This is a genomic window from Aquirufa esocilacus (assembly GCF_042715595.1).
Taxonomy (GTDB): domain Bacteria; phylum Bacteroidota; class Bacteroidia; order Cytophagales; family Spirosomataceae; genus Aquirufa; species Aquirufa esocilacus.
In genome coordinates, this window is sequence record NZ_JBBKXX010000001.1 from 613,674 (window position 1) to 844,359 (window position 230,686).

204 protein-coding genes and 4 tRNA genes (2 of these 208 only partly in view) are annotated in these 230,686 nt (G+C 40.3%); 90 read left to right on the forward strand and 118 right to left on the reverse strand.

The window, feature by feature from the left end:
* The 5 genes in view from SKC37_RS02635 to SKC37_RS02655 are tightly spaced (at most 16 nt apart) and all read left to right on the forward strand, a layout consistent with a single transcriptional unit that may run on beyond the window.
* A protein-coding gene (locus SKC37_RS02635; RefSeq protein ID WP_223130470.1) for an ATP-dependent Clp protease adaptor ClpS crosses the window boundary here: on the forward strand, positions 1-145 show its 3' end. Its footprint begins 188 nt before the window's first position; 145 of the gene's 333 nt are visible here — the last part of the coding sequence; the start codon falls outside the window, past its left edge; the stop codon is at positions 143-145.
* A complete protein-coding gene (recR, locus tag SKC37_RS02640; RefSeq protein WP_377979976.1) occupies positions 145-750 on the forward strand; it encodes a recombination mediator RecR in 606 nt (201 codons plus the stop codon). Before SKC37_RS02635 ends, recR begins: the two co-directional genes overlap by 1 nt.
* Before the next feature lie 16 nt (positions 751-766).
* Positions 767-1,441 carry a superoxide dismutase gene (locus SKC37_RS02645; protein WP_377979977.1) on the forward strand — a complete coding sequence of 225 codons (675 nt, stop codon included), beginning with the start codon at positions 767-769 and terminating at the stop codon, positions 1,439-1,441.
* 1 nt (position 1,442) lies between these two features.
* Complete coding sequence (locus SKC37_RS02650) at positions 1,443-2,411, forward strand: isopenicillin N synthase family dioxygenase (protein ID WP_377979978.1); 969 nt, start codon at positions 1,443-1,445, stop codon at positions 2,409-2,411.
* Positions 2,412-3,581, forward strand: a complete 1,170-nt coding sequence (locus SKC37_RS02655) for a chromate transporter (protein ID WP_377979979.1) — start codon at positions 2,412-2,414, stop codon at positions 3,579-3,581.
* Positions 3,582-3,589: 8 nt separating this feature from the next.
* Here SKC37_RS02655 and rfbA read toward each other — a convergent pair whose 3' ends face one another.
* The 3 genes from rfbA to galE are packed head-to-tail and all read right to left on the reverse strand — an operon-like array spanning position 3,590 to position 6,522.
* Positions 3,590-4,450 (reverse strand): glucose-1-phosphate thymidylyltransferase RfbA, encoded by an 861-nt coding sequence (rfbA, locus tag SKC37_RS02660; protein WP_377980500.1) that lies wholly within the window; start codon positions 4,448-4,450, stop codon positions 3,590-3,592.
* A gap of 1 nt (position 4,451) precedes the next feature.
* On the reverse strand, positions 4,452-5,507 hold the full coding sequence (rfbB, locus tag SKC37_RS02665; RefSeq protein ID WP_130923821.1) for a dTDP-glucose 4,6-dehydratase: 1,056 nt from the start codon (positions 5,505-5,507) through the stop codon (positions 4,452-4,454).
* A 1-nt stretch (position 5,508) separates the two neighbouring features.
* Positions 5,509-6,522 (reverse strand): UDP-glucose 4-epimerase GalE, encoded by a 1,014-nt coding sequence (gene galE / locus SKC37_RS02670; protein ID WP_377979980.1) that lies wholly within the window; start codon positions 6,520-6,522, stop codon positions 5,509-5,511.
* Between the two features lie 80 nt (positions 6,523-6,602).
* Here galE and SKC37_RS02675 point away from each other — a divergent pair, with 80 nt between their 5' ends.
* On the forward strand, positions 6,603-7,436 hold the full coding sequence (locus tag SKC37_RS02675; protein ID WP_377979981.1) for a transglutaminase-like domain-containing protein: 834 nt from the start codon (positions 6,603-6,605) through the stop codon (positions 7,434-7,436).
* Here SKC37_RS02675 and SKC37_RS02680 read toward each other — a convergent pair.
* The gene (locus SKC37_RS02680) at positions 7,428-8,027 is read right to left on the reverse strand and encodes a 4'-phosphopantetheinyl transferase family protein (protein WP_377979982.1); all 600 of its coding nucleotides are present in this window, start codon (positions 8,025-8,027) and stop codon (positions 7,428-7,430) included. The genes SKC37_RS02675 and SKC37_RS02680 overlap by 9 nt on opposite strands.
* Before the next feature lie 58 nt (positions 8,028-8,085).
* Between SKC37_RS02680 and SKC37_RS02685 the strand changes: the two genes are divergently transcribed.
* The 6 genes from SKC37_RS02685 (at position 8,086) to SKC37_RS02710 (ending at position 15,577) form a co-directional block, all read left to right on the forward strand.
* Positions 8,086-8,970 carry a WD40 repeat domain-containing protein gene (locus SKC37_RS02685; protein WP_377979983.1) on the forward strand — a complete coding sequence of 295 codons (885 nt, stop codon included), beginning with the start codon at positions 8,086-8,088 and terminating at the stop codon, positions 8,968-8,970.
* 44 nt (positions 8,971-9,014) lie between these two features.
* Positions 9,015-9,944 (forward strand): DivIVA domain-containing protein, encoded by a 930-nt coding sequence (locus tag SKC37_RS02690; RefSeq protein ID WP_377979984.1) that lies wholly within the window; start codon positions 9,015-9,017, stop codon positions 9,942-9,944.
* A gap of 1 nt (position 9,945) precedes the next feature.
* Positions 9,946-10,302, forward strand: coding sequence for a dihydroneopterin aldolase (gene folB, locus SKC37_RS02695; RefSeq protein WP_377979985.1), 357 nt, complete (start codon positions 9,946-9,948; stop codon positions 10,300-10,302).
* Between the two features lie 48 nt (positions 10,303-10,350).
* Positions 10,351-11,373: a LacI family DNA-binding transcriptional regulator gene (locus SKC37_RS02700; protein ID WP_377979986.1), complete on the forward strand. Its 1,023-nt coding sequence runs from the start codon at positions 10,351-10,353 to the stop codon at positions 11,371-11,373.
* A gap of 114 nt (positions 11,374-11,487) precedes the next feature.
* Entirely contained in the window at positions 11,488-14,082 is a 2,595-nt protein-coding gene (gene gyrA / locus SKC37_RS02705) for a DNA gyrase subunit A (RefSeq protein WP_377979987.1), read from the forward strand.
* 49 nt (positions 14,083-14,131) lie between these two features.
* Positions 14,132-15,577 carry a tetratricopeptide repeat protein gene (locus SKC37_RS02710; RefSeq protein WP_377979988.1) on the forward strand — a complete coding sequence of 482 codons (1,446 nt, stop codon included), beginning with the start codon at positions 14,132-14,134 and terminating at the stop codon, positions 15,575-15,577.
* Between the two features lie 206 nt (positions 15,578-15,783).
* On the opposite strand, the gene SKC37_RS02715 is transcribed toward SKC37_RS02710, so the two are convergent.
* From SKC37_RS02715 to SKC37_RS02740, 6 genes are all read right to left on the reverse strand, one after another.
* On the reverse strand, positions 15,784-17,157 hold the full coding sequence (locus SKC37_RS02715; RefSeq protein WP_377979989.1) for a sensor histidine kinase: 1,374 nt from the start codon (positions 17,155-17,157) through the stop codon (positions 15,784-15,786).
* 2 nt (positions 17,158-17,159) lie between these two features.
* Positions 17,160-17,837 carry a response regulator transcription factor gene (locus tag SKC37_RS02720; RefSeq protein WP_377980501.1) on the reverse strand — a complete coding sequence of 226 codons (678 nt, stop codon included), beginning with the start codon at positions 17,835-17,837 and terminating at the stop codon, positions 17,160-17,162.
* Positions 17,838-17,839: 2 nt separating this feature from the next.
* On the reverse strand, positions 17,840-18,304 hold the full coding sequence (locus SKC37_RS02725; RefSeq protein ID WP_377979990.1) for a pyrophosphohydrolase domain-containing protein: 465 nt from the start codon (positions 18,302-18,304) through the stop codon (positions 17,840-17,842).
* A 174-nt stretch (positions 18,305-18,478) separates the two neighbouring features.
* Entirely contained in the window at positions 18,479-18,964 is a 486-nt protein-coding gene (locus tag SKC37_RS02730; protein WP_377979991.1) for a helix-turn-helix domain-containing protein, read from the reverse strand.
* Between the two features lie 83 nt (positions 18,965-19,047).
* Positions 19,048-19,896: a CvfB family protein gene (locus SKC37_RS02735; RefSeq protein WP_377979992.1), complete on the reverse strand. Its 849-nt coding sequence runs from the start codon at positions 19,894-19,896 to the stop codon at positions 19,048-19,050.
* 44 nt (positions 19,897-19,940) lie between these two features.
* The gene (locus tag SKC37_RS02740; protein ID WP_377979993.1) at positions 19,941-20,759 is read right to left on the reverse strand and encodes a 2,3,4,5-tetrahydropyridine-2,6-dicarboxylate N-succinyltransferase; all 819 of its coding nucleotides are present in this window, start codon (positions 20,757-20,759) and stop codon (positions 19,941-19,943) included.
* 503 nt (positions 20,760-21,262) lie between these two features.
* Here SKC37_RS02740 and gap point away from each other — a divergent pair.
* Complete coding sequence (gap, locus tag SKC37_RS02745) at positions 21,263-22,255, forward strand: type I glyceraldehyde-3-phosphate dehydrogenase (RefSeq protein WP_377979994.1); 993 nt, start codon at positions 21,263-21,265, stop codon at positions 22,253-22,255.
* A 50-nt stretch (positions 22,256-22,305) separates the two neighbouring features.
* On the opposite strand, the gene trmB is transcribed toward gap, so the two are convergent.
* From trmB to SKC37_RS02775, 6 genes are read right to left on the reverse strand one after another with little or no spacing between them, the layout of a single operon-like run.
* Positions 22,306-22,965 carry a tRNA (guanosine(46)-N7)-methyltransferase TrmB gene (trmB, locus tag SKC37_RS02750; RefSeq protein ID WP_377979995.1) on the reverse strand — a complete coding sequence of 220 codons (660 nt, stop codon included), beginning with the start codon at positions 22,963-22,965 and terminating at the stop codon, positions 22,306-22,308.
* Between the two features lie 11 nt (positions 22,966-22,976).
* Complete coding sequence (locus SKC37_RS02755; protein WP_377979996.1) at positions 22,977-24,233, reverse strand: bifunctional folylpolyglutamate synthase/dihydrofolate synthase; 1,257 nt, start codon at positions 24,231-24,233, stop codon at positions 22,977-22,979.
* A gap of 7 nt (positions 24,234-24,240) precedes the next feature.
* The gene (locus SKC37_RS02760; RefSeq protein ID WP_377979997.1) at positions 24,241-25,116 is read right to left on the reverse strand and encodes a hypothetical protein; all 876 of its coding nucleotides are present in this window, start codon (positions 25,114-25,116) and stop codon (positions 24,241-24,243) included.
* A gap of 3 nt (positions 25,117-25,119) precedes the next feature.
* Positions 25,120-26,103 carry an HU domain-containing protein gene (locus tag SKC37_RS02765; RefSeq protein WP_377979998.1) on the reverse strand — a complete coding sequence of 328 codons (984 nt, stop codon included), beginning with the start codon at positions 26,101-26,103 and terminating at the stop codon, positions 25,120-25,122.
* Between the two features lie 2 nt (positions 26,104-26,105).
* Positions 26,106-27,770: a hypothetical protein gene (locus SKC37_RS02770; RefSeq protein ID WP_377979999.1), complete on the reverse strand. Its 1,665-nt coding sequence runs from the start codon at positions 27,768-27,770 to the stop codon at positions 26,106-26,108.
* Positions 27,771-27,775: 5 nt separating this feature from the next.
* Positions 27,776-30,640 (reverse strand): tetratricopeptide repeat protein, encoded by a 2,865-nt coding sequence (locus tag SKC37_RS02775; RefSeq protein WP_377980000.1) that lies wholly within the window; start codon positions 30,638-30,640, stop codon positions 27,776-27,778.
* Between the two features lie 157 nt (positions 30,641-30,797).
* Between SKC37_RS02775 and SKC37_RS02780 the strand changes: the two genes are divergently transcribed.
* The gene (locus tag SKC37_RS02780; protein WP_377980001.1) at positions 30,798-32,561 is read left to right on the forward strand and encodes a M61 family metallopeptidase; all 1,764 of its coding nucleotides are present in this window, start codon (positions 30,798-30,800) and stop codon (positions 32,559-32,561) included.
* Here the strand turns inward: SKC37_RS02780 and SKC37_RS02785 are convergent.
* Positions 32,558-32,794 carry a hypothetical protein gene (locus SKC37_RS02785; RefSeq protein ID WP_130896454.1) on the reverse strand — a complete coding sequence of 79 codons (237 nt, stop codon included), beginning with the start codon at positions 32,792-32,794 and terminating at the stop codon, positions 32,558-32,560. The two genes, SKC37_RS02780 and SKC37_RS02785, sit on opposite strands and share 4 nt — an antisense overlap.
* Positions 32,794-33,231, reverse strand: coding sequence for a peptidylprolyl isomerase (locus SKC37_RS02790; RefSeq protein ID WP_223130496.1), 438 nt, complete (start codon positions 33,229-33,231; stop codon positions 32,794-32,796). Before SKC37_RS02790 ends, SKC37_RS02785 begins: the two co-directional genes overlap by 1 nt.
* Before the next feature lie 74 nt (positions 33,232-33,305).
* Here SKC37_RS02790 and SKC37_RS02795 point away from each other — a divergent pair, with 74 nt between their 5' ends.
* The gene (locus tag SKC37_RS02795) at positions 33,306-34,049 is read left to right on the forward strand and encodes a tetratricopeptide repeat protein (protein ID WP_377980002.1); all 744 of its coding nucleotides are present in this window, start codon (positions 33,306-33,308) and stop codon (positions 34,047-34,049) included.
* Here SKC37_RS02795 and menD read toward each other — a convergent pair.
* From menD to SKC37_RS02825, 6 genes are all read right to left on the reverse strand, one after another.
* Positions 34,035-35,639, reverse strand: coding sequence for a 2-succinyl-5-enolpyruvyl-6-hydroxy-3-cyclohexene-1-carboxylic-acid synthase (menD, locus tag SKC37_RS02800; protein ID WP_377980003.1), 1,605 nt, complete (start codon positions 35,637-35,639; stop codon positions 34,035-34,037). The two genes, SKC37_RS02795 and menD, sit on opposite strands and share 15 nt — an antisense overlap.
* A gap of 34 nt (positions 35,640-35,673) precedes the next feature.
* Entirely contained in the window at positions 35,674-36,537 is an 864-nt protein-coding gene (locus SKC37_RS02805; protein ID WP_109323139.1) for a sigma-70 family RNA polymerase sigma factor, read from the reverse strand.
* A 63-nt stretch (positions 36,538-36,600) separates the two neighbouring features.
* Positions 36,601-38,754 carry a polyribonucleotide nucleotidyltransferase gene (gene pnp / locus SKC37_RS02810; RefSeq protein ID WP_377980004.1) on the reverse strand — a complete coding sequence of 718 codons (2,154 nt, stop codon included), beginning with the start codon at positions 38,752-38,754 and terminating at the stop codon, positions 36,601-36,603.
* A gap of 115 nt (positions 38,755-38,869) precedes the next feature.
* Entirely contained in the window at positions 38,870-39,145 is a 276-nt protein-coding gene (rpsO, locus tag SKC37_RS02815) for a 30S ribosomal protein S15 (RefSeq protein ID WP_377980005.1), read from the reverse strand.
* Positions 39,146-39,219: 74 nt separating this feature from the next.
* Positions 39,220-40,659, reverse strand: coding sequence for an LptF/LptG family permease (locus SKC37_RS02820; protein WP_377980006.1), 1,440 nt, complete (start codon positions 40,657-40,659; stop codon positions 39,220-39,222).
* Position 40,660: 1 nt separating this feature from the next.
* Positions 40,661-41,053: an START-like domain-containing protein gene (locus tag SKC37_RS02825; RefSeq protein WP_377980007.1), complete on the reverse strand. Its 393-nt coding sequence runs from the start codon at positions 41,051-41,053 to the stop codon at positions 40,661-40,663.
* A gap of 146 nt (positions 41,054-41,199) precedes the next feature.
* Between SKC37_RS02825 and SKC37_RS02830 the strand changes: the two genes are divergently transcribed.
* Both SKC37_RS02830 and SKC37_RS02835 read left to right on the forward strand, forming a co-directional pair.
* Positions 41,200-41,273 (forward strand) — tRNA-Met (locus tag SKC37_RS02830).
* A gap of 33 nt (positions 41,274-41,306) precedes the next feature.
* Positions 41,307-41,765 carry a deoxycytidylate deaminase gene (locus tag SKC37_RS02835; RefSeq protein ID WP_377980008.1) on the forward strand — a complete coding sequence of 153 codons (459 nt, stop codon included), beginning with the start codon at positions 41,307-41,309 and terminating at the stop codon, positions 41,763-41,765.
* Positions 41,766-41,946: 181 nt separating this feature from the next.
* On the opposite strand, the gene SKC37_RS02840 is transcribed toward SKC37_RS02835, so the two are convergent.
* Positions 41,947-42,459: an FKBP-type peptidyl-prolyl cis-trans isomerase gene (locus tag SKC37_RS02840; protein WP_377980009.1), complete on the reverse strand. Its 513-nt coding sequence runs from the start codon at positions 42,457-42,459 to the stop codon at positions 41,947-41,949.
* Between the two features lie 99 nt (positions 42,460-42,558).
* Between SKC37_RS02840 and holA the strand changes: the two genes are divergently transcribed.
* Positions 42,559-43,605: a DNA polymerase III subunit delta gene (gene holA, locus SKC37_RS02845; protein WP_377980010.1), complete on the forward strand. Its 1,047-nt coding sequence runs from the start codon at positions 42,559-42,561 to the stop codon at positions 43,603-43,605.
* Here the strand turns inward: holA and SKC37_RS02850 are convergent.
* On the reverse strand, positions 43,602-44,339 hold the full coding sequence (locus tag SKC37_RS02850) for an SH3 domain-containing protein (RefSeq protein WP_377980011.1): 738 nt from the start codon (positions 44,337-44,339) through the stop codon (positions 43,602-43,604). The two genes, holA and SKC37_RS02850, sit on opposite strands and share 4 nt — an antisense overlap.
* A 137-nt stretch (positions 44,340-44,476) precedes the next feature.
* Between SKC37_RS02850 and SKC37_RS02855 the strand changes: the two genes are divergently transcribed.
* A tRNA-Lys gene (locus SKC37_RS02855) sits at positions 44,477-44,549 on the forward strand.
* 153 nt (positions 44,550-44,702) lie between these two features.
* On the opposite strand, the gene SKC37_RS02860 is transcribed toward SKC37_RS02855, so the two are convergent.
* Positions 44,703-45,140, reverse strand: a complete 438-nt coding sequence (locus SKC37_RS02860) for a hypothetical protein (RefSeq protein WP_377980012.1) — start codon at positions 45,138-45,140, stop codon at positions 44,703-44,705.
* A gap of 176 nt (positions 45,141-45,316) precedes the next feature.
* Between SKC37_RS02860 and SKC37_RS02865 the strand changes: the two genes are divergently transcribed.
* The 3 genes from SKC37_RS02865 to SKC37_RS02875 all read left to right on the forward strand — a co-directional run bounded on the left by SKC37_RS02865 (position 45,317) and on the right by SKC37_RS02875 (position 47,235).
* A complete protein-coding gene (locus SKC37_RS02865) occupies positions 45,317-45,724 on the forward strand; it encodes a hypothetical protein (protein ID WP_377980013.1) in 408 nt (135 codons plus the stop codon).
* Positions 45,725-45,806: 82 nt separating this feature from the next.
* Positions 45,807-46,205, forward strand: coding sequence for a hypothetical protein (locus tag SKC37_RS02870; RefSeq protein ID WP_377980014.1), 399 nt, complete (start codon positions 45,807-45,809; stop codon positions 46,203-46,205).
* A 373-nt stretch (positions 46,206-46,578) separates the two neighbouring features.
* Positions 46,579-47,235 (forward strand): hypothetical protein, encoded by a 657-nt coding sequence (locus SKC37_RS02875; protein WP_377980015.1) that lies wholly within the window; start codon positions 46,579-46,581, stop codon positions 47,233-47,235.
* Positions 47,236-47,330: 95 nt separating this feature from the next.
* On the opposite strand, the gene SKC37_RS02880 is transcribed toward SKC37_RS02875, so the two are convergent.
* On the reverse strand, positions 47,331-47,726 hold the full coding sequence (locus tag SKC37_RS02880; RefSeq protein WP_377980016.1) for a hypothetical protein: 396 nt from the start codon (positions 47,724-47,726) through the stop codon (positions 47,331-47,333).
* 196 nt (positions 47,727-47,922) lie between these two features.
* Between SKC37_RS02880 and SKC37_RS02885 the strand changes: the two genes are divergently transcribed.
* Genes SKC37_RS02885 through SKC37_RS02895 form a run of 3 tightly spaced genes read left to right on the forward strand, consistent with a single transcriptional unit; the run spans position 47,923 to position 51,133 of the window.
* Positions 47,923-48,429: a hypothetical protein gene (locus SKC37_RS02885; protein WP_377980017.1), complete on the forward strand. Its 507-nt coding sequence runs from the start codon at positions 47,923-47,925 to the stop codon at positions 48,427-48,429.
* Positions 48,430-48,439: 10 nt separating this feature from the next.
* The gene (locus SKC37_RS02890) at positions 48,440-50,047 is read left to right on the forward strand and encodes a WD40/YVTN/BNR-like repeat-containing protein (protein ID WP_377980018.1); all 1,608 of its coding nucleotides are present in this window, start codon (positions 48,440-48,442) and stop codon (positions 50,045-50,047) included.
* A gap of 15 nt (positions 50,048-50,062) precedes the next feature.
* Entirely contained in the window at positions 50,063-51,133 is a 1,071-nt protein-coding gene (locus SKC37_RS02895; protein WP_377980019.1) for an HNH endonuclease domain-containing protein, read from the forward strand.
* A 3-nt stretch (positions 51,134-51,136) separates the two neighbouring features.
* Here the strand turns inward: SKC37_RS02895 and SKC37_RS02900 are convergent, their stop codons facing one another.
* The 4 genes from SKC37_RS02900 to SKC37_RS02915 all read right to left on the reverse strand — a co-directional run bounded on the left by SKC37_RS02900 (position 51,137) and on the right by SKC37_RS02915 (position 54,228).
* Complete coding sequence (locus SKC37_RS02900) at positions 51,137-51,541, reverse strand: lysozyme inhibitor LprI family protein (RefSeq protein ID WP_377980020.1); 405 nt, start codon at positions 51,539-51,541, stop codon at positions 51,137-51,139.
* 16 nt (positions 51,542-51,557) lie between these two features.
* Positions 51,558-52,613 (reverse strand): hypothetical protein, encoded by a 1,056-nt coding sequence (locus tag SKC37_RS02905; RefSeq protein ID WP_377980021.1) that lies wholly within the window; start codon positions 52,611-52,613, stop codon positions 51,558-51,560.
* 76 nt (positions 52,614-52,689) lie between these two features.
* Positions 52,690-53,310, reverse strand: coding sequence for a pyridoxamine 5'-phosphate oxidase family protein (locus SKC37_RS02910; RefSeq protein WP_377980022.1), 621 nt, complete (start codon positions 53,308-53,310; stop codon positions 52,690-52,692).
* Positions 53,311-53,508: 198 nt separating this feature from the next.
* Positions 53,509-54,228 (reverse strand): DUF4197 domain-containing protein, encoded by a 720-nt coding sequence (locus SKC37_RS02915; RefSeq protein WP_377980023.1) that lies wholly within the window; start codon positions 54,226-54,228, stop codon positions 53,509-53,511.
* Positions 54,229-54,393: 165 nt separating this feature from the next.
* On the opposite strand from SKC37_RS02915, the gene SKC37_RS02920 reads away from it, so the two are divergent.
* On the forward strand, positions 54,394-55,764 hold the full coding sequence (locus SKC37_RS02920) for a M20/M25/M40 family metallo-hydrolase (RefSeq protein ID WP_377980024.1): 1,371 nt from the start codon (positions 54,394-54,396) through the stop codon (positions 55,762-55,764).
* Complete coding sequence (locus SKC37_RS02925) at positions 55,761-56,564, forward strand: ThuA domain-containing protein (protein WP_377980025.1); 804 nt, start codon at positions 55,761-55,763, stop codon at positions 56,562-56,564. Before SKC37_RS02920 ends, SKC37_RS02925 begins: the two co-directional genes overlap by 4 nt.
* A gap of 25 nt (positions 56,565-56,589) precedes the next feature.
* On the opposite strand, the gene SKC37_RS02930 is transcribed toward SKC37_RS02925, so the two are convergent.
* The 6 genes from SKC37_RS02930 to SKC37_RS02955 form a co-directional block, all read right to left on the reverse strand.
* The gene (locus tag SKC37_RS02930) at positions 56,590-59,211 is read right to left on the reverse strand and encodes a hypothetical protein (protein ID WP_377980026.1); all 2,622 of its coding nucleotides are present in this window, start codon (positions 59,209-59,211) and stop codon (positions 56,590-56,592) included.
* On the reverse strand, positions 59,211-59,705 hold the full coding sequence (locus SKC37_RS02935; protein ID WP_377980027.1) for a T9SS type A sorting domain-containing protein: 495 nt from the start codon (positions 59,703-59,705) through the stop codon (positions 59,211-59,213). Before SKC37_RS02935 ends, SKC37_RS02930 begins: the two co-directional genes overlap by 1 nt.
* 106 nt (positions 59,706-59,811) lie before the next feature.
* Positions 59,812-60,996: an AraC family transcriptional regulator gene (locus SKC37_RS02940; RefSeq protein WP_377980028.1), complete on the reverse strand. Its 1,185-nt coding sequence runs from the start codon at positions 60,994-60,996 to the stop codon at positions 59,812-59,814.
* A 90-nt stretch (positions 60,997-61,086) separates the two neighbouring features.
* Positions 61,087-66,543 carry a beta strand repeat-containing protein gene (locus tag SKC37_RS02945; RefSeq protein WP_377980029.1) on the reverse strand — a complete coding sequence of 1,819 codons (5,457 nt, stop codon included), beginning with the start codon at positions 66,541-66,543 and terminating at the stop codon, positions 61,087-61,089.
* Positions 66,543-67,049 (reverse strand): T9SS type A sorting domain-containing protein, encoded by a 507-nt coding sequence (locus SKC37_RS02950; protein ID WP_377980030.1) that lies wholly within the window; start codon positions 67,047-67,049, stop codon positions 66,543-66,545. The genes SKC37_RS02945 and SKC37_RS02950 overlap by 1 nt, the downstream gene beginning before the upstream one ends.
* 99 nt (positions 67,050-67,148) lie before the next feature.
* Positions 67,149-68,351 (reverse strand): helix-turn-helix domain-containing protein, encoded by a 1,203-nt coding sequence (locus SKC37_RS02955; RefSeq protein WP_377980031.1) that lies wholly within the window; start codon positions 68,349-68,351, stop codon positions 67,149-67,151.
* A gap of 58 nt (positions 68,352-68,409) precedes the next feature.
* Between SKC37_RS02955 and SKC37_RS02960 the strand changes: the two genes are divergently transcribed.
* Entirely contained in the window at positions 68,410-68,763 is a 354-nt protein-coding gene (locus SKC37_RS02960) for a hypothetical protein (protein ID WP_377980032.1), read from the forward strand.
* Here the strand turns inward: SKC37_RS02960 and SKC37_RS02965 are convergent.
* Positions 68,752-69,708: a zinc-dependent alcohol dehydrogenase family protein gene (locus tag SKC37_RS02965; RefSeq protein WP_377980033.1), complete on the reverse strand. Its 957-nt coding sequence runs from the start codon at positions 69,706-69,708 to the stop codon at positions 68,752-68,754. The two genes, SKC37_RS02960 and SKC37_RS02965, sit on opposite strands and share 12 nt — an antisense overlap.
* A 74-nt stretch (positions 69,709-69,782) precedes the next feature.
* Between SKC37_RS02965 and SKC37_RS02970 the strand changes: the two genes are divergently transcribed.
* From SKC37_RS02970 to SKC37_RS02985, 4 genes are read left to right on the forward strand one after another with little or no spacing between them, the layout of a single operon-like run.
* A complete protein-coding gene (locus SKC37_RS02970; protein WP_377980034.1) occupies positions 69,783-70,541 on the forward strand; it encodes an SDR family NAD(P)-dependent oxidoreductase in 759 nt (252 codons plus the stop codon).
* Positions 70,542-70,543: 2 nt separating this feature from the next.
* Positions 70,544-71,734: an acyl-CoA dehydrogenase family protein gene (locus tag SKC37_RS02975; RefSeq protein WP_377980035.1), complete on the forward strand. Its 1,191-nt coding sequence runs from the start codon at positions 70,544-70,546 to the stop codon at positions 71,732-71,734.
* On the forward strand, positions 71,734-72,723 hold the full coding sequence (locus tag SKC37_RS02980) for a phosphotransferase family protein (RefSeq protein WP_377980036.1): 990 nt from the start codon (positions 71,734-71,736) through the stop codon (positions 72,721-72,723). The genes SKC37_RS02975 and SKC37_RS02980 overlap by 1 nt, the downstream gene beginning before the upstream one ends.
* The gene (locus tag SKC37_RS02985; RefSeq protein ID WP_377980037.1) at positions 72,720-73,574 is read left to right on the forward strand and encodes a 3-hydroxyacyl-CoA dehydrogenase NAD-binding domain-containing protein; all 855 of its coding nucleotides are present in this window, start codon (positions 72,720-72,722) and stop codon (positions 73,572-73,574) included. The genes SKC37_RS02980 and SKC37_RS02985 overlap by 4 nt, the downstream gene beginning before the upstream one ends.
* Here SKC37_RS02985 and SKC37_RS02990 read toward each other — a convergent pair.
* From SKC37_RS02990 to SKC37_RS03040, 11 genes are all read right to left on the reverse strand, one after another.
* Positions 73,571-75,628, reverse strand: coding sequence for a penicillin acylase family protein (locus SKC37_RS02990; RefSeq protein WP_377980038.1), 2,058 nt, complete (start codon positions 75,626-75,628; stop codon positions 73,571-73,573). The genes SKC37_RS02985 and SKC37_RS02990 overlap by 4 nt on opposite strands.
* Positions 75,628-78,090, reverse strand: coding sequence for a PIG-L family deacetylase (locus tag SKC37_RS02995; protein WP_377980039.1), 2,463 nt, complete (start codon positions 78,088-78,090; stop codon positions 75,628-75,630). The genes SKC37_RS02990 and SKC37_RS02995 overlap by 1 nt, the downstream gene beginning before the upstream one ends.
* The gene (locus tag SKC37_RS03000; RefSeq protein ID WP_377980040.1) at positions 78,090-79,454 is read right to left on the reverse strand and encodes a Gfo/Idh/MocA family protein; all 1,365 of its coding nucleotides are present in this window, start codon (positions 79,452-79,454) and stop codon (positions 78,090-78,092) included. The genes SKC37_RS02995 and SKC37_RS03000 overlap by 1 nt, the downstream gene beginning before the upstream one ends.
* Entirely contained in the window at positions 79,451-80,758 is a 1,308-nt protein-coding gene (locus SKC37_RS03005) for a glycoside hydrolase family 30 protein (protein ID WP_377980041.1), read from the reverse strand. Before SKC37_RS03005 ends, SKC37_RS03000 begins: the two co-directional genes overlap by 4 nt.
* 167 nt (positions 80,759-80,925) lie before the next feature.
* A complete protein-coding gene (locus SKC37_RS03010) occupies positions 80,926-82,503 on the reverse strand; it encodes a SulP family inorganic anion transporter (protein ID WP_377980042.1) in 1,578 nt (525 codons plus the stop codon).
* 1 nt (position 82,504) lies between these two features.
* Complete coding sequence (locus tag SKC37_RS03015; RefSeq protein WP_377980043.1) at positions 82,505-83,989, reverse strand: proton-conducting transporter transmembrane domain-containing protein; 1,485 nt, start codon at positions 83,987-83,989, stop codon at positions 82,505-82,507.
* Positions 83,932-84,369: a hypothetical protein gene (locus SKC37_RS03020; RefSeq protein ID WP_377980044.1), complete on the reverse strand. Its 438-nt coding sequence runs from the start codon at positions 84,367-84,369 to the stop codon at positions 83,932-83,934. The genes SKC37_RS03015 and SKC37_RS03020 overlap by 58 nt, the downstream gene beginning before the upstream one ends.
* Before the next feature lie 7 nt (positions 84,370-84,376).
* Positions 84,377-86,857, reverse strand: a complete 2,481-nt coding sequence (locus SKC37_RS03025; RefSeq protein ID WP_377980045.1) for a YbcC family protein — start codon at positions 86,855-86,857, stop codon at positions 84,377-84,379.
* A 49-nt stretch (positions 86,858-86,906) separates the two neighbouring features.
* A complete protein-coding gene (locus SKC37_RS03030) occupies positions 86,907-87,254 on the reverse strand; it encodes a hypothetical protein (RefSeq protein ID WP_377980046.1) in 348 nt (115 codons plus the stop codon).
* A 16-nt stretch (positions 87,255-87,270) separates the two neighbouring features.
* Positions 87,271-90,624: a HEAT repeat domain-containing protein gene (locus tag SKC37_RS03035; protein WP_377980047.1), complete on the reverse strand. Its 3,354-nt coding sequence runs from the start codon at positions 90,622-90,624 to the stop codon at positions 87,271-87,273.
* A gap of 8 nt (positions 90,625-90,632) precedes the next feature.
* Positions 90,633-93,032 (reverse strand): TonB-dependent receptor, encoded by a 2,400-nt coding sequence (locus tag SKC37_RS03040; RefSeq protein ID WP_377980048.1) that lies wholly within the window; start codon positions 93,030-93,032, stop codon positions 90,633-90,635.
* A 105-nt stretch (positions 93,033-93,137) separates the two neighbouring features.
* On the opposite strand from SKC37_RS03040, the gene SKC37_RS03045 reads away from it, so the two are divergent.
* The 3 genes from SKC37_RS03045 to SKC37_RS03055 are packed head-to-tail and all read left to right on the forward strand — an operon-like array spanning position 93,138 to position 97,547.
* On the forward strand, positions 93,138-95,249 hold the full coding sequence (locus SKC37_RS03045) for a penicillin acylase family protein (protein WP_377980049.1): 2,112 nt from the start codon (positions 93,138-93,140) through the stop codon (positions 95,247-95,249).
* Between the two features lie 32 nt (positions 95,250-95,281).
* Positions 95,282-96,487: a PAS domain-containing sensor histidine kinase gene (locus SKC37_RS03050; protein ID WP_377980050.1), complete on the forward strand. Its 1,206-nt coding sequence runs from the start codon at positions 95,282-95,284 to the stop codon at positions 96,485-96,487.
* A 4-nt stretch (positions 96,488-96,491) separates the two neighbouring features.
* The gene (locus SKC37_RS03055; RefSeq protein WP_377980051.1) at positions 96,492-97,547 is read left to right on the forward strand and encodes a response regulator; all 1,056 of its coding nucleotides are present in this window, start codon (positions 96,492-96,494) and stop codon (positions 97,545-97,547) included.
* On the opposite strand, the gene SKC37_RS03060 is transcribed toward SKC37_RS03055, so the two are convergent.
* From SKC37_RS03060 to SKC37_RS03100, 9 genes are read right to left on the reverse strand one after another with little or no spacing between them, the layout of a single operon-like run.
* On the reverse strand, positions 97,537-98,202 hold the full coding sequence (locus SKC37_RS03060; RefSeq protein WP_377980052.1) for a sulfite exporter TauE/SafE family protein: 666 nt from the start codon (positions 98,200-98,202) through the stop codon (positions 97,537-97,539). The genes SKC37_RS03055 and SKC37_RS03060 overlap by 11 nt on opposite strands.
* Positions 98,202-98,648 carry a FixH family protein gene (locus SKC37_RS03065; protein ID WP_377980053.1) on the reverse strand — a complete coding sequence of 149 codons (447 nt, stop codon included), beginning with the start codon at positions 98,646-98,648 and terminating at the stop codon, positions 98,202-98,204. The genes SKC37_RS03060 and SKC37_RS03065 overlap by 1 nt, the downstream gene beginning before the upstream one ends.
* The gene (gene ccoG, locus SKC37_RS03070) at positions 98,641-100,026 is read right to left on the reverse strand and encodes a cytochrome c oxidase accessory protein CcoG (RefSeq protein WP_377980054.1); all 1,386 of its coding nucleotides are present in this window, start codon (positions 100,024-100,026) and stop codon (positions 98,641-98,643) included. The genes SKC37_RS03065 and ccoG overlap by 8 nt, the downstream gene beginning before the upstream one ends.
* Positions 100,027-100,061: 35 nt before the next feature.
* Positions 100,062-100,274, reverse strand: a complete 213-nt coding sequence (locus SKC37_RS03075; protein WP_377980055.1) for a YgaP family membrane protein — start codon at positions 100,272-100,274, stop codon at positions 100,062-100,064.
* A 2-nt stretch (positions 100,275-100,276) separates the two neighbouring features.
* Positions 100,277-101,020 carry a cbb3-type cytochrome c oxidase N-terminal domain-containing protein gene (locus SKC37_RS03080; protein WP_377980056.1) on the reverse strand — a complete coding sequence of 248 codons (744 nt, stop codon included), beginning with the start codon at positions 101,018-101,020 and terminating at the stop codon, positions 100,277-100,279.
* A gap of 7 nt (positions 101,021-101,027) precedes the next feature.
* Positions 101,028-101,213 carry a hypothetical protein gene (locus tag SKC37_RS03085; RefSeq protein WP_377980057.1) on the reverse strand — a complete coding sequence of 62 codons (186 nt, stop codon included), beginning with the start codon at positions 101,211-101,213 and terminating at the stop codon, positions 101,028-101,030.
* A gap of 4 nt (positions 101,214-101,217) precedes the next feature.
* Entirely contained in the window at positions 101,218-103,344 is a 2,127-nt protein-coding gene (gene ccoN, locus SKC37_RS03090; protein WP_377980058.1) for a cytochrome-c oxidase, cbb3-type subunit I, read from the reverse strand.
* Complete coding sequence (ccoS, locus tag SKC37_RS03095) at positions 103,341-103,496, reverse strand: cbb3-type cytochrome oxidase assembly protein CcoS (protein ID WP_223130542.1); 156 nt, start codon at positions 103,494-103,496, stop codon at positions 103,341-103,343. The genes ccoN and ccoS overlap by 4 nt, the downstream gene beginning before the upstream one ends.
* 57 nt (positions 103,497-103,553) lie before the next feature.
* The gene (locus SKC37_RS03100; protein ID WP_377980059.1) at positions 103,554-105,971 is read right to left on the reverse strand and encodes a heavy metal translocating P-type ATPase; all 2,418 of its coding nucleotides are present in this window, start codon (positions 105,969-105,971) and stop codon (positions 103,554-103,556) included.
* A gap of 130 nt (positions 105,972-106,101) precedes the next feature.
* Between SKC37_RS03100 and SKC37_RS03105 the strand changes: the two genes are divergently transcribed.
* On the forward strand, positions 106,102-106,488 hold the full coding sequence (locus tag SKC37_RS03105) for a cyclic nucleotide-binding domain-containing protein (RefSeq protein WP_377980060.1): 387 nt from the start codon (positions 106,102-106,104) through the stop codon (positions 106,486-106,488).
* Positions 106,489-106,548: 60 nt separating this feature from the next.
* Here SKC37_RS03105 and SKC37_RS03110 read toward each other — a convergent pair whose 3' ends face one another.
* Positions 106,549-107,355 carry an SDR family oxidoreductase gene (locus tag SKC37_RS03110; RefSeq protein ID WP_377980061.1) on the reverse strand — a complete coding sequence of 269 codons (807 nt, stop codon included), beginning with the start codon at positions 107,353-107,355 and terminating at the stop codon, positions 106,549-106,551.
* Between the two features lie 91 nt (positions 107,356-107,446).
* Here SKC37_RS03110 and rlmD point away from each other — a divergent pair, with 91 nt between their 5' ends.
* On the forward strand, positions 107,447-108,868 hold the full coding sequence (gene rlmD, locus SKC37_RS03115) for a 23S rRNA (uracil(1939)-C(5))-methyltransferase RlmD (protein ID WP_377980062.1): 1,422 nt from the start codon (positions 107,447-107,449) through the stop codon (positions 108,866-108,868).
* Positions 108,869-109,010: 142 nt separating this feature from the next.
* Here the strand turns inward: rlmD and dnaB are convergent, their stop codons facing one another.
* Positions 109,011-110,603, reverse strand: coding sequence for a replicative DNA helicase (gene dnaB, locus SKC37_RS03120; protein ID WP_377980063.1), 1,593 nt, complete (start codon positions 110,601-110,603; stop codon positions 109,011-109,013).
* A gap of 103 nt (positions 110,604-110,706) precedes the next feature.
* On the opposite strand from dnaB, the gene SKC37_RS03125 reads away from it, so the two are divergent.
* Together SKC37_RS03125 and SKC37_RS03130 are read left to right on the forward strand one after the other, a co-directional pair.
* Positions 110,707-111,666, forward strand: coding sequence for a PhoH family protein (locus SKC37_RS03125; protein WP_377980064.1), 960 nt, complete (start codon positions 110,707-110,709; stop codon positions 111,664-111,666).
* Positions 111,647-112,117, forward strand: coding sequence for a GNAT family N-acetyltransferase (locus tag SKC37_RS03130; RefSeq protein ID WP_377980065.1), 471 nt, complete (start codon positions 111,647-111,649; stop codon positions 112,115-112,117). Before SKC37_RS03125 ends, SKC37_RS03130 begins: the two co-directional genes overlap by 20 nt.
* Before the next feature lie 104 nt (positions 112,118-112,221).
* On the opposite strand, the gene SKC37_RS03135 is transcribed toward SKC37_RS03130, so the two are convergent.
* Entirely contained in the window at positions 112,222-112,590 is a 369-nt protein-coding gene (locus SKC37_RS03135; protein ID WP_130896587.1) for a DUF3127 domain-containing protein, read from the reverse strand.
* A 72-nt stretch (positions 112,591-112,662) separates the two neighbouring features.
* Here SKC37_RS03135 and SKC37_RS03140 point away from each other — a divergent pair.
* Positions 112,663-112,745 (forward strand) — tRNA-Leu (locus tag SKC37_RS03140).
* Positions 112,746-112,781: 36 nt separating this feature from the next.
* Complete coding sequence (trhO, locus tag SKC37_RS03145) at positions 112,782-113,771, forward strand: oxygen-dependent tRNA uridine(34) hydroxylase TrhO (protein WP_377980066.1); 990 nt, start codon at positions 112,782-112,784, stop codon at positions 113,769-113,771.
* Here the strand turns inward: trhO and SKC37_RS03150 are convergent.
* Genes SKC37_RS03150 through SKC37_RS03165 form a run of 4 tightly spaced genes read right to left on the reverse strand, consistent with a single transcriptional unit; the run spans position 113,762 to position 116,374 of the window.
* Positions 113,762-115,264: a serine hydrolase domain-containing protein gene (locus SKC37_RS03150; RefSeq protein ID WP_377980067.1), complete on the reverse strand. Its 1,503-nt coding sequence runs from the start codon at positions 115,262-115,264 to the stop codon at positions 113,762-113,764. The genes trhO and SKC37_RS03150 overlap by 10 nt on opposite strands.
* Positions 115,261-115,605: an iron chaperone gene (locus SKC37_RS03155; RefSeq protein ID WP_223130553.1), complete on the reverse strand. Its 345-nt coding sequence runs from the start codon at positions 115,603-115,605 to the stop codon at positions 115,261-115,263. Before SKC37_RS03155 ends, SKC37_RS03150 begins: the two co-directional genes overlap by 4 nt.
* A gap of 5 nt (positions 115,606-115,610) precedes the next feature.
* The gene (locus SKC37_RS03160) at positions 115,611-115,937 is read right to left on the reverse strand and encodes a DUF2834 domain-containing protein (RefSeq protein ID WP_252622801.1); all 327 of its coding nucleotides are present in this window, start codon (positions 115,935-115,937) and stop codon (positions 115,611-115,613) included.
* The gene (locus SKC37_RS03165) at positions 115,934-116,374 is read right to left on the reverse strand and encodes a hypothetical protein (RefSeq protein ID WP_377980068.1); all 441 of its coding nucleotides are present in this window, start codon (positions 116,372-116,374) and stop codon (positions 115,934-115,936) included. Before SKC37_RS03165 ends, SKC37_RS03160 begins: the two co-directional genes overlap by 4 nt.
* Positions 116,375-116,376: 2 nt before the next feature.
* Here SKC37_RS03165 and SKC37_RS03170 point away from each other — a divergent pair, with 2 nt between their 5' ends.
* Positions 116,377-117,282, forward strand: a complete 906-nt coding sequence (locus SKC37_RS03170) for a nucleoside phosphorylase (RefSeq protein ID WP_377980069.1) — start codon at positions 116,377-116,379, stop codon at positions 117,280-117,282.
* On the opposite strand, the gene SKC37_RS03175 is transcribed toward SKC37_RS03170, so the two are convergent.
* The gene (locus SKC37_RS03175; protein WP_377980070.1) at positions 117,263-117,739 is read right to left on the reverse strand and encodes a GNAT family N-acetyltransferase; all 477 of its coding nucleotides are present in this window, start codon (positions 117,737-117,739) and stop codon (positions 117,263-117,265) included. The two genes, SKC37_RS03170 and SKC37_RS03175, sit on opposite strands and share 20 nt — an antisense overlap.
* Positions 117,740-117,776: 37 nt before the next feature.
* On the opposite strand from SKC37_RS03175, the gene surE reads away from it, so the two are divergent.
* Positions 117,777-118,544 carry a 5'/3'-nucleotidase SurE gene (gene surE, locus SKC37_RS03180; protein WP_377980071.1) on the forward strand — a complete coding sequence of 256 codons (768 nt, stop codon included), beginning with the start codon at positions 117,777-117,779 and terminating at the stop codon, positions 118,542-118,544.
* Here surE and SKC37_RS03185 read toward each other — a convergent pair.
* Positions 118,515-119,069, reverse strand: a complete 555-nt coding sequence (locus SKC37_RS03185) for an NUDIX domain-containing protein (protein ID WP_377980072.1) — start codon at positions 119,067-119,069, stop codon at positions 118,515-118,517. The two genes, surE and SKC37_RS03185, sit on opposite strands and share 30 nt — an antisense overlap.
* Positions 119,070-119,095: 26 nt before the next feature.
* Between SKC37_RS03185 and SKC37_RS03190 the strand changes: the two genes are divergently transcribed.
* Complete coding sequence (locus SKC37_RS03190) at positions 119,096-120,082, forward strand: cation diffusion facilitator family transporter (protein ID WP_377980073.1); 987 nt, start codon at positions 119,096-119,098, stop codon at positions 120,080-120,082.
* Here SKC37_RS03190 and SKC37_RS03195 read toward each other — a convergent pair.
* The 3 genes from SKC37_RS03195 to SKC37_RS03205 are packed head-to-tail and all read right to left on the reverse strand — an operon-like array spanning position 120,068 to position 121,853.
* On the reverse strand, positions 120,068-120,766 hold the full coding sequence (locus tag SKC37_RS03195; protein WP_377980074.1) for an SDR family NAD(P)-dependent oxidoreductase: 699 nt from the start codon (positions 120,764-120,766) through the stop codon (positions 120,068-120,070). The genes SKC37_RS03190 and SKC37_RS03195 overlap by 15 nt on opposite strands.
* Before the next feature lie 3 nt (positions 120,767-120,769).
* Positions 120,770-121,471, reverse strand: a complete 702-nt coding sequence (folE, locus tag SKC37_RS03200; protein WP_377980075.1) for a GTP cyclohydrolase I FolE — start codon at positions 121,469-121,471, stop codon at positions 120,770-120,772.
* Entirely contained in the window at positions 121,431-121,853 is a 423-nt protein-coding gene (locus SKC37_RS03205; protein WP_377980076.1) for a 6-pyruvoyl trahydropterin synthase family protein, read from the reverse strand. The genes folE and SKC37_RS03205 overlap by 41 nt, the downstream gene beginning before the upstream one ends.
* 80 nt (positions 121,854-121,933) lie before the next feature.
* On the opposite strand from SKC37_RS03205, the gene SKC37_RS03210 reads away from it, so the two are divergent.
* Genes SKC37_RS03210 through SKC37_RS03225 form a run of 4 tightly spaced genes read left to right on the forward strand, consistent with a single transcriptional unit; the run spans position 121,934 to position 126,744 of the window.
* The gene (locus SKC37_RS03210; RefSeq protein ID WP_377980077.1) at positions 121,934-123,286 is read left to right on the forward strand and encodes a Gfo/Idh/MocA family protein; all 1,353 of its coding nucleotides are present in this window, start codon (positions 121,934-121,936) and stop codon (positions 123,284-123,286) included.
* Between the two features lie 4 nt (positions 123,287-123,290).
* A complete protein-coding gene (gene gluP, locus SKC37_RS03215; protein ID WP_377980078.1) occupies positions 123,291-124,532 on the forward strand; it encodes a glucose/galactose MFS transporter in 1,242 nt (413 codons plus the stop codon).
* Between the two features lie 33 nt (positions 124,533-124,565).
* Positions 124,566-126,551 carry a (E)-4-hydroxy-3-methylbut-2-enyl-diphosphate synthase gene (gene ispG / locus SKC37_RS03220; protein WP_377980079.1) on the forward strand — a complete coding sequence of 662 codons (1,986 nt, stop codon included), beginning with the start codon at positions 124,566-124,568 and terminating at the stop codon, positions 126,549-126,551.
* 4 nt (positions 126,552-126,555) lie between these two features.
* Positions 126,556-126,744 carry a DUF6728 family protein gene (locus SKC37_RS03225; protein WP_377980080.1) on the forward strand — a complete coding sequence of 63 codons (189 nt, stop codon included), beginning with the start codon at positions 126,556-126,558 and terminating at the stop codon, positions 126,742-126,744.
* On the opposite strand, the gene SKC37_RS03230 is transcribed toward SKC37_RS03225, so the two are convergent.
* Together SKC37_RS03230 and gldC are read right to left on the reverse strand one after the other, a co-directional pair.
* Entirely contained in the window at positions 126,745-127,779 is a 1,035-nt protein-coding gene (locus SKC37_RS03230) for a thioredoxin family protein (protein WP_377980081.1), read from the reverse strand. It abuts the gene before it with no gap.
* A 2-nt stretch (positions 127,780-127,781) separates the two neighbouring features.
* Complete coding sequence (gene gldC, locus SKC37_RS03235; protein ID WP_130896605.1) at positions 127,782-128,135, reverse strand: gliding motility protein GldC; 354 nt, start codon at positions 128,133-128,135, stop codon at positions 127,782-127,784.
* A gap of 44 nt (positions 128,136-128,179) precedes the next feature.
* Here gldC and SKC37_RS03240 point away from each other — a divergent pair, with 44 nt between their 5' ends.
* Positions 128,180-129,430 (forward strand): competence/damage-inducible protein A, encoded by a 1,251-nt coding sequence (locus tag SKC37_RS03240; protein ID WP_377980082.1) that lies wholly within the window; start codon positions 128,180-128,182, stop codon positions 129,428-129,430.
* Between the two features lie 4 nt (positions 129,431-129,434).
* Complete coding sequence (locus tag SKC37_RS03245) at positions 129,435-130,691, forward strand: dihydrolipoamide acetyltransferase family protein (protein ID WP_377980083.1); 1,257 nt, start codon at positions 129,435-129,437, stop codon at positions 130,689-130,691.
* A 47-nt stretch (positions 130,692-130,738) separates the two neighbouring features.
* Here SKC37_RS03245 and SKC37_RS03250 read toward each other — a convergent pair whose 3' ends face one another.
* The 4 genes from SKC37_RS03250 to SKC37_RS03265 form a co-directional block, all read right to left on the reverse strand.
* Positions 130,739-131,500, reverse strand: a complete 762-nt coding sequence (locus SKC37_RS03250) for an acyl-CoA desaturase (protein ID WP_377980084.1) — start codon at positions 131,498-131,500, stop codon at positions 130,739-130,741.
* Positions 131,501-131,584: 84 nt separating this feature from the next.
* On the reverse strand, positions 131,585-132,289 hold the full coding sequence (locus tag SKC37_RS03255) for an RsmE family RNA methyltransferase (RefSeq protein ID WP_377980085.1): 705 nt from the start codon (positions 132,287-132,289) through the stop codon (positions 131,585-131,587).
* A 3-nt stretch (positions 132,290-132,292) separates the two neighbouring features.
* Positions 132,293-132,868, reverse strand: a complete 576-nt coding sequence (locus SKC37_RS03260; RefSeq protein ID WP_377980086.1) for a hypothetical protein — start codon at positions 132,866-132,868, stop codon at positions 132,293-132,295.
* Positions 132,869-132,874: 6 nt separating this feature from the next.
* Positions 132,875-135,082, reverse strand: coding sequence for a glutamine synthetase III family protein (locus SKC37_RS03265; protein ID WP_377980087.1), 2,208 nt, complete (start codon positions 135,080-135,082; stop codon positions 132,875-132,877).
* Positions 135,083-135,321: 239 nt separating this feature from the next.
* Between SKC37_RS03265 and SKC37_RS03270 the strand changes: the two genes are divergently transcribed.
* Entirely contained in the window at positions 135,322-136,335 is a 1,014-nt protein-coding gene (locus tag SKC37_RS03270; RefSeq protein WP_377980088.1) for a glutamine synthetase beta-grasp domain-containing protein, read from the forward strand.
* 89 nt (positions 136,336-136,424) lie between these two features.
* On the forward strand, positions 136,425-137,738 hold the full coding sequence (gene mtaB, locus SKC37_RS03275) for a tRNA (N(6)-L-threonylcarbamoyladenosine(37)-C(2))-methylthiotransferase MtaB (RefSeq protein WP_377980089.1): 1,314 nt from the start codon (positions 136,425-136,427) through the stop codon (positions 137,736-137,738).
* 200 nt (positions 137,739-137,938) lie between these two features.
* Here the strand turns inward: mtaB and SKC37_RS03280 are convergent, their stop codons facing one another.
* The 3 genes from SKC37_RS03280 to SKC37_RS03290 all read right to left on the reverse strand — a co-directional run bounded on the left by SKC37_RS03280 (position 137,939) and on the right by SKC37_RS03290 (position 141,228).
* Positions 137,939-139,285, reverse strand: coding sequence for an ammonium transporter (locus SKC37_RS03280; protein WP_377980090.1), 1,347 nt, complete (start codon positions 139,283-139,285; stop codon positions 137,939-137,941).
* A 27-nt stretch (positions 139,286-139,312) separates the two neighbouring features.
* Complete coding sequence (locus SKC37_RS03285) at positions 139,313-140,455, reverse strand: porin (protein WP_377980091.1); 1,143 nt, start codon at positions 140,453-140,455, stop codon at positions 139,313-139,315.
* Positions 140,456-140,880: 425 nt separating this feature from the next.
* Positions 140,881-141,228 (reverse strand): 4Fe-4S dicluster domain-containing protein, encoded by a 348-nt coding sequence (locus tag SKC37_RS03290; protein ID WP_377980092.1) that lies wholly within the window; start codon positions 141,226-141,228, stop codon positions 140,881-140,883.
* A gap of 112 nt (positions 141,229-141,340) precedes the next feature.
* Here SKC37_RS03290 and SKC37_RS03295 point away from each other — a divergent pair, with 112 nt between their 5' ends.
* Entirely contained in the window at positions 141,341-142,336 is a 996-nt protein-coding gene (locus tag SKC37_RS03295; protein WP_377980093.1) for an acyl-CoA reductase, read from the forward strand.
* On the opposite strand, the gene SKC37_RS03300 is transcribed toward SKC37_RS03295, so the two are convergent.
* Together SKC37_RS03300 and trpS are read right to left on the reverse strand one after the other, a co-directional pair.
* A complete protein-coding gene (locus SKC37_RS03300; protein WP_377980094.1) occupies positions 142,309-142,854 on the reverse strand; it encodes a phosphatase PAP2 family protein in 546 nt (181 codons plus the stop codon). The genes SKC37_RS03295 and SKC37_RS03300 overlap by 28 nt on opposite strands.
* Before the next feature lie 3 nt (positions 142,855-142,857).
* On the reverse strand, positions 142,858-143,829 hold the full coding sequence (gene trpS / locus SKC37_RS03305; RefSeq protein WP_377980095.1) for a tryptophan--tRNA ligase: 972 nt from the start codon (positions 143,827-143,829) through the stop codon (positions 142,858-142,860).
* A gap of 119 nt (positions 143,830-143,948) precedes the next feature.
* On the opposite strand from trpS, the gene SKC37_RS03310 reads away from it, so the two are divergent.
* From SKC37_RS03310 to trxA, 3 genes are all read left to right on the forward strand, one after another.
* Complete coding sequence (locus SKC37_RS03310; RefSeq protein ID WP_377980096.1) at positions 143,949-144,632, forward strand: DUF2461 domain-containing protein; 684 nt, start codon at positions 143,949-143,951, stop codon at positions 144,630-144,632.
* Between the two features lie 6 nt (positions 144,633-144,638).
* The gene (gene dnaE, locus SKC37_RS03315; RefSeq protein ID WP_377980097.1) at positions 144,639-148,205 is read left to right on the forward strand and encodes a DNA polymerase III subunit alpha; all 3,567 of its coding nucleotides are present in this window, start codon (positions 144,639-144,641) and stop codon (positions 148,203-148,205) included.
* Positions 148,206-148,277: 72 nt separating this feature from the next.
* Positions 148,278-148,601, forward strand: coding sequence for a thioredoxin (trxA, locus tag SKC37_RS03320; protein ID WP_130896622.1), 324 nt, complete (start codon positions 148,278-148,280; stop codon positions 148,599-148,601).
* Here the strand turns inward: trxA and SKC37_RS03325 are convergent.
* Positions 148,587-149,804, reverse strand: a complete 1,218-nt coding sequence (locus SKC37_RS03325) for an aspartate aminotransferase family protein (RefSeq protein ID WP_377980098.1) — start codon at positions 149,802-149,804, stop codon at positions 148,587-148,589. The genes trxA and SKC37_RS03325 overlap by 15 nt on opposite strands.
* 89 nt (positions 149,805-149,893) lie before the next feature.
* On the opposite strand from SKC37_RS03325, the gene SKC37_RS03330 reads away from it, so the two are divergent.
* Entirely contained in the window at positions 149,894-152,416 is a 2,523-nt protein-coding gene (locus SKC37_RS03330; RefSeq protein ID WP_377980099.1) for a DUF5686 and carboxypeptidase regulatory-like domain-containing protein, read from the forward strand.
* A gap of 66 nt (positions 152,417-152,482) precedes the next feature.
* Positions 152,483-154,669 carry a sodium-translocating pyrophosphatase gene (locus SKC37_RS03335; protein ID WP_377980100.1) on the forward strand — a complete coding sequence of 729 codons (2,187 nt, stop codon included), beginning with the start codon at positions 152,483-152,485 and terminating at the stop codon, positions 154,667-154,669.
* 83 nt (positions 154,670-154,752) lie between these two features.
* Here the strand turns inward: SKC37_RS03335 and SKC37_RS03340 are convergent, their stop codons facing one another.
* The 3 genes from SKC37_RS03340 to SKC37_RS03350 form a co-directional block, all read right to left on the reverse strand.
* Entirely contained in the window at positions 154,753-155,319 is a 567-nt protein-coding gene (locus SKC37_RS03340; protein ID WP_130896625.1) for a 50S ribosomal protein L25/general stress protein Ctc, read from the reverse strand.
* A 61-nt stretch (positions 155,320-155,380) separates the two neighbouring features.
* Positions 155,381-156,322, reverse strand: coding sequence for a ribose-phosphate pyrophosphokinase (locus SKC37_RS03345; RefSeq protein WP_377980101.1), 942 nt, complete (start codon positions 156,320-156,322; stop codon positions 155,381-155,383).
* 65 nt (positions 156,323-156,387) lie between these two features.
* Positions 156,388-158,652 carry an aconitate hydratase gene (locus tag SKC37_RS03350; RefSeq protein ID WP_377980102.1) on the reverse strand — a complete coding sequence of 755 codons (2,265 nt, stop codon included), beginning with the start codon at positions 158,650-158,652 and terminating at the stop codon, positions 156,388-156,390.
* A gap of 194 nt (positions 158,653-158,846) precedes the next feature.
* On the opposite strand from SKC37_RS03350, the gene SKC37_RS03355 reads away from it, so the two are divergent.
* From SKC37_RS03355 to SKC37_RS03365, 3 genes are all read left to right on the forward strand, one after another.
* Entirely contained in the window at positions 158,847-161,120 is a 2,274-nt protein-coding gene (locus SKC37_RS03355) for a DUF5686 family protein (protein WP_377980503.1), read from the forward strand.
* Positions 161,121-161,215: 95 nt separating this feature from the next.
* The gene (gene topA / locus SKC37_RS03360; protein WP_377980103.1) at positions 161,216-163,705 is read left to right on the forward strand and encodes a type I DNA topoisomerase; all 2,490 of its coding nucleotides are present in this window, start codon (positions 161,216-161,218) and stop codon (positions 163,703-163,705) included.
* 4 nt (positions 163,706-163,709) lie between these two features.
* The gene (locus tag SKC37_RS03365) at positions 163,710-164,600 is read left to right on the forward strand and encodes a bifunctional 5,10-methylenetetrahydrofolate dehydrogenase/5,10-methenyltetrahydrofolate cyclohydrolase (protein ID WP_377980104.1); all 891 of its coding nucleotides are present in this window, start codon (positions 163,710-163,712) and stop codon (positions 164,598-164,600) included.
* Here the strand turns inward: SKC37_RS03365 and SKC37_RS03370 are convergent.
* Genes SKC37_RS03370 through SKC37_RS03390 form a run of 5 tightly spaced genes read right to left on the reverse strand, consistent with a single transcriptional unit; the run spans position 164,597 to position 168,802 of the window.
* Positions 164,597-165,502 (reverse strand): class I SAM-dependent methyltransferase, encoded by a 906-nt coding sequence (locus tag SKC37_RS03370; protein WP_377980105.1) that lies wholly within the window; start codon positions 165,500-165,502, stop codon positions 164,597-164,599. The genes SKC37_RS03365 and SKC37_RS03370 overlap by 4 nt on opposite strands.
* A 3-nt stretch (positions 165,503-165,505) precedes the next feature.
* Positions 165,506-167,113 carry a hypothetical protein gene (locus SKC37_RS03375; protein WP_377980106.1) on the reverse strand — a complete coding sequence of 536 codons (1,608 nt, stop codon included), beginning with the start codon at positions 167,111-167,113 and terminating at the stop codon, positions 165,506-165,508.
* Positions 167,114-167,116: 3 nt separating this feature from the next.
* A complete protein-coding gene (locus SKC37_RS03380) occupies positions 167,117-167,521 on the reverse strand; it encodes an EVE domain-containing protein (RefSeq protein WP_377978047.1) in 405 nt (134 codons plus the stop codon).
* 2 nt (positions 167,522-167,523) lie between these two features.
* Positions 167,524-168,348, reverse strand: coding sequence for a 1,4-dihydroxy-2-naphthoyl-CoA synthase (gene menB, locus SKC37_RS03385; protein WP_377980107.1), 825 nt, complete (start codon positions 168,346-168,348; stop codon positions 167,524-167,526).
* Between the two features lie 7 nt (positions 168,349-168,355).
* Positions 168,356-168,802 (reverse strand): DUF2452 domain-containing protein, encoded by a 447-nt coding sequence (locus SKC37_RS03390; RefSeq protein WP_223130595.1) that lies wholly within the window; start codon positions 168,800-168,802, stop codon positions 168,356-168,358.
* An 85-nt stretch (positions 168,803-168,887) separates the two neighbouring features.
* Between SKC37_RS03390 and SKC37_RS03395 the strand changes: the two genes are divergently transcribed.
* The 11 genes from SKC37_RS03395 (at position 168,888) to SKC37_RS03445 (ending at position 179,155) form a co-directional block, all read left to right on the forward strand.
* Positions 168,888-169,898, forward strand: coding sequence for an AMP-binding protein (locus tag SKC37_RS03395; protein WP_377980108.1), 1,011 nt, complete (start codon positions 168,888-168,890; stop codon positions 169,896-169,898).
* Positions 169,899-170,657: a hypothetical protein gene (locus tag SKC37_RS03400; RefSeq protein WP_377980109.1), complete on the forward strand. Its 759-nt coding sequence runs from the start codon at positions 169,899-169,901 to the stop codon at positions 170,655-170,657. It begins immediately after the preceding gene.
* A gap of 2 nt (positions 170,658-170,659) precedes the next feature.
* The gene (locus tag SKC37_RS03405) at positions 170,660-172,054 is read left to right on the forward strand and encodes an aldehyde dehydrogenase family protein (protein WP_377980110.1); all 1,395 of its coding nucleotides are present in this window, start codon (positions 170,660-170,662) and stop codon (positions 172,052-172,054) included.
* Positions 172,055-172,074: 20 nt separating this feature from the next.
* Positions 172,075-172,935: a hypothetical protein gene (locus SKC37_RS03410; RefSeq protein ID WP_377980111.1), complete on the forward strand. Its 861-nt coding sequence runs from the start codon at positions 172,075-172,077 to the stop codon at positions 172,933-172,935.
* A 57-nt stretch (positions 172,936-172,992) separates the two neighbouring features.
* Positions 172,993-174,933 carry a threonine--tRNA ligase gene (gene thrS, locus SKC37_RS03415; protein WP_377980112.1) on the forward strand — a complete coding sequence of 647 codons (1,941 nt, stop codon included), beginning with the start codon at positions 172,993-172,995 and terminating at the stop codon, positions 174,931-174,933.
* Positions 174,934-175,014: 81 nt separating this feature from the next.
* Positions 175,015-175,575, forward strand: a complete 561-nt coding sequence (gene infC, locus SKC37_RS03420; RefSeq protein WP_377980113.1) for a translation initiation factor IF-3 — start codon at positions 175,015-175,017, stop codon at positions 175,573-175,575.
* An 89-nt stretch (positions 175,576-175,664) separates the two neighbouring features.
* Positions 175,665-175,859 (forward strand): 50S ribosomal protein L35, encoded by a 195-nt coding sequence (rpmI, locus tag SKC37_RS03425; protein ID WP_130896641.1) that lies wholly within the window; start codon positions 175,665-175,667, stop codon positions 175,857-175,859.
* Between the two features lie 80 nt (positions 175,860-175,939).
* On the forward strand, positions 175,940-176,284 hold the full coding sequence (gene rplT / locus SKC37_RS03430; RefSeq protein WP_130896642.1) for a 50S ribosomal protein L20: 345 nt from the start codon (positions 175,940-175,942) through the stop codon (positions 176,282-176,284).
* A gap of 66 nt (positions 176,285-176,350) precedes the next feature.
* Positions 176,351-177,424, forward strand: a complete 1,074-nt coding sequence (locus tag SKC37_RS03435; RefSeq protein WP_377980114.1) for a cysteine desulfurase family protein — start codon at positions 176,351-176,353, stop codon at positions 177,422-177,424.
* A complete protein-coding gene (locus SKC37_RS03440; RefSeq protein WP_377980115.1) occupies positions 177,421-178,389 on the forward strand; it encodes an XdhC family protein in 969 nt (322 codons plus the stop codon). Before SKC37_RS03435 ends, SKC37_RS03440 begins: the two co-directional genes overlap by 4 nt.
* A 1-nt stretch (position 178,390) precedes the next feature.
* A complete protein-coding gene (locus SKC37_RS03445; RefSeq protein ID WP_377980116.1) occupies positions 178,391-179,155 on the forward strand; it encodes a DUF3050 domain-containing protein in 765 nt (254 codons plus the stop codon).
* Positions 179,156-179,226: 71 nt separating this feature from the next.
* Here SKC37_RS03445 and dnaK read toward each other — a convergent pair whose 3' ends face one another.
* Positions 179,227-181,119, reverse strand: coding sequence for a molecular chaperone DnaK (gene dnaK / locus SKC37_RS03450; protein WP_377980117.1), 1,893 nt, complete (start codon positions 181,117-181,119; stop codon positions 179,227-179,229).
* Positions 181,120-181,279: 160 nt separating this feature from the next.
* Here dnaK and SKC37_RS03455 point away from each other — a divergent pair, with 160 nt between their 5' ends.
* Positions 181,280-182,284, forward strand: a complete 1,005-nt coding sequence (locus SKC37_RS03455) for a fatty acid desaturase (protein WP_377980118.1) — start codon at positions 181,280-181,282, stop codon at positions 182,282-182,284.
* A gap of 148 nt (positions 182,285-182,432) precedes the next feature.
* Here SKC37_RS03455 and SKC37_RS03460 read toward each other — a convergent pair whose 3' ends face one another.
* Together SKC37_RS03460 and pgmB are read right to left on the reverse strand one after the other, a co-directional pair.
* Positions 182,433-184,703 carry a family 65 glycosyl hydrolase domain-containing protein gene (locus tag SKC37_RS03460; RefSeq protein ID WP_377980119.1) on the reverse strand — a complete coding sequence of 757 codons (2,271 nt, stop codon included), beginning with the start codon at positions 184,701-184,703 and terminating at the stop codon, positions 182,433-182,435.
* Positions 184,704-184,783: 80 nt separating this feature from the next.
* On the reverse strand, positions 184,784-185,431 hold the full coding sequence (gene pgmB / locus SKC37_RS03465; RefSeq protein ID WP_377980120.1) for a beta-phosphoglucomutase: 648 nt from the start codon (positions 185,429-185,431) through the stop codon (positions 184,784-184,786).
* A gap of 98 nt (positions 185,432-185,529) precedes the next feature.
* Between pgmB and SKC37_RS03470 the strand changes: the two genes are divergently transcribed.
* The 7 genes from SKC37_RS03470 to SKC37_RS03500 are packed head-to-tail and all read left to right on the forward strand — an operon-like array spanning position 185,530 to position 193,585.
* Positions 185,530-187,287 (forward strand): alpha-amylase family glycosyl hydrolase, encoded by a 1,758-nt coding sequence (locus tag SKC37_RS03470; protein WP_377980121.1) that lies wholly within the window; start codon positions 185,530-185,532, stop codon positions 187,285-187,287.
* 5 nt (positions 187,288-187,292) lie between these two features.
* Positions 187,293-188,618, forward strand: coding sequence for an MFS transporter (locus SKC37_RS03475; protein ID WP_377980122.1), 1,326 nt, complete (start codon positions 187,293-187,295; stop codon positions 188,616-188,618).
* 1 nt (position 188,619) lies between these two features.
* A complete protein-coding gene (locus SKC37_RS03480; RefSeq protein ID WP_377980123.1) occupies positions 188,620-189,390 on the forward strand; it encodes an N-acetylmuramoyl-L-alanine amidase-like domain-containing protein in 771 nt (256 codons plus the stop codon).
* Positions 189,380-190,528: a MalY/PatB family protein gene (locus SKC37_RS03485; RefSeq protein ID WP_377980124.1), complete on the forward strand. Its 1,149-nt coding sequence runs from the start codon at positions 189,380-189,382 to the stop codon at positions 190,526-190,528. The genes SKC37_RS03480 and SKC37_RS03485 overlap by 11 nt, the downstream gene beginning before the upstream one ends.
* Positions 190,521-191,159 (forward strand): hypothetical protein, encoded by a 639-nt coding sequence (locus tag SKC37_RS03490; RefSeq protein ID WP_377980125.1) that lies wholly within the window; start codon positions 190,521-190,523, stop codon positions 191,157-191,159. The genes SKC37_RS03485 and SKC37_RS03490 overlap by 8 nt, the downstream gene beginning before the upstream one ends.
* Positions 191,152-192,867: an IlvD/Edd family dehydratase gene (locus SKC37_RS03495; protein WP_377980126.1), complete on the forward strand. Its 1,716-nt coding sequence runs from the start codon at positions 191,152-191,154 to the stop codon at positions 192,865-192,867. Before SKC37_RS03490 ends, SKC37_RS03495 begins: the two co-directional genes overlap by 8 nt.
* A gap of 1 nt (position 192,868) precedes the next feature.
* Positions 192,869-193,585 (forward strand): SDR family NAD(P)-dependent oxidoreductase, encoded by a 717-nt coding sequence (locus SKC37_RS03500; RefSeq protein WP_377980127.1) that lies wholly within the window; start codon positions 192,869-192,871, stop codon positions 193,583-193,585.
* Here SKC37_RS03500 and SKC37_RS03505 read toward each other — a convergent pair.
* The 10 genes from SKC37_RS03505 to fucP form a co-directional block, all read right to left on the reverse strand.
* Complete coding sequence (locus tag SKC37_RS03505; RefSeq protein WP_377980128.1) at positions 193,582-194,640, reverse strand: dipeptidase; 1,059 nt, start codon at positions 194,638-194,640, stop codon at positions 193,582-193,584. The genes SKC37_RS03500 and SKC37_RS03505 overlap by 4 nt on opposite strands.
* The gene (locus tag SKC37_RS03510) at positions 194,631-195,695 is read right to left on the reverse strand and encodes a D-TA family PLP-dependent enzyme (RefSeq protein WP_377980129.1); all 1,065 of its coding nucleotides are present in this window, start codon (positions 195,693-195,695) and stop codon (positions 194,631-194,633) included. Before SKC37_RS03510 ends, SKC37_RS03505 begins: the two co-directional genes overlap by 10 nt.
* The gene (locus tag SKC37_RS03515; protein ID WP_377980130.1) at positions 195,692-196,474 is read right to left on the reverse strand and encodes an L-fucose dehydrogenase; all 783 of its coding nucleotides are present in this window, start codon (positions 196,472-196,474) and stop codon (positions 195,692-195,694) included. The genes SKC37_RS03510 and SKC37_RS03515 overlap by 4 nt, the downstream gene beginning before the upstream one ends.
* On the reverse strand, positions 196,471-197,304 hold the full coding sequence (locus tag SKC37_RS03520; RefSeq protein WP_377980131.1) for an amidohydrolase family protein: 834 nt from the start codon (positions 197,302-197,304) through the stop codon (positions 196,471-196,473). The genes SKC37_RS03515 and SKC37_RS03520 overlap by 4 nt, the downstream gene beginning before the upstream one ends.
* Positions 197,301-198,140 (reverse strand): fumarylacetoacetate hydrolase family protein, encoded by an 840-nt coding sequence (locus SKC37_RS03525; protein ID WP_377980132.1) that lies wholly within the window; start codon positions 198,138-198,140, stop codon positions 197,301-197,303. The genes SKC37_RS03520 and SKC37_RS03525 overlap by 4 nt, the downstream gene beginning before the upstream one ends.
* Before the next feature lies 1 nt (position 198,141).
* Positions 198,142-198,816 carry an SGNH/GDSL hydrolase family protein gene (locus SKC37_RS03530; protein WP_377980133.1) on the reverse strand — a complete coding sequence of 225 codons (675 nt, stop codon included), beginning with the start codon at positions 198,814-198,816 and terminating at the stop codon, positions 198,142-198,144.
* Positions 198,817-198,820: 4 nt separating this feature from the next.
* Positions 198,821-199,561, reverse strand: a complete 741-nt coding sequence (locus tag SKC37_RS03535; protein ID WP_377980134.1) for an SDR family NAD(P)-dependent oxidoreductase — start codon at positions 199,559-199,561, stop codon at positions 198,821-198,823.
* Positions 199,562-199,688: 127 nt separating this feature from the next.
* On the reverse strand, positions 199,689-201,338 hold the full coding sequence (locus SKC37_RS03540) for a UxaA family hydrolase (RefSeq protein WP_377980135.1): 1,650 nt from the start codon (positions 201,336-201,338) through the stop codon (positions 199,689-199,691).
* Positions 201,335-201,670, reverse strand: a complete 336-nt coding sequence (locus SKC37_RS03545) for an L-rhamnose mutarotase (protein WP_377980136.1) — start codon at positions 201,668-201,670, stop codon at positions 201,335-201,337. The genes SKC37_RS03540 and SKC37_RS03545 overlap by 4 nt, the downstream gene beginning before the upstream one ends.
* The gene (gene fucP / locus SKC37_RS03550) at positions 201,670-202,995 is read right to left on the reverse strand and encodes an L-fucose:H+ symporter permease (protein ID WP_377980137.1); all 1,326 of its coding nucleotides are present in this window, start codon (positions 202,993-202,995) and stop codon (positions 201,670-201,672) included. Before fucP ends, SKC37_RS03545 begins: the two co-directional genes overlap by 1 nt.
* A gap of 82 nt (positions 202,996-203,077) precedes the next feature.
* On the opposite strand from fucP, the gene SKC37_RS03555 reads away from it, so the two are divergent.
* Together SKC37_RS03555 and SKC37_RS03560 are read left to right on the forward strand one after the other, a co-directional pair.
* Positions 203,078-205,528 carry a M14 family zinc carboxypeptidase gene (locus SKC37_RS03555; protein ID WP_377980138.1) on the forward strand — a complete coding sequence of 817 codons (2,451 nt, stop codon included), beginning with the start codon at positions 203,078-203,080 and terminating at the stop codon, positions 205,526-205,528.
* Positions 205,528-206,910, forward strand: a complete 1,383-nt coding sequence (locus tag SKC37_RS03560; protein WP_377980139.1) for an alpha-L-fucosidase — start codon at positions 205,528-205,530, stop codon at positions 206,908-206,910. The genes SKC37_RS03555 and SKC37_RS03560 overlap by 1 nt, the downstream gene beginning before the upstream one ends.
* Here the strand turns inward: SKC37_RS03560 and SKC37_RS03565 are convergent.
* The 4 genes from SKC37_RS03565 to ligA are packed head-to-tail and all read right to left on the reverse strand — an operon-like array spanning position 206,876 to position 210,481.
* Positions 206,876-207,316 carry a heavy metal-binding domain-containing protein gene (locus SKC37_RS03565; protein WP_377980140.1) on the reverse strand — a complete coding sequence of 147 codons (441 nt, stop codon included), beginning with the start codon at positions 207,314-207,316 and terminating at the stop codon, positions 206,876-206,878. The genes SKC37_RS03560 and SKC37_RS03565 overlap by 35 nt on opposite strands.
* Positions 207,297-207,599, reverse strand: coding sequence for a Dabb family protein (locus tag SKC37_RS03570; protein ID WP_377980141.1), 303 nt, complete (start codon positions 207,597-207,599; stop codon positions 207,297-207,299). Before SKC37_RS03570 ends, SKC37_RS03565 begins: the two co-directional genes overlap by 20 nt.
* A gap of 6 nt (positions 207,600-207,605) precedes the next feature.
* The gene (gene dapA, locus SKC37_RS03575) at positions 207,606-208,499 is read right to left on the reverse strand and encodes a 4-hydroxy-tetrahydrodipicolinate synthase (protein ID WP_377980142.1); all 894 of its coding nucleotides are present in this window, start codon (positions 208,497-208,499) and stop codon (positions 207,606-207,608) included.
* A gap of 2 nt (positions 208,500-208,501) precedes the next feature.
* Entirely contained in the window at positions 208,502-210,481 is a 1,980-nt protein-coding gene (ligA, locus tag SKC37_RS03580; RefSeq protein ID WP_377980143.1) for an NAD-dependent DNA ligase LigA, read from the reverse strand.
* A gap of 92 nt (positions 210,482-210,573) precedes the next feature.
* On the opposite strand from ligA, the gene rpe reads away from it, so the two are divergent.
* Entirely contained in the window at positions 210,574-211,236 is a 663-nt protein-coding gene (rpe, locus tag SKC37_RS03585) for a ribulose-phosphate 3-epimerase (RefSeq protein ID WP_377980144.1), read from the forward strand.
* A gap of 4 nt (positions 211,237-211,240) precedes the next feature.
* Positions 211,241-213,262, forward strand: a complete 2,022-nt coding sequence (locus SKC37_RS03590) for an OmpA family protein (RefSeq protein WP_377980145.1) — start codon at positions 211,241-211,243, stop codon at positions 213,260-213,262.
* A gap of 55 nt (positions 213,263-213,317) precedes the next feature.
* Here SKC37_RS03590 and SKC37_RS03595 read toward each other — a convergent pair whose 3' ends face one another.
* Both SKC37_RS03595 and SKC37_RS03600 read right to left on the reverse strand, forming a co-directional pair.
* On the reverse strand, positions 213,318-213,890 hold the full coding sequence (locus SKC37_RS03595) for a carboxymuconolactone decarboxylase family protein (RefSeq protein ID WP_377980146.1): 573 nt from the start codon (positions 213,888-213,890) through the stop codon (positions 213,318-213,320).
* 48 nt (positions 213,891-213,938) lie between these two features.
* Complete coding sequence (locus SKC37_RS03600; RefSeq protein WP_377980147.1) at positions 213,939-214,487, reverse strand: peroxiredoxin; 549 nt, start codon at positions 214,485-214,487, stop codon at positions 213,939-213,941.
* 109 nt (positions 214,488-214,596) lie between these two features.
* On the opposite strand from SKC37_RS03600, the gene SKC37_RS03605 reads away from it, so the two are divergent.
* Positions 214,597-215,520 carry a LysR family transcriptional regulator gene (locus SKC37_RS03605; RefSeq protein WP_377980148.1) on the forward strand — a complete coding sequence of 308 codons (924 nt, stop codon included), beginning with the start codon at positions 214,597-214,599 and terminating at the stop codon, positions 215,518-215,520.
* On the opposite strand, the gene SKC37_RS03610 is transcribed toward SKC37_RS03605, so the two are convergent.
* Genes SKC37_RS03610 through SKC37_RS03625 form a run of 4 tightly spaced genes read right to left on the reverse strand, consistent with a single transcriptional unit; the run spans position 215,507 to position 221,694 of the window.
* The gene (locus SKC37_RS03610; protein WP_377980149.1) at positions 215,507-216,820 is read right to left on the reverse strand and encodes an MFS transporter; all 1,314 of its coding nucleotides are present in this window, start codon (positions 216,818-216,820) and stop codon (positions 215,507-215,509) included. The two genes, SKC37_RS03605 and SKC37_RS03610, sit on opposite strands and share 14 nt — an antisense overlap.
* Positions 216,820-219,555: a DNA gyrase/topoisomerase IV subunit A gene (locus SKC37_RS03615; protein ID WP_377980150.1), complete on the reverse strand. Its 2,736-nt coding sequence runs from the start codon at positions 219,553-219,555 to the stop codon at positions 216,820-216,822. The genes SKC37_RS03610 and SKC37_RS03615 overlap by 1 nt, the downstream gene beginning before the upstream one ends.
* Positions 219,556-219,569: 14 nt before the next feature.
* The gene (locus tag SKC37_RS03620; protein WP_377980151.1) at positions 219,570-220,130 is read right to left on the reverse strand and encodes an NUDIX hydrolase; all 561 of its coding nucleotides are present in this window, start codon (positions 220,128-220,130) and stop codon (positions 219,570-219,572) included.
* A 1-nt stretch (position 220,131) separates the two neighbouring features.
* Positions 220,132-221,694 (reverse strand): NAD(P)/FAD-dependent oxidoreductase, encoded by a 1,563-nt coding sequence (locus SKC37_RS03625; protein WP_377980152.1) that lies wholly within the window; start codon positions 221,692-221,694, stop codon positions 220,132-220,134.
* Between the two features lie 45 nt (positions 221,695-221,739).
* Between SKC37_RS03625 and SKC37_RS03630 the strand changes: the two genes are divergently transcribed.
* Positions 221,740-223,659, forward strand: a complete 1,920-nt coding sequence (locus SKC37_RS03630) for a thioredoxin domain-containing protein (protein WP_377980153.1) — start codon at positions 221,740-221,742, stop codon at positions 223,657-223,659.
* Here SKC37_RS03630 and ruvC read toward each other — a convergent pair.
* Complete coding sequence (gene ruvC / locus SKC37_RS03635) at positions 223,652-224,227, reverse strand: crossover junction endodeoxyribonuclease RuvC (protein ID WP_377980154.1); 576 nt, start codon at positions 224,225-224,227, stop codon at positions 223,652-223,654. The genes SKC37_RS03630 and ruvC overlap by 8 nt on opposite strands.
* Positions 224,228-224,238: 11 nt before the next feature.
* Between ruvC and SKC37_RS03640 the strand changes: the two genes are divergently transcribed.
* Together SKC37_RS03640 and SKC37_RS03645 are read left to right on the forward strand one after the other, a co-directional pair.
* Positions 224,239-224,850 carry a polysaccharide deacetylase family protein gene (locus SKC37_RS03640; RefSeq protein WP_377980155.1) on the forward strand — a complete coding sequence of 204 codons (612 nt, stop codon included), beginning with the start codon at positions 224,239-224,241 and terminating at the stop codon, positions 224,848-224,850.
* Complete coding sequence (locus tag SKC37_RS03645) at positions 224,847-225,617, forward strand: TatD family hydrolase (RefSeq protein WP_377980156.1); 771 nt, start codon at positions 224,847-224,849, stop codon at positions 225,615-225,617. The genes SKC37_RS03640 and SKC37_RS03645 overlap by 4 nt, the downstream gene beginning before the upstream one ends.
* Here the strand turns inward: SKC37_RS03645 and SKC37_RS03650 are convergent.
* A complete protein-coding gene (locus tag SKC37_RS03650; protein WP_377980157.1) occupies positions 225,601-226,356 on the reverse strand; it encodes an ATP-binding cassette domain-containing protein in 756 nt (251 codons plus the stop codon). The two genes, SKC37_RS03645 and SKC37_RS03650, sit on opposite strands and share 17 nt — an antisense overlap.
* 14 nt (positions 226,357-226,370) lie before the next feature.
* Between SKC37_RS03650 and SKC37_RS03655 the strand changes: the two genes are divergently transcribed.
* Positions 226,371-227,846: a xylulokinase gene (locus tag SKC37_RS03655; protein ID WP_377980158.1), complete on the forward strand. Its 1,476-nt coding sequence runs from the start codon at positions 226,371-226,373 to the stop codon at positions 227,844-227,846.
* 35 nt (positions 227,847-227,881) lie between these two features.
* On the opposite strand, the gene SKC37_RS03660 is transcribed toward SKC37_RS03655, so the two are convergent.
* Both SKC37_RS03660 and SKC37_RS03665 read right to left on the reverse strand, forming a co-directional pair.
* A tRNA-Leu gene (locus SKC37_RS03660) sits at positions 227,882-227,965 on the reverse strand.
* A 71-nt stretch (positions 227,966-228,036) separates the two neighbouring features.
* Positions 228,037-229,275 (reverse strand): ABC transporter permease, encoded by a 1,239-nt coding sequence (locus tag SKC37_RS03665; RefSeq protein WP_377980159.1) that lies wholly within the window; start codon positions 229,273-229,275, stop codon positions 228,037-228,039.
* A 223-nt stretch (positions 229,276-229,498) separates the two neighbouring features.
* Between SKC37_RS03665 and SKC37_RS03670 the strand changes: the two genes are divergently transcribed.
* Positions 229,499-230,686 carry the 5' portion of a DNA topoisomerase IV subunit B gene (locus SKC37_RS03670; RefSeq protein WP_130896689.1) on the forward strand. Its footprint extends 699 nt past the window's final position, so the window shows 1,188 of its 1,887 coding nt (coding positions 1-1,188); its start codon is at positions 229,499-229,501; its stop codon lies off the right edge, out of view.

Sequence of the window (230,686 nt, forward strand, 5' to 3'; positions counted from 1 at the left end):
GCCACAACAAGCGGAGCAATGTACCTTGCAGATTCATTTCAGAGGCAAATGCGGCGTAAAAACCGGTGGATTTGAGGAGTTAGTAGCTATGCGCAATGAGATTTGCCGTAGAGGAATTTCCGCAGAAATAGAAGCCAGCGCCTAATGAATAATTACCCCTCGAAGATGATAGAGCAAGCCGTGGAAGAAATATCCAAACTGCCCGGCATCGGTAAAAAATCAGCCCTGCGCCTCGCTTTACACTTATTGAAGCGCCCAGAAGCACAATCTTTGCAACTTGCCCATGCAGTAGTTCAACTCAGAACGGAGACGAAATACTGCCCCCAATGCCATATGATTTCTGATGGTGATTTGTGTGGTATTTGTAGTAGTCATAAACGCGATGAAAGCATCATTTGTGTGGTGGAAGATCTACGCGATGTATTAGCGATTGAAAATACAGGTCAGTTTATGGGTCTATACCATGTTTTGGGCGGTATTATTTCCCCTTTATCCGGTATTTCCCCAGGTGATTTGACCATCGAAACCTTAGTGACGCGCGTCGCATCTGGGAAAGTGAGTGAAGTGATTTTAGGCTTGAGTCCTACGATGGAGGGGGATACAACCGCTTTTTATTTGACCAAAAAGTTGAAAGAGTTTCCCGTTAAATTATCCACGATTGCGCGTGGCATTCCCATCGGAGGCGATTTAGAATATACCGACGAGATTACGCTAGGCCGAAGTATAGTAGGTCGAGTAATGTATGAATAGTATAAACCGAAAAACAATGAAACGTGCCGAATTTCTTAAAAATTCACTAGTCCTTGCGGGTGCTAGTGTGGTTTTGCCCTCTTTTACTGCCCCTTTGGCGGATGCATTTAGTTTACCGGCTTTGCCTTATGCTTTCGATGCATTAGAGCCTCATATCGATCGTTTAACGATGGAAATCCACCACGATCGTCACCACAAGGCCTATGTAGATAATTTAAACAAGGTTTTGCCAGGAACAACTAAATCGCTTGAAGAGATTTTAGCCACCGTTTCAACTCAGCCAGTTGCTGTACGTAACAATGGGGGAGGACACTGGAATCACAGTTTTTTCTGGAATGTGTTAGGACCTGCCAAAGGTACTAAACCATCTGCCGCTTTAGCGAAGCAAATAGAGGCTGATTTTGGCTCATTTGATGCATTCAAGGCTGAATTCACGAAAGCAGCTACCTCCCGTTTTGGATCAGGTTGGGCTTGGTTGATAAAGAAAGACGGGAAATTGGTGATTTCTTCGACACCTAATCAAGATAATCCGTTGATGGATGTGGCGGAAGTGAAAGGACAACCAATTTTAGCTTTAGACGTGTGGGAACACGCTTATTATTTAAAATACATGAACAAGCGCGCGGACTATATCGCAGCGTTTTGGCACCTAGTTAACTGGGACTTTGTATCAACAAACTTTAGTAAATAAGATGTTATTAGATGAAATTCCTTCGCTGGATTTAGCGGATTTCCTTTCAGGGGAAGCTGGTCGCAAGGCGAAATTTGTACAAGATTTAGGAGCTGCTTTCAATACGATAGGTTTTGTGGCGATTAAAGGCCACGGTTTAGCGAACGACTTTACGAAGAAGCTGTATTCGGATGTGGAGCAATTCTTTCAATCGCCAGATTCGCTCAAGCAAACCTATGAAATTGAGGGAATTGCGGGCCAAAGAGGTTACATCGGAAAGCGAAAAGAAACGGCTAAAGGTTTCAAAGTGCCTGATCTAAAGGAGTTCTACCACGTAGGGCAACCCCACAAGGAGGACGGAGATTCCGTGTGGTCAGAATATCCAGCAAACGTTTTTCCAGCGGAGTACCCTGATTTCGAGAAGAACACGGTAGAAGCTTATCAAACGTTGGAGAAGGCAGGAAAAGCCCTTTTGCAGGCGATTGCGATCTATTTAGAATTGCCAGAAGACTATTTTGAATCCCGGGTTAAAAACGGTAATTCGATTTTACGGGCGATTCATTATTTCCCAATTCTGGATCCAGATTCTCTGCCTGAAGGAGCTGTGAGAGCGGCGGCACACGGCGACATTAACTTGATAACTTTGTTAATGGGTGCTTCTGCGGAAGGCTTAGAAGTATTACGTATGGATGGAAAATGGATTCCCATTACGGCTTTACCGGATCAGGTAGTGGTGAATGTGGGTGATATGTTAGATCGGTTGACGAATCATAAATTGAAATCAACGATTCACCGGGTGGTGAATCCACCTCGTGAAAAAATGGGGACATCTCGTTATTCGATTCCGTTCTTTATGCACCCGCGTTCTGAAATGGATTTGACTTGTTTACCATCTTGCGTTTCGACGGAATATCCTAAAATTTATACGGACATGACGGCTGGGGCGTTTTTAAATGAGCGATTGATTGAATTAGGACTTAAAAAGGCATAAATGAGGCGGCTAAAACACCTGGATTTCCTGTGGGATGTCTTGCTTTTAGCCTGCACCTCTTTTGGCGGACCTCAAGTGCATTTTGCCCTCTTTTTAGATCGCTTAGTAAAGAAAAGAGACTATTTGACGGAAGTAGAACTGTTTGAAATTCAAGCACTTTGTTCCGTATTACCAGGCCCTACCTCTACTCAGATGATCACAGCGATCGGTTTGAAGCGGGGTGGGGCTTCTTTGGCTTATTTAACATTACTTTGTTGGATTACGCCAGCGGTCTTGATTATGACCTTAGCGGCGTATGGAATGACTTTTTTACGCAACCATTCGATTCTTCATTATGTACTTCCAGTTGGTATTGGATTGATTTTGCAGGCAGGATGGTATATGGCCAAAAAGGTCATTACTGGTCCCATGTATGTTATTATTCTACTCGTGACCTTGTTTTTAGGGATTGCATTTCATAGTCCCTATATTTTTCCCTTGGTATTAGTCTTAGGGGGTGTAGTATCCTCATTTAATTACAAAGATTTTCCTCGACAAACCAAACACAAATTCGTCATCCCCTGGGCTAATTTTCATTTGTATTGGGGTTTTTTAATCGTATTGGCCGTTTTAGGCCACTTTACGGATTATTTTCCCATTCGCATCTTTGAGAATTTCTATCGAAACGGATCCCTTGTTTTCGGAGGAGGTCACATTCTAGCGCCCGTACTTTATACGGAATTTGTGGAGTTTAAACACTTGATTAGTTCTGAGGCTTTTTTAACTGGAATGGCTCTTTCGCAAACGCTACCAGGTCCTGTATTTGCTTTGACATCCTATTTAGGGGTTTTATTGATGAAAGATTACGGATTTCTGGGTGAATTAGCCGGATCCGCTATTGGTGCCTTGGGCATCTTTTTACCAGGTACTTTTTTGATCTTCTTTGTGTTTCGAATTTGGGGGCAATTGAAGCAATATCGCTTCATTCGTGCCTCTCTAGCGGGTATTCAGGCGGCTTCTGTGGGATTGACTTTAGTGGCCGTTTTTACCTTTACAAGACCGCTAGTGGTGGATGCGCAATTTGTTTCTCTCGGAATCGTGGCGGCCGCTTTTGTCCTAGCGGAGAAAACAAAAATTCCCGCCATCTTGCTGTTTGGATTAGCGTTGATAGCGGGAATTATAGGTATTTAAGCCGTTTTTTAAGCTATTAAATTCAATAAGTACTGTCCATAACCGCTTTTAACGAGTGGCTCAGCGATTTTCTTCAATTGTGCTTTGTCGATGTAACCCATTCGATAGGCTACCTCTTCGATACAACCTACTTTCATGCCTTGGCGCTCTTCGATCACTTGAACGAATTGACCAGCTTGCATTAAGGAAGCAAATGTACCCGTATCTAACCAAGCCGTCCCCCGGTTCAAAATACCTACAGAAAGACGGCCTTGCTTCAAATATTCTTTGTTCACGTCCGTGATTTCGTATTCTCCACGCGGGGATGGGGCGATGTTTTTGGCAATCTCCACCACATCATTATCGTAGAAATACAAACCTGGAACAGCATAATTCGACTTAGGTTGCGCCGGCTTCTCTTCGATCGAGATCACTTTATTGTCTGCATCGAACTCCACCACGCCGTAACGCTCTGGATCGTTCACTGAATAAGCGTAAACTACGCCACCTGAAGGATCATTGTTCGCTTGTAATAACTTACTCAAGCCAGAACCATAGAAGATGTTATCGCCTAAAACCAAGGCAACCTTGTCTTTTCCAATGAATTTCTCGCCGATGACAAACGCCTGTGCCAGACCATTCGGTTCTGGTTGAACGGCATATTCGAAACGACAACCGATTTGGGATCCATCGCCCAATAACTTCTCAAAATGAGGCAAATCGTGTGGCGTGGAGATGATCAAAATCTCTTTTATTCCCGATAACATCAAGATAGACAAGGGATAATAGATCATTGGCTTGTCATAAACCGGCATTAATTGCTTGCTAACCGCTAAAGTCAATGGGTGTAATCTCGTTCCGGATCCACCCGCTAAAATAATTCCTTTCATCTTATCTGCCTGCGTAGTTTTTTTCGTAATATTTCTGATAATCACCTGAAGTGACATCATTTAACCATTTTTCATTCTCTAAATACCAATTCACGGTTTTCTCTAAACCCTCAGCGAATTGCAAACTAGGCTCCCAGCCTAATTCTTTCATAATCTTGTTCGCATCGATCGCATAGCGCAAATCGTGACCCGCACGATCTGTCACATAGGTGATTAATTGAACGGATGTACCAGCTGGACGACCTAATTTCTCGTCCATAATTTTACATAATAAATGGACTAAATCAATGTTCTTCCACTCATTAAAGCCACCGATATTATACGTTTCACCTATTTTCCCATCGTGGAAAACAGTATCAATCGCACGTGCGTGGTCAATCACAAATAGCCAATCACGTACATTTTCGCCTTTTCCATACACAGGAAGTGGTTTGTGATGAATAATGTTGTGAATCATCAAGGGGATTAACTTCTCTGGGAAGTGATTTGGCCCATAATTATTCGAACAATTCGTAATCACCGTAGGTAGACCATAGGTCTCATGATACGCTCTTACGAAGTGGTCTGAACTCGCTTTAGATGCAGAATAAGGCGAACGCGGATCGTATGATGTTGTTTCTAAAAAGAATTCTTTTGGATCGTGTAATTCACCGTACACTTCATCGGTTGAGATGTGGTAAAAGCGCTTGCCCTCCATTTTGCCTGCCCAATGTTTCTTCGCGGCTTGTAATAAATTCACCGTACCGATGACATTCGTACGAACAAACGCTAAAGGATCGGTAATCGAGCGATCTACGTGGGATTCAGCTGCTAAATGTAATACGCCATCAAATTGATGCTCTGCAAAAAGTGCATCAATATGCTCTGCATCTGTGATATCGGCCTTAATGAAGTGGTAATTAGGGGCAGACGCCACGTCTTCATTGTTCGCTAGGTTGCCCGCATAAGTTAAGGCATCCAAATTATAGATCTGGTAATCCGGGTATTTGTTCACAAACAAACGAACCACGTGAGATCCAATAAATCCGGCACCGCCGGTGATAACTAATTTTTTCATCTTATTGATTGATTGCTTCTTGCCATTTCCAGGCGTCTTGCAAGGCTTTTTCTAAACTAAATTGTGTTTTCCAACCTAAAACCTGATTCGATTTATCGGTTGAGGCATAAACCGACGTAATATCTCCTGCTCTGCGTTCCCTAATTTCATAGGGAACTTTCTTACCAGTCGCCTTTTCGAAAGCGGTGATAACTTCCATGACCGAGCTCCCTTGGCCTGTTCCTATGTTAAAGAAATCGTAATTCACGGTTGATTTACCCTCAATTAAGTGGGCCAAAGCTTTCACATGCGCCCCCGCTAAATCCACTACGTGAATGTAATCACGAATCGCTGTACCATCTGGGGTAGGATAATCCGTACCCCACACCTGTAATGGCCCACGTAAACCTGCTACCGATTGTGTTAAAAACGGAATCAAATTCGCCGGTGGTCCGATGGGTAATTCACCAATTAAGGCCGATTCATGCGCCCCAATGGGGTTAAAGTAGCGTAATGCAATGGCTTTTAAAGCGGAAGACGCTGCCACTGTATCGCGAATAATCTCCTCACAAATCTGTTTTGAGTTGCCATAAGGCGAAGTTGCGGGTTGCACTGGCGATTCTTCTGTAGCAGGTAGCGTCTCAGGTTGTCCATAAACGGTACAAGAAGACGAAAATACAAGGTTAGAAAGGCCGTATTGAGCCATTTTTTCTAATAAAAGTACGGTCGACGCTACGTTATTTCGGTAGTATTTCAAGGGATTCTCTACTGATTCACCTACTGCTTTAGAGGCGGCAAAGTGGATAATTCCTTTGATGTCGTATTTCGAGAAGAGATGGTCGTAGGTTTGTGGGTCATTAACATCACCCTCTTCATAAATAACGGGTTCTTTCGTGATGATTTCTAGGTTTTTAATGACCTTTTTCGATGAATTTGAGAAGTTATCTACGATAATAGGGGTGTATCCGTGTTCTTTCAAAACCACATACGTATGTGATCCGATGAATCCAGCTCCTCCTGTAATTAAAATTTGCATGCGTAAACGGTAGAATTAAAGACAAATTTACGGGAAAATAGGCCAAATGTCTTTAATTTTGTCAAAAATATACGTTCTATATGACGGAAGCTGCCATTAAAGCCATGATTCATTTATTAGACGACTCTGATCAGGAAGTCGTAAGCATGGTGGAACAGCAAATCCGGACCTTAGGACCCTCCATTATTCCGGTTTTAGAATCAGAATGGGAGACCGAAAGTTTAAATCCCATTCTTCAAACTAAGATTGAAAACTTAATTCATGATTTCCAATGGCAATCGGTGAAGACTCGTTTGCAACTGTGGAAAGAATCAGGGGGAATGGATCTTTTGGAGGGTATGTGGATTTTAGCCACTTACCGGTATCCTGACTACAGTTTGGAGCAATTAAGGGTAGAGATGGATCAGCTTTATTATGAAGTTTGGCCGCAAATGCGCGAGGAATTGCACCCGATGGATCAGGTTAAAGTATTAAACACGGTGTTATTTGAGCAATTGAAGTTTGGACCTAATTCGAAAAATTTTCACGCAGCGAATAATTCCTTTATTAATAATGTTTTATCGTCCAAAAAAGGGAATCCCATCAGCCTCTGTGTCATCTATATGTGGATTGCCCAAAAATTAGGACTGCCTATCTATGGCGTAAATTTGCCCAATCTTTTCGTGTTAACGTACAAGCAAAATGGCTTGCAGTTTTACATTAATGTATTTAATAAAGGACTGATTTTTAATAAGATAGATATCGATAACTACATCGCTCAATTGAATTTGACGCCTAACGACATATATTATAACCCTTGCACTAACCTAGAGATTATTCGACGTGTTATTCGTAATCTTTTGATGGCTTTTGAAAAGTCAGGGGAGAATGATTACAAAGAGGAGTTGTCTGAACTGATTGACTTGCTAGAATAAAGCTACTGTTAGGCTGAAATCTGGGTATTCTTCCCAAAAAAGGTTGATTTTTTCTCCGCTTGCTAATTGAGCTTGACTAGGATTTTGATCAAAATCTGCTATTTCAATTTCCTTTTGAAAGGATAATCCGGATTTTCCGACGGCTTTGTAAATGGATTCTTTGGCAGACCAGGCCAAAGTCAACAAATTCGATGCGTCTTTCCATTTTGCTAATTCTGCTGGATTTAGAAAACGGGGGGCAATTTTCTCTATGTTTCTGCCTGGTTTTTCCAGATCAATTCCGATTCGGTTTCGGCGAGAACAGGCAGCCGCTACAAAAGGGTAGGAGTGAGTAAGGCTAATATGCCAATCAGCATCTTGGAAAAAGGGTCTATTTCGGTCGTTTTGGACCAAAATTAATGGGTCAAATTCTGTGGATAATTGCTGTAAACAATACCGAGCCGCAATAGATTCCAATTTTTTAGTCGGATTTTCGATCGCTGGTATAGACCAGGAAGCCGGAAAGGTTTCAAAAAAAGCCAGCGGTTCTTCGATTTTCCAAACTAAGATTTGGAAATCCTCTGAGCTAATTTTTGAAAATATTTGGGGCATAAAGGAGAATATTTGGATGTAAAATTATCATTTTTGTAGCTAAATCGATGGAAATAATTTGAGTACGCTGCAAATCGAACGTATTGATACCTTTTCAGGGCACCGAGGACCTGTATATGCACTAGAGTTGGGGCCTGAATCCTTATTCTATTCCGCCGGATCGGATGGTTGGATTGTGCAGTGGAATCTCGCGAAACCGGATCTAGGTAAGGTTATTGCGCAGGTAGAGGGTTCTATTTATGCTCTTTCTTTAGATTCAGCCGGTATTTTGTGGATTGGGCATAATAACCAAGGAATCCAAGGTATTCAAGTTTCCGATCAAACGCAGGTTTTCTCTATTCCTACCCTAGGTTTATCCATCTTTTCCATTGCTTTTGTAGGTTCTACTGCTTGGATTGGGCATAATGAGGGATTTATTACCGTAGTAGATATCGCAACAAAATCCGTTATAAAACACCTAAAAGCGAGTTCGAAAAGTGTTCGTTGTTTTTGTGTTTTGACAGATGGTCAAGTGGCTGTAGGTTATTCGGATGGATTTATTCGGGTATTTGATTCTGAATACCAGTTAGTGAGGGAGTTTAAGGCACATGATTCGACTGTTTTTTCTCTCCAAAGTAGGCGAGGAGAACTGTTCAGTGTGGGAAAAGATGCTCGATTGAAGCAATGGAGTGCGGATTATACTCTTAAAAATGAAGTGGTAGGGCATATCTATGCCATTCATGATTTGCAATTTTCTCCTGATGGGAAATGGATAGCCACGGCGAGTATGGATAAGACAATCAAAATTTGGGATGCCGATGACCTAAAATTGCGAAAGGTGCTGGATGCATCTCGCCATGGAGGGCATAAAAACTCGGTTAATAAACTAATTTGGAGTCTATTCGATGATTTGCTGGTGTCAGCCTCGGACGACAAAAATCTTTCTATTTGGAAAATTCAGTAAAAAAATCCTTATTTTAGCATTTGTATACCTAAATCTATCAACAATTGGAAGCTTCATTTTCAAAATCTTTTCGCGGTTACGATGTCTCAGAAGTAGACGCCTATGTTCAGAGTGTGCAGAACCAGGAGACCGAATCTCAAAATACCCTAGCAAAATCGAATCAAAAAACAGCTGATTTAGAAGCTGAAGTAGCTCGACTAAGAGAGATCGAATCAAGTCTGTTTAGAGCCTTAAAGTTAGCAGAAGAAAGTCAGCAAAATTTTGCGGCTAAAATGGAGAAAGAAGCCAAAGCTATCTTAGATAAGGCTACTAAGGAAGCTGATTCAATTATAAAGAAAGCGGCAACTGAGGCACAAAAGCAAGCTTTATTGACAGAGAATGAGCGAAAACAGACTTTAGCTCAAGCGCATCAAGAAGTTAAAGAACAAGAGCGTCTATTGCGTAATTTACAAGAGGCACAGAAAGAAATAGCGGCTCAATTAAAGCTTATATCAGAGCAAACGTTAGGGTCTATTTCCCAATGGAGCTCCATAGATGTAGTGAAGCCTGTTGCTTCAGTTGATACCGTAGCAGCGCCTACAGCATCAAAAAGAGGTCGCAAACCAGGTGTAAAAAATAAACCTAAACCCAAGGCAAAAATAGCTGCTAAAGCGAAAGATAAATCTGCTGCTAAAGCTGTACCGGCAAAAAGAGGGCCTAAGCCTAAAGTACAAGTTGCTACTGTAGAATCAGCAGATAAACCGGCAGCTAAGTCCGTTAAAAATTCCAAGAAACCGGTAAAAGCAACTAAGACAGTGAAGACAGCCGCTAAACGTGGTCCTAAACCGGCAGTAAAAACGGCCACTAAACGCGGTCCGAAACCTAAAATTACCTTAGAAACCGTCTCAGATGATGGCTTGCCTACACTTAACAAGGTGTTAGAGGCTTATGCAAAATCATCAGGACCACGAGGAAAAGTAGGGGAGATCAACTAGGATGGCGAATTACCAAGTTTCCATTGACGATATACGCCTATTTGCGTTTCACGGATTGTATCCTGAGGAGCGAATTTTAGGGAATTGGTATACCCTGGATGTGCTAGTCGAATCGGAATCCCAGCCTAATTTTTCAGATGATATCGCGAATACTATTGATTATTCTCAAATATATGCCATTTGCAAGCAGGTGATGGCAAAGCCAGTCGATTTACTAGAAACGGTAGCTGAAACGATTGCTCAAAAAATCAGAGCGGATTTGAGCGAAGAAGTAACCGTTTTAGTGCAAATTTCAAAGGAAAATCCGCCCATGGGTCTCTCTGGAGGCAAAAGTACAGTTGTATATCGCCTCGATTGAATTTTGTAAAGATATATTGTGTATTTTTGACGAAGCTAACCTATACTAATGCGTCACCAAGTTACCATAAAAGATATTGCCAAGCAGCTGGGAGTCTCCGTTGCGACCGTATCCAGGGCTTTACGTGATTTGCCTGATATTCATCCAGATACCAAGAAATTGGTCTTGGATCTTGCCAAAGAGCTTGATTATCAGCCCAATGTACTCGCAACAAGTTTAGTTAAATCCAAGACCAAAACACTCGGTCTAATTGTCCCCGATCTAGGTTATTATTTCTTTTCTACAGTCGTTAAAGCAGTGGAAGATGCAGCAATAGCCGCTGGATATTCACTTTTGATTGCTCAAACGCAAGAGTCTTTTGAGCGCGAATTAACAAACATTCAAAACTTATCTCGTTCCCAAGTGGAGGGGATTATCATCTCTTTATCACGTGAGACGGTGAATTTTGATCATTTGACTCGATTACAACGCAGGGGTATTCCTTTGGTCTTTTTTGACCGAGATAGTGACGAAATTGATGCATCTAAAGTGATGGTGGATAATGAGCAATCTGCTTATGAAGCCGTTAAGCATCTAATTGAGAACGGATGTAAACGCATTGCTTTTTTAGCAGGGCCCAAGAACGTTTCAGTAAGTAACCAACGTCGAATGGGGTATTCGCGTGCTCTTCAAGAGGCTGGAATCGAATCAGATCCATCCCTAATCATACACAGTGATTACTTTCAGGACTCAGCGATCGCTAAGACACATCAATTGATGAAAGAGACGAATCGTCCGGATGGTATCTTAGTGGTGTCAGATCGTTTAGCCATTGGGGTTTTAATTGCCCTTAGAGAATTGAATATTTCTGTACCAGATGAGGTAAAAATGGTGAGTTTTAATAACGAGCCCATCTGTTCACTGGTTTCGCCTACGATTTCATCGATTGCACAGCCTTTGGAAGAAATTGGTCGATTATCAGTAGAATTATTGCTCGAGCAAATCGAACATAAAACCGATAATCCGGTTCCTAGAGTGGAAGTTTTGAAGACAAAATTGATTGTACGGGAATCTTCCGTTCGCAAAAAATAATCCCCTCATTTTAGCATCATTTTTTCTTGGAAAAATAGGCAAAATTTAAGATATTTGTTCTATTGAAAAATACCGCTTTTTGCTGTGTTTTTCACCTGAATCAAAACAGTTTTTATGTCATTACAAAGCAATGTTATCCCTATCAACATCGAAGATGAAATGAGAGGGGCGTACATCGATTATTCGATGTCAGTTATTGTGTCTCGTGCGCTTCCAGACGTACGTGATGGATTAAAGCCAGTTCACAGAAGGGTGTTATTCGGAATGGAGGAACTGGGGGTTAGTTACAACAAATCCTATAAGAAGTCTGCTCGTATTGTCGGGGAGGTACTGGGTAAGTATCACCCACACGGTGATTCTTCCGTGTATGACACGATGGTGCGTATGGCCCAAGATTGGTCATTGCGTTATCCTTTAGTGGATGGCCAGGGTAACTTTGGATCCGTGGATGGTGATTCTCCGGCAGCGATGCGTTATACGGAGGCTCGGTTGAAGCGTATTGCGGATGAGTTGCTTTCTGATTTGAACAAAGAAACGGTTGATTTTCAGCCTAACTTCGATGATTCCTTAGAAGAACCTACGGTTTTACCCGCTAAGATCCCTAATCTACTATTGAACGGTACTTCGGGTATCGCGGTAGGTATGGCGACAAATATGGCGCCACACAACCTGAACGAGGTAGTAGATGGTATTTCTGCTTATATCGACAACCGTGATATCACGATTCTTGAGTTGATGCAGTACATCAAAGCACCGGATTTCCCTACAGGTGGAACTATTTATGGTGTGCAAGGTATTCGCAATGCATTTGAAACGGGACGTGGTCGTATCGTGGTACGTGGAAACGCGACATTTGATACTTCTAAAACGGGTAAAGAGCAGATCGTTGTTTCTGAGATTCCCTACATGGTTAATAAAGCATCCTTAATCAAGCAATGTGCTGATTTAGTGAATGACAAAAAGATCGAAGGTATTTCTGAGATTCGCGATGAGTCTGACCGTCAAGGTATGCGTATCGTATTCGATTTAAAGCGTGATGCGGTAGCGAATGTGGTTTTGAACAACCTTTATAAGCATACGGCTTTACAATCATCGTTCTCGGTGAATAACGTAGCCTTAGTAAAAGGTCGCCCGATGATGTTGAATCTAAAAGACTTGATTCATCACTTCGTAGAGCATAGAAATGAGATTATCGTACGTCGTACACAATACGATTTGCGTGAGGCACGTAAGCGTGCACATATTTTGGAAGGCTTCATTATTGCCCTAGATAACCTAGACGCGGTAATTAAGTTAATTCGTGAGTCTAAAGATCCCAATTCGGCTCAAGAGGGCTTAATGTCTAAATTCAACTTGTCTGAACTTCAATCGAAGGCTATCCTGGAGATGCGTTTACAACGCTTAACCGGTATGGAGCGTGAGAAGATCATGAATGAGTTTGCGGAAATTATGAAGTTGATTGAAGATTTGGAAGATATTTTGGCCAAACCAGAGCGTCAATTACAAATCATCAAAGACGAATTAAACGACATCAAACAACGTTACGGCGATGAGCGTAGAACGCAAATCAACATGACTGATGAAGAATTCTCGGTTGAAGATATGATTGCGGATGACGAAATGTTAATCACCGTTTCTGCGCAAGGTTATATCAAACGTACACCAATCACAGAATACCGTTCACAATCACGTGGAGGAGTAGGCTCTCGTGCTGTTGCTACGAAAGACGATGATTATACTGAGCATTTGTTCTCTGCAACGATGCACAACTGGTTATTGTTCTTCACAGAGCGCGGTAAATGTTTCTGGTTACGTGTTTACGCTGTTCCTGAAGGATCTAAAGTATCGAAAGGTCGTCCTATCCAAAACTTGATGAACATCGAGAATGGAGACACCATTAGAGCCGTTATCAACGTGAAGTCGATTACTGACCCAGATTATATTGATAATAACTTCATCGTGATGTGTACAGAAGATGGTACGATCAAGAAAACGTCGTTAGAGGCGTATTCTCGTCCTCGTCAAAATGGTATCATCGCCATCACCATCCGCGAAGGAGACCGTCTATTAGACGTTGCCTTAACGAATGGTAACAACCAAATCGTTATTGCGACTAACACAGGCCGTTCTGTTCGTTTTGAAGAGACACGCGTTCGCCCAATGGGTCGTTCAGCAGCCGGTGTGAAGGGTATTTGGATCGATGAGGACATTCCAACCGAGAAAGTAATCGGAATGGTTTGCGTTTCTGATCCGGAAGTACAACAATTGTTAGTGGTATCAGAGAAAGGATTTGGTAAGCGTTCAGAAGTAGAAGATTACCGTTTAACAAACCGCGGAGGTAAAGGGGTTAAAGCCTTGAATATCACGGAGAAAACGGGTAATCTAGTCGCTATCAAAGAGGTGAACGATAACAATGACTTGATGATTATCACCAAAGCGGGTATCTTAATCCGTACAAGCGTCGCAGAACTTCGCGTGATGGGACGTAATACACAAGGGGTTAAATTAATTCGCTTGAAAAATGAATCTGATGAGATTTCATCTGTAACGAAGATCGAAAAAGAGCCGGAGCCTGAAGAGGTAGAGGTTTTAGAAGGTGCTGAGTTAACAGAGGGAGTCGTTGATACAACAAATGCCGTAACTGAAGCTCCGGAAGGAGGGGAGGAGACCGCATCTGAAGCAGCCTCAGAAGATATAACTGAAGAATAATACCTGAGCCCAGACGAAAGTCTGGGCTATTTTTTAATTAAATAAAACAATGAAAAAACTACTTTTATCCCTGTTTACGGTGGCTTTGGCGATGAATACTTCATTTGGCCAAGCAGACAAAGCACTAGTTGATGCACAAAAGAAAAACATCAGCGATGCGATCAAAAAATCTGACGAAGATGTAAAAAAATCTCCTGCAAAGGCTAGACTATGGTTAACTCGTTCTCAGGCTTATTTAGATTTAGCGTTATTCCCAGACTCTACATTTGCATTAACTAACCCAGAGGCAGCTTTCCAAGCATTAGAGTTTGCTAATGAAGCCATCAAGTTAGATACAAAAGAAGGAAAGAAAGGATCTGTCGCAAAAGAAGTAGATCAAATGATGGTCGATAAGAAGTTCTCTAATGCCTTTTTAAATATGGGTGTTGTGAAATACCAAGGGAAAGATTACCGTGGATCACTTCGATACATGTCAAAAGCATCAGAAGTTGCACCTAACGATACTATTTCTGCTATGTATACTGGGGTTACTGCACAACTTTGTCAAGAAGACAAAATCGCACAGGCTGCATATGAAAAGTATATGACGATTGGTGGTAGAGATTTAGCCATTCTTTACGGTCTATCTCAAATCTATAAAAATAACAAAGATGAAGACAAAGCGTTAGGTATCATCGAAAAAGCGATTGCTATTTACCCAGGAAATAAAGACTTGAAAGGGGAGAAGTTCAACATGTTGATTGCTTTCAATCGTATCGATCAAGCGATTACGCAATTGACGCAAACAACGGCTAACGACCCTAAAGATGGTATTTCTTGGTTAAACCTAGGTTTATTGTATGAAAATAAGGTTTCTGGTTTAAATGACGAAATCAGAAAGATTCAAGATAAATCATTTAAAGTACAAGAGGTTGATCGCCGTATAGCTGCTCAAAATGACCAAATTTCAGCTTTCCAAGACGAGGTAAAACGTACAAAAGCAAAATTAAAAACAGCTTCAACTCCTAAGGCTAAAGCATCTGTAAATAGCCAAGTAGCTAGTTTAGAAGCTAAGGTTAAGGAATTAACAGAGGTGTTGACTGGAATTCAAACAGAAAAAGTAGCTGCTCAAGCTGCGGCAGGGGATGCAGCAGCAAACAAAGCTCAAATGGATGAATTGACAGCTAAAGTGAAAGAAATTCGTGCTAATTTACCTAGTTACTACACAAAAGCTTTAGAAGTAGATGCAACAAATTATGATGCATTATATCAATTAGGTGCTTATTATTACAATGATGCCGTTGAAATTAAGAAGCAACTAAATGGTATGGATATGAATGACTACAAGAAGTTTGGTAAGGATTTAGAGGCTAAATTAGCGGTTAAATACAACGAAGCTTTACCATACTTTGAGCGTGGTTTCAAAGTGAAGAAAGATGAAGATTTGAAAGAAATCTTAAAGCAAGTTTACCGTGAATTGAAAGACGAAGCTAAATTGGCTGAGTTAGAGAAGTAAAAATTAGAAAGGGCTACTTAGAAATAGGTAGCCCTTTTCTTATGGTTTACATTCTATTTAACATAATATAAATTATATAACAATCACTCCGATGGGAAATTGTCCTGAATCGTAAGGAAGTCCGATGGGAAATAGTCCGGAGTCGTAAGTTATTAATCTATACTCTTAACTCTCTAATCTAAACCATCGGACTCATTTCTTTCGGACTAGCGACTAGCGACTGCGAAGCTCACCGTAAACTCCGTATACGAATCTGGCACAGAAACCACGGAGATTTGGCCATTGTGCAATTGAATGATTCTTTCTACCAAGGATAATCCGATGCCGTAGCCTTTAGATGATGCGGTATTTTCGCCTCTAAAGAACGGTTGGAAGATATAGGGTAAATCGTTCGCCGGGATGCCTTTTCCCTCGTTTTTAACAAATATTTGGATGTTATTTCCTGAATTCTTGAAGCTTACTTGGGCAGATTTTGATGGGCTGAATTTACAAGCATTTTCCATTAAATTCTTGAATGCGGTTAAGATCAGTTTATCATCCCCTTTAACTAATAGCATTTCCTCGTCCTCAGGCATGTGTGTCGTGTCAATATTGACCTTATAGACACTGTTTAGTTTCTGAGTTAAACTTCTAGCTTCCCAAAGTATTTCATCAATTCTCCATTCATTAAAACCCACGTGGCTGTCAGAAAGACTTAATTTATTTAATTCTAATAATGATTCTGTGATGGCTGCTAACTCTTGAGTATCCTCTAAAACGGAGCTAATTGTATTCTTGTAATCCCCAGTCTCTCTTTCTTTTAATAGGCTGACCTCTAATTGGGACGAAATCTTGGTTAATGGATTTTTTAATTCGTGTGAAACATTCGCAATAAATGTTTTTTGCAGTTTAAACGCATTTTCGATGCGTTCTAACAGTCTATTTACCGTAGACACCATCTTCCCTATTTCATCCTCAAAATCAGGTGATTTGAGGCGTTCTTCGAGTCGTTTGGGTGACAGTTTATCTACTTGTTGGATTACTTCTGAAATGGGGTTTACGGCCTGTCCAGCAAAAAACCAGCCTGAAATGACCACAATGAGGATAAATAAGAGGAATAAGGCAATTAAAATATTTTTTAAATCTTTCGCATTTTCTGCGGAATACTGGTCTACGGCACCTGCAAAAACGACTAATCGACCCTCCGGAGTTGCAAATACAGTTCCTAAAACTTCAATATCCTCTCGTTGAAAGTGAATTTCTTGTTTTTGGCGGACTTGTTTTATCAAATCGACGTCTATGTGGAGATTGATGCTGTCATGTGAAGCATATATCCGCTCGTTACATAAATCGTAGACTAGTATACTCTCTCGGAACAGTAAATCGCGGTTAGTTTGCCCGATGATCCCCATTAATTTGGAATCTACCTGGTTCACATTGACTAATAATTGTGCGGTGGTGTTCGCTTTTTGGCGTAAACGACTATAGAATTTGTCCTTGTAATTCTCCTGAGTGAAGATGTAGATGACCAGGTATGACACGAATAAAATCGCAGACACGAGGTAGGTAAACTGGTAAGTTAGCCTGGATCTAATCTGCATACTTATTCGTTTTTAAGGATATAACCTCTTCCAAATTGTGTGTGGATCAACTTACTAGCAAAGCCTTTATCCACTTTTTTACGCAAGTAATTAACATAAACTTCGATCAAATTCGAGCTATTTTCATCTTCTACTTCCCAAATATTCTCCGCGATTTGTGCTTTAGAAATAACCATTTCTTGGTTTCGAAGGAAGTACTCTAATAATTGAAACTCTTTGGAGGTTAAATTGATAGATTGGCCCGAACGTGTAACCAATTTACTGATAAGATCCATCTCTAAATCAGCAAACTTGAGCACTTGAGCCTCTATTTGCGTTTGGGATGATCGTTTTAATAAGGCCTTGATTCGAGCCAAAAACTCCTTAAAATCAAAAGGCTTACCCAGGTAATCATCCGCACCTGCATCAAATCCAACTAATTTATCATCCGTCGTACTCAAGGCAGTTAACATTAAGATAGGCGTTTGAATGCCCTCGGCTCTTAATTGTTTACAAAGTTCAATACCGTTGATGCCTGGAATAATGATATCAGAAACAATCAAAGAATAATTGTTTCGTAAGGCTAATTGCTTAGCGATGGTTCCATCGTAAGCTACTTCTACCTCATAGTTGTTCTCTTCTAACCCTTGTTTCAAGGATTGAACAGTCTTTGGTTCATCTTCTATGAGTAGAATTTTGATCATTAAAGGATTGATTTCAAGTCAGCCGGTGAGTAATTAATCGACTTTAATACTTTATTGTCTGATTTGCGGTATACTTTCCATACCCCATTTTCTGCTTTTATTTCAGCTTCAGTACCGTCTTTATCTTGGTAGAATTTAACTGTATTTTCTGCTTCTTCTAAAGAAGAACAAGCTTTAGACATGTTAGAACGTTGAACCTCGTTGAATAATTCAACAAATTTTTCACCTAAACCAAACTCCAACACAGCACCAGATAAGACGTATTGCAAGTCGCACAAGGCATCAGCTACTTCCACTAAATCATTGGCTGCAATAGCTTCTTTTAGTTCATCTAATTCCTCTGCTAAAAGGCTGACACGTAGATTACAACGCTCTGAGGCAGGAATCGTGGGTTGAGTAAGTATAGGGGCTCCAAAGGTTTGGTGGAATTGTGCCACCTGGTTCAATGAGTCTAGTTTTTCCATTAGTATATTCAATTTATTAAAATTAAGCAATTAATGGGTCTCTAGCAATAACAGTTCAATGGGAGAAATGTGGAAAACAGAAAATACAATTGTGCACAAGTGTGGATAACTTGTGGATAACTCAAATGGTTTATGTGGATAAGTCTCGTATTTGTTTACAATTCTTAACTCACTTTATTGAGGCTTACTTTCTGTAAAAGTCCCATCTGTGTAAAAAATGAGTACTCGCTCGATCTTCTTAGCTAAATGTGCTGTAGAACTAGGAGCTGCCACAACGGGTTGGGGCGTTTTTGAACTACTTTCTCTAGGCCGTCTGAGATTCGATTGTACGATCGTTTGCTCGGGTAAAATATTTCTAGGCGATTCTGGAGCGCTGGGTGTAGGTGCATCAAAAAGTGACGGGGTAGATGCGGTCGGTGTTGGTGCAATTTTAGGGCTTGGCACCGAAATAGATAAATCCCGTTTATCATCCAATAACTCTTCTGCTGGAATTTCAGGGAATGCGATTAGAATCTTTTGAACGACATCTAAGCTGGGCTTATTTCTACCTGAGAGAATGTGAGAAATGCTACTGCGAGGAATGCCTAAGGTATCTGCAAATTGGGAAGCACTTAACTTCTTAGCTTGAATTAACAATTCTATTTTAGCACTTAGATTCATTTTTGTAAACTCGATTAGTATGTTACAAATTTAAACAATCTAACCAAGTTCACAAATATAAATTTAGCCCAATTTTTGATTGTTTACAAAAGTGATACACAATCTGAGTGCAATGCAATCAGTTTACTTTTGTATAATCCTCCAATTGCTTTTTTGAAATCTTTTTTAGACATACCTAATTGGTCATAGATATCTTCAGCTGGGCTTTTATCATGTAGGTACAAGACACCTTTGTTATCTTTAATTGCTTGTAATACTTTCTCTACTTGTGCATCTAAACGTACCCGACCGATTGGTTCCAAACGTAAATCAAGGCGGCCATCCTCCCGCAGATTTTCGATGTATACAAATGTGCTTTGCCCTAGTATTACATTTGTAAATATTTCATTTTTAAAAAGCATCCCTATTTTACAATTGTCAACCAAGCACTTGATTCCTAAATCTGTGTATTCAAATGGAACAGCTTCGATCTTTGTTCCGGCGGCAAAACGATTTTCCTCCTCCTCTATAAAGGCAGGTAAGAAATTTTCGATTCTGGCAGAAGCGACAATGCGATCTGTTTGTGCATCTAGGTAAATGTAAACGAGGTAGAATTTACCTACCACCATTTTTTGATATTGTTGACTAAATGGAACGAATAAGTCTTTGGCTAGTCCCCATTCTAAGAAAACACCTAGCGGTGTGACAGATTTGACCTCCAAATAAGCGAATTGCTTTATGGTGGCATAGGGCTTTAACGTGGTGGCGATGATGCGGTCTTCCGAGTCACGGTAGATGAATACATCAATCGATGAATCGATTTCATACGTTTCCGGGACGTATTGTAAGGGTAATAGGATTTCATCTTCGTAACCATCTAAATAGAGGCCAAAAGGTACTTCTTTGATAATACGAAGGTGATTGTATTCACCAATTTTCAATTCATTTTCCATAAAAAAAGCCCGGCTGTGAACCGGGCATTTATTCTTGTTATTTACTAAACGACTACGTTGTTCTCTCTTAATGCTTGATTAAGCGAAGTCTTTAAGTCTGTACTTTCTTTTCTTTTACCGATGATTAAGGCACAAGGAACGCCATAAGTTCCAGCGGCAAAGGTCTTTTGGATGCTCCCTGGAATGACTACTGAGTTCTCTGGTACATAACCAATGTACTCTACGGGCTCTGGGCCTGAAACATCGATGATCTTAGAAGAGCCTGTGATAGTTACCCCAGCACCTAAAACGGCTTTTTTACCAATGTGTGCACCTTCCACTACGATACAACGAGAACCAATAAAGGCACCGTCTTCGATAATAACTGGGGAAGCTTGAGGTGGTTCTAATACACCACCGATACCCACACCACCACTTAAGTGTACGTGTTTACCGATTTGGGCGCAAGATCCTACTGTAGCCCATGTGTCTACCATGGTTCCTTCGTCTACATATGCACCAATATTCACATAAGAGGGCATTAAGATCGTTCCTTTTGCTAAGAATGCACCATAACGTGCTACAGCTGGAGGAACAACTCGAACACCTAACTCTTTGTAATTAGATTTCAACTTCATTTTATCGTGGAATTCGAAGATCCCCACTTCTGAAACGGCCATTTGGCGAATAGGGAAATACATTACGATGGCTTTCTTTACCCATTCGTTCACTTGCCAGCTACCGTCAGCCTTAGGTTCTGCCGTACGCAATTCTCCTTTATCCACTAAGTCTACGACTTTTTCAATCGCCTCTATGGTTTCAGTCTTCGAACGAAGCTCTGTATTGTCCCAGGCGGCTACTATTATTTTTTCTAATGAATTCATAAAAATGATATGCAATAAATGAAGATGCAAATTAATCAAAAAAGGCTAGGCTTCTCCAGAACAGTTAAAATAAAATCGGCGCCTATGGGCATTAAGTGAGAAAAACACCAAAAAAAATGGACTGAATTTAACTTTAACTTTAATAAGTCATTTTGCTGATTATTAGCGAGTTAAGTTGGTGTGCAGAATAATATTTCGGTAGATTTTGCTAGAAAATTAGCTAAAAAGACAAGTGACATTCTGTCACTCTCCTACCCCATCGATCTGGAGCATTTAAATCCTATACAAATATGCAAAAATAGTTTGAATAAAAAACGTATCCGCGCGATTTTTGTTTGAAATTTGTATGATTAGCTATTATGCTAAATAAAAATATCCTGATTTACTTTTGTAAAATAGGCCTTGTAAACGTTTAATTGGGTTTATTTTATCCTATTGCTCTTGGAATAATGCATTTTAGATGCTATATTTGATCTTTGTATGAAATCAAATTAATTTATTCAATGAAAAAAATTAAAGTTGCTATTAATGGTTTTGGTCGTATCGGTCGACTTACTTTCCGTCGTTTATTGGAAAAAGAAAATGTGGAAATCGTTGCTATTAACGATTTAACTGACAACGCTACTTTGGTACACTTACTAAAGTATGATTCAGTTCATGGTCGTTTTAATGGTACTGTTACTTCTGATGCAGACAGCATTACTGTTAATGGTAACGTGATTAAGGCTTTTGCAGAACGTGATCCTAAGCAATTACCTTGGGGTGCTTTAGGAATCGATGTTGTTTTAGAATCTACTGGTCGTTTCATCGATCAAGATGGTGCTGGTCAACACTTAGTGGCTGGTGCTCGTAAGGTAATCATCTCCGCTCCTGCTAAAGGTGATATTCCTACAGTCGTTTTAGGTGTTAATGATGATACCTTAACAGATGATATGACGATTATCTCAAACGCATCTTGTACAACTAACTGTTTAGCTCCAATGGCTAAGGTGTTAGATGATGCTTTTGGAATCGAAAAAGGATTCATGACTACAGTTCACGCTTATACAGCGGATCAAAACTTACAAGATGCACCTCACTCCGATTTACGTCGTTCTCGTGCTGCAGCTTATTCTATCATCCCTACATCTACAGGTGCAGCTAAAGCGGTAGGTTTAGTATTACCTCACTTGAAAGGTAAATTAGATGGTAACGCGATGCGTGTTCCTACTCCAGATGGATCTGTTACAGATTTCACGGTAGTATTGAAGAAAGAGGCAACTGTTGCGGAAATCAACGCTGCTTTAAAAGCTGCTGCGGATGGCCCAATGAAAGGTATCTTAGAATTCACTACAGATGAAATCGTTTCTATCGATATCATCGGAAACCAACACTCTTGTATTTTAGATTCTAAGTTAACAACAGCGATGGGTAACTTAGTGAAAGTTGTAGGTTGGTATGATAACGAATTTGGTTATTCATCTCGTGCAGCAGATTTGATCGCTCGCGTAGGTTAATCAACTTGTTTGATATAAATGAAAAAGCCTCTCTATCTGAGAGGCTTTTTTTATTTCAAATTTATAGCTCTGAGGTAATTGATGTTAAATCCTTTTTCGTAGAACATCTCCTCGAAACGCGTTTTGATCCCAAAGTGATCGTCCATCCATTCTGATGTGTATAGATCATTTGTCTTGACCATGATGTCCCATCCATTTTCTGCTAGCGAGCCCTCCGAGAATTCGAAGAAAGGCAAGGAATCTGTTTTTAGGTGAAGAATTCCACCAGGCTTCAATATTTTCTTGTAGCGATTAAGAAAGGTATGAAAAGTGAGCCGGCGTTTCTCATCACGATCGCGAAGACGTGGGTCCGGAAAAGTAATCCAAATTTCATCGACCTCATTTTCTGCAAACTGTTCGTCTATCTCTTGCATGTGGATACGAAGAAACGCGGTGTTTGTTAATTCAAGTTCTCTCGCAGCTCTCCCTCCTTGCGCTAAACGATCTCCTTTGACATCAACTCCGATGAAATTCATATCAGGGAATAGTTTACCTAAGCCATTGGTGTATTCTCCTCGGCCACAGCCCAGTTCTAAAACTAATGAGCTGTCATTTTTAAAGTAATCCGATTTCCATTTACCAGCCAAGGTTCCGAAAATGGGTTTTGGACTTTGGATGACATTGTCTAAGGCGATGGCTAAATTGTATTTGGCTGTTTTTCTTCTGCTCAAGGGTACGCGAATTAAAAGGTAATTTCTCCTACGAGATAGGTGGATCCACAGATGAGAATTCCATCTGCTGGACCTGATTTTTTTTTGGCTAGGGCAATGGCATCATTAACAGATGGAATGACTTCTCCTTGTAGGCCTTTAGCTGCTGCTAATTTTTGTAGTTCTATTGCAGAGATTGCTCTTGGGTTATTTGCTTGGGAAAAATAGTAGCTAGCCTCTGTAGGAAACAAGGATAATACAGAATCGATGTCCTTATCTGCCACCATGCCGAGAATAATCGTCAAATGATTGAAATTCTCTTGGTTAACCTGTTGAATAATCTCTGAAATGCCACTTTTATTGTGTCCGGTGTCTGCGATGATTTTTGGTTTTTCACCTAAAATCTCCCACCGGCCTTGTAAACCAGTATTCACTCTAGTTTTCTCAATTCCCACTTTGATTTTTGCTGACTCAATAGGTATGATTGATTGAATCTGTTCGCACCAAGCTAAAACACCTCGAATATTTTTTTGCTGGTAATGTCCTTTGTAAGGGCTGTTGACTTTCATTTCACCCCAAGTAGGACTTGTAAAAGTGAAATCTACAGCGCTAACTACATCTGAAGCAAATTGCAAGGGGGCATTTGCAGTTAAAGCTTTGGCAAGAAAAACATCTGACGTTTCTGCTTGCTTTTCGCTAATGGTTACCGGCGTGTTTGATTTAATAATCCCCGCTTTTTCTGACGCAATTTTTTCTAAGGTGTCCCCCAGTAAATCTTGGTGGTCAAAACTGATATTAGTAATCAAACATGCCAAAGGTGAAATGATATTTGTCGAATCTAATCGTCCGCCTAAACCTGTTTCAATGATGGCTAAATCAACTTGTTGTTCTTTGAAATAAGTGAAAGCCATGATCACAGTCCATTCAAAAAAGGATGGTCTCACTTTTTCGATGAGAGTCAAGTTGTTTGTAACAAAATCTGCCACCCATTCTTCCGCCACTTGGATACCGTTTATTTTTATCCGTTCGGTAAAGGAATGCAAGTGCGGAGATGTATACAAACCCACCTTGTAACCGTGTTCCTGAAGAATAGAGGCCATAAAATGGGATGAACTCCCCTTTCCATTCGTGCCAGCAATATGCAAGGACTTAAAAGAATCCTGTGGGTGACCCATAAGTTCACAAAGTGCTTCAATATTGCCTAAACCTGGTTTATAGGCTTTAGCACCCTCCCGATGAAATACGGGTAATTGTGCATATAAAAAGGAAATGGACTCGGAATAATTCATCGGATTTCTATCTTTCTCCTACGCGGAAGGTGATAGACCCGGTGGCTTCTTTCGGGCTTGGGCCTGAAGACGTTTTTATGAATTTAGATTTTTCAATGGCTCTTTTGTATTTCTGTGCCAAAGAGTTAGAGAATGAATTCTCTGCAATCACTAATTTGATGATATTTCCATCTTCATCAATTTTTATGGTGAAACGTATCATTCCAGTTTCGCCTGTATCATCTTTTACATTAGGACGATTCGCGATTCTCCATCCGGAAATATTCACAGAAGATGATCCTGCCCCATCTCCACTCCCTCCTCCAGAACCGGAGAAGTTAGTTGAATTATTAATAGTACCGTTTTTACTCCCTTTATCCCCAATTTTTCCTGCATCTGTACCGTTAGAATTTCCACCTGGATTCGGATTTGTACCTCGAGTTCCATTGCTCGTCGTCTTTTTCTTGAACAAAGCACCCTCGTCGATTTTTTCTTCTGGCTCAGGAGTAGGTTTTGGGGATACGGTAGTAGTTTTTTTCGTTGTTTCTGAAATGCTTACTGGGCTTTTAACCACAGACGAAATCACGTTATCCTTTGAGCTAGGTGTAGGCTTTGCTTTGGTAACTGAGGCTACCTCTGTCTCTTTTTCCGCCGGTTGTGATTCTTCATTAGTAGGTAAATCACTTGCTTGATTGAATGATTGTACATTTCCGCCACCCTCATCATCAGTTCCATAATTCACTTCGAACCCTGGCTCCGGTAATTCTAGCTTCATTTCCTCTGCAGACCAAATCTTTGCATACCAAAACAACAAGAAAACCAAACCTTGAATCACGATCGTTATCGCCAAGGCTTTGCGTTGGTTTTTTCTTTCTAAATTTTGTTGTTCGATGTGCTGGTTCATTTCTTATAGTGCCTTAAACACCCAAATATCCACCTTTTTAGTCTTTTTAAATTCGCTTGCCTTAGCATAGCCTTCATCCATTGAATGTTCTGTACCTAGGCTAATGCGGTAAAATTTAGACTGATCGTTTTTTAAGATAATTTCTGCTTGGTCGAACCCAAGTGATTTAAACCCTTTCAAACTCTTTTCTGCCTGGTCAAATGATTGAAAACTTGCAGCAACTAAATAGATGACCTCTTGTGTGTTTTTTCCATTCGCAACTTCAACAGCTATTGGTTCCAATACTTGAGGTGCAGAAAGTGTATCATGTGTCGTTTCTACTTTTGTCACCACTGGTGCAGGCGTCACCTTTTTTTCGATCTTAATGGGGTTCAACGAACTTTGTGATTGATTTGTCGCTGGTGATGTTAAAAAGAACGCCCCTAATCCACCTAAAATGAATGCGACGACAGCATAAACGTAGACTGATTTACTCATTTTAATAGGTTGAATCTCTTCTACCGTTTGTGTAGGTAAATCGTCTGCAATTGGAGTAGCAATGAGTTCAGGCTTTTTAACTTTAGCGCCTTGCAAATGACCTAATCCTACCGGGAATAGACCAAAAACAGTTAAATCAGCATTGAATTCCGGATTAGGAGAAAAGGATATCCGATTTTCTTGGTTTAAAGTAAAGGTACCTAAAATGCCCACGCTAACTTCTCCTTGTGTGAGTAATTGAGACTTTAATTCTTTACTAAATGCTAGTATTTCTGTGGATGCTTCTTTCGATGAAATAGCCTTTTTCTTCGCCCATTCCGTACTTAAAAAGCGATCATCTGTTTTTAATTTTTCATTGAACGCAACGCATTTTTTCTTCGGATGAATCTTTCCCTCCCTTTCATTGAATGTAAATCCCTCGGCATTCACGACAAAACCACCAAATTGTGGTATTATCACGCACTCGTGGTCATACAATAAGTGTTCAAGAAAGGAATAAAATTCAGTCATTATTAAAACGAATATGCTAGAGTTGCTGTAAAGTTAAAACCTTGCGTCGGATAAAATAAATATCGTTGGTAATTTTTTCCCAATATATTGTTTGCAGATAAAGTAGTCGTGAATTTTTCGGTAATCGCGTACTCCCCTTTTACATTGATATCCAATATATTATCCAACGTACTTGCTTTTTGAGTTCTAGGATTGAATCCATAGATTCCTCCTACATAATAGATTTCAGGTAGAATTTTTACTTTAGGCAGTACTGAAATAGTGTTTCTCCAAGCAATTTGGATGTTGGGTCTATGGTATGCATACAAAAGAGCGCCTAAATTGCCGTAATTGGTGTAATCCACTTGTATATCGGATTGAATTTTATCTGTCAATGACATCTTCATATTCGCTTGCAATTGGAGTATTGAAATAGCCGCATCTGAAGTGGAATAGGTTAAATCATATTGTGATAAATCTGCTGCAGATGAGGTAAAAAAGACCATTTTAGTATATTCTCCGTAGCTCGCTTTTAATTCATACGATACATTTCGCTCATTACTTCCCGACAAGCCACTTGTAACGATCCAATTCTGTTGGGTATTTTGTAAAGTAATAGACTGAGCAAGCCACGGATTTTCGAGTAAGTTACTGTGATAGGAATTAAACTGTGTATTTCCCTCAAAGCCTGCAAACAAACGGATATAGTCATTGGCTCTGAATTTTACCTGTAGATTCGGATAGATTTTTAAGTTTTCATCCTGAATGGCATTGATTCCTGCTACTAGATTTAATTGAGGCAGTAAATTATAGGAAATGCTTGGCATTAACCGGTAAAAATTGCGGTTGGTAGAAGTATTACTCGTGAAATTAGATAAAATGGCCTCCCCGTTCACTCGCAAGTTAATTCCCTCGGTAATGGCATAGGTTGAATGTAAATAACTTTTAAATAACCACTCTTTAGGAGCTAAATTGCCTGCCAAAGAAGAAAATTCAGTTCCAGTCTGGTAGCTAAATTTTTTACCCTCCGTTGCGCTCAGGATATCTCCATTAAATTTAAATTGATCATAATGTACACCATAGGCATCGTCTGGTGTATTTGCTGGAATTATTTCCTTGCCATAAAAATTAGTGGCGTAACGGCGATAGTCAATCGAACCTTTTAATAGAGCTTTTGACCAAAGTGACTGGCTGTAAAGTTTTACTTCATTTTCAGAACGACTTGAAAAGGCGTTGTCTGTGGGACCGATCGAGTTTGCATCGTGATTAATATATAATCCTCTTGTCTCCTTTTCGGATGGATTAAATCCAAAATGACCATTTAATAAAGTATGGCCATAATTTCCTGCCCCTATCCGAATGGAATTTTTAGCACTGGATCCCAAAAGTGATTTCAACTCCTCCCCGCTTCTTGGTCCAACAATGGTTGGGTTAATACCCGGTAAGGTTAGTGATTGAGGTTTATCCAAGTCAAAGGTATAATTGACTTTATGGTCTTTACTGTAATCCGGAATTTCATTTAAGGATTCGAATGAGCGACTCATAGTGGGTTGAACCTCAATTTTTCGCACTTTTTCTGTGACAAATTCCTCGCTTTGAATAGTGCCCTCTTTCTTCTGTTGTCCATAAATAAGGATGGAAATCAGGCTAAGGGGTAAAACTAGAATGATTTTAGATGTGAATCTCATATTCATTATTTAGGGAAATAGGTTTTCACAAGGGCTTTTGCGGCATCTACGCTTTCTTTGTCCTCAGAATTATCAATAATGGATTTTAAGGTAGCTTTTGCTTGCGCTAAGTTCTTTAGCTCGATTAAGTTTTTCGCTAATAATAGATAAGCTTTACCTAGTGTAGCATCAGCAACTTCGGCAAATTCATTTCTGAATTTGTCTAAGATCATTTCATTGGCGGTAGCAAAATTACCTTTGGCCACCATAAGCTGAATAATATCGAGGTAGAACTTGGCTGCTTCCTCTAGGTTTTCAGCCTCCTTACTAGTACTAGCACTGAATTCTTGGTAGGCTATCAATGCAGAATCTACTTCGTTTAAGTTAATATAAGATTGTAGAATGCGTTTATTTGAACGTATAATTATGGTAGAATCTACTCCTTTATCTTTTAATAGGCGGTAACGAGTGATGGCCTTAGTGTAAGCTGCTGAATCAAATTCAATATCAGCGACTTTTGCAATAACAGAATTTAATGAGGGGTGCGCGTTTTGTTCAATGACCTTTTGGTAGAATTCATAGGCTATCGCTTTGTTATTTGACCTATTGGCAGCATCTGCTACTAAGTAGGTTACTTCAACGACACGCTCGTCGGCTGGATAATGTGTGATGAAATTTTTCAAGGGTTGAATGGCCTTATCGTATTTTTCACCTAAATAAATGCCTTTTGCCGCTTGGTACTCGACCTCCATTTTTTCTTCCTCATTTAAGCTGCTATTTTGGTACATCTGCAAATATGCGGTCATTTCTTCTGGACGCCCTACCCCATTTAATTCCTCTTGTAATCCAGCTACGGCATCTTTTGCGAAGGTTTCTTTCGCATATTTCTCAATGACAACTTTATAGTCTGTAATGGCCTTTTCAGGTTGTTTTGCATTGGAATAAGATTGGGCTCTTTTTAAGATAGATTCTGCGTAATAAGGGCTATTGGGTTGATTATTGATTAATTCAGTAAATCCAGCAATGGCGTCAGCATACTTTCCTGTCCGGAAAGAAATTAAATTTTCTTGGAAGCTGGCATCATCCCCAAACTTGGTATTCGGAAAAGACTTTTTCAATGATTGGAATGTAGCCTTGGCTTCAGCATCACGTTCTAAGTACATTAATGTGATCCCTTTTTGGTACATCGCATAATCCCTCTCCGTTTTTACATTCTCAATAGCTTGATTGTAATAGGATAAAGCTTCAGTGTAATTTTTCGCTACTAAATAGGTGTCAGCAAGCCTTAAAAGCGCATTTGCATTCGCCTTTCCGGCAGGATTCGCTTTTAGTTGTTCAACATATGTTTTGAAATAGGTATTTGCATTAGCGAATTCTTTGATGGAGAAATAGGCATAGGCGATACCAATACGGTTTCTCTGTAGGAAATCAGCGGAATGTTTACCAGTTAATAGGGGTTTGTAGACCTGAATCGCAGCTTCGAAGTCTTTAAGTTGCGAAAGCGATTCTGCTTTACCGAAAGCAGCTTCATCTGTCACATTTTGATTGGCTTTTTGTGCCATTGCTTGATCAAAATAGCTAATGGCCTCTTTGTAATTTTCCTTGTTATAAGCCTTAATTCCACTGTTATAAGTTAAGGTTTGGTAGGCTACTTTCATTTCCTCAGAAACGGGAATTCCTGATTTAATGAGCGTGGTAGCCGAAGTTAAGGAGGGTAATTTGAGCATGGCATCAGCCGCTAAACTTTGGTAGGCAGCTGTGAATGAACTTGTCGGATGGCTTTTTCCAAATTCTTGAATGGCCAATAGCCCCTCAGTCCATTTCCCTAAATCCATTGAAATATTAATGGATTTAAATTGCGCCTCTTCTTGCATCATAGGATTCCAAAGAAGTAGGCCTGCTTTATTGAAGCTAGCGGCAGCCTCTGATTTCTTACCCAGTTTTAATAAGGATAGGCCTTGCAAGTAATAGGCTTTTTGGCCTACAGAATCTTCCTTTAATAAGCCTGAAATGCATTGAATAGCATCCTCGAATTTATCAATCGAGTAGAGTGAAAACCCTTTTTTATAGGCAGCAGACTCATTTTTATGCTCTTTCAAATAATCAGTAAAACTTTTAGCGGCTTTCGCATATTGTCCTTTTTTGAACTGAACCTCTGCAACTAACAAGGCTAAGTCTGGGTAAGTACCTATGATAGGTTCCGCGTATTTTAACAGTTCATCCCACTGAGCCGTTTGTTGGTAAGACGAAATTAACCAATAGGGTAAGTCTTTTCGGTATTTAGACTGCCCATTCGACTTTTTAAAATCGGCGATGGCCTCCAAGTAATTCTTTTGTTGGTAATGAATAACACCCGCATAATAGGCTGCAGAAAACGCGTATTCTTCATCTGGATCCGATTTAACTTCGTTGAAAAGTGCTAAAGCCTGATCAAATTCTTTAGACTCAAAATAAGCCACTCCTAGTTTATACCGTGCTTCTACGTTACCTAAGGAAGATTTTTCTAAGTATTGAATAGCTTTAGCATAATTTGCTATAGCATAGAAATACAATCCTATTTTTCTGAATAAAAGATTGCTTTGTGGGCTATTGTGGTATTTAAGGTTAAAATGATACCCTAAAACATCAATTTCTGGTTGATTCAAATAGAGTGAACATAAAACTTGGTAGTATTCTGCGATGATCACATCGTTTTTATTGGCATCCCCTTGTCTACTTAAGTAGTTAGCGAATTCTTCGCGCGCTGCTACATAGTTTTGTGCCTCAAAATACTCTTTTCCTTGATTAAAGTGAATCTGATTACTCTCAAACGCTAAAGACGATTGAGCAAAAGACGATAAATGAAGAGATAAAAAGAGAACGAGGCTGTAAAAAGATGATCTAAATACCATAGGTTTATTGTCAATAGTCACGACTAAACAATAATACGATTTTTATGTTAAATAATTGCCGAGGCATTTAGAATTATTTGGAAAAAAATAGCACATGTTAGACTATACGCCTGATTTTTATAATTTTACTAAAATCTATTTCTCAACAAAAAACAAAATGAATTTAAAACTACTATTCCTTAGTGTAATCTTATCATTTGGCTGTTTTGCTGGACCGATAAAACACGAAATCAGTATGTCCGAACCTTTCTCTCATTATTTTGAGGTGAAAACAACAGTGGATGTCAGTAAAGAGACCAATTTTTTCGATCTTAAAATGGCCGCTTGGACGCCTGGATCCTATTTAATTCGTGAATTTGCAAAAAACGTAGAATCAGTTAGCGCTGAATCAAATGGCAAAAAGGTTGCTATTTCGAAGATTAGTAAAAATACCTGGCGCATCGCTCTAAGCCCGGGTTTAAAGCAAGTTTCTGTACATTACCGCGTCTATGCCTATGAAATGTCCGTTCGCACTTCATTTTTAGATGATGCTCATGGCTACATCAATCCAGCGAGTGTTTTGATGTACGCCCCGAAATTCGCATCTCAACCTCAGGAATTGACTATTATTCCTCACAAAGAATTTAAAAAGGTGTCTACTGCCATGAAAAATGTGGGTGGATTCAATTTTGTGGCGAAGAACTTAGATGAGTTGATCGACTCCCCTATTGAGATTGGTAATCACAAGGTTTGGGATTTTAAGGTGAATAATATTCCGCATCAAATCGCCTTTTATGGCCCTGCCAAAGTTGACTCTGTTAAATTCTTAGCTGATGTCAAGCAGATGGCTGAGGAAGCTCAGAAAGTAGTGGGCGAACATCCTTGTGATCATTATTTGTTTATCATTCACAACTTAAATCGTGGTGGTGGCGGTCTAGAACACTTATATTCAACGACTTGCCAAGTGACTCGTTCTAGTTATGAAACGAAAAAAGGATACGAGGGGATTCTTAATTTGTTGGCCCATGAATATTTTCACTTATGGAATGTGAAGCGTATTCGTCCTATGGCTTTAGGTCCATTTGACTACGAAAATGAGAATTATACGCATAATTTATGGTTCTCAGAGGGTATCACAAGCTATTATGCTGATGTGATTAATCAACGAACGGGGATGGTTTCTACGGCGGATTATATCAAAGCATTAGGTGATGATATTGCGGGTGTGGAAAACACACCGGGAAATCAAGTAGAATCTGCAGCGGAATCGAGCTGGGATGCTTGGATTAAGTATTACCGCCCGAATGAAAACTCGCGTAATGCCTCTGTTTCTTATTATGACAAGGGCTCTTTATTAGGTGGCGTTTTGAATATGTGGATCATTCAGCAAACAAAGGGTGCTAAATGCTTAGATGATGTGTTCAAATTATTGTACCAAACCTATTATTTGAAAGCGGGACGTGGTTTTACGGATCAAGAATTAGAGGATGCATTCTCTAAAGTGGCAGGTACATCAGCAGCTGATTTCTTTAAAACCCACATTTACGGGGTGAAGACTCCAGCTTATGTGGCTATGTTCAAAGCTTTTGGCTACCAATTTACAGATGCAAATTTGTCTAAAACTGTTCCTTATATAGGTGTTAGTATTGCGGCTGGCCGAGTTACGTCTGTTTATAAAGGCGGAGCGGCTTATGTGGCTGGTTTGAATGTAGGTGATGAAGTATTGAAAGTGAATGGGACTGATTTCCCAGGATTAGATAAACTACTAACAGATAAGAAACCGGGTGATACTTTAGTGTTCTCAGTTAGAAGAGATGGAATGGAACGTACTTTCCTAGTGGCTGTACAACAAACTCCTTTAAAGTCTTTTGTAATTGAATCAGAGGCTATACCGACAGAAGCGCAATTAAAATTACGCCATAAATGGTTAGGCGGGAATTAATCTGCCTGTTTGGCCATTTCGGCATACATATTTTTAAAGGTCTGTAAGACGAAATCTTGAAAGGAGGAGCTGGATACCAGCTCCTCTATTTCATTTTGGGAGGAAAAGTCCATCACGGAATACTTGTAACTCTGCTCTAGATGCGGAGTTTCAAACTTCACGATGTATTTCGAATTCCACTCGAAAAGCGAAATTCGCATCTGTGGATGGCTTATTTCCTTGATAAAATGCATTAGTCTTGAATGATTTTAACGCTTTGGATTTTATCTCCCTCACGTACTAAATCGATTACCTCTAAACCTTCCACTACTTTACCAAAACACGTGTGCTTACGGTCTAAGTGTGCCGTATTGTTACGTGAGTGGCAAATAAAGAATTGAGAACCACCGGTGTTAGGCCCACGGTGTGCCATCGATAAAACCCCACGATCGTGGAACTGGTTATTTCCAGTTAATTCGCAAGGAATCGTGTAGCCTGGGCCACCTGCTCCTGTTCCGTCTGGACAACCTCCTTGGATCACGAAATCATTGATGACGCGGTGAAAAGTAATTCCATCATAAAAGCCTTTTTCGGCTAAATCGATGAAGTTTTTTACGTGGATAGGTGCATCCTCTGTGTAGAATTCGATTTTCATTAACCCTTTATCGGTTAACATTTCTGCGTATGCCATAATTTTACATTTAATTAAGCTACAAAGATGCGAATGAAATTTGAATTATTTAAATTGAACTTTCTTTTAGAGCGATGAAATACCTACTATTCTTTTTTGCCTCCCTTTTTCTTTTTAGCTGTTCCAATTCTTCTGAAGAAGAGAAACGAGAATCAAGCGCATTCTTTTTGCGTGGAAATGCGAAATGGAAAGAAAAAGAGTACCACGAGGCCATTAAGTGGTATACGGAAGCGATTTCCAAACGTCCTGATTTCTCAGATGCCTATTATAACCGGGGTTTAGTCTACCAAATTTTGGAAAAGAATGACGAGGCCTTGGCGGACTTTTCTAAGGCGACGGAACTAGATGTAAAATTCGCTCCTGCCCTCTTTAAAAAGGCTGAAATGTTGCAAACCTTACAGCAATCGGATGAAGCTGCAAACGCAGTAGAAACGTTAGTTAAAATTTTCCCTGATTCTGCCGCTAACTGGACCTTAAAAGGTGATATTTTACTTCAAAAGGCCGATTTATCAGGTTCTTTATCTTCCTATGACCGTTCTTTAGCGCTTGATTCAAATTCTATTGAAACCTTGATAAATAAGGGCGTTGTACTTCAAGAAATGAACGAAATCGATTTAGCGGAAGCGGTTTTCAAGAAAGCCTTGAAGTCAGGTAAATACCAAGATCTTTTGAATAATAATCTCGGTTACCTGGCTATTCAGCGAATGCAATGGGATTTAGCCGCTTCTTATGTGAAGAAAGCGTTGGAAAAGGATCCCAAAAATGCGTTGTATTTAAAAAATTGGGCCAAAATTCAGGCTAAATCAAGCCTTAAATAAGGCCATATACTTTTTCAATTCTGCTGCGTTTTCGATAGAATTTGTGTGAATTTCCAACAGCGCAGGACCTTGGTTGTGTAGAAAGGAGTCAAGATTTAATTCAGCTGCACTTGATGCAGAAAAATAGCTTATTCCAGCGTCTTTGGCTGTATTTTTAGCTGTGAACCCTTGGCGCGTTTCCATAAACTCATCTAGTTCAGGTAGGTCTTTTGCTCCGTCGAGGTTGCGGAAAATACCTCCACCCCCATTATTGAAGACGATGATGCGCAAGTTTGCCGGAATGTACTGATTCCAAAGTGCATTGCGATCGTATTGAAAGGCCACATCCCCAATGATGGAAATGCATAATTTATCTGTCTTTTGAGCGGCACCTACCGCCGTACTTAAGCAGCCATCGATTCCAGAAGTGCCTCGATTTGAATAAACTTCAGTTTTAATGAATTTCACCAAAGTCCAATTAATGTATCTGACAGCTAGTGAGTTAGCGATGTGAACTTCGGCGGATTCTTGCTCAATCTTTTCTGTAATTTGATTATACAAGTGTAATTCCGTCCAATTGGGTTGGGCGAAGAATTCAGCTTGCAATGAAGTGATTTTAGCTGAATTCCAGGTGTTCCAAGATTTTGAAGACCATTCCGCACTTTTAATGAAGTTTTGTGCATCCGTATTTATCACGTGAGTTAAACACAAGAATGGATCCGGTCTGCCGATCGGATTCGGGTGAATGAGCCAAGATTGCTTCGGCTTGTGAGTGCGTAAAAACTGCTTAATTCGCTTTGAAACAAAGGATTTTCCGAAGTGAATGTGCAAATCAGGTTGTAAGGCTGGCCATATTGATTCGTCTGCTAAGAGCAAATCGTGCGCAATCGTACTGCCGCAATTAGATGTCGCATCCCCTATCACCGGAATCCCATAAGCCGAAAGTGTTTCGAAGATCGAATTGTCTTCCATTTGGCCTACGGTCACGAGAATTTTATCAGCTGAAGAGATAGCCTGATTGAAATAACTAAAATCTACTCTATACTCTTTACTCTCTACTCTTTTATCTCTACTCTCTACTCTCCCCACTTCACCTTTAGGGATAACTTCACCTACAGAAGGATAAAACGGCTCACTTATTGGTACATTAATCTGAACGGGTCCTTTCGGTTCTGCCATAGCAGTTAAGGGTGCTGCAGAACAATCATCCGTTTCAAAGTCAAAAAAGGCTTTCGCGTGTCTTCCAAACAAGTTTTCCTGGTAAATCGTCTGTCCATCCCATTGGCCAATCCACTCTTTAGGGCGATCAGCCGTTAAAACAATCAGGGGAATTTCTTGGAAGAAAGCTTCGACTATTGCCGGCGCAAAATTTAAGCCAGCGGAGCCTGAGGTGCAGCAAATAATGACTGGTCGTCCCGTTTTTAATGCGATTCCGAGGCCAAAAAAACCAGCTGAACGCTCATCAGTGCTGGAATAACACTTAAAACCGCCGTGACGGGTTAAAGCGATCATTAAGGGGGCATTTCTGGATCCCGGGCATATAACCGCCTCATTTACACCTTGTTGGTATAAAGAGTCTACAAGTTCGATGATGCCTTTTGGAAATGCCATAGCAAAAAAAAGCCTCATAAGAGGCTTTTAAAAATTATCCAAGATATGTTTTTAGTGCTTTGCTTCGAGAAGTGTGTCGTAAACGACGGATCGCTTTCTCTTTAATTTGTCTTACACGCTCACGCGTTAAATTAAATTTCTCGCCGATCTCTTCTAAAGTCATAGCATGTTCGCCATTTAAGCCGAAATACAAGGTAACTACATCTGCCTCACGTTGAGTCAAAGTAGATAAAGCACGTTGTACCTCACGACGAAGTGAATCATTGATCAAACCAGAATCAGGCTTGTCTTCAGAATCATTCTCTAATACGTCTAATAGTGAGTTTTCTTCTCCTTGAACGAAAGGTGCATCCATGGAAACGTGGCGTCCTGAAATTTTCAAAGTATCCACTACTTCACCAGTGGAGATCTCTAAAACCTCTGCTAATTCTTCTGGAGATGGCTCACGCTCGAATTTTTGCTCTAATTCAGAGAATGTTTTTGAAATCTTGTTCAAAGAACCTACTCTATTTAATGGCAAACGTACGATACGAGATTGCTCAGCTAAAGCTTGAAGGATCGATTGACGAATCCACCAAACAGCGTATGAAATAAATTTAAAACCACGAGTCTCATCAAAACGTTGTGCCGCTTTGATCAAACCTAAGTTTCCTTCGTTAATTAAGTCACCTAAGCTAAGGCCTTGGTTTTGATATTGTTTTGCAACAGATACTACGAAACGAAGGTTTGCTTTTGTTAAGCGCTCTAAAGACAATTGATCCCCATCGCGAATCTTCTGCGCGAGGATTACCTCTTCATCCGGAGTCAATAAATCGACTTTACCGATCTCTTGAAGGTATTTGTCTAGAGATTGACTTTCCCTGTTGGTAATTTGTTTGCTAATTTTTAGCTGTCTCATAAGATCTTACAACAGAATGAAAGCGTCACGCACGAATGCGCGACGCTTGGATAAACATTTTAATTATTCAGCTGAAATAGCTGGAGCTTCTGGCTTTTCTGGCTTAGGTAAAAGAACCTTAGCAGATAAACGGAATTTGCCCGTTTTCTTATCTACCTCGACTAATTTAACCTTGATTTTATCTCCTTCTTTGAAAACACCGTCCATCGTGTCGATGCGATCCCATGAAATCTCAGAGATATGTAATAAACCATCTTTACCCGGTAAAAATTCCACAAAAGCTCCAAATGCTTGAATATTCTTCACTTTTCCTTCATAAACCTCTCCTACTTCCGGTAAAGTAACGATTCCGCGAACCATACTTACCGCTTTCGCCATGGCATCTCCGTTAGAAGAGAAGATACTTACGTATCCGCCGTCTTCTTTTTCTTCGATGGTAACGGTTGCACCTGATTGTTTTTGGATATCTTGAACGACTTTACCACCTGGTCCGATTACGGATCCGATTTGGTCTTTCATAATCTTGATAACCGTTGCACGAGGAGTTTGAGGTTTGAAATCTTCTCTCACGGCTGGCATCGCTTTCTTCATCTCGTTTAAGATGTGTAAACGACCTTCTTTCGCTTGAGTTAACGCTTCCGCTAATACTTCGTAAGATAAACCTTGAACTTTGATGTCCATTTGGCAAGCAGTGATACCGTTTTCAGTACCTGTTACCTTAAAGTCCATATCGCCTAAGTGATCTTCATCACCTAAGATATCAGATAATACAGCGTATTTACCTGTTTTAGGATCAGAAATTAATCCCATCGCGATACCTGACACTGGAGCTTTGATTTTTACACCTGCGTCCATTAAGGCCAAAGTACCTGCGCAAACTGTCGCCATCGAAGACGAACCGTTTGATTCTAGGATATCAGAAACGATACGTAACGTATAAGGGAAGTCTTCCATTTTAGGTAAAACCTTCTTAATCGCACGCATGGCTAAGTTTCCGTGACCTACTTCACGACGACCTACCCCACGGTTTGGTTTAACCTCACCTGTTGAGAAGCCTGGGAAGTTATAGTGCAACATAAACTTGTTGTACCCTTGAGACATCGGTTGGTCGATGATTTGCTCATCCATTTTCGTACCTAATGTAACGGTAGTTAATGATTGAGTTTCACCACGAGTGAAAACTGACGAACCGTGAGGAGTAGGTAAATAATCTACTTCACATGTGATTTGACGGATTTCATTCAATTTACGACCATCTAAACGATAGCGCTCTTGCAATACTAATTGACGAGCAGCCTCTTTTTCAATATCGTGTAAATAATGTTTTGCTAAACCGATGCTCACCGTGTGATCTTCTGGTAAAGAAGCGATGAATTCATCAACGATCGCTTTGAAACCAGCTTTACGCTCGTCTTTCTTCGGATTCGCTAATTTAGCTACGGCTAAATATTTCTCGTAGTAGTTTTTCCACAATTCAGCACGCAATTCTTCATCGTGTGTTTCGTGTGAATACGTACGTTTTTCTGTTTTGCCACAAGCGACAGTCAATTCGTTCAATGCAGCGCATTGGATTTTGATTGCGTCGTGAGCAATACGTAAAGCTTCTAGCATTTCAGTTTCAGAAACTTCGTCTCCTTCGCCTTCTACCATCAAAATATCGTTTGCGTTAGCCGCCACTAATAATTCTAAGGAAGCACCTGCTAATTCGCTAACGCTTGGGTTTACTTTATATTCACCGTTGATTTTCGCTACACGAACTTCTGAGATAGGACCATTGAATGGAATATCGGATACGGCTAAAGCTGCAGCTGCCGCTAAACCGACAAATGCATCTGGTAATACTTCTGAATCTGCTGAGATCAAGTTGATTAATACTTGAACATCTGCATGGTAATCATCTGGGAAAGTAGGACGCAAAGCGCGGTCTACTAAACGAGAGATCAAAATTTCATAATCTGAAAGGCGTGCCTCTCTTTTTAAGAAACTTCCAGGGATACGTCCATTGGACGCAAATTTTTCTTGATAGTCTACTGATAAAGGAAGGAAATCAACTCCTTCTTTGGCCTCCTTGTTAGCCACTACAGTAGCTAACAACATCATATTTCCTGATTTGACTACGACTGATCCGTCCGCTTGCTTGGCTAATTTGCCTGTTTCAATCGAGACTTCTTTGCCGTCAGGCATTGAAATATGCTTTGTAATGATGTTAAATGACATACGTTTCTGAATAAATTTCACGCAACCTCGCGTGATTTAAGTTTTGTTTGAACGATTCAAACGTTTACAGCGGGGGAATAAAATAGGGCTCCATCGAAATGAAGCCCTGATTTTTTTATTTACGAATACCTAATTCCGCGATGATCGCACGGTAACGTGTGATGTCGGTACGAGTTAAGTAATCTAATAAGCTACGACGCTTACCTACTAATTTCAAAAGTCCTAAGCGTGTGCTATGGTCTTTCTTGTTTTTCTTCAAGTGCTCAGTCAGATAGTTGATTCTGTAAGTGAATAACGCAATTTGCGATTCAGAAGAACCAGTATCGATTTTAGACTTTGCTTTCCCTTTAGTTTCGAAAATTTCTTGTTTTTTCTCAGGTGACAAATACATCTTTTACCAGTTTAAGTTTAAAATATTTATTGAATTTGCAAAAGTACTCTTTTTCGTGCTAAGAAACAAATGTTCTAGGCTTCTGTTTTTACACGGCCTAGTTTGCTTTTTAGTCTATCCCAAATCACGCGGTAGAAATCCGTTTCGAACAAGCGAGAATCGGCTAAGGCGATCTTTAGGAAGTAAGCTCCTATTAGCGCTAGAATCCCATTAGCTAGCCACGCCCCCACTTGTAGGATAATAGCACCCTCTTTGGCCATCTTATCCCCTTGCTGTGTTAGGATATACAATAATATGAAAAATGAGACTGCTACTACGACTGGAACACCAAACCCTCCTTTCTTAATAATTGCCCCCAAAGGAGCCCCTATCAAGAACATCACTAATATGGCAATCGCATTCGTGAACTTGTGGTGCCATTCTAAATTCGTTTTATTCAATTTTGATTCAAAATCCTCTAAAATGGCCTTATTCGTTTCGCCAGCGGTCTTCATGTTTTTTGCCTGCTGCGCAGCTAAATCATATGGTACCGGATTTTTAGCTGCTAGTCCTTTCTTTAAACGAGGTTTGATCCAATCTGTATTTTTAAAGAACTGCAATGTTTTCTTTACTGGAGTGACATGGTATAGGAAATTAATAGCTGAAGACTTGAAAAATCCACTTTTTACTCTGTCAATTGAATTTTCCAGAGAATCTGCATCATCTGCTAACTGATTATTGTTCCGCATGATTTCGTGGTGGGCGAATTGTTGCTCATCCGTTTTTTGGAGGTCAAATACTGCCAGCGACATCACTACCTTACTCTTCTTGAATTCATGTACTGCTAATTCCGTGGGATTCACTACCGAACCTTGATCCGCATCTTCTAAGTAATCTTTTCCATTAAAGAGTTCAAAAATTAAATAGCGTTTGTTCAGAATAGTATACATCAAGGCTGAATCTGCTAAAGTCACATGTCGATTACCATCATTGTGCGTATGGTCGTAGATAATCAGGTTCTTTAAAGTCTTATTATCCGGGTACTTCTTCCCTACTTTGATCGAATAACCTGTCAAATCGGTGTAAAAAATACCCTCTTTAATATTTAAAGTCGTTTTTGTCGTCTTAATATCATACAAAAGACTCCAACCTTTGATATTGGCCCAAGGTAATGCCACGTTCATGAACCAAAACATAAAGAGGCTCAAAAACAGAGTGGACACTAAAATAGGACGCATGATGCGGAAAATGGATATCCCTGCACTCTTTAAGGCCGTTAATTCGAAGTTCTCCCCTAATTTCCCAAAAGTCATCAAGGAAGAAAGCAATACCGCTAAAGGCAAGGCTAACGGAATCGTAATTAACGAGAAGTAAAAAAACAGCTCTACGTAGACAAATGCGCCTAAATCTTTGCCAAATAAATCAGCAAAGTAAAACAATACTAAACGCAATAGGAAAATGAAGATGACAACGAGAAGTGTCAAAGAAAATGGTCCAAAAAACGCCTGAAGTACTAATTTGTCAATTTTACGCATCTTAACTTCCTACGATTTCTTTCAGCTTATCGATTAGATAATCCCATAATTCTTCTGCGTCAGCATCTGTTTTAAAGGTAGATGCTCCATCAATGATGGATAAATAGGTGGTATTGGAAACCTCACTTACATCTAGGCTTAGTTCTATGATGTGCTTTCCGGGTTCAGAATCGCCTCTTTTGAAATCAAATTTAACTGACTTATTCGCCTTTCCTGGTAAAACCAAAGCTGGATGGTTCTCATTATCCCAATAAAAGTGCAATTCAGAGCTTCCGCGAACAATAACTTTGTCAGCAAACCATTGTTGTAATCCGGATGGACTACTCAAGTAAGGATAAAGCACCTTAGGTGACGCTTTTATCTCATATTCAAATGTATATGGAGTTTGTGACATAAAGTTGTAGATTAAATTACCTGTAAAACTACCTGTGAACAAAGGTATTAACTCTCGGCTAAATCCCAAATCCTGCGCAAAATTAATAAGTATTGTGAAAATATTTGTGTTCTACAGTCGGAACGCTTACCTTTGCACCATAATTTGGCGGGGTAGCTCAGATGGTTAGAGCGTTGGATTCATAACCCAAAGGTCGGCAGTTCGATTCTGCTCCCCGCTACTAGAAATCCCTTTATGGGATTTTTTTATGCCTATGAAAAAGCCCTCGTTTGATGTAATCTTTATGGAACTGGCTCAGAATCTGGCGCTTCGTTCTCATTGCACCCGTGCTCAAGTGGGTTGCGTATTAACTAAAGATACCCGTATTATTTCGATCGGTTACAATGGACCTCCGGCAGGAACCCACAATTGTGACGATGAATTTGGCGAGGAAGGCTGCCCACGCGATTCAAAAGGCAGTTGTTCTTTAGCCTTGCACGCTGAGCAAAATGCTATTTTATATGCCTCCAAAAATGGTGTATCCGTGGAGGGCTCTACTATTTATGTAACCTTATCCCCATGCATCTCTTGTGCACGTATTATTTACAGCATGAAAATCAAGAAAGTAGTCTTCTTGAATTCCTATGCGGCCTACAAGGGCTTGGCATCGGACGAGGGAGTTGATTTCTTGCGGAAGTTTGGGGTGGAGGTCGTTGCCTATTCAGATTTGTAATCTTATTTTAAAGCATAAAGAATAGAGCACAAAGAATAAAGGTGGAATCAAAAAAGGGGCGATAGCCCCTTTTTTGATGATTTTAGTTAAAAACACTTCATATACTCATCGCCGTAGGCGATACAATCTTTATTCTTTATGCTTTGTGCTTTATTCTTTAAAGCTGAAAGCCACTTTTGTTTTAATGATGCACTCCACCCTCCCCATGCACATGGCCGTGGGCAAGTTCTTCTAGGGTAGCTTCTCTTATTTTTAAGATCTTTCCTTGGAACATTAAGGTTTTCTCCGCTAATGGATGGTTGAAGTCCATAGTGACTGTTTCTCCTTCGATGGAAACGACTAAACCCTGCATGCGGTTTCCTTGGTCGTCCGTCATAGGGATAAAGTTTCCGATTTGAAGGATATCGTCTGCCGATTGGCCCTCAGCTTGGAAAATAGATTTTGGCAATTGGATGATCGCGTTAGGATCTATGTTACCGTAAGCGTCCTCAGCAGAAATGCTGAAATCAAATGTATCACCCTCATTTAGGCCTAAAAGGTTTTTTTCAAACGCTTCTGGTAGGCCACTAAGGCCATGAATAAAGACCATTGGTTCTTTTTCATCTACGATTTCTACGACATCTGGCTGTCCATCTTCATCTGGGAAAGCTAATTGATAGGAGATGAATACGACGTTATTTTTTGCAATTGGCATGGTTTGAGCTGTTTTTTTGCCTGCAAACCTACGGGAAATACTTGAGATATTTTTCCATACCTTTGGTTTTGCCTATTTTTGTTTAAATAATTTTTATACATGCAACAAAGCGCTCAAGAGGTTTTAAAGGATATTAAGCAGAAAAAACTGGCTCCTATTTATTTGTTGCATGGTGATGAGCCCTATTTGATTGATCAACTGGTGGATGCTTTTGAAAAGCAGGTTTTGCCGGAGGATCAACAAAGTTTTAATCAATTTGTTCTTTTTGGAAAGGACCACAGTTTGGGTTCTATCATTTCGAATGCGCGTCGATATCCCATGATGGCGGAGCGGCAGGTGGTGATTGTGAAAGAGGCGGCGTTTATTGAGGCGATGGCCAAAGCTAAGGAAAATGCGAAGTCCAAAGATGATGATTTAAAGGTTTGGGAAGATTATTGTGCAAATCCGACGCCCTCTACCCTACTCGTTTTGACCGTTAAATCTTTGCTTTCTGATAAATCTAAGGTGTTTGCTGCCTTGGTAAAGCACGGCGTGATTGTGACTTCGAAAAAGGTCTCAGAAGATAAATTGGGAGCTTGGTTGGTAGATTATTTGGGCCAAAAAGGGATCAAAATTCAGCCCTCTACCGTCGAATTGATGGTTTCTTACGTAGGTGCGGATTTGTCTAGAATGGCGCACGAAGCAGATAAATTAGCAGTGAATGTGCCTGCTGGTGCTGAGGTGGGTTCTGCGGAGGTGGAAAAATACATCGGGATTAGCCGGGAATACAATTATTTTGAGTTCCAAAAAGCCATCATCCAGCGAAATACCGAAAAAGCACAGAAAATTGCTTTTCATTTTGCTGAAAACGCGAAGCAGAATCCTGCCGCACCTATGCTTGTCTTGTTATTTAACTTCTTTTCTAAGGTATTGCAGGTGCACGATGTGGGGAATGTTTCCGATGGAGAGATTGCAAAGCTGATTGGGGTAAATCCTTATTTCGTGCGTGATTACACGACAGCCGCGAGAAATTACCCTTTAGCGAAAGTCGTTCGCATCATCGAGGCGATAAAAAATGCAGATTTAAAAGTAAAAGGAGTTATCGGCAGTGCAGAGACAGATCGCGAAATCATTTTGGACTTAAGTTTCCAAATCTTGCACCTCTAGTTAATAGGCAAAAAGTCGTCTTCTTTAACATAGCCTTGCTGATTCTCAATTAGACTGTACACCCAAATATCACGGGTAAACCAATAATTAATCCGATTTCCCTTTTTTAACAATCGCTCCACTGGCGCGGCAGAGGAGGGGAAGTCGCGCATGTAAGATTTCTCTTTGGTTATAATCCCATAATTTAAAAAGCCCGGAAAGTTTGCAAATAGGGCAATAAAGCCAATATAGAGGATCAAATAGGTGAATTGACTGGTTCGGATCTCTTTTTTAGTGAAAATGGAGTATGTCAAAATTCCCGCACCATACAGTGCAAGTAATAGCAAGAACCCTAAAATGAATGGAAAGTATTTGAAATAAAGCCAGTAGATTTGATCCCAAATACTCATTTTGAAGCCATTCAAGCCCTGCTTCTCTCCTATTTCTTCCAAACGCTTTGATATTTCAGGCCGCGCATTCGTCGCTTGTATACTAGATAAATAGTATAATTCTTTTAACCAGTCATTTTTTGCTTTTGCGATATAGGCCAGTTTTAACTTAATATTTTCAGATTCGCTGGGTTTGGTCTTTAAATGAGACACGTAAATTTTCTCTGCAGATAAAAGTCTATTCGCTTTAAACAAAGAATCTGCTAATGGGAGTTGATTTCTATCTATTTGGCTATAAGCCCTTTGTCCAAAAGCCAAAAGAAAAATAACGAGAAATGTAATTTTATTTAGACGAATGACTTGCATTATTTAAAAAAGGGTGCTAGTTTTGCACCGCAATAAGGGGAAAAAGTTACTCTTTTGCAAACGAAGGTCAGCCAGTGGTTGAACTTCCATTCGGTTCCAGAGTGAACCATTTTACATATACAATCTTCGGATTGAATGATTCCGTAGCTCAGTTGGTAGAGCAATACACTTTTAATGTATGGGTCCTGGGTTCGAATCCCAGCGGGATCACTTCTAAAAATAAAAACACTGTCTATTTTAATATGGACAGTGTTTTTTTGCTTATGGGCAATATGGTAGTTGGATTTCTATCAATATAGTAGGTAATATTATAGTCATTACTTAGAATTACGTTTATATATGTTATAAACGAACTCTCATTCCCTATTTAATTTTACCCTCTTTTTTCAATTGTTCTAGAAGAAATTTCTTACGATAAGCTTCAATGTTTGCACGAGAGGAAAAACTTTTCTTCAAGAATACCATTTTAGTACTTTTTTTTCCATTCTTGCAGTCAAATGAATTTAATGTGAGTTTAGTTTTTGTGATATCAAAATCGTAATTGCAAGAATCTGTCTGGAATTCGTACCAAATCTTCCCTGGCGTATCACTATATCTAGGCGCAACTCTTTGTTCAGCAACACCATTTTGTGATAGATATAATTTTTTATTAATTACCACAATTTGAATTTTTTCTGGGGAGTTATCAATTACGAAATCATGTGTTTTATTTTGATATATATAAACCCCATTTTCTAAATTTTGAGAAAATGAGTCTAGAATTGTGCCGATTAATAGTAGTGTGAATAAATATTTTTTCATTTTTTTATAAAGTTATTTTCTCTGAAAATTTATGGAAAATTTGAAAATTGTCAATAAAATATTTATTTAATGGTCAGCCTTTTTTTTGTCATTCTTTATGAGAAATCTTGGGTTGAGATGAATGTATTTAGTTTGAAATTTTCTGTTAAATTAGAAGAAAATTAAACGTATATAGTATGAAAAATTTCAACAAGATTGCTGGGATTGTATTAATTAGTTTGTTTACATTATTTTCAGCAGATGTTTGTCAAGCACAAACCTTAGGAACTAAGAAAGTCGTTACATTTAAATTGCAATCGTATGCATGCGGTTCTGATGTTTGTGAAATTGAATTTAAAGACATTTCTTCTGGGAAGATTTATACGTTTGAAAATATAGATAAAAAATCTAAGTACGATGCAGTTATGGACGAAATTCTAGAATCCTATGAAAATAATGATGAAAGTGATTCTAAAATTATAGGTAAAACTTATAAAGCCATATTAGAGTTTAGAAAGACTGAAGTACTGAGTTATGATGGTGATATTCCCAAAAGAACAGGCAAGCAAAAGTCGCAATGGATGATCAATTCAATTTTTAAATAGTTGTTTTGAAAAAAAAGACCTTTCAATAAAAAAGTGAATAAATATTTTTAAAAAAACAAAAGTGGCGACTACGCAATGCATTATGAAGAAATTAATAACAATTTTGGCGTCAATTCTTTTTACTTCTTTAACTCTAGTTAGTTGTGATTCAGGAGATAAAGAAAAGAACTTTAATGGAGTACAATTATTTTATACCTCTGCGGTTACAGAAGCAGAAGCGGACTCTTTAGGTAGCTTTTTAATTAGTAGTGAATTTGCTGATGGTGGTGAAAAAACCGTACAATTAAATAAAAGCGGTACCACTTACGAATTTAGAATGGTAGTAAAAAAAGGTATAGAACAAGATCAGGAATATACTGAATTAGGTAAGGCATTAGCATCAGAAATTTCTGCAGGAGTATTTAATGGCCAGCAAGTTGATGTTCATTACTGTGATGAAAACCTTAATACACTTCGTGTATTACCAATGTCAACTAACTAATTAATATTAAATATCAATTAGTTAGTTCATAACTTATTTTGTCTTACTAGAAAAGCCTCAGTGTCATCTGAGGCTTTTCCATTTACCAATGATTTAATTTTAAGTTTCTTTTTTTGTTCTCTATAAAATCGATAAATTTTTATGATTACGTATGCTTGGTTAGGTAAGTTAGCTTGAGCACTTATAAATATTTCTTGCTCTTTTTAAAATTTGTTCTCACTCGAAAATTTATAAAAAGAATCAAAATACTGAGCAATTATTTATTTAATGGTTAGCCTTTTTGTTGGCATTCTTTAAGAGAAATTTTGGGTTGAGATCAATGTATTTCGTTTGAAATTTTATATTAAATTGGAGAAAAATAAACGTAATAATTATGAAAAACTTAAAGGCTTTCACTCTTCTTCTTTTTTGTTCTTTAGTGTTAATTGGTAGTTTAAATGCTCAAACTAATACTAAATCCAAAGCTAAATCTACAATTCAAACCCCAACTCCAATCCAGCCCACATCTGGGATTTCTACCTATTATTCTCAAAAGGATATAATTGTTGGAATGAATAATCCATCTGTTTTAGCCAACCTAGTTGTTTTTCAAACTGATGGAGATTTAATCCGTGGATATTATGGATGGGCCGCTCAAGGTATGCAAGAGTTATATTTTACAGGAACAAAAAATGGAAATACTGTTATTGGCAAAGCCTATAGTTTTATTGATAAAGCTGAACAAAATTTCAAAATGAAAATCCTTGGTAGTTATGTTTCAATTGTAGATTCTCCAATGGGAGGAGAAAGGGTGCCGGTTAAGAAAAAGGATTTATTTGAGGATAAACAGTTAACTATCTATTTGAATTCCGACAAAAAATCTACGGTTTTGGCACGTGATTTAGATTTGGGTAAAAAAGGATTTAAATTAGTTGAAATTGGAGAAATGGAAAAGTTGGAGGACACCGATGAGAGTGAATACAATGTTTGGTGTAAAATAAAAAATCAAAATATGGAGGGCTGGGTACTAGGATTGCTGAGGATCTTCTAGATTATCAAACACTTCCAATGCTTATATTTAACATTTACCCAAAAAGCCTCAAAGATATCTGAGGCTTTTTGGGTTATTGAAAGTAAATCAAAACCCTAACCATAAGTTTCAAGTAAAAAAGCAATCAGCTCATCTTGTGAACTGAATTTCTCCTGTAAGAGAGAAAAACTTGGAAAATTCTCATTCATATTAAGTTGACGGCACCAAGCATGTGATTCGATCATATAGGCTCCATCCCAAAATTCAAAAGATCCATCCTCTTCCTTATTTAGCACAACCGCGGATCCTACGGATTTCAAAAACTCACCGGAAGCACATTCTTCATTTTGGTTAAGTTCTAAATAATTGGTCTCAAAATCGTAATCAGTAATAAATAGATTAGATTCCCATCTCAATGGGAAATTGCTATTAACTAAGGTGGGTGTGGGATCAAAGTTTGAGACTAGATTTTCAATTAATTCAATCCATTTTTCAGTTGTTACTTCAGCCATATTGTTATTGGTATTTATTGATTTTTCAAATTAGGCAAAAAAGCTAAAATTGGTAGAACTAAATGCATATTAATTATGCTAATCAACGCTAAATAAAAATAACTTACCGCAAAATAAATAGTTAAGTGATTTTTTTTTGGACATGCTCAGATATCGAATTAACTTGAACGAAAACATTAATTCTTTATTCAATTCTATGAAATCGCATAAAATATTTTTGCTTTTCGCACTAGTATTCTTTCTACTTACATTCCATTCAAACGCGCAGATCGGGCGGTTTGTTAAATCAACGGAATTTAAGGTTTTCAAAAATGAAGTTTCCAATTTTAAAATGGGAGAATCATATAATGGGGACTTTTGGTTTAAAGATTTTGATTTAGACCAGGTGAATCAGACTAATAATGAAAATAATATCAGTTGGGGAGCAGAGGATGTTTCATTTATTCTCTTGGTTAACTCCCAATATGCCATTATTGCCTATAGCAATACAATGGGAGGAGCTGGACAAAGCTTGTTTTTTGATCGGAAAACGAAAAAGATTACACTTTATCAATTTGTAGCACAAGAGCTTACGAGTTATAATAAATTAAAATGTTATCGAACGAGTGTCAGCTTTACTGGTCCTAAAAGAGGGCGTTGGTGGCAGTCTGGTATATTGGATTTATCTACATTGAAAATTACTTGGGGAGCAAAAGATTATTAATCAAATGTTTATGTCAAAAATAACCAACACCATACAGCTATTAGTTGTACTTTTTCTAGCTCTTTTCTTGCATTCATGTAAACCGGTGGAAGATGTAAATGCGGATCAGGCTTCTAAAATTAGTATAACTAGTTCGCCGGTGACTGCAATTACCTATACTAGCGCTATTTGTGGTGGCACAGTCAATTCAGCAGGTGGATTTGATTTATTGGAAAGGGGTGTTTGTTATGCCACTATCCCCTATCCAACCGTTAAGAATATTAAAGTAAAAGCGGCTAGTGCTGTTTTGGGAAGCTTTCAAATCACGTTAGATGGGCTGAATTCTGAAACCAAATATTATGTTCGATCGTATGCGATTAGTGTAAAAGATACGGCCTATGGCGAGCATTTAGAGTTTACGACAAATTCCTTGTTGCCTACTGTGACCACCAATGAAATTTCAGCCATTACTACGTCAAATGCACAAGTCCTTTCTACGGTGGTAGCTGTGGGGGCAAGTCCCTTAGAACAAAGAGGTGTTTGCTGGTCTACCACGACAAATCCAACGGTGGCTAATGATAAAACAACAGATGGAGTGGCGATAGGGAATGTGAATTCTGCTATTTTGGGCTTAAAACAAAATACGCGGTATTATGTACGCGCCTATGCAAAAAATGGCAATGGTGTAGCGTATGGCAAGGAGCTTTCTTTCACGACGCCTATGCCTACCACCGAAGATTTACATCAGGTTCAATTCATCTCGAATACTATTGGATTTATTGCGGGGAATAAAGTCATTTTGAAGACTATTAACGGGGGCGATACATGGATCAAAATCAGGGAAAGTTCGTCCGTCAATTTCACCAGCATACATTTTGAAAATGAGAATCTTGGCTATGCGGGTGGGAATGATCAGTACTATGCATATGTCTATAAAACGACCGATGGTGGGTTAAATTGGTCACAAGTCGCAAAGGAATGGAGTGGCAATGAAGCCTTGCGCGTTACAGGGATTTTTACTTCGGGTAATAACGCCGTTAGTTTTATTTTCAATGCCTATCCTAATGCGTCTCAAATTTCAGGTGCCATTTCCTTTTCGTCAGATGGAGGCGCGAATTGGTCTAAAAGAAGCGCCCCCAGCATTTTTGGATTTAATTGTGGCGCTATGAATACTGCTGGAAACGTATTGATTGGCGGAAGTCTTTACCGAACAGGTCCCACCACCTACACTGTTTCTGTTTTTACGTCCACATTTTTATCGAATGGTTCTACTACGATTTCTGAAAAAGTACTAGACGGAGCTGCTAGTATGTACGGGATGCATATTTTGGGGTCCAAAGCTTATGCAGTAGGCTCCGAGGGTAAATACTTCACATCAGGTGATGGTGGCCTAAATTGGTCCATGAGATCCATCGCCGGCTACACGAATGAGACCCTGAAAGATGTCCAATTTATGAATTCCCAGAAAGGGTATATCGTCGGAACGAATGGTCTCTTATTGAAAACTGTGGATGGTGGACTTTCTTGGTTCAAAGAACCCACAGATACGCTAGAACAATTCACTAGTCTAGCCATTAAACCAGATGGAACCGTTTTTGCGGTAGGCTCGAAAGGAGAAATTTTTAGAAAGGTGTTGTAGAAGCGCATAAATAAAATGAATAGTCCCGCTAAATTGAACCATGTCATTCATAACAATCCAGGATTGGGGGTAGAAAAGTTGATTTCTGTCTTCAATAGAACAACGGCATCCTATAAATTTTATTGGTTAATTTCTATTGTAGAGCTGGTGGAGCAAGGAAAAGTCGAAATACCCAAATCCACTCTTTACGCCAGAATGATTAGCAATTCGTGGTATACAATCAACTATTTCCAAGTGTCTTTCGGAGGATCTGACAAATTGCAGTGTATTGCTAAAGATTTAACCTTGCTTGAACCTCGCTTAAAAATGGATACGGCTAAAGAGGAAATAAATTCAATTTTGGGTTATTCTGACAATAAGAAAACAAAACAATTATTGAATAGATTAGGCGAAAATGTTCCGCATTGGTTTCTTTCATCCTGGTTTCCCAAACTCTCTAAATCAGATATCTATACAAAATCTCAACAGTTCGAAAATGACTGTTTGTATGCATTGAATCGCGAAAGTATTCTGATTAACCCCATTTGGATTAATTTTTTAATTTCAAATGCCAAATTGATCAAGGACTTTTGCTATTGGAATTTATCGCTTTATCTACAAGTTAGAAATCCAAATGTACCTGATATCCCGAATAAATTAATCAAAGAAGCTGGGCGAAATAGTTTAAGCAGACAGACGAATAACTATTGGAAAACTGTATTTCAAGAACATGGTTCTATTGATTGTATTTATACAGGAAAGCGATTAAGTCTAGAAGAAAAGAATTTTTCATTGGACCATTTTGTCCCTTATTCATTTGTCTCCCACGATTTGATTTGGAACCTATACCCTATTGATAAATCAGAAAACTCTAGAAAATCTAATTTATTGCCCTTAATATCTACCCATTTTGATCCTTTTTATAAATTACAGGAAAAGGCCTTTACTGTTATTAAATCAAAAGATGTATCTAATAAGTTCTTAGAGGATTTTTTACCGTTGTCACCTGATTTAGCAGAATTGAAAAAAGAGGCTTTATTAGATACGGTTCAGCCATTAATTACGATTGCTAGTAATAATGGATTTCAATTTTACCAGAAAGCCTAATCATTAATCTGCCGTCGTATCTCCGATACTACCGGTACAAACTTCGCCATCTTTTTGCGGTTTTAGCCACTGCTTTAATTCAGCGATTCTTTTCTTGGTGATTCTTTCTGCGAGTCCATTTACGCACATGGGTAAAACACTTCCATAGTATTTTTTATCAGTTCCTGGAAAGCGCATGTTTAATTCTGCTAATCTGAATTTGACCCAAAGACGTTCTGATTCACGCAAGGCTTTGATGAATTCGGTGTTTTTGGCATACTTAGTTAAGATTTTTTGATAGACAACGTTTAATTCTTTGTCAGCTTTCTTGAATTCTCTATCACTTTCCATCGTCATATCCCACTGCGATTGAGCATAGGAAATGGAGGAACATAGGCATAAGAATAAGATGGTAAGCGTTTTCTTCATTTTCATTTTTAAAATTTTAATTCAACTTTTCCCACAGTACTTTCGAACGACCATTACCGTCGTTTATTGCATTAAAATTTCCTGCTCCTGCCTGCGTCCAAACAGATAATTTATATGTTTCTGCAGCATTTGTTGTCACAACACTAACCTGTGTACAAGTGACTTGAACACCAGCTGAATTATATACCGCCATAGCTTCGGTGCCTGATACCTGCGTATTTGCACCATTTCTTAAAAGTAGCACGGAAAGAGTACTCGAAGTGGTCACAGAAGCTCTCACTACGTAAGTGATTTTGTACTTTCCTGCGCTTGGTAAGGGTATATTCACAAGATCTACAAAGCCCGCAGCTAAGGAAAGATTTTGGGGGACGTCAATTTCTCCATAGGAAATATTCGTAGGCGCAGATAATGCGGACGATGCAGTTCCAATAAAATTAGTAGCTTTCACATTCCCACTTACCTCTAACTTTTCTGTGGGTACGCTATTACCTATACCCACTTTACCCTCTGTATCTATAAAAAATCGGGTTGGATACGTACCTGAGTAATTTTGAGTCATGGAAAAGTTTTGTGTTCCATCCCCATTAAAATCTTGTAATAATCCCCAATTCCCCATCCATATTGCAGCTCTTTTACTGCTAGCATTGGTCGTAGGATTTATGACAATGGAAGATGGGTATTGCATATTTCCGCTCGAAATGGTGGGTGTTTCTAAAGTAGGACTGTTAGAAAGAACGACATTGCCTGATCCGGTGGAAGTGCTTACACCGGTACCTCCATTGGCTACAGGTAAGACATTCGTGGAACTATTAATGATATATATCCAGCTGCTACCTCCATAGTAATATAAACCAGCGGTACCGTCAGTTTGATATACCATTAATCCCGCTGTGGGACTAGATATGGCCGCTCTTTGAGCACTTGTCATTCTAGGAGGCAAAAAACCTTTATCAGTCGATGTGATATCTAGCTTGGCAGATGGATGCGGGATTGTTGTACCTATCCCCGTTTGTGCCTTTAGATGACAGCAGATAAGTAAAAGCGCAAGAAATAAACCCCACCGGACTTTCATAGAAGCTAAATAGACCGGGCAAAAATACGATTAGCTATGAATTTCACAAAAAAATAATGCTAATTTACCGCAAAGATCAGGGTATCATCCACTGAAAACTTCCATCGGAATAATCAAAGAATGCGCGTCGATGCCCCGCATGGTTGAGCCATAACCAATCAATGGATTGTACTTGGATAGATACAATGCCAAAGTTTTCGTAACCCACTTCGCTTTCTGCTAGCGTAAAATTCTCTTGTTCAATTTCTTCAGAAAGGCCGCTGGTTGACCCATCGGAAAAACTGGATGGGCTAAAGTGCGTTAAATAACATTTCCTACTGGACAAAGAGGTTGTTTCCCAGGCTTTGGCCGTCATATCATTCGTATGATGTAAGACCGCCTTTCCCTTAACTCGTAATTGAATTCGCTCCTCCGAATCATAAAATAGCGCACTAATGGAGGAATTAATTGATAATTCATTCCATTTGGGACTTCGGATATCCGTGTGAAAACGTAACTCTTTGTCTACAGGGATCGTCTTTCTTAAAACAACCGTCCGCATATTCACCTCGCCACTATTTAGAGTAGCCACACAAGGCGTATGAAAAGGACTTCTGCTTTTACTGGCTCCTATGACTAATCTAGTCCAGCAATCTTGTTCCAATTCGTTTAAATTGTATTCAGTATAATTTTTACGAATTAGTTCGTTGTCTTTCATTTTTTTTCTTTGCTCTTCTTGCCAAAATTGAAATAGGAAATATCACCGTCAATCCTAATACGGAAAGAATGAGTACTTCCATGAATAAACTTGAAAAGCTTATAATAGGATCTGAATCAATTATTGCCAACATGATGGTAATAACTAAAGATACTAAATAGCTTTTAATCAGGATGGGCGAAATTTTCATTTGTCTTACTATTTTTCAAACACCTTTTTCAATAAATCACTAGTTCTAGCCAGCGGATTCGCCCGAATATCTTTCTCTTGTTTGGCTATTTCGCTGTAAATTCCCTCCATCGCTTTTTCTGTTACATAGGCACTTAAATCTGGATTGATTTTCTTATTACTGAAAGGAATAGCGTTGTATGCCGAGATGGCTTTTTCCCAATATTTGGTGGCGTTTACCTTGTCTAGGGATGTTTTTACGATGGGATTAAAACTGGATTTCAATTCCGAAGCGGTTTTTGAACGTAAAAATGAAGTTGCTGCTGTTTCTTCGCCTTTTAAAATAGTCAATCCATCCGAAATAGTCATTTGTTTGATGGCGTTCACAAAAATGGGTGCTGCGGTGGCGGAGGCGTCCTCTGCCGCACGATTCATACTGAGAATGAAATCATCTGCGAATTGGTTTAAGCCCACACTTCTGAGAGTACTTTCGACTTTAGCTGCTTCTGGTGGCATGAGGATTTTAAGGGCAGCATTTTTGAAGAATCCATCCGGTTTAGCCAGGTTTGCGCAGCCTTTTTCGGCACCTACACGTAAGGCTTCTTTTAGGCCGTTGGCGATATCATCTGAACTTAAGCCTGTTTTTTGTGCACCTGAAGCGATTTCGGTGGCTTTTTTGAGTATGCCTTGGAAGCTTTGGGCTTTGGCATTTATCGAACAAAGGGTTAAGAGTATTAGTAGTTTTTTCATATTTATTTTAAAGAATAGAGCACAAAGAATAAAGAATAAAGTTGGTATCCCCTGCGGGGATGATCGTATGAAATATTTCATTCACTCCTGTCCACTGTCCACTGCCCACTGCCCACTAATTTACCGAATAATTACTATCTTTAAACACAAACTTATTAACTGTCTATGAAATTACGTTTCCTACCCTTATTACTTCTCCCCCTCTTTTCTAACGCACAATCTAATGTCGATAGTCTGTTCATCAAAAAGATGTCAGACGAAATTATGACGAATGGAAAGGCATACGACTTATTGTATGAGTTGACCAAAAAGATAGGTGGGCGTTTAGCCGGCTCTCCGCAAGCACAGAATGCGGTGATTTGGGGTAAGAAAAGCCTAGAGGCGATGAGTCCAGATAAAGTGTTCTTACAGCCGTGCAAGGTGCCTAATTGGAAGCGTGGAGGGAATGATTTTGTGGCGATTACGGGTGTAAATGGGGAGGCGAGAATGCAGCCATTGGCGGCTTTTGCCTTAGGAAATTCGTTAGGCTCCAATGGATTAATCGAGGCGGAAGTGGTCGCAGTGGCTAGTTTCGAGGAATTAGAGAAGCGCAAGGAAGAGGTGAAAGGCAAGATTGTGTATTTCCACAGTGTCTTTGACCCTACGAAGATTCAGACGTTTAAAGCATATGGCGAGAGTGGTGCTTTTCGCCGTTCTGGTGCGAGTAGAGCCGCGAAATATGGTGCAGTGGCGGTGTTAATTCATTCACTGAGCACGGCGCCGGATAATGAGCCACATACCGGTGTAATGGTCTATGATGAAGCTTATCCAAAGATTCCAGCGGTGGCTTTAGGTCCGAATGATGCTCAGCTGTTGTATGCTTTGGCCAAAAAAGGAACCATCAAAACCCAAGTACAAACCTACGGTTTCTTTCTGCCAGATGCGGATGACAACAACGTAATTGCAGAAATTCGCGGATCCGAATTCCCAGACCAATACATCACCCTAGGCGGTCACTTAGACAGCTGGGACGTGAATGAGGGCGCACACGATGATGGCGCCGGCATCGTCCAAACGATGGAAGTATTGCGCGTCATGAAAGCGTTAAACTACAAACCAAAACGTACGATTCGTTTTGTCCTATTCGCAAATGAAGAAAATGCCGCGCGCGGTGGCAAAGAATATGCGAACCAAGCTAAAATCAACATGGAGAACCACATCTTTGTCATCGAAAGCGATGAGGGTGGCTTCACTCCTCGTTCCATCGGAATAACGGCCTCTCCTGCTCAATTCGCTAAATTTCAAACCTGGACTCCCCTATTAAAGCCGTATGGTTCTGAGATTACTTTTGGCGGTGGCGGTACGGACATTGCCCCGATGGCCGGCATCAATAAAGAATCCATCTTAGCGGGATTAATTCCAGACAGCCAACGCTATTTCGATCTGCACCATGCAAAGACGGACGTGTTCGAAAACGTAAACAAAAGAGAATTACATTTAGGCGCCGTGAACATGGCGGCCATCATCTATTTAATCGATAAATACGGCGTAAAATGAGATTAACGACATTATTTCTGCTTTTTGCTTTTGCTGCATTCGCGCAAAAGACTTCATATTCAGTTCTTGTCTACACGAAAAATGGCCCTGGCTACGTGCACGATAATATTCCCTCTGCGGTAGTCGCAGTTCAAAAGTTAGGCTCTGAAAATCACTTTAAAGTAGATGTTTCGGCTGATCCGTTGGTTTTTGAAGAAAAGAATTTGGCCCAATACAAAGTCATCATCTTCACTTCCACTAACAACGACGTCTTCGACACGGATGCTCAGCGCGTCGCTTTCCGCCGCTACATCGAAGCCGGTGGCGGATTCGTGGGTGTGCACTCGGTAACGGGCACAGAACGCAAATGGAGCTGGTTCAAATCGATGGTAGGCGAAACGTTCTCTTGGCATGCGAAATTCCAACCCTTTTCGGTCATCAATATCGCCCCTTCCCACCCATCCCTACAAGGTGTCCCCTTAAAATGGACGAAGGAAGACGAATGCTATTTTGGCTTTGAACTCTATCCAGGCATCCAAACACTAATGATGCATGACGTAACCACTCTTGATCAGTCTCAAAAAGACCTCATCACGAAACACAAAGGCGTTTACGGCGATTATTTCCCAGCCGTTTGGACCCAACAATTCCAAGGTGGACATATTTGGGTAACGACTTTAGGCCACGCGAAAGAAAACTACCAAGAACCGACCTATTTAAATCACTTTTTGCAAGGGATTAACTACATCGCTGGCCAGGTGAAGAAAATTGATTACTCGAAGGCTTTCTCGACGGGGAAGGATGATGGGTTGAGGTTTTAGAGGGTATTAAGTGATTGGGTACTACTTAAAATGAACGAATAGCTCTTACTCGCACCGTTAATATGGTATGGATGTTTGATAAATATTCAAATGTATCATTTGAAAAATAATAACTTTTAGTCTTTGACCCAGTAATACCGAAATCTGAATTATTAGCATCGTCGGTGTATTTTGTAGAACTCCAAAAGGAAACAAAATAGTATTGAGATCTGTTCGTGCCGCCGTTAAAATTAGCTACATTATAAAGATTGCCAGGTGCCTTATATCCAACGGCATTGTTAATAACTGGTAATTCATAAATGGTAGGTAAACGCCAATCTGTAAATTTTTTACCATTTGTGGAGTGATTACTTGGATTACTTATGGCATTTTCTGCTTCTAAAAAGCTGCAAGCATTACATTGGTCAATTTCCTCTACAACTAGTCCGTGTTTATTATCAGGTGTTAGATAAAAAACGACACCTCCTAAATCAGGATTTAAACCTATAGAATAGGTGTTTGAAGACGCGTTTGAGGTTACTGGTGTGGAAGAAACCCATGTTGTTCCATTGGAAGTTAATACATTACCACTAGTACCTGGTGCTATCAATTGAATGGCACTCGTTCCATTGCCTAGTAGAATATTATTTTGGGTGAGTGTGCTTGTTCCAGTCCCCCCATTGGCAACCGAAATGGGACCGGATATCTTTGCATTAGTTACAGATGCGTCTGCTAAATTACTAGTTGTAATTGCCGCAGCAGTTAAATCACTACTCAAAATTGAATTTGATAAATTTAATTTTGAATAATTTATAGCAGCTGCTGAACTTATGTCAATATTCGATATAGAGCCATCTGCAATGGAAGTACTTGATATGGCTCCAGATTCAATACTAAAAGAGGTTCCAGTTAAGGTCAATCCACTCCCAGCCGTGTAGGTTGAGTTTTGACTTGAGGCCCCACTGATGCTTTCCCATGAGTAGCCATTAAATATTTGAAGTTCTCCACTTCCATTTATTCCACAATTGTAACACCAAATGATTAAACCATTCTCTGGAGAATCGATATTGTTTTTTTCGTTTTCAACCATCCTAGGCGGTAGAAATCCTTTTGTCGTAGAATTAATAGCAAGTGCCGCTGAAGAATAGGAATACGAATCTCCAATAGTCATGTCAGGCACATTTACTTTTCCATTTGCTATAATACTACCGTCAGGGGATAAAACTAAATTAGCTTGGCCTGCAAAAGTTGCCCCAATAAACATTTTCTTATCATTCGAACTCGAAAAGGCTTTCAAGGCAATATCTCCTTGAACCGTATCATCAAAAAACTGGTCATTACTGCCTACTATGCCATATTCGGCTCCTCCTCCTTGATTACCCACTCTCATCCAGGTAGGTGCAGTAGGATCATTTTGTTGTAAAAAAATGCCCGGGCTATTACCGTCACTATAAACAGCTAGGTGATCAAATTCACTTTTGTCTTGCCAAATGGCATTCCCATTACCATCCTCAGTCAATACCAGGCCTGCAGTATAAGTAGGATATGGAAGTAGATTAGAAAGGGGTAATGAATTGTATCCGTCAAATAAAATAATTGTTCCGTTTTCTGGTAATTCTAAATCTCCATTATCATTAAACACCCAGCGGTTAGATAAATTATTGACAGGGTCCTCCATTTTTAAATAGATCCCATTTTCTGAAACAGATACTCTAGTGACTTTATCAATATCGCTAGCATCTTGCCACAGCAGTTTTGTAGGTTTATTAGTTAAATCATTAAAATCCCCATTAAAAATACTACTTACTCCAAGCTTAGATTTAATACTCGCTTCTGTTTCATCTCCCGTATTAATGCCCGATAGTGTAGAAACAGCGCCATTGGCTATTTTTTCGTTGGTTACCGCTCCTGTAGCAATTTTAATCGATGTTATTCCTCCATCTGCAATACCTCCTGAAGCTGAATTTGCAGAGATATATTCTTTAACTGCTTTTTGTGATGGATAAAGATTGTCACTAGGATTTGCGCCGCCTAAATCTATTGCTGTTGATTTATTTGCAGTGTTTTCTTTTGTTGTGATTGTAGTGGAGAATGTGTTTGTAGTTACTTTAGTATCCAAAGCCTCTTGCATCAAAGTGCTAATTGGTTTCGCTAAATCTGACGTATTATTGATTTGATCTATTCCTAAGGCCGTTTTCAAAGCTGAAATAGAGGATAATCCTGTTCCTCCTTTTGAAGCAGACAAAACACCTTCTACATTCTCTGCGTTTACCCCGTTCGCATAATAGGCAAATGGTACGGATTGCAAGCGTGTTGTTCCCATGGCTGCGAAGCTGGTTCCTCCAGCGGGATCCATTTCCACTTTAAGGAATTTAGGATTGATTTTCCAGTTGATGTCAGTGAAGTTCCCTGTTTTGGAGATTTGGGTTCCGTCGCCTATCACCACCGAGAATATGCCTTGCGCATTTGTGTTGACCTCTTTGGATTCCACGTATTCGATTAATCCAGTTTCAGTTCCTTGAATGACGGAGAATCGCAGGCTAATTTTTTGAGTGGCTAATACTGCACCTGCTGCGTTTCTGCCTACACCCTGGAAGTTGATTCCATTGTTTTGGGAAAAGACAAAGAAGGAAACGAGTATGAAGAGGAAAGTAAGGGATTTTTTCATCAGTTTATTTTAATGAATTTGAAGGATAAAGCTTGTTTTACGCCGTCAGAGGACGAATAGATCAGTCGAATAAAATAAGTGCCCTCTTGTAATTGAGTGATATTTATTTCCTTATCTACGTAATTGATATAATAGTTGGTTGGGTAGGTATTAAGAAAGCGACCTTGTAGGTCAATGAGGTGAAATTCGACGAATCCTGCTTTAGCTAAACCTCCTTTTAATCGAACATAATCTGTGGCAGGATTTGGGGATAGTACTATCCCCTCACCTTCCTCAAAAAAACGATTAACAATTCCTGTCACTAATGGCGTGAAGGATTGAATGAATCCGGAACTTAAACTGATTTGATTTGAAGATTGATAATATTTTATAGAGGCAGATTCCCCGATGCTGAAGTCCAAATTTCCTCCTGTATTGACTGTCATTGGACTTATGCTTTGAGCAGAAGTACTTATAAGTGGAAGAAATAAAGCAAAAACTAAGAGACGATTCATGTATGTTTAGAACAGATTGCCTAAAACTACAATGAATGAAATGGTGAACGTTTGCTAGTTGAAATTGATCGGTCCTAAGTTCTGAATTTAGTACAGAATCAATCGATTATTTCAATAGGCTATTTTCAAAATAGACGGATGGTGTGCAAGAATAGAATCGATTGAAAGCTCGATAGAAAGAGCTTTTGTAAGAGAATCCCGATTCAAGAGCAATCGCTTCAATGGTAAAATTATCGAGCGTCTTTGAATCGACCTTAGACAAAAAATGCCTAAGACGCATTTCATTTAAATAATCATTAAAGCGCTTTTTGTAGTGATTATTGATAATATAAGATAATTCTCTACTTGGAATTTTCGTTTCAACAGCTACTTGATTTATACTTAAGTTGGGTTGTAAATATGCTTGAGATTCAATAAAATATTTTTCTATCAACTTTATCTCATTCGAATAGTCTTGATAGATAAATGGTATCTTATCCATTTCGTTTTCTAAGAGGCTGGAATGAATTTCCTTATACTTAACAAAAGGAAGACCATTTAAGGCCTGGGGATAAATCAATAAATAACAGCAAATACTAAAGAATCCTACCCCTAAAATTATTTCAGGGATGATATGAACCACTTTCGTGTCGAATTTTTCTTTCAATAGAAAATAAATGGGTATTGTAATTACGTATCCAATAATGATTAAAGCATTTGCAAATGTGAAAACGCGCAGCCACTGAATAACCAATTTAATTTGGTTTTCAATCATTTTAATCGGATTTGCTTTTTTATATTCAAAAATTAAAACCCATTGGAAAATCAAATAAAAGACAGATTGAATCGGACGGAAAACATAAAATATAGTTTCAGGAAAAAGTCCCAGCTGTTTTTCAACGGCAAAGGTTTTTGCTTGAATTGTTTTTGAAATAATGTCCAATTTGAAGTCATTTGGACTGAAATAAAATGGTAAATAGTTAATTAAGAAGAAAAAAAATGGTAATAAATGTAATAGGTCAATTCTTTTAAATTTCTGCTCATTAAATAAAACAGTCCTGACATACAAATAACCTAATGGTGGTATTAAGAACGTAAACGGAGCAGCTGTTCTATATAAAAAAGCAACAAAGACTATTTTACCAGTGTAGATGAGTAAATATAGAATGGCTGCATAGATTTGACAAAATATAAAGGAAGATAAGATGTAATCAGAAAAGGATCGAAGTGCATTTTTCTTAAATAACAATACATATACCGTGAGTAAACCACAAATGATACTTGCTTGCGAAAAATCCATTAAATCGATCATGTATCAAAGGTAACTATTTCTTCCTTTTTATTGAAAATACCTTTAATCGGTTACTTTTTAATGGTTATTGGTCTTTAAAATTCTTGTTTTTTAAAAAGACCGAACAGCTCGAACTTTACCTTGTGCAGAGATTTTATCTATACCTCTGACATCTCGATTAGGAACAGAATACGCATAGGCATCATAATCACCTCCTTCTGTTGAAGTCCAAAAATAATTTGTTGAAAATGGTGTACTTAAGTTTGTTTTCATGGCATTCATTTGAGAAGCACTAGGCAAATACCAATTTGTATAATTACCGCCTGTATAAGCTCTTGCTATTCCTGCGGCATAACTTGTTCCTGATCCTTCAACATTTATAATTATATTGGTGTTACTTAATCCAGTCTGCAAATCAGCTGAAGGGAAATCCTCGATTCCTGTGTCATTATTATATATACCTGCACCACCAGAAGATCCCATTGTACCATAGTTACTACTCCAAACAATATTATTAGGTGTTAAATCACCTGAAATAATTAATCCATGTTGTTGGTTTGCATCATACCCTATATCTCCAGCTTTAAGAATATAGGCAACAGTACCACCGCCATAGGTATTACCTACTGACAAATTTGTTTTAATACTAAATGCAGTAGGCGCAGAACTTGATGCTGCATAATTTCCATTGGTGGCAACGGTTGCTATTACGGTATAAGTTCCACCATCCGTAGGCTTTGTAGCACTTGGACCATAAGTAGTAATTCCGGTTCCTGTATAACTGTATGTGTAACTAGTTCCTGTCCCTGTATTCGTAGCAGCTGTTGGACCTTGTGGTGTTCCGGAAATATAATTATAAGTGCCAATGGTTGGCGTTACAGTAGGTATTGCTTGAGCAATAGTAAATGCAGCACTAGCAGTTGCAGCGTTATAATTACCATCCCCACTAGCACTTAAACTTACAGTTACACTATAAGTTCCTGCATTGGTTGGACGAGTTGAACTTGACGCATATGTCGTTGACCCCGTCCCAACATAAGTGTAAGCGTAAGTACTTCCTGTTCCTGTATTGGTGGCGGCATTAGGTCCTTGTGGCGTACTTGCTGTAAAAATATAAGTGCCAACAGTTATATTAATAGTAGGTGTGCCTTTTGAACTTGCAGTTCCCGCATAATTTATCCAACTGTTACCATTATAGTATTGTGGTTCTCCGTATGTACCACAATTGGAACAATAAATCATCAAGCCTTGTGCAGGATTTGTAATCGCTAATCGTTGAGCTATGGTCATTCTTGGAGGCAAGAAACCTTGCGTTGTTGAACTTGCTTCCAATATTGCAGAACTACTAGATTCAGTCGCGGCACCAACGATTACTTTTCCATTTACAGTTGCATTGTTTAAAACACCAACACTGGTTAAACTAGATCCTGTAATAGTTGTATTTAAAGAAGTCCCCATTAAAGTTCCAGCATTCGCCGCAACAGTAATATCACCTGTACCATCAAAAGCAATCCCATTTATATTCCTGGATGTTGCAAATTTGGTTGCGGAACTTGCTAATGTTGCAGTTGCCGCATTACCAGTTATACTTCCGCTTATGGGATTAGTTACTGATAAATTAATTAATGTACCCACCGAAGTTAAACTTGAATTGATTATAGTAGATTTTAAAGTTGTGCCAGTAAGTGTACCAGCATCTGCAGTTACTGTTATAGCGGCACTACCATCAAACGCAACTCCATTTATATTTCTTGCAGTTGCTAATTTTGTTGCAGTACTCGCAGTACCCGCTGTGGTTGCAGTTGTTGCAGAAGCTGCATTTCCATTGATACTTCCATTTATTGGATTTGTTACTGTTAAATTTGACAAAGTTCCAACGGATGTTAAACTTGAATTGACTACCGTTGAATTTAAAGAAGTCCCGGTGAGCGTTCCAGCATTAGCAGCAATCGTAATATCTGCTGTACCATCAAATGCAACTCCATTTATGTTCCTTGAAATAGCAAATTTTGTTGTTGTAGCCGCATTACCAGTGGTAGATTGATTAAGTGTAGGAAAATCCGATGCCACAGCAATACTTGGAACGCCCGTGCCGTTTGTATTTTTTAAAATACCTGTTTGAAGATCAAGTAAACGAGTCCCATTTATTCCTATTACATTGTACCCATCTGAACCTGTCATCAATGGCTTTATATCTCCATAGTGTACTGCATTAGTAACTAAACTATTATACCTAGAATTAATAGCATTGTCTCCAGTATTTGCTGCAAGTAAATTAGCAACATCCGTAATTAAATAACTATATCTTGTATTAACCGCATTATCTCCAGTATTAACCCCTGACAAATTTGCAACAGCAGTATTGGCAAGCATATTATTTGATATAGTACCAGTAGCAATTGAAGTTATATTACCAACACTTGTAACTACTCCAGTTAAATTAGCGTTAGTAGTAACTGTTGCTGCATTTCCTAAAATACTTCCATTGATAGGATTTGTGACTGATAAATTTGCTAGAGTACCTACTGATGTTAAACTTGAATTAATGATAGTTGATTTTAACGTCGAGCCTGCTAATGAATTTGCATCTACACTAGTGCCTATAGGTGCCTGCCAAATAGCATTACCAGAAGCATCAGCAGTTAAGACATCACCCAAAGTCCCTGACACTTTTGGATAAACCACTGAACCTAATTTTAAAGTTCCAGCGACTTCTAAATTTCCACTGTTACTTAATGACATCCCTATATTCGCACTAGGATTACCCATCCTAAATATCATTGATCCTGTACCAGCATTATCAAAATACATCCCTCCTTGCATGGTTCTAAAAACCATACTCCCATCTGCATCTAATTGAAAGGAACCGTTATAAGTGCTTGAGGGGTTGCCATCAATAACATTTGAATAAAATCCAATAGAAGAACCATTAGCATGGTTAGCACTTCTGGGATGTGATATTAAAGAAATCCCAAATTCATCCTCATCGCCTTGTCTCACCTCTAATGGAGAAGCTGGAGCATTTGTTCCAATTCCTACTCTTTTATGTGTCGCATCCCAAAATAAATTAGGATCACTACTTATTGAATTAGTACCATTAAAAAATGGTATTTCTCCGTTTGTATTTAAGCCATTACCTACTAATGGATTTGTTAATGCATCTTGTTTGTTATTGAAAATATTAAAATCAACGGCCCTTAAATACCCTCCTCTAGAATCAGTTACATAATCCATTGCATCTTGCTTATTATAAAACCTTGTATAATCAGTGCTATTTAATAATCCTCGATTAGTTGTATTCGCATCAGGAATGTTGAAAGTATGTGTGCCAGATGCACTTGATATATTAAAATCGACACCGGCTGTTCCAACAGCAAATAACTGAGAAAGGTCTGTTAAATTATTCATGGAACTAATACCAGCAATAGAGCCACTTCCAGAAGAAACTGGAGGAGCCTGCCAAACAGGATATCCATTATTGTCAATTGTAAGTACTTCGCCAATCGTTCCGAATGTACCATTTGCCTTAAATTTTCCTTGCCTTAAATTTAAATTGCCTTCAAAAATATTTACACCCCCAATATCAACATTTATTTCTCCTGGAAATAAAGAAGAACCATCATCACCGTAAAAAGCCCAATGATTTTCATTAGAATTGACTTCATCAAAAAAATCAAAAGACAAACTATTCTTTGAAAGTATTAAATTAGAAGATTGCTTATTAGCCGTATCGGTAACGGAAGAAACCATAAAATCATCTAGCAAATCTATTCTACTTTTATCTGCAAAATTTAATTGAATTCCATAATCAACATGATCAGCATCTTCTTGGAATGTTTCACTCCTTGTTTTAATCTTGAATGAAGGTCCATTACTTTCAATACTTGCATTTGGTAAATTTGTTATGCCAATATTGCTAAAATAAATATTTCCACCTGAAAATACAGGTCCTGGCAATGTAGTTATACCATATTCACCCAATTTCCATTCTTTATCATTTACCGAAAAACTAATTGAACTATTTTTAAGAGCTATATAATTTCTATTTGCATAATTTAATTGCACCCATTTTGCTCCATCTGGCGCATACAAATCAATAGACCCCAAATCGTCAGGGTTCTCTGCATCAATATTTTGTATATCTCCTATCCTACTTCCATTGGCAAAATCAATAGTAGTGGGGGTATTTGTTCCAATAATGCCTCCCATTGTGCCCATTACTAAATTATTTTGAAATGTTTTTTGACCTTCAATGGATTGACTAGTTGTTAAACTTACGACTCCATCAGTTAAAATATTTTCATACCGCAGATTAGGTGCATCATCTCCATTATTATCTCTTTTAACTGATGCAGTTCCAATTACAGACAATATTGCAGGATTACCCCCAGCTGCAGTCATTGTTATATTATTTAGAGAAGTGGCTGTAGCAATTCCCAAATTTGGTGTTACTAAAATTGGAGAATTTATTAAAGGGCTAGTAGACAAAACAACATTATCCGATCCTGTTGTTGCAATAGCCTGAACCATAGCAGTAGATGAGGTAGTATTACCAAGAATCGTATTGGTAGGTATACTTTGAAATTTAGCATAGCTCACTGCCCCATCGGCCAGCTTAATATTAATTATACCTCCATCTGCAATCCCTCCACTGGCCGCATTTGCATTTACATAAGCCTTTACTGCTTTTTGTGTTGGGTATAAGATATCACTTGGTGATACACCACCTAAATCAGCAGCTGTGGACTTATTTGCGGTATTTTCTTTTAATGAAACTGTTGTTGAAAAAGTGTTAGTTGAAACTTTGGAATCTAATGCGATCTGAGTTAACGTACTTATCGGTTTTGATAAATCGGATGTGTTTTCTACATAAGGAAGGCCTACCATGGCTTTAGTAATACCTGTAACAGTTCCGGTAAATGTGGGTGACTCAATGGGGGCTTTAAGTTCTACATCTGTAATATTAGCCTTAATTGCAACTGTCGTAGAAAATGTTGCTGTGGAAATCTTCGTATCTAGTGCCGCCTGTGTGGCGGTGCTAATTGGTTTCGCTAAATCACTCGTATTATTGATTTGATCTATACCCAATGCCGTTTTTAAGGCAGAGATCGAGGCGACGCCTGTTCCTCCTTGAGAAGCGGATAATACGCCATCTATGTTATCTGCATTTACACCATTTGCGTAATAAGCAAAAGGTACACTTTGTAAACGGGTGGTTCCCATCGCTGCAAAGCTGGTGCCTCCAGCGGGATCCATTTCGACTTTTAGGAACTTTGGATTAATTTTCCAGTTGACATCTGTGAAATTTCCCGTTTTTGAGATTTGAGTTCCATCTCCGATTACCACGGAGAAAATGCCTTGTGCATTTGTTATGACCTCTTTGGATTCTACGTATTCGACTGCTCCTGTTTCAGAACCTTGAATAACAGAGAAGCGAAGGCTGATTTTCTGAGTGGCTAAAACCGCCCCTGAAGAATTTCTACCAACACCTTGGAAATTAATGCCATTGTTTTGGGAAAAGGCAAAGAATGAAACGAATAAGAAGAGGATCGTATATAATTTATTCATTAGTTTATTTTAATGAATTTGAATGTTAAAGATTGTTTAAGATCGTCTGAGGACGAGTAGATTAGTCGAATGATATAGGTACCTCCTTGCAAATGGGAGATGTTTATTTCCTTTTCGAGGTAATTAATGTAATAAATGGATGGATATGTTTCAAGAATACGTCCTTGCTGGTCGATAAGATGAAATTCGCCAAAACCGGGTTTGGACAAAACTCCTTTGAGCCGAACATAATCGGTAGCTGGGTTAGGAAAAAGTGCGAGACCCTCACCTGCTTCAAATACACGATTGACTATACCTGTCACTAATGGCGTGAATGATTGAATGAATCCGGAACTTAAACTGAATTGATTAGTAATTTGAAAATAGGCAACGGAGGCAGATTCGCCTATGCTATAGTCGAGCGTTTTACTTGTTACTCCTCCCACATTTATTATTGTGGGACTTATACTTTGAGCGGGTGCTCTTAAAACAGAGATAAATAGTAAAAAGAAAAAAATACGATTCATGCAGTGTTAGAACGGTAGATCTAAAACTACTATAAATGATTTACGCCTGGAAGATTCTGCCTAATGCATAACTCCCAAGTTCAGAACTTGACACAAATATCAGGCTTTAGGTTTCAAATTAGCTGATTGATGGGATTGTAAATATTCAGAAGGAGTACAAGAATAGAACCTATTAAATGCTCTATAAAATGAGCTTTTAGAAGAAAACCCAGATTCTAACGCAATAGCTTCAATGGTAAAACTATCTAGGGTATTACTATCTACTTTGGTTAAAAAATGCTTTAAACGCATTTCATTTAAAAAATCGCTAAATCTCTTTTCGTAGTAATTATTAATGATATAAGATAAATCTCTGTTGGGGATATGTGTCTCAACTGCGACTTGGCTAATTGTTAAGTTAGGTTGAAGAAAAGTTGAATTATTCTTAAAATAGTTTTCTAAACAGTTTATTTCTTGTGAATAATCTTCATAGATAAAGGGGATTTTATCCACCTCATTTTCGATCAAATTTGATTTTGTTTCTCTGTATTTGACAAAGGGTAATCCAGTTAAAGTTTGAGGATAGATTAATAGATATGAACAAATGATAAAGAATGAAAGCCCAAGAAGAAAATTAGGTACGATGTTTATTAATTTATCTTCAAATAAATTTTCCATAAAGAAATATAATCCGATGGTAGAAAAATACGCCAGTAAAATGCACGAATTAGCTGTCGTGAATACTTTTAACCATTGCAGTACTAATCTAATTTGCTCCTCAATCTTCTTATTAGGGTTGTCTCGGTTAAATCGTATAATTAACCCCCATTGAAATATAAGATAAAAAATGGCTTGAATAGGCCTGAATAAAAAGAAAATATTTTCAGAGAAAAGACCTAGTTGCTTCTGAATCGAAAAGTTTTTATCCTGAATAGTTTTTGTAATTATCTCAATCTTGTAGTCATTTGGACTTAAATAAAAAGGTAAATAGTTAATGGTAAAATAGATGAATGGCAACAAATGAAGTATATCTATTTTATTGAATTTATGCTCATTAAATAGCATCGAACGCACATATAAATAGCCAAGTGGTGGTATCAAAAAAGTTATAGGTGCCGCAGATCGGTATAAAAATGGCACATGAATGATATTGCCTGAAAAAATAAGGATATAAATAGCCGCTGTCCAGATTTGGCTAAGAATAAAGAAAGATAGAATGTAATCTGAGAATGATCGCATGGCATTCTTCTTTATCAGAAGAACGTAAACTGTAAGTAATCCACAAATAATACTCGCATGTGAAAAATCCAGTAAATCAATCATGCATCAAATGTAGTAATTTCTTTTTCCTTTTTTCGTGAAAAATGCCCATTTTTGCAGCATGATTAGAGTATTTCTACTGGCAGTAGCCTCCGTGTTTGTCTTAATGTCTTGTGAAAAATCATCTGCTGAAATCGAAGCAGAGGTACGTGAATTGTGGGTACAAAATCTTCAAAAAGAGCACGTTACAGGTGTGGATGTCCTAGAAGTTTCCTTAGTTCAAAAGAGTGATTCTTTATATACCGGAGTACTTAAAACGAAAGAACCCGAGGGTACTTTCCTCTACAATGTAGAAGTAACAAACGCCGGAGATCAGCTTTCTTATGAAGTTATTGGAGATGGCATCCCTGCGGATGGTCGTAATAACCACGAACCGGATGATCAGCCAGCAGAGTCAGATAGCTTACACCAATAGTATTTTACCCGTACGTCCCTGAGTTTGATAGGCATCAATAGCCTCTTTGAATTGTGCCAAAGGAAAGGTTGCCTGTATATCTACGGTCACTTCTTGACTTAGTAGTAGCGAAAATACCGCCTTGATAGCTTTTTGAATGCCTACCGATCCTAATTCTTCCCACCACGAGCTCAACCACCAGCCCTCTACGCTTAATTTTTTGAAAATAAGTAGTCCTGAATTAAGGGGAATGGGTTCTTGACTTAATAGGCCAAAAACAAGCATCTTTCCGCCAGTTTTAAGGCAATTCAAGGCTTTGGCCCCCTGATCCCCTCCTACCGCATCAAATACATAATCAATGCCCTCAGGGAAAATCTCCTTGACTTTCTTCGTCAAGCTTTCTGTCGCTACGTCTATAACCGCCGTAGCCCCCAAATCCAATAAAGTTTGCTTCTGATCTGCTTGCCTTACCGTAGCGATGACGTGAATACCGCGCATAGCCGCTAATTGAATCACGACTTTACCCCAGGCAGATGCCCCAGCTGTAATCAATAACGAACCCCCTTTTTGCAAACCAGACGTCTCTAACATCCCATAAGCCGTCACCGGATTCACGAAAGCCTGGCAAGCCACCTCATCTGTCATACCGTCTGGAATGGGAATCAATCCCGCATCCGGCACACAAGTATATTCTTTCCACGTACCTACAGAGGTAAATAGTACACGGGTTCCCTTAGGGAAAGTAGCCGATTCTTCCACAACGCCAGAAGCTTCAAACCCTGCACTACTGGGTAGTTTAGGCGTAATGCCATATAAACCTTGCACAAACATCATATCCGATGGATTGATGTTACGAGCTGTGATGCGTACGAGTGCTTCTCCTGCTTTAGGTGTGGGCTTTTCGATTTCCTCTAATCGAAGTACATTTTCAGGCAATCCAGTTTCGTGAAATACGACTTGCTTCATGGTATGTTTTTTCCAGTGTTGGTAGCGTAAATTACCATATTATTTCTTTAAATTGTTTAAAAATAGACTAGAATATGCAGGCATTTTCATTGAAGAATCAAGTAGCCCTTATTACAGGCGCTAGCAAGGGAATCGGATTCAGTATCGCGGAGTTTTTTGCGGAGGCTGGAGCGAAGGTGGTCATCAGTAGTCGGGACCAACCTACTTTAGATCAGTTAGCCCAGGAATTACGAGACAAAGGATATGAGGCGACAGGCATTGCGTGCCACGTGGGAAAGATGGATCAATTGGCTCATTTAGTTTCAGAGACGATTGCCCAATACGGCCAAATTGATATTCTCGTGAATAATGCGGCGACTAATCCGACTTTTGGCCCGATTCACGATACGACGTTGGATGCCTTTGATAAGATTATGAACGTGAACCTGAAGGCTCCATTCGAGTTAATGCGACTCTGTTTACCACATCTTCAGAAATCTGCTAATGCGTCCGTGATTAACATTAGCTCTGTGGGCGGTATTTCTCCGGAACCCGGATTAGGGATTTATAGCGTGAGTAAGGCGGCACTTATTTCGATGACGAAGGCTTTTGCCAAAGAATGGGGCGACTTTAATATCCGTGTGAATGCCATTTGTCCTGGCTTGATCAAGACGAAGTTTTCGGAGGCGCTTTGGTCCAATGATAAAATACTGCAACATACGCTTCGTCAATTACCTATCAAGCGCATAGGTACCCCAGAGGAAATCGGAGCTACCGCCTTATACCTTGCTTCACCAGGAGCGTCTTACACGACAGGCGCAGTCATTACCGCTGATGGCGGTTTAACCATTTAACTATGTTTGTTTCAGATAAAGCGTTAGAATTAGTACCTCGTTACGGAGCATTCCTCGAGAAACACATCATTCCTTTAGAGCAAGGGGCCATCTATGGTTCTTTTCGGGCTCATTTGCCCGCCTTACAAGCACTGCGCGCTAAAGCGAAAGAGGAAGGCTTGTTCGCCCCTCACTTGCCCGTGTCACACGGGGGGCTAGGTTTATCCTTAGTGGACTTCGCTTCGATTTCTGAAGTGTTAGGTACGAGTCCTTTGGGACATTACGTATTTAATTGCAATGCACCGGATATCGGGAATATGGAGTTGATGCATCAATTTGCATCACCCTATTTACAAGAGAAATATTTACGGCCATTAGAACGTGGTGAGATTCGTTCTTGTTTTGCGATGACGGAGCCTGAGCATGCGGGCAGTAATCCGGTGCACATGTCTACGACCGCTGTACGAGACGGAGATGAATATGTTATCAATGGTCACAAGTGGTTTACCTCCTCTGCGGATGGGGCGTCTTTTACGATTGTGATGGCGGTAACGAATCCCTCGGCTGAAAATAAGTATGAACGGGCGAGTATGATTGTGGTGCCTTTGGATAATCCTGGATACCGCATGATCCGCAATATTCCCATTATGGGTGATGAAGGCGAAGACTACCTGTCACACAGTGAGGTGGAGTTCGTGAATTGCCGGGTGCCCGTTTCGCATTTAATTGGAACAGAGGGTTCCGGTTTTACGCTAGCGCAGGTTCGGTTAGGACCAGGGCGGATCCACCACTGTATGCGATGGATAGGTATCTGTGAGCGGGCTTTGGGGATGATGTGTGACCGAGCTATCGAGAGAGAGCTTAATCCAGGGCATTCCTTAGCGATGCAACAAACGATTCAAAACTGGATTGCGGAGAGTGCCGCGGAGATAAAAGCCTCTCGCCTCTTAGTTTTAAACACAGCCCATATAATCGAGAAAAAGGGTGCTAAGGCAGCCAAGGAGGACATTTCCACCATCAAGTTCTATGTTTCAGATGTGTTGATGAAAGTGATTGACCGGGCGATCCAAGTGCATGGAGGTTTAGGAATCACGGATGATACTTTGTTATCGTTCTGGTATCGTCACGAACGGGGGGCTAGAATTTATGATGGGCCGGATGAGGTGCATAAATCAGTTTTAGCGAAGAGCATTTTAAAATCACGGATGGGCTAATGGAAGGCTTTGAAAAATTACCCGCTTATTTAGGTGTTCCTTCGGTGGAGCTTACGGCCTTTCCTGGCGGATTCTCGAATCTGACTTATCAGGTATGCGCTGGTGAGGAGACGTATGTGTTGCGCAGACCTCCGCATGGATTGAAGATTGCCAAAGCCCACGATATGATTCGGGAGTTTCGCGTATTACAGGCCTTGGAAAAGGCGGGTTATACGAAGATGCCGCATCCCATTTCAGCCTGCGAAGATGAGTCTATCCTAGGGGCTCCTTTTTTTCTCATGGAGAAAGTGGATGGCATGATCATTAGAAATCGTCCACAGGCGGAAGCTTCAGCCTTGTTTTTTCATAGCCTTTCACAGTCTGCCCTAGATGTCTTAATCGATTTACACTCTTTGGAATTAAGCGATTCTGGCTTAGGTGCCTTAGGAAAGCCGGAGGGATATGCGTTACGACAGGTGCAAGGCTGGGCTGAACGCTTTCAAAGGGCGAAGACTACGGAAGTAACTTCCATTGAAGAAGCCTTTGATTGGCTCCATTCTACGCTTCCGAAAAATTCTGATGTCGCCTTCATTCACAACGACTTCAAATACGATAACCTAGTGATTTCTGTATCAGGAGAAGTTCAGGCCGTGTTGGATTGGGAGATGGCTACCGTGGGTGACCCGCTGATGGATTTGGGAACGACTTTGGCCTATTGGGCAGAGGCGGAAGATGAAGATATCCTGAAGATGTTTAACCTCTCGTATGTGCCGGGGAATTTTACTCGCCGCGAGGTGATTGACTATTACGCTTCCAAAACGGGGCGAGATGTGAGTAATATGGTTTTCTACTATGTGTTTGGGTTATGTAAAGTGGCTACCATCGCTCAGCAGATCTACCAGCGTTTTAGTTTAGGGTATTCGAAAGACCCGCGTTTTAGTGTTCTAAACCAAGTCGTGGAGGCCGCTGGCCGGAAAGCGATTGCATCCATTCAAACAGGTAACATATGAAAATCAATAATGTGTGCATCTTAGGTGCCGGAACTTTAGGAACAAGAATTGCTTTACAGGCTGCTTTGTCAGGCTTTCAGGTAGCTGTTTATGACATAAATGCGGAGGCATTCATGGCTTCGAAGAAAGTGATGGCTAAGATTCTTCGATCGCTTTCGCTGACGGATGAAATTATCGAGAAGATAAAATTTACGACGGATCCGGCGGAGGCCGTAGGGGACGCGGATATTATCTCGGAGTCCGTGACGGAGGAATTGCCTTTGAAACGTCAAGTGTGGGCACAATTTTCCGCTTTAGCGCCAGCTAAGACGATTTTTACGACGAATACCTCGTATTTATTGCCGTCTATGTTAGTGGATTCGGTGGATCGCCCTGCCCTATTTTGTGCCTTTCATTTTCATGATGTGTTTTATTCCAAAGTGGTGGATATCATGCCGCATCCTGGTACGTCTGAAGAGGTGGTGACCTTATTAGAAGATTTTGGCAGAGCGCTGAAACAAGTCCCCGTGATCGTGAGAAAAGAGAATCCGGGCTATGTGTTTAATTATATGCTGATGGCCGTGATAGGCGCAGCGGGTAAGTTAAGGACCAAAGAAATTGCGAGCATCGAAGATATAGATAAGTCCTGGATGGTGAACTTCCATATGCCCATGGGACCTTTTGGAATACTGGACTCGATTGGATTAGATACCGCTTGGCACGTGACACATAACCTGGAAGATGCAGGTTCGCAGGCTTTTGCAGCCCTATTAAAGACCTATATCGACGCTGGGAAGTTAGGAGAAAAAACAGGGGAAGGATTTTATACTTATCCTGCCCCTGCTTATAAAGATCCTGATTTTCTTATTTAATCAGGTTGGTAAATTCGTTCCGCATTTTTTAATACTTCGGCTTTGTCCAAAGTCATCACCTTCGTCTTCTGCGCCTGATACAGTTCGCGTTGATCCGCGAAGTGTTTCGACTCCGGATGTGAACTCGCTCCAAAGGTATTCACCGTCTCTATCAGTGGCAAACCGCCACCTTTGGGAAACTTCACGAATCCGATATAGGCATCGCCTGAATTCATTTTACGTTGTGATTCGCCTATAGGCTCAGACATAACTGCCGCCAACACATCTGGCATACCTGCTTGTGGCCAATCTTGATCTCCCCTTTTCAGGCGTTGGAACTCCCCTAGCGTCACGTCCAAACGTCCATAGTGCTTCATTAGGAAATCGTGCACGTATTGCGTTAGCTCCACCGCTTCCGATTCTGTCAAGGGATCTTTAGAGGCTGTATGTCTGATTTTAGATGCCCCATAATAAGCAATGTTATAATACAAAGCGCCCACACTCTCGATATTGGTCACGTGATTCCATTCTTTCAAGCCTTTGATAATAGTCGCTATGGCCGGGTATTTAGCTGCATCTAGCGTGAAAAGTACCGAAGCATCGTATCCATAGGGATATAAAATCTTCGCTGGCAATTGACGATCGAACTTGATGCGCTTTAAATCTTCCCAACCTATTTTGTCGTAGGTATCAATTAAGTCCTTAGCCCGCTGTGAACGGTTATTGTGGTAGGTCTCGTATCCGTCGTATTTATCATAGTTCGCCGGATTCAGATTCTCGTTTACCGCCGTCGCCATAAAGGGCGAGTGATTCGTGTTGAACAAATACCCAGCCGCTGGATTTAGGTGCTGCGGTAATTCATTCAGTGGTTTGAATTTTTCCCAAAGTGTCTCCCGCGTATTTCCGGGTAGTGTGGAGGCCCAGTTGTATTTGGCATTACGGTATGGCATCTTTCCATTCGAGATATAAAAGATATTGTCCTCCTTATCTGCGTACATGATGTTGAACATAGGCAGGTGATTCTGGTTTAATGCCGCCTTGAATTCCGTGAAGTTCGTAGAGCGGTTCATCGCGTACCACTGCTGAAGAGCGCCGGCGTCCATTAGAGACGGAAGACGTAAGGAGAAATAAGCACCTTTGGGCGATTTCACCGTAGGGCCATAAATCGATTCGTAGGCCATCTTAGAAACGGGGAAAGGAATGCCTTTGATGTTCAGCTTTATTTTTCTCTTTACCAAAGGCAACCATTCGCCATCTACCTCGTATTGACCCGGATGTGCTTTGTCCGTCTTTAATTGATATACGTCGATTTTGTCTTGGAAGTTCACCGTATGTGCCCAAGCAAGATGAGGTGTTACTCCGTGGAAGATCAATGGGCCACCCGGGAATAAACCTCCTAAGATATTCCAACCCTCTTCAGACTGCACATGTGCCTCGTAGAAAGCCGTAGCGCCCTCGATAGGCTGGTGCGCGTTAATGACTAACATCGGCTCTCCTGTCGCCGATTTCGAGCCCTTAATGGCAAAGGCATTACTTCCCTCTCCTGTAAAGCCGGGAAGCGAGGGAATGGAGCCATCGAGGATTTTGGGCAAAGCCTTATCCACTCCACAGAAGATCGCCACGGAAAACATCGTCGTTGCGATATAATCTTCGATAGCAATGGGAAACACGTGCTTATTCACCACTTCCGATGGATGCGCTTTCCCGTAGGCCTCTAGACCCATCAAATACCCTTGCACGAGTTGCAAGAATTTAGGATCCATCGACTTAATCTGCTGATCGACCACCTTGCGGGTATTCAATAAACCGAAGACAAAATCTACCGGCGCGCCTTTCTTTCCTAACGCAGTGCCTAATTTGCCCTTACCCGTCAGGATAAGTGTCTGTATGGTCTTAAAGTCATCCTCTGAATGTGCCCAAGCTAAACCATATGCCACCTCAGGGTCCGTAGGAGCAAAAATGTGAGGTACGCCGTAGGTATCACGCGCGATAGTGATTTTATCCTTGCGGATAATCGGTTGTTGGGCATTTGCCCAAAAAGTAATCAGACAAAGAGCTAGTAGTTTTAATTTCATTAGTGAGGTTTTGCGAGTAAATTAGCTAGTAAACGGTAGGCGCCTGGAACGCCAGCCGGTAATTCCCGGAAGAAGACCAATCCGGTATAAATGAATTGACCTTTTCCGTATTTGGTTACAGCGATGTTTCCCTTGTTTTGGGATTCACCCGGGTCTGAAAATCCTAATGGAAACTCAAAGTGAGGGTCAGTTGTTTCGGCGGTATAAATACTGCGTTCTTGAATCCAATCCGTAAAGTCGTTTTCGCTGATTTTATTAGGACTATTCAATAGCGGATGAGTAGGCAGCAGGAATTCCGGCTTAGCCTCTTCTTTCGTAATTCGGTTACGCGACACTAATAAGGGATAGGGCGACATGCTCGACTTCATCGGGCCTAAAAAACTAGCCGTATTGTATTGGACCACGTAATTGCCGCCGTTTTCGATGTATTTCATGATCTCAGGATATCCATTTTCCCAATAGTCATTCGTGTTGTAAGCACGCACGCCTGTTAAAACCACATCGTATTTCTGCAGATTCGCTGCCGTTAAGTCTTTCTCCGCTAAGAAGTCCACCTCGTAGCCCATTTGTTTTAATGCCTCTGGGACTTTATCGCCGGCGCCTTTGATATAGCCTAAGCGATTTCCTTTCTTCGCGAAGTCGATGTGCAATAAGCTCAAGTTTACGGGTGTGAAATAGCGTTGGGTGGGAATATGTGGGTATTCGATGGTTTGCAAGGTTAGGGAATCTACCCAGTTGTCTGTTCCGGACGAAATGTGCAGTTGGATGTTGCTCGATAGTTTACCTAGTGGTACCGATGCTTCAGTAAAGGAAATAGGCCATTCCTGCTTCTCTCCTGCTTTCATTCCGTCTTTTAATGGGATATTTGCCAAAACCGTAGCTCCCGACTTCACCTCGATTTTACCTGGCTTTAAGGCCGCTAGCGCTGTGATGTAGAGGTTGGTAGTTTTCGTTACCTTACTACCCTTAGGGAGTAAGACCACGTTCGAACTTAAACTAAAGACCGTTTTAGGGGTCACGGCAATCGGTTGAAGAATTTCCCCTTTCACTGGATCGATGATCAATTCTTGTACGGGTCGTTCTATAGCAAACTCTTCCCCTTGAATGTGGAAGATTGCTTTTGCGGTATACGCTGGATCTACCTTAGCTTGACCGATCTTCTGTTGATCACTGACATTAAAATATCCTGTGGCTTTCGTTTCTTGTATCCAATAAGGTTGTGTGATGGGCGCGGAGGCCGTAATACTGCGATTGAAAGGATATTTTTTATAGGGTTCAACAGTGCCCTTAATGGTCGAATCTATTCCTGCGAAAGCAATCTTCACATTTTCCACCCGAATAGGTGCGCGAACAATAAATTCCGTTTTGATGGGTAGTTTTTCGCCGACTGCAACAATTCCTTGTGAGGTTGTGGCTCCGAGGTAAATTCCTGCAGCATTGACTACCCAAGCATTGATTTCGTTTATTTTCTTCTGTGTCCACGGGCTTTTAGGAAGCGCTTGGATGGATTTTTTTAAGCTGATTAGAGCCGAAATGCTCTCGTAAGGTTTTGCTGGATTGTAGCCTTTGATGATGGGTATGATAAGCGTATCGATGTTGGGATTTACTCGATTCCATGAAGCGTCTACGCCATCCCACAAATATTCTTTGGGAGCCTCACCGCCTAAAGTCGCGAAGTATTCCGTACTTCTTCCCCGGTCTACCTCAAAGCCAAAACCTTGGGATTTGTGTTGGCTACGACTGAAAGCGGCTAGTTCGCCGGTGCTTTGGCCTAAAAAAGGCAAATAATCGCCTATGTTGACTTTAAATTGGGAGTCAGAAATAGTAGAATTTCCGGTAGAACCCGGGAAACGGAACGTATTCCATAATAAGCGTTTCGCCTGCCAAACATCTACTCCCTTTTTCAATTGTTCTGGGAACATCTTGGGATCTGCCGCTGCTTTATAAGCTTCGATGGCGAGTGCCGCGGAGGCCGAGTGATGTCCGTGTCCAGCCCGCGCATCAGGTGGAAAACGCGTGAAAATGATATCTGGACGTGTTTTTCGAATGACCCAAACTAAGTCTGATAGGATCAGTTGCTTATTCCAAAACGCCAAAGCCTCATCCGTCGACTTCGAAAAACCAAAGTCAAACGCACGGGAAAAATACTGATTCGCCCCGTCAATTCTTCGTGCAGCCAGTAATTCCTGAGTTCTAATTAATCCTAAAGGCACACCTTGCTCGTCGCCGATGAGGTTTTGGCCCCCATCTCCCCTTGTACAGGCAAAATAGTTTGTCTCCCAATGTTGTTGTTGTGCAAACCACGTCAGCATATGCGTGCTTTCATCATCTGGATGAGCTGCTACGTGTAAAACGGAGCCGAGCACGCGCAATTTTTGCAAATCTTCCCCTAATTGGGCAGAGGTGCGTTGTTGCGCTAAAACAGGAAAGGCCAATAAGGCCAAAAGAATGAGTTTTTTCATTAAACTAGCATATTTCTATTCCAAGGACCGCGATAATTTCTAGCTAATAAGGCTGTTGCTTCTGGGTCATTTAATACGGTTTTTGTTCCTGGATCATAGGAAAGAGGTCGACCTAACTTCATGGAAAGATTCGCAATAATGCAGGATGCGGTAGATATATGTCCTTCTGAAATGTCAGCGATGGGTTTTGAACTTTTATCGATCGCTGCTAAGAAATCCAGCATATGCCCACGAGTAGCAGGTGCCGCATTTAATTCGATGCGATCTTCTTTTAGATCCTCCGGATACTTTTCTTTTTCATAAACCACGTCCATGTGCAGTTTCTCCCCTTTGGGATCCGTAGGCGTGAAATCGTATTTCATGGTACTCATTCGTAGAGTCCCTTTCTCCCCATAAATGGTTAAGCCCCATGGATATTCTGGGTCTGGAGCAGTGCCCCAGCTTCTATGTTGCCAAACACAATTCAAACCATTGTACTCAAAAACGGCTGTTTGTGTGTCAGGGATGTTGGATTTGCCCTCTTTTTGGACATAGATCCCTCCCTCAGAACTTACCCGGTTAGGCCAACCTAAATCTAACATCCAACGCGCTGTATCGAACATATGGATACACATATCACCCATAATTCCATTACCATATTCCTCAAAAGTTCTCCACCAGCGGGTATGAGGTAAACCGTCATAAGGACGTAATGGCGCAGGTCCCGTCCACATTTCGTAGTCAAAAAAGTCAGGAACGGCTTGAACTGGCGGATTACCATTATTGCGCATATGGTAATAGCAATACATTTCTACATGAGCTACTTTACCTAATAATCCTTTGTTGATGATCTCTTTTTTGGCTTGGATCAAGTGTGGCGTACTCTTACGTTGAGTTCCTACCTGAACTGTTTTGCCGTATTTTCTAGCGGCAGCGACCATCGCCTCACCTTCTAGTACATCCACTGAAATGGGTTTCTGGACATAGACGTGTGCACCGGCTTTCACCGCATCAATCATCTGTAAGGCGTGCCAGTGATCTGGGGTACCTACAAGGGCGATATCTAATTCATTTTCCTTTAATAATTGGCGGTAATCGCCGTATAATTTCGGCGTTTTACGCGATTTTTGACGGGCTGCTACTAGCTTACCAGCTTCTGTTAACATATTTCGATCCGGATCGCACAAAGCCACTACCTCTACGGGTACGACCTGCATCAGACGGAATAAATCGCTCTTTCCATACCAGCCGGCGCCTATTAAGGCCACTCGGTAAGGACGTGTTGGATTCACTAAATCTAATCCATAAGCGCCAAAGGTAGACAAGGCTAATGCTGCAGATGCCCCTTTCATGAAATGTCTGCGGTTAATGTTGAATGTTTTCATAGTATGATCGTTAGGACTGATTCAGCTGGTATTTCTAGGTTTAGTTTGTCTACGCTAATGTTTTTTTGGCGACCCTCATTTTGGATTAGTAGTACAATTTTTCCATCCGGTCGTTTAAAGGCAGCTGCCTGAATACTTTCAGGAACTTCAAGCCCTATTCGAACCGAACCTGCCGGTACAAATCGCGCAGCTTGCATAACAATATAATAGGATTGATTTCGAATGATGTCCTGACCTGAAATGGTTAGAGCGCCTAAACATTCCGTGCAACCACCTGGAGTATGTGGCCCATAGGATGGATCATTCGCTAAATTCCATTCAATGGCCGTTTTTGCGTGGTTATTCACCGCGCCCAAAATGACATTCTTTACGTGCCACATAAAATCACCCGTAAAATCTCCCTTATAGCCCGTCCATTGTTCCGTAAAATAAAGGTCTTTATCCGGATGCGCCGCTTTCACTTTACTCATCGCAGAAATATCTCCATTGTACAAGTGAAAGGCCGATCCACTCACATATTGTTTAGCATCCGCATCATTTAATAAGTCGATGGCATATTCTGGATGATCGCAATTGTGGTCATAGACGATGATTTTTGAAGTGATTTTTCGTTTTTTGAATACAGGCCCTAAAGCTATTTTGATAAAATTCGCCTGCATTTCAGATGTCATCAACATACTGGGATTGTTGCCTGGATGAAGTGGCTCGTTCTGAGGTGTTAATGCCCAGATCGTAATTCCTTCATTTGCCATTTTTTCTATGTAGGTGGCAAGGTAATTGGCATAAGTTGTATAGTGCTTTTCCAAAAGTGATCCGCCTTTACTCTCCCCATTATCTTTCATCCAGGTGGGTGGAGACCAAGGTGTGGCCATTAATTTTATCGCTGGATTAATGGCTATAATTTGTTGTAAAACGGGAATCAAATCGGCTTTTGAGGGTTCTAAGCTGAATTTTTTAGGCTTATCCTCATAGGAAAATACCGTCGCATCTAAATCTGTTGCCCCTACCCCGATTCTTAAAACGGAGATTCCGTTCTTACCAAAAAGTTCCTGTAATAAAGCAGCTCTTTTCGCGGGTTCTAATTGCTGAATTAATTGAGCGCTACCGCCTGTTAATGTGAATCCGAATCCATCGATGCTTTGAAAGGTCTGTTCAGGATGCACTACAATCTTGGCTCCTCTGAATTCAGAATAGAGATTTTCGGTCTTTTGAAAAAAGGATTTCTGTTTAGGTTGACTTAGGTACAGCTCCGATTGGCAAAAACAGAAAAACGGCAAGCTTACTAGCAGCAATAGTTTTTTCATAGGTTTAATTTTCATTAAAGGTATCGAATATTTAGAAAAAAATAAACCGCCTTTTTTAGGGGCGGTTTATTGTTAGGAAAAGAGTCGATAGTCCGAAGTCCGTAGTAAAAAAAGGTCCCGGACTCATTCCCTCCGGACTAAATCCCTCCGGACTAAATCCCTCCGTACTATTTCTTCCGTTTCATTGCGGCGGCCTTATGACCTGAGAGCGATTTGTGTGAATCTAACCCTATAATAGTCACAGATCCACCTCCGCGTTCATAATCGTGCTTAAAGTGCTCGAAATTTTCCATTACGGAGTGATCGACAAGATGCGTTTTGGAAAGGTCAATTGTTACATTGAATCCGGATGGAATGGCTTCTAGTTTACGTTTGATCCCCAAGTAATTTGTGAATACCGCGGCATCAGAAATCTCGACAAGGTAAGCGTCATCCGTGAATGAAACCTCTGTAGGTGCGCTGAAGATGGCTTTTAAAGGTTTTCCGTTGAATAGATTGACTAGTATTTCAGTTAAAATACCAGCTCCAATTCCCACCAATAAATCCACTCCTAACGTGAAAATAATGGTCACTAAGAAAATCAATAGTTGCTCCTTCCCTTTCTCCAAGGTGTGGATGAATTCTTTCGGGTGGGTTAACTTGATACCCACTGTAATTAACATGGCTGCTAATGCTGTATTCGGGATTAACTCAATTAAATGAGCGGCTAATAAGACGAATACTAAAATAAAGAATCCGTGGAAGAAGTTTGCCCACCGTGTTTTGGCCCCATTCGCAATATTAGCGGATGAACGCGCTACCTCTGAGATCATTGGTAAACCACCTAAAAACGCGACCAATGTATTCCCGATACCGGTTGCAATCAAATCTTTGTTCGCATCTGATTTACGTTTGTAGGGATCTAACATATCCATGGCTTTTACCGTCAAAAGGGATTCCAATGTACCCACTAGGGCAAACATTATCACAAACTTGATAAACGTTCCAGTTTGAGTGAAGCCTTTAAAAGAGGCATTCAATTTGATATTATCTACCAAATTCCCAATGTGAACAAGGGCATATCCTGGTTCAGTGGTTTGAAAGTCCATGATTAATTCTGCCGGAATCGCAATCGCTAAAACAACTAATGGCGCAGGGATTTTTTTAATCATCGGGTTCTTAATATAAGGCCATCCCATCATAATGACTAAGCTGATCGCACCGATTAAAGTCGCTTTGGGATCCCAATTCGCAATAAATTCGGGAATAGAAGCAAATAATTCTAATGGCTCCTTCCCTTTTGCAAGAATCGGATTCACATCTAAAAATACTGGAATCTGCTTGCCTATGATGATTAATCCAATCGCTGCTAACATACCATGCACGGCAGAAAGTGGGAAGAAATCCATCAATTTACCCAGTTTGAATACCCCGAAAAGGATTTGGACTAAACCCGCTACCACCATCGCTCCTAGGGCTAAGTGCCAGCCTTGTTCTCCTCCGCCAAATTCAGCTACTGCTCCCGCCACAATCACAATTAATCCAGCTGCAGGTCCTTTTATGGTTAAACGTGATCCACTAAATAAACTGACAACGATACCCCCAATGATGGCGGTAAGTAAACCCATAATCGGAGGGAAATCCGATGCTTTAGCAATCCCTAAACTTAAGGGAAGCGCTAATAAAAAAACAATAAATCCAGAGGCTGCGTCTGACGCATAGTTCTCTTTTAATCCAGCTAGGCCGTCTTTAGGTATATTCTTCATCTTAAAAATATCTGTTTGAAAAGGTAGCATGGGTTCTATAATTAGGACCCATAAAAATGCGTGCATAAATACGTATCACCGCTAATCCATCCAGGATAAAGCTGAGCGATACGATGCCTGCTAGTAAAAATTGATCTTCGTGAATATGTGAAAAGATTAAATCCTCTCCTATGAACGTGGGAGTTATCGGAAATCCGGTCAGGCCTAAACATGCTAACAAAAAGATTAGCGCAATTTTGGGATGGTTTTCTGATAATCCTTGGAAACGATTTAAGGTCATTTTCCCCTCTTGCTGAAACAAACGTTGCAAACATAAGTATCCCACAAGTCCTGACACCATAATGCCACTTAAATAAAGCACTGACTCAAAAGAATCAAATTTCTCATTCAGTGAAATGGCTAAAGCAATCCAGAAATGGTTCATAATCACTAATATCCAGCTTAAACGAATACTTCTGCGTTGTGTAAAGGATTTGAATACGAGCACTAAGCCGATTCCTGCAAACACAACTGGTAGCCAATGTAAAGCGGTGGCGTTCATTTGGTTTTCATTGATCAGGTAATAACTAATGCCAAAAGCAGGTACAAAATAGGCCATCAAACGTTTTCCATTTAGGAAATTCAGTTTGTTGCCTGCCCATTTCATTGGATTCCACAGGTATTTGTACAACATCGAATCTAAATTCCATTCCTTTAGGCAGAGTACATAGAGTGTATTACGCCATTTTAGAGGCAAAAATCGCTCAATAGAACGAGCTCTAGGCTCGAAGTGGTAGAATTGTTCTCTGATCAAATAGGAAACCACGGATGGCGAAACCAATAATTGATAGGTTCGTAGAAACGCATTACCAGCGAAATGGAACAAGGCTAATTTTTCAAACCCAAGTGAAACTTCGATGAAGATCAAGCCTATTTGCGCAATGGAGGCATAGGCAATCTGGCTTTTCACCGATGATTGAACTCGGGCAATTCCAGTCGCCACTAAAGCCGTCAATAAGCCTAATCCTGCTATTAGAATTCGCACAGAAGTCTGATTTTCCCAAAAAGGGAACGTTCTGAGCATTAAAAAGACCCCGATATGCACCGAAAGTGAACCATAAAAAATAGCTGAAGACGGTGTAGGACCTTCCATTGCGCGCGGTAACCAAGATGAAAAGGGTAATTGAGCTGATTTTGCCGATGCAGATAGTAAAAACATCAAGGAGATAAATACCCCGATGATACTATGTGTTTGCAAATGCTCGTGAACCAATTCAGCATTATTCAATTGGGAAAAAGTAATGTTTTGGCCCCATAAATGATGACTCGCCCACATTGCTAAAATAATTCCCACATCGCCAATACGGTAAATAGAGAATACTTTCACCGCATTCTTCACCGGCAAATAACGTTCGCGGTAGAATGAAATCAGTAAGAAAGACGAAATTCCTAGAATTTCCCATCCGATGAATATGTCTCTAAATTGCCAGAAAGTGTTGTCACACAATAACCCACATAGAAAAAAAGCGTGGTGTTAAAAAAGCGCTTATACCCTGCTTCGCGGTGTAAATAATAGCGAGAATACAAGGTCACCATAAAGGTTAATAGGGCTCCCACAAGCAAATAGACCGCTGTTATTTTGTCGAATAGAAAATCAATTTGGAAGACATATTCCTCGTTTTTAAAGAGGATAATGTCATTGATTTGTATCGTCTCAGCGCCAGTAAAAAGCCAATAAGCGATGAATCCTGTTGCGAGACTTAATTGAATCGCTAAGGTGCTAAAGGCTGTAACAGAAATGAGTGTCTCGTTCTTTTTTGGTAAAATTAAACTCACCAAAAAGCCGAAAATAGGCACCCAGATAAATAAATGGAGGGTTAAATTCATGGTTGGATTAATTTTGATTGAGTAGATACACAGGGAAATTTTCTTGCGACGACGCTAATAATTCATCCAAATTATCAATCTCTTGGATATCCTTTGTTAGCGGTTCGTAAGGCTTAAACTCCCCTTTTTCAAATACAGACAACTCTTTCGTCTCTGGATTAATCGACACGAGTTTCACCCAGTCATTGATGAACCATTCATAGGTTTCTTCGGCCTTTTGGATGGTTTTCAATACAATTTCAGGGAAGTGCTCCACGATCAACAACAAACGAACGGGGTCGTGAACTTCGGTCATCTGAGCCGGTAAACCCGGTCTTAAATCACCATCGATTCCATTGGCCACCCCAAAAAGTCCCATCACATTGTGCGGTAACTTCGTCCCTGCGCCTAATTTCTCGCCATCCACTCTAGAGAAGTAATATTCTAAATTGATTCCACCACACACAGGTGCAGCTGCTTTCAAAATGTTGAATAAATACGTTCCATCGGGATCTACGCGGTAATCAAAGGAGTTCAAGAACGATCGGCGATCTAAGAAAACCCCTTTCGATAATTCTCTTCGACCCACGATGCACAAGGCATTCGTTGCGTGATTTAGTTCTGGACGAGGCTCAAAGATGGATACAGAACGGGTTCTGATTTTCTCATGTATGTCACTTGATCTCGCTGAGGTGTTGATGGACTCAAAGCGTCTTGAACGTTCTTTGGCATTATTATCTAAAGCCTTTTCAAACAATTTTACGTGTTCCGCGTGCTTGATTTTATAATCTGCATACGTGATTTGTTCATCGTAGAAAACGACATCATCGCGAGTCGTGTCACGTAAACCTCCCACGAATACCGTCGTTTCCGGAATATGAATTCCTTTTTCACTTAGAATCGCACGCACCTCTGGTTTATTGGCCATTTGGCTGATGACACGGGCATTAACTGAACCAGCACGTCCTGAACATGCGCCACAATCATAGGCCGCATAATGTGGATTATTCACCGAACTGGCTCCGTGACCAATCACATAAACGATAGGGGCAAAATTGTCCACTAAGCCGATGCTTCTCAATAAGTTTTCAACTCTTACTGCCATTTCTTCGATTTGGAACCCTACTTGAAGTCCATTCTCCATCGCTTGGTAATCCACCCGAATGGTCGAGAATTTATCTACGTGTTTCAATGAAGACGCAGTCGCAGGACTCATCGACGGTTTGAATAGGTTAACGAAAAGCTTAGCTGCAGACCAAAATCCAAGTGTTTGGCTAAATAACCAACCTGTATAGAAATTATGACTGTGCTTCGAGAAATGGAGGTCTGCTCTTAACTTTTTCTCGCTTCCCTCCTCTTTGATTAAGTAGTTAGGGGTAACTGGAGCGGGACAAAGTTTGGTATAAAATTTACCACCTACCGGCTGATAGTAAAACTCCACAGAAAAGAATCCCGGAGTTCCATAGGTATCACAGGCTGGATCTAATGCCTCCAAATGACGTCTAAACGAACATTCCCGGTCATCAATGCAAAACATCGCTTGGAAGCTTTTCAAATGCGGTTTAATGGAGTCCACCTTTTCCATTTGCAAGCCTTTTAAAACTTGATCATAATAGGTCCATTCAAAGGCTTCCTGCCACAGACTCAACACATCCAACTTTTCCGAATAAGCAATCGGATCATGCAAGGGAATAATTTTCTCTGTCGCGAAATGGCCAATTGGAGACCAGGATTGCTTTAACTTATAGTTCAGCGCATCAAACTCTAACAATAATTCAAATAGAATTAAGTCTTCTAACTTAATCAGACGGGTATCTAATAGGGTCTGAGGCAAATCTTCTACCGTAGAAACCATTCCTGACCATCCCTGGTGAGAAAACTGTTGATCGTATAAATACTGCTCATACAGTTCTTCCTTATCCCCCACAACTTTCTTAAGCAAGTCCGTTATACTCAATTCAGGATCCAATAAGAGTTTTTTCGTTTCCTTATTGTAGAAAATACTCGCGAAACTGGTGCTTTCAAGTGTGCGAATCGCTTCTAAAAAGGATTTGCCTTCTAAAGGGAAATTCCAGATGGAAATACCTTGGTCTAAAAAGCTACCAATGATTCGAAATAAGGTAGGATGTACTAAGGAATCCAAGTCGATTCCAAATGTTGTTTTCCAAATTCCACGTAAGGCTCCCACTCGTCCAGGTTCAATGCTAGGATATTCACCAAATAGTAATTTTCCCTTCCAAGTTTCAGCATCTCCCTTTTTATCCAATAAAATTCGTTCTAAAATATCCTCCGAGATTCGCCCTTCTTGATACATCGATCGAAAGGTCTCTAATTGGAAATAGACTTGGTAACCTAGTTTTACATGCGCGGTGGCTAATGCTTCGTGAAACGCTAGGTTTTGGAATGCATGTAAGGTATTGTGGTGCACAAAGTCCATTAATGGGGCTTGTGCTGGCAAAAAGTGCTTCAGTTCATGAATCACATGATGCTCATCAAATGAGGTTGGCATATTCAAATAAATTAAAATGTAAAAAATACGATAGTATCGTAGGCTTTTTTTACAGTCTAATATTTCTGAAAGTCAAGAAAATAGGTGTTTTTAAAAAGGCGATTGCCTTAGTAGGAAAACCTGTATTTGCCCTAGAAATGGAGATATCTACAGGTGAAAAAAGCGAAGAGACTTTATGTAAAGCAAAAGGAGTAAATAAATTATCGTCCTCATTCTCTGTCGTATCCTCTTCGAATAAAAAATCCATAAAACCATAGTCAGATGACTCGGTTTTATGGATTTGTTGTGATTTTTCTTTTTGAATGGAAGCTTGCACCCCATCCACTTGTACTTTCGACGCCATAGACGTCAAAAACAAGAGTGAGATGAACAATAAGTATATTTTGTTTAGCTTCATTTCAACAAATATACGCTTATTTTAGGGATGATAAGTATTCCACCACATCTCTAATTTCTCGTTTACTCATCAAAGAACCCATTGGTGGCATACCAGATGGCAAGTTTTCTCTTGATTTAATGCGCGTAACAGGAATACGTAATGGTTCTGCATCATTCGTCTTTAATTGCACTAGTTCATCCGTTTCAGAAATAATGGAACCTGAAACTTCTTGTCCATCTGTCAATACGAAATTCGTGGTACCATAACCTGGAGAAATGCGCGCACTCGGCTCGATCAGAGCCTGTAACAATTGCTCTCTCGTTAATCGGGAGGCAACTCCCTTTAAATTAGGACCAACATTTGTTCCTTCTCCACCTACAATGTGACAACGTACGCATTGTACGGTTGAATTATAATTAAAGATATTACGTCCATCCGCCACTGAACCGCCATACAAAGCTTCTTTGAACTCGTCTGTTAACGTTCCTTTTACTTTTAGCGCATCGAGTTTTGCCACTAATTTCTCCTCATTATTGGCCTCTACTGCCTCCATAAGGTCTAATTTAATTCCAGAGGGCAATTGATTATCAACCATTTTCTGAATCAAATCGGCTAAAATAGCAGAGGTGTTAGCCGGCTTCATTTTGGCCATACTTTGCAACAGCGATTGCTGCTCGGTAAGCGATCCTTTTTCGAAAATTGGTTTGGTGATCGCTGGTAATTCAGCGGCACTTAGTTCAATTTTGTTCAAATTGCTTAAGGCGATACCGCGGACATTTTTGTCCTCATCGCTGATACCTTTTTCTAAGATTGAGGCTAATTGAGGTGTTTGAAGTTCTGCCAGAGAACTCAATAAAGCTGCCCTTACTTTCGCATTTGAATTATTTCTAAAAAGGTTGATTTCAATCTCCGTAAATGATTTCAGTTGTAACTCTGCTACTAATTTAGCCGTTGCGATTAAGACATCTGGATTTTCTGAAGCCAAGAATCCTGGAATTTTGGGTTGAATACGCGCAATCACATCAGCTGGATTTCTTTCCAAAGCACCTCTGTGGCGTCCATCCACTCGGTCCATCACGGATGGATTTGCCCAAGAACCTAAGGTCGCGATGGCTTCCGCACGCAAAGATTCAGGAATTCCCGTTCTTTCAGAATAAGCAATCAATAAATCAATCTCTTTCGCCGAGCCCACACGTAAACACGCATTGATGGCTCTTCTAATAATTACCTCCGACGTAAATCGCGAATCAGCTAAAGTCGCCGCTAAAGCTGGCAAAGCTGCAGGAATAGATTCATCATCGTTAATCGCTCTCGCCGCTTCCGCAACGATGTATTCATCCGAATCTTGTAGGAATCCCGCAATTCCTGGATGAGCCAAACGACGTAACACGAGTACCGCCGCGATTCGCAAAGAACGATTTGGCGAATTTTGCAAAGCTAACATGGGTTCCGCCTGCCCTATTCTGCTTAAGGCTAAAACCGCTGCGTGACGCAAATACAGGTCCTTGTCTGCGTTCGTTTCGATTAATTTCAATAAAGATGGAATGGCTTTTTCTGTACGAATGCGACCTAAAGCCTGTGCTGCAAAGAAAGAAACACGTGGGTTAGTCGATGCCACTAATGGTAGTAGTTGATCAGCAGCGGATGCATCATAAATATCCCCTAATACTTTAGCTGCTTGCGCTACGATTTCTTCGTCTGTATCGCCTAATAGTGGCTGAATAGCAGTCGCTGCTTTGATTTGGCCTAATCCCCAAATTCCGTGTACACGGGCTAATTGATTCTCTTTTTGTTGAACCGCTTTCTCGAAGATAGCTGTTGCTTTTCTTTCTGCCAGTTCATATTGCGCTTTCAAACGAACACGTTGATCCGCATAGAATAATAAATCGTATAGTTGCGTCAAACTTTGCTTTGCATAATCCTGCTGTATGAATTTCTTGGTTTGCTCGCGTTCCGCTTTCAAATCATTCTCTTTCTCGTCTACATCGATTTTCCAGATGCGACCATAGTTCTTGGTATCCCATCCAAAAATCCAATCAGACGCGTATAATGCTCCCTCAGGACCAAAACGGATACCGGTAGGCAAAATCCCTTTCACCACATCTTCTTCTGATTTGAAGTCAAATGAAGCCCCTTTCTGCTTTAAGTCAAAGGACCAGATATGGGACATATTCGCGTTTCCCACAAACTCGACTAAAAAGAATTTATTGGTCCAGCGCTTCCCTAAAGCCGTTCCTGGGTTCCAAAGCATCCCCGTAGGACCATTGTGGAAATTGCGAATTGGTGGAATGATATAGGCTGCTTGGCCTTCCCAACGAGGGACAAATAATTTCTCATCCATCCAAACCTTGTACTGGTTGTTCCGTGGATCAGTGTATTTTCCATATTGCCAGTTCGAGCGCCATCCAGCATCAGAACCCTCCACCACATGCACTAAACGTTCACTTTCGCCTGGATGATCTCCATCATTATCAGAGCTAATTAAATTACCATAGTTATCAAAAACGAATTCGTGTGTGTTACGCAATCCGCTCGCATAAACCTCGAATTCTGATCCGTCTGGATTTGAACGAACGATGACTCCTGAGTTTGGGTTTTTGTATTGTTTACCGTCTTTAGCTGTGATATTCGCACCAATATCTCCGATTTGCCAATAGATTTTTCCGTCAGGTCCTTCCGTAACGCCAGACATACCATGCCCACCAAAACCAATGTGAACAGCATAACCGGTCGAAATCGATTCAGGTTTTGTCCATTGACCTCCCTTGTGTTTTAATCTCATCAAATCTGGTCCTATGGCCACAAATGCATCTTTTTTGCGTACTAATAAACCGCCGGCAACATCCGTTACTTCTTCGTTAAATCCGTTGAAAACACGGGTGGATTGATCCGCATAGCCATCCCCATTCAGGTCCTCTACTTTATATATTTCCTCTTTCTCTACTTTTAGGTCTAACCAGTCGTGAGATCCGTCGCCATTCATGTCTGGTAGCCAGGCATTTTTGGCTGAGTTTTCTGGAGCAAACGTGCGGCGTAAAAAGGCTCTGCGATCTTCCACCGTTTGGAAACCAATCGACTCGGTCATCCAATCGCGGTGCCCACGAATATCAAACTCTGACGCCTTATTTCGATTCGTACTATTGACAAAGATCGCCCCTTTGTCATCCACTGCGATGGCAACGGGATCTTGCAATAAGGAATCGGAGGCCCATAAATTGATTTTAAGACCTGGAATGAGCTTGATGGGTTGTTTGTCTTTGATGGCTTTCGCGTTTTCAACCACCTTTGTCTGATCTTCGTAAATGATCTTGTAGGTGTCGTCTTTGCCTTGTTTGCTACAAGAAAAAAGCGCTAAAGCGGTGCAAGAAAGTAGAATGATTCTTTTCATTAGTGTTATTAATTTTCTTCGTCCATTAAGCTGCGGCGTTGCTTCGCAGCCTGTTTAGTCGTTTTAAATCGGTAATTAAAGGTTAAATTAAGTGAAGTTAATCGCCCTTGGGATTCCCCACGAGTGTAAAAGCCAGAACCATCTGTTGGTTCTAAGAATCGTGATTCGTATCGATTAATTCGAGAGCTAAATATATCTAAAATACTTAAACTAAGTGTCCCGTTTCCTTTCATAATATCTTTAGATGCGGAAAAGTCAGCCCAGGCGATATACCCGCGCGTTCCTTGGGGAGTTTGTTGCGGAGCTTCATAATTAGCTCTTACTTGCATATCCACCGCACCTATTTTTATACGTGAGCTGTGTCTAACAAACCAAGAATAAGTGTCAGCCTTAAATGCGGCATTTATATTGGAAGCATCCGTAATTGCTCTAAAGGCATTAAAACTTAAATCAGCTCTATAGGCTTTTGTGAACGAATAGGAACTGGCAATTTCTACTCCCATCGACTGTTGATCACTTAAATTAACGGGTAAGGTTTTAGCAAATCCCAAGGTATCGACAGTTCTGAATCGGTCGATTTTGCCAAAGGTTTGACGGTAATAAAGGGACGAGCTAATGCTTCCCTTATCAAAGTAACGTACGTTTCCTAAATCAAATGAATTGGTAAATTCAGGATTTAAATTGGGGTTACCAGAGAAGAAGTTTCGGTTATCAGAAAAGGTAACAAAAGGAGTTAAATCATTATAGGTAGGACGTCTCACCCGTCTGGAATAGCTTAATTGAAAGGAATTGTCTGGAGTGATCGTATACGTAAAATGGGCACTAGGAAACAAATTTGCATAATTCCTTGGGTTCTTTTCCTTCGATTCTTCTAGTTCCGTTTGAATGTCAGTTGTCTCCGCTCTTAACCCGAATTGGTAAGAAAATTGCTTCATTTTGTTTCCAAAAATCAGGTAAGCTGCCGAGATATTTTCTTTGTAATTAAATACGTTTTTCAAGCCCGGGATTATGGTAAATTGTCCTGATGGCTGTTGTTCTGTCACAATATAATCATTGATCATATTCCTGAAACTAGTACGAAGCCCCATTTCAATTTTGGCGTCTTTACCAATTGGATTTACGTAATCCGCTTGTAGAATCCATTGGCGTTCGAATTCATCGTTTAGAGCTTTTTGAACCTTGTTAAGTTCAGGAAAGGCGGATCCGTCTGGTTTCTTTCCATTTTGAGTATAGGTTTGATCTGATCTTTCCCAATAATCTAAGTAGCGTAAATCGGCGCTAAATTCTTTTCCTTTTTTGGCAAAGCTTTTCTTGAAAGTGAGGGCATATTCTCCATTCGGTTCTGCCTCTTTTTCATCTTGTTGGCGGTACGTGTCACTATATAAATTGAATAGATTGCCTCTGTAATCTAGGTAATTATAATCGGTTATCCGTTGCACATCTGTGCGTCTGAAGATGTAGGAAGCCGTTAAAATCGTTTTATCGTTGAAAAAATAGTCTGCTCCACCACGTACGTTGTTCACTAATCCCGTGACGTTGTTTTGAGACCTTTGTTCTAAATAATTCGTTTGTTTTCCGGTATACACCTCTTGGTAAATACTGCCTCTTCCAGGTGTTCTACGGTAGAAAACACCATAATTGATAAAGAAGTTGAATTTGTTTTTTCGGTAATTCACGATGGCAGTTCCTCCAAAATTCTCCGGATACCCTGTCGTCGTTTCAATGGCCCCATTGAATCCTTGGTTTTGGTTCTTTTTCAGCACGATATTGATAATCCCGGCCATTCCCTCTGCCTCATAACGTGCCGAGGGATTCGTAATGATTTCTACTTTATCAATTAGATTCCCTTGCAAGGATTGTAAGCCAGAAGATCCATTAATTCCTGCTAAAGTGGAGGGTTTTCCATCGATCAAAATCCGGACATTATCGCTTCCTCGCAGTTTAATCGCTCCCTCTGGATCCACTTGGATGGATGGTAAATTCCCTAATATTTCAGATGCTGTTGCGCCTTTGTTCGCTAAATCAGTCCCCACATTAAAGATCCGTTTGTCGAGGTTGAGTTCCATGGAGGCTTTTTGGCCCTTCACCACCACCTCATTCAAGGTCTGATTACTTTCCTTAACGGTAATGACACCTAAATTAATGGAAGATGTAAATGACTGATTAGCCATCTTCAAAGCTTCATAACCAATGCTTTCAATCAAAAGATCATACGTTCCTGGTGCTACTTCGACTACGAATTTTCCCTTTTCATTCCCAATCGTTCCAGTCACCAGTGAAGTGCCCTTAAAAATACGAATGCTAGAAAATGGGACGTTCACTTCCCCTTGAATCTTGATTTTTGTTTGAGCAAATAGGCTAGAAACGCACAATATTAGTAGAATCGGAAGAAGCCAAACGTTTTTCATACAATAGGTTTAGAATATTCTTGTAAGTTAGAAAGACAATTTTACATTGTTTATACCCTCCTGACCCGATTTTATTCTTATTTTTAACAGATATATCGACCAGCTATGAAAAAATTCGTTACTCTCTTTTTATTAACTATTTCTTTTTACTCGAAAGCTGATTCTTATGAGGCGCAAGCGAAGCGGGTGACAATCTATCGGGACGAATGGGGTATTCCACATATTTATGGAAAATCAGATGCAGATGCCGTTTTTGGATTAATGTATGCGCAATGTGAGGATGATTTTGCCCGAGTAGAGATGAATTACATTGAGAAATTGGGTCGAATGTCTGAGGTTAAAGGAGAAAAGGAATTAGCTTCTGACCTCTATATCAAGTTATTAATTGATGAAAAGGAGGCCAAAGAAGAATACAAAACCTCCCCTGTTTGGCTTAAAAAATTGTTAAACGCGTACGCCGATGGAATCAATTATTATTTACAAAAGCATCCGGAAGTAAAACCTAAATTATTAACCCATTTTGAACCTTGGTATCCCCTATTATGGACCGATGGATCCATTGGAGCTATTTCTACGGGAGATGTGACAGAACAAGAAACAGCTCTTTTCTATGGTTTACCAGCTCAAGTCGCTAGTGTGAAATACCAAACTCCAGACGAAAAATTAACGGGTTCGAATGGCTTCGCAGTAGGCCCTGCCCTCTCTAAATCAGGTCATTCTTTACTCTACATTAATCCGCACGTGACCTTTTATTTCCGTCCTGAAGTGCACGTAGTAAGTGAGGAAGGCTTATCGGTGTATGGAGCTGTAACGTGGGGTCAATTCTTTGTCTATCAAGGATTTAATCCGTACAATGGCTGGATGCATACCTCCTCAGAAGTCGATGTAGCGGATGCCTATATAGAGACAACCCGTTCGCGGAACGGACAGATGGAATACCTATTGGATGGTAAATGGATTCCTTTTCAAACGAAAATTATCACCTTGGGATCACGTAAAATCAAGGCCTATTTTAATCACCGAGGTCCCGTTTTAGCGGCAAGAAATGGCAAATGGATTTCTGTTCGTTCCTATAATAGATCTCGAAAGAGCTTAATGCAAAGCTGGTTGCGCACGAAAACGAAAGGATTGGCAGATTATAAACGTGTGATGGACATGAGGGCGAATACCTCGAATAATACGGTTTATGCAGATAATAAAGGTAATATCGCTTATTGGCACGGTAATTACGTTCCCCGAAGAGACGGCTCAAAAGACTGGGGCATTCCTCAGGATGGTTCTTCTAGCCAAATCGATTGGAAAGGACTTCATTCTGTTGCCGAAATCGTTCACGTATATAATCCCGTCTCTGGGTGGATTCAAAATTGCAACTCCACTCCTTTCACCGTTTCAGGAACTTCGAGTCCGCTTCGCACAGACTATCCTGTTTATATGGCGCCAGACGGCGAAAATTTCCGCGATCGAAATGCGGTTCGTTTATTTTCTCAGACGGGCAAATTGGATTTGCAGGGTTTGATTGGATTAGGTTACGATCGACGTTTGATGGCTTTCGAAACTTTACTACCAGCTCTTATTGATGCGGCAGGAAATGAATCGGATTTAGTAGAGGTAGTTCAGGAGTTGAAAAAATGGGATTATACTGCTTCTGCGAGTTCTGTGGCTCAAACTATCGCCATTCGTTGGGGACTGAAGATTATGCCTAGAATACCTAAGCCTAAGCAATTTGGAGGAGAAACGGAGGTTGTTGAGAATATGGAAAGCTATGCGAAAACGGGGGCTAAAACAGAAATGGTGCAAGCCTTAAGGGAAGTTTTAGCGGATTTAAATAAGGATTTTGGCACTTGGCGGGTTGCTTGGGGTGAATTGAATCGCTTTCAACGTATTTCGAATGGTGACGCCTTGCAAATGGATGATTCTAAAGCGAGTATTCCCGTACCCTTTTCCTCTTCCGCATGGGGACAGCTGCCCTCTTATACGAGTCGATCGATTCAAGGTTCGAAAAAATGGTATGGAGTAAATGGCAATAGCTTTATTGCGGCGGTGGAATTTGGCCCTAAAATTAAGGCTTATTCGCTGTTAGCAGGCGGTCAAAATGGTAGTCCTAATTCCCCTCACTTCTTCGATCAAGGTCAAATGTATGCGGAAGGGAAATTTAAGGATATTTATTTTTATAAAAGCGACGTATTGAAGCACGCGGTTGCTTCCTATCATCCTTAATATTTGTTATATTTAAACTTACGTTTTTACAAATGCCAAATCAAATACAAGCCGGATTCGAGTTTGAAGCTATCTTTCAAGAGGCAGCAATTGGTATAATTGTAACGAATTCGCGTTTTGAAATTATTCTTTCGAATCATTTTGCAGATAAATTATTTGGGTACGAAACGTCGGAGTTATTGGGGGAAAATATTTCCATATTGATTCCAAACCATTTAAAGGATCGGCATCAGGGTCATTTGGGAAATTTAGGTCATGAAAAACCCATTTCTCGTCCCATGGGGATTGGTTTAGATTTAAAGGCCAAAAGAAAGGACGGTTCCTTATTCCCTATCGAGATTTCCTTAAGTCACTTTAAAGCTAGTGATAGTATGCATTACATCGCTTTTGTGAGCGATGTGACGCTTAAACGGAAAGTGGAGATGGAGTTGATCTTAAAAAATCAGCAGATCAATCAGCTAAATGAGACTTTAGAACAAGAAGTAGCGGCTAGAACACAGGCTTTACAAAATACCTTGGACAAGTTAGAGGTCAATGCAAAAGAACTTGAAATTTCCTTAGAAAAGGAAAAGGTGCTAGGTGATTTGAAAACCCGCTTTGTCTCGATGGCTTCCCACGAATTTAGAACGCCATTGACGTCTATTTTGGGTTCGGCAACGCTGATTGAAAAATACGCGAAAGCAGAGGATCAACCTAAAAGAGAACAACATATTAACCGTATTAAGTCCTCTGTCAGTCATTTGACGGAGATTTTAGAGGAATTTTTATCTGTGGGTAAATTAGAAGATGGAAAATTAGAAATTCATCCAACTGAATTTACCATTCGGGATTTTTTACAAGATATTCTTACGGACTTTAGTACATATCAGCAAGGGATTCATTTAGAATTAGCCTCTGATTTTAGCTGCATTCAAGATGCTTCGATTCTACGAAAAGTGATTTTCAATGGCCTATCGAATGCCTTGAAATTCTCTCAAAAGGAGGTTGTGCTTCAAGTGGTTCAGCGAGATACTACCGTCGAGTTGATTATTATTGATCAAGGTATAGGTATTAGTGAGGAGGACCAAAAGCATTTATTCGAACGCTTTTTCCGTGGTGGAAATGCTACCGTTATTCAAGGAACGGGTTTAGGATTGCACTTGGTGGATCGCTATATGCGTTTATTGGGTGGAAGTGTGCAAATTAAAAGTGAATTAAATAAGGGAACTGAGCTACATATTCAGTTTCCCATGAGATAACAGTATGAGCAAGCGCCTATTAATCATTGAAGACAGTGTGGATATTCGGGAGAATACAGCAGAACTGTTAGAATTATCTGGATTCACCGTAGAGACAGCCTCTGATGGCTTAGAGGGGGTTAGATTAGCGCGTACTTGGAATCCTGATTTAGTGATTTGTGATATAATGATGCCTAATTTAGATGGATTTGGCGTATTGCAGGTATTCTCTAGTCAACCTGAATTAGCTTCTATTCCCTTTATCTTTCTCACGGCTAAAACCGATCGCGCTGATATGCGCAAGGGTATGGAAATGGGTGCAGATGATTATTTGACCAAACCGTTCCAAGAGGTGGAATTATTGCGCGCGATTGAGGCACGATTGAAGAAATCAAAAACGGCCATTCCTTTGTCTGCGTCAGTTTCAGATGTGGCTCTGGTTCACGAAGCATTAGCTTATTTAGATTTACCCACTTGGGAGGGTGAAAAGAAAACACAAACTCACGCGAAAAAGCAGGTGATTTATGCGGAAGGAGATCATCCGATTCGCTTGTATTATTTGGCCAAAGGAAAAGTAAAAGCCTACCATACGAACAAGGATGGCAAATATTTCATTACCTCTTTCATCCAAGAAGGGGAATTTTTCGGCTTCGTCGACATCTTAGAAAACCAGGCTTACCGTGAAAGCGCTGAAGCCTTAGAAGAATCCGTGATCATCAGCGTGTCCGCTGTCGAATTCCTGCAACGAATCAAGGAGAACATCCATTTGGAAGTCTTTTTCAGAAAAGCATTAACTAGCTATTTGTTGAAAAACGAAAAATTGATGGTAGAGATGGCTTACCAAAGTTTACGCATGCGGGTGGCGATGGTTTTAGTCGAATTAGCACAAACTTACGGGACTTCTATGTCCGAACCTTTGGTGATTAAACTATCGCGCGAAGATCTTGCTTCTCGCGTGGGAACAGCTACGGAATCCGTGATTCGTACGTTGAGTGACTTTAAAAAAGAGGGCTACTTGGATGTAAAAGGCGGAGAAATGACCTTGAAAAATATCGAAGGTCTCGTGAAGCTTAAATACTAAACGGATGGCAGATGATGGGACTCAAACTCGAATGGGCTAAATAATCAGAATACGCCATACCAATTCCCCAAGCTCCCCTAAATAGTAGTATTCCCGCGACAAACCATCCTAGGTATTGAAAAATTGGCTGTTTCTTTAATTTAGATGATCCCCAAATGTAGAGCTGAAGCGCTGGCAAGGTCGCTATGCCTAAAATCACCATGCTAAAAGCTCCGTAAATAGGTTTGGGTTGAATCAAAGCCACGCTTAAACCGGCTACCACAAGACCACAAGGTAAAAGTCCATTGGCCATTCCTAAGACAAAATAGCCACTGGGGCCCATTTTAGCTCCTATTTTCTGTAATTTTTTCCCAATCAATTGATGTAAAAAAGCGAGAGGCCCCTCTCCTATGTTTTGGCTAATAATTAGGAGTATAAAAACACCTGCCAATACATAATAATAAGACCATAGATTGGGAAATAGCCAAATGGATCCTATTCCAGCTACAAAATAACCCAGCGCACCATAGATGAAAATGCGTCCAAGTGGATAAAGCAGCATCCTAGCAGGTGATTTCCCGCGCGCGTTAATTTGAGCCACAATAGGTCCACACATCGCAAAGCAATGCCAGCTTCCGGCTAAACCGATGAGAAAAGTATAATACCAAGTATGCATTAAGGAATTTGAATTCGCTGTTCTTCGATATAGCTTTTGCCGTCTTTCTCCCAGCTTAAACTAACATTCCATGGACCTTTAACTAAAAAGGGCGTATGGATGAGTGCTAGGCCAGTTGAATCGGCAGAAACACTAAGTGTTTTATCTAAATTGGCATTGGATGGTCGGTAAAAAACTAAACTCCCTTTTGAAATGGAAGTTGGGAACTGAATTTTGGCTTGTTGAAAATCCGCTGAAAATGCTAAACTAGCCTTAGATGTTAAAGCCGCCGTTTGTTCCCGCTCATTGATTTTCTGTTGAAATGCCTGACCATCTGCATAGTAGTTCTTGCCCACTAATTCGATGGATTCTTTGGACATATTGACATAAAAATACGCCATAAATGCCCCAAAAAGTACAAAGGTGACAATAATGCCATGCCCCCAATTAAAGCTAAATTTATTCATCAGGTTGTATAAAACTGGTTTTAATAATCTCTTCTTTACCACTTGTTTCGATAATTTCTACCGGAACCTTTTCCCCATTCTTCCATTTACCTAGTTTGATTTTCAGGAAGAACTCCCCTTTTGCCATTTTCCCCGGGTTGACTAAATTAATAGGTTTTCCCACCCAAACAATCTTAAAGGGCTCAGGTGCCTCTATTCTAAAGCTTTGCTTTTCCATCGACTTGTTCAAAACCTCCATTTGGTATAAATTACTTACCTCATGTGTCTTTTCATCCACCTGGAAAATCATCCCGGGCGTACGAAGCAATGTGGTTTCAAAATTAGTCCGTGTGACTAACATATAGGCTAATCCCGCGATGATTAAGGCCAAAACAGTGCTATATGCCCCAATCCGAAAGGTGAACTTGAGTTTTTGTCCTGCATTTACCCCATTCAACGAATCGTAGCGAATTAAACCGGTAGGCTGATGCGTCTTTTCCATCACCATATCACAGGCATCGATACACGCCGTGCATCCAATGCATTCTAATTGATTACTCCCATTTCGGATATCAATTCCGGTAGGACAAACGCGTACACACCAATGGCAATCGATGCAGGCGCCTTTATCTTCCCCTTTTCCGCGCGGTTCTCCCCGCTTATGATCATATTGAACCAAAATCGAATTGTTATCCAATAATACGCCTTGAAGACGACCATAGGGGCAAATAACCATACAAACCATCTCTCTAAACCGGGCAAATACAAAGTAAAAGACCGCTGTAAAAATTAAAATGGCGACTAAACCCACCACGTGATCCATGGGTGATTCTGTAACTAATTTGAGCCATTCCTTTTTGCTGATGATATACATCAAAAAGGTGTTCGCAATAGCGAATGACAAGAGAACGAACAAGGTATGCTTAGTTCCTCTTTTCAAGATCTTCTCGGTATTCCAAGGGGATTCGGCTAGTTTTCTTTGAGCTTTATCATCTCCCTCTATCCAGTATTCAATCTTCCGAAATAACATTTCCATGAAGATGGTCTGCGGGCAAGCCCAGCCACACCAGATGCGACCAAATAATACGGTAAATAAACTGACAAATAAAAGGAATGCGACAAGTCCTAAGGCTACTAAATGGAAGTCCTGTGGAAAAAACGGCACACCCCAAAAGATAAATTTCCGTTCTAACACATTAAATAGGAAGATGGGATTCCCTTTGTATTCGATCCAAGGTAAACCGAATAATAGTGTTAATAACAGGTACGAAAAGTATGTTCTTAGGCGGTAGAATTGTCCGATAATGCGACCTGGATAGATCCAAAGTCGTTTCCCGTCCTTAGTCTGGTTGTACAGATGGTTCCGGTAATCATCATTATCGATATTGAATTGTGACATAAAAAAAGAGGGTCCGTTGCCGGACCCCTTTAAGATTAAAATGGAGACTTTTCTCGGCAGGTACTCAACCCAAAAGGCTTGTAGAGTAAGCAAAATCTAAATACTCCCGTTAGGGCTATAATAACGGCGACAATGTAAACCGTTAATGCAAGGTTTGCGGGGATAATTCGGGCATAAGCCAGAATGGCTAAACTTACGGCGATCGCTAATCGAAAGATTCGATCCATTTTACCTACGTTCTTTTTCATAATTAGGGAGTTTTAGTTTCTGTTCCTTGTGGTTCTTTCGCACCTGGAGGATTGGATCCTTGAAGTGTCAGAATATAAGAGGCAACTTTCTGAATTTGTAACGGATTTAAGGTCTTATTCCACGCAATCATCCCCTTTTCAGGAATACCATGGGTAATCGTTTTAAATAAATCCTTTACATCTCCACCGTGAATCCAAAACTTATCCGTTAAGTTAGGTCCCACACCGCCTTGCCCCTTATCACCGTGACAAGCTACACAATTTGTAGAATATAGTTGAGAACCCTCTGTTAAATCTTTGGCCTCTTTTACTACCGTCACATTATCCTCGTTTACTGAATTAGCAAACTTCTTCATGTACTCTTCTCTCGCTTTTTCTGCAATCGTTACCTCGGTTTTATATTCCGTTTCTTGAATATTGCCATCCTGGTACACGTGGTAATACAGCCCATAAACGACAGCAAAAAGGATCGTTAAATAGAATAAATACATGAACCAAGGCGGCGTAGGATTATCTAATTCCGCAATATCATCGTATTTATGCTCCATTAAGAGGTCTTTTTCTTTTTCCAAAGGCTTTAAACCAGTGAATCCATCCCACCAGCTTAGCTTTTCTGCCGGTTCAGGGGAAGCTTTATCGGCTAGTTTTTTTAGCGCCACATGCAACTGTAGGGTTACTATTAAAATGACAATCCCCGTTATCAGGATCATACTTACTAACCAAATTTCAACAACAGTAACTGACATAATCGTATTATTTTAAGTTCTCATTTAGGTTATTACCTTCGTTAAAGGGCATTTGCTCCATTTCAACGAGGTGCTTTTTGTCCATCCATAGTAAGTAGACTCCTACTAGTACGAAGAATGTCAAAAAGATCAGCAGCGAGAAAATCATATAATTGTCTGCTCCTGGAATGGTCGCTATAAATTGCTTAAACATGCGCTTATTTTTTAGAAATGTCCGTACCTAAACGTTGTAAATAGGCGATCAAAGCAATAATCTCTTTGTCTTGACTAACCTTAATTTTCTCTGACGCTAAATTCGCTTGAATCGCCGTCGCCTGCGTATTCAGATCTTTCACCGCATTAGCAATCTCATCCGTTGAATAAGGAACACCTAATTTTTTCATGGCAGCTAACTTATCCTGCGTTTGAGACGTATTCAATGTTTGCTCTAATAACCAGGCATAATTTGGCATAATCGAACCAGGTGACATGCTACTCGGCTCTCTCATGTGGTGATAGTGCCAAGAATCAGGGTATTTACCCCCTTCTCTATGCAAATCCGGTCCCGTACGTTTGGATCCCCAAAGGAAAGGATGATCGTAAACGAACTCACCAGATTTAGAGAATTCACCGTAGCGTTCCGTCTCACTTCTAAATGGACGAACTAACTGAGAGTGACAACTCACACAACCTTCGCGGATGTAAATATCACGTCCCTCTAACTCTAAAGAGCTATATGGTTTCACCGACTCAATTGTAGGAACGTTTGATTTTACCATAAACGTAGGAACTAATTCCACCAAAGAGCCAACTAAAATCATTACTAAAGAAGCCACTAATAACTGGATAGGGCGTTTTTCAATCCAACGGTGCCAGTGTCCATCACTCTCGTGTTTCTCTTCGATGATGGCTAATGGAGCTGCTTCTGCTTTCTCATTCGCTAACAAAGTGCCTTGAGCCATCGTTTTGAACAAGTTATAGGCCATTAAGATTGCTCCTGTTAAGTACAAGGTTCCACCTAATGCGCGCATCATGTGCATGGGCAATAATTGCAAAGTAGTATCTAAGAAGTTACCATATTGCAAAGTGCCTTCTGCTGTGAACTGTTTCCACATCATCCCTTGGGTGAAACCAGAGATGTACATAGGGATAGCATAAAAGGCAATACCAATTGTTCCGATCCAGAAGTGGGTTTTTACGAGTTTTTCTGAATACAAATTTGTTTGGAAGATGCGGGGAACTAACCAATATAACATCGCAAATGTCAAGAAACCATTCCAGCCTAAAGCTCCTACGTGCACGTGTGCAACGATCCAGTCTGTAAAGTGGGCAATGGCATTAATGTTTTTTAAGGATAACATCGGTCCTTCGAAAGTAGCCATACCATACGAAGTAATACCCACCACCATAAATTTCAATAACGTATTCTCGCGTACTTGATCCCAAGCACCGCGTAAAGTCAAAAGACCATTAATCATACCACCCCAGGATGGAGCAATTAACATAATCGAGAAAACAACCCCTAATGACTGTGCCCAATCAGGCAATGACGAATACAACAAGTGGTGAGGTCCAGCCCAGATATAGATAAAGATCAAGGCCCAAAAGTGTAAAATAGAAAGACGGTATGAGTAGACCGGACGGTTCGCCATTTTTGGCAAGAAATAATACATCATCCCTAAGAATGGGGTCGTCAAGAAAAACGCCACCGCATTATGACCATACCACCATTGAATCAGGGCATCTTGGACGCCTGCATACACATAATAGGATTTAAATAATGAAATAGGTAATTGCATTGAGTTCGTCAAGTGCAATACAGCCACCGTAATGAATGTTGCGATGTAGAACCAAATTGCTACATACAAGTGTCGCTCTCTTCTTTTAAAGATTGTTCCGAACATGTTGATGCCAAATGCCACCCAAACCAAGGTAATCGCAATGTCGATAGGCCATTCTAATTCCGCGTATTCGTGTGATGTCGTGATTCCTAACGGTAAGGTGATCGCTGCAGCTACAATGATTAATTGCCAACCCCAGAAATGAAAATTGGACAAGAAATCACTGAACATACGTGCTTTCAAAAGACGTTGCAGCGAATAGTAGACCCCAGCAAAAATGGCATTACCCACAAAAGCAAAAATCACTGCATTCGTATGCAATGGACGTAAGCGGCCAAAAGTTCCATATTGCGTTAGATTCCAAGAGGGAGCAAAAAGTTGAGTAGCAATGATGACACCTACTGTCATTCCGATTACTCCCCAAAGTATGGTCGCTAAGGAAAAATTTCGAACCACTTTATTATCGTAATAAAATTGCTCTAATGAGGTAGATTTTGTACTCATAGTTTGTTTGTTTTTTGGTCATCCTGTAAAATGCGCATCGCTGGAGTGATTAAATCCTCTTGTTGTCCCGTTTTAATGGACCAAACAAAGGCAATAACAAATCCGATGGCCATAAAAAGGCTTAATCCGATCATTAGGTACATTATTTCCATTGTCTACACATTTTATTTGTTGCAATTTCGGGACAAAGACCTTTGCGAAACCTGACTTTACTCAGCTTTTATTCTGATTTTAGAACGGGATAAAAGTTGTCCTTTCCAATTCATTCCCCACGTCGCAATAACTAACATACTGATGGAATTAATCGGCATCAATATGGCTGCTATCAAAGGATATAAATTCCCCTGAATCGCATAGCTTAACCCAAATCCATTGTAAACCAAGGATAGCAAAAAGCTAGCTTTGATGAGTTGTAGGCCAAATTTGGAGTAGCGCAAATACTCCCCTAATCGAGGCAATTCAGAACCCTTTAAAATGGCATCAGACGACGGCGTAAAATGTAAGTGGTCATCTGAAACGGCGATACCTACGGCTGCCTGTTTTAAAGCCCCTGCATCGTTTAGTCCATCCCCTATCATGGCCACGATTTTACCTTGTTTTTGAAGTGATTGGATATATTCCATCTTCTCTAATGGGCTGCACTCAAATTTTACGTGATCTTGATTTTCAAACCAATCCAGTAAGTGAGCAGCGTGTTCTTTTTTATCGCCTGAAATCAAATGGACTTCATATTGATGTCTTAAATTATGCAACATTCCTTCCACCCCTGGTCTATTTTCCCACGGAAATTCGATAAATCCGATGGGCTCTTGGTTGATGGAAACGAACAAGCGTGTTTCAGAACTGATAAAACCCTCCGGAGTGCTGAGTTTATTCAACGTATATTTAGCGCTTCCGATTTGGATAAATAAGCCATCAAATGACGCTTCGATACCTTTTCCACTTAGTTCTTTAAATTCAGTTAAGGGTAAAAAGCTACGATGTTGTAGGAATTTTTTGACCTGCTTCGATAGTGGATGGGTGGATTGAAATACGAGTGAATAAATCGCGTTCCATTCGGTATCGTTCAAATCACGGTTGAAATGAACGCTAGGTTCCTGTTGACTTTGTAAGGTTAGCGTGCCTGTTTTGTCAAAAACCAAGGTGTCCACTTGGGCCATTCGCTCGAATGTTTGAATGTCTTTGATGAAAAAGTTAAACTTGGCGAGCCACCTGATTCCGTGGCCTAAGGCAAAAGGATAAGAAACGGCCAAGGCGCAAGGACAGGCAATGACCAAAATGCTCACTACCGCATTTGACCAGCGGCTTTGATCCACGTTGAACCAATAAATTCCCGCAATCGTGGCTAGACTTAACAGTATCACGGTGAAATACATCCCCACTTGGTTCGCAAAGTTCTCCCAGTTTTCCGTTTTGTGATTCGGATCTTTAAAGGCTTGTTGTTCCCAAAGCTGTGTTAAATGGCTCTGGTTCAACTCTTTGCTGATTTGAATTTCGATGGCCTCTCCTAGGTGTTTGCCACCTGCATAAATAGATTGACCTGCTTGAATAGGTATTAATTCGCTTTCGCCGGTGACAAAGCTGTAGTCCATTTGACTTTGGCCCTTTAATAAATAGGCATCAGCTGGAATAATCTCTTGATTTCGAATCAATAAACGATCCCCCACCTGAATCTCTTCTAAGGGTGCTGTTTCCTCTTTTCCATTCGCGATTTTTGTGACCACTAATGGGAAATAGGCTTTGTAATTGCGTTCAAACGAGAGGAAATCAAAAGATTTCTGCTGGAACCACTTCCCTATTAATAGGAAGAATATCAAGCCAGAAACAGAATCGATGTAGCCAGCACCCGTATGCGATAAAATTTCAAATACACTGCGACCATATCCTACCAGAATACCCAATAAAATGGGTAATTCAATGGTCATTTTGCGCAATTTTAGGTGCGCATAGACATTGCTAAAATAGTCCGAACCGGAATAGAATACGGCCACGCTACCCAAAGCTAGATTCAGGTAACCAAATAAAGCTTGAAGCGAAACATCGTCAATCCCTAAATATTCTGGAAAGCTGAATAGCATCGCATTCCCAGCACAAAAACCGGCGATTCCTAGCTTTAGAAATAGCTTTTTTTGATCATTATTTTGCGGTTTTTCTTCCGCATTCGAGATATGCGGTTCATACCCTAAGCTTGCAATTAAGGTGGCTAAGGCGCCTAAACTAAGTTGGTCTTCTTTAAACCAAACTGTGAGATCTTTCTTGCCAAAATTCAGACTCGTTTTTATAATCTGCGGATTCAACTTTTGCAGGTTTTCTAATAGATATAAACAAGAGCGGCAGTGAATAGCTGGCAGGTGGAAGCTAACTTTGGAAAAATCTGCATTCGAAAAGGTGATTAAACGATCCCTGAATGCTTTGTTGTTAAGAAAATCGAAATTCTTATCTGTAGGAGAAATGCCCGGATTAAGATCACAGTTGTAATATTCTTCTAGGTGATTATCATTCAGTAATTCGTAAACTTGTTCGCAACCATGGCAACAAAAAGTCTTTTCTTGATGAATGATAGGCGTTTCTGAACATTCATCTCCACAATGATAGCATATTACCTCTTCAAGAACCTCCGTGTACATGTGTAAAATCTAATGTTCAAATTTCCGGAGATTCAGGCTTGCTTTTCGTGACAAATAGCACATTGAAAACTGATGAACGTCAGGTATTGAAACCTTTCATCCCTCTAATTTCGCATTGTTATTTAAGCCAATGAACAATTTTTCAGATACGGAACGGAAAGTGTTAGCTAGTGGAATCGAACTCCGCTACTTGCCTGATGAATATTTATTTCGTCAAGGCCAAAAAGCAGAATTTGTATTTTACCTGCAAGAAGGCAGCCTCGTGTTAGAAGGACCGGTTGGCTTTGTGACCATCGATCGGAAAGGAGTTTTTATTGGAATTGAGGAAGCAATCGAAGAGAAAAAGCATTTGTATTCCGCTATGACGTCGAGTTATTCACAATTTTTGGTTTTTGAGCGGAAGTATTTCAAGCAGTTGATCGATGAATTCGATTTAGCACTTCCCTATTTTGAGTATAAAAAAGCGGAATTAAATGAACTTTTAAAAAAGGTTCAGCAGAAGTACGCTACGGTATAAGGGTTTAGAGTGGTATTTAATTGGGTTTCGGCTCCCTTTTGCTTTTAGCGGAAGGGAGCTTTATTTTAAGGGGCTATCCTTTTCCTTTTTCAGGGTATTATAGACCATTTTGTCCAAAAATCCATTCATCCATTTATTTAAGAATACGGTTAATTTGCCTTGGAAAGTGAGTACTAACGTCTTCTTCTTAGATTCGTAAGCCTCAGCAATGCGTTTGGCCACTTCTTCAGCAGACATCATTTTTCCCTCATCGCGCATGGAATCACCTGTCACTTTCCCCTCACTATTTAAAGAGGCAGCTCTAATATTCGAAGCGGTGAATCCCGGGCAAGCAATTAATACATGAACACCCGTTTCTAATAACTCAGTTCTCAAGGCTTCTAAGAAACCATTCATCGCGAATTTGGAGGCGGAATAGCCTGTTCTAACAGGAAGTCCGCGGTAACCTGCGATGGAAGAAATACCAATGATTCCTCCTTGCACGGCTTTAATATGTGGTAAAGCGGCATGGGTGGCGTAGACTGTTCCCCAAAAATTAATGTCCATCACTTGTTTCAAAACCTTTAAATCAACGGTCTCAAACATCGATCGCATGGAGATTCCTGCGTTATTGATTAGCAGGTCAATTCTGCCATATAATTGCATTACCTGATCTACCATAGCTCGTGTTTGTTCTTCAGACGCGGAATCACAGACAATACCTTTAGCTGCTATGCCTGCCGCTTGTAATTCTGTTTCGGCAGCGATTAGATTCTGCTCATTTCTACCCGTGATAACGATTTGAGCTCCTTTTCTGCCGTATTCAAAGGCTAATGCTTTTCCGATTCCAGAACTAGCTCCCGTGATGATAACTACTTGATTCTTCATGTGAATTAATTTCATCGCGAAGTTAAGGTTTTATCTTGAATTGGTTGGCTTGCCCACATAAAGCCGTATTTTTGTGCACATTTTTAGCAGCATGAGTAAGAAAAAAGAAAAGAAAGTCCCAGTGGTGTTGGAACAAATTGCCATTTTGGATTTTGCCGCAGAGGCAAAGTGTATTGCCAAAGTGAATGATGAAGTGGTTTTCGTACAAGGAGCCGTCGCTCCTGGCGATATCGCAGATTTGCGCGTTTTGAAGTCCAAAAAGAGCTTCAAACAAGCGCAAGCCATCAATATTCAACCTCTTTCCAAACACCGGACAGAGGTAGCCTGTAGCCATTTTGGCATTTGCGGCGGTTGTAAGTGGCAACACGTTTCTTATGAAGCTCAAACCGCCTTTAAAGCTCAACAAGTCAAAGATAATTTGACCCGCATCGCTAAAGTGAAATTACCCGAATTTCAACCGATTCTAGGTTCTGAGGAGACTTATTACTACCGCAATAAATTAGAATTCACCTTTTCTTGTGCTCGCTGGCTCACGGAAGATGAAATCGGTAAAGAAGATTTAGGATCCATGAATGCTTTAGGATTCCATGTTCCAGGTCGTTTTGATAAGATTTTACCTGTAGATCACTGCTATTTGCAGCCTGATCCATCCAATGCCATTCGCAATGGAGTACGTGATTTCGCTGAAGCGAATGGAATCTCCTATTATGAATTAAAGAACCAACAAGAGGGAGCTTTACGTAATTTGATTATCCGAAATACGGTTACAAATGAATGGATGGTCACTGTTCAGTTTGCCTATGCCACGGAAGAGGAAATCAAATTGGTCATGGAATACTTGAAGTCCACTTTCCCCATGATTACGTCATTGAATTATGTGGTAAACCAAAAAGGAAACGATACCTTCCATGATTTAGATGTGGTATGCTATCATGGGAAAGCCTTTATGGTGGAAACCATGGAGGATTTAAAGTTCCAAATCGGCCCCAAATCTTTCTTTCAAACGAATGCTAAACAAGCGCTAAAACTATACCAATTAGTGCGTGAATACGCTGATTTGCAAGGAAATGAAGTCGTTTATGACCTATATACAGGAACGGGGACTATCGGTTTGTTTTTAGCGAAGCACGCCTCTAAAGTTGTTGGTCTTGAATACGTCGAGATGGCTGTGGAAGATGCACGAATTAATGCCGAATTAAATGGTATCAAGAATGCAACATTCTTTGCCGGGGATATGAAGAAAGTTTTGACAGAAGAATTTATTGCTATTCACGGCGCTCCAGATGTCATTATTACCGATCCTCCACGTGCAGGTATGGATTTAGATGTAGTGAATCAAATTTTGGCAGTCAAACCGAAGAAGATCGTATATGTCTCGTGTAATCCTGCTACCCAAGCCCGCGATTTAGCTTTACTGGATGTTGCCTATGAAGTAGATGTCGTTCATCCGGTGGATATGTTCCCCCAGACGCATCATGTGGAGAATATTGTGAGGCTCATGCTTAAAGCATAAAGAATAGAGCATAAAGAATAGATATAGAAGTAAAAAGGGCGATTAATCGCCCTTTTTTATTTCACATGTTTATCCCCGACGGGGATTCAAAGTTTGTTCTTTATGCTTTGTGCTATAAGTTTTAAAAATTGCGAAGCTATTTTTAAAACGGCGTATTCAACGGATCATAATCCTCCGGCGGTAAATTCATCTTGCTCCCTTTGAACACCGCATCGTTGCTAGATTCAAAAGCAGACGTCTGATCGCCTAATGCGCTTAAATCAAAATTGCCTCCCTCATTATTAGAGAATGGTTGGAAATCAAGGTCACAATATTTAGTGAATTTACCAATGAATTTTAGCCAAACACTATCTAGCGAACCAGAACGATTTTTAGCCATGATAATCTCTCCCATTCCGGCCAAAGAATTACCTTGGTCATCTGCTGTTATATCATAATATTCTGGTCGGTAAATGAACATTACTTGATCGGCATCTTGCTCGATAGCACCTGATTCACGAAGATCGGATAATTGTGGTTTTTTATTACCACCTCGAGTTTCTGTAGAACGGTTTAATTGAGAAAGTGCGATTACAGGTACATCTAATTCTTTCGCTAATTGCTTCAGTGCACGGGAAATTTGGGCAATTTCCTGTTCACGGTTACCGCTAGCCCCTTTTCCTGAACTATCACCGGTCATTAACTGCAAGTAATCGATGACGATTAGGTCGATACCTTTTTGGGCCTTAAGACGACGACATTTTGCTCTTAACTCTAGGATTGATAAAGCCGGAGTATCATCGATGAACATATTTGCCTCAAATAATTTATTAATCTTCGAGTGCAATTGTTGCCATTCGTGTGGTTCTAATTTTCCTTTACGAATCTTTTCAGCTTCAATCTCTGCTTCTGCTGAAATAATACGATTTACAAGCTGAACCGCACTCATCTCCAGAGAGAATAAGGCTACAGAATGGCCAAAGTCAACCGCTGCATTTCTACAAGCAGAAACGACAAAGGCCGTTTTACCCATACCTGGACGAGCCGCGATAATAATTAATTCTTGTCTTTGCCAGCCTGATGTTAAGCGGTCTAAGTCCGTGAATCCAGATGGAACACCGGTTAAGCCACTCTTTTGTAATTGTTTCTTTTCTAGTTCATCTACTGCTTTTTTCAAGATATCCGACATACTTTCATAGTTCTTACGGATATTCGATTCTGCAATCGTAAAGAGCTCCTGCTCCATCTTATCTAACAAATGAAATACGTCAGACGTATCTTCGTAGGATAAGCGTTGGATTTCAGAGGAGATCTGAATCAGTTGACGCTTCAAATATTGCTCAATGATGATTCTGGCATGGAATTCAACGTTCGAGGTGGAACTAACCCGAGAGGTTAATTGAGCTAAATAACTAGTCCCTCCTGCTTTCTCCAAAGTGCCATTTTGCTTCAAATAATTGTTAACCGTTAATAAATCAACCGGTTGAGAAGCTTGGAATAAACCTTGGATGGCTTCAAAAATCAATTGATGTCCCTCTTTGTAAAAAGACGCAGGGCGTAATAGTTCAATGACATTCGCTAATGGCTCTTTTTCTAACATGAGCGCCCCTATCAACGCTTCTTCTAGGTCAACGGCCTGAGGAGGTAATTTACCTAAGCCCAAATCGCTTAAACGAGTGGGTCCCACCTGTGAACGAATTCCGGTAGCTGACTGATTTCCTTTTTTATGAATGGATGACGGGGTGTTAGATTCCATACCACAATTTTACGTTAAATTTTCAAAATTATCTTATAAAGGAAGATATTAAATTTCAAGAATTTCTTATTTTTACTTTCATACGATTTAAACCCATTTTTACTTGTTAGAAAAAATAATTTCCCTCTCAGAGGTCTCTCTAATTGACTTTTTAGGCGTTGCAAACGCAAATATCAATTTATTGATTAGCGCCTTTCCTCAGTCCAAAATCATCGCTCGTGGCGAACAATTAACCGTCCGTGGATCTAATGATCAGATTGCTTTAGTCGAAGCGATTGTCAACTCATGTTCGACCCATTTAGATAAGCACCATACGCTCACTGAAAAGCATATGCAAGCCTACATCGATGCGGTGTTGAATCCGACAGGTGAGGAATCAGAGCAGCCCTGGGTGGAGGATAAAGACGTGCTACTTTTTGGCAATAAAGGAATCGTTATTAAGGCCAAAACTCCAAATCAACGTAAATTAGTCGATGCCGCTACCACGAATGACATTGTCTTCGCGATTGGACCTGCAGGTACGGGTAAAACCTATACCGCAGTGGCGCTGGCAGTGAAAGCATTGAAAAACAAAGAAGTAAAGAAAATTATCATCACGCGTCCCGCTGTGGAAGCTGGAGAAAACTTGGGATTCTTGCCGGGGGATTTGAAAGAGAAAATTGATCCGTATTTGCGTCCTATTTATGATGCGTTGGATGATATGATTCCAGCGGAAAAATTGAAATTCTATTTAGAAAATAGGACTATTGAAATTGCTCCTTTGGCCTATATGCGCGGACGTACCTTAAATAAAGCTTTTATTTTGTTAGATGAAGCTCAAAACACCACTTCCATGCAAATGAAGATGTTTTTGACGCGTATGGGTATCCAATCTAAGACGATTATTACGGGTGACAAATCCCAAGTGGATTTACCTAAAAACCAAACATCAGGTCTGGGAGAAGCAGAACGCATCCTTTCTGGAATTAATGGGATTGCCTTTGTTGAATTGGATGGTTCAGACGTTGTTCGTCACCGATTAGTGCGTAAAATCATCGAGGCATATGGAAAGCAAGAAAAATAAGATCATTCAGGCGATTAGTCCGGAAGAAATCGAACAAGTGTTTGCCATTCGTACGGAAGTGTTTGTAAAAGAACAAAAGTGCTTGCCGTCTGAGGAATTTGACGAATTAGACGCGGTAGCCAAACATTTTTTACTGTTTGAAGACGCCACACCAGTGGCAACGGGTCGATACCGCAAAACAGAAAAAGGAATTAAGGTGGAGCGAATCGCTACGTTGGAGTCAGCCCGCGGTAAAGGCTATGCTTCTTTAATTATTCAGCATATTTTTGCTGAATCTGCTGCAGAATTTCCGGACTGCCATCATTATTATTTGCATGCACAAGTTTCTGTTATGCCTTTGTATGCTTCTTTAGGATTTCAGCCTTATGGAGATACGTTTATTGAGGCGGATATAGTGCATCAGGCGATGGAGTTAGACAGTGGACAGTGGGCAGTCGGCAGTGGGCAGTAAAAACGCTGAAGTCAAAGTGGATTGCTTGTAAATAAAAAAGCCAGAACAATGTTCCAGCTTTATTATTTAACTAATTCTGTCTACTGCCGACTGGCCACTGCCGACTAAAATGGTAAATCATCACCACTCTCAGCCGCTAATGGAGGGAATTGGTATCCTCCTGCTGCTGGTGTAGGCTCCACTCCTGCTGGGATTGAACCAGTACGATCTAAACGATACGCACGGATTTCTGTATACCAACGCTCGTTGTATTCTCTTGATTCTACGTTGAATTGCACTTTAACGATTTCGCCCTCTTGAACTGGCGTTAAATCTTGTGTTTTATCACCCCAAACTGACATACACACCTTTTTAGGGTATTGATCTTGTGTTTCGATCACAAATTCTTGCTTGATCCAGTTGGTGCCGTTTTTACCTGTTCCTGTAACCTCAGGTAATTTCTTGATTAATTTTCCGCTTATTTCTAAAGCCATTGTACTAATTTTTTTGAGTTCCGTAATTGTTGGCAAGTAAGTAAATAATTGGTAATTTTACTAACCGTTTTTGGCGATGTGGTGAAATTGGTAGACACGCTACCTTGAGGTGGTAGTGCCGTTAAGGTTTGGGAGTTCGAATCTCCCCATCGTCACTTAATTTTTTGTTTAATCTGTAAATCATGTTGAAGATGAAACCTTACAGTGTATTGCTTTACTATAACTATACTCCTATTCCGAATCCGGAAGAGTACCGAGTAAAACACCACCTTTTTTGTATTGAGAATAACCTTTTGGGACGTATTATCGTCGCTGCTGAGGGTTTAAATGGAACCGTTTCTGGTTTAAAAGCAGATTGCGATGCTTACATGAAATGGTTAGAAAATGATCCCATTTTTGCTGGGTCAGATTTTGACTTCAAAATCGATTATCATGAAGCGCATACGTTTAATAAATTACACGTTCGCGTTAAAAATGAAATTGTGCATTCTGATTTAGGGGTTGATCCTCGCGTTAGAACGGGCAAGCATTTGAAGCCGAAGGAATTCAAGCAATTATTGAAGAATGACCCAGATGTCGTCTTGGTTGATATGCGTTCGAATTACGAACACGAATTAGGTCGTTTCAAAGGCGCTTACACCTTTGATATGGAGAATCTGCGCGATTTACCTGATCATGTGCAGGAGATTGAGCATTTGAAAAACAAAAAGGTCATTACCTATTGTACAGGTGGGATTAAGTGTGAAAAAGCATCTGCCTATCTCATTGAAAAAGGATTTACGGATGTCTATCAATTGCACGGAGGTATCATTAAATATGGTCTAGAAGAAGGTGGCGAGGATTTTGATGGTTCATGCTATGTTTTTGATAACCGAGTAGCGACGCCGGTTAATTCGGTAAATCCGGAGATTGTATCAGAATGCCATGTCTGCCATACGAAATCTGATCATATGGTCAATTGTGCGAATCCGGAATGCAATGAGCATTTAGCTATTTGCCCATCCTGTCTTAAAGAGATGGAGGGCGCCTGTTCCCCTGAATGTAAAGAGCATCCGCGGAAACGGCCTTACAATGAGAAAGGGTATTATTCCAAAAACTCAGTGGGTTATTCTCCTGAATTAGGATTCAAGTCCTTTAAACGGACAGAGAAAATAGAAAAACAAAAAAAGGCTCAATTATGAGCCTTTTTTGTTTCTAAAATGTGATACTCCTGAATCAGTGCAGGTGTCTCGGGACTTAGTGTAAAATACACTTCGGCACTTCCTTTTTCTCCATCAATTCGAAAGGTGCCTCTCAGGTTATTTTCTGGTTCAATCTCTTGAATGGATCGAATGGCGCCTATTTTAACAAAGATTGCTTTCGCTTCAGCCGCCAACTTATCCGGGAAATAATCAAGGAAGAAGTTTTCTGCAAAAATTTCCGATTCAGTCGCGTTCTTCCATTCTGGCAATAGGCGAACTAGTTCGGATTGTCTTTGCTTTAAAATAGCAGATGCTGGTAATTTTCGTGGACTCAGTTTAGTAGAAGAAATGAGGGAATCTATCACTTTGAGGTTAATAAAACTCGCTGGAGCGTAGGTCACGTTTGCGAAAGCGATGACGCCTAAATCATAATCCGGATAAATACGCCAATTACTTCCAAAACCAGGTAATCCTCCTGAATGTCCCACAGAGCGTCTTCCTTGATCATCTTGTAGGAAGCTTAAACCATAGCCATAGGAAGTAAAGGAACTCCCGATTCGGCCGTTTGGATACGTGTATTTGGGATTAAAACCGCTGATATTCCATGGGAATTGCATTTCTCGTATTGAACTACGTTTAAGTGGACCTTTTTCTGTTTCATCACGCTCAGGCCAGGCAGATAAATGCAAAGCTGTGTATTTGCTGAAATCTTCTAAAGTCGTAATCAACCCTCCCATCGCGCCATAAGCTCCATCGTGTTCCATCGGTTGTTTTACCCATTTATTATCTATCCAGCGATATCCATAGGCTAATTTGTTTGCTGGAACCTCAGCGTATTCCCAATAGGTATTATTCATCCCTAAAGGTTTGAAAATATGCTCTTTGATGTAGGATTGATAGCTTTGACCACTCACGTTTTTGATGATTAAACCTAACATCGCGAATCCCATATTACTGTATTCGTAGCTAACGCCTGGGTTTGTGGAGAAAGTTATTCCTTTTTTGATCATCGCCTTAAAGGTCTCATCCGAAATGCCAAGTTGGCGATCACCCCAAGGGTTATCTTCTGGAAATCCGGCGGCATGAGTCAACAAATGGCGAATCGTGATAACAGGAGCGTCTTTTGTGAGCGATTGAGTGGTTTTTAATTCCGGAATGTAATTAGCAGCCGGATCGTCTAAGCGTAATTTACCCGCATCTCTCAGCTGAAGAATGGCCATACTCGCAAAGCTTTTAGACATCGAAGCAATGCGAAAATCAATCGTCTTGTCGGCCTTTATGCCGTTCTCGATTTGAGCAAGACCTAGTGCATTGGAATGAATTAAACGGCCATTATATACGATTCCATAAACGAGACCTGGCATTTTAGAAAGGTTCGCTTGTTGTTGAAATAAGGAATCAAGCGTGGGAATGAACGAACGAATCTTTTCATCGTTTGTTTGAGCGCTAATACTGAAACTTGCCGCTAGTAGGCAGAATAGAAATTTTCTCATCGTTTCTTTTTGGCTAAATTCTCCTGAACTCTAAATAAGGTAATCTCTTTTATCAGTTCCAAAGGCATAGGTGAGTGATAGGGAAACTTGATCGCCCCTTTAGACCCCTCGTAAGGCGCTAATTCTTGTACGAAATTCTTGATTCCACTCGGTGTAGGGTAAAAACCTAGATGGTTATTCCAGGCCGCAAAGTGGATTAAATTGCCATTTAACTTGAAGGTGGGCATCCCGTAAGACATCGTTTCTTCCGTTTCCTCCGGTACGACCGAACGAATCGCATCACGCACTTCGATTAAAATTTTCTGTGTGGCCTCCGGAAAGGTCTTGATGTATTCTTCCATAAATATTAGGCTAATTGTCTATGTCTAACGAATAAAAATAAGGGGAATGCAAAGGCAAAACCTATTAAAACGGTTGCCAATAAATAAAGATACAGGTATTTGATTTTAATACGTAAACCCTCTACCAGTATAAAAAAGGTGCCTGCGATGGCGCCGGTCCAAAAGTCACAACTTAAACTTTTAGCGTAAGGGTTTGCCGTCCAAGTGCTTTGGACAAAATCAATGACATCAAATTTTCCGTTATTCAACATCATTCCCTCGTATACGTAGTAAAAGGTGATACTCCCACCTACCAGGGAAAGAACTAAATAGAGATAGTGTGCATTTTTCATACGATTGATTTTATGGTGATATTTCGGCCGCGCATTTCGATGCGGTCCCCTACTCTTTTGCCTTTTAATTCCAATCCAAGTGGCGATTCAATTGAAATGGCGTAAATGGAATCTAGTTTGCCGTATCCGATGGATATAAAATAAGTTTCTTGATCTGTTTCTACTAGGCTTCCCTCAGAAATGACCTTAGAGGCAGGTAAATCAGCAAGTCTGTCTAATTTGGCAATAGAATTAAGCGTATTATCCACTAAAGCGCTTAGCTTATCCATTTCTCGCTGCATCATTTCTCGACCGGTTTCAAATTTATCCCCAGCACTACTTTTGGTGTCTGAATCGCGGGATTCTTTGGCCAAAACATATTCTCTACGGGCTTCTTCTAGCGTATTTTCCAAAATGGAACGAAGATTTGCCTGTATTTGAGACTTAGTACTTTTCATGAATGACTTATTACATTGGAAAATTATCAATAAATTTGCGCATGACCTATTTCTCTCCCACAGACTTGATTATAAATCCGGATGGAAGTTCTTATCATTTGAACTTGCGGTCTGATCAGATTCCGGATACCCTTATTTTGGTGGGTGATCCAGAGCGTGTTCCCGCTGTTTCTGCCTTTTTTGATGAAGTCATTGAAATCGTTCATAAAAGGGAATTTGTGACTCATTTAGGCGTTTTAAGGGGTAAAAAGATCGGTGTATTATCCAGTGGTATTGGTGCGGATAATGTGGAGATTGTGATGAATGAACTAGATGCTTTGGTTAATATTGATTTTCAAACGCGTCTGGAGAAAACTGAAAAAAAATCGTTACAGCTCATCCGAATCGGCACTTCGGGTAGTATTCAGTCCCATATCCCAGTGGATTCGATTTTGATTTCGACTGCTGCGATTGGATTTGATAATTTAGCCCAATTCTATGATTTTGATTCTGCTATGTCAATATCCGAAGATGTTTTAGCCACTTGGAATAAAGCAATTGATTATCCATTGCCTCTGTATGCAGCTAAGGCTAGTGCTTCGCTTTGCGCACAATTTGCTCCATTGAATGCATTTACTGGTGTTACCTTAACGGCACCAGGATTTTATGCGCCGCAAGGACGCACGATAAGAATGCAATCGATAAGACCTGATTTTTTAGAAAAAGTCGCTGCTGCTAAGTTAGGTGAACAAGAAATCACCAATATCGAAATGGAAACGGCAGCCTATTACGCCTTTGGTGGCGCTATGGGGCACGAAATGATTTCATTGAATGCTATTTTAGCGAACCGCATCACGAATGAATTTTCGAAAGATCCGGAGGGACAAATTCGGTCTTTGATTAAAAAAGCTATAGCATTAATCGCATAACGTAATCATCCATCACATAGCCGTTGCCTATGTCTAGGATCATTTCACGGTCTTTGATGAAACCTTTCTTCAGGTAAAATTCTACCGCGGAGTTATGTTTGTTGACGTTTAAATAGATAGATGAGAGTCCCATCAATCGAGCTTGATGACTAATCTGTGCGATAATAAAACTTCCAGCGCCTTTTTGTTTGACGGATGGTCGCATATAGAGTTTATGCAATTTACCATCAGTCTCTGAGGTCTTTTCAAAAGCACAATAGCCGATCGCCGCACCATCCATTTCTAACATGGAGAAAATTTCGATTTGCTTTTGCAGAACCTCTGACGCATACATCATTGGAATCATGTACAAAGTCTGCTCCTCCGTTAAAATATGGCCATAGGTGGGTCTCCAGGCTTCTTCTGCTATTTCTTGAATGAGGGGGATGTCTTCGAGCGTCGCTTTGCGTAAAATCATAGCCAAAATTTGTAAATTGCAGTCAAAATAGCAACATATGAAGCCACTTATTCTCATCGCAAACGACGATTCAATCTATTCCAAAGGTATCCGCGTTCTTACTGAAATCATGTCCGAAATGGGCGAAGTAGTAGTGGTCGCTCCGGATACGCACCAATCCGGTATGGGTCATGCGATAACCTTGGGTGAGCCGTTGCGCGTGGTGAAAACGAATGATTTTGGCGATCACATTCAATCCTACAAGTGTTCAGGAACTCCCGCTGATTGTGTGAAGATCGGTAAACACCAAATTCTAAAAGGACGGAAAATTGATTTAGTCGTTTCGGGTATTAACCACGGTTCGAATGCTTCGATTGCGGTTTTATATTCAGGAACCATGTCTGCAGCTATTGAAGCGGCGATGGAGGGAATTCCGGCTATCGGATTCTCCCTTTGTGATTTTGCATCAGATGCTGATTTTTCACATTGCCACGATTATATCATCAAAATTTGCCAACAGGTCCTCGTGCATGGATTACCTAAAGGATTGACACTAAACGTGAATTTCCCCGCACATTCTTCCATGCCATTGCAGGGGGTTAAAGTGGTGAAACAAGCCAATGCGATCTTTAGAGAGCGTTTTGAAGAGCGTAAAGATCCGTATGGTAAGCCCTATTACTGGATGGATGGAGATTTGCACAACGAGGACTTGAACAATAACACAGATTTAGATGCTTTAGCAGAAAATTATGTCAGCATTGTACCCGTCAAATATGATTTGACAGATTATGATGAATTAAAGCAAATGCAAAGCTGGGATCTTTAATAGTGTCAACACGCTCAAGGCGTCAGTAATCTGGCCATTTTGAGCCATTTCAATCGCCTCTTTTAACGGTAACTTACGGATTTTCAATTGTTCGGTTTCCTCTGGGCAGGCTTGGTGCTGGCTTAGGTTTTGGGCCAAATACATCACCGCTTTTTCATCGCTCACCGAATTCGAAAGATACACCTCCCCTAGTTCTGTCCAATCTGCGGCTACTAATCCAGTTTCTTCCAATAGTTCGCGTTTAGCAGCGGCTAAAGTAGATTCTCCCGATTCGATGGAACAACCACCCTCCGGAACCTCCCAAGAATAGGCATTCAGCGTATAGCGGTATTGACCTACTAAATAGGTGAAACCCTCTGCATCGATGGCCACAATGGAAATAGCCGTATTTTTAAAATGGACTTTCCCATAAATTCCTGGATTTCCGGCTGGATTCAAGACTTCATGGTGTTCTACTCGTATCCAAGCATTCTCGTAAGCCGTTTCTTGATTTAGTGTTTTCCAAGGATTGTTTTCCGTTTCCATCCGGTAAAAATACTATCTTTGTCTTAATGAAACAGCGGCTTGTCTTTCTTTCTTTTGTCCTTTCGGTGCTCATCATGGCAGCGAAGTTTGCCGTCTACTATGCGAGTGGATCCACAACGCTATTGACTGATGCATTGGAGTCGATTATCAATGTGGTCGCGGCTTGTTTTGCCTATTATTCCATCTATTTAGCGTCCTTACCTAAGGATTTGAATCATCCGTATGGCCACGGAAAGATTGAATTTTTCGCCTCTGGATTAGAGGGTGTGCTCATATTATTAGCAGCGGCCTATATTTTTCTTCATGCGTCTCAGCATTTATATGCCTCGCCTGAGCTGAAAAGTTTAGACGTAGGTATGGCTGTTTCCTTTGTTTCTGCCGCCATAAATGGCTTAATGGGTTATTTTTTAGTTAAAAAAGGTCGCTCCTCCCACTCTCCTGCCCTGATCGCAGATGGTAAACACTTGCGTCTTGATGCCTATAATGGAATTTTAGTCGTTGCTGCTTTGGCGCTTACCTATTTTACCCACTGGTTTTGGGTCGATTCAGTGGCATCCTTTTTATTCGCTGGTTTTATGTGCTGGCAAGGTGTGCATTTAATTAGAGAATCGGTGGCGGCTTTAATGGATGAGACAAATCCTGCCTTATTCCAAAAGGTGACTGACTGGGTGGTAGCAAACAAAAAAGAGGAATGGATTGATCTACATAATCTACGCGTCCAACAATATGGAGGTGATTTGCATATCGATTGCCACTTGACTTTGCCGCGTTATTGGGATTTACACAGAACACATGAAGAAATTCACGGCTTTGAAGAAATGTTAGGCGCATTACAAGCAACCCACGTGGAGATATTCGTCCACGCGGATCCTTGTTTAGATGAGTGTTGCAGTCATTGCTCGATCGCTGATTGTGCAATTAGAAAAGCGGCTTTTTCGAACAAAATAGAATGGAATCAAATGAATTTGGCCTTAAACCAAAAACATTTCAATGAGACTCTAGCTCGTTCTTAGGGACCCGATTCCTCCGTCTACCCCAATAACTTGTCCCGTAATCCATGAATTGGCTGGATTCAATAAGAATGCCGCTAAATTAGCCACATCTTCTGATTGACCTACACGTCCTAGTGGATGTCTTTTACCTCCTGCCTCGATTTTCTCTGGAGAATTTAATAGAGCTCCCGCTAATGGAGTTTGTGTTAAAGAAGGTGCAATGGCATTCACTCTAATTTTGTTAGCCGCTAGTTCTGCTGCTAAAGAACGTGTTAAACCCTCAATAGCTCCTTTAGCGCTCGCAATCGAAGCGTGAAAGCCCATGCCTGTTTGAACGGCCACGGTGCTGAAAAGGACAATAGATGAAGTCGCAGACTGTTTCAATACTGGCAATAGTGCCTGAATCACGCGAACTGCACCTAACACGTTAATCTGAAAGTCTTTCTCAAAATCTGCCGAAGTCAAGCGATGAAAGGGCTTTAAATTAATGCTTCCCGGGCAATAGGCGATTCCATCTACAGGTCCGGTGATGGCCGCAATACCGGAATCATCCGAATCTAACGCATCCCAGCTATGGTTTTCTACTCCATTAATGGAGGAAGGATTTCTCGAGAAGTTAATCACTTCATGGCCAGCAGCAAGCAAAGCAGTAGCAATGGACTCACCAATTCCTTGGCTAGCCCCAACAATAACGTATTTTCCCATGATTTAGGCTTGAATAGATTGTAAGAATTCTCTTCTAGTATTGTCCTCTTGGAATTTACCTCCATAGTAGGACGTAATGGTCGAGGTAGCCTCGTCTTTTACTCCTCTAGAAGAAACGCACAAGTGTTTTGCATCAATAAAAACAGCAACGTGATCAGTTTTCAAGACTCTTTGAAGATGTTTCGCAATTTGCATGGTGAGACGCTCTTGCACCTGAGGTCTTTTGGCATAAAACTGTACAATACGATTCAACTTCGAAAGGCCAATCACTTGTCCTGAAGAAATGTATGCAATGTGTGTTTTACCCATAATAGGTACGAAATGGTGCTCACAATTAGAATAGAACGATATGTTCTTTTCGATCAGCATTTCATTATACTGATATTTATTCTCAAATAAGGCTATTTTAGGCTCATTAGCAGGATTTAATCCGCTAAAGATTTCTTCGATGTACATTTTAGCTACTCGCTTAGGAGTACCACGTAATGAGTCATCTGTTAGGTCTAAACCCAATGTTAACATGATCTCACGGAAGTGAGATTCAATGATGGCTATTTTCTCCGAATCAGAAATATCAAAAGCATCCTCCCTCATCGGTGTTTCGATAGAGGTGGCTACATGATTATCTCCTATTTCCTCGTCTGTTAACAAGAAACGGTCAGTATCAATTAGCAGGGAATTCAACGAAATTTCTTTCTGTTTCATACAATCTGATTTTTAAATCTAATTTAGAAGGGAGTTTAGCCCTCAGTTTGTTATAAATCACCAGGACGATGTTTTCTGCAGTAGGATTCAAATTAGCGAACTCAGGCACGTCTAAATTTAAATTCTTATGATCAAATTTTTTGCAAACTTCTGTTTGGGCTAAATCTGATAAAAACTTCGTATCAATGACATAACCCGTTTCTGGGTCAATTGTTCCGGTTACCTGGATAATTATTTCATAATTGTGTCCGTGGTAATTCGGATTGTTACATAAACCGAAAATTTCTTTGTTTTTCTCTGCTGTCCAAAATGGATTATGCAAACGGTGCGCAGCATTGAAATGTTCTTTTCGGAATACGGTAACGCGTGGGGCTTCAGTCATTTTTTCTAAATTCTTATAAATTTAAAGTATTTTCCTTAAATTTCATCTTTGTAACACCTATTAGACCTATCATTAACAAAATGAAAAGAAGGAAGTTTATTTCCGATTCCTTAGTATATACCTCGGGTACCGCTTTATTCCCCACTTTTCTACGACAGATACCAGAAGAACAAACAAAAGTGCGTTTAGGTTTTATTGGCGTAGGCTTAAGAGGCCAAAATCACTTGGAGATGGCCATGTATCGTCCGGATGTTGAGGTCGTTGCTATATGCGATATAGATCCTAAAGCGATTGATATCGCTTTAAAGATGGTTTCTGACAAAGGGCGTACCGCTCCTACGGTCTACGGGAAGACAGAAAAAGATTTTGAAAATTTAGCCAAGCGCAATGATATCGATGGCGTGGTGATTGCAACTCCCTGGGAGTGGCATGTTCCGATGGCCTTAGAAGTGATGAAGCAAGGTAAATATGCGGGCGTAGAAGTATCTGCGACGGTTACCTTGAAAGAATCGTGGGATCTCGTGAATATGTACGAGAAGACGGGTTCTCATTGCATGATTTTAGAGAACGTATGTTACCGTCGGGATGTACTCGCGACGTTGAATATGGTTCGACAGGGGATGTTTGGGACCTTAAATCACGTACAGTGTGGTTACCAGCACGATTTACGGGAAGTAAAATTCAATGATGGAAATCAGGCCTATGGTGGTGGAGTGGAGTTTGGGGAGAAAGGTTTTTCTGAGGCCAAATGGCGCACCCAGCATTCTGTCGATCGTAACGGAGATTTGTATCCGACACATGGTTTAGGACCGGTGGCTGAGATGTTAAATATTAATCGGGGAAATCAGTTTGCTTATTTAACCGCGATGGCCACACCTGCTTTGGGACTACATAATTACATCGTGGAAAAAGGAGGCGCTGATCATCCGAATGCGAAAGTGGATTTCAAATGTGGTGATATCGTCCAAACGATGATTAAATGTGTGAATGGCGAAACCATTCTCATTACACATGATACGAATTCTCCACGTCCTTATTCTTTAGGTTTCCGAGTTCAAGGAACGAAAGGTTTATGGATGGAAGATAATAAATCAATCTATTTAGAGGGAATTTCGCCCAAAGCGCATCGCTGGGAAGAAGCCAAGCCCTATTTAGAGAAATACGATCACCCTTTATGGAAAGCGCACGCAGCTGATGCGGAGAATGCAGGTCATGGTGGTATCGATTATTTTGTGTTAAGAGCCTTTATCGAGGCAATTAAGGCGAAAGTAGCACCACCAATCGATGTGTATGATGCGGCGGCTTGGTCTGCGATTGCGCCACTTTCTGAGGAGTCTATTAAGAAGGGCTCCGCTCCTATCCAAATACCTGATTTTACACGCGGTAAATGGAAAAAAAATCAACCAATTTTTGCTTTAAACGATCAATACTAAACCTATGAACCAATCAAAAAACGTTAACGGACCTCTATTAATTATCGGTATACTCTTCTTTGTCTTTGGTTTTGTGACCTGGGTGAATTCGGTTTTAATTGCCTTTTTTAAAGATGCCTTTAAATTAACTTCATTCGAATCTCTTTTAGTAACAACCGCCTTTTTTATTTCGTATTTTGTGATGGCGATTCCGTCGTCTTGGGTTTTGACAAAAACCGGCTTTAAGAAAGGAATGTCGCTAGGACTTTTGACTATGGCAGTAGGTACCCTATTGTTTATTCCAGCGGCGCAAATGTCTAATTATGAGATGTTTTTATTTGGTTATCCAGTGGTATCATTTAGTTATCCGATGTTTTTATTTGGGCTTTTTGTGATCGGTACGGGTTTAGCTTTATTACAAACTGCCTCTAATCCTTATGTGACAATTTTAGGTCCAGCTGAATCTGCGGCACAACGTATTTCAGTGATGGGTATTTGCAATAAGGTAGCAGGTATTTTAAGTCAATTCATTTTTGGTGGTCTTTTCCTTTCGAGTGCGGTAGCTGAATCCGAAAAATTATCTATTGTAATTATGCCCTATGGCATTATGACAGCCGTATTAGTTGTTTTGGCTGTTTGGGTGTGGTTCTCCTCATTGCCTGAAGTGGAAGCTGAAGAAACGGTAGAAGAAGCAGGACAAGTGAAATCAAGTGTTTGGGCTTATCCTAACTTAGTTTTAGGTCTGGTTGCATTCTTTCTTTATGTGGGTGTTGAGGTGATCGCTGGAGACACGATTATTAGTTATGGTGTTTCACAAGGCTTTAGTAAAGATGTCGCTAAAATATTTACAACGTATACTTTATATGGTATGTTAGCGGGTTATATTATCGGTATCTTATTCATTCCAAAATATTTATCTCAACAAAAGGCCTTGAATTTTTCGGCTATTTTGGGTGTTTTCTTTTCTATCGGTGCCATAGCTTTGAATGGTTATTTATCTGTTTTGTGCTTAGCCTTATTAGGCTTGGCAAATGCTTTAATGTGGCCGGCATTATGGCCATTGGCTATTAAGGGATTAGGTAAGTTTACCAAAATTGGTTCCGCCTTGATCATTATGATGATTTCTGGTGGTGCTTTGATCCCATTAGTCTATGGTTCTTTGGCGGATAAACTAGGGGATACCCAAATTGCCTACGCGATAATGATCCCATGCTATTTATTTATTCTTTTTTACGCAACAATTGGTCATAAAAAGAGTTCTTGGTAGTAGAATTGCCTATTTTTGCGTTTTAAACTAGCTATGTCTATTCATTCTCTGATCACTGATCCTTTACTTATTGACGGTAATACCTATGCCTCTTCTTTGTATGCCTATGAAAGAAGACGTACGATTCCGGTACAAATAGGTGATCTTTATTTAGGATCTGACTTCCCTATTCGGATTCAATCGATGACCACGGTGGATACCATGGATACGCTTGGCTCTATCGAGCAATCCATCCGAATGATTGATGCGGGTTGTGAATTAGTACGTATCACAGCTCCCTCTGTAAAGGAAGCGCAAAATCTAGAGAATATTCGCAAAGGTCTCCGGCAACGTGGTTATACCACTCCCTTGGTGGCAGATATTCACTTTACGCCAAACGCAGCGGAATTGGCTGCTAGAATCGTGGAAAAAGTGCGTGTTAATCCAGGTAATTATGCGGACAAAAAGCGTTTTGAAACCATTGATTATACCGATGTTTCTTATGCTGCTGAATTAGATCGAATTCGGGACAAATTTTTGCCTTTGGTGAATATTTGCAAGGAATATGGAACGGCCATGCGTATTGGTACGAACCATGGTTCGCTTTCTGATCGGATTTTGAGTCGCTATGGAGATACTCCACTAGGGATGGTGGAATCTGCTTTGGAGTTCTTGCGTATCTGCGAGGATGAAAACTATTTCAACATTGTGCTTTCGATGAAATCATCGAATACACAGGTGATGGTGGAAGCTTATCGGTTATTGAGTAAAAGATTAAAGGATGGTGGATTTAAAGACTATCCAATGCACTTAGGTGTGACCGAAGCTGGAGAGGGTGAAGATGGTCGAATTAAGTCGGCTGTAGGCATAGGAACGCTATTAGAAGATGGATTAGGCGATACCATTCGCGTGTCCTTAACGGAGGATCCAGAATTTGAGATTCCGGTGGCCCAGGATTTAGTCTGTCGGTATGATACACGGGCTTCTTCACAAGATCCCATTGGTGTTTTTACCGGGCTTTCGGTAGCCTTTGATTCCCCTATTCATCCGTTTGCGCATTCACGTAGAAAGACATCTGAGATATTCTCCATTGGAGGGCATCAGGTGCCACGGGTAATTGCTGATTTTTCTTCTAAGTCAAACATTACGATAACAGATTTAAAAGCGGTAGGTCACTTCTATTTGCCGGAGCCTGATAAATGGGCGATGAATGATCTAGGAGCTGATTTTATTTATACAGGCCAACAGTCACTTGATTTTATGTTGCCTAATGGCTTGCGTCAAATTCAGGATGCTTCGGTTTGGAATCCGTCTGAATATGTATATCCATTATTTGACTATGCAGCGTATCAAGCTGCCGCTCACAAGCATACAACGTTAAATTTCGTCTCTCTAGACGTTGCAGAATTAGTCGCTGGCGCAGATAAATTTGATGAGACGACTGTGATTGTTCTTCATACAACGAATGCACATCAAATGCCGGCGATTCGTCGTGCGTTTTTCCATTTGCTTGAGAAAGGAATTGAAAATCCCGTGATTATTCACTTAAACTATACCTCTGTTTCAGACGATCAATTCCAATTGTTCGCTCCTACAGATGCAGGAGCCTTGTTTATTGATGGTTTAGGGGATGGATTAATGCTCAGCATAAAACATGCAAAGAATAAGGAAGCTCTGTGTAATGCAACGAATTTTGGGACCTTACAAGCTAGTAGAATGCGTATTTCTAAAACCGAATACATTTCATGTCCGTCTTGTGGTCGCACCTTATTTGATTTGCAAGAAACGACAGCCATGATTCGCCAAAAAACGGATCATTTAAAAGGAATCAAGATTGGTATTATGGGATGCATCGTGAATGGACCTGGAGAAATGGCTGATGCAGACTATGGCTATGTAGGGATAGGAAAAGATAAAATTGCGCTCTATAAAGGGCAAGAGGTAGTTAAAAAATCCGTGCCGGCTAACTCTGCCGTTGATGAGTTGATTCAGTTAATAAAAGAACATGGGGATTGGCGTGAGCCGTCTGTAAACGAATAATACAATGAGCAGATTAAGAGAACAATTCAAAGTAGGCGAAGTATTCACGTATTTTATTCGTGTTTTTCAAAAGCCGAAGCCAGGTGCACCTGCCAATTTTAATATCCGTGCCATGCACACGATCAACAAGATTTCCATCTTGATGTTTCTTATTTGTTTGATCGTAATGATTTACCGCGCGTTTATACGCTAATTATTTCGTTCCGTATAGGCACCAGTTTGACTTTGCTTTTTTCAAAGCAGCCACGTCTTTCGTTTTGCCTTTTACGTAATCGCATAAGAATTGATTTTCTTTCGGCCCCAAAGCGCCGGGCATGGAATTAATTAATTGATCAATCACTTTCATGGCCTGCGTTGTTTTTCTTTGCTTGAAAAGCATATCAGACTCCACCATCCACGTTCTTCGAACAATACTGGAACGATCTAGCCCTGTTTTGGCCATTTGTACTTTTAATTTTACCATCCCCGCTTCACCTAATTGCGTAGCTCGAGAGCTGGTTAACGTAATTTGGAAGATATTCTCATAAATCATGCGTACTACTGACGGGTCGTAAATCGAATTATAATAATTCAAATTTCGAATGAAATAGTCAAATAAGCGGTTTTCATGATTCATTAAGGCTACTTGCATTAGATTGAAAGTAGATTGTGAACTGTATTGCTGCGTTGTTAACAAGGAGATATAGGCATTCATGGCCTTGATATTGGATAACGTATCTCCTGTAATACGGGCATATTCAGCATAATTAATTAACATGCCCGGGTTTTTCTCACCTGCTGCTAATCGCTTGGGAAATTGAGCTGCTTGTTCAGCTGGAATAATAGCCTTTGTCCCTATCCCATTTACCATGGCAACCGTATTTTCTTTCTCTCCAAAGATTCTCGCCTGTATAATTTTCATCGACTTAGGCTCAAAGAAAACAAAAGTAGGTGTCGCATTAACAATGATTCCTGCCTGCTTTAATACCATTTGATTCGCTGGATTGCGAATGTCTAATTGATAATTAACAAAATTCTTGTTGTAGACCGCTCCTACTGCAGGTTGAGAAAATACGCCCTTAAATGAATTGCAAATATGGCAATCTGGGGCATATATTTCCATAAAAAGCAATTTATTCTGCTTTATGGCTTCGGTTCTTGCTTCTTGTAAGGAAGAAGCCGAACTGAAATTGATGCCTTGTGAGTATCCTAAAAAGGGTAATATTAGGAATAGGAGTATTTTTTTCATACTTATTTTGCGCCTTTTTCTAACGCTACGATTTCTTTCTGTAAATGCGATGATAGCGTGCGACAGGTAGCCTCTAATTCTTGAGCGAAGAAATTATCGCCTGTGGCTTGTAACGAAGCATCTGCCACGGTTCCTACGATTTCGATGAAGAAACGTTTCATGTCTAAGACTTCCATATCTTTCGTCCAAAGTGGTAAAGTCAACGTCCCTTTATGATAGGGATCCCAAGTAGCCACTAAAATGGCTTTTGTTTCCTCGATGCCTTCGTTCGGATTATCGGTAGCAGACCAAGAGATTTGCTCTGGGATATTTTGGTCGTCTAATTGTATTTTAAAATTGATTTCAGAATGTTTCATGGATGTAAAATTAATCGTATTTTCGTATAAATTAAGGAAAATTAATGGTTAAGGCTGAAATTATTACCATTGGGGATGAGATATTATACGGGCAAATCCTGGATACCAATACGCAGTGGATCAGTCTTGAATTGGATAAATTAGGGATCAAAACCGTACGGAAATCATCTGTAGGTGATCAAAAATCAGAAATACTTCAGATTCTTGCCGAAGCTGCACAGCGTGCGGATGTTGTCTTCATTACGGGAGGCCTAGGTCCTACTAAAGATGATTTAACTAAAAAGATCCTCGCGGAGTATTTCGACTGTGAGTTAGCTATGCATTCAGAAGCCTTGCAAGACGTTACTGAATTCTTTGCCAAACGTGGTCGGGAATTATCAGCGATTAATCGGGATCAGGCTCTTTTGCCTACTAAAGCTGAATTTGTACGCAATAGTCAAGGTACGGCACCCGGCATGTGGTTTAATGAGAAAGGTGTCATCTGGGTTTCCATGCCTGGTGTTCCTTATGAGATGAAAAATATCATGGAGCAGGAAGTGCTTCCTCGATTAGTTACACATTTCCATATGCCCGTTATCTACCACAAGGTCATAAAGACGGTCGGGATAGGTGAATCTTATTTGTCGGAATTAATAGAGAGCTGGGAATTGCAATTACCAGCACATATCAAATTAGCCTATTTACCTTCCATGGGGATTGTTAAGTTGCGTTTAACGGCTTTGGGGGATGATTTAAGCCGTTTGCAAGAGGAGGTTGAAGTGGAGTTGCAAAAGGTGAATCCATTAATCCAATCGTATATTTTTGGTTATGAAAAGGATGAGCTGGCTGAGGTAGTAGGACGATTATTAATCGATCAAAAAGCCACTTTGTCTATAGCTGAAAGTTGCACTGGAGGACATTTAGCTCATCAGTTTACGCAGAATCCAGGAAGTTCTGCCTATTTCGTGGGAGGAATTCTTTCCTATGCGAACCAAGTCAAAATAGATCAATTGGGTGTTTCATCGGAGATATTAGCTTCTGATGGTGCAGTGTCAGAAGCGTGTATCCAAGCGATGGCGCAAGGTGTGCAAAAAAAAATGGGTACCACCTATGCGTTAGCGACCTCTGGCATTGCTGGACCAGACGGGGGAACCGAAGATAAACCGGTAGGGACGGTTTGGGTTGCTTTGGCACATCCTACAGGAGTAATCACCCGGAAATTAACATTAGGTGGAACGCGCATGCAAAACATTTACCTAAGTTCATTGGCTTGTGTAAATTTGCTCCGTAAATATTTATTAAACGATTTAAGCTAATTCTATGGCTATTATAGAGGTAATCATGCCCAAAATGGGCGAAAGCATCATGGAGGCAACTGTTTTGAATTGGTTAAAGCAGCCGGGAGATTATGTGGAAGCGGATGATTTCATTCTAGAAGTGGCCACGGATAAGATTGATACGGAGGTTCCATCGCCCGTAGCAGGATATTTACAGAAGATTTTAGTACCTGTGGGTTCTGTCGCGACGATTGGAAAGGCTATTTGTGTGATTGATGCGGTGGAAAGTGGCTCTACATCAACGGCTGGCACTTTTTCTATGGATGAGTCAATTAGTTCGTTAATTGATTTAAGCCTGACTCCTACGGAATTAAGTACCGATAAATCGACTAATCCATGGATTTCGCCTTTGATTAAGCAGATCTGCCAGTCTGAGAATGTATCCCAAAGAGAATTAAACCAACTCCCCGGTTCAGGGTTAGATGGTCGTATCACAAAGAAAGATGTGTTGAACTACATCGCTGTTCGAAATTCGAAGCGTATGATTTCATCCGGAACCTTGAGTCAAGGAGCTGGAATGCGTTTGCCTGGTGACGAAGTGATCGAAATGGATCGCATGCGGAAGATGATTTCTGAGCGTATGCTTGATTCTAAACGCATAGCACCCCACGTTACCTCTTTCTTAGAAGCTGACGTGACCAATATGGTTAATTGGCGTGCTAAAGTGAAGCAAGATTTTCAAGACAAATACAAGGAAGCCTTAACTTTCACTCCACTCCTATTTAAAGCCACTGCGGACGCCTTGAAAGATTTTCCAGGTATGCTTATCTCGGTAGAAGGAAATTACATCGTTCAACATGCTCAAATTAACATCGGTATGGCGGTTGCCTTGCCTAATGGTAATTTAATTGTCCCTGTTATTCACGAAGTGGATAAAATGACCTTAGCTGAATTAACGCAAAAGGTGAATGATTTATCTGCAAGAGCAAGAGCGAATAAGTTGAAGCCTGCTGATTTAGAAGGTGGAACTTTTACGATTTCTAACATTGGTGGATTTGGCAATTTAATGGGTACGCCTATTATTGTGCAGCCCCAAGTAGGTATTTTAGCCTTTGGGGTGATAGAAAAGAAGCCTGCCGTCATAACAAACGACAAGGGTGAAGATGTCATCGCGATTCGTCAGAAGATGTTCATATCCCATTCGTATGACCACCGAGTGGTGGATGGTTCGCTAGGTGGAGGATTCGTGAAGCGGGTGTCGGATTACTTGGAGAAGTTTAGTGCAGATTCAGCGATATAAAAAAAAGAGCCTCAATCGAGGCTCTTTTCGTTTAAAACAAATACGTCTTAGAATTTAGCATCTTCCGGTTTTACATTCGGACGAATAATTTTTAGCAACGTCAAAAATTTAATCATTGGATAAGTTGGATCAAACTCAAACCATTTCGTAGCGAAGTTTACACGGTTTGGTAGTTTGTGGTGGTTGTTTTGGAACAACTCACCCATCATCACTACGTCAAAGATTAACGAGTTCTTCGAGTGATCGTGGTTATCGTAGTTTTGGTAGCCATATTTATGTCCTGACCAGTTTACGATAGCGCCGTGTACAGGTCCCATCAAAAAGTGAACCGGTAATAAAAAGAAAAAGGCCCAGTGCATATCGAAATAAACAAATCCAACGATGTATAAAGAGGCGTAAGCCACTCCCCAACCTAATCGCGAGATCCAAGAATCACCGATTTTTTCAATTGTTTTAGATACAGGGTAATCATGCTCAAAACGTTCTTCCACCTTTTGCTCTCTGTTTAAAACGGCATTATAGATGTTTTTCGTCTTCCACATCATCGTAAATACGTTGCTCGAGAACATCGGAGAGTGTGGATCTTTTTTTGTATCAGAAAATGCGTGGTGCATTCTGTGTAAAATCGCGTAAGCACGAGGGCTTAAAAAGGATGAACCTTGCGATAAATAAGTCAAGAAATAAAAGAATTTTTCCCAAAACTTGCTCATCAAAAACATCTTGTGAGCAGAGTAACGGTGAAGGAAAAATGTTTGGCTGAACAAAGAAACATACCAATGTATGAAGAAAGCCGGTAGTACTAATTGCATAATAGAATTGAGATTATAATGATTCAACAAAGTTACGAAGCAAATGTTTCTTTTTTAACTTGTCTTTACGTTAAATAACTGATTTTAGTCAGAATTGAGTATATGTAAGCTGTGACAAACCGCTATTCCAGCCGTCTCTGTACGTAAAATGGACTTGCCTAGACTAAAAGGTTTCCATTGATTATTTTGCAATACATCAGATTCTTCAGTTGTAAAGTCTCCCTCTGGGCCTACGATTGCGTGGTATTCTTTATTTTTTGAGGCTGTTTTCATTAACACAGCAACCGGCGGGTTCGAAATAAAGGCAAATAATTTTTCTCCTCCCTCCTTAGCAGCAATTTCCTTAAACGTATGTAAGCCCGTAATTTCAGGCAAATACAAGTTCTTTGATTGCTTCAAAGCTGAAATCGCTGTCTTCTCCAAACGCTGGAGTTTGATCTCTTTTCTTTCCGAATTCTTTGAAGCAAAGAAGTGTATCCCATGTATGCCAAATTCTCCACATTTTTCCACCATCCATTCCATTCTCTCCATTTGTTTCGTGGGAGCGACATATAGATGAATCGTGTAAGCTGGTGCCGGTTCAGATTCGATCAATTCTAATGGGCCGAAAGCTACTTTTTTCCCCTCTACAGCAGTTATATTCGAAGAGAATTTAGATCCTCGACCATCTAACAAGTGAATAGTCTCTCCTACTCTTAAACGCAATACCCGTATAGCATGAAAGGATTCCTCTTCAGATAAATAAGAGGAATCCTTTGCATTAGGAGCGTAAAATACGGCTATACTCATGTGTTATTCGTCTTCATCCTCATCCTCATCGTCAGAGTTAAAGGTATAAAGTGATGGATCAAGGCTTAGCGTGTTGCCATTAAAGTCTTGAACGAATTGGGATAACATCTCATCATCTAAAGCGGGAACATACAAGGCGGTTTCAATACTAACCCCATATTCGAATTCTGGATCGATCTCGATATATTCCGCTACTTTAATTTCTTCGTTTTCCTCTAGGTCTTCAATCACCTCTAGGATTAACATTTCTACCTCCTCGTCTAATTCTTCGTTCGGTTCATAATTCTCATCGCGGTTCTCTAAAGGAACATACAATGGATATTGCTGAATGATTTCTCTTTCAGCTGCTTCGTATAATAAGCTGGAGTAGTGTAATTGCAGGGTACAAACAATCGCATCATAAATGACTTCTTGTTTCTCGTATTGACCCACAAATTGGATGTGAACCATTTCTCGCTCATTTCCAGAAGGCAATTCCTCATCCAAAATATAGACAAAAGAACGATTTTCTGCTTCACATTGCTTTTTTAAGGCTGCAATTTCTGCCGGGTCAAAGCCTGGGTTTGTGTTAGTTGACATCTGGGTTTATTTGATTAACAATAGTTCACGGTATTTTGGTAATGGCCACTCATCATCGTCGATGATTAATTCTAATTTATCGACGCTGTAGCGAATCTCTTCGAAAAAGCCTTTCACCTTCGTGCTGTATAAAACAGCTCTCTCTTCTAAATCTTCAATGTTATTAGCCTCTTTACGTGCCTCAGTCATGCCATTTTGTAAACGCACGATGGAAGAGGTATACTCTGAGATTTTTTTGATCATTTCGATCGTAGGCGCATAGTATTGAGGATCGATGCCTATTTCTTTTTGGCCCTTTACGTTCTCTACTAATTGCGTTTGGTACTTCAAGGAAGTTGAAACGATGTGGTTAATCGCCATATCACCGATTACACGGGATTCGATTTGAATCTTCTTCACATAGTTCTCTAATTCGATCTCGTGACGAGCATGCATCTCTTCTTTTGAATAGATACCATGTTTTGTGAATAATTCGATCGATTCAGGGCGTGCGTATACGGCTAATGCCTCTGGTGTTGTCTTTAAATTAGACAAACCACGACGAGCCGCTTCCTCTACCCATTCGTCTGAATAACCATTTCCCTCGAAACGGATATTTTTCGACTCTTTCACGTAGCGCTTTAAGACCTCCATGATGGCTAATTCTTTCTTTACTCCTTTCTCCAATACCTCTTCCACCTCCTTGCGGAATTTGATGAGTTGGTCAGCTACAATGGTGTTTAATACAGTCATTGGAGCCGCAGAGTTAGCAGAGGATCCTACCGCTCGGAATTCGAATTTATTACCTGTAAAGGCAAATGGAGACGTTCTGTTGCGATCCGTATTATCTAAGATCAACGATGGAATCTTATTGATACCTAATTTAAGGTAGACATTGTCTCCTTTTTCTAATTGAATTTCGTCTAGGCCATCCATGTTTTCCATGTCGTCCAAAACTTGGCTCATCGTACTCCCTAAGAAAGCAGAAACGATGGCTGGAGGAGCTTCATTAGCTCCTAAACGGTGCTCATTACCAGCAGAGGCGATAGATGCACGCAGTAAATCCGCGCGGTCATGTACCGCTTTCAATGTATTGACAAAGAATGTCAAGAAGCGCAAATTCTCTTTAGGCTTCGATGACGGCGCTAATAAGTTAATGCCTGTGTCTGTAGCTAAAGCCCAGTTATTGTGCTTTCCAGATCCGTTAATACCTGCAAATGGTTTCTCGTGGAATAGGACTTTAAATTTATGTTTAGACGCGACTTTGGACATCAAATCCATCAATAAAGCATTGTGGTCGCAGGCTAAGTTCGCTTCCTCGAAGGTAGGCGCTACTTCAAACTGAGCTGGAGCCACCTCATTGTGACGCGTTCTCACTGGCATACCTAATTTAAGTGCCTCGATTTCGAAGTCTACCATGAAGGCATTCACACGATTTGGAATAGATCCAAAATAATGATCTTCTAATTGCTGTCCTTTCGCGGGAGCATGTCCAAATACCGTACGTCCTGCCATCACTAGATCCGGACGTGCATTAAATAAGGCTTCGTCTACTACGAAATACTCTTGCTCCGCTCCTAATGTCGGGATCACTTTGCTGACATCACGGTTAAAGAACTCCTTAATAACAGCTGTAGCCGCTTTATCCACTAATTCAATGGATTTTAGCAATGGCGTTTTATAGTCTAAAGCTTCTCCTGTATAGGAAACGAAGACGGATGGAATACATAAAGTGGCAGTTCCAGCCGCATTTTCCATGATAAAAGCTGGCGATGATGGATCCCAACCCGTATACCCGCGTGCTTCAAAAGTAGAACGGATTCCACCATTAGGAAACGAGGATGCATCCGGTTCTTGTTGAACGAGAGCAGATCCTTTGAACTTCTCTACTGCTTTTCCATTGCTTAAATCAATGTCAAAGAAGGAATCGTGTTTCTCTGCGGTGGTACCTGTTAAAGGTTGAAACCAGTGCGTATAGTGAGTGGCTCCTTTCGATATAGCCCAAGATTTCATGGCTGCAGCTACTTCATCTGCCGCATCGCGATCAATCTTAGATCCTGTTTGGATAGCGGTATTTATCTTTAAATATGCTTCTGGTGATAATAGAGAACGCATCACCTCATCACTGAAGGTCATGCTTCCATAATAGTCCGAAACTTTTTCTGTAGGAAGCTTTACTGGAGTTCCTGTGCGGGATTGAGCTAACTCAAGAGCCTTAAATCTAGTGATTGCCATATGAAGATTTTAATTCTTAGGTAAAAATAGCGAATTGTGATGGGATAAAAAATGCCAAAATTTGAAAAGTAGGATTGAATTTTCCGTTTTTAATTTGGATTTTTTGAGTTTTTGCAAAATACTCGATTGTTTTTACAGGTTTTTTTGACTCAAACTATTGTTTTTCCTAAAAAGAGGTATATTTTTGCTATACGAATTCCTAAAAAAGTATTTTTGTTTCAAAATCAAGTTTAAAAATCATGGCTAAATCAAAATTAGAGTACATTTGGTTGGATGGCTACAAGCCAACACAAAGTTTACGTTCTAAGACTAAAATTGAGAACAATTTTAGCGGCAAATTAGAAGACCTAGATATGTGGTCTTTCGATGGTTCTTCTACTCAGCAAGCTGAAGGTGGTTCTTCTGATTGTTTATTGAAGCCAGTCTATGTTTGCCCAGATCCAGCACGCCGTGATGGTTATTTAGTAATGTGTGAAGTATTAAACGCAGACGGAACTCCGCATGAGTCTAATGGTCGTGCTACGATTGATGATGATGATAACGATTTCTGGTTCGGTTTTGAGCAAGAGTATTTCCTTTGGGATCCAGAAACAAACAAGCCTTTAGGTTTCCCAGCAAATGGGTATCCAGCACCACAAGGGCCTTACTACTGTTCAGTAGGCGCAAACAACGCGTATGGTCGTGAGATTATTGAAGAGCACATGGACTTGTGTATTGACGCAGGTTTAAATATTGAAGGTATTAATGCTGAGGTAGCAGCTGGACAATGGGAATTCCAAATGTTCGCAAAAGGTGCTAAGCAAGCAGGTGATGAAATCTGGTTAGGTCGTTATATTTTAGAGCGTTTAGGCGAGAAGTATGGTGTTTCGATCAACTGGCACTGCAAGCCTCTAGGTGAATTAGATTGGAACGGTTCAGGAATGCACGCGAACTTCTCTAACACCGTATTGCGTACAGCAGGAAATAAAGAAGCATACGATAAAATTTGTCAATCATTCGCTCCATTTGTGAAAGAACACATCGAGGTGTACGGTGCTGACAACCACATGCGTTTAACAGGTAAGCACGAGACAGCTTCGATTCACGATTTCTCTTATGGAATCTCTGATCGTGGTGCATCGATTCGTATCCCTATCGCAGCAGTAGAAAAAGGATGGAAAGGTTGGTTAGAAGACCGTCGTCCGAACTCAGCGGCAGATCCATATAAAGTGGCTGCTCGTATTATCAAGACGGTTAAAACAGCCAAATTATAATACATTTATTAAGCATTTATATACTTTTATAGACAAGATGGCGGGTTTTCCCGCCATTTTTGTTTTACCTTTGCATCCTGATTTCAGGTATGAAAAAAGTCGCTTTTTACACTCTTGGTTGCAAATTGAATTTTGCCGAATCCAGCTCCATCGCTCGATCTCTCGAACCGATGGGTTTTGTGCGCGCAGAGTTTCAAGATCAACCCGATTTGTTTGTCATCAATACCTGTAGTGTAACGGAACAGGCGGACAAGAAGTGTAAAAAAGTGGTAAGAGAGGCGAAGAAGGTTAATCCGAATTCGACCGTTGTTATCATTGGCTGTTATGCCCAATTGAAACCAGAAGAAATTTCGGCTATTCCAGGGGTTGATTTAGTGTTAGGTGCGAATGAGAAGTTTCAATTGCCTACCTTGCTTCCCCCCTATTTGAATCGTGAATCAGCGGATTTACCTAAGTTAATTGCCTCAGAGATCCGCTACGATCTCGATTACCATGCGTCCTATTCTGTGAATGATCGCACGCGTACTTTCTTGAAGGTACAGGATGGTTGCGATTATCCTTGTTCTTATTGTACGATTCCTTTGGCTCGTGGCCAGTCGCGTTCTGATACGGTGGAGAAAGTATTGGGTTTGATTGAGGAGATTGCTGCCAAAGGTGTCAAGGAAATTGTCTTGACCGGAGTAAATATTGGGGATTTTGGCATTCAAAACGGAAAGCGTGTAGAAACATTCTTTCAGCTCGTTCAAGCGATTGAAGAGAAGTCAACTATTGAGCGTTTCCGCATCTCCTCTATCGAGCCTAATTTGCTTACTTCGGAGTTGATTGTCTTTTTAGGTTCATCCATTAAGTTTGTTCCTCATTTCCATATACCCTTGCAATCTGGATCGAATGCGGTTTTACGTCTAATGAAACGTCGCTATCAGCGAGAATTATATGTAGATCGCGTAACGGCCATTAAAGAAGTGATGCCCAATGCGTGTATCGGTGTCGATGTGATCGTGGGCCATCCAGGAGAAACGCCTGAATTATTTTTAGAGACTTATGAGTTTTTGAATGGTTTGGATATTTCCTATTTACATGTTTTCCCCTATTCTGAGCGCCCTAATACCTATGCGGTGGATATCAAACCTAAAGTGGATGGGATGCAAAAAGCGGAGCGTTCGAAGATGTTACATATCTTATCTGATAAAAAGCGTCGTGCTTTTTATGAATCCCAATCCGGTTTAAAAGGTCAAGTTTTGTTCGAGGAATCGGCTACGCCTGGCACGATGGAAGGTTTTTCTGAAAACTATGTTCGCGTAGTCGTACCTTTTGATCCCTTGCAAATTAATACCGTTCAACAAGTTCGCTATAAGTCGCTGAATGAGGCGGGTGAGATGTTGGGGGTGGTGTTAGAGCATTAGTCCGGAGGAATTTAGTCCGAAGTCCGGAGGGGAAATCACATCTTCATTTATTTATTGCACACACTTTTCCTTCGGACTTATTCCCTGCGGACTGTTGTCGCAGACAACTAAAAACAAAAAAGTCGGAAACCATAGGCCTCCGACTTTTTGATTGAAACAAAACCACAAGAACCATTACTTGCGGCTTTGCTGTTGTTGAATTACTCAGCTAACGACTCATCGTGTTGTGAGATATCCAAACCTAATCTTTCTTCTTCCTCGTTTACACGTAACGGAATGATTTTGTCTGTAATCACTAATAAGATATAAGAAGCGCCAAATGCAAAAGCAGAAACGATGGCTAAGGCTAATAAGTGCTTTAAGAATAAGGTAGTCTCTCCGTAGAATAAACCTTGTTCCAAAACAGCTGCATTAACAGCTTTGGTAGCGAAGATACCCGTCATTAACATACCTACCATACCACCTAAACCGTGGCAAGGGAAAACGTCTAATGTATCATCTAAGTTAGAAGATGCTCTCCAGTGTGCAGCAATGTTAGAAACAATCGCAGCAACTACACCGATAAAGATCGCTACGGGAACTGTTACGAAACCAGATGCTGGCGTAATCGCAACTAAACCTACTACTGCACCGATACAGAAACCTAGGGCAGAAACTTTCTTGCCACGAGTTACATCAAATAAGATCCAAGATAAACCTGCAGCCGCAGCTGCTACGTGAGTAGTTGCGAAAGCGGTAACAGCTAAACCGTTAGCTCCTACTGCAGAACCAGCATTGAAACCAAACCATCCGAACCATAATAAACCTGTTCCTAATAAAACGTAAGGAATGTTAGCTGGAGGCAAGATGTTAGACTCGATGTGAGACTTACGACGACGTAAGTATAATGCACCTGCTAAAGCTGCCCAACCTGCTGACATGTGAACAACAGTTCCACCAGCAAAATCCAATACACCTAAGTTAAATAAGAAACCATCTGGGTGCCATGTCCAGTGTGCTAATGGAGCATATACAATGATACAGAAAAGAACCATGAATAGAACAAACGCACGGAAATTAATACGCTCAGCTAACGCACCAGAGATTAACGCTGGAGTGATAACGGCAAACTTCATTTGGAAAAATGCGAATAAGGCAAATGGAATAGTGAATTTCAATTGATCAGAGGATCCTAAAGATAATTTGTGATCAAATACGCCATTGAACATAAAGAATGTTCTAGGGTCACCGATCCAGCCACCTAAAGAGTCACCGAATGCTAAAGAGAAGCCGAAAACGATCCAAATCACGGAGATAACTCCCATTGCGATGAACGATTGTAGCATCGTAGAGATCACGTTTTTGTGATTAACCATTCCACCGTAGAAATAAGCTAATCCAGGTGTCATTAATAAAACTAAGCCAGAGGCTACAATCATCCAGGCAGTATCACCTGTGTCTAATCCTTCCGTAGGCATAGCACCAGGAACAGAAGTTGTGAATAATGCAAGCACGGCTACCGCTAATAAAACTAATAACGGGATCCAGGTTGGTTTTTGTGTCGTCATGTTTTTAAATGTTAAGGGTGGATATAATTAAAACTTATAGATGAAGTGCAAGCCTAAAGTTGTTTGTGATTTTTGATCTTTACCATCACCATCTACGAATTGAGCTGTTTTGTAAGAGTCAGTACGTAATTCTGGTTTGATTAATAAATGTCCTTCTGCAGCTGTGAATGTAGCTGTTAATGTCAAAGAGCTAACATCTGTTCCTGATCCATCTGCTGCGCGTAAAGCACGGGCACCAGCAGTATTATCGAAAACTTCGTAACGACCACCTAAGCTGAATTTATCAGTGAATGCATAGTTAGAGTAAAGAGCAACGCCACCCCATGTTTTGCTATCGCCTACGTTTCCACCGCCTTGGAAATCACCTGTTTGTGATCCGTAAGCTGCGTTAAGTCCTAATAGGTATTTAGGTGTGATTTGGTAAGATGTTGTTAAGTCTAACAAGTTGTAGCTACCTGAATCATCTTTTCCAGTAGATAAGGGAGCTGATTCGTTCGAGCTGATACCATTTACATACACATTCCAACCCGCTGCTGGAGAAGTGAATACTTGGTAGATAAATCCTTTAGACGCGTTGTTGTCATTTAAATTATCCACATTGTTGACCAATCCAACCATGGCAGAAAATTTGTCAGAGAATGCGTAATTCGCTTTAGCACCAATATGATAGAACGGTCCATTATTGAAGAGGTTAGAAAGTGAATAGTTGTAGTTGATTGGAGCGTCGATTACTTCGTATCCGATGTGTGTTCCAAATTGACCAACAGTTAATGTTAGTTTATCGCTTGCTTTCCAATTAAAGTAGGCTTGTTTGATGGCCAAAGCAGTGGAAGCTTTCCCTGCTCCTAAAGGTCCTATCACGTTACCGTATTGACCGAGGTCAGCGTTAGGTCCGAATGTTAAGTCAACTACTACATCTGCAGATTTTGTTGCATAACCGAATTTCGTTTGAACAAGTCCTAACGAGAATTGACTTGATTTCTGGTCGAAAGCTCTTTCGTATCCAGATGCACCTAAGTTACTTCTGTTAGTCGGGCTATTGAAATTCATCATATAGTATGAATCAATGTAACCTGAAAAAGTGAACTTCGGAGCTTCCGCTTCTTTTTCTTGGGAAAATCCACAAAATGCTGTTGCGGCAAAAATGGCTGTTAGGATCGATTTTTTCATGTGGGCTGTTGTTTAAAAGTAAAAAATGCTTGATTACGATTCAAAGATGGAGCCTTAAATTGTACTTTCCAAATATTTGCAACAAAATTTCAACCTATTTTTCGTCTTTTTACAAAAAAATAGGAAAAAGTGGTTAAGAATTAAACCTGTTTTTGTTGATTTTGCAAAAATGAAAATAAAATGAAGTAAAAATGAAACATGGTTATTTGCTTCTTGGAAAAATATAAAATCAGTAAAGAGTCGCTTGTCTGGAGTCGATTGTCTTTTTTAAAGAATAAAGCACAAAGCACAAAGAATAAAGTTGGAATCGCCTGCGGCGATGGTCTTCAGAAATGTATGGACATAAAAAATGGGGCCGAAGCCCCATCCTTATTTATACTTTATGCTCTATGCTCTATAATCTAAATTAAAAGCGAAGCTTTTAATTATTCCGCATGCAACCACGCCTTCTTCGCTAGTAAAGTCTCATTATCTTCTTCGCGATCTGGATCCGGTACGCAGCAATCTACTGGGCAAACCGCAGCACATTGTGGTTCCTCGTGAAAACCAGTACATTCTGTACATTTATCAGGAACAATATAATAGAATTCTTCAGAAACAGGCTCTACGGGTGTTTTAGCATCCATCGATGAACCGTCTTCTAGTTCAATTTCTGTTAAAGCAGTACCGCCGGCCCAAGTCCATTCTACACCACCTTCATAAATTGCTGTGTTAGGGCATTCTGGTTCACAAGCCCCACAGTTAATACATTCGTCTGTTATGATAATTGCCATACCAATGTTTTTGTTTGATTGTGCAATTTACGAACATAAATTTGAATAGTATATAATTTATATGGACTAATGGAAAAAATTTCGACCTTTGCAGGGTAAAATCTATACAATTATGCCAAAGGATTCCTTTTTGCAGCTTATTTCTTTCTTAAAAGCTTTTTTTACCGATGAATCGAATCGAGAAAAAATAGAACTATTTATAGATAGATCCGTAAATGAGAATCCTTGGTTCTCAGAAACCTTAGTTCGCCATGCGATGCAGTCGATTGAAGAGCAATTCTTTTCTGTGCAGGCTTGGGAGGAATTTTACGTAAAACATCCTATTCAAGTGGCTGAATCGAAGAATGTGGGAATTGTTTTGGCGGGTAATTTACCGGCTGTGGGTTTGCATGATGTTTTAATGGTATTAGCTTCAGGGCATCATGCTTCTTTGAAATTGAGTTCACAAGACAAGGCCTTGATGCAACTTTATGTGCTGGCAATGCAGTCATTTGATGCAGCGGTTCCTGTTAGCATAATTGAGCGTTTACAAGGTATGGCTGCGGTCATTGCGACTGGAAGTGATTTCTCAGGAGGTTATTTTGCTCATTATTTCTCCACGATTCCGCATATTATTCGGAAGAACCGTAGCTCATTAGCCGTTTTAAAGGGGAATGAGACGCAGGAAGATTTCAAGGGTTTGGCGCAGGATATTTTTACCTATTATGGTTTAGGCTGCAGGAACGTTTCTACGATTGCAGTTCCAGCGTCTTATGATTTAACTCCTTTATTCGATGAATTAACCAAGGAGACATGGGTATTAGATCATTCGAAGTATTCCAATAACTTTCAATACCACCGTACGTTATTCTTATTGAACCAGATTCCGCATTTTGATTTAGGGAATCTATTAGTGACGGAGAATGATGATTTCGTTTCACCAGTGGGTGTTTTATACGTGCATCGTTACTTAGATGAAGCTTTCTTGCAAACCTGGATACAGGAGCGCGCGGAAAAGATTCAATGTAAGGTTGGTTTAGAGATTGGTTTTGGCCAAAGTCAACACCCAGCTCTCGATGATTTCGCAGATGGAATCGATACTTATGATTTCTTGATTAACCTTTCATAGGCTTTAAATAGCCCCCACGCCCCTATTCCGCCCACTAAAGCTCCTGCGATTACATCGAGCGGATAATGGGCGCCTAAATAGATTCTACTATAGGAAATAATCGATGCCCATAGAATCAGGGCTGTACCAGCAAACTTATTCTTCGTCAACAAATAAAAACCAACGGCAATTGCAAAGGAATTGGCAGCATGCGAAGAACAAAAACCAAATTGCCCACCACAGCCTGCCGGCAAATGAATCCACGATTGAAATGACTCGACGTGACAGGGTCTTAGACGTTTGAAAAGGGGTTTCAGTAGACTGGAGCTGAATTGATCGGCGAAAACCACGGTTGAAACTAAATAGATTATAGATTTCCAGCATTCCGTTTTATATCGCTTATATAGAAAGTATATCAGTATCCCATAGAGTGGAATCCACGTCAATTTACCTGAAATTATTTCCATCGGTCCGTCTAACCAAGGCTGGTGAGCCTCGTTTATCAACTGAAATAAATGGGCATCCCAAGTAGGAAACATAGTTTAGAATTTAAATTCTGCCCGAATACGAGCGATGGTGGCTTCAGCGATAGGTTGTACTTTCTTTTCGCCTATCGCTAATTTCTCCTCGATAATCTCCGGATGTGCGATGAAATAGTCGAATTTCTCTCTCGCCTCTTTGAAATAACCTAACATCAATTCGTGTAAGGCCTGTTTCGCATGTCCATACCCATAACCGCCTGCTTCGTAATTCGCGCGCATTTCTGCTACTTGAGCTGGTGATGCCATTAATTGGTATAGTTTGAACGTAATATCGTTATCTGGATTTTTAGGTTCTTCTAATGGAGTGGTGTCTGTGACAATCTTTTTGATCTGCTTCAATAAATCCTTTTCAGGCAAGAAGATATCAATGTAATTGTTCAATGATTTGCTCATCTTAGCGCCGTCTAGGCCCGGAATGGTCATTACCTCTTCACTAATGCGTGCTTCTGGCAAGACGAAAATATCTTTGTTATAGCGCTTGTTAACAGAATTCGCGATGTCGCGGGTCATTTCGATGTGCTGTCTTTGGTCCTTACCTACGGGGATAATTCGTGCATCATATAATACGATATCTGCCGCCTGTAAAACGGGATAGGTAAATAAGCCAGCGTTTACATCGGATAATTTATCCGATTTGTCCTTAAAGCTGTGTGCATTCGCCAGCATGGGAAAAGGCGTAAAGCAATTCAAATACCACATTAATTCGGTGTGGTAAGCGGCTAATTTAGACTGGCGGTAGAAGTAATTTTTCTCCGTATCAAAGCCAAAAGCCAGCCAAGCTGCCGCAATCGACAAGGTATTACTGCGGATACTTTCGCCGTCCTTTAAGGAAGTTAAGGTGTGTAAGTCTGCAATAAATAAAAAGGAATCATTGCCAGGTTGCTTTGAAAGTTCAACCGCTGGCATAATTGCCCCTAAAATATTACCCAAATGGGGCTTTCCTGAGGCCTGAATGCCCGTTAAGATCCGCATAGCTTGTCTAAATAATTTATGCAAAAATCAATAAAATAGACCATAACTCCAAGCGATTTGTGCTTGGGCATTCGAGCTAAATTTGCTAAATTCGTTTTTGCAAATTCACCCTTTATTTGATGTCCCTCTCTCCTAGCCTGTTGGCCTTTTTGCGTGACCTCCGTGTAAACAACACGCGCGAATGGTTTGCGGAAAACAAAGCGGTATATGAACAAGAGAAGAAAGGATTTGACGCCTGGACGACTGAGTTGATTTCAGAGTTTGCTGATTTTGAGAATATGGATGGTGTTTTGCTGAAGCATTGCTCCTACCGAATTTACCGGGATGTGCGCTTTTCTAAAAACAAGGATCCCTATAAGTCCTATTTTTCGGCTAGCTTTTCAGAAGGTGGTCGTAAATCGGGTTTGATGGACTATTATGTGCATATTGAACCCAATGGTGCCTCCTTTCTAGGTGGAGGTATGTATTCTCCTACGCCAGAACAATTAGCAGCTTTCCGCCAAGAGATAGATTATAACGCGGCAGGATTACGTAAGATCATTCAGGACCCCAAATTTGTTTCCGTTTTTGGAGAGGAAGTGGGTGAAAGTTTAGTGCGAATCCCTAAGGGATTTGAGGCAGATCATCCAGACGCTGAATTGTTAAAGAAGAAACAATTGTTTTTTTGGAAAAAATACACGGATAAAGAGCTTTGTTCTCCTGGTTTTACCAAACAATTGATTTCGGATGCTAAGGTATTAAAGCCCTTTTTGGACTTCTTAAATGCCGTATTTTTTGAAAAAGAACCTTTTATAAAAGAATAAACCCCTATGCAATTTTCGCATTTGCACAACCATTCCCAGTTTTCCCTATTAGATGGTGCGTCTAAGATTTCGTCTATGTTCAAAAAGGCGAAAGCGGATAATATGCCCGCTGTAGCGATTACGGATCACGGGAATATGTTTGGTGTATTTCAATTTGTGGCGGAAGCGGGAAAGCAAGGGGTGAAACCGATTGTGGGATGTGAGTTTTATCTAGTGAATGATCGCCACAAGCAAGTTTTTACGAAAGAGTTAAAGGATAAGCGCTATCACCAATTGTTCTTAGCGAAGAACCCGGAGGGCTATCAGAATTTGGTCAAATTATGTTCTTTAGGCTTCATGGAGGGAATGTATTCCAAATACCCTCGGATTGATAAGGAACTTGTTTTAAAATACCACAAAGGCCTAATCGCTACGACTTGTTGTCTGGGGGCTTCTGTTCCTCAGGCTATTTTACGGGATGGTGAAGAAGCGGCAGAGAAAGAGTTTAAGTGGTGGTTGGATTTGTTCGGCGAAGATTATTACATCGAAGTACAAAATCACTTCATTCCGGAGCAGCAGACTGTGAATGAAGTCTTGTTGCGTTTTGCGAAGAAGTATAATGTCAAGGTGATTGCATCGAATGATAGCCATTATTTGGACCAAAAAGATGCCAACGCACACGATATTCTCTTGTGTATTAATACCGGAGAAAAGCAGGCTACTCCTACTTACAAGGATATTGAAGGTGATTTTGATATGAAAGGAAAGCGCTTTGCTTTCTATAATGACCAGTTTTACTTCAAGACGACCGAGGAAATGACCAAACTTTGGTCGCATGTTCCTGAGGCGATTGACAACACGAATGAGATCGTAGGGAAAGTGGAGACACTGAAACTCACGAAAGACGTGATGTTGCCTAATTTCCAAATCCCGTCTACTTTTCTTAGTCAGGATGATTACTTGGAGCACATCACGATGGAAGGCGCGAAAAAGCGTTACATCGATATTGACCAGGTGGTGGAAGAGCGTTTGCGCTTTGAGTTGCACACGATTCGGACGATGGGTTTTGCTGGTTACTTCTTAATTGTAGCCGATTTTATTAGTGCTGGACGTGATTTAGGCGTTTATGTGGGTCCAGGTCGTGGGTCCGCGGCGGGTTCAGTGGTGGCCTATTGTTTAGGAATCACAAATATTGACCCGATTAAGTACAATCTCCTTTTTGAGCGTTTCTTGAATCCAGATCGTAAGTCCTTACCTGATATTGATACGGACTTTGATGATGAGGGCCGCCAAAAAGTCATCGACTACGTCGTAGATAAATACGGTAAAAACCAAGTGGCGCATATCGCGACCTATGGTACGATGGCTGCGAAAATGTCCATTAAGGACGTTTCCCGCGTTCTAGACCTCCCCTTGCAGGAATCCAATGCCTTAGCGAAACTGGTTCCGGAGAAACCGAAAATTACACTAGACCGTATTTTTAATGCGGCTTTGACCGGAGATAAGAGTTTAGCCGATAAGGAAGGCCTTAATCCAGAAGAATTAGAACAGGTAAAGGAATTACGTCGCATCAAGGAATCCGGGGGATTACCTGCGACTGTTATTGAGAATGCGCTGATTTTAGAGGGTTCTGTTCGTGGAACGGGTATTCACGCGGCGGGTATCATCATTGCACCATCTGATTTAACGGATATTTTGCCGGTGGCTACATCGAAAGATGTGAGTCTCTTGATTACGCAATACGACGGTTCTGTGATTGAGAATGCGGGGGTAATTAAGATGGACTTTTTGGGATTAAAAACGCTCTCCATCTTGAAAGAGGCCGTTCGCTTAATCAAGCAAAACCACAATGAGACGATCATTTTGGATGATCTTCCTTTGGACGATAAAACAACCTACGAATTATACCAAAGAGCCGAAACGAACGGTACTTTCCAATTTGAATCCCCTGGGATGCAGAAACACTTGCGTGATCTGAAGCCCGATCAATTCTCGGATTTGATTGCGATGAATGCCTTGTTCCGTCCAGGTCCGATGGTCTATATTCCGAATTACATTGCCCGTAAACACGGTCGCGAGAAGATTGAATACGATTTGCCAGAAATGGAGGAGTATTTGAGCGATACATACGGTATTACGGTGTATCAAGAGCAAGTAATGCTTCTCTCCCAAAAGCTCGCGAATTTCACGAAGGGTGACGCCGATGTACTTCGTAAGGCCATGGGTAAAAAAGACAAAGCCACCATCGACAAGATGAAGGGTAAGTTCATGGAAGGCGGAGCGGCGAATAATCACCCCGTGGACAAGTTGGATAAGATTTGGACGGACTGGGAAGCGTTTGCTCAATATGCCTTTAACAAATCTCACTCAACTTGCTATGGTTTAGTGGCTTACCAAACAGGTTACCTGAAAGCAAACTACCCACCAGAGTTTATGGCGGCGGTACTTTCGAACTCCTTAGGCAACATTGAGAAGATTACTTTCTTCATGGATGAGTGCAAGCGGATGGGCTTATCTTTATTAGTTCCGGATGTAAATGAATCCTCTCGCTCGTTTGCGGTGAATAAGAAAGGCCAAATCCGTTTCGGACTAGGTGCGATCAAAGGAGTGGGTGATGCGGCAGTCGATGCGATTGTGGAAGAACGTCAGAAAAATGGCGAATACAAGGATATTTTTGACTTCGTTTCTCGAATCAATGTACGTCAGGTAAACAAGAAGAGTTTAGAATCGCTTGCACTTGCTGGGGCATTTGATTGTTTTACTGAAGTGGCTCGATCTCATTATTTTGCTATCGATTCACAGGATAATACGAATTTTATTGAGAAAATTGTTCGCTATTCGTCCCGTATGGCAGAATTAAAGGCAGAAGCTACTGCTTCCCTTTTTGGTGAATTAGGAGCTGGAACAGGTAATGACATCGCTCAACCTAAGATTCCTACTGCTGAGCCTTGGTCTGTAATGGAGCAATTGAAGAATGAGAAAGAAGTGGTAGGCGTTTATATTTCAGGCCATCCTTTGGACGAATACAAGACTGAGATTGCTAATTTCTGCAATTCAAATACGGGCCAATTGGAAACACGTCCGAATGCTGCACAAACCTTTGCAGGAATTGTTACCAAGGTCAATGTACGAACATCCGCAAACGGAAATCAGTTTATGATATTTACGATTGAGGATTATGCCGGAAATTATGAATTTGCGTTATTTTCGAAAGACTATATTCAATTTGAGCGTTTTATTGCACTAGATCGTTTGTTATTCATTAATGGTTCTTATCAACAGAAGAATCGCCACATGGAACAAATGGTTTTTAAGATTCAATCCATTGAATTATTGTCTGAAATTTTATCGGATCGAACAAAAGAGATTAAATTGCGTTTAGATTTATATCGCTTAACTCCCGCATTATTGGATTTATTGCAAGAGACGTTAGAGCGAAATAAAGGCGATAAGAAGTTGACTTTAGAGGTGTATGATGAGCAGGAGAAAATAGGGATGGACTTTTTATCGCGTAAAATGCAGGTTTCCATTACGAAAAATTTGATTTCTGAATTGAAAGAGCTTGAAAATGTAGGCTTTAAGTTAATTTCGTAAAAAATTTATTCCGGGAACTAATTGTTCTGCCGGTTTTGTTTTAATTTTGAATTTTATAAAATATATCAAATAATGGGAAAATACGTAGAGGCAACAGATGCTAATTTTCAAGAGTTAATCGGCACTGATACACCAGTTTTAGTAGATTTTTGGGCAGAGTGGTGTGGCCCTTGTAAAATGATCGGACCAATCGTGGAAGAATTAGCGGGAGATGTAGAAGGTCAAGCGATTGTAGCCAAAATGAATGTAGATCAAAATTCAGCGGTACCTGCTTCGTTAGGTATTCGTTCAATTCCTACTTTAATGGTATTTAAAAAAGGTGAAATGGTAGAACGCTTAGTGGGTGGAAATATCCCTAAGTCGGTTTTAGCTGAAACTTTATTAAAGCACGCTTAATAATTTAAGCGAATAGACTTTATCCATAGCCTGTAACAAGATGTTGCAGGCTATTTTTATTTCCTCTTCTGTAATGGTCAAAGGCGGCGCAATGCGTAGTGAATTATCGCAAAATAAGAACCAATCGGTGATTAGGCCATTCAGAATACATTCGTCTATCACGGCTTTCACGGTCTTAAAGTCCTGCATCTCCACCGCTAGCATAAACCCAATTCCCCGTACTTCATGAATGATGGGATGTTTCAATAAGCTTTTGAATAGATTGCTTTTTGTTGGAATCTGATCCATTAAACATTCATCTATGATGTAATTCAACGTCGCTAATGATGCCGCGCAAGAAACAGGATGACCACCGAATGTGGTGATATGACCTAAAATAGGTTCAAAGCTTAGCGTTTTCATCAGAGTTTCGTTCGCTAAAAACGCACCTATCGGCATTCCTCCCCCCATTCCTTTCGCTGTTAGGAGAATATCAGGTAGGATATTCATAGGCTGAAAAGCCCAGAAAGTACCTGTACGGCCAAAACCCGATTGGATTTCATCCACCATTAGTAGAGTCCCTGTTTCGTCACAACGCTTTCGTAATGCTTGAAAATAAGCTGCTGATGCCGTTTTAACGCCGGCTTCCCCTGCTACGATTTCGATAACTACTGCCGCTGTTTTATCGGTTATTTTTGTTAAGTCTTCTATAGATCCGTGGTGGATATGCCGAATATCCGGTAACAAAGGACGAAAAGCATTCTTGAAGTTCTCATCACCTGCCATGGATAAAGCCCCCTGGCTGGCTCCATGGTAAGCGTTAAAACAAGAAATGAATTCAGTTCTACCTGTGTAGCGTTTCGCCAACTTCATTGCGCCCTCTACTGCCTCAGTTCCCGAATTAGTAAAATAGACTTGATTTAGGTGTTCGCTCCCAGTGGATTTGACTAATGCTTCAGCTAGTTGCACTTGAGGACTTTGGATATATTCCCCATACACCATCAGGTGCATGTAGGCATCCACTTGATCTTTTATAGCTTTTACGACTGCAGGATTTCGGTGTCCTACATTAGATACGGCAATTCCAGAAATCAAATCCATATATGATTTCCCCTTGGCATCGTACATATACACGCCTTCAGCCTTTTTTATTTCTAAGGCCAAAGGTGCATCCGATGTGGGCGCCATAAATTTTTGGAAAAGCTGTCGATGCGTGAATCCCATAGCTCACAAAATTACGTTAATTCTTGTTAAGTGCTCGCCGTTCGTCAAATTATTCATTTCAATTAGCCTCTTTCCCGTACTTTTGTTTTATGAAACCACTATTACTCTTTTTATGTACGTGTATTGGCGTTCAGGCTCAGACACTAAGCGGCACTATACGCTCAAACAAGGGCGAATTGATGCCGTTTTCGTCGATTTGGGTGACTGATCTAAACAAAGGAACCCTCGCTAATGAGGAGGGAAAATACGCCATTCAATTATCCAAAGGTGAACATGAAGTAGTTTTTCGATTTTTAGGACACACTCCTAAAGTACATAAAGTTTCTATAACGGGGGATTTAACTCTTGATGTGGCGCTTACTGAAGAGGCCATAACACTGCAAGATGTCAATGTAGGAGGTTTAAAGGAAGATCCAGCCATCGGTATGATGCGCCGAATGATCTCCATGGCTCCATTTCACCTGAAAGAAATTGATAGTTTCAAGGCCAAAGGCTATGTCAAAGGAGCAGGTAAAATTACCTCTATTTCTAAGGTGATGAATGCGCTTGTGGGTAAGAAGATGGAAAAAGAAGCGGGTATTAAAGTGGGCTCTACTTATGTATTAGAGGGAATTAATCAAATTACTTTTACACGACCTAATAAGATTGATGAGAAAGTTTTGTCGAATCGGAACAATCTTCCAGCTGTTTTGAAAAACTCCGGAGCGCCTAACTTACGTATAACACAAACGAATTTTTATTTACCTAAAGTGTGGGGATCCTTGATATCCCCTATTTCACCATCGGCTTTTTCCTTTTATAAATTCGCTTATTTGGGAAGTTTTCAGTTGAATGGTCAAACTGTTTCGAAGATTCAGGTAAAGCCTAAATCAACTTCAGATGATTTGTTTGAGGGTACTCTTTCTATTGTAGAAGATACCTGGAGTATCTATTCTTTCAGTTTAGCTTTCCGTAATTCTCAAGGTTATTACACATTTCAGCAGCAGAATGCCTTGTTTCAAGGTGTTTGGATGCCTGTTAATTATGATGTGAATGTCAATTTTGATGCGATGGGCTTTGGTGCAACATTTCGGTATATCACCCAGGTGAAAGAATATTCGATTAAAGTTAATCCTTCTTTTGTAGTGAAGCCTACAATTATTGAAGAGCGCTTGCATAAGGATTGGGCCAAAGAAATCAATAAAGAAAAAATCGCCTCCCCTAAGTTAGCTTTGGGTAAAGAATTGACTCGAAAAAAATTAAAGAAAGTCCTTAAAGAAATAGATAAACAAGAGGAAAAACAGGAGTTTAGTTCGGATTACACCATTTCGGTTGATTCATCTGCCGCGATTAAAAAAGAGGAATATTGGGAGGCTGAACGTCAAGTTCCATTGACGGATGCCGAGGTTAGGGGATATAAAGAAGCTGATAGTCTTTCGATACAAGACGAGAAAAAGCGCTTAAAGGATTCAATTAATGCTTTACCGCGATTCCGCTATGGAGACATTTGGGCGGGGCGCGTTTACAATTATGGTCAAAAAGGCCTTGGTGCCAGATTAACACTTAGTGGTTTTCAATCTGGATATAATGCTGTAGATGGTTATACGTTAGGTCGAGGAGTTGACTACCGTTATACCTACAAATTGTCAGATTATTGGGGAACAGGATTTGATGTTCGGTATGCTTTTTCCAGAAAAGCGTGGAATGGATCTGCCTATTTAGAACGTAATTGGGATGAAAATCGTCAGAACTTGAATCTTTCTGGCGGTTCTGCAATTCAACAGATTAACTCAACTGACCCCGTTCCTACTATTGTAAACCTCTATTATGCCCTATTCTTATCGCAGAATTATTTGAAGCTATACCAAAAGGATTTCATCAAAGCTTCCTATGGTGTCCAAATGAGTTCTAAGTGGAATTTGAATACTGTATTGGAACTCCGGTCTCGTACTAGTTTAGAAAATCACGAGGATAATGGATTATTCTTCAAGGAACGTCGTTTTGAATCCAACGGCATTCCTTTTGCTACTAGTAAGCAAGTGTATGGCTCGATCCTAGTTAGATATCAACCTTTCGCCACTTGGAGAAGATATAATGGATCTCGTAGATTGTCTAATGAGGTGGGTCCTACTATTACAGGTGCTTATGAACAGGCTTTTGGAGATAATTCTTACAACAAAGTATCCCTACAGTTTTATCAATCCATTTCATTAGCTAACTGGGGTGAACTTAATTACCGAATCACGGCTGCTCATTTCATTAATAAGCCTTCTTTACTAGTAGATTATCAACATTTTAAGGGGAATGAAGTTAATATATCTACTGGAGGTTCTAGTTTTTTAGCACTTCCTTATTATGCCCTATCTAACTCTGGAGATCATTTTAAGGCATTTGTGACGTGGGAGCCAAGAAAATTTGTGTTAACCCAAAATGCTTTCCTTTCTCTGTATGGACTCAAGGAAAAAGTGGGCTACTCCTATCTTCAGACTGCTGTTAATTCTCAAGTTATTCATTACCAAGAGTTTAGTTATGGGCTAACAGGTATCGGTAAAATTTTAGGTCTAGATTTAGTCTATCCGGTAGGAAATGTGGTGCCTGAAAAATGGAAAGTTCTAGTCAGATTGCCTTTCTAATTGTTTATTTGCACACATTTACCTAAATTGTGCTAAATTTTTTTGGAATAATCTAAATCAACCTTTATGAATCAAATTGTTTACTTAGTTCCTGCTTTTGGTTTAGTAGGATTGCTGTACACAGCGTGGAAGTTTAACTGGGTATCTAAACAAGATGCCGGTAATGAAAAAATGCAAGAGTTGGCTGGTTATATCGCAGATGGTGCGATTGCCTTCTTAAAAGCAGAGTGGAAAATTTTAACCTATTTCGCGATTCCAACCGCTATTTTATTAGCTTGGTTAGGATCACAAGAGGGAACACCGGAAAATCCGATTCACTCCTCCCCTTTAATTGCTGTAGCTTTTTTAATCGGTGCAGTTTTCTCTGCTACCGCAGGTTATATCGGTATGATCGTGGCTACTAAAGCGAACGTTCGTACGGCAGAGGCGGCTAGAACTTCTTTGGCAAAAGCCTTATCTGTTTCTTTCACTGGTGGATCCGTGATGGGAATGGGTGTAGCAGGTTTAGCTATTTTAGGTCTAGGCGGTTTATTTATTGCTTTCTACCAAATCTTTGCTCAAGGCCAAGCTTTGACTTCAGTGGGGATGAAAACAGCAATCGAAGTATTAGCCGGTTTCTCTTTAGGAGCTGAGTCTATCGCTTTGTTTGCGCGTGTAGGTGGTGGTATCTATACGAAAGCAGCTGACGTAGGCGCTGACTTAGTGGGTAAAGTAGAAGCGGGTATTCCTGAAGACGATGTGCGTAACCCTGCCACTATCGCTGATAACGTAGGTGATAACGTAGGTGACGTTGCAGGTATGGGAGCTGACTTATTTGGTTCTTATGTAGCTACGATCTTAGCTACCATGGTTTTAGGCCAAGAAATCAACGTAACAGATAATTACAATGGTTTCTCTCCGGTTTTATTACCGATGTTAATTGCGGGTGTAGGTTTACTTGCTTCGTTAGTTTCGACTTTCTTTGTTCGTATCTCTAGCGAAACTTCATCCGTTCAAAATGCATTGAACGTAGGTAACTACACTTCTATCGCGATTACTTTTGTAACATCTTACTTCTTAGTGAAGAATATCTTACCAGCATATTTAACGCTACGTGGTACAACATTCACTTCAATGGATGTGTTTTATGCGATTATCGTCGGTTTAGTGGTAGGTACTTTAATGTCGATCATTACAGAATACTATACGGCTATGGGCAAGCGTCCTGTGGATTCTATCGTTCAAAAATCAGGTACTGGTCACGCAACGAACATCATTGGTGGTTTAGCAGTTGGTATGGAATCAACGGTCTTGCCTATATTAGTGTTAGCTGCTGGTATTATTGCTTCTTTTAAATTTGCAGGTATCTACGGAGTTTCTATTGCTGCTGCAGGTATGATGGCTACTACAGCGATGCAATTAGCCATCGATGCTTTCGGTCCTATCGCGGATAACGCGGGTGGTATTGCGGAGATGTCTCAATTGCCTAGCGAAGTACGTGATCGTACAGATAACTTAGATGCGGTAGGAAATACGACAGCTGCCACAGGTAAAGGTTTCGCGATTGCTTCTGCAGCTTTGACTTCATTAGCCCTGTTTGCTGCCTTTGTAGGTATTGCTGGTATCAGCCACATTGATATCTATAAAGCAGATGTTTTAGCTGGTTTATTTGTAGGTGGTATGATTCCATTCATCTTCTCCGCCTTATGTATCTCTGCAGTAGGTAAAGCAGCCATGGAAATGGTGAACGAAGTTCGTCGTCAATTCCGTGAGATTCCAGGTATCATGGAATACAAAGCGAAACCAGAATACGAGAAATGTGTAGCTATCTCTACAGAAGCTTCTATTCGCCAAATGATTCTTCCGGGTGCGATTGCCTTAATCGTTCCTGTTTTAGTAGGATTTACGATGGGACCAGAAGTTTTAGGAGGTCTATTAGCTGGTGTTACTGTTTCAGGTGTATTGATGGGTATTTTCCAATCAAATGCAGGTGGAGCTTGGGATAACGCTAAGAAATCATTTGAGAAAGGTGTGTTGATTGATGGTCAAACGTATAAGAAAGGTTCAGAGCCACACAAAGCTGCTGTAACGGGTGATACCGTGGGTGATCCATTTAAAGATACTTCAGGTCCATCTATGAATATTCTGATTAAATTGATGTCCATCGTTTCTTTGGTTATTGCACCTTACATTCACGTAGGAGATAATGATCACGCTTCTGTAAAGAAATTAGAGAAAGCTCCAATCGTAAAATCGATGGTGGCGAAGAAATAGTTTCCTATATATAGGCATTAAAAAAGCCCCGCATTTGCGGGGCTTTTTCTTTATCTATCAATCTGTGGAATCCGTTTAAGAAATTAAGCGTTGATTTTACCTCTTAATGCTCTTGGGATATCGATTGTTGCTACTGGGTTAGACATTGGATTTAAGATCTCACATCCCTCCACTTGTAGTTTATTTACTTTAACAGTTTGACCTAAGTCTAAACCAGAAATATCAACTGTTACGAAATCAGGAATGTTTTCTGCTTGACCACGTAAAGTAACTTTACGTAATTTTTGCACCATTTTACCCCCTTTGATAACACCTGGAGAATTTCCAGTTACTTTGATAGGCACAGCAATCTTGATTGCTTTTCCTTTTTGGATTTCCAAGAAGTCTACGTGGTAGATCATCTCGTTTACTGGGTGAAACTGTGCATCTTGTAAGATCGCACGGTATTTTGTACCCTCAATGTTTAATTCAACTTCGTACACATCCGCTGAATATAATAATTCACGGAAAAGGATCATTGGAACAGCAAAGTGAACTTGCTCAGAACCACCGTATAATACACATGGTGCCATCGCTTCGTTACGTAAATCATTTGCGCTCTTCGTACCGAGATTCGCTCTTTTAAACCCTACAATCTCTAATTTTTTCATCTTGTTTTTGTTAATGCTTCTAGTCTTTCGCACATTGGCTATCCCCTAGAAACGGTTGAAATTAATATTTAATAAATAATGAACTGATAGATTCGTGATCACGGATACGACCAATCGCTTTGGCAAAAAGCTCTGCGACTGAAAGTACCTTTATTTTGTCACAAGTTTGTTTCTGAGGAATTGTATCCGTCACCAATAATTCTGTCAAAACAGAATTAGAAATGTTCTCATACGCCTTACCTGATAAAACCGGGTGGGTGACAACCGCCCTTACTGAATTAGCTCCTTTATCCATGATTAATTGAGCCGCTTTGCACAAAGTGCCACCGGTATCAATTAAGTCATCGACAAGAATGACATCTGCTCCTTTTACGTCTCCAATTAACTGCATCGAAGCAATTTCATTAGCACGTTTACGGTGCTTATCGCAAATAACCATCTCCGCATTGAAGAATTTGGCCATGTTACGCGTACGAACAACGCCTCCTACATCGGGTGATGCGAAAAGGATGTTCTCTAAATTTAATGATTTCAAATACGGAACGAAGATCGCATTTCCTTCCAAGTGATCTACAGGGAAGTCCATGAAACCTTGAATTTGACCTGCGTGTAAGTCAATCGTCATTAAACGATCAGCCCCAGCTGCTGTCAATAAATTGCCAATTAATTTCGCTCCAATTCCTACACGTGGGCGATCTTTACGATCTTGACGTGAATAACCGAAATACGGGATGACAGCCGTTACATAGTGAGCTGATGCGCGTCTAGCGGCATCGATCATCAATAACAACTCCATCAAATTATCCGCCGTAGGGAAAGTAGACTGAATGATAAACACATCGCAACCACGAACAGATTCGTCAAAACTAGGTGACATTTCACCGTCTGAGAACTTTAACGTAGTTACAGCGCCCAAATCTTTTCCATAATACTTAGCAATATCCTTTGCTAAATAATTAGATGCAGAACCAGAAAATATTTTAACTGCGTTAATCGCTGCCATGAGATTGTTAGGGCTTATTTTTTATAATAAGGGGCAAAATTAAGCAATTTTGCCCCTATTTCAAATTATTTTACTGAGGCACGGATGATGTTTAAGGCACCACCTGCTTTGAACCATTCGATTTGTTGCTCATTGTACGTGTGGTTCACAGCAAAACTATCTGTGCTACCATCCGCGTGAACTAACTCAATCGTCAATGATTTTTCAGGAGCAAAGCTTCCTAAACCTACAATGTTGATTGAATCGTCCTCTTGGATTTTATCGTAATCAGCTTCGTTTGCGAAAGTCAAAGCTAACATACCTTGTTTCTTCAAGTTAGTTTCGTGAATACGAGCGAATGACTTCACTAAAACGGCACGAACACCTAAGTGACGTGGCTCCATCGCTGCGTGCTCACGAGAAGATCCTTCACCGTAGTTTGTATCTCCTACTACGATGGTTCCTACGCCTGCTGCTTTGTAAGCACGCTGAGTAGCAGGAACAGGACCATATTCACCTGTCAATGCGTTCTTCACGTTGTCCGTCTTCTCATTATAGAAGTTCACCGCTCCAATTAACATGTTGTTAGAGATGTTATCTAAGTGACCACGGTATTTCAACCAAGGACCTGCCATGGAAATGTGATCCGTAGTACATTTACCTTTGGCCTTAATTAACAATTTCAAACCTTTCAAGTCAGAACCTTCCCATGCTGAGAATGGATCTAATAATTGTAAACGATCTGATGTTGCTGAAACCTTTACTTGAACGCCTGAACCATCGGCTGCAGGAGCTTGATAGCCCGCATCTTCCGCAGCGAAACCTAATTTAGGTAATTCGTCTCCCGTAGGTGCGTCTAATTTTACTTGTTCTCCTTTTTCGTTTGTTAAGGTATCCGTTAATGGATTGAACGTTAGGTCACCCGCGATAGCTAAAGCAGTGACCATTTCTGGTGAAGCTACGAAAGCAAACGTATTAGGGTTACCATCTGCACGTTTTGCAAAGTTTCTATTGAAAGAGTGAACGATGGTGTTCTTCTCCCCTTTTTCTGCACCCGGACGAGCCCATTGCCCGATACAAGGTCCACAAGCATTCGAGAATACTGTTGCTCCAATAGAATCAAATGTCGAGATGAAACCATCGCGCTCGATGGTGTAACGAACTAATTCAGAACCTGGTGTAATGGTAAATTGAGCTTTCGTCTTTAACCCTTTTGCCGCTACTTGCTTCGCTAAAGAAGCTGCACGAGCGATATCTTCATAAGAAGAGTTAGTACAAGAACCGATTAAACCTACTTCGATTTTTGTAGGCCAGCCATTTTTCTCAGCCATTTCTTTCATTTTAGAGATAGGCGTTGCTAAATCTGGTGTGAAAGGACCATTCAAATAGGGTTCTAATGTATCTAAATCGATTTCGATTACTTGATCAAAGTATTTCTCCGGGTGAGCATACACTTCTGGATCCGCAGTTAAGTGTTCCTTCACGCCATTTGCTAAAGCGGCTACATCCGCACGACCTGTAGACTCTAAGTAACGTGCCATAGAAGCATCGTAACCAAAAGTAGATGTCGTAGCACCGATCTCAGCACCCATGTTACAAATCGTTCCTTTACCAGTACATGACATAGAAGTCGCGCCTTCGCCGAAATACTCAACGACTGCACCCGTTCCACCTTTTACTGTCAGGATACCTGCCACTTTTAGGATAACATCTTTAGGAGATGTCCAACCATTTAATTTACCTGTTAACTTAACACCAATTAGTTTAGGGAATTTTAATTCCCATGCTAAACCTGCCATGACATCGCAAGCATCTGCTCCACCCACACCGATAGCGATCATTCCTAAACCACCCGCGTTAACCGTGTGTGAATCCGTTCCGATCATCATTCCGCCTGGGAAAGCATAATTTTCTAATACTACTTGGTGAATAATACCTGCACCTGGTTTCCAGAAACCGATACCATATTTGTCTGATACAGACGATAAGAAGTCATAAACCTCTTTATTTTTATCCACTGCTACTTTTAAATCGGTAGTAGAGGCAACTTTTGCTTCAATTAAGTGATCACAATGCACCGTAGATGGTACGGCCACTTGTGGACGACCTGCTTGCATGAATTGTAACAAGGCCATTTGAGCAGTTGCATCTTGCATGGCCACACGGTCTGGTGCAAAATCAACATAAGAAGCTCCTCTTGCATAAGCAGCAGAGGCTGTACCTTCCCATAAATGGCTATAAAGAATTTTTTCAGTTAACGTAAGCGGTTTACCTGTTAACGCACGAGCCGCAGCAATGCGAGCCGGCATGCGATCGTAAACAGCTTTAATCATTTCAATGTCAAAGGCCATGGTAAAAGTGTTTGGTAAAAAATGTTCACAAAATTAATAGATTAGCTTCAATTTTGCCACTATTTTATGAGAACATTTCCTTTGTTAGGGAATTATTAGGAACTTTGTTTTATTGCTTGATTTAACCTATTTATAATAGGACTATTTGAACATTTTAAGATCCACATCGCTTGAACTATTTGAAAATATTGCTTTTGATTGGATGTTTTATTCATTTTTCTCCAAATGAAAGTCAAGCGCAATCCCTCACTCCTGCTTCCATACTAGACAAAGCTTTGAGTTCCTCCGAGGAACATGGGAAGTCCATAGGTTCTTTTAAAATGCGTGTTAAGGTACAAGAAAAGGCACGATTTAATCAGGTTATTGGTATTGCTCGCAAGAGATTAGTTGCTAAAGAGGGCATTCAAATGGGTCAATGGTATGGGAATCAAACTATATCAGAAGTGCAAGTGGGTCATTTGAACCAATTAATCCACGGTATTGAATCTGTTCAGACTTTTCATAAGAAGTATTCGAAGCCTACACTTTTTCTTTGGCCTGATTTTTACCAAGATTATGTGGGAACGTCCTGCGTCTCACCTTTGAGTTATCAAGCGAAATCCTATTACCATTTTAATTTTAAAGGAGACACCTTAGTCGAAGGTAAAGCTTGCTTTCAATTTCAAGTAGAGCCTAAAATACGTCGAGACCGATTATTTAAGGGAACATTGACCTTAGATGAAGCGGGTTGGTTGGTGCGATTTGATGGGACTGTATTTGCAGATGCAATCGATTATTCTTTTGATTTGCAAAATCAAAATTTTCAAGGAAAATGGATTCCTAAAAAGGGGGAAATTAGATTATTGGCAGGATTATTAGGAAGTGATGGGGAGTATATTTGGGAGCAAGAGGCTATAAGTCAGCCTGAGGAATGGCGTTTTAATCCTCAAATATTTGATGAACCTAAAAATCCTAAAGAGACGTTGAATATATCTCCAGTGGCATTTGATGAGACTTTTGCTAATCAGTTTTTGACGAATTTACATGGTTCTTTATTGCGAAAGTGGAAGCAGCGGCCTACCTCTAATTTAGTGATGATTGATTCGGTTTATTATAAAGGGTCAGAAAATAAAGCTGGGTTAGATCCTACGTTTTTTACGGATATCCCTGGAATGAAAAATACAGAGGTACTCATTGATAGCTTTAAAGTTTCTCCATTTCACCCCAAGCAACTTATTTTAAGTAAATCATTCTATTTTGGGGAATTTAAACGGGATTATTATCCGTTTGAAATCTATTATAAATCCCCTGTTTTTGATTCCAATTTTAATACGGTGGAAGGTTTTGTGGTTAATTCAGCCGTAGTCTTCAGAAAGCGCTGGGCGCGTTATCAGCTGTTAGAGGCTGAAGTATTGGGGCGTAGGGCATTTGGTATTAACCGAAATTCAGGACTACTCAGATTACGTTATCGGTCGGATTCATTTGATGCAACTGTTGCAAATGGGGATTATGTGGCCCAGTATAATCCAGAAAATACGATTTCACCGGAGATGAACTCTTTGTCTACTTTGTTATTGAAGAACAACCAAATGAAAATTTACCGGACAAAGTTTACTTCCGTGAACCTGACGAAGCGATTCTCTGCTCGTTTCTTTTTAAAATCATTGGTCGAATATTCCGAGCGTTCTCAGATGGATAATACGACGGATTATTATTGGATTAATTTCTTGAATCGTGATTTTAAACCGAATAACCCGACGAATTCAGAATATACGTTGGAAGGTTTTACAACACATAAATCATTTATTACGCAGATTCAAGTAGGTTTCCGTCCTTTCTTAACTCAAAGTTACCGAGCGAATACGCGTCTGACGGATTGGGGTTCCTCTCCCCTGTTGTTAGCGAAATACCGGGCTGGGTGGAAAGATGTAGGTGGATCCTCTACGGATTTTAATCAAGTAGAGTTGTCTTATCTGCACAATATCGAAGTCAATCCTTGGATAAAAATGGGTTTACTAATCAATGCTGGTACATTTATCGGGAATAAACCCACCTATTTTATTGATTTTAAGCATTATAATGGAACGCTTAATTTAATTCAGGCCGGAGAAATGTTAGCCTCTGAGCGTTTAGTAGGTTATTACCAAAACTTTACCTCGGGCACAAATCAGCGTTTGAATGTCAATCATTATGCAAATTCTACAGCCGGAACTTATGTGGAAGCGCTTAGTTTTTTTCAATTTTCGAATCTTTGGTTAAAGCCTCTATTAGGAATGAAAAAACTCTATGTTAAAGAAGTGTTGATTGCCAATGCTAATTATGTTCAGAATCAAAATCTACTGTATAATGAAGTAGGTTATGGTCTAGATGGAGTGTTCAAGATCTTTCGTTTGGAGGCCATTGCAAATTTCATCAATGGTCAATTTAGTTACATCGGATTTAGAGTAAATATCAATTCAAGAATTCGCATCGGAAATATCCCAGAATAATTTTTTTTAGCTTTTCGGCGAATTTTGCCTCTTTGTTAAATTTAGAGCCCTTATATTTGAGGTCATTTTAAGAATTTCATTTTTTAACCAGCATAATGGCAAAAAATTTAGTCATCGTTGAGTCTCCTGCGAAAGCGAAGACCATAGAAGGATATTTGGGAAAGGATTTCGTGGTGAAGTCTTCTTTTGGTCACGTACGTGATTTGCCTATCAAGGGAGATAAAGCCATTGATGTGGATAATGACTTCGCTCCCACCTATGTGGTGTCTGCGGATAAAACCAAAGTCATTTCTGAGTTAAAAAGTCTAGCGAAATCATCTGAAGAAGTTTGGTTAGCAACGGATGATGACCGCGAAGGAGAAGCGATTTCGTGGCATTTAAAAGAAGCATTAGGATTAAAGGATAACGCGAAACGCATTGTTTTTCGCGAAATTACGAAGCCTGCCATCTTACAAGCCATCACGCAGCCACGTACCATTGATATGGACTTAGTGAATGCGCAACAGGCACGTCGGATAATGGATCGTTTGATTGGATTTGAATTATCTCCGGTGCTTTGGTCTAAAGTACAAAAAGGTTTATCTGCCGGCCGTGTACAATCTGTGGCTGTTCGCTTAATCGTAGAGCGTGAGCGTGAAATCGAAAATCACGAGGCTGTGGCTACCTTTAAAGTAGTCGCTCATTTTGATCTACCAGGTAAGAAAGTATTGAAAGCAGAATTATCGAAGGCTTTTGCCAAAGAAAATGACGCATTAGACTTCTTGAAAAAATGTGTAGGCGCTGCGTTTAGCATTAAAAGCTTAGAAACGAAACCAGCGAAAAAATCTCCAGCACCTCCGTTTACTACCTCTACTTTACAACAAGAGGCCTCGCGTAAACTAGGTTTTGCCGTAGCGACTACGATGTCTGTCGCTCAAAAACTATACGAATCAGGTCGCATTACTTATATGCGTACCGATTCCACCATGTTATCACAAGAAGCGCGCGATAAGGCTAAAGCGGAGATTGAATCAGCTTATGGCGCTAAATTCCACTATAGCCGTCAATTTAAAACAAAATCAGAAAGTGCGCAAGAGGCTCACGAAGCCATCCGTCCAACGGATTTTGCGAACCATAGCATCACAGGTGATGCGCGTGAGAAGCGCTTATATGAGTTAATTTGGAAGCGTGCAATTGCGTCTCAAATGGCAGATGCCTTAATTGAGCGTACGACCGCTTTGATTGATATTTCAACCACTCCTGAGCTTCTATCTGCTCAAGGAGAAGTGATTGCTTTTGAAGGTTTCTTGAAGGCCTATTTAGAAGGGAAAGATGACGAGGACGAGGATGAGAACAAAGATATGTTGCCTCCTTTGAACGTCGGTCAAGTATTAGCATTAGATGAAATGAAGGCGCAAGAGCGTTTCACGAGAGCCGCCCCACGTTATACGGAGGCGAGTTTAGTGAAGGCTTTGGAAGAAAAAGGTATTGGTCGTCCATCGACTTATGCTCCTACTATTTCGACTATCATTAAGCGTGCCTATGTCGTGAAAGAAGATCGTCCAGGTAGAGAACGTGAATTTCAAACTTGGGTTCTTTCGAACAACGAAATTGCTGGTAATAAGGCAACGGAGACGGTGGGTACGGAAAAATCGAAATTATTCCCTACGCACATCGGAACTCTCGTAACGGATTTCTTAGTAGAAAACTTCGAAAACGTAGTCGATTATACGTTTACCGCTGAAATGGAAGATGAATTTGATAACATCGCCAAAGGTAAATTAGAGTGGACTGTCTTAATGAAGAACTTCTACAAGTCTTTCCACCAAACAATTGAAGACTCCAAGTCAATCAACCGTAGCTCTGTGGGTGGTGGACGTGAATTAGGTGTAGATCCGAAAACGGGACGATTAGTTTCAGTTCGTTTAGGGAAATTTGGACCCTTTGTACAGTTAGGTGAGTCATCTGAGGAGGAAAAGCCAGTATTCGCGAATTTAACCAAGACGCAAGCGGTAAGTACGCTGACTTTTGAAGAGGCTTTATTATTATTAGAGCGCCCTAAATTGCCTCGCGAAGTAGGTATTCACAACGATATGCCGGTGATTATTGGTGCAGGTAAATTAGGACCTTACATCAAATTTGATGGGAAGTTTACCAGCTTGCCAGATACGCATGATCCTTTTACGATTGAAATGGATGAAGCTATCGCTGTCATTGCTCAAGCATTGAAAGATGCGGAAGCAGGAGGATTAGGGTATTTTGAGGACTCCTTGATTGAGACGGGTAAAGGACGTTTTGGTCCTTACGTAAAACACAATGGCAAATATTATTCGTTAGCCAAAACGGATAATTTAGCAACAATCGATCAAGCGCGCGCCATCGAACTAATCGAAGCGAAGCGTAAAGTGGAAGCGAATAAGTTTATAAAGGAATTTGCGGAAAATGAAACGGTTAAAGTGGTAAACGGTATGTATGGCCCGTATATTCAAATCGGTAAACGTAACGTAAAAATCCCTAAAGGAACGGAACCAGCAGATTTAACTTTAGAGGAGTGCTTAGCCCTAGGCGATGCGGCTCCAGCACCTAAGAAAGCACGTAAAAAATAAGCATATGAGTCAGATTATTGATGGAAAGATGGTCGCTGAAACGATGAAAGTCGCGATCGGTGAAGAAGTTAAACAAATGGTAGCAGCGGGCCAAAAAGCTCCTCATTTAGTAGCGATCCTAGTGGGTAACAATGGCGCTTCTGAAACCTATGTAGCGAATAAAGTGAAATCTTGTGAGGAATTAGGCTTTGCCTCTACTCTACTACGTTTTGATCCATCCATCTCTGAGGCTGATTTATTAACAGAGGTTCAAAAGGTAAATGATAATCCGGACATGGATGGCTTAATCGTTCAATTACCACTTCCAAAGCACATTAATCCAGATAAAGTGATGGAGACAATTCATCCGTCCAAAGACGTGGATGGTTTCCACCCGATCAATATTGGTCGTATGGCGAAAGGTTTACCAGCTTACATCTCCGCTACTCCACAAGGGGTATTGGATTTATTAGCCTATTATAAGATTGAGACGGCTGGAAAGCATTGTGTGGTAGTAGGTCGCTCTCAAATCGTCGGATTACCGATGTCCATCTTAATGCAGCGTAATCATCCCGTTGGGAATTGCACAGTTACGTTAACGCATTCAAGAACGACTAATTTAGAAGAAATTTGTTCTCAAGGGGATATTGTTATTGCGGCATTGGGTATACCAGAGTTTATTAAGTCTGCTCACATTAAACCAGGTGCCGTTGTTATCGATGTAGGTTTAACACGCGTAGAAGACTCGACAAAGAAATCAGGCTTTGCTTTAAAGGGTGATGTGGATTTCGATGACGTGGCTCCTAAATGTTCCTATATTACGCCTGTACCTAAAGGTGTAGGTCCTATGACCATCGTTTCTTTGATGAAAAACACGCTTCTAGCTGCTAAAGGCGTGATTTATCCGAAAAACTAAGACTGATATAGATAGCGATAAAAGACTCCTAAGGGGAGTTTTTTATCGTATTCATCGTTCAAAAATATCTCTCCTGACTCTGCCTTTTCTGGCACATTGAAAATACCTTTCATTAAGTTTTCGACAACTAAGGTCGAGAAGCCTAAGGAATAGACATTCGTTAAAAGGATGTGTTCTTTCGGATCTAATATCTCCTTCACAGAACGTAACATATCATCGATTTGCTCTTCTAGTACCCATTTTTCTCCTTCAGGACCACGTCCGTAGGCTGGAGGATCTAACAGGATTCCTTGGTAGAAATTACCGCGTCTAGCTTCGCGTTTGACGAATTTAAGTGCATCTTCAGCCATCCAACGGATATTGTCAAGCTTGGAGACTTCCATATTCTCTCTCGCCCAGGATAAAACGGGTTTTACCGAATCCACGTGCGTGACATCGGCCCCTACCTGCTTGCAGGCTAAACTTGCACCGCCTGTATAGGCGAACAAATTGAGTATTTTAGGCTTCGGTGTTTTTAATAAGGGAATGTTTTTTGCCAAAAACTCCCAGTTCGATGCTTGCTCCGGAAATATACCCACGTGTTTAAAAGAGGATAAAGAAATCTTGAAATTTAGATCCAAAGTTTCCGATTGATACGGCATAAACCATTTATCCGGCACGCCTTTCTTTACTTCCCAAACACCACGTTCATTGCTTCCTTTTTCTTTTTTGAAATAGGCATTCGCTTTACTAGCCCAGAATTCTTCAGATAATGATTTCTGCCAAACAGCCTGAGGTTCAGGACGTCTCACCACAAAAGCCCCAAATTGCTCGAGCTTTTCGAACCCACCGGAGTCAATTAATTCGTAATTTTTTCCCCAAAATGCGGGTGTTTCAATGGCAATAGAAGCTGAATTTTTCAAATTTTAGGGGTTCAATGGGATTTTAGCTAGGAAATAAACGGAGCGTCTTCCTTCCTCTGAATTGTTAATGGTTTGGTTGCCTGAAGCAATAAAATTATTGCTATACCAATAATTAAGATCTGATTTTTCTTGACGGCGGATTTTATCGCCTTCATTTTGTGTACTTAATTCCTGTACTTTTTCATCGCCCGATTGACCTTCCGAGCTGATGTATTTAGAGATGATGTTGTTCCCTCTTTGGTAAGATAAAGTCAACATATCTCCATGGAGAGAAGTCTTTATTTTTTGAATCAACTTATCCTCTTTGATATTATTCAAATCGATCGATTGATCCCACAATACGTTACCTTTTTCATCTAATTCAGCAATGACTGCGTGGGTGTAAATCCATCCATCAAATTGCTGAGAATTACTATAAGAATTGTATCCTCTGTATCCCCAAGGGCTATAATAGCTCGAAAATGGCGAATACAATCCGTAATTTCCATAGCCCCAACGGTAGGGATTGTACATCATATTCCAAGGGGAATAAAGTCCACCGCCAAGCATTCCTAAGGTTCCACCAAAAGGAGAATAATTCACGTATTTGTAATCCGGATAAAAGGCTTCCGCAACGACGATGTAATGGTCCCCTTTTTTAATGATTTCATGCATTAATAAGCGATAATCCAATCGAAGCTCCTCTCCTTTTTCTTCTTTCGATTTAATCTTTTTCTCCTGTTTGTTTTTCTGCTTCTCACCTAAGAAATTAAAGAAATTAGAAAACTGGGTAAAGCTTGTGAACTTGGATTCTAGTAGATCTCCATCCAGATAGGAACTGAAATACAAACCCTGAGAACTAGGTCCTTTAGAGGATCCAATAGAGCCTTTGTGGCCATAGGTACCCACCACTACCTGCAAGGAATCGTTTAATTGAGTGGATTTGGCATTCATCTGTGCAAATTCCTCCGTCGGATTCATGCTGATTTGACCTAATTGATTCCCATCTTCATCAAACGATTTCAACAGCAATTGATAGTTCTTCGCTTTTTTGCCTACCGAATACACCACATTGATTTGTTGTTGTGTTGTATCTAAATCCATCGATTGGATTTCCGCTTGACCATTCACAACGGCTGGAAGAATACGGGTTCTTTTCTCGCTCAAATTCGTGAAAAGAATAACAGGCGTATTATTGACAATTCCCCCGATAAATAGGGATTGATTCAATGCCTTGAAGTTTGAAATTTCCATTTTCTCTACGGAGAAGATTTGGAATTTTTCCAATTTGCCATCGCTTGGATTGACACGAACAATGTAATAATTATTGCTTTTAAATCGACTGAATAATAAATAGAGGCGATTTCCGTCGTAACAATGCGTCACATAATCTAGGTTTCCATCTATGCTTCCTTGGTTTGTCCAAACCTGCTCTAAATTCGTATTGAATTTTCTGATATTGAATTCCGCTTTACCTATGTGATTTAATACAATCACCCCTTTTTCTCCTAATGGAATGGAAAAAGTTTCCAGTTGACTTGAACCTGCTGGGATTTCAATTCGCTTCAATTCTTGAGCGTAAACAGCAATGCTACAGAGGGTTAATGCAAAGAGTAGGCGGATCGATTTCATCTTTTATTCAGCTAGGCTTAAAATAATATCGAATTCTGCTTTTGCGACGGGCGTTACGGATAAACGAGATTGTTTGATGAGTGCTAGACCGGATAAGCGATCGTCAGCTTTCATCGTTTTCAACGTCACGGTTTTAGCGAATTTTTTAATAGGAATTAATTCTACTACGACCCAGCGCGGATCTTCCGTGGTGGGGTCAGGAAAATGTTCCTTTTGTACTTCGGCTAAACCCACGACCTCCATACCTTCGTTTGAATGGTAAAAAAAGACCCAATCGCCTTTTTTCATCGCCATCATATTATTCCGGGCTTGGTAATTTCGCACCCCATCCCAAACAGATTTCCCCTCCTTAACGAAATCATCCCAAGAATATTTGAACGGTTCTGATTTAACTAACCAATAATTCATATTTAGGGGAATTTAGGGAATTTAGAGAAGTCTGGTTTACGCTTTTCGAGGAAGGCATTCTTACCTTCTTTGGCCTCGTCAGATAAATAATACAAGAGTGTCGCGTTACCGGCTAATTCTTGAATACCCGCCTGTCCGTCTAATTCCGCGTTGAACGCAGATTTCAACATGCGAAGCGCTAAAGGACTTTTTTCCAAAATCTTCTCACACCACTCTACCGTCGTTTTTTCCAAGTCTTCTAAAGGAACTACTTTATTCACTAATCCCATTTGAAGCGCGTCTGACGCGTCATATTGGTCACATAGTAACCAGATTTCTCTTGCTTTCTTTTGACCTACCACGCGTGCTAAATAGGAAGCACCAAAACCTCCATCAAAAGAGCCTACATTCGGACCAGTTTGTCCAAAACGGGCGTTTTCTGCCGCTATAGATAAATCACAAATGACGTGTAACACGTGACCTCCACCAATGGCCCATCCTGCTACCATTGCCACGACAGGCTTCGGGATGGTTCGGATTTGACGTTGAAGATCTAATACATTTAATCGTGGTACAGCATCTTTTCCTACATATCCGCCATCTCCGCGAACACTTTGGTCTCCTCCAGAACAGAAAGCTTTTCCACCCTCTCCTGTTAAAATAATCACACCTATTCTGGTGTCTTGACGGGCTAGTTCCATAGCCTCCGACATTTCTTGCACGGTTAATGGCGTGAACGCGTTGTGTTTATGAGGTCTATTGATCGAGATTTTCGCAATTCCATTGTAGAATTGAAATAAGATATCCTCGTAAGTTTTGATGGTTTCCCAAGGGAAAGATGAAATCATAAATGTATCAGTTTGATTCGTTATATTCTACCTCCCACGTGTGGTCGGCTAATAAAGTTACTTTGGCTAAAAAACGGCTGTATTTGAACGAGCGACCCCATTCTTCTGGTGCTACTAGCGAAAGTAAGTCTGCTCCGTTTTCCTTTTCGTATAAATAATACGTCTCACTAATGATGGGTTCGAAGCCCATAGCTGCATCATAAATGCGCTCTGATATTTCTTTGCGGTCTGCTAATAATTTCGCTTGGCGCGCCAAAACCTCCATTTGTTCGTACAGTTGGTTCATTTGGCGATCCGTTTGCTGGCGCATGGCTAGCATGGAACGGCCTTTTACTTTACCCATATCATCCGGTTTGATGACTGCTCCGCCTGCCGTATGGGCATAAGGAAGTAAACCAGGATTTTCGGCTACTTTATCAGGATTAATAGGATTGAAAAAAGCTTCTTCTGACATAAATGGGGCTTAGTAAAGGGTACACCTTTAATAACCTACGAAATTAGAGAATGTTTGGTTAATTTTGGAAAGAATTTCTAATTATATGCGTCATCTAGCTTCCCTTTTCTTGGATTTCCCTGAGGCTGAATCGGATTTTGAACAGCAGGTCTTTGTCTTTTGTCAGGCATGGCGAGCTGGTCAGCCGGAATTTACCTTTCATACCTCGGGATCTACAGGAGAACCTAAGCCCATTGTGATCTCTAGGGAGCGATTATATGTTTCAGCTAAGATGACTGGAGATTGGTTGAAACTCGAGAAAGGCGATTCTGCTTTATTGTCCCTGCCTCCTACCTATATTGCTGGTGCGATGGTTTTAGTGCGGGCTTTGGTAAACGATTTAGCATTGATATTAGTTGAACCTTGCCAAAATCCTTTAAGCCAAATCCCTCCCCAAGACATTCATTTAGCCTCTTTTGTTCCTACGCAGTGGGCGACTATTCTTGATTCCGACATTCAACTCCTCCATTATTTTGAACAGTCAAAAGGTATTCTCTTGGGTGGCGCCTCTGTGCCTGAGAGCCTGCGGATTGACTATGGTTTTCCAGTTTTCGAAACCTATGGCATGACTGAAACAGTTTCGCATGTTGCCTATCGAACTTGGAATCAGTCCTATTATCAAACGTTGCCAGGTGTTCAAATAGGTCAGAATGACGAAGACTGTTTATTAATCTGTGCTCCGGTCACGGATAACAAGTGGATCGAGACACGTGATAAGGTTGAATTGGTGGCTGCGGGTCAATTTGTCTTAAATGGACGTTTAGATCGAGTGATTAATTCAGGGGGCATCAAGTTGCAGCCTGAAAAAATAGAAGCATTTTATCGATCGATTACCTCCTTGCCCCTCTTTGTTGCAGGAATTCCAGATGCATTCTGGGGTCAAAAATTAGTTTTGTTTTTGGAATCTTCATCACCCGTTTCAATTAATCTAGAAACAGAGCTATTAAGCTCAGCAGAGATTCCCAAAGAAATCATTTGTCATCCTGCTTTTATAAAAACCGCTAGTGCTAAAATTGATACGGCGAAAACCGTAGCTTTGTATCTTAATTCCCTTTAGATGAATCCGAATAAATTATCCCGCAGCTTTAAACTATTCTATGAGTCGCCCATCAATGTGCCGGCCCCTTATCATTTAGAAGCTGTATTTACTTTTAACCAATTTGATACAGATAAGCCTACAATAGCTATTGAAATTCAATATATTGATCGTTCCGATTTTTCTCGCGAAGAGTTAATTGCGGATGGTTTAGTACCGGATGATAGCTGGACATATGAGGGTGAATTGCCTTTGGTTTGGCGGGATCGTTTAGGAGCCGCTTTTCAAGAATATGTCACTGGATCATGTTCACCTAAAGATCAGGAGCCTTTTATTACGTTAGAGGCGAATGACACAACGCCTAATGTGCCTTTGTATTTAGAGTCACAAGAATCCTTGATTCAAGAATTCATGCAAGCGATGTTCGAAATAGATGGTCGCGAATTACCCCTTTATTTAGGTTTTCAATTCAAAGATCGTGCGGGTAATTGGCGCAAAATTGAAGGAGAGATGTCATTTGCTTCCTTGAGTTTTACCTATCTAGAAAGCGAGGAAGGTCAAAAAGTGTTTTCTAATTGGGAGGAATTACAAGATTTAATGAACCACGTTTTTATCGCTGAATTTTCTGCAGATAAAGCAAACCAGAATTGTAAATCGGCTAGTTTAGCTGTTTATCCAGGGGATGGTTTGTGGTACGTGGCGGGGCATTCGCTTCGTAAACCAAGTGGGAACAATTACTATTTTGACGAGTTAGAAGAAAAATTACAATTCATTTTTTAACTATGGAAAATCAAATTCTAGACGTTCTTGACTTACAGAAATCGGCCTTATTGCGATTGTCTACTTCTACTGCTGCGGAGCGGATTGAGAAATTACGTAAAATCGAAAGTTACTTAATGCAGCACAAAGACGATTTATGTGATGCCTTGTTTGCTGATTTCAAGAAGCCAGCCTCTGAAGTTGTCATTGCGGAGATGTTAGGTGTTAAGCGAGAAATCAACCACACCGTCAAGCATTTGAAGTCTTGGATGAAACCTCAGTCTGTTTCTACTCCACTCATGTTATTAGGTACTAAAGGATTAGTGCAATACGAAGCTAAAGGGCTTTGTTTGATTATCTCTCCTTGGAATTATCCCTTTAATCTATCGATTTGCCCGTTAGTGCATGCCATTGCAGCGGGTAATTCGGTCATTTTAAAGCCATCTGAATTAAGCCCTGCTACTGCAGCTTTTATCCAGAAGATGATTTCGTCTTTGTTTGATAAAAGTGAAGTGGCGGTTTTTGAAGGAGACGCAACTGTCTCTACGTTTTTATTAGAGCAAAAATTTGATCACATATTCTTTACAGGAAGTCCCGCTATTGGTAAAGTAGTTATGGCTGCAGCGGCGAAACATTTGACCTCTGTTACACTTGAATTAGGTGGTAAATCTCCGGCGATTGTGGGCCCAGAAGTGAATGTGGAAGAAGCGGCAGCTAAAATTGCTTGGGGGAAGTTTTTGAATAATGGTCAAACCTGTATCGCCCCAGATTACCTCTATTTGCACGAGAAGAATTACTTCTCTTTTTTGAAAGCGTTAGAAGCAACTGTTGAGTCATTTTATGGTAATAATGTGGCCAAAAGTAAAGATTATGCTCGTATTGTGAATCGTCGTCATTTTGATAGGATCGTTTCACTATTGGAAGATGCAAAAGAAAAAGGTGCGCAAGTATTATTTGGTGGAAAGACGGATGCGGAGGATTGCTTTATCGAACCTACTGTTTTGGTGAATTGCACGCCTGACATGCGCATCTTGCAGGAGGAGATTTTTGGCCCTATCCTACCGGTGATGTCTTATCAAAATGAGGTTCAAATAACAGAGAATATTCGCCAAGGCGACAAGCCACTGGCGTTGTACGTGTTTTCGACAGATACCGTATTTAATCAGTATATTTTGGATCATACGAGTTCAGGAACTTCGGTGGTGAATGATTGTTTGATTCAATTTGGTCATAATGAATTGCCTTTCGGTGGGGTGAATCATTCGGGTATCGGAAAATCGGGTGGTCATTATGGATTCGTTGAATTTTCTAATCAAAAATCTGTTGTTATTCAACGAACTAATTTATTAAAGAATTTTTATCCTCCTTATGGTGCAAAAGTGCGTTGGATGATTGATTTTGTGTTAAAATGGTTATAAGGTTATTCGTTCTAGGGTGTATGTTTTTGTGGTCTTGCCAAAGTTCATCCGATTCCAAAGGAGAGAATATACCTGATCAGCAGACAATCTTGACGGGGCAGCAAGCGGCAAAAAACGTTCAATTTTTGACACTTCAACTAGAAGATCAACCTAGTGCGAATCTTTATTTTTTGCGGGCAAGAAATTATGAAACGCTGCATGCTTATGGTTTGGCAGATCAAGATATAGAGAAAGCTCTACGTGATAACCCCGGAGTGCCCGCTTATTTAGCGCTTTCTTCAGTCATCAAACAGAAAGTAGAGGATTATGCCACTTCTATAGACAGAGCTAAGTTAGTCGAAGCAACAGCGTTTAACTCTGAGCAAAATGAATTGCTCTTAGCCCAGAATTACTTTGCTACCAATCAATTTAATTTAGGTCGCAAATACCTAAAGAAGATTGATGCCACTTTACTTTCGAAAACAGATCATACGCTACTAAAATCAGTGAAAGATTATGCCGTTTCGGATTCTGTTCGCTTGTTTGAGCTAATGGATAATAAACCTACAGATGAGTCTCCGCTTGTTTACATCTATTATGAATACGGCTTGGAGTCTCTGTCTAACCTGCGTTACCAGAAAGAGTTATTGGCTAGTCTTAAAAAATACCCAATGGATCCTCTTTTTATGCGCTTTTGGGCACGTTTTTTGGTTAAAATGAAGAAATACGAGCAGGCGTCTTCCGTATACAAGCAGATTTTAAAAGTGTTTCCAAGAACGAAGTCTTTGGCGGCTGAATTAGTTTATATGGACTTAGCTAGGCAAGGTAAATTGCCTGAGAAACGCACAGAATCATCATCTGATTCTTTATCGAGTAAAAAAGATACCTTAGTTCAAAATTAAAGAGGGGCATTGGGTTACATTGCGCCTTAATTTGTACCTTTGCACAAATTTTTTAGCATGATCAAAATTACATTTCCTGATGGGCAAGTCAGAGAATTTGAAAAAGGAATCACCCCATTTCAAGTTGCCTTGTCTATTTCTGAGGGTTTAGCACGGAACGTGTTAGCAGCAAATTTAAATGGTGAAGTAGTGGATTCTTCCACTCCTATAGAGGCGGACGCTGCGCTACAATTATTAACCTGGAATGATGCTGACGGGAAAAAGACCTTTTGGCATTCCTCAGCTCACCTATTAGCGGAAGCGATTGAAGCCCTATATCCAGGTACTAAATTTGGTATTGGACCCGCTATTGAAAATGGGTTTTATTATGATATTGACTTAGGAGAGCAAGAATTTGGTTCAGATCAATTCAAAGCGATCGAAGATAAAATGCTCGAATTAGCACGTACGAAGAATGAATATGTTCGTACGTCTGTTTCCAAAGCTGATGCTATCTCTTATTTTAAAGAGAAAGGAGATGAATACAAATTAGAACTGATTGATGGTTTAGCCGATGGCTCCATTACCTTCTATAATCAAGGTAACTTCACGGATTTATGCCGTGGACCACACATCCCTAATACAGGTTTTATTAAATCTGTTAAATTACTATCTGTTGCTGGGGCTTATTGGCGGGGTGATGAAAAGCGTAAGCAATTAACCCGTATTTATGCGATTACCTTTCCGAAAGCCAAAGAATTAGAAGAGTATTTAACTCTATTAGAAGAGGCAAAACGCCGAGACCACCGTAAACTCGGTAAGGAAATGGAGTTGTTTGCGTTCTCTGAAAAAGTGGGGATGGGTCTCCCCTTGTGGTTACCTAAAGGCACATTATTGCGGGAGCGTTTAGAAAATTTCTTACGTCGTGCACAAGTAAGAGCGGGATATTCACCTGTAATCACTCCACACATTGCGAGCAAAGAATTATATGTGACTTCTGGTCACTATGCGAAATACGGAAAGGATTCTTTCCAACCCATTCGTACGCCAGATGAAAATGAGGAATTCTTCTTAAAACCAATGAATTGCCCTCACCACTGCGAAATTTACAAGACAAAGCCTCGTTCTTACAAGGATTTACCTTTGCGTTTAGCGGAGTTTGGTACGGTATATCGGTATGAGCAAAGTGGTGAATTGCACGGTTTAACGCGTGTGAGAGGCTTTACTCAAGATGATGCGCACATTTTCTGTCGTCCAGATCAAGTAGAGGACGAGTTTATGAAAGTGATTGACTTGGTTTTATATGTGTTCAAAGCCTTAGGTTTTGATTCCTATTCAGCTCAAGTTTCTTTGCGTGATAAAGAGAATAGAGAAAAGTACATCGGTAACGATGAAGATTGGGATCGCGCGGAGTCAGCGATCATTCGTTCTGCAGAAGCCAAAGGTTTACCTACCGTGATAGAATACGGCGAAGCGGCTTTCTATGGCCCTAAGCTTGACTTTATGGTGAAAGATGCCTTGGGACGTAAGTGGCAGTTAGGTACCATTCAGGTAGATTATCAATTACCACAACGGTTTGAATTAGAATATACGGGTTCAGATAATTTGAAACACCGTCCGGTAATGATTCACCGCGCGCCATTTGGTTCATTAGAGCGTTTCGTGGCTATTTTAATTGAGAATACCGCAGGTAATTTCCCATTATGGTTATCACCTGATCAAATCGCTGTTCTTCCTATTTCTGAGAAATACGAAGATTATGCAAATGAATTATACCTACGCTTACAAGAGAAAGATTTACGGGGGTATGTAGATCACCGTAATGAAAAGATGGGGCGTAAAATTCGCGATGCAGAAATCGCTAAGGTTCCTTTTATGATTGTTGTAGGTGAAAAAGAGCAAGCGGAGGGTATCGTTAGTGTTCGTAAGAAAGGAGACGGAGATGTAGGGTCTATGACTTTGGATGCATTCATTGCGATGGCGCAAGAAGAAATCCAGTCTTTAACGTATGAAAAATAGGACCTTATACGCTTTTTGCTTGCAAATGCGTTAATTTTGATTTAGCTTTCGATTTAATATATATTAAACCCATTTTATTTTATGGCTTTACGCCCGAATAACAATTACAGAGGAAACAGAAGAGAAGAAGAGCCCTATCGGATCAATCAATTAATTCGAGGAGTCGAAGAAGTTCGATTAGTGGGTGAGAATATTGAGGTGGGAGTTTATCCCTTTGAGAAAGCGTTAGAATTAGCTGGTGCTCAAAGTTTAGATCTAGTGGAGATTTCTCCTAAAGCAGTCCCTCCTGTTTGTAAGATCATCGATTATGCTAAATTCAAGTATGATCAAAAAAAGAAACAAAAGGAAATCAAAGCTAATGCAACGAAAACGGTCATTAAAGAGATTCGTTTCGGTCCTAACACGGATGAACATGATTTCAATTTCAAATTAAAACATGCCGTTAATTTCCTAAAAGAAGGTGCTAAAGTGAAAGCTTACGTGCACTTTGTGGGTAGAACGATTGTGTTTAAGGAGCGTGGTGAAATGTTGCTTTTGAATTTTGCTAAAGGTTTAGAAGATGTAGGTAAGCCAGACGATATGCCTAAATTAGAAGGTAAGCGTATGAGCATCATCTTCTCCCCTAAAGCTATCAAGAAATAATTTTCATACGGATGCTGGAATTATAGGGTAATTTTCATTACTTTTGCATTCCAAATTTCAAAATTTAATTTTTACATAATTATCAAACAATGCCAAAAATTAAAACTAACTCTGGAGCGAAAAAACGTTTCAAAGTAACGGGAACTGGTAAGATTAAGCGTAAACACGCATTTCATAGCCATATCCTAACTAAAAAAACAACTAAACAAAAGCGTAATTTAGTTCACGCTACTTTAGTTCACCCATCTGATATGGACCGCGTTAACTTATTGTTAGGTCTTTAATTAGAATTTAAGTTATTGTTAAACCAGAAAGAAGGCTCAAGTAATCAACCGATTCGCCTCATTTCAAAAAACAAAAAATTATGCCAAGAAGTGTCAATCACGTAGCCTCAAGAGCTAGAAGAAAGAAAATCCTTAAGTTAGCGAAAGGATTCTACGGTCGCGGAAAAAATGTCTGGACAGTAGCAAAAAACAAAGTTGAGAAAGGTTTGCAATACGCATACCGTGATCGTAAAGTTAAGAAAAGAGATTTTCGTGGTTTATGGATCCAACGTATCAATGCAGCAGCTCGTCAAGAAGGTCTTTCTTACTCAGCGTTCATGGGTAAATTCAATAAATCTGGAATGACTTTAAATCGTAAAGTTTTAGCTGACTTAGCGATGAATCATCCAGAAGCTTTCAAAGCAGTTGTGAAGAACTTGAAGTAATTCTTGTTTCAACAGAAAGAGAGCCTCGAATTTTTCGGGGCTTTTTTTTGTGCCTATATTTGTCCTATGATGCATCAGCCGATCTACCTTGATTATGCAGCGACTACTCCGGTTCACTCGGAGGTGCTTTCAGCTATGCTCCCCTATTTTACTGAAGTATTTGGAAATGCAGGTTCGTCTGCCCATTTGTATGGTTGGAGAGCCGCAGAAGCGGTGGAGCAATCTCGTGCGACACTAGCAACCTATTTTCAAGTAAAATCCTCCGAAGTCGTATTTACATCCGGCGCCACTGAATCTATTAACTTAGCAATACGTGGTTTTCTGCAGGGAAAGCCGAAAGCACACCTCATTACGAGTGTTATGGAACACAAGGCTGTATTAGAGGTGTTTCATGCCTTAGAGGTCGAAGGTTGGTCGGTGACTTATTTGACGGATAGTGCGGAACTTGAAAAAGCCATTCGCTCAGATACCGTTTTAGTATCGTTAATGTTAGTGAATAATGAACTGGGTACGATTCTGGATTATGAGGAGGTATTGCGCCTCTGTGAAGCTCGAAGTATTTGTTTCCATACAGATGCAACTCAAGCCATAGGAAAACTCTCGCTGACTAAATTGCCCCATCTTCTCAGTTTTAGTGGACACAAGATTTATGGCCCTAAGGGAATCGGTGCTTTAATTGCTCGAGTTCCTATACAGCCTACTTCATATGGTGGTGGACAAGAACGAGGTTTACGTCCCGGTACTTTACCAGTTCCATTAATCGTGGGCCTGGCAAAAGCGGTAGAGCTGATCCCAGAATGGCTTTCTAGGGCTTCTTTTTACCAGGATGCCAAAGAGCGCCTTTCTAGTTACCTCCCATTGATTAATTCTCCTGAAAATTCCGTTCCATCCATTCTTAATTTTACGCTAAAAGGGGCTGATTGGGAAAAGATGTTTCAAGTATTTAACGGCTTAGCTTTTTCGAATGGTTCTGCTTGTAATGCAAAAACAGAATTACCCTCTCACGTTTTGAAAGCCTTAGGACATTCAGATGAGGATGCGCTAGCGAGTGGCCGAATAAGTTTAGGCTATTTTACCACAGAAGAGGAAATTGATCGTGTATGCGAAATCCTTTCCCAAAATTTACCCAAACTCCTATGAAAGAACTTTATACGGTCATTCAGCAAGTAAAGGATTTGCAAAAAGCTGGGTTAAAATTTGTCTTAGCAACTGTGGTTCGTGTGGAGGGTAGCGCCTACCGTCGTCCAGGAGCGAGAATGTTGATCGCAGAAGATGGGAACTGGTGGGGAGGAATTTCTGGGGGGTGTTTAGAGGGGGATATTTTGAAGAAGGCACAGCTTGCCTTGTTTTCGCAGAGCTATAAAACGATAACCTATGACACCCGCGAGGAAGACCCGTTTGCTTTAGGCATTGGATTAGGTTGTCAAGGAGTCATTGAAATTCATATTAATCCATTTCAGGATCAAATTAATGTACTTGTCGAGGCACTGGAGAGTCATTTAGATGGAAATGAAGCGCACACATTAAAAATGCATCATTCTGCTCATTTTCAAATTGAATTAGAGGATGCGTCTGTCTCACATGGAAGTGAATGGTCGGATGACGTCTTTACGGAGTATTTGCCGGCGCCTATGACGGTATGGGTATTTGGTAATCAATTTGATGCGCATGGATTTATTCAGCAAGCGAGTGGATTGGCTTGGCGTGTGAATTGGGTGGGTATTTTGTCCAAAATGTCATCGCATGTAGCTGTCAATGGTCGTTACAGTTATGAGGATCTTTGGCCTATACAAACTTCCGATTTTCTGGTGATGATGACGCATGATTTGGATAAGGATGTGAAGATTTTGGAAAAATTGCTCTCCGCTCCTATTGCACCAGCCTATGTGGGAATTCTAGGACCTAAGAAAAGATTTGAAAAGCTCCAAAACCATTTCAAGCAGGATTTAGTTACACTATTACCTATTTCGACACCGATTGGTTTGGATATTGGTGCGGAAGGACCAGAAGAGATTGCGATCTCCATTTTGGCAGAAATTCTAATAACAAAAAATAATAGAAACGGTCAGCGATTAAGTTTACGAGATCGCGCCATTCACGAATAACATGAGTACACAGATCAACCGCCTAAAAGAACAAATTAGTCCTTTACGAGATGCTTTAGTGCATCATCCAATTAACACCTATATCCAAAGTACAGCAGAGCTAGAGGTATTTATGAAGCACCATGTCTTCGCTGTATGGGACTTTATGTCCTTAGTAAAGAAGTTGCAACAGGAATTTACCTCGGTGGATGTGCCTTGGAATCCCAAAGGACCAGCAGAAGTTCGTTATTTAATCAATGAGATTGTGTTAGGGGAAGAATCCGATGTGGATCAAAATGGAGTATATATCAGCCATTTCGAACTTTATTTAAGAGCGATGGAGGAATTGTCGTTTATGCCCTCTCCTTTCTTACACGAATTGAGATCTTATGCGAATTTGGAAGAATTATTGCTAGCTATTCCTAAGACCAATATCCCTGAATCCGTTAAGGCTTTCTTGACGTTTACTTTTTCTTCGATTCAAAATAGAAGCATGGAAGAGATTGCGGCTATTTTTACTTTTGGCAGAGAAGATATCATTCCAGAAATGTTTCAAGTTATTGTTGATCAATTAAAAAGAGATTCACCGGATAAAGTAGAAACTTTAGTGTATTACTTAGAGCGTCATATCGAAGTAGATGGTGGTCACCACAGTGAGTTAGCCTATAAAATGATGGATCACTTGTGTGGTAACGATGAGTTAAAGTGGCAGAAAGCTACACAGGCTGCGGTGGAATCTTTGCAGGTTAGGTTGAAGTTGTGGGACGGGATTGTAGATAATAGATAAGAGAGTAAAGATGTGGCATAAAAAAAGCCCGATCTAGAGCAGATCGGGCTTTTTTACTTTGCAGCTTAGGCTTATTTTACTTCTTCAAAAGAAACGTCTTCCGCTCCTCCGTCAGATCCATTCGAATCTGCTGATTGAGTTGCTTGGCCGCCTTCTGCCTCAGCTCCTGCCGCATACATCTCTTGTGATGCTGCAGTCCAAGCTGTGTTTAGTTTTTCTAATCCAGCATCGATACCGGCTAAATCTTGAGAAGCGTGAGCCACTTTCAATTCTGCTAAAGCACCTTCGATCGCTGTTTTATTTCCTTCCGATAATTTCTCACCGTATTCTTTCAATTGCTTGTCTGATTGGAAAATCAACGCATCTGCTTGATTGATTTTTTCTACTTTTTCTTTTTCTAATTTATCCGAAGCCTCGTTTGCTTTCGCCTCGTTACGCATTTTCTCGATATCCTCGTCAGTTAAGCCACTAGATGCTTCGATGCGGATTTTTTGCTCTTTACCTGTTCCTTTGTCTTTGGCAGAAACGTTCAAGATACCATTTGCATCAATATCAAATGTCACTTCGATTTGAGGTACACCGCGTTGTGCAGGTGGCAAACCATCTAAGTGGAAACGGCCTAATGAACGGTTATCTTTTGCCATTGGACGCTCACCTTGTAGCACGTTTAATTCTACGGATGGTTGGTTATCCGCTGCCGTAGAGAAGGTTTCAGACTTCTTCGTAGGAATCGTTGTATTAGCTTCGATCAATTTCGTGAATACACCACCCATGGTTTCAATACCTAATGAAAGTGGCGTTACGTCTAATAATAAAACGTCTTTCACCTCTCCTGTTAATACACCACCTTGGATAGCCGCTCCGATCGCAACCACCTCATCTGGATTAACTCCTTTTGATGGTTTTTTGCCAAAGAACTTCTCTACTTCCTCCTGAATACGAGGAATACGCGTCGAACCACCTACTAAGATGACCTCATCGATATCCGAGTTCGTATAACCTGCGTTTTTCATCGCACGCTTACAAGGCTCTAGAGTACGCTGGATTAAGCTATCGGCTAATTGCTCGAATTTCGCTTTTGATAAGGAACGTACTAAGTGTTTCGGAATACCATCTACCGGCATAATGTACGGTAAATTGATCTCTGTAGAAGCACTTGAACTTAATTCGATTTTCGCTTTTTCAGCCGCTTCTTTTAAGCGCTGTAAAGCCATTGGATCTTTACGCAAGTCGATATTCTCGTCAGCGATGAATTCTTCTGCTAACCAGTTGATGATTACTTGGTCAAAGTCATCTCCACCTAGGTGTGTATCGCCATCTGTTGATTTTACTTCGAATACGCCATCGCCTAATTCTAGAACCGAAACGTCAAACGTACCACCACCTAAGTCGAATACCGCAATCTTCATATCCTTACCACCTTTGTCTACGCCATAAGCTAAGGCCGCAGCCGTAGGCTCGTTGATGATACGTTTTACTTCCAAACCAGCGATTTGACCTGCTTCTTTCGTCGCTTGACGCTCGGCATCATTAAAGTAAGCTGGAACCGTGATAACCGCTTCCGTTACAGTTTGGCCTAAATAATCCTCTGCTGTTTGCTTCATTTTTGTCAAAATCTGCGCAGAAATCTCTTGTGGTGTATATAAACGATCACCGATGCGAACACGTGGCGTATCATTATTTCCTTGCTCTACCGAGTAAGAAATCGTTTTTAGTTCAGAGCTAACCTCTGAATATTTTTTACCCATGAATCGCTTCACAGATGAAATCGTATTCTGTGGATTTGTAATCGCTTGTCTTTTCGCAGGATCACCTACTTTACGTTCGCCGTTCTCTAAAAATGCAACGATCGATGGAGTCGTACGTCTACCTTCTGAGTTTGCAATAACGACTGCCTCGTTCCCTTCCATTACCGCCACACATGAGTTGGTGGTTCCTAAGTCAATTCCAATAATTTTTCCCATGATTATTTTTAAATATTTTGACAGCATTTATACAAGGAATGTGCCATTTGAGATGACCAAAGGCTTTTGTGACATATTGTCACCTTTTGATTTAAAATCAGTAAGCTAACGGAAAAAATGGCGATATGTGGTATATTTGTATATTAAAAATTAGACAATTATGTCCGAATCAAAAGATTTTAATTGGGTAGAAGGCCCAGAACCGCACAGAGCGCGTACACGTGCCATTGTGAGAGCGCATCCTGAAGTGAAGAATTTAATCGGTAAGAATCCAATGACATTTGTTTGGATTTTGGCTTGTGTAGGTATGCAGATCGCCATGGCTTATTTCATCAAGGATTACCCTTGGTGGGCTATTGTGGCAGTTGCTTGGGTATTTGGCGCTTTTCCTACCCATACCCTATTTGTTTGTATTCATGAATCTGCACACAATTTGATTTTCAAAAAGAATTCTTGGAATGTGTTAGCGGGAATCATTGCTAACTTCCCTTCCCTATTTCCTACAGCCATTTCGTTCAAGAATTTCCATTTAAAGCACCATGCTTTTCAAGGAGTTCATGAATTAGATGCTGATTTACCGGATTATTGGGAGGCTAAATTGATCGATAATTATTTCATCGGTAAGATGATCTGGTTATTGTTGTTCCCTTTCTTTCAAGGCATTCGTACGATGCGTTGTATCGAATTAGCGGTGTTTGATCGTCCAGTCATCCTGAATATTATTGCTCAAATAGCCTTTGATGCGATCATTGTGTATTTCTGGGGTTGGTCATCATTAGCTTATATGGGATTAAGTTTCTTGTTCTCTGTAGGACTTCACCCACTGGGAGCACGTTGGATTCAGGAACATTTCTTGGTTTTAGACAAGAACCAGGAGACGTATTCCTATTATGGTAATTTGAATGGTATTAATATGAATGTGGGTTACCATAATGAACACCATGATATGCCCTCTGTGCCTTGGAATAATTTGCCAAAGTTAAAGGCAGCCGCTCCTGAGTTTTATGACAACTTAAAATACCATACCTCTTTCGTAAAGCTATTCTTTACTTTCCTATTCTCACAAGAAGTAGGCTTGTATTCTCGTATTGCGCGTAAAGAGCGTGACGGAGTTCCACTGACGGATCAATCGATGCCGGATATAGAACTCATAAATAAAGCTTAATTTAAAGCATAAAGTATAAAGCACAAAGAATAATGATTGAATCGCCTTAGGCAATGAGTATAGGAAATGTGTTTCACGAATTCATTAAAAAAGGGATCAAAATTTGATCCCTTTTTTAATACATAATTTATGCTTTGTGCTCTATGCTTTATACTTTACTTAGTATGCGTGGATTATTATGCACAAAAACTTTCAACTCCGGACCCGCCAAATTAGTAATCTCCACTCCCGATTTTTTTACAGCGATGTTTAATTGATTCGCACGGAAGTTGATTTTGAAGGAGAATTCGTTCCACTGTTTTGGCAAGAATGGATTGAAATGCAAGGTGTGATCCTTTAAGCGCATGCCACCAAAACCTTTTATGATCGACATCCAGGTGCCGGCCATACTGGTGATGTGGCAACCATCCTCTGTATCGTTATTGTAATCATCTAAGTCTAAACGTGCGGCACGTGTGTAGAATTCATATGATTTGTCTTCTTTGCCTAGTTTAGCGGCTAATATGCTGTGAACACATGGGCTTAAAGAAGATTCGTGTACAGTAATAGGTTCATAAAAATTATAATTGCGCTCTAATTCTTCAAGGCTGAAATCGTCTTCAAAGAAATAAATTCCTTGTAATACGTCCGCTTGTTTGATGTAGCAAGAACGTAGGATGCGATCCCAAGACCATTTTTGGTTAATTGGTCTTTCAGCAGTAATGGTGTCAACTGGGGCGATTACCTTGTCTAAGAAACCATCTTGTTGCAAATAGATTCCCTGTTTTTCATCGCGGGGGAAATACATGTTTTCGATGATGTGCTGGAATTGTGCTATTTCTTCTTTCGCGAAGGCTGTTGAAGTAATTTTAGCCGCAGCTTCTGCAGGGTAATTTTGTTGAATCTCTGCGTAAACTTCAAGCGTGTATTTTAAACACCAGGTGGCGATGTAGTTCGTGTACCAGTTATTGTTTACGTTGTTTTCGTATTCATTAGGACCTGTTACGCCTAACATGACGTATTTCTGCTTGTCTTCCGACCAGTTTACGCGTTGAGCCCAGAAACGTGCGATTCCGATCAACACTTCCCAACCGTATTCCACTAAGTGTTTGCGGTCGTCAGTGTAATTCACGTAATCCATAATCGCATAGGCGATGGCTCCATTACGGTGGATTTCTTCGAAAGTGATTTCCCACTCGTTGTGGCACTCTTCTCCGTTCATCGTTACCATCGGATAAAGAGCTGCACCTTTATTAAAGCCTAATTTGCCTGCGTTTTCAATGGCGCGATCTAATTGCTTCCAACGGTAGATTAATAGGTTTTTAGAAACTTTAGCAGGAGCGGTTCCTAAATAGAATGGAATGCAATAAGCTTCTGTATCCCAATAGGTCGATCCACCGTATTTCTCACCAGTAAAGCCTTTAGGACCAATATTTAAACGATCGTCCTCCCCTGTGTAGGTTTGGTTCATTTGGAATATATTGAAACGAATGCCTTGTTGAGCGGATGCGTCACCTGAGATGATGATATCGTTGATAGCCCATTTGGTTGCCCAAGCTGCCGCTTGTTCTTGCAACATTTTGTCAAAACCTTTCGCTGAAATAAGGGCTAAATAGTCTGAGGCGATTTTTTCAAAGGACGCAGTTGGGTGATTCTCAGAGCTAATATTAACCGCATATTTAATGATGGTTAACTTTTCGCTTTGCTTGGCTGAAAGCGTGTATGCAAGTTCACTGTACTTTTCGCGCGTTGTGGAGGTTGCTTTTGCGTCAATTTTATGACCGTTAGCTTTAATTTCAATTTGTTGAGCGGTAATTACCTCGAAACCTGTTTTCTTGGTTTTGGACCAAACAAAATTTGAACCCACCTTTACCTCATCCCAGAATTTCTCATCGTAATTCGAGTCTTTATTCTTGATGTCTCCATCAATAAATGCTTTTACTTGAATGTCTTCGGTGAAGTTTAGTGGTGTAATAGAATAGGAAATAACACCTGATTCATCATCTGCCATGCTATTTAGGCGAACGGATTCAATGGCTAAACGCTTTCCATTGGCTAAGGTGATTTCGCAGGTACGAAGGATATAACCCTCTTTCATGTTCAATTCACGGTAAAATGAATGGATTTCACTCGTGTGTAAATCGACCTCTACTCCGCCGATCTGGATAGATAGGCCATTCCAGTTAGCGGCATTTAAAACCTTGGCAAAATATTCTGGATACCCATTTTTCCACCAACCTACACGTGTTTTATCTGGATAATAGACGCCCGCTACATAATTTCCTTGAAGGGTTTTACCTGTATAAGTTTCTTCAAATGAACCTCTTTGTCCCATTCGTCCGTTGCCGAGAGAAAAGATGGATTCGGTGATTTCGTTGTAGGCAGGATGGAATTGGTCTTCAATGACTTTCCATTCATCTATTTTAAGATATTGCTTCATTCAGTTTATTAGGTAATTAGGACAATGTCACAAAAATAGAAAATTGTAAATTTTGGACATTTCTGTGCTAGGCTGTTTCTTTAAAAAAGAAGTAAATCAGCCGATTTTATTCCGATAAAGTTCGGAATTACTTTGTTAGCATCGCTCAATACCGATGCTTCTCCTATTCCAATCACTTTCATTCCTCCATTTATGGCAGCTTCAACCCCAGCTTGTGCATCTTCGAATACGATGCATTCTGCTGGTGAAAAACCTAGTCCCTCGGCACCTTTCAAGAACACTTCTGGGTCTGGTTTGCTCTTGCTTACTTTATTTCCATCGATGATTAGATCAAACCAAGACATTAATCCTGTCTTTATTAAGATGATTTCCGCATTTTTACTGGCGGAACCTAAAGCGATTTTATAGCCCTCTGCTTTGATTTGGCCTAAAAAATCCACCACACCTGGAAGGATTTCGGACGGGTTCATATTGGAGATTAATTGTAGGTAATTGTCGTTTTTCTCTTTTAACCAAGCTTCCTTTTGCTCATCCGTAGCCGAAAAAGAGGCCCAATCCAAAATGCGATTCAATGATTCTACTCTGGAAACACCCTTTAATTGTTCGTTCTGCTCTTCTGTTAATTGGTAGTTGAAATTTTCTCCTAGCATTTTCCAGGCTTGAAAGTGGTAAATCGCTGTATCAACTAATACTCCATCGAGATCAAAAAGGCAGGCTTTGTAAGACATATTTAAGTAGGGATTGTTTTAAAGATTAGCAAAATTATTACATTTACATCTGCCAAAAAACCTTTTTCTGCTGTGCTAGACAGTTTATTTTGAAAAATATGCGTAAATTTTACTTATTACTTCTATCCGCCGCCTTAATCCATCCACTTATGGCTCAAAGTTCTACTAAATCAGATAAACTTGTTGTTTACCAAATGATGTTTCATCTATGGGGAAATCAACAAACTGTTGTTAAAAGAAATGGTTCCGCTGCGGAAAATGGGGTAACTAAATTCAAAGACGTTTCTAGTAAAGGGCTGCAAGCCTTAAAGAAGAAAGGCTATTCTCATTTATATACTACCGGTATTTTAGAGCATGCTACCATGGAGGATTTTTCTGCCTTTGGTTCCCCTTTAGACCATCCACAGGTGGTTAAAGGACGGGCAGGCTCTCCTTTTGCGATTAAAGATTACTATGATGTTAATCCTTTTTTAGCAGAAAAACCTGTTGATCGAATGCAAGAGTTTGCAGCTATGTTAGATCGGGTTCACCAGGCAGATTTAAAATTAGTGTTGGACTTTGTGCCTAATCACTTAGCAAGAGCGTATCATTCTGATCAGAAGCCAGCTGGTGTGGTTGATTTTGGCCAAAATGATAATAAAGACCTCTCCTTTTCTCCAGCAAATAATTTTTACTATTTACCAGGAACACAATTTACGATTCCCACTGGTGTAAATCCGCCAGTTCCAGTTACAGTCCCTTACATCGAGATTCCAGCCAAAGTCAGTGGTAATAATGTTTTTTCTGCCCAACCATCCATTCATGATTGGTTTGAGACGGTGAAGCTAAACTACGGTGTTGATCATCAACATGGAAATCAAACACATTTTGATCCGATTCCAGATACTTGGTTGAAAATGACAGATGTATTGTTGTATTGGACGAATAAAGGCGTGGATGGATTCCGTTGCGATATGGCAGAGATGGTACCTGTCGAATTTTGGGCCTATGCGATTCCAAAAGTAAAAGCTGTAAATCCTAATGCAGTTTTCATCGCTGAGATTTATAATCCACAAGAATATAGGAATTACATTTTCAAAGGTGGTTTTGATTATTTATATGATAAAGTAGGGCTTTATGATGGTATTCGCCACATTATGGAGAAAAAACCAGGCGCTACAACAGCGGATATTACCCGTGTCTGGCAACAGGAATCAGGTGATTTCGCTAATCATATGTTGCGTTTTTTAGAGAATCATGATGAGACTCGCTTGAATTCACCAGGCTTTGCGGCAGGTAATTTTTGGTCTACTATACCAGGCATGGTGTTGACGGCAAGTATGCACGATGGGCCATTGATGATTTATTTTGGTCAGGAATTTGGGGAAAAAGCGCAAGAAATTGAGGGCTTTAATGATGCAGATGATCGAACGACGATGTTTGATTTTTACCGTGTCGATACTCAGCAACGTTGGTTGAATGGAGGCAAATTTGATGGGGGTAAATTAACTTCCGAAGAAAAAGAGATAGATTCTTTTTATACGTCATTAATTGCTTGGATTAATTCGAGCGATGTGATCCAAAAAGGAAAATTCTTTGATCTTCAATATGCGCAAAATGCAGCCTATCCAAAAGATAAGGTGTATGCCTATTTACGCTATACAGATAAAGGACGCAACTTAATCATTTGTAATTTTGATGCTGTGAATCACGATTTCAACATAGAAATTCCAACATTAGCATTGGATATGATGGGAGTTAAATCTTACACGTTAAAAGCAGTAAAATCGTTTGTTCCTCCTGTAGCACCCGCTCCTAAAGTGGATGGAAATCGTGTTCAAATTCCCTCTAATTCTGCTATCATTATTTCACTTTAAGATTTATGAAAACATTTACTAAACCTCGCCTGAGTATTGCCCAAATTTTTAATATGAGTGTCGGATTTTTAGGCATTCAGTTTGGTTTTGCTTTACAGAACGGAAATGCGACGCGAGTACTCCAAAACTTTGGTGCTGATGTAGAACAATTATCTTGGTTTTGGTTAGCTGCACCTTTAACGGGTATGATTATCCAACCCATTATTGGTTTTTATTCAGATAGAACTTGGAACGGTTTGGGTCGTAGAAAACCATTCTTTTTAACAGGAGCCATACTAGCCGCCACCGCTTTATTCTTTTTCCCTCACGCGGGTGCTTTAGCGAATTTTATTCCGCCTATTATTGTAGGAGCTGGTATATTAATGATGATGGATGCTTCTTTTAATGTGGCGATGGAACCATTTAGAGCTTTAGTAGCCGATAATTTGCCAGATGAGCAAAATACACTTGGATTCTCCATCCAGACCTTTTTAATTGGAATTGGGGCTGTAGTGGGTTCTTCCTTGCCTTATATGTTTGGGAATTGGTTTGGTATTTCTAAGGAGGTAATCAATGGTCAAATTCCAGCAAATGTATTGTACAGTTTTTATGTAGGCGCTGCTGTTTTTATAACGGCGATAGTTTGGACGATTGTTACGACGAAAGAATATTCGCCTGCGGAGCGGGAGGCAATGGGTTTTGAAGAAGAGGGTTCACAGGACTCGATTTTATCGGTATTCCGTTATATTAAGGAGATGCCATTCACCATGCGACAATTAGGTTTGGTTCAATTTTTCTCTTGGTTTGCCTTGTTTTCTATGTGGGTATTCTCTACTCCTGCTATTGCGCATAGTGTATATAATTTACCTCTTTCTGATCACTCTTCTGCAAAATATCAGGAAGCTGGAGATTGGGTCGGTATTTTGTTCGGCGTTTATAGTGGTGTATCTGCTATTTATGCCATTTTTTTACCCCGAATCGCGCGGGTTATTGGAAATAAGTCGACCCATGCTATTTCCTTGATAGCAGGTGGATTGGGATTAATTTCTATCTATTTTATTTCAAATGATCAATGGTTAATTGCAAGTATGGTAGGTGTTGGTATGGCCTGGGCCTCTATATTAGCTATGCCTTATGCTATTTTAGCCGGATCAATTCCGATGTCTAAAATGGGTGTTTATATGGGGATTTTTAATTTTTTTATTACGTTACCTCAAATTGTGAATGGAATTATTGGTGGTCCTATTGTAAAATATCTTTATGGTGGTAATCCTGTTTATGCCATACTAGCAGCGGGAGTATTTTTGATATTAGGATCGATTAGTGTTTTATGGATAAAAGAGAAAGCGTAAGATGAAATTTTGGCTATTCTTGTGTTTACCTTTTCTTTCTTTTTCGCAGGTTATTCCAGCTGGCATATTACCTAAAATCCAGGAGGCGCGTAAAAAACAGGACCCGTTATTGATCGCCTCACACTTTTATGGTCTTCCCTATGTCTCTCATGCTTTATCTAACCAAAATCCGGAGAAATTCGTAGTCGATTTTACCGGTTTTGACTGTGTCACTTTAGTGGAAAATGTGTGGAGTTTATATCGTTCCAACGGCGTAGATAGTCTTTTCTTAAAAGAATTAGCGCAGATTAGGTATAGTCAAAAACCAATTTCATTTGAAAATAGAAATCATTATTTGAGCGCTGCTTTGGCACAAATGGAGGAAAAGGGTTTGTTTAAACAAGTAATACCGGCTCATTTTCGAGTGTTAGCCGTCAAAAAAATAGATTTTCTGTCTCATTATTTGGCTCCTAAAAATCTACTCATTTCTTTACCCTCTATTCAAGCTACTGAACAAAGTTTGTTACCATTAAATTATGTTCCGAGTGCAGCATTTCCCCAAATCAAATCTTACCTACATTCTGGGGACCTGATTGCTTTTGTCTCTAAACGAAAGGACCTTGATTATCAGCATGTAGGATTTATTCGGGAGATGAATGGTCATTTTTATCTGGTTCATGCATCGCAAGATCGCCAGAAAGTGTGTCAATCAGTTGAATCAATTTCCGTATATTTAAAGAATCATCCTTCAATGATAGGATTTAATGTCTTTAGACCGGAATATGCCAAGTAAAACATACAATTTCGACCAAATTATTGATCGCCACCAAACCCATTCATTCAAATGGGACAATGTGACCTACCCTCAGAGCCTAGCTATGCTTCCGATGCCAGTGGCTGATATGGATTTTCCGGTGGCAGATGAAATTTTAGAGGCTTTGGATCGTATTACGGCTCACGGCATTTTAGGTTACTCTATTGTTCCTGAATCTTTAAAAATAGCTGCTCAGCATAAAATTGAACGCGATTACGCTTGGTCTATTTCGCTTGATTCCCAAGTTTGGATTCCCGGTATTGTGCCTGGAATTACGGCAGCTTGCGCAGCATTAACGAATGAAAATGAGGGTATTATAACGGCAGTACCTGTTTATCATCCCTTTCACTTGGTGGCAGGTTGGGTAAATTGTCCGCTTATTACGTTTGAAATGGTCAAAGAGGGGGATCGTTGGACCTATGATTTTGAAGATTTTGAAAGAGGTTTGCAGAAAGGGCCCAAAGTTTTTCTTCTATGCAATCCTCACAATCCAGGTGGTACAGTTTTTAATGCATCGGAGATTTCGCGCATGGTTGACCTATGTGCTCAATATAATGTGACAATTGTTTCAGATGAGATTCATGCGGACTTGCGTATATATCCTCAATCAGAACATATATCTATTGGACGGTTGGAGAAACAACCGATTATAAGTTTCTTCGCTACTTCCAAAGCCTTTAATACGGCAGGTTTAGGCGGAGCGGTAGCCGTTATTCCGGATGCCGCTATGCGAGACAAATTCACTAAGGCGTCAGCAGGTTTTTTTTCGATGTTATCAAGACATAGCATTGAAGTGATGTTAGCCACTTATGCCCATGGGGAAGAATGGTTAGCTCAGCTTCTGCCCTATTTACGAGCAAATCATGATTTATTGATGGATTTTGTTCGCGTCACACCTGGATTAGCTATGCAGCCGCTAGAGGGAACTTATTTGGCTTGGATTGAATATGACGAAGCTATGCTAGGTGATTTTCAAAAGAAGTGTTTCGACGCAGGTTTACATGTATTACGTGGAGAGCAATTTATGGGCAAAAATTTTGTGCGTTTAAACTTTGCATGTCCTCATTCTTTAGTAGAAAAGGCCATAGAACTTATGAAAACAGTAATCAGTGGCTAAGCTATTCAAGTTTTTTTTGTTTGTATTGTTGCTGGGATTTTTGGCATACATATTTGTCTATATTTCGGAATTAGATAACACGCCTGAAAATACGGAAGTAACAGATATGGATGTGGTTAAAGCATATGGCGATTCTTTGGCTCTAATAGCTGTAGATGATACTATCTCCAAACCTGCAACTTCTTCTCTGAGCTCCGCCTTTGAAGATTTTACTGTTTCGGTGGAATCTGGTGTCATTCATATTGAAAAAAGTCACGCCGTATTACTTGATAATAAAATTGCCGATTTTAAGGCATCCACTGTGCTAGCAACTGACTTAAACGGTAATGCTGCTCCCGAATTTTGGGTGGCTGGTTATCAGGGTAAAAATTACCGTATTTTGGCTTTTGAATATGAGTATGGCAAATTGAAGTCTATTCGCTTTCCGGCTATTATGGGACGACAACGTTTAGGCTATTCAGGATATGACAGTTTATACCTAGAAAAAGCGGCTATTGTTCATTCTTTTGATTTTGAAAATGATCCGTACTCGGATTTGGGAGTTGGAATCAGATTATGTTATTATAAATATGGGGTGGACGGCAGTTTCGTCCTCTCTAAAACCTTAGACCTAGAAAAAGAAGATGAGTAAAGTAGAATTGCGTTCGCAGCAGTGGTTTGGAAAGACCGGTAAAGATGGATTTATTTACCGAGCTTGGATGAAGAACCAAGGGATTCCAGATGATTATTTTCAAGGTAAACCGGTCATCGGTATTTGCAATACTTGGTCAGAATTGACGCCTTGTAATGCACATTTTAGGGAATTAGCGGAATTTGTAAAGAAAGGGATTATCGAAGCGGGTGGATTTCCGGTGGAGTTCCCAGTCATGTCTTTAGGCGAAACCTTAATCAAACCTACCGCCATGTTATACCGCAACTTAGCGAGTATGGATGTAGAAGAATCGATAAGGGCAAATCCAATTGATGGTGTAGTATTGATGTGTGGTTGCGATAAAACGACTCCATCTCTTGTGATGGGTGCTTGTAGCGTCGATTTACCAACCTTGGTTATCTCTGGTGGACCTATGATGAAAGGGAAATTTAAAGGGAAAGAAATTGGAACGTCTGACGTTTGGCGTTTCGCCGAAGCCTATAAACTAGGCGAATTAACGCAGAAAGAATTTATCGAAGCTGAGGCGTGTATGGCTAGAACACCAGGACATTGCGCCGTGATGGGAACAGCGTCTACGATGGCGACGATGGTAGAAGCTTTAGGATTAAGTTTACCACAAAATGCTGCCATTCCTGCGGCTGATGTACGTAGAAAAGTGCTTGCACAGCATTCTGGACGTCGTATTGTAGAAATGGTGAATGAGGATTTGAAAATGTCCAAAGTATTAACGCGTCCTGCTTTCGAAAATGCCATTCGCGTTAATGCAGCGACAGGTGGCTCGACCAATTTTGTGATTCACTTAACAGCTATTGCAGGTCGATTAGGGGTAGATTTGAAATTGGATGATTTTGATGAATTCTCGCGTAATATTCCGCTTTTGGCTAATATTCAGCCTTCGGGAGAACATTTTATGGAAGACTTGTATTATGCAGGTGGACTTCCGGCATTGATGAATCAAATGAAAGAGCATTTACATACGTCGATTGTGACAGTAAATGGTAAGACGGTGGGTGAGAACATTGAAAATACACCTATTTACGAGCCTTCCATCATTTCTACTTTTGATGCTCCGTTTAAACCTGACTCAGGAATAGCGGTGGTTCGTGGAAACCTGGCACCCAATGGTGCTGTCTTGAAACCATCTGCAGCATCAAAAGCGCTATTTAAGCACCGAGGAAAAGCTGTTGTTTTTGAAAATATTGAAGATTACCACGCGCGAATTGACTCACCTGAATTAGAGGTCGATGAAAATTCGGTGATGGTCTTGAAGAATGTGGGGCCTAAGGGGTATCCAGGGATGGCAGAGGTAGGTAATATGGGAATTCCGAAGAAGCTGTTGGAAAAAGGAGTCAAAGATATGGTTCGTATTTCTGATGGTAGAATGAGTGGTACGGGATTTGGTACGGTTATTCTTCATGTTTCTCCTGAATCCGCCGCTGGTGGACCATTGAATTGGGTTCATAATGGAGACTTCATTGCCTTAGACGTAGAAAATCGGACGATTAATTGGGAAGTATCGGAGGAAGAATTAGCTGCTCGTAAAGTAGCACAACCTTTTGAGAAGCCTAAAACGATTCGTGGCTATGTGGGTCTTTTTATTGATCACGTAGAACAAGCGGATCAAGGAGCTGATTTCGATTTCTTGAAAGGTGGTTCTGGCTCTATCGTAACACGCGATTCACATTAGTATGAAAGTGTACATCGTCACCGGAGCTGGTCAAGGGATTGGGCATCAAATTGCGCAGCAATTGATGTCGGAGGGACATTTAGTGGTCATGAATGACATTGATTCTACTCTTTTATCTGGCCCCTACGCGATGGCCGGTGACGTTAGTTCTTACGAGTTTATACAAGAGTTAGTGGCCTATGCGCAAACATTACCCGGTGATTTAGCTGGTTGTGTCTGTAATGCGGGGGTGACGACCTTTGGGAGTTTTTGGGAATATAGCCCAGCCTCCATGAAATCTTTACTGGATTTAAATATTCAGGGGACTTTTTTCTTGATTCAAGAAGTGGCGAGGTTCATCCGTAGAGCGGGTAATCCTGGTTCCATTGTGGTGACATCATCTGTCACCGGTCATCAGGCACATCCAGATTTAGCGGCGTATGGTATGACGAAAGCGGCATTAAATCAATTAGTCCAAAACTTGGTCATCGACCTCTCCCCTGTTCAAATTCGCATCAATGCGGTTTCACCTGGAGCAACGATGACCGAAAGAACCGAGAAAGAGGCTGATTATTTGCAGGAATGGAGTCGACTTACTCCGTTAGGTAAGCCTGCTGATGTTCAAGATATTTCAGAAGCTGTTTGTTTCTTTTTGAGTGATAAAGCAAAGCATATCACAGGTCAAACATTAATTGTGGATGGTGGCTGGACAAGCATAAGTCCCCCACCAAAGGCCTAAGACCAAGCCTTTTCTAAAAAGTTCAACCAGTTTTGGTGGCAGAATTTGACGATGTCTTCGTCAGAAAATCCGCGTTTAAAAAGCAATTCAGGTAGTTTTTGTAAATCAGCAATGGTCTCCACGTCTGCTGGACATTGTTCTCTCCCGAACCCTCCATCTAAATCGGTGCCCAATCCCACGTGATTCGTATTTCCTGCTAGGTCGCAAACGTGGACTAAATGATCTATGAGTGTATGTAAGGTAACGTTTTTATTCAATGGCGTAGATTCCCCTCTCACCCAACCTGGAACCATCATCCAAGCGTCCATCGGCATGCCAATCACTGCTCCTCGCGAAATAATCTCTTTCAATTGTTCATCACTGAATTGACGATTATGATCCACTAAGGCTCGGCAATTTTGATGACTAGCCCAAACGGGACCTTGGTGGTATTCCATCGCCTCCCAAAAACTTTCATCACATAAATGCGTCGCATCCAAAATGATCTGTAGATCCATCATCTTACGCAATAAATCACGTCCCATCTCTCCCATTCCGCCCGTGGCATTTGTGCCTTGTGCATAACGTCCCGAACCATAATGGGCAGGACCTAAGGCACGTAAACCAGACGCGTAGGCTATTTCTACATACTCTAATGAAACGATAGAATCAGCTCCCTCGAGACTCAAAATATAGCCGATGGTATGCCCATCAGCTTCCCATTGCGTTAAATGATCGTGTAATTCGGATCTATTTCGAATAGGACGAATATCTCCCGTTCTTTCTAATGCTTTGTAATAGGCTAATTGACCTTGCGTTTGTGCCCAAGCTTGTTCCGGACTATTCCAGCCGGGTAATGTGGATTCAGGGGCCACATATCGAGCGATTTGAGTAGCAACGACGATGCCTACATTTCCTTTTCTTAATTCGTCCAAACTAACGGTCGCATTGCCACGATCAGGTTTATCGGTTAAATGCTTCTCCCGATCATTAATTTCTTGAATACTAGCGCGCATGTCACGATTCCATTCAAGCGCGTTCATACTTAAATCTAAATGGGCGTCGATTAATAACATAGTCTACGATTTCTAGCTTTCACTTCCCATAAACCACCATCAATGACCTGAAGATGGGAATGTAGATTAACCGTAGGGCAAATATGGTAGGGAATCATTCGGACGATTTCACCTATAGTGTAAGTTGAATTATCACCTACTTCCACTATGCCATGTTCTTCACTTTGTGATTTTAAAATCCAGTCTGGATGATTCAGGAAGCGAACGCGATTATCAATAGGGTTTTCTGATGCTACTGATTTGTGGCCTAAATCGAGGCAAATAGTCGTATCTGTAGGTTTTGAGATGATTCTAGCGATAATCTCTACTCCAAATTCAAACGTGTTCTCTGGAAATAAGGCCGCATAACCTGCATCAAAGAAAATAAAGGTTCCTGGACTGCAGGTAAATTTGGGATTTTTATGATGCACAAGGAAACTAGGGGTTCCTGATACGACTAATTCTAGATCAGAACGGTTTAAGCGCTCCAAAAGCTCGTAGAATGAGCTGAAATCAGTTTCCACGTGTTTGGCACGGTCTTCGTATACCTTGTCTCTAATATGACCATCGTAGGCATGTAAGCCGCGCAACGTTACGTTAGGTAACGATTGAATATGTTGAATCAAAGTCAAAGCCTTATGAGGTGTAATACCCGTGCGATTCATCCCCATATTGAGGTCTACATAAACTTCTGCTGAAAGGTCTGCAAAAATGCGATTCAGCTCGGAAGCGGCAAATGCATCATCTACGATAGAGGAGAATTTTGTTTTAGGATAATGGGAGACTAATGCTTTAAAACGGTCTAAATTAGGCCCGATCAATTGCATGGAGATAAGCACATCTGGCGCTTCTGAAAGGGCTAATAGTTCCGCTTCGGCGATAGTAGCACATTTGAATTTGGTGATTCCCGCTGCTAATAATAAGTCGTTTCCTTCTTTTGTTTTATGTGTTTTGATGTGCGGACGCAAGTGTGCAGGATTACCATCCACCATTTCGATGACTTTGGCAATATTACGTTTTACCCGATCAGGATATACGATTAATCCCGGGCTTTCAAAGGTGTCCAAATTTCTCATGAAATTGCTCGATCTAGGTGAACATAGCCCCCATCTACGTGGATGATCTGTCCGGTGGTATGACTTGATTTAGGCGACATCAAAAATGTGACCATATCCCCTATTTCTTCTTTTGTGGTCATACGTTGACCTAAAGGTATTTTGCTGGTGATGCTGGCTAATTTTTCCTTTGGATTTTCTAAAGTCGCAATCCATTTCTCATACATAGGCGTATAGCATTCTGCCACGATGACCGAATTCACCCGAATGTTATAGTCGCGTAATTCTAATGCCCATTCCCTAGTTAACGCATTGCGTCCTCCATTCGATGCAGCATATCCAGACGTATTTCCCTGGCCAGTTTCTGCTGTTTTCGACCCGATATTAATGATAGCCCCTTTGCTTTTTTTCAAATAAGGTAACACAGCTTGAGCCATTAAATAATAATGCGTCAAATTCGCGTTAATGGATTGAATGAACTTTTCGTAATTTCCTGATTCTAGGCCTACTCCGTCATTTAAACCGGCATTATTGACTAATCCATCAATTTTACCAAACATCTTGGCTACTTTATCAACTACTAGTTGGCATTCGGACGGATTACTTAAATCAGCCACGAAAGAGAATGCTTGCCCGCCAGTCGCTTGAATTTTTTCGATACATCTTTGATTATCATCCTCATTACGGCCTACAATCGCCACCATAGCAGATTCTAAGGCCAAAGACTCTGATATTCCTTGCCCAATTCCTTTGGCTCCACCTGTCACAATAATCACTTTCTCTCTTAATCCTAAATTCATAGTATCTCTAATTGATAAAATTCGATAGCGTTCTGATGATAAATTAGTTCTTTCTCTGACGCGTTTAACCCTATAAGAGCTTCTTGAAATGAAGTAACCCAGCGTTCTAACGTTGAATTTACTAAAACAACTGGATAATCACTTCCGATCAATAGTCTCTGCGTACCAAAAACGTCTAAAGCCACATCCACAATCTCATTTACTTGATCCTGTGTCCAAGACTGATCTGCTGCTTCCGTCACAATCCCTGAAATTTTGGCAGAAACATGTGATAAATTAGCGAACGCTTGAATTTCCTTCTTCCATTCTTGGATGTTGCCTGATTTTAATGGTGCTTTGGCTAAATGGTCCAAAACGATTTTTTGATCATCGCAGGTTTCACAAAAAGCAATGGCCGATGTAATTTGATGCGGATAAATCAATAAATCATAGCTTAAATCGAAGCTAGCGAGTGTTTTGACACCCCGGATGAACTCTTTCCTGGCTAGAAAACTGGGGTCTTTTTCCCCCTGAACAATATGTCTGAAGCCTTTGATGGCCTCAAATTGGGAGAAATAAGCTAGTCGATCTTCGATATTTGGACTTTGTAAATCCACCCAACCCACAACACCTTGAATGAATTCGTTTTGTTCGGCAAGTGCCAATAGAAACAAGGTTTCTTCTTCGGAAGAATCAGCTTGAACAGCCACGCAGCCTGTAAATCCTTGGTCTCTAAAAAGTGGTTCGCTGTAGTTTGGGTAAAAATCAGCCCGAAGAACGGACATCTCTGGAGTTATCCAGGTATCCCGTTCTTCGTTGTAATTCCAAAAATGTTGATGTGCATCAATCATCCTTGATAGGCTATCGCTGTTTGTTGTTGTTCCCCTAAGCCATCCATTCCTAAGGTAACTACGTCTCCTGGCTTTAAATAGATTGGTGGATTGAATCCTAAACCTACACCGTGAGGTGTACCTGTGCTTATTACATCCCCTGGCAGTAAAGTCATAAATTGAGAGATATACGAAACCACTTGGGGTACGTTAAAGATTAATTGGTTTGTGCTACTCGTTTGGAAACGTTTACCGTTTACATCCAGCCACATTCCTAATTGATGTACGTCTGCAATTTCCTCTTTTGTAGCTAAATAGGGTCCCAAAGGCGCAAAGGAATCACATCCCTTCCCTTTTGACCAATTTCCACCACGTTCTAATTGAAATTCACGTTCAGATAGATCATTGTGCAAGCAATAACCCGCCACATAATCGTAGGCCTCGGCTTCCGAAACATAGGAAGCCTTTTTACCGATCACAATCGCTAATTCAACTTCCCAATCTGTCTTCGTAGAGTTTTTTGGGATAATGATATCGTCATTGGGCCCAGAAAGGGCTGTCGTGCTCTTGAAGAATAAAATGGGTTCCTTTGGGATCTCTGCTCCTGTTTCTTTGGCATGATCCGCATAATTCAAGCCAACACACACAATTTTACTCGGTCTAGCGACACATGATCCTAATCGGCCGGAAATCACAGGAAAATCAGCAGGATTCAATTTAGCTAATTCTGCTAAGCCATTCTGTTGAAAAAAGGATTCGTTAAAATCTGTAAAACGCGACGATACATCATAATAGACCCCATCTTGGTATATACAGGGCTTTTCAGCCCCCTCTTTTCCGATTCTTGCTAACTTCATGCTATAATTTTTTAATAACGTCCCACATCGTATCAGCTAAAAACTGATTACCTGTTTCATTTAAGTGAACACGATCAGAAGTTAAGATACCTGATGCTTTGTTTTCGATGTTGTTTTTAGACTCATAGTCCATAAAGGCTTTGCGCAAATCGATCAATTGTACGCTATTGTCTTTAGCGATTTTCTTGATGATGGCTGAATAAGCATTTAAGTCCCCATCGTTTTCGTTTGAGTTATCAAACTTCTCTCCGATTACAGTAGGTGTGCATATAACTACTTGAGCATTAGCTTTTTGAATCTTCTTAATTAAAGCAGTATAGAATCTTTCAAACTTGTCGGCATCTGTACCAGTACGTGAACTTGTTTTATGCCAAACATCATTAATGCCGATGTAAATAATGACTAAATTGGGATTTTTAGCCACCACATCTTCTTCATGACGCAAGTATAAATCATATACTTTATTGCCACCAATACCGGCACCGATCAACTCATATTGATTAGAAAGACCTTGAGCGGCAATCATTTCGGTCATTTTGGTAATATACCCTGTCTTACCTACTCCCGCTTGAGTGATCGAATCTCCAAAGAAAATAATACGCTTAGGACCGTCTTTCTTGAATGAACTCAAAGAGGTTCCCAAAACTAATAACAGGCAAATCAGTTGTTTTTTCATAGGTTTAGTTGTTTAGATAAATGAATCCACCGTCAATTGGATAATCACAACCTGTGATAAATGCGGCTTCATCGGAACATAAATATAAAGCTAAATGGGCAATTTCTTGTGGTTTCGCCATTCGACCAATGGGTTGAGTAGCAGAAAGTTTCTCAAACATTTCTTTTTGCTGGTCTGGGTAGTTTTTGGCAATAAACCCATCCACAAATGGTGTATGTACTCTTCCTGGTGATATACAGTTGCAACGGATCCCTTGTTTTACGTAATCTTTCGCCACGGATTGTGTCATCGATTTAATGGCCCCCTTTGTCATTGAATAACCAAAACGATCCGGAATCCCCACCGAAGCAGCCACCGAGGCCATATTCAATATTACTCCCGATTTCTGCTCCATCATGGCTGGAATAAAAGCATACATACAATGATAGGCCCCTTTCACATTGACATCAAAGATACGTTGGAAGTCAGTTGGGTTCGTTTTCTCCAAATTACCAATCTGCGGAATCCCCGCATTATTCACTAAGATATCTATCGAATTCAATTGTGCAGCAATGGCCTCTACCGCTTCTAATGAAGTTATATCAGCCTGATGAAAGGTGATTTCAACCGGCATAGGCTCGACAGATGGTTTTAAGTCCAAAACATGCACCTCCGCCCCTTGTGCAAAGAAAGTTAGCGCAATGGATTGTCCGATGCCGGAGCATCCGCCGGTGATGAGGACTTTTTTGTTTGTTAGTTTGAACATGTCATTCAGTTGTCAGTGGGCAGTAGTCCGGAGGGAATGAGTCCGAAGTCCGGAGGTACCATATCTCTTCTCTCTACTCTATAATATCTCTTATCTCCTCTATTCTTTGTGCTTTATTCTTTATGCTTTATAAGGAAACCCCTCTCCTCCAGAACATAAAGTCATCCTGTCCTAAATCCATCGCTTTCGTATTAATTTCTCCAGAGGCTAATTGAATAATGTATTCTAAGACTTCTTCTCCCGTTTGCTCTACCGTTTTTTCGCCAGAAATAATCGGACCACAATCAATATCGATGATTTCAGGTAGCTTTTTAGCGAGTTTTGTATTCGTTGATAACTTCACCATGGGGCTGATTGGATTACCTGTGGGTGTTCCTAAACCTGTAGTGAATAATTGAATGGTAGCACCAGCACCAGCCATACCAGTTGTGGCTAAAACATCGTTACCAGGAGTACAAACAAGGTTTAAACCTTTCTTGGTTACATACTGTCCATAGCCTAAAACATCTTCAATAGGTGAAGAGCCAGCTTTTTTAGCAGCTCCTGCAGATTTAATCGCGTCTGTAATGAGACCATCTTTAATGTTACCTGGAGATGGATTCATATCAAATCCTGCACCTACTAATGCGGCACGTCTTGCATATTCACGCATTAAGAAACCGAAATTATCAGCGATTTCTTTAGTCACTGATCTATTTTGAAGTTCTTGTTCGACACCACATAATTCTGGGAATTCAGCGATCATTACCGTTCCCCCTAAACCTACGACTAAGTCTGCGGTATGTCCAATAGCTGGATTTGCAGAGATTCCAGAGAAACCATCTGATCCACCACATTTAACACCTACGCGTAACGCAGATAAGGGAGCTGGCTTACGGGTTTGTTTGTTTATTTCTACAAGACCCTTAAATGTTTGTAGAATCACTTCATTCAGCATATTCTCTACTCCACTCCCATTATCTTGTTGTTGCTCAAAGATGTATAATGGCTTAGAGAAGTTCGGATCTTTCTCTTTTAGTTTTTCTTTAAATACCTCAATTTGAGAATGCTGGCATCCTAAACTTAAAACGGTGATTCCTCCTACATTTGGATTGAGGCAATAACCCGCTAACAAAGCGCATAGATTTAAAGAATCATCTTTGTTTTCGCCGCAACCGCTTTCGTGCGTTAAGAATTTGATACCATCAACGTTAGGAAATTGTGCCGATTTATGAACCAAAACTGAAGCAGAAGAGGCTGTATCTATTTCTAGTGCTTTTCCTTCAGCTAGTTGCTTTCCTAATTGTTGAACCTTTTGAGTGAATGGATCCATCTTTTGGAAGCCCAAACCATTTAAAAAGGCATTCTTTAATAATTCGATATTTCTATTCTCGCAGAAAACTAGGGGAATGACTAACCAATAGTTTTGAGTACCTACTTGACCATCTGCGCGGTGGTAGCCATTAAATGTTCTGTTTTGGAATTTTGATACATCAGGCGCCGTCCATTCATATTCCTTTTGTTTTCCGACAAAATCAGTGGCAGCGTGATGTAAATTAAACGTATGAATGAGCCCTCCTTTGGGAATATCTTGACTAGCAAGGCCTACTAAAACTCCATACATGGTTGCTCTGCCATCTTTAGCAATAGCTTCAGTGGTGAATTTATGCTTAGCTGCAATATCATCTTGAAGCGTAATTTCATTTCCATTATGCTGGATAATCTTTCCTTTAGGAAGATCTTGTAAGGCAACAAGTAAATTATCAGTCGGGTTAATTTGTAAGAATGTTTGGCTCATTTTGTTAGGCTAAAAATGGTATGGGCAAGTACCCATTTGGCTCCTGCTGGAGTTCCTGGGATTGTTTTTTGGTAATTCAACATCAAGGTTTCCCAGGCTTGTACGGCTGGGTTAAGGGAATCCATCTCCCCTTTTTTGGCAAAACTAAATTCATCATTTGCAATAATTTCCATACAAAGTCTATTCTCAAAACGAAAGATTTGCATGGATTCTATTCCTGAAGAAAGTATACTATCTTCAATTTCTATAGGAATAGACTCGTGGTATTTCTCGTACTCCCTGATTAATTCAGGGTCATCTTTTAGGTCAAGAAATAAGATAAATCGTTGCATTAGTCTTTAATTTCAAATCCTTTGTAAGCGAAATAGATAATATAAGCAAAACACAATAGAGGTACGCTCAATGCTGCTACAGTCCCTATTTTGAATAAAGATGCCGTTAATGGTGGTACAAGTGCCCCACCTACAATAGACATAATGATTAAAGAGGATGCTAATTTTGATCCGTCACCTAAGCCTTTGCAAGACAAGGCGAAAATGGTAGGGAACATAATCGATTGGAAGAAATAAACAGCAATTAAAGCCAATAAAGCAGCTAGTCCGCCTCCGAACATCGCCACGGCTACAGAGATCACTGCTCCTATGGCATATACACCTAAGACTTTGTTTGAGGCTATTCTTCCCATCAAATACGTTCCTATGAATCGACCTAGTAAAAACAAGATAAAGGCAAAGGATGCATGGAAGCTGGCAATCTGCGTAGGACTCATCGTTTCCGAAATTTGGTATATTTTGTCTACAATCCACAAATTGTCGTTTTTGGCCAAATCCAATTTCAAATCCACAAAATTCCCCCAAAGCGAAACCTGTGCCCCTACATTTAAAAACTGGGCTATTATCCCTAATACTAAATGTTTACGCTTTAATAAACTCGCGATAGTGACTTTGCCTTTTGATTCTTCTGCTGATTGTAATTCAGGCATTTTGGTGAATACAAACAATATGGCAACTAATGCTACGACAAGCCCGATGATTAAATAGGGCATTTGTACAGAAGCGGCTTGGCTTACTCGAATGGCTTCTGCTTCCGTAGCAGGAAGCGCCTGAATCATTTCACGCGTGTATTCTTTCTCGGAGAAGATGAATAATCCACCAATGATGGGTCCTAAAATAATACTCATTCCATTGAAGGATTGAGCTAAGTTTAATCTAAAATCTCCTTTTTTAGGATCCCCTAATACCGTCACATATAGGTTTGCCGCGGTCTCTAAAAAGGCAATTCCTGAAGCCATTAAGAATAAGGCTGCTAAGAAAAAGCCATAAATACGTACTTCTGCAGCAGGGTAAAATAGAAAAGAACCAGCGGCGTAAAGTACTAAGCCCATTAGGATTCCAGCTTTGTACCCCATCTTTTTCATGACATATCCTGCTGGAAGTGCCATGGCGAAATAGCCAAAATAAAAGGCCGTCTCCACGATATTGGCTTGCCAGCGCTGCAAATCTAGGGCAGTTTGGAATTGTTTGACTAAGGAACCATTTAAGCTATTAGCTAGTCCCCACAAGAAGAATAAACTAGTGACTAAGATGAGTGGAATCGTGTACGAGGTAGATTCCGAATTCTTTAAAGTAGGTTGATCGTCGTTTAGAGGTAATGCCATGTTGATTTATTTTATATAAAAGCCAAAACACTGCTTAATTTACCGCCTTTTATTTAATTTTATTGCAAATCAAATTGACATAATGAAAAATTACTTTTACCTATTTTTTATACTTTGTAGTATTAGCCTTTCAGCGCAGATTAAGTCGCCTGAAGAATTCTTAGGCTACCCTATTGGTTCAAAATTTACCTACCACCATCAGGTTGTATCCTATAGTCGTTATTTGGCCTCTCAAAGTAATGGTTTAGCACAATGGCAAGTGTATGGTCAAACCAGTGAAGGGCGCGAACAAGGCCAAATGCTTATCGCGAATCTACCTACAGGCGTTACGCTAGAGCAAGTGCAGCAAAATCACCAAAAACGAATCCAAGGCGAAAAAGTAGATCTATCACTTCCGGTAATTATCAACCTATCCTTTAACGTGCACGGTAATGAAGCCGCTGGAAGTGAAGCAGCGTTGAATACCTTGTATGCTTTGATTTCCAAACCCAATAAATCCATTCCTTATGTCATTTTGATAGATCCTTGTATCAATCCAGATGGTCGCGATGCGTATGTGACGCAATACAATCGCCGCAATTATATCTCAAGTGGAAATCCAGATCCGAACGATCAAGAGCATTATGAGGGAATTACATCAGGACGTTATAATCATTTCTCCTTTGACTTAAACCGGGATTGGGTTTGGCAGACGCAGAAAGAAACGCAGCAGCGTTTGAAGTTCTACCGTTCTTGGATGCCTATGATGCACGCGGATTTTCACGAGCAAAGTTTCCAACATTCCTATTATTTTCCACCGGCAGCAAAGCCTTATTTGAATTTCATTGCTCAGTCAACTAAGGATTTACAGGAAAGTGTAGGAAGTTCATTTTCGAAGTTATTTGATGAAAAGAAATGGCCATATTTCACTTCAGAGGTCTATGATTTATTATATCCTGGTTATGGAGATACTTACCCAGTCTTGAATGGCGCCTTAGGAATGACCTTAGAACAAGGGGGAATTAGAGGTGGATTAATTTCTGCCAAAAGCGACGGCGACACCATTTCACTAGTGGATCGCGTGAAGCATCACTCGGCTTTGGCACTAAATTTAGTCGAATGGTCTTTAGCGAATGCAGAAAGTTTGAAAACTTCTTTTTATGGTGTGCATGATAAGTCAAGAACTAATCCGGCGAATAAATTTGCCTATTATTTTGTAGAAAGACATGGAGCAAATACGACAGAGTTTTTGCGAATTCTAGATATGAATGATATTAAATATACTGATACATTACAAATCAAAAAAGCAGTATCTGCTTTTGATTATTCGCAGCAAAAACAAGTTACTTTAGCGCCTAATTTAAAATATGGTTATGTTATACCTGCTAAACAGCCTTCAGCTCCTCTTATTCAAGCCTTATTAGATCCTGCTATAGTTTTAGAGGATTCACTTACATATGATATCACGGCATGGAATCTATTCCAGTTGAATGGATTAAAAGCATTTGGTATAAATGAAAATGTTTTTGGTCCTGAAGAAAAAGTGTATGGCTTTGCTGCAAGAGATGAGAATATTCCAAGTCAATTTACTGTTGCATATAATTTTTTGCCTTCAAATCTTAAGCAAAGTGAACAATTTATTACTTATGCTTTTCAAAAGGGAGCATTAGTCTCTTATTTGGATTTATCGAAAGAAAATATGATTAAGAGAAAAGGAGAAATTACTGTTGTGACGTCTAATTTAACTAATTCCGAAAAAGATGAATTGGTGTCTAAAGCAAAGGAATTAGGCTTAAGGTTATATCCAATCAGTTCTTTTAGGAATTATCCAACAGACCTTGGTTCACCCCATTTTAAACCTATTTTCATTCCTAAAATCGCCGTAGTAGTAGATCCAGCAAACGACGTAAATCAACAAGGGGAACTAGCCTATTTCTTAACTCAGAAATACGGATTAAAGCCATCGTTCATCCCATCGACGCAATTATTCAAGTCGAATCTGTTCAATTACACGCACATCATTTATCCAGATGGCAAGCATGCTGCCCTCTCGAATACGAATTCGATTCTATTAACTGATTGGGTGAAAAAAGGCGGTAAATTAATCTTGATGGAGGGTGCTCGTAAGATTTTAGATGATAAGGATTTAGTGGCGAAAGAAGATACAGCAAGGCATACGTCAACCTATGCGATGCGCGAACGCGCTGAGTTGTCTAATACCACTTCAGGGAATCTATTGCAAGTTGAAGTAGAAAAGACCCATCCTTTGGCATTCAGAATTAATGATTCATCGATGTATATCTTAAATCAAGTGAGTGATTTCGTTAAACTTCCTAAGGATTTTACAGCTGTGTTAAAGACTTCTGCTAAACCAAATATTATGGGCTTTGTAGGAGCAAATAAGAAAGCTCAACTAGCTAATTCTTTATTGTTAGGCGTTAAAGAAATGGATAAAGGTAAAATCATTTGGTTTGGTTTTAACCCCTTGTTCCGTGCGATTCCTAATCAAGGTCAAACTATCTTCGAAAACTGCTTCCTTTACACTGAATTCTAATGAAAAGATTCACTCTCATATTTGCTCTTTTAAGCTATTCGCTATATGCTCAAAAGGTAGCCCCTGTCTACCCTGTTCCCTCTGCTAAGCAATTAGCTTGGTCGGAATTAGAGTATTATGGTTTCATACATTTTAATATGAACACGTTTACGAATGTGGAATGGGGCGAGGGAAAAGAAAGTCCTGCTTCATTCAATCCAAGTGCGTTAGATTGTAATCAATGGGCAAGGATTGCCAAGAAAGCCGGTATGAAAGGATTGATTTTGACGGCTAAACACCATGATGGTTTTGCCCTATATCCATCTAAATATACGACCCATTCGGTGTCAAAGTCCCCATGGAAGAACGGTAAGGGAGATGTGGTGAAAGAATTGTCAGAGGCCTGCAAGAAATACGGTTTGAAGCTGGGAATTTATTTGTCTCCTTGGGATCGTTTCCATCCTGCCTATGGAACAGATGACTATAATCAGGTGTATGCCAAAATGCAGGAGGAATTATTGACGAATTACGGACCCATTTTTGAGTTTTGGTACGATGGCGCTAATGGTGAGGGTCCCAATGGTAAGAAGCAGGTGTATGATTGGAATTTGTTCCACTCCATGGTTAATAAATATCAACCAGCTGCTGTGCAATTTTCCGATGCAGGACCAGATATTCGTTGGGTAGGAAATGAGCGGGGATACGCATATGATACGATGTGGAGTCCCATTTTACGCGATAAGATATATCCAGGATGTCCTGATTTTGACAATTATAGAAATGGTCAAGAAAATGGAACCCATTGGGTATCTCCGGAAGTGGATGTATCTATTCGTCCAGGTTGGTACTACCATCCGGATCAGGATAATAAGGTCAAGACACCTGATTCTTTATTAAAGATTTACGCTGCTTCGGTAGGTCGAAATTCGAATCTTTTATTGAATATTCCTGTCGATACGCGTGGTTTGATTCACGAGAATGATTCGGCTTCCTTGATGGGATTTGCGGCGATTCGAACAAAATCACTTGTTAATCTTTTAAAGAAAAATTCGAGTGATCCATTATTCGATGGAAAGAATTCCACTTATTGGATGGCCTCTCCTAAAAAGAAGGATATTCTCGTTGACTTGAAAACCCCTATAAGCGTAAACACCCTCATGCTTCAAGAGCCAATAGCCTTAGGGCAGCGTGTGAGTAGCTTCGAAGTGGAATTAGTCGATGAATCAGGTAATATGGAGGTAATTAAAGCGGGTACGATAGGCCACAAGCGGATGATTACCTTTAAAGAGCGGAATCTAAAAAGCTTCCAAATTAGATTTACAGGATCTAGAGGTCCTGTTTTAATTTCTAATTTAGAAGCTTATCGGTTTATTTCAACACGTAACGAACCGCTTTTCCAGTAAAGGTGAAGCCATTTGCCGTTTGAGTGCTGTAAACTGAATATTTAACGTCTATTAGGGCCGTGGCACCTAATTCTTTGGCCTTTTCAACCATTTGACGTAAGATTTCTTGCTTTTTGTCTTGGTGATTACCGCGGTAAAGCATTTTCCCATTTTGGGTTTGCTTGTCTTCTAAAGGTACCTCCCCTGACATTTTAATGGTTTCGATATCCTCATAGCTTTGCTTAGGATGATCATTAAAGTAAAATACATCAATATCGTATTTCACGGGAATTTCAAAACCTAAGCCATCGTGGCGTTCTACGCCTCCATTTTTAAAATCATTCGAATAATACGAAGTTGGTTGAACATGTTTTGAACAACCGACCACGGATAATACGAGAAGAAGCTTACATGCTTTCTGAATCATAGATCAATACTTTATCCCAAAGGTGGGCACAGTTTTTAATAAATTCTAAATGGATAGGTGCTGTTTGGTAATAATCGTGTCCTTTCTCCTCTTCAAATGTTGTTAATAAGCAATAATCGTATGAACGATCGATTACTGGACGATCTGTTTTAGCCGGCTTTCCTACGCTAAATACATCCACCGTTTCTACGTCTGCTAATGACTGAACGCCTGCTTCAAAAAGCGCGATATCTTCAACGCTTAACCCTTTTTTTAACCAAAAATTTACAACGTGTACAAACATAATTTATTATTTATTTAAACCTTCTTGTTGACTAATTTGAGCTAGTTTTTGTCCTAACTCTGGTGATGCGCTAGCTAATGGCATACGAACTTGAGCTCCGAACAAACCTTGATTCTCTAATAATTTCTTCACTCCTACTGGATTCCCTTCTTCGTAGAGATACGGATCGATTGTCAGGAATTTACCTAATTCTTTTTGGGCTGAACGATAATCCCCTGCCAATGCGTGGTGAATCATCGTTGTAAATTGCTGAGGAAAAGCATTCGCAATCACAGACATAACCCCTACACCTCCAATAGAAATAATAGGAACAGCCTGAACATCATCTCCAGAGATTAATAAAAAGTCATCCGATTTGTGGTAGACAATCTCCATACATTGCTCAATGATGCAAGAAGCTTCCTTGATACCAATTATATTTTGGTGTTCAGAAAGCTTTAACACCGTTTCTGCTGACATATTAATGCCTGTTCTACCAGGAATATTGTACATAATCACTGGAACAGGACAAGCATCAGCCACTGCTTCATAATGAGCAATCACGCCTCTTGCACTCGGCTTATTATAGTAGGGACAAACAGATAAAATGGCATCAATTCCCTCAAATGATGTTTGTTTGATTTGGTTTATTAATGAATCCGTATTGTTACTACCTAACCCATAGACGATGGGTAAGTTCTTTGAATTAGCCTCTTGAATGGTAGAAACAATTCGTTTTTTCTCATCTGCTGTCGTAGTTGCAGATTCTCCCGTAGTTCCCTGAACTACTAAATAATCTACCCCTCCGTTGCTCACGTGTTGAATTAATTTCGTTAAGCCATCCCAGTTAATAGAACGATTCTCGTTCATGGGAGTAACTAGAGCTGGCGCAACGCCGTGAAATTTAGGTAATGATTGCATAATTAAGAAAGGAGGGCTATAAACTCGTCCTCCGAGATAATTGGTATGGATAATGAATTCGCTTTTTCTAGTTTAGCAGGCCCCATATTTTCACCGGCGACTAGGTAATCTAATTTGGCAGAAATACTGGAAACGACTTTTCCGCCGTTTGCGATGATTTTTGCCTTTAATCCATCTCGATCGAAATGGCTAAATACTCCCGAAATTACGAAAGTTTTGCCGTCCAAAGCCGTTGTTTCTAAAACTATTTCGCTTATTTCTTCTGAAAACTGTACCCCGGCTAAAATAAGGCGCTCGATGATTGTCCTATTTTCGGAAGCTGCAAAGTATTCTAACACACTGAGTGCAATCCGCTCCCCTATCTCTGGAACAGCGATTAAATCTTCTAGGCTAGCCTGCATTAAATTCTCCAACGAATGAAAATGTAAGACTAGTTTCTCCGCAATAGTGGCTCCCACGTGTCTAATACCCAATCCAAATAACACTTGGCGGAACGGAATTTGCTTTGATTTTTCTACACTGGAAAGTATGTTTTGTATCGATTTAGACTGAAATCCCTCCAAACCAAAGAATTTTTCCGCATTTAAATCATATAAATCCGCTATGTTTTGAACGATCCCTTTTTCGAATAATAAGTCGACTGTTTCTGTTCCTAGGTTTTCAATGTTCAAGGCTTTACGCGCAATAAAATGCTCGATTTTCCCTTTGATTTGAGGAGGGCAGCCGGTGTCGTTCGGACAATAATGATTTGCTTCGCCCTCTAAACGAACAAGTTCTGTTGAACAAGACGGGCATAGATGTGGAAATTCAAAGGCATTTCCTTCTTTTCTAGCAGAAGTGTCAACTCCCGTGATTTTAGGAATGATCTCGCCTCCTTTTTCGATGAATACGGTATCTCCCTCACGCAAATCGAGGCGTTCCATTTCATTCGCATTGTGAATGGAGGCGCGTTTAATGACGGTTCCAGCTAGATAAACAGGTTCTAAATTGGCTACGGGAGTCACATTACCTGTTCTGCCTACTTGGTATGAAAGAGAATTGATACGTGTACGAGCAATTTCTGAGGGGTATTTGAAGGCGATGGCCCAGCGAGGAGATTTGGCCGTAAATCCTAAACGCTCTTGCTGTCCAAAATCATTGACTTTGATAACAATTCCATCCGTATTTAAGGGTAAATCATTTCTTTTCTCTGCCCATTCTTCGATATAGGTTAACACCTCATCTATGGATGCGCAAACACGGTAAGTAGGGGAAATACTAAAACCTACCGATTTCAAGTGTTCTAAGGCCTCGGAATGGCTATTAAATGGATTTTCATTACCTAAATAGGAATAGATAAAGCATTCCATTTCTCTTCTAGCAACCTCCGCTGAATCCTGCATTTTAAAAGTGCCAGAAGCAGCGTTTCTTGGATTAGCTAAGGGTTGATCCCCTTTGGCAATCTTCTCCGCATTGATTCGGTCGAAAGACGTAATGGGCATATAGCCTTCACCTCTGATTTCGTAAGTCGATGGTAGAATAATTGAATTGACGCGTGTGGGCAAGCTTTTAATAGTCTTTACGTTTGCTGTAATGTCATCTCCTCTAGTCCCATCTCCACGTGTTACCCCTTTTTGTAAAACACCGTTCGAGTACCAAAACGATAAGGCTACGCCATCAAATTTTAACTCACAGACATATTCGAAGTCCTCTCCTTCTAACCCTTTTTTGACCCGCTCATCAAAATCTCGTAAATCGGTTTCATTGTAAGTATTCCCTAAGGATAACATCGGGAATTGGTGGGTTACGGATTTGAATTCTTTGGTGATAGTTCCGCCTACTTTCTGAGTGGGGCTATCAGAACGGGCAAAAAGTGGATTTTCTTGTTCTAATTTGATTAATTCAGCGAGTAATAGATCGAATGCTTGATCCGAAATGATGCTTTCATTCTGTTGATAATAGGCCTCATTATAGAGATTGATCTTCTCAATGAGTTCATTCATCCGCTGATTTATATCCATAATCGAAATTAAAACTTAATTCATTTGGAATCAAGCGGGAAACAAGGTTTAGGAATATTTTATACCTTTGCCTTATGAGAAATTTGATCATTGCCCCCTCGGTTTTAGCCTGTGATTTTTTAAACATAGGTTCAGAAGTGCACATGTTGAATGAATCCAAAGCGGATTGGATTCACATTGATGTGATGGATGGAGTGTTTGTTCCTAATATATCTTTTGGTTTTCCGGTATTGGAGGCTATAAATAAAGTCGCAACTAAAGTGCTTGACGTTCATTTAATGATCGAAAAGCCAGAGCAATATATTTCAACTTTTGCCAAAGCAGGCGCCAAAGTCATCACCGTACACTACGAAGCATGTCCTCATGTTCATCGTACGATCCAGCAAATCAAGGATGCCGGTTGCTTAGCGGGTGTGGCCATTAATCCGGGTACCCCGGTAGAAGTTTATGAAGACATTATTGCGGATTTAGATTTAGCCTTGATTATGTCAGTCAATCCAGGATTTGGAGGTCAAAAGTTCATTCCGAATGCGATCAATAAAACGAAGCGCTTAGCTGAAATGGCAGCAAAGGCTGGAAACTCTTCTTTAAAGATTGAAATTGATGGTGGCGTTACGATGGCGAATGCAGCGGATTTATATCATGCTGGTGCAGATGTCTTAGTGGCGGGAAGCTTCGTTTTTGCGTCTAAAGATCCAAAAACTACCATTGCTGAACTTTTGTCTGTAGCGAATTAATTCGATGGGTGTCAGAATCTGCATCTTGTTGATTTTTGTTTCCACCCTTACTTTCGCCCAAAAAGTAAAATGGGCATCCCAAGTCATTTCCGTCTCTAGTGAATATAAGGATCCTCTCCTAGGAAGAGAATACCGCGCATTGCACGCGTTAGGTCGTCCTAGCAAATACCCCAAAATGTCAGCCACCCCTAGTGCTTGGCAAAGTATGACGGCTGATAATCCAGATGGAGAATACTTATTAGTGGGTTTTGATACCACTATGGCGGTGAAACAAATTGCCATTTTTGAAAATTTTGGCGCAGGCAGTATTTCATCTGTAGAGGGTTTGGATCAAAACAATAAAATCTACCCTATTCGAACTTTTTTTCCGGGATATAATTTATCCAGTTCTCAAGTGACTACGATACGTCTTCCAACCAAAACCTCATTTAAATTAAAAGGTCTCAAGATATCCTTTAATTCTTTGCGCGTGAAAGGCTATTCTCAGGTGGATGCCATTGGTATTTCTGATAGCGATGACCCGATTGAATCTTCCTTAAAGCTCACCACTGATGCGAATGCATTTTTGGCCCGTGAAAATTTAGGCAATGTTATTAATTCTAAGTTTAATGAAATCTGTCCGGTGGTTAGTCCGGATGGTCAAAAGCTCTATTTTACGCGGTGGAAGCATCCGGATAATCTAGGGGCAAATAAGAATCAAGATATTTGGGTTTCTAATTGGCAACCTGATCGTACTTGGTCAAAACCTACTTTATATCCCGCGCCGCTTAACAATGAGGAGAACAATGCCGTATGCGGCATTAGCCCAAATGGTAAAACCTTATTGTTGAATAATGTATACGGTAAAGATGGTACGATGGAGAAAGGGGTATCATTTTCATTCTTGTTACGTACAGGGGAATGGAGTTTTCCTAAAGCTTTGAAGATTGTCAACTTTAAGAATAAATCGGAATATTCAGAATATACCTTAGCGCCTGATGGTAAGGTCCTTTTGATGACCACAGAATCTAAGGACACCTATGGCGGAAAGGATATTTATGTGTCGTTTTTAAATGCGGATGATACCTGGTCTGAGCCGAAGAATGTGGGCCCAGTAGTGAATACTGGAGAATCTGAATCTACGCCTTTTATTGCACCTGATGGAGTTACGATGTATTTCTCTTCCAGCGGTCATGTGGGCTATGGTAATAATGATATCTTTTTATCTCGACGTTTAGATGATACTTGGCAAAACTGGTCAGCACCAGAAAATCTAGGTCCAATTGTGAATACACCGCAGTGGGATGGGTATTTCTCCGTCTCCGCAAAAGGGGATTTTGCCTATTTTAGTTCCACAGAGAATTCCATGGGCGCTGAAGATATTTTTAGGATAAAAATACCAGAGAAAGCTAAGCCTTTAACGCTGGTTCAAATGACTGGACAAGTCATTAATCAAAAGACAAAAGAGGCAATGTCTGCCCGTATCGTTATCAAAGCAAAAGGGAATCCATCAGACACCCTTTCTATCGACTATGACCCGTATTCTGGCGACTATAGTTTTATGTGGCCGGCTAAAAAAGCATTCACTATTCAAGTAAAAAAAGCTGGGTATTTTTCTAAATTAGAGAACTTTGATTATAGTACTTCTACTAATTTTTTAGCTATTAATCGTAATTTCTTTTTGCAGACAGTGGAGAAAAACAAAGCTTATATTTTTGCTAATGTTAGTTTTGACCAAGGTAAAGCTGATTTAAAGCCTGGTTTCGAAGCAGAGGCTGATAAAGTGGTGGCTCTGCTGGCGGAAAACGCGCAATATAAGCTTTTATTAGAGGGCCACACGGATAATCAAGGGGATTGGAATGATAACCTTAAATTGTCAATAGAGCGCGTTGAAAACGTTAAAAACTACCTTATTTCAAAGGGTGTGGAAGCGAATAGGATTCAAACAAAAGGTTGGGGAGGCTCGAAGCCTTTGGCAAATAACCTCTTAGAAGATACGCGTAAATCAAATCGCCGAGTAGAATTTACCCTGATAGCTATCGAATAAAAAAAAGAGGGGATTGCTCCCCCCCCTATTTTTACTCAACCTAAAACTTAATCTTTTATAACAGTACGATCAAACTCTTGATAATCGCCGTTAATCGAACCGCATCTAGAATACGTGCTTCTGTAGCTCCATGGTTCTTTACGGATTGTTCGTGAGAGACCACACACATTTGGCAACCATTGATGGCTGAAACTGTTAAACTCGCTAATTCGAAAAATTCTTTACCTAACACCGGATTCATCATAATGGACATGCGAATACCAGCGGGTGCCGTGTTGTAATATTCTTTATCAACCATGTGTTTAAAGCGATAGAAAATATTATTTGCATTTAGTAATGAAACTAACGCATGTATCTCGGTAATTTCTGCTTCTGAAGCCCCTTTACTTAACGCTAATTCCGTTAATGAATCAATGGTTCTCGTATGTTTCTGGTTTACTGAAACAGCCAAAGCTAAAAGTAACGCTTCTTTTTCTGTCAACGTTTGAGCGCGCAATGCATTCGAAACATTAATCTTTAGATCTTTAACGTAGCGATGATCTGCTGCATCTAAGTTGTCTAAAAGGCCGAACGATTCTGTAGCAGGGATATTAATCTCTGCCAATAAGTTATCTTTAGTCTCACTCATGATTGTTGATTTTAATAGCCCCAAGGAATCCTGGGGCTAAGGGAATGATTATAATGTAGCGTCTCCAGCTTTCCAATTACATGGGCAAAGCTCATCTGTTTGTAACGCATCTAATACACGTAAAACCTCGTCTACGTTACGACCTACTGAAAGATCATTTGCAGATACCCAACGTACGATTCCTTCTTGGTCTGCGATGTATGTAACACGGTATGCTACTTTTTCGCCTTCAGTTAAGATTCCTAACTCCTCAGCTAAGCTCTTAGAAGTATCAGCTAACATAGGGAATTTCAAGCCACGTAAATCGTCGTGATCTCTTCTCCAAGCAGCATGAACGAATTCAGAATCAGTAGAAGCTCCGATTAAAGAAGCATCGCGATCTGCGAAATCTCCAGCACGGCGGTTGAATTCAGCGATTTCCGTAGGGCAAACAAAAGTAAAATCTTTTGGCCACCAGAACATTACTAACCATTTACCGTCTTTCTTGTGATCTTCTGAAGTGATTGTTGCGAATTCTTTTCCTTGCTCTAAAGAAACGACTGCAGTTTTTGAAAAAGTTGGGAATTGACTTCCTAATCCTAACATGTGATTTGCCATTTGTATTTGTTGTTTTATTGTTCTTGTTAAATTGTGATGCAAAGATCTTGATTAAAGTACTATTAGTCAAATCTATATTTTCTATATTTGTATAGTTTTTAATTATACCATGACGATTACACAATTAGAGTACATTGTTGCCTTGGCCGATTTGCAAAGCTTTTCCAAAGCCGCGGATTATTGTTGTGTTTCTCAGCCTAGCCTGAGCATGCAGGTGCAAAAGTTAGAGGATGAATTAAATCTGACCCTCTTCAACCGTAAGGCGAAGCCTCTTGTTCCCACCCTCGAAGCAAGAGAGGTTATCGCTAAGGCACGGGCGATTTTGAATGAAAGTAATTCGATTCTTTCTCTTTCCAAAGGTTGGTCAAATCAGGTAAATGGATCTGTCTCCATTGGGGTGATTCCGACTATAGCCCCCTATTTGATGCCTAAATTTTTGGCTGATTTTCAATTGAAATATCCTGATTTAACCATTAGGATCGCAGAGACAACAACCGCGAATATTAAGAAAGGTATTCAAGAGGGTAAAATTGACATAGGAATTTTAGTTACCCCATTAAATGATTCATTAGTTGAGATACCTCTTTATTATGAAGAATTGTATTTGTACTCAAATGTATGGGAAGAGGATGGTTCTAAATTGAAATCAACGCTAGATCCAACGAAGCTTTGGTTGTTAGAAGAGGGACATTGTTTAAGTAGCCAAGTTAATTCAATTTGTAATTTGCCCTCAGGACCCTTAGTGGGAACTAAAATGACGTATCAGACTGGGAGTATGGAAACGATTGTCCGCTTAGCAGATCAGGGATTTGGCCAAACAATCATACCACAAATGTTTGTAGATTATCTAGATCCTAAATTAAAAGAAAAGGTATACACTTTACCTGAACCTAAGCCAGTGAGGGAAGTTGCCCTAGTTCACGCACCCTCCTATTCAAGAAAAGCTATTGTCAAAGCCTTAGAACTAGAAATTTTAGCACATATACCGGATTCTTGGAAACAGGCTCAGGAGCGTAATATTATCCCCATATAGCTTTCGCTTTAGGGCTTTTTAGTAAAGGAAGTAAAAAGAGTAAGCTGGCTCCAAAGACTAATACCAATACTAAAATACTGATGCGCATATTTCCTGTTAGTTGAATAACCAGGCCAAACATAAAAGTGCCTATTACCGTAGACATCCGGTCGCACACGTCATAGAAGCTGAAGTAAGATGCGGTATCTTTTTCTCCTTTGGGGCATAATTTAGCGTAGGTAGCACGGCTATTTGATTGAATTCCGCCCATCACAAAGCCAATGGCTGTGGCTAATAAATAGAAATTGAATTGCGAAGTAACTGTATAGGCATAAGCACAAACGAATATCCAAACCAATACAATTAAACCTAATGCTTTGATATTGCCAATCCACCCTGATAAACGGGCACAGAAATAGGCACCTGGAATAGCCACTAATTGAATTAATAAAATAGTTATAATCAAGGCATCCTCTGGTAAATGTAATTCCTGACTCCCAAATAAGGCACCTAAATACATGACTGTTTGGGCTCCCATATTAAAGAGGAAAAAGCTAAATAGGAAATTCTTGATCTCTATGTTTGCCGTTACTTCCTTAAATACCTTACTTAATTCTTTAAAGCCGCCAAGCCACCATTGATTTTGGTCTTTTTCTTTCGCTTTTGAATCGGGTAAATAATGCAAAGGTATTTGGGCAAATAACAACCACCATAAACCTACCGTTAAAAAAGAAACGCGCGCGGCCATTTCTCCACCTATTCCGCCGTACCATTCTGGTTTTAAGAGCATGGTAAGGTTTTGGACTAATAATAAAACGGAGCCAATGTATCCTAGGGTAAAACCTTTCGCACTTAAACGATCAAAACGATCTGGCGTCGCAATTTCTGGTAAGAAACTATTGTAAAAAACCATACTCCCACCCCAACCAATGATAGAAAAGAGGAATCCGAGCGTACCAATATAATAATGTCCTTTGCTAAAAAAGAATAAGGCGATGCAACTGAAAGAGCCTAAATAGCAAAAGAAGCGCATAAAGCTTTTCTTTGATCCAGTGTAATCTGCAATACCAGATAAGAATGGCATCAAAATAGCCAGAGCAAAAAATGCTACCGAAATACTATAGGAGAATACAACCGTATTACTCAGTTCAAAACCGAGTATAGAAATAATACCCGGTGTTGTACTCCCTAGTGTGATGGCTGCTGAGGGAAAATAGATGGGAAATATCGCTGAAGTAATCGTCAAAGAATGTACCGAGTTTGCCCAATCATAAAAGGCCCAGGCGTTCAAGGTTTTTTTGTCGTTCAGCTGCTGTTCCATTAAAATAAGCCTAATTGTTCCCCTTTAGGCGGGTTTTTGATTTCAAAAGGAATATCATCTTCTTTCTTCTCCTCTATAGCAGGTTTCTCTTCCTCCGGTTTCTCTTCTGGAAAATTGACTACAAATTCGGGTTCATCTACACTAGATACCGTTTCCTCGACTTCTATCGTATCTTCTGAAGTCTCTCTAATAACAACATCCATCTCAATTATTTCAGGTTCAGAAGTATCAGGTGTCGTTTCAGCTGCAGGAGCTTCATCCTCCGTTTCTAAGAATACAACCTCAACTAATTTCGGATAGTTTAATTTACTTCCTAGCGCTTTCCAACCTCTCACCTCTGCCAATTCGTCTATCGGAATGATTTCTAACTCATTCGTCTTGCCATCTGGCTTATGTTTGATCTGGACGTTTGGCGAGTAATTATCCGTAACAGCAATTAGTTTACTAGCCTTGTGATCTGATATGAAAAGGAATTTCTTATCTAATGAAGTAGTCTCTAAATGGAATCGCTTGATTAAATGTGTCTTGTTAGATCCATCGAAATAAGCCGCAGTAATAATGGCTTGAGGTTCGAATTTCTTCAAGTACATGATTTCTTCAGCCGGGTAACGATTCGTTAATTCGAAATTCGTTAACTCATAATTACCTGAAGCATAAATAGCCAAAATGCTGTCATTCGGCTCAAAATTACCGATATGGTCGCCATGTCCATCGCGGTTCAAACGACCGATCGTAGGATCGTACCAAATATCTACTCCACCTAAGGTGGAAACACCGGCAGACTTCATAGTAATTTTGCGAACCGGGTATTTAGTTAGCATATTACCTAATGACTCACGTCCTTTAATAGCTAATTTAGCAAAATCATAATCGAATTGCTTGATTTTAGCTGTGCAATTTGCTGTCAGGCTGATTTGTATTACCTCAGCCTCCCCATTTTCGTTAGCAGAGAAATAGGTTAGTTTTGATTTGGCATTATCGCTACTCACTTTGTATTCACGATCCCGCGTGACTGATGTTACTTTAAAACGCTTGACATACGAAGTGCCTGACTTTCCGTCTAAGTACACCAAATTATATACTTTTCTATCGTCGTTTTTCTTGAATACAGAGCAATAAATAATATCGCGACCTACGAATACTTTCTCTTGTACTTTAGTGACCACACAGGTGCCGTTTGAACGGAATACGATAATGTCATCAATATCCGAGCAATCCATCACATATTCGTCTTTCTTTAAGCCGTATCCGATGAAACCATCTTCGCGGTTAACATATAGCTTCTGGTTAGCAGCTGCTACGACAGTGGCAGAAATGGTATTGAAGTTTTTGATCTCTGTACGACGCTCCCTTCCTTTCCCGTATTTAACTAATAAATTCTTGAAGTAATCAATCGCAAAACGAATCAAATTCGCTAAATGATCTTCTACTTCAGCTAATTCGTCTAATAAACGTTTCATTAATTCGTCTGCCTTGAAGCTGTCGAATTTCGAAATACGTTTGATTCTGATTTCTAATAATCGAAGAATATCCTCCTCAGTAATTTCTCTGTAGAAGTCCTTTTTATAGGGTTCTAAACCTTTATCAACGGTTTGGATAACCAATTCAAAGGTTTCGCATTCTTCAATGTCACGATAAATGCGGTTTTCGATAAAGATTTTTTCCAAAGAGCTGAAGAGCACTTTCTCCATCAATTCCCCTTTCCGAATCTCTAACTCTTGCCGAAGTAAATCGACTGTTTGGTTGGTAGAAACGCGGAGTATTTCGCCCACACCCATAAAATGCGGCTTATCTTCGATAATCACACAGGCATTCGGTGAGATGGAAACTTCGCAATCGGTAAAGGCATACAAGGCGTCAATTGTAACGTCTGGAGAAATACCTGGAGCTAATTGGATTTGAATCTCTACGTCTTTGGCCGTATTATCAATTACTTTCTTGATCTTGATTTTACCCGTATCATTTGCTTTGATGATAGAGTCGATTAAAGAAGTAGTTGTCGTAGTAAATGGAATCTCCGTAATGACAAGAGTCTTTTTGTCTAATTCATCGATTTTAGCGCGAATGCGGATCTTTCCACCGCGAAGTCCATCGTTATAATTAGAGGCATCCATCATTCCACCTAATAGAAAGTCTGGATATAACTCTACTTTCTTGTTATTTAAAATGTCGATGGATGCCTGAATAATCTCACAGAAATTATGTGGCATAATCTTAGTAGCAAGACCTACGGCGATACCCTCTACCCCTTGAGCAAGTAAAAGGGGGAATTTAATAGGAAGCGTTACGGGTTCGCGCTTGCGACCATCGTAGGACATTTGCCATTCGGTGGTTTGGTTGTTAAAAACAACATCGCTCGCGAATTTGGATAAACGAACCTCAATATAACGAGCTGCTGCAGCGCTGTCGCCCGTCCGGTTATCTCCCCAGTTGCCTTGGCAATCAAATAAGAGTTCTTTTTGGCCTAAATTAACAATCGCATCATTGATAGAAGCATCCCCGTGTGGGTGGTATTGCATCGTTTGACCAATGACATTTGCTACCTTATTGAAACGGCCATCGTCCATTTCTTTCAAGGCATGCAAAATACGCCGCTGTACAGGTTTTAAACCGTCTTCAACGGCAGGTACCGCACGCTCTAAAATAACGTAAGAAGCATATTCTAAGAACCAATTCTCATACATCCCTGCTACCGCAATCTGATTCTGTAGTGCGCCGTCCGCTGTTTCACTCATAATAATTATCGAAATTATTCTTCACCATGGAAGAGTTGGTACATGATTAATGCTGTGGCTCCCCAAATCAAATTCCCATCATACACAAAGGACGGACTCAGGATTGTATTTCCATCGTAGCTAACTTCATACGGTTGTAGATTAGCCGGATCTTGAAAGAAAGACACAGGTATTTCAAAAATACGATTAATTTCTCTTTTATTTAAATCGTAAGAGAGCTTTTTATTTATCCGAATCGAAAATGCCGTCATCCAATAATTAGAGACGTGAATCCAATGCTCTGTAATATATGTTAAAGAGGATGATTCGATCTCCACCCCTATTTCCTCGAGTACTTCTCTCGCCGCCGTTTCACGTAGATCTTCATCCGTCAAATCCATTTTTCCACCAGGTAAAGCCATTTGGCCGCTGTGGTGTCCATCGTATTGATTACGTTCGATTAAAACAAGGTGAGGTTCTTGATCAGGTAATTCAATAAATAAAACCGCTACTGCGGCTTGTTTAGCCTGAGCTTTAATCTCCTTTTTTTGGAGAATTTGTTTGTATAGCTGTTGGAAAGGTTCAAACTCTCTCATTTTACAATAACGTCTGTGCGATCGCTTCAGCACATCGTATTCCGTCCAAAGCCGCTGACATAATACCGCCTGCATATCCTCCACCCTCACCGCAAGGATACAGTCCTTTAATTTCCGGATGTTCCAATGTTTCTTTATCGCGGGGAATTTTCACCGGAGAGGATGTTCTACTCTCTAAACCGATGATCTGGCCTAAATTGGAAGAGAATCCTGGTATTTTCTTATTGAAATCTTGGAACCCTTGGGCCAATGATTCAGAGATATAATCAGGTAGGAATTCCCGCATTTCGCCTGGCTCTAAACCTGGTACGTAACTCGTCGGATGAGAACTCTTGCTCGCTTTTCCTTGGATAAAATCCAGGGTATATTGGGAGATCGCTTTTTGGGACCCTCCTACTAAACTTCCAGCCTTCTGCTCTAATTCTTCTTGCAATGCCATCCCTGCCAAAGCCCCAAATTCCTTGTATCTTGCTAAATCTTCCTCTACAATACTAACTACAATGCCAGAATTCGCATATTTAGAATCACGTCTAGATGGGGACATGCCATTGACTACGACTTGATTAGGTGAGGTAGCTGATGGTACAATAAATCCTCCAGGGCACATGCAGAAAGAGAAAACGCCACGTTGAACACCTTGGAAAGTACTTTGCGTTACCAAGCTAAAACTAGCTGGTGGTAAGTATTCGGGCCGTTGTTTTACCTTGTATTGGGCTTGATCTATGAAAGTTTGCTGATGTTCAATTCTTACGCCGATAGCGAAAGGTTTAGCTTCGATAGCTACGCCTCTGTTTTGCAATAATTGGAATATATCTCGGGCAGAGTGTCCTGTGGCTAATAATAATCGGTCAGCTTGAAATTCCGCTCCATTCGAGCATACCACCCCTTTAATGGATTTATTTTCGATTAAAAAGTCAACCACTCGGTGATGAAAGTGAACTTCTCCTCCCGCTGCGATTAATGCATCTCGCATGGATGCAATAATACCTGGCAATTTATTTGTTCCTATGTGTGGATGGGCCTCAAATAAAATGTCACTATGGGCGCCATGCGCCACAAATGTTTCTAAAACACCCTTGATGTCTCCTCGTTTCGTACTTCTAGTATATAATTTACCATCAGAATAGGTACCGGCTCCACCCTCTCCAAAACAATAATTTGAATCGGGATCTACTAAATTAAAGCGATTAATGGCGGCTAAATCACGTCTTCTTTCCCGTACATCTTTACCTCGCTCTAAAACAATGGGTTTGATTCCTTTTTTAATAAAATCTATCGCCGCAAATAAGCCAGCTGGACCAGAACCGATGATGATGACTTTTTTAGCATCTTTAGGTAAAGTGGGTAATTGAGCAGAAAGACTGAAATCGTGCCCTTTCTCATAAAAACCGATCCGAAGATTGACTTTGATTTGCCTGCTTCTAGCGTCGATTGACCTTTTTTCGATTCGATAGGTACAAGCCGCTAAATACGGCTCTCCCATTTCAGCTGTTAAAAATTGAGCTAGTTTTTCAGGAGAATGGGCAATATCTGGGCTAAGAACGAAGTCTCTTTGGTCAATCATACGAGTATTTTGTGCAAATTTACGAATCAATTTTGACTATTTCAGATGAATAAGCTCGGCGCAGAGGTTTCCCCCTATTTATTGCAACATAAAAACAACCCGGTTCATTGGGAGCCTTGGGGTTCTGAGGCATTAGATCGAGCAAAAAGGGAAGACAAACCCATTTTAGTCAGTATTGGTTATGCTGCCTGCCATTGGTGCCATGTGATGGAACACGAATCATTTGAGAATGAGGAAGTAGCGGCTATCATGAATGAATACTTTGTGAATATTAAAGTAGACAGGGAAGAACGACCGGATGTGGACATGGTATATATGGAGGCTCTTCATCAGATGGGATTGAATGGAGGCTGGCCACTGAATGTTTTTTTATTACCAGACCAAAAACCATTTTACGGCGGGACTTATTTCAAAAAAGCTAATTGGATTCAGCTGCTTCACTCGATTCACAATGCTTTCGTGAACAATCGGGAAGATTTAGCCAAATCAGCGGATGGTTTCGCCGAAAGTCTTTCTGAAAAGGCATCGTTCTTTGCTCATTCGGATTTAGCTGAAACGGCTGCAATTATTCCTGCTGCTTTGACTAAAATTAAATCGGCTTTAGATCCTGTTTTTGGAGGTATTAATAAAGCGCCTAAATTCCCTCTACCCTCTTTGATTCAGTTTTTGTATTCGGTTCCCAGTTCTCTATCTGTTGAATTAGCTTTACCTATTCTTCAAAAAACGTGGATGGAGAAAATGGCCCAAGGGGGAATCTACGATGCTGTAGGTGGTGGATTTTCGAGGTATTCGGTAGATTCAGAGTGGTTTTGTCCGCATTTTGAAAAGATGCTCTATGATAATGCGCAATTATTGTCTGCCTACACAAAAGCCTATAAGCGAGAGCGTAATCCGCTGTACCAAGAGGTTATTTTTGATACGATTTCCTTTTTAAAGAGAGAGTTACTTTCTCCTCGGGGATTGTATTATTCCTCCTTAGATGCTGATTCAGAGGGTGAAGAGGGATTATTCTACACCTGGTCTCATGCGGAATTGGCTGCCTTGAATAATGAAGAATTCTTAAAGACTTATTCCATATCAAAGAATGGGAATTGGGAAGATGGACGCAATATTTTATTCAAATCATCTCCTGTTTTAAATGCTCATTTTGAGAAAGAGATGGAGGTTTTACGCGCTACACGGCTTACACGAATAAGACCTGGGACAGATACAAAGGAAGTCTTGGTTTGGAATGCTCAATTGGTTGCGGCGTTTATAGAAGTCTATCAAGTTTTTGGTCGAAAAGAGGATTTACAAGGCGCCTTGGATTTACTACAGGCTATTGAAATGCATCTTAACAAAGAGAATCTCTGGTTACATCAGGCTCAGTATTCGCGTGAACCGATTGGTGCTTTTTTAGATGATGGGGCGGCTTTGGTTTTGGCCTATATTCAAGTTTATTTGTTGACTTCAGATATAGTCTATAAAGAGAAAGCTGACAAACTTATGCAAATGATATGCGATGATTTTGCTCATCCGGAATTAGCGTTATATCAGTACCGTTCTAAAAAGGCAGACTATTTAATTGCGGAGAAGGTGGAAGTAATGGATTCAGTGATGCCTTCATCTAATTCAATGTTATGTGAAGCATTCTTATGGATGGGTATATTGAAAAATAAAGCCGATTATACTCTTAAAGGTCGTGCCATGTTATCTCAAATTATCGAAAGAGCCATGGCTCATCCAGCCTATTTTGCAAATTGGCTACGTATTTATTCCGAGTGGATAGAACATCCCAAGGCGATGTTGAAATATGCAGGGAATGTTGACGGGTTAGCCGGTTTTAATTGGTGTATCGATAAAGATCAACTAGTTTTTATTCCCTCGGATGAAATAGAGGCCTATTTGTTGTGTGTGGGAGATTATTGCTTTGCCCCTGTTTTGACCTTGCAAGAAGTAGATAAGCAGTTAGCGGAACTTATTTAATTCGTTCTGGATTTTCTGTGACGAATGCACCCCAGCCTTTCTTCGTTCCTTTGAGCGTGGAACTGATGTTTTTATTGTGGAAATGATGGCAAATGGCGATTCCGAGGGCATCCGTAGCATCGTGCATTTTGGCATCTAATTTAATGTTGCCAATAATCTCCACCATTTTAGCGACTTGTTCTTTCGACGCATTCCCATTCCCCGTTACAGATTGCTTGATTTTTTTAGGTTCGTATTCCGCTATAGGAATTGATTTCGAGAAGGCCAAAGACATCACCATTCCCTGCACGCGCCCTAATTTCAACATCGACTGAATGTTTTTCCCAAAGAAGGGAGATTCAATCGCTATTTCATCGGGTAAAAACTCTTCTAAAATCCCTAAAACGCGTTCGTGAATCTTTAAGAATTTAGCCCCCTGCGTCGTGTATTTAGTTAAGTTTAACACTCCATACTGCAACACAGTAACCTTGTCATTCGTGATACGCAATAATCCATAACCGAGGAAACGGGTACCTGGGTCAATACCTAAGATTATTTTTTCTGAAGAGGATGTGCTAATTTGCGTCATTAAAGCTCTGTATGTTTATTCATCAAATTCCGTCGTTCATTCCTGCCCTTTTACCCCGATTTACGTGGTCAAAAGCAGCTGATCGTCAGATTTATTTAACCTTTGATGATGGACCAACTCCTGAAATTACGGATTTTGTCCTAGAATGCTTAGCGGAATATGAAGCAAAGGCCACATTTTTTTGCATAGGCAAAAATGTGGTAGAAAACTCGAGTATTATTCAACGCATTCAGGCTGGTGGTCATAGCATCGGAAATCATACCATGAACCATAGTAATGCCTGGAAAATGGATTATGCGGCTTATGTAGAAGACATCCAAAAATGTGAAAATGTATTTGTGCATCAACATATTAAATCTATTGGCTTTCGTCCTCCTTACGGACGGATTACGCGCAATATGTATAAAGAATTGGATAACGTCATTCTATGGAGTGTATTAACGGGGGATTACAATGCGGCATTAACACCGGACGTTATCCTAGAATCAGTACTTCCATTACTAAAACCTGGGGCTATCGTTGTGATGCACGACAGTGTCAAAGCCTTTCCTCATTTACAAGTTATTTTACCTGCAATACTAGCTTATTGTAAACAACAAAGTTTTGTTTTATCCGCCCTATGATTGATACGCACGCACACTTGTATGATGTTCATTTTCAAGAAGATATGCTCTTTTACTTAAAGGAGATTCAGGACGCCGGCGTAACTGAAGTTTGGTTGCCTAATTGTGATTCGGAATCTTGGGTTGATTTAAAAAAGTTAAGTGAAAATCACCCTGATTTTGTTCTTCCTATGATCGGTTTGCATCCTACCTATGTGAAAGAAAATTACTTAGAAGAGTTAGCTGTTCTAAAAAAGGAGTTAGACAATAAAAAGGTGCTAGCCATAGGCGAAATAGGTTTAGATTATTATTGGGATACCTCCTTTGCAGAACAACAAATGGATGCTTTTAAGCAACAGTGCCATTGGGCATTAGATCTTGGTTTGTGGGTGGACATCCACTGTAGAAAAGCGTATGCAGATTTAATTAAAACCCTTAAGTTACCTGAATTCTCTCATTTAGGAGGTATTATTCATTGTTTTGCAGGTGACGCTAGAGAAGCAAAGGTTTTGACTGATTTAGGCTATTATTTAGGCATTGGAGGTGTAATCACTTATAAAAACACGACGCTATTTGAGGATATTAAGGATATTCCTTTGTCTCGAATTGTATTAGAAACAGACGCACCCTATTTAAGCCCTGTACCCTTTAGAGGAAAGCCTAATTCACCTAAGAATATACCTATCATTGCTCAAAAATTGGCTGATTTACACGAGGTGTCATTAGATCATGTGGTGTCCCAGACGAACGAAAATGCAAGGCAATTAAAAACTATCTCAGGTTATTAATTAGGCCTTTCATTTGATTATCCCAGTCAAGTATCGCTTTTTTTAGTCTCAAGACCACAGAATTTGATGATTCCTTAAACTTTGTCCAAGAGCCTTGAAATACTAATTTCCCATTCTCCATAATTCCGACAGAATGGCTTAATTGTAGTATATCGGTCAAATCATGACTAATCAAAATACAAGGAATAGCCCGCTCATTAACAACTGAAGCAATTATTTGAGAGAATTCTAATTTTTGTTCCGTATCTAATTGGCTAAATGGCTCATCCAAAACCAAATAAGAAATAGGTTGGCTGATGGCCTCCAATAGCGCTAGTTTCTGCCTCTCTCCTCCTGATAAAGAGGCTACTTTCGTGTCTTTTTGTTTTATCAAATAGAATTGTTTGAGGTATTTCGTAATCACAGCATCCTGTTGTGCATTAGGTAGGTATTGGAATAATACCTGGGCATAATTATATACGGAGTGATGAGGCTTTAAATGAAGAGTTTGTGGGACATAGCCCGCCTGTTTGAATTGTGGAATCAGTCGATCGATTCCATCATTTAATTCCTTTGAATTAATGCTAATGGAATAGTCTGGATCGTATTTTAAACCTACTAATAGGTTCGCAATCGTACTTTTTCCCGAACCACTTTTTCCAATTAATGCGTAGATTTCGCCTGATTTTACCTTTATTTGAATATTGGATAAAGCAAAATGACTAGTAACTTGGTGTTTCTTTATGCCGATTTTTAACATTAAACCTATTTAAAATGATTCTGTGCGGAATTGATGTGGGAACTTCTTCCATTAAAGTTAGTATTGTTGATGCAGCAAACCAACAATTAATTTACTCTACTTCTTATCCAGAGGTTGAAAATGAGATTTCTTCCCCTCAACCAGGTTTTGCTGAACAGGACCCAGAACATTGGTGGCATTGTGTAAAACAAGCCATTTTAAAGGCTAATTCTACGGGTTTATACGATCCTAAAAACATCGGAGCTATTGGTATATCGTATCAAATGCATGGTTTGGTTGTAGTAGATAAAGAAGCCCAGGTGTTACGCCCATCCATTATTTGGTGTGATTCCCGTGCCACTCCTTTTGGAGAAAAGGCCTATAAAGCATTGGGTGAATCATTTTGCCAAAATCACTATTTGAATTCTCCTGGTAATTTCACTGCCGCTAAATTAGCCTGGGTAAAAGAGAATCAACCTGACGTTTTTGAACAAATCGCACAAGTATTATTGCCAGGTGATTTCATTGCAGGTCGTTTTACTTCTACTTTCACTACAACAGCTTCTGCCCTTTCAGAAGGCATTTTATGGGACTTTAAGGCCTCTCATCCAGCAAAAGACTTAATGGCTTATTACGGATTCCCAGAAACTATCTTCCCTCCTGTTCATCCTTTGTTTTCAGACCACGGCACGATTACTGCTAGGGTCGCTTCTGAATTAGGTTTAGGATCTCATGTGAAGATAACGTATAAAGCCGGTGATCAACCTAATAATGCCTATTCGCTTGGAGTTTTGCATCCGGGTGATATTGCCACTACAGCAGGTACCTCCGGTGTGGTGTATGGAATTTCGGATGAATTGAAGTTTGATACAGAAAATCGGGTTAATTCGTTTGCTCACGTAAATCACACAGTCACTAAAACAAGTGTAGGTGTATTAATGTGCATCAATGGAACGGGTATTTTAAACCGTTGGGTGAAGCAGAATTTCTTCCCTACTTTATCTTATGCCCAAATGAATGAGTTAGGTAGAAAAGCGGCAATTGGTACGAATGGTTTAGTTTGTATGCCTTTTGGGAATGGTGCAGAACGAATCTTTCAAAATCAAACGCTGGGTGGTAGTTTCCAGCATCTAGATTTCAATCGACATCTATCAGCTGATATTATAAGAGCTGCTCAAGAAGGTATTGCCTTTTCGATGGTCTATGGTATAGAATTGCTAGGTAACGTGGGCGTTAAGCCTAAGAAATTAAAGGCAGGTTTAGCTAATATGTATTTGAGTGAGCTATTCACACAAGCGATTGTTAATGCTTCCGGTGCCTCAGTTGAATTATTGGAATCAGATGGAGCTTTTGGTGCAGCTTTAGGCGCGGGTGCAGGTGTAGGATATTATGCTAATGAAGACGAAGCAGTGAGTCATATCAAAGTCTTGAAAACGATTCAACCTGATGCAAATTTAAAGAATGCTTATGCGGATGCGTATGGTGTTTGGAAGAATAATCTACCCGCTTAAAAAAGGCAAAGCCTCTCAATTGCTTGAGAGGCTTGTACCCAGAGCCGGAGTCGAACCGGCACGGGCTTGCACCCACGGGTGTTTGAGACCAGCGCGTCTACCAATTCCGCCATCTGGGCAATTCAAAATTGCAATGCAAAACTAGGCTAAATCATTTGCTTTCGCAAATGTGTTTTACACAAATTCTGTTTTATTCGTAGCGTAAAGCTTCCACAGGATCCATCTTAGAGGCTTTGAAAGCTGGATAAATTCCTGAAAATAAGCCAACTAAAACACAAATAATGATACCAGTCATCATCCATAACCAAGGGATAATAAAGCTAGCTGCCCCTGAGCTAATGGCCTGAGCGATTAAGTTTCCAATCGGAATAGCTAACATGATCCCTCCTATTCCGCCTAATAAGCAAATCACAATCGCTTCAATCAAAAACTGCTGTAGAATACGTCCTGGTGTAGCTCCCAGTGATTTACGAATACCAATTTCACGCGTTCTTTCGCTGACAGAAACCATCATGATATTCATTAAGGCAATGGCGGCACCTAGAAGTGTAATGAAACCTATGACAAAACCTCCAATTCGTAAAGATCCGGTGATACTTTCAAAACTTTTAGCGATAGAATCAGAGCGATCGATACTAAAGGAATCTTCCATTCCTATAGGATCCATACGTACTTTTCTCATGGCTCCACGAGCTTCTTCCATAAAGTCATCTACGTTTGTAATTAAAGAAGAAGAGGTCGTAATATCAAAGGTCAAATTTCGACCAACCGCCATTTTACGGCCTGTTTCTAAAGGGACCATAATCACGCGATCGTCACCGCCACCCATCATATTACCTTTCTTGTCCAATACGCCAATTACTTTTAGTTTGATTCCTGAAACAATTAATTCAGAGCCGATTGGGCTGTCTTTTTCATACAATTGATCAATGACATCTACCCCTAGTATACAAACATTGATGGCATTTATTTGTTCGTTTGGCGAGAAATTACGCCCTGCTCCTACTTTATAGCCTTTTAATTCCATGAAGTTCTCGTCGATTCCTAGCACACGCGTATTAGGATTTGTTTTCTTGGAGGCATATTTAGCAATCGCGTTATTATTTACGTTGGTCTTTAGAGAGACTTTTCCTTTAGTTGAAAACAAATACTTATAATGTGAAGCTTCACGGAAATCAATATTCTTAAATCGTTTTTCTTTTTGGCCCTCGCGTCGCACTTGCATGGCTGGACGATTACGGATGTCAAAAGAATTGGCACCTAAACCTGAAAATGAATTATCCACTGAACTTTGAATTCCATCAATAGCGGTTAGAATTCCTACCAAAGAGGTAATTCCTAAGGATATAATAAGTGCAGTCAATACCGTTCTCAACAGGTTTCCCTTGATGGAACGCAGACCCTCTAATACATTTTCTTTTACATTCATAAGACTCTTTGACTAAGCCGGAATTTTCCGGCGACTAAATCACATAGTGATGACTAGGTCACGAAGTGACGACTGTTGCAACGCAACTGCAAGTTATCCCCTTTTTTACAGCATTAAAAACCAATGAAACAGGGTTTTAATCCGTTAGTCCTTTTTTTTGCCTAATTAATTCAATCACCCCTCTTTCTTAATCCCGAACTATTTGATAATTTAGTGTAAAATTATGTCAGTGGAAGAAAATCAACAAAGCGCACCCATTTATAACGACGACAGTATTCGTTCCTTAGATTGGAAAGAGCACATTCGGCTTCGTCCGGGTATGTATATCGGTAAATTAGGCGATGGTTCATCGGTGGATGATGGTATTTATGTTCTTGTAAAAGAGATCATGGATAACTCAATTGATGAGCACATGATGGGAAATGGGAAGTCCATTGACGTTAAAATCTCTGATCATAAGGTGGAAGTGCGTGATTACGGTCGGGGTATTCCTTTGGGAAAAGTGATCGATTGCGTTTCCAAAATCAATACGGGTGGTAAATATGATTCAGGTGCTTTCCAAAAGTCTGTAGGTCTAAATGGTGTGGGTACTAAAGCCACTAATGCCCTATCTAATTACTTTAAAGTACAATCTTACCGAGATGGCCAAACAAAGTGGGCAGAGTTTTGTAAGGGCGAATTAACCGCTGAATCTCCAGGCATTGAAGCTTCGAATGGGAAGAGTGGAACGCACGTACAGTTTGAGCCAGATAATACCATTTTTAAGAATTACCATTTCATTCCGCAGTATTTAGATTCCTTATTTTGGAATTATGCTTACTTGAATGCAGGATTGACCATTAATTTTAATGGAGAGAAGTATTTTTCCCAAAATGGTCTCTTCGACTTACTTTCTAAAAAGACGAATGCGGAGGAAAATCGCTATCCAATTATTCATTTAAAAGGGAACGATATTGAGTTAGCGATTACGCATAATAACCAATACGGAGAGGAGTATTATTCTTTTGTCAATGGTCAAAATACGACTCAAGGTGGAACTCACCTGGCAGCATTTAGAGAGGCGATTGTAAGAACGGTTCGTGAATTTTTTAAGAAAGATTTTGATCCATCGGATGTCCGTGCGAGTATCGTGGGAGCTATTGCGATTCGGGTTCAAGAACCCGTTTTTGAATCTCAAACGAAGACTAAATTAGGAAGTACGACTATTTCACCTGATTCAAACTCCACCTCGATTCGTACGTTTGTAGGGGATTTTGTGAAGACGGAATTAGATAATTATTTGCACCAAAATCCAGCATCTGCCGATGCTTTATTAAAGCGTATTTTACAATCAGAACGTGAGCGTAAGGATATTGCTGGTATCAAGAAATTAGCTAATGAGCGTGCGAAGAAAGCGAACTTACATAATAAG

Coding starts and splice junctions, on each gene's coding strand:
- SKC37_RS03405 (WP_377980110.1), top strand. CDS start 170,660: ATGGAAAATCAAATTCTAGACGTTCTTGACTTACAGAAATCGGCCTTA.
- SKC37_RS02730 (WP_377979991.1), bottom strand. CDS start 18,964: ATGAATCTAAGTGCTAAAATAGAATTGTTAATTCAAGCTAAGAAGTTA.
- gap (WP_377979994.1), top strand. CDS start 21,263: ATGAAAAAAATTAAAGTTGCTATTAATGGTTTTGGTCGTATCGGTCGA.
- SKC37_RS03500 (WP_377980127.1), top strand. CDS start 192,869: ATGAAAGTGTACATCGTCACCGGAGCTGGTCAAGGGATTGGGCATCAA.
- SKC37_RS03150 (WP_377980067.1), bottom strand. CDS start 115,264: ATGAGAAAATTTCTATTCTGCCTACTAGCGGCAAGTTTCAGTATTAGC.
- mtaB (WP_377980089.1), top strand. CDS start 136,425: ATGAAAAAAGTCGCTTTTTACACTCTTGGTTGCAAATTGAATTTTGCC.
- SKC37_RS02930 (WP_377980026.1), bottom strand. CDS start 59,211: ATGAAAAAATCCCTTACTTTCCTCTTCATACTCGTTTCCTTCTTTGTC.
- SKC37_RS03545 (WP_377980136.1), bottom strand. CDS start 201,670: ATGCAACGATTTATCTTATTTCTTGACCTAAAAGATGACCCTGAATTA.
- SKC37_RS03335 (WP_377980100.1), top strand. CDS start 152,483: ATGAATCAAATTGTTTACTTAGTTCCTGCTTTTGGTTTAGTAGGATTG.
- ruvC (WP_377980154.1), bottom strand. CDS start 224,227: ATGACGCAAATTAGCACATCCTCTTCAGAAAAAATAATCTTAGGTATT.
- SKC37_RS03470 (WP_377980121.1), top strand. CDS start 185,530: ATGCGTAAATTTTACTTATTACTTCTATCCGCCGCCTTAATCCATCCA.
- SKC37_RS02935 (WP_377980027.1), bottom strand. CDS start 59,705: ATGAATCGTCTCTTAGTTTTTGCTTTATTTCTTCCACTTATAAGTACT.
- SKC37_RS03045 (WP_377980049.1), top strand. CDS start 93,138: ATGAAAAAATTCGTTACTCTCTTTTTATTAACTATTTCTTTTTACTCG.
- SKC37_RS03640 (WP_377980155.1), top strand. CDS start 224,239: ATGTTTATTCATCAAATTCCGTCGTTCATTCCTGCCCTTTTACCCCGA.
- SKC37_RS03175 (WP_377980070.1), bottom strand. CDS start 117,739: ATGATTTTACGCAAAGCGACGCTCGAAGACATCCCCCTCATTCAAGAA.
- SKC37_RS03135 (WP_130896587.1), bottom strand. CDS start 112,590: ATGGCTTTAGAAATAAGCGGAAAATTAATCAAGAAATTACCTGAGGTT.
- SKC37_RS03250 (WP_377980084.1), bottom strand. CDS start 131,500: ATGCAATTAGTACTACCGGCTTTCTTCATACATTGGTATGTTTCTTTG.
- SKC37_RS03515 (WP_377980130.1), bottom strand. CDS start 196,474: ATGAATTTAGGATTAAGAGAGAAAGTGATTATTGTGACAGGTGGAGCC.
- thrS (WP_377980112.1), top strand. CDS start 172,993: ATGATCAAAATTACATTTCCTGATGGGCAAGTCAGAGAATTTGAAAAA.
- SKC37_RS03535 (WP_377980134.1), bottom strand. CDS start 199,561: ATGTTCAAACTAACAAACAAAAAAGTCCTCATCACCGGCGGATGCTCC.
- SKC37_RS03295 (WP_377980093.1), top strand. CDS start 141,341: ATGCCAAAGGATTCCTTTTTGCAGCTTATTTCTTTCTTAAAAGCTTTT.
- SKC37_RS03310 (WP_377980096.1), top strand. CDS start 143,949: ATGTCCCTCTCTCCTAGCCTGTTGGCCTTTTTGCGTGACCTCCGTGTA.
- SKC37_RS02760 (WP_377979997.1), bottom strand. CDS start 25,116: ATGAACCAGCACATCGAACAACAAAATTTAGAAAGAAAAAACCAACGC.
- SKC37_RS03380 (WP_377978047.1), bottom strand. CDS start 167,521: ATGAATTATTGGTTAGTTAAATCAGAACCGTTCAAATATTCTTGGGAT.
- SKC37_RS03590 (WP_377980145.1), top strand. CDS start 211,241: ATGGGTGTCAGAATCTGCATCTTGTTGATTTTTGTTTCCACCCTTACT.
- SKC37_RS03630 (WP_377980153.1), top strand. CDS start 221,740: ATGAATAAGCTCGGCGCAGAGGTTTCCCCCTATTTATTGCAACATAAA.
- SKC37_RS03365 (WP_377980104.1), top strand. CDS start 163,710: ATGAGTCAGATTATTGATGGAAAGATGGTCGCTGAAACGATGAAAGTC.
- SKC37_RS02840 (WP_377980009.1), bottom strand. CDS start 42,459: ATGCCAATTGCAAAAAATAACGTCGTATTCATCTCCTATCAATTAGCT.
- rpmI (WP_130896641.1), top strand. CDS start 175,665: ATGCCAAAAATTAAAACTAACTCTGGAGCGAAAAAACGTTTCAAAGTA.
- folE (WP_377980075.1), bottom strand. CDS start 121,471: ATGAAACAGAAAGAAATTTCGTTGAATTCCCTGCTAATTGATACTGAC.
- menD (WP_377980003.1), bottom strand. CDS start 35,639: ATGGCATTTCCAAAAGGCATCATCGAACTTGTAGACTCTTTATACCAA.
- rpsO (WP_377980005.1), bottom strand. CDS start 39,145: ATGTATTTGTCACCTGAGAAAAAACAAGAAATTTTCGAAACTAAAGGG.
- SKC37_RS02740 (WP_377979993.1), bottom strand. CDS start 20,759: ATGAATTCATTAGAAAAAATAATAGTAGCCGCCTGGGACAATACAGAG.
- SKC37_RS03600 (WP_377980147.1), bottom strand. CDS start 214,487: ATGGCAAATCACATGTTAGGATTAGGAAGTCAATTCCCAACTTTTTCA.
- SKC37_RS03520 (WP_377980131.1), bottom strand. CDS start 197,304: ATGATTGATGCACATCAACATTTTTGGAATTACAACGAAGAACGGGAT.
- SKC37_RS03025 (WP_377980045.1), bottom strand. CDS start 86,857: ATGCCAACCTCATTTGATGAGCATCATGTGATTCATGAACTGAAGCAC.
- SKC37_RS02780 (WP_377980001.1), top strand. CDS start 30,798: ATGAATTTAAAACTACTATTCCTTAGTGTAATCTTATCATTTGGCTGT.
- SKC37_RS02790 (WP_223130496.1), bottom strand. CDS start 33,231: ATGGCATACGCAGAAATGTTAACCGATAAAGGGTTAATGAAAATCGAA.
- SKC37_RS03395 (WP_377980108.1), top strand. CDS start 168,888: ATGCGTCATCTAGCTTCCCTTTTCTTGGATTTCCCTGAGGCTGAATCG.
- rplT (WP_130896642.1), top strand. CDS start 175,940: ATGCCAAGAAGTGTCAATCACGTAGCCTCAAGAGCTAGAAGAAAGAAA.
- SKC37_RS03455 (WP_377980118.1), top strand. CDS start 181,280: ATGTCCGAATCAAAAGATTTTAATTGGGTAGAAGGCCCAGAACCGCAC.
- SKC37_RS02885 (WP_377980017.1), top strand. CDS start 47,923: ATGAAATCGCATAAAATATTTTTGCTTTTCGCACTAGTATTCTTTCTA.
- SKC37_RS03280 (WP_377980090.1), bottom strand. CDS start 139,285: ATGACGACACAAAAACCAACCTGGATCCCGTTATTAGTTTTATTAGCG.
- SKC37_RS03230 (WP_377980081.1), bottom strand. CDS start 127,779: ATGAAAAAAATACTCCTATTCCTAATATTACCCTTTTTAGGATACTCA.
- pnp (WP_377980004.1), bottom strand. CDS start 38,754: ATGTCATTTAACATCATTACAAAGCATATTTCAATGCCTGACGGCAAA.
- SKC37_RS02645 (WP_377979977.1), top strand. CDS start 767: ATGAAACGTGCCGAATTTCTTAAAAATTCACTAGTCCTTGCGGGTGCT.
- galE (WP_377979980.1), bottom strand. CDS start 6,522: ATGCAAATTTTAATTACAGGAGGAGCTGGATTCATCGGATCACATACG.
- SKC37_RS03400 (WP_377980109.1), top strand. CDS start 169,899: ATGAATCCGAATAAATTATCCCGCAGCTTTAAACTATTCTATGAGTCG.
- SKC37_RS03325 (WP_377980098.1), bottom strand. CDS start 149,804: ATGGGATTCACGCATCGACAGCTTTTCCAAAAATTTATGGCGCCCACA.
- dapA (WP_377980142.1), bottom strand. CDS start 208,499: ATGCAATCATTACCTAAATTTCACGGCGTTGCGCCAGCTCTAGTTACT.
- SKC37_RS02865 (WP_377980013.1), top strand. CDS start 45,317: ATGAAAAATTTCAACAAGATTGCTGGGATTGTATTAATTAGTTTGTTT.
- SKC37_RS03105 (WP_377980060.1), top strand. CDS start 106,102: ATGAACAATTTTTCAGATACGGAACGGAAAGTGTTAGCTAGTGGAATC.
- SKC37_RS03040 (WP_377980048.1), bottom strand. CDS start 93,032: ATGAAAAACGTTTGGCTTCTTCCGATTCTACTAATATTGTGCGTTTCT.
- SKC37_RS02985 (WP_377980037.1), top strand. CDS start 72,720: ATGAAAATCAATAATGTGTGCATCTTAGGTGCCGGAACTTTAGGAACA.
- SKC37_RS03410 (WP_377980111.1), top strand. CDS start 172,075: ATGTTTTTGTGGTCTTGCCAAAGTTCATCCGATTCCAAAGGAGAGAAT.
- SKC37_RS03350 (WP_377980102.1), bottom strand. CDS start 158,652: ATGGCCTTTGACATTGAAATGATTAAAGCTGTTTACGATCGCATGCCG.
- SKC37_RS02925 (WP_377980025.1), top strand. CDS start 55,761: ATGAGATTAACGACATTATTTCTGCTTTTTGCTTTTGCTGCATTCGCG.
- trhO (WP_377980066.1), top strand. CDS start 112,782: ATGAAACCTTACAGTGTATTGCTTTACTATAACTATACTCCTATTCCG.
- SKC37_RS03440 (WP_377980115.1), top strand. CDS start 177,421: ATGAAAGAACTTTATACGGTCATTCAGCAAGTAAAGGATTTGCAAAAA.
- dnaB (WP_377980063.1), bottom strand. CDS start 110,603: ATGGAATCTAACACCCCGTCATCCATTCATAAAAAAGGAAATCAGTCA.
- SKC37_RS02795 (WP_377980002.1), top strand. CDS start 33,306: ATGAAATACCTACTATTCTTTTTTGCCTCCCTTTTTCTTTTTAGCTGT.
- SKC37_RS02770 (WP_377979999.1), bottom strand. CDS start 27,770: ATGAGATTCACATCTAAAATCATTCTAGTTTTACCCCTTAGCCTGATT.
- SKC37_RS03605 (WP_377980148.1), top strand. CDS start 214,597: ATGACGATTACACAATTAGAGTACATTGTTGCCTTGGCCGATTTGCAA.
- SKC37_RS02955 (WP_377980031.1), bottom strand. CDS start 68,351: ATGATTGATTTACTGGATTTTTCACATGCGAGTATTATTTGTGGATTA.
- SKC37_RS03435 (WP_377980114.1), top strand. CDS start 176,351: ATGATGCATCAGCCGATCTACCTTGATTATGCAGCGACTACTCCGGTT.
- SKC37_RS03270 (WP_377980088.1), top strand. CDS start 135,322: ATGGCTAAATCAAAATTAGAGTACATTTGGTTGGATGGCTACAAGCCA.
- SKC37_RS02900 (WP_377980020.1), bottom strand. CDS start 51,541: ATGAAGAAAACGCTTACCATCTTATTCTTATGCCTATGTTCCTCCATT.
- SKC37_RS02710 (WP_377979988.1), top strand. CDS start 14,132: ATGAAAAAACTACTTTTATCCCTGTTTACGGTGGCTTTGGCGATGAAT.
- SKC37_RS03480 (WP_377980123.1), top strand. CDS start 188,620: ATGAAATTTTGGCTATTCTTGTGTTTACCTTTTCTTTCTTTTTCGCAG.
- ccoN (WP_377980058.1), bottom strand. CDS start 103,344: ATGAGTACAAAATCTACCTCATTAGAGCAATTTTATTACGATAATAAA.
- SKC37_RS02805 (WP_109323139.1), bottom strand. CDS start 36,537: ATGAGACAGCTAAAAATTAGCAAACAAATTACCAACAGGGAAAGTCAA.
- SKC37_RS02915 (WP_377980023.1), bottom strand. CDS start 54,228: ATGAAAAAACTACTAATACTCTTAACCCTTTGTTCGATAAATGCCAAA.
- SKC37_RS03160 (WP_252622801.1), bottom strand. CDS start 115,937: ATGAAAAATGCACACTATCTCTATTTAGTTCTTTCCCTGGTAGGTGGG.
- SKC37_RS03285 (WP_377980091.1), bottom strand. CDS start 140,455: ATGAAAAAATCGATCCTAACAGCCATTTTTGCCGCAACAGCATTTTGT.
- SKC37_RS02735 (WP_377979992.1), bottom strand. CDS start 19,896: ATGGAAAATGAATTGAAAATTGGTGAATACAATCACCTTCGTATTATC.
- SKC37_RS03080 (WP_377980056.1), bottom strand. CDS start 101,020: ATGTCAGTTACTGTTGTTGAAATTTGGTTAGTAAGTATGATCCTGATA.
- SKC37_RS03170 (WP_377980069.1), top strand. CDS start 116,377: ATGACTTATTACATTGGAAAATTATCAATAAATTTGCGCATGACCTAT.
- SKC37_RS02890 (WP_377980018.1), top strand. CDS start 48,440: ATGTCAAAAATAACCAACACCATACAGCTATTAGTTGTACTTTTTCTA.
- surE (WP_377980071.1), top strand. CDS start 117,777: ATGAAGCCACTTATTCTCATCGCAAACGACGATTCAATCTATTCCAAA.
- SKC37_RS03065 (WP_377980053.1), bottom strand. CDS start 98,648: ATGAATAAATTTAGCTTTAATTGGGGGCATGGCATTATTGTCACCTTT.
- SKC37_RS02975 (WP_377980035.1), top strand. CDS start 70,544: ATGTTTGTTTCAGATAAAGCGTTAGAATTAGTACCTCGTTACGGAGCA.
- fucP (WP_377980137.1), bottom strand. CDS start 202,995: ATGGCATTACCTCTAAACGACGATCAACCTACTTTAAAGAATTCGGAA.
- SKC37_RS03560 (WP_377980139.1), top strand. CDS start 205,528: ATGAAAAGATTCACTCTCATATTTGCTCTTTTAAGCTATTCGCTATAT.
- SKC37_RS02910 (WP_377980022.1), bottom strand. CDS start 53,310: ATGAAAGACAACGAACTAATTCGTAAAAATTATACTGAATACAATTTA.
- SKC37_RS02850 (WP_377980011.1), bottom strand. CDS start 44,339: ATGCAAGTCATTCGTCTAAATAAAATTACATTTCTCGTTATTTTTCTT.
- SKC37_RS02680 (WP_377979982.1), bottom strand. CDS start 8,027: ATGCCCCAAATATTTTCAAAAATTAGCTCAGAGGATTTCCAAATCTTA.
- SKC37_RS03505 (WP_377980128.1), bottom strand. CDS start 194,640: ATGTTATTAATCGACGCCCATTTAGATTTAAGTATGAACGCGCTTGAA.
- SKC37_RS02655 (WP_377979979.1), top strand. CDS start 2,412: ATGAGGCGGCTAAAACACCTGGATTTCCTGTGGGATGTCTTGCTTTTA.
- SKC37_RS02675 (WP_377979981.1), top strand. CDS start 6,603: ATGACGGAAGCTGCCATTAAAGCCATGATTCATTTATTAGACGACTCT.
- SKC37_RS02965 (WP_377980033.1), bottom strand. CDS start 69,708: ATGAAGCAAGTCGTATTTCACGAAACTGGATTGCCTGAAAATGTACTT.
- SKC37_RS03060 (WP_377980052.1), bottom strand. CDS start 98,202: ATGCATACTTGGTATTATACTTTTCTCATCGGTTTAGCCGGAAGCTGG.
- SKC37_RS02990 (WP_377980038.1), bottom strand. CDS start 75,628: ATGAAATTAAAACTACTAGCTCTTTGTCTGATTACTTTTTGGGCAAAT.
- SKC37_RS02960 (WP_377980032.1), top strand. CDS start 68,410: ATGATTAGAGTATTTCTACTGGCAGTAGCCTCCGTGTTTGTCTTAATG.
- dnaE (WP_377980097.1), top strand. CDS start 144,639: ATGCAATTTTCGCATTTGCACAACCATTCCCAGTTTTCCCTATTAGAT.
- SKC37_RS03345 (WP_377980101.1), bottom strand. CDS start 156,322: ATGGCAGCGATTAACGCAGTTAAAATATTTTCTGGTTCTGCATCTAAT.
- SKC37_RS02950 (WP_377980030.1), bottom strand. CDS start 67,049: ATGAATCGTATTTTTTTCTTTTTACTATTTATCTCTGTTTTAAGAGCA.
- SKC37_RS02895 (WP_377980019.1), top strand. CDS start 50,063: ATGAATAGTCCCGCTAAATTGAACCATGTCATTCATAACAATCCAGGA.
- SKC37_RS03265 (WP_377980087.1), bottom strand. CDS start 135,082: ATGGCAATCACTAGATTTAAGGCTCTTGAGTTAGCTCAATCCCGCACA.
- trpS (WP_377980095.1), bottom strand. CDS start 143,829: ATGCGGATCTTAACGGGCATTCAGGCCTCAGGAAAGCCCCATTTGGGT.
- SKC37_RS03300 (WP_377980094.1), bottom strand. CDS start 142,854: ATGTTTCCTACTTGGGATGCCCATTTATTTCAGTTGATAAACGAGGCT.
- SKC37_RS03260 (WP_377980086.1), bottom strand. CDS start 132,868: ATGTCAACTAACACAAACCCAGGCTTTGACCCGGCAGAAATTGCAGCC.
- SKC37_RS03475 (WP_377980122.1), top strand. CDS start 187,293: ATGAAAACATTTACTAAACCTCGCCTGAGTATTGCCCAAATTTTTAAT.
- SKC37_RS03525 (WP_377980132.1), bottom strand. CDS start 198,140: ATGAAGTTAGCAAGAATCGGAAAAGAGGGGGCTGAAAAGCCCTGTATA.
- topA (WP_377980103.1), top strand. CDS start 161,216: ATGGCAAAAAATTTAGTCATCGTTGAGTCTCCTGCGAAAGCGAAGACC.
- SKC37_RS02995 (WP_377980039.1), bottom strand. CDS start 78,090: ATGAAAAAACTCATTCTTTTGGCCTTATTGGCCTTTCCTGTTTTAGCG.
- SKC37_RS03460 (WP_377980119.1), bottom strand. CDS start 184,703: ATGAAGCAATATCTTAAAATAGATGAATGGAAAGTCATTGAAGACCAA.
- SKC37_RS03495 (WP_377980126.1), top strand. CDS start 191,152: ATGAGTAAAGTAGAATTGCGTTCGCAGCAGTGGTTTGGAAAGACCGGT.
- SKC37_RS03165 (WP_377980068.1), bottom strand. CDS start 116,374: ATGAAAAGTACTAAGTCTCAAATACAGGCAAATCTTCGTTCCATTTTG.
- SKC37_RS02700 (WP_377979986.1), top strand. CDS start 10,351: ATGCGTCACCAAGTTACCATAAAAGATATTGCCAAGCAGCTGGGAGTC.
- SKC37_RS02980 (WP_377980036.1), top strand. CDS start 71,734: ATGGAAGGCTTTGAAAAATTACCCGCTTATTTAGGTGTTCCTTCGGTG.
- SKC37_RS03050 (WP_377980050.1), top strand. CDS start 95,282: ATGCCAAATCAAATACAAGCCGGATTCGAGTTTGAAGCTATCTTTCAA.
- SKC37_RS03000 (WP_377980040.1), bottom strand. CDS start 79,454: ATGAAAACATTCAACATTAACCGCAGACATTTCATGAAAGGGGCATCT.
- SKC37_RS02940 (WP_377980028.1), bottom strand. CDS start 60,996: ATGATCGATTTAATGGATTTTTCGCAAGCAAGTATCATTTGTGGTTTA.
- SKC37_RS03330 (WP_377980099.1), top strand. CDS start 149,894: ATGAAACCACTATTACTCTTTTTATGTACGTGTATTGGCGTTCAGGCT.
- SKC37_RS03020 (WP_377980044.1), bottom strand. CDS start 84,369: ATGAATTTAACCCTCCATTTATTTATCTGGGTGCCTATTTTCGGCTTT.
- SKC37_RS03055 (WP_377980051.1), top strand. CDS start 96,492: ATGAGCAAGCGCCTATTAATCATTGAAGACAGTGTGGATATTCGGGAG.
- SKC37_RS03530 (WP_377980133.1), bottom strand. CDS start 198,816: ATGAAAAAACAACTGATTTGCCTGTTATTAGTTTTGGGAACCTCTTTG.
- rfbB (WP_130923821.1), bottom strand. CDS start 5,507: ATGAAAAAATTAGTTATCACCGGCGGTGCCGGATTTATTGGATCTCAC.
- SKC37_RS03075 (WP_377980055.1), bottom strand. CDS start 100,274: ATGAAAAAGAACGTAGGTAAAATGGATCGAATCTTTCGATTAGCGATC.
- ispG (WP_377980079.1), top strand. CDS start 124,566: ATGTCTATTCATTCTCTGATCACTGATCCTTTACTTATTGACGGTAAT.
- SKC37_RS03375 (WP_377980106.1), bottom strand. CDS start 167,113: ATGAAATCGATCCGCCTACTCTTTGCATTAACCCTCTGTAGCATTGCT.
- SKC37_RS02825 (WP_377980007.1), bottom strand. CDS start 41,053: ATGTCACAAACTCCATATACATTTGAATATGAGATAAAAGCGTCACCT.
- gyrA (WP_377979987.1), top strand. CDS start 11,488: ATGTCATTACAAAGCAATGTTATCCCTATCAACATCGAAGATGAAATG.
- SKC37_RS02880 (WP_377980016.1), bottom strand. CDS start 47,726: ATGGCTGAAGTAACAACTGAAAAATGGATTGAATTAATTGAAAATCTA.
- SKC37_RS03650 (WP_377980157.1), bottom strand. CDS start 226,356: ATGTTAAAAATCGGCATAAAGAAACACCAAGTTACTAGTCATTTTGCT.
- SKC37_RS02725 (WP_377979990.1), bottom strand. CDS start 18,304: ATGGAAAAACTAGACTCATTGAACCAGGTGGCACAATTCCACCAAACC.
- SKC37_RS03615 (WP_377980150.1), bottom strand. CDS start 219,555: ATGAGTGAAACAGCGGACGGCGCACTACAGAATCAGATTGCGGTAGCA.
- SKC37_RS03555 (WP_377980138.1), top strand. CDS start 203,078: ATGAAAAATTACTTTTACCTATTTTTTATACTTTGTAGTATTAGCCTT.
- SKC37_RS03005 (WP_377980041.1), bottom strand. CDS start 80,758: ATGAAAAAACTATTGCTGCTAGTAAGCTTGCCGTTTTTCTGTTTTTGC.
- SKC37_RS03225 (WP_377980080.1), top strand. CDS start 126,556: ATGAGCAGATTAAGAGAACAATTCAAAGTAGGCGAAGTATTCACGTAT.
- SKC37_RS02785 (WP_130896454.1), bottom strand. CDS start 32,794: ATGCATTTTATCAAGGAAATAAGCCATCCACAGATGCGAATTTCGCTT.
- SKC37_RS02970 (WP_377980034.1), top strand. CDS start 69,783: ATGCAGGCATTTTCATTGAAGAATCAAGTAGCCCTTATTACAGGCGCT.
- SKC37_RS02945 (WP_377980029.1), bottom strand. CDS start 66,543: ATGAATAAATTATATACGATCCTCTTCTTATTCGTTTCATTCTTTGCC.
- SKC37_RS03445 (WP_377980116.1), top strand. CDS start 178,391: ATGAGTACACAGATCAACCGCCTAAAAGAACAAATTAGTCCTTTACGA.
- SKC37_RS03030 (WP_377980046.1), bottom strand. CDS start 87,254: ATGAAGCTAAACAAAATATACTTATTGTTCATCTCACTCTTGTTTTTG.
- SKC37_RS03185 (WP_377980072.1), bottom strand. CDS start 119,069: ATGGAAACGGAAAACAATCCTTGGAAAACACTAAATCAAGAAACGGCT.
- rpe (WP_377980144.1), top strand. CDS start 210,574: ATGAGAAATTTGATCATTGCCCCCTCGGTTTTAGCCTGTGATTTTTTA.
- SKC37_RS03485 (WP_377980124.1), top strand. CDS start 189,380: ATGCCAAGTAAAACATACAATTTCGACCAAATTATTGATCGCCACCAA.
- SKC37_RS02870 (WP_377980014.1), top strand. CDS start 45,807: ATGAAGAAATTAATAACAATTTTGGCGTCAATTCTTTTTACTTCTTTA.
- SKC37_RS03645 (WP_377980156.1), top strand. CDS start 224,847: ATGATTGATACGCACGCACACTTGTATGATGTTCATTTTCAAGAAGAT.
- menB (WP_377980107.1), bottom strand. CDS start 168,348: ATGATTTCATCTTTCCCTTGGGAAACCATCAAAACTTACGAGGATATC.
- SKC37_RS03655 (WP_377980158.1), top strand. CDS start 226,371: ATGATTCTGTGCGGAATTGATGTGGGAACTTCTTCCATTAAAGTTAGT.
- SKC37_RS03130 (WP_377980065.1), top strand. CDS start 111,647: ATGGAAAGCAAGAAAAATAAGATCATTCAGGCGATTAGTCCGGAAGAA.
- SKC37_RS02650 (WP_377979978.1), top strand. CDS start 1,443: ATGTTATTAGATGAAATTCCTTCGCTGGATTTAGCGGATTTCCTTTCA.
- SKC37_RS03190 (WP_377980073.1), top strand. CDS start 119,096: ATGAAACAGCGGCTTGTCTTTCTTTCTTTTGTCCTTTCGGTGCTCATC.
- SKC37_RS02820 (WP_377980006.1), bottom strand. CDS start 40,659: ATGCGTAAAATTGACAAATTAGTACTTCAGGCGTTTTTTGGACCATTT.
- SKC37_RS03290 (WP_377980092.1), bottom strand. CDS start 141,228: ATGGCAATTATCATAACAGACGAATGTATTAACTGTGGGGCTTGTGAA.
- SKC37_RS02775 (WP_377980000.1), bottom strand. CDS start 30,640: ATGGTATTTAGATCATCTTTTTACAGCCTCGTTCTCTTTTTATCTCTT.
- SKC37_RS03565 (WP_377980140.1), bottom strand. CDS start 207,316: ATGATTCAGAAAGCATGTAAGCTTCTTCTCGTATTATCCGTGGTCGGT.
- recR (WP_377979976.1), top strand. CDS start 145: ATGAATAATTACCCCTCGAAGATGATAGAGCAAGCCGTGGAAGAAATA.
- holA (WP_377980010.1), top strand. CDS start 42,559: ATGCAACAAAGCGCTCAAGAGGTTTTAAAGGATATTAAGCAGAAAAAA.
- gluP (WP_377980078.1), top strand. CDS start 123,291: ATGAACCAATCAAAAAACGTTAACGGACCTCTATTAATTATCGGTATA.
- SKC37_RS03390 (WP_223130595.1), bottom strand. CDS start 168,802: ATGTCAGAAGAAGCTTTTTTCAATCCTATTAATCCTGATAAAGTAGCC.
- SKC37_RS02755 (WP_377979996.1), bottom strand. CDS start 24,233: ATGAATTATTCCGAGTCCATTTCCTTTTTATATGCACAATTACCCGTA.
- SKC37_RS03085 (WP_377980057.1), bottom strand. CDS start 101,213: ATGTTTAAGCAATTTATAGCGACCATTCCAGGAGCAGACAATTATATG.
- SKC37_RS03540 (WP_377980135.1), bottom strand. CDS start 201,338: ATGAGCCAAACATTCTTACAAATTAACCCGACTGATAATTTACTTGTT.
- SKC37_RS03255 (WP_377980085.1), bottom strand. CDS start 132,289: ATGAGTATAGCCGTATTTTACGCTCCTAATGCAAAGGATTCCTCTTAT.
- dnaK (WP_377980117.1), bottom strand. CDS start 181,119: ATGGGAAAAATTATTGGAATTGACTTAGGAACCACCAACTCATGTGTG.
- ccoS (WP_223130542.1), bottom strand. CDS start 103,496: ATGGAAATAATGTACCTAATGATCGGATTAAGCCTTTTTATGGCCATC.
- folB (WP_377979985.1), top strand. CDS start 9,946: ATGGCGAATTACCAAGTTTCCATTGACGATATACGCCTATTTGCGTTT.
- ligA (WP_377980143.1), bottom strand. CDS start 210,481: ATGAATGAACTCATTGAGAAGATCAATCTCTATAATGAGGCCTATTAT.
- gldC (WP_130896605.1), bottom strand. CDS start 128,135: ATGAAACATTCTGAAATCAATTTTAAAATACAATTAGACGACCAAAAT.
- SKC37_RS03155 (WP_223130553.1), bottom strand. CDS start 115,605: ATGGAAGAATACATCAAGACCTTTCCGGAGGCCACACAGAAAATTTTA.
- SKC37_RS02875 (WP_377980015.1), top strand. CDS start 46,579: ATGAAAAACTTAAAGGCTTTCACTCTTCTTCTTTTTTGTTCTTTAGTG.
- SKC37_RS03570 (WP_377980141.1), bottom strand. CDS start 207,599: ATGTTTGTACACGTTGTAAATTTTTGGTTAAAAAAAGGGTTAAGCGTT.
- SKC37_RS02860 (WP_377980012.1), bottom strand. CDS start 45,140: ATGAAAAAATATTTATTCACACTACTATTAATCGGCACAATTCTAGAC.
- SKC37_RS02765 (WP_377979998.1), bottom strand. CDS start 26,103: ATGACTGAATTTTATTCCTTTCTTGAACACTTATTGTATGACCACGAG.
- infC (WP_377980113.1), top strand. CDS start 175,015: ATGGCTTTACGCCCGAATAACAATTACAGAGGAAACAGAAGAGAAGAA.
- SKC37_RS02835 (WP_377980008.1), top strand. CDS start 41,307: ATGAAAAAGCCCTCGTTTGATGTAATCTTTATGGAACTGGCTCAGAAT.
- SKC37_RS03510 (WP_377980129.1), bottom strand. CDS start 195,695: ATGAGAAATTTGGACACCTTTGAAAGCCCGGGATTAATCGTATATCCT.
- SKC37_RS03010 (WP_377980042.1), bottom strand. CDS start 82,503: ATGAAGAATATACCTAAAGACGGCCTAGCTGGATTAAAAGAGAACTAT.
- SKC37_RS03610 (WP_377980149.1), bottom strand. CDS start 216,820: ATGGAACAGCAGCTGAACGACAAAAAAACCTTGAACGCCTGGGCCTTT.
- rfbA (WP_377980500.1), bottom strand. CDS start 4,450: ATGAAAGGAATTATTTTAGCGGGTGGATCCGGAACGAGATTACACCCA.
- SKC37_RS03205 (WP_377980076.1), bottom strand. CDS start 121,853: ATGACTGAAGCCCCACGCGTTACCGTATTCCGAAAAGAACATTTCAAT.
- SKC37_RS03110 (WP_377980061.1), bottom strand. CDS start 107,355: ATGAAGAATCAAGTAGTTATCATCACGGGAGCTAGTTCTGGAATCGGA.
- SKC37_RS03245 (WP_377980083.1), top strand. CDS start 129,435: ATGGCTATTATAGAGGTAATCATGCCCAAAATGGGCGAAAGCATCATG.
- SKC37_RS03035 (WP_377980047.1), bottom strand. CDS start 90,624: ATGAAAAGAATCATTCTACTTTCTTGCACCGCTTTAGCGCTTTTTTCT.
- ccoG (WP_377980054.1), bottom strand. CDS start 100,026: ATGTCACAATTCAATATCGATAATGATGATTACCGGAACCATCTGTAC.
- SKC37_RS03100 (WP_377980059.1), bottom strand. CDS start 105,971: ATGTACACGGAGGTTCTTGAAGAGGTAATATGCTATCATTGTGGAGAT.
- rlmD (WP_377980062.1), top strand. CDS start 107,447: ATGAGTAAGAAAAAAGAAAAGAAAGTCCCAGTGGTGTTGGAACAAATT.
- SKC37_RS03595 (WP_377980146.1), bottom strand. CDS start 213,890: ATGAGTGAGACTAAAGATAACTTATTGGCAGAGATTAATATCCCTGCT.
- SKC37_RS03340 (WP_130896625.1), bottom strand. CDS start 155,319: ATGAAAAAATTAGAGATTGTAGGGTTTAAAAGAGCGAATCTCGGTACG.
- SKC37_RS03210 (WP_377980077.1), top strand. CDS start 121,934: ATGAAAAGAAGGAAGTTTATTTCCGATTCCTTAGTATATACCTCGGGT.
- SKC37_RS02905 (WP_377980021.1), bottom strand. CDS start 52,613: ATGAAAGTCCGGTGGGGTTTATTTCTTGCGCTTTTACTTATCTGCTGT.
- trxA (WP_130896622.1), top strand. CDS start 148,278: ATGGGAAAATACGTAGAGGCAACAGATGCTAATTTTCAAGAGTTAATC.
- SKC37_RS03240 (WP_377980082.1), top strand. CDS start 128,180: ATGGTTAAGGCTGAAATTATTACCATTGGGGATGAGATATTATACGGG.
- SKC37_RS03620 (WP_377980151.1), bottom strand. CDS start 220,130: ATGAGAGAGTTTGAACCTTTCCAACAGCTATACAAACAAATTCTCCAA.
- SKC37_RS02920 (WP_377980024.1), top strand. CDS start 54,394: ATGAAATTACGTTTCCTACCCTTATTACTTCTCCCCCTCTTTTCTAAC.
- SKC37_RS03625 (WP_377980152.1), bottom strand. CDS start 221,694: ATGATTGACCAAAGAGACTTCGTTCTTAGCCCAGATATTGCCCATTCT.
- SKC37_RS03665 (WP_377980159.1), bottom strand. CDS start 229,275: ATGAATGTAAAAGAAAATGTATTAGAGGGTCTGCGTTCCATCAAGGGA.
- SKC37_RS03195 (WP_377980074.1), bottom strand. CDS start 120,766: ATGGGAAAATACGTTATTGTTGGGGCTAGCCAAGGAATTGGTGAGTCC.
- pgmB (WP_377980120.1), bottom strand. CDS start 185,431: ATGTCTTACAAAGCCTGCCTTTTTGATCTCGATGGAGTATTAGTTGAT.
- SKC37_RS02715 (WP_377979989.1), bottom strand. CDS start 17,157: ATGCAGATTAGATCCAGGCTAACTTACCAGTTTACCTACCTCGTGTCT.